Origin of the sequence: Acetobacter sp. AC2005, from assembly GCF_037901235.1 — a bacterium.
Taxonomy (GTDB): domain Bacteria; phylum Pseudomonadota; class Alphaproteobacteria; order Acetobacterales; family Acetobacteraceae; genus Acetobacter; species Acetobacter oryzoeni.
Genome location: NZ_CP149625.1, coordinates 1,377,501 through 1,550,000 on the forward strand (window position 1 = coordinate 1,377,501; position 172,500 = coordinate 1,550,000).

The 172,500-nt window shown below is 52.7% G+C and carries 156 protein-coding genes, 4 tRNA genes, 2 rRNA genes, 1 other RNA gene, 3 pseudogenes and 2 riboswitches (2 of these 168 running past the window's edge); of the genes and pseudogenes, 104 read left to right on the forward strand and 62 right to left on the reverse strand.

Annotated features, from left to right (window positions below; all coding sequences use genetic code 11):
- From QQM41_RS06720 to QQM41_RS06730, 3 genes are all read left to right on the forward strand, one after another.
- Positions 1–1,608 (forward strand): 23S ribosomal RNA (locus QQM41_RS06720) (it extends 1,135 nt beyond the left edge of the window).
- 109 nt (positions 1,609–1,717) lie between these two features.
- Positions 1,718–1,833: ribosomal RNA gene (gene rrf, locus QQM41_RS06725) — 5S ribosomal RNA — on the forward strand.
- A 55-nt stretch (positions 1,834–1,888) separates the two neighbouring features.
- Positions 1,889–1,965: transfer RNA gene (locus tag QQM41_RS06730), tRNA-Met, on the forward strand.
- A 448-nt stretch (positions 1,966–2,413) separates the two neighbouring features.
- Here the strand turns inward: QQM41_RS06730 and holA are convergent.
- From holA to QQM41_RS06765, 7 genes are all read right to left on the reverse strand, one after another.
- Positions 2,414–3,427, reverse strand: coding sequence for a DNA polymerase III subunit delta (gene holA, locus QQM41_RS06735; RefSeq protein WP_339076652.1), 1,014 nt, complete (start codon positions 3,425–3,427; stop codon positions 2,414–2,416).
- Between the two features lie 15 nt (positions 3,428–3,442).
- Positions 3,443–4,138: an LPS assembly lipoprotein LptE gene (locus QQM41_RS06740; protein WP_339076653.1), complete on the reverse strand. Its 696-nt coding sequence runs from the start codon at positions 4,136–4,138 to the stop codon at positions 3,443–3,445.
- The gene (gene leuS, locus QQM41_RS06745) at positions 4,138–6,756 is read right to left on the reverse strand and encodes a leucine--tRNA ligase (RefSeq protein ID WP_339076654.1); all 2,619 of its coding nucleotides are present in this window, start codon (positions 6,754–6,756) and stop codon (positions 4,138–4,140) included. The genes QQM41_RS06740 and leuS overlap by 1 nt, the downstream gene beginning before the upstream one ends.
- A gap of 59 nt (positions 6,757–6,815) precedes the next feature.
- Positions 6,816–7,352 carry a DUF3576 domain-containing protein gene (locus QQM41_RS06750; RefSeq protein ID WP_014457565.1) on the reverse strand — a complete coding sequence of 179 codons (537 nt, stop codon included), beginning with the start codon at positions 7,350–7,352 and terminating at the stop codon, positions 6,816–6,818.
- 239 nt (positions 7,353–7,591) lie between these two features.
- Positions 7,592–8,686 (reverse strand): transglycosylase SLT domain-containing protein, encoded by a 1,095-nt coding sequence (locus QQM41_RS06755; RefSeq protein WP_339078080.1) that lies wholly within the window; start codon positions 8,684–8,686, stop codon positions 7,592–7,594.
- A gap of 71 nt (positions 8,687–8,757) precedes the next feature.
- The gene (locus tag QQM41_RS06760; RefSeq protein ID WP_128106113.1) at positions 8,758–8,979 is read right to left on the reverse strand and encodes a hypothetical protein; all 222 of its coding nucleotides are present in this window, start codon (positions 8,977–8,979) and stop codon (positions 8,758–8,760) included.
- 186 nt (positions 8,980–9,165) lie between these two features.
- Complete coding sequence (locus tag QQM41_RS06765; RefSeq protein ID WP_339076655.1) at positions 9,166–9,705, reverse strand: DciA family protein; 540 nt, start codon at positions 9,703–9,705, stop codon at positions 9,166–9,168.
- A 10-nt stretch (positions 9,706–9,715) separates the two neighbouring features.
- Between QQM41_RS06765 and mutY the strand changes: the two genes are divergently transcribed.
- Entirely contained in the window at positions 9,716–10,789 is a 1,074-nt protein-coding gene (mutY, locus tag QQM41_RS06770; RefSeq protein ID WP_339076656.1) for an A/G-specific adenine glycosylase, read from the forward strand.
- Between the two features lie 2 nt (positions 10,790–10,791).
- Positions 10,792–11,820: a ferrochelatase gene (gene hemH / locus QQM41_RS06775; RefSeq protein WP_050818756.1), complete on the forward strand. Its 1,029-nt coding sequence runs from the start codon at positions 10,792–10,794 to the stop codon at positions 11,818–11,820.
- Between the two features lie 39 nt (positions 11,821–11,859).
- Here hemH and nth read toward each other — a convergent pair whose 3' ends face one another.
- The gene (gene nth / locus QQM41_RS06780) at positions 11,860–12,717 is read right to left on the reverse strand and encodes an endonuclease III (RefSeq protein WP_339078081.1); all 858 of its coding nucleotides are present in this window, start codon (positions 12,715–12,717) and stop codon (positions 11,860–11,862) included.
- Positions 12,718–12,785: 68 nt separating this feature from the next.
- Here nth and QQM41_RS06785 point away from each other — a divergent pair, with 68 nt between their 5' ends.
- From QQM41_RS06785 to QQM41_RS06805, 5 genes are all read left to right on the forward strand, one after another.
- A complete protein-coding gene (locus tag QQM41_RS06785) occupies positions 12,786–14,579 on the forward strand; it encodes an ABC transporter ATP-binding protein (RefSeq protein WP_339076657.1) in 1,794 nt (597 codons plus the stop codon).
- 225 nt (positions 14,580–14,804) lie between these two features.
- Entirely contained in the window at positions 14,805–16,016 is a 1,212-nt protein-coding gene (locus QQM41_RS06790) for a phage integrase central domain-containing protein (RefSeq protein ID WP_339076658.1), read from the forward strand.
- A gap of 287 nt (positions 16,017–16,303) precedes the next feature.
- Complete coding sequence (locus tag QQM41_RS06795) at positions 16,304–17,242, forward strand: plasmid recombination protein (RefSeq protein ID WP_339076659.1); 939 nt, start codon at positions 16,304–16,306, stop codon at positions 17,240–17,242.
- 65 nt (positions 17,243–17,307) lie between these two features.
- Positions 17,308–17,562, forward strand: coding sequence for a type II toxin-antitoxin system HicA family toxin (locus tag QQM41_RS06800; protein WP_006116155.1), 255 nt, complete (start codon positions 17,308–17,310; stop codon positions 17,560–17,562).
- Entirely contained in the window at positions 17,559–17,891 is a 333-nt protein-coding gene (locus tag QQM41_RS06805) for a type II toxin-antitoxin system HicB family antitoxin (protein ID WP_124296192.1), read from the forward strand. Before QQM41_RS06800 ends, QQM41_RS06805 begins: the two co-directional genes overlap by 4 nt.
- Before the next feature lie 41 nt (positions 17,892–17,932).
- Here QQM41_RS06805 and QQM41_RS06810 read toward each other — a convergent pair whose 3' ends face one another.
- Both QQM41_RS06810 and QQM41_RS06815 read right to left on the reverse strand, forming a co-directional pair.
- Positions 17,933–18,238, reverse strand: a complete 306-nt coding sequence (locus tag QQM41_RS06810; RefSeq protein WP_012812715.1) for a hypothetical protein — start codon at positions 18,236–18,238, stop codon at positions 17,933–17,935.
- A gap of 352 nt (positions 18,239–18,590) precedes the next feature.
- Positions 18,591–18,752 (reverse strand): annotated as a pseudogene (locus QQM41_RS06815) (hypothetical protein); the annotation flags it as partial.
- A gap of 1,196 nt (positions 18,753–19,948) precedes the next feature.
- On the opposite strand from QQM41_RS06815, the pseudogene QQM41_RS06820 reads away from it, so the two are divergent.
- The 6 genes and pseudogenes from QQM41_RS06820 (at position 19,949) to QQM41_RS06850 (ending at position 28,977) form a co-directional block, all read left to right on the forward strand.
- Positions 19,949–20,375, forward strand: a pseudogene (locus QQM41_RS06820) (RusA family crossover junction endodeoxyribonuclease).
- Between the two features lie 1,427 nt (positions 20,376–21,802).
- Positions 21,803–23,122: a KGGVGR-motif variant AAA ATPase gene (locus tag QQM41_RS06830; RefSeq protein ID WP_339076662.1), complete on the forward strand. Its 1,320-nt coding sequence runs from the start codon at positions 21,803–21,805 to the stop codon at positions 23,120–23,122.
- The gene (locus QQM41_RS06835) at positions 23,119–24,618 is read left to right on the forward strand and encodes a hypothetical protein (protein WP_339076663.1); all 1,500 of its coding nucleotides are present in this window, start codon (positions 23,119–23,121) and stop codon (positions 24,616–24,618) included. Before QQM41_RS06830 ends, QQM41_RS06835 begins: the two co-directional genes overlap by 4 nt.
- 493 nt (positions 24,619–25,111) lie before the next feature.
- Positions 25,112–25,603 (forward strand): hypothetical protein, encoded by a 492-nt coding sequence (locus tag QQM41_RS06840; protein ID WP_339076664.1) that lies wholly within the window; start codon positions 25,112–25,114, stop codon positions 25,601–25,603.
- A 158-nt stretch (positions 25,604–25,761) separates the two neighbouring features.
- The gene (locus QQM41_RS06845) at positions 25,762–27,765 is read left to right on the forward strand and encodes a transglycosylase SLT domain-containing protein (RefSeq protein WP_339076665.1); all 2,004 of its coding nucleotides are present in this window, start codon (positions 25,762–25,764) and stop codon (positions 27,763–27,765) included.
- A gap of 99 nt (positions 27,766–27,864) precedes the next feature.
- Positions 27,865–28,977 (forward strand): Lrp/AsnC family transcriptional regulator, encoded by a 1,113-nt coding sequence (locus QQM41_RS06850; RefSeq protein ID WP_339076666.1) that lies wholly within the window; start codon positions 27,865–27,867, stop codon positions 28,975–28,977.
- A gap of 25 nt (positions 28,978–29,002) precedes the next feature.
- Here QQM41_RS06850 and QQM41_RS06855 read toward each other — a convergent pair whose 3' ends face one another.
- From QQM41_RS06855 to QQM41_RS06870, 4 genes are all read right to left on the reverse strand, one after another.
- Positions 29,003–30,031: a hypothetical protein gene (locus tag QQM41_RS06855; protein ID WP_003626441.1), complete on the reverse strand. Its 1,029-nt coding sequence runs from the start codon at positions 30,029–30,031 to the stop codon at positions 29,003–29,005.
- A gap of 413 nt (positions 30,032–30,444) precedes the next feature.
- Positions 30,445–31,221 (reverse strand): DUF1829 domain-containing protein, encoded by a 777-nt coding sequence (locus QQM41_RS06860; RefSeq protein ID WP_003626443.1) that lies wholly within the window; start codon positions 31,219–31,221, stop codon positions 30,445–30,447.
- Positions 31,218–31,664, reverse strand: coding sequence for a DUF6978 family protein (locus tag QQM41_RS06865; protein ID WP_003626446.1), 447 nt, complete (start codon positions 31,662–31,664; stop codon positions 31,218–31,220). The genes QQM41_RS06860 and QQM41_RS06865 overlap by 4 nt, the downstream gene beginning before the upstream one ends.
- Positions 31,661–31,882, reverse strand: a complete 222-nt coding sequence (locus QQM41_RS06870; protein WP_339078082.1) for a helix-turn-helix transcriptional regulator — start codon at positions 31,880–31,882, stop codon at positions 31,661–31,663. Before QQM41_RS06870 ends, QQM41_RS06865 begins: the two co-directional genes overlap by 4 nt.
- A 165-nt stretch (positions 31,883–32,047) precedes the next feature.
- Between QQM41_RS06870 and QQM41_RS06875 the strand changes: the two genes are divergently transcribed.
- The 12 genes from QQM41_RS06875 to QQM41_RS06925 all read left to right on the forward strand — a co-directional run bounded on the left by QQM41_RS06875 (position 32,048) and on the right by QQM41_RS06925 (position 38,486).
- A complete protein-coding gene (locus QQM41_RS06875) occupies positions 32,048–32,221 on the forward strand; it encodes a hypothetical protein (protein WP_185327938.1) in 174 nt (57 codons plus the stop codon).
- Entirely contained in the window at positions 32,218–32,457 is a 240-nt protein-coding gene (locus QQM41_RS06880; protein WP_042786818.1) for a hypothetical protein, read from the forward strand. The genes QQM41_RS06875 and QQM41_RS06880 overlap by 4 nt, the downstream gene beginning before the upstream one ends.
- Positions 32,454–32,720 carry a hypothetical protein gene (locus tag QQM41_RS06885; RefSeq protein ID WP_124295225.1) on the forward strand — a complete coding sequence of 89 codons (267 nt, stop codon included), beginning with the start codon at positions 32,454–32,456 and terminating at the stop codon, positions 32,718–32,720. Before QQM41_RS06880 ends, QQM41_RS06885 begins: the two co-directional genes overlap by 4 nt.
- Complete coding sequence (locus tag QQM41_RS06890; RefSeq protein WP_012812729.1) at positions 32,717–32,986, forward strand: hypothetical protein; 270 nt, start codon at positions 32,717–32,719, stop codon at positions 32,984–32,986. Before QQM41_RS06885 ends, QQM41_RS06890 begins: the two co-directional genes overlap by 4 nt.
- Entirely contained in the window at positions 32,983–33,243 is a 261-nt protein-coding gene (locus QQM41_RS06895; RefSeq protein ID WP_339076667.1) for a hypothetical protein, read from the forward strand. Before QQM41_RS06890 ends, QQM41_RS06895 begins: the two co-directional genes overlap by 4 nt.
- Positions 33,240–33,491 carry a hypothetical protein gene (locus QQM41_RS06900; protein ID WP_012812731.1) on the forward strand — a complete coding sequence of 84 codons (252 nt, stop codon included), beginning with the start codon at positions 33,240–33,242 and terminating at the stop codon, positions 33,489–33,491. The genes QQM41_RS06895 and QQM41_RS06900 overlap by 4 nt, the downstream gene beginning before the upstream one ends.
- Entirely contained in the window at positions 33,488–33,832 is a 345-nt protein-coding gene (locus tag QQM41_RS15715) for an SANT/Myb-like DNA-binding domain-containing protein (RefSeq protein WP_196332592.1), read from the forward strand. The genes QQM41_RS06900 and QQM41_RS15715 overlap by 4 nt, the downstream gene beginning before the upstream one ends.
- Positions 33,833–34,292: 460 nt before the next feature.
- Positions 34,293–34,532, forward strand: coding sequence for a hypothetical protein (locus QQM41_RS06905; protein ID WP_339076668.1), 240 nt, complete (start codon positions 34,293–34,295; stop codon positions 34,530–34,532).
- A gap of 75 nt (positions 34,533–34,607) precedes the next feature.
- Positions 34,608–34,769 (forward strand): hypothetical protein, encoded by a 162-nt coding sequence (locus QQM41_RS06910; protein WP_339076669.1) that lies wholly within the window; start codon positions 34,608–34,610, stop codon positions 34,767–34,769.
- 132 nt (positions 34,770–34,901) lie between these two features.
- Complete coding sequence (locus tag QQM41_RS06915; protein WP_339076670.1) at positions 34,902–35,255, forward strand: hypothetical protein; 354 nt, start codon at positions 34,902–34,904, stop codon at positions 35,253–35,255.
- A complete protein-coding gene (locus QQM41_RS06920; protein WP_339076671.1) occupies positions 35,252–37,795 on the forward strand; it encodes a DUF927 domain-containing protein in 2,544 nt (847 codons plus the stop codon). The genes QQM41_RS06915 and QQM41_RS06920 overlap by 4 nt, the downstream gene beginning before the upstream one ends.
- Positions 37,796–37,949: 154 nt before the next feature.
- Entirely contained in the window at positions 37,950–38,486 is a 537-nt protein-coding gene (locus QQM41_RS06925; RefSeq protein WP_050818708.1) for a hypothetical protein, read from the forward strand.
- 332 nt (positions 38,487–38,818) lie between these two features.
- On the opposite strand, the gene QQM41_RS06930 is transcribed toward QQM41_RS06925, so the two are convergent.
- The 4 genes from QQM41_RS06930 to gatC form a co-directional block, all read right to left on the reverse strand.
- Positions 38,819–38,911: transfer RNA gene (locus QQM41_RS06930), tRNA-Ser, on the reverse strand.
- Between the two features lie 102 nt (positions 38,912–39,013).
- Positions 39,014–40,468, reverse strand: a complete 1,455-nt coding sequence (gatB, locus tag QQM41_RS06935) for an Asp-tRNA(Asn)/Glu-tRNA(Gln) amidotransferase subunit GatB (RefSeq protein WP_003630539.1) — start codon at positions 40,466–40,468, stop codon at positions 39,014–39,016.
- Positions 40,465–41,952 carry an Asp-tRNA(Asn)/Glu-tRNA(Gln) amidotransferase subunit GatA gene (gene gatA / locus QQM41_RS06940; RefSeq protein ID WP_019088142.1) on the reverse strand — a complete coding sequence of 496 codons (1,488 nt, stop codon included), beginning with the start codon at positions 41,950–41,952 and terminating at the stop codon, positions 40,465–40,467. The genes gatB and gatA overlap by 4 nt, the downstream gene beginning before the upstream one ends.
- The gene (gatC, locus tag QQM41_RS06945) at positions 41,952–42,239 is read right to left on the reverse strand and encodes an Asp-tRNA(Asn)/Glu-tRNA(Gln) amidotransferase subunit GatC (RefSeq protein ID WP_003626251.1); all 288 of its coding nucleotides are present in this window, start codon (positions 42,237–42,239) and stop codon (positions 41,952–41,954) included. Before gatC ends, gatA begins: the two co-directional genes overlap by 1 nt.
- Before the next feature lie 80 nt (positions 42,240–42,319).
- Here gatC and ruvX point away from each other — a divergent pair, with 80 nt between their 5' ends.
- Together ruvX and QQM41_RS06955 are read left to right on the forward strand one after the other, a co-directional pair.
- Positions 42,320–42,784 (forward strand): Holliday junction resolvase RuvX, encoded by a 465-nt coding sequence (ruvX, locus tag QQM41_RS06950; protein ID WP_003626252.1) that lies wholly within the window; start codon positions 42,320–42,322, stop codon positions 42,782–42,784.
- Positions 42,785–42,936: 152 nt separating this feature from the next.
- A complete protein-coding gene (locus tag QQM41_RS06955; protein ID WP_339076673.1) occupies positions 42,937–43,377 on the forward strand; it encodes an endoglucanase in 441 nt (146 codons plus the stop codon).
- A 90-nt stretch (positions 43,378–43,467) separates the two neighbouring features.
- Here QQM41_RS06955 and QQM41_RS06960 read toward each other — a convergent pair whose 3' ends face one another.
- The 3 genes from QQM41_RS06960 to QQM41_RS06970 form a co-directional block, all read right to left on the reverse strand.
- Complete coding sequence (locus tag QQM41_RS06960) at positions 43,468–43,803, reverse strand: hypothetical protein (protein ID WP_339076674.1); 336 nt, start codon at positions 43,801–43,803, stop codon at positions 43,468–43,470.
- The gene (gene gabT, locus QQM41_RS06965; protein ID WP_050818700.1) at positions 43,751–45,037 is read right to left on the reverse strand and encodes a 4-aminobutyrate--2-oxoglutarate transaminase; all 1,287 of its coding nucleotides are present in this window, start codon (positions 45,035–45,037) and stop codon (positions 43,751–43,753) included. Before gabT ends, QQM41_RS06960 begins: the two co-directional genes overlap by 53 nt.
- A 160-nt stretch (positions 45,038–45,197) precedes the next feature.
- Positions 45,198–46,145, reverse strand: coding sequence for a LysR substrate-binding domain-containing protein (locus QQM41_RS06970; protein ID WP_050818698.1), 948 nt, complete (start codon positions 46,143–46,145; stop codon positions 45,198–45,200).
- Between the two features lie 117 nt (positions 46,146–46,262).
- A riboswitch (cobalamin riboswitch) is annotated at positions 46,263–46,483 on the forward strand.
- Positions 46,484–46,888: 405 nt separating this feature from the next.
- Between QQM41_RS06970 and QQM41_RS06975 the strand changes: the two genes are divergently transcribed.
- Positions 46,889–47,107 carry a CbtB-domain containing protein gene (locus QQM41_RS06975; protein ID WP_050818696.1) on the forward strand — a complete coding sequence of 73 codons (219 nt, stop codon included), beginning with the start codon at positions 46,889–46,891 and terminating at the stop codon, positions 47,105–47,107.
- Positions 47,108–47,130: 23 nt separating this feature from the next.
- Complete coding sequence (locus tag QQM41_RS06980; RefSeq protein WP_339076675.1) at positions 47,131–47,865, forward strand: CbtA family protein; 735 nt, start codon at positions 47,131–47,133, stop codon at positions 47,863–47,865.
- A 118-nt stretch (positions 47,866–47,983) separates the two neighbouring features.
- On the opposite strand, the pseudogene QQM41_RS06985 reads toward QQM41_RS06980, so the two are convergent.
- From QQM41_RS06985 to QQM41_RS07000, 4 genes and pseudogenes are all read right to left on the reverse strand, one after another.
- Positions 47,984–49,025, reverse strand: a pseudogene (locus QQM41_RS06985) (carbohydrate porin).
- 164 nt (positions 49,026–49,189) lie between these two features.
- Positions 49,190–49,741: an iron transporter gene (locus QQM41_RS06990; RefSeq protein ID WP_196332591.1), complete on the reverse strand. Its 552-nt coding sequence runs from the start codon at positions 49,739–49,741 to the stop codon at positions 49,190–49,192.
- A 33-nt stretch (positions 49,742–49,774) separates the two neighbouring features.
- On the reverse strand, positions 49,775–50,596 hold the full coding sequence (locus tag QQM41_RS06995; RefSeq protein ID WP_087651604.1) for an FTR1 family protein: 822 nt from the start codon (positions 50,594–50,596) through the stop codon (positions 49,775–49,777).
- A 3-nt stretch (positions 50,597–50,599) separates the two neighbouring features.
- Complete coding sequence (locus QQM41_RS07000) at positions 50,600–50,959, reverse strand: cupredoxin domain-containing protein (protein ID WP_014457553.1); 360 nt, start codon at positions 50,957–50,959, stop codon at positions 50,600–50,602.
- A 74-nt stretch (positions 50,960–51,033) separates the two neighbouring features.
- Here QQM41_RS07000 and QQM41_RS07005 point away from each other — a divergent pair, with 74 nt between their 5' ends.
- Positions 51,034–51,564, forward strand: a complete 531-nt coding sequence (locus QQM41_RS07005) for a hypothetical protein (protein WP_128106104.1) — start codon at positions 51,034–51,036, stop codon at positions 51,562–51,564.
- 75 nt (positions 51,565–51,639) lie between these two features.
- Here the strand turns inward: QQM41_RS07005 and thiC are convergent, their stop codons facing one another.
- On the reverse strand, positions 51,640–53,517 hold the full coding sequence (thiC, locus tag QQM41_RS07010) for a phosphomethylpyrimidine synthase ThiC (RefSeq protein WP_339076676.1): 1,878 nt from the start codon (positions 53,515–53,517) through the stop codon (positions 51,640–51,642).
- Positions 53,518–53,928: 411 nt separating this feature from the next.
- Here thiC and QQM41_RS07015 point away from each other — a divergent pair, with 411 nt between their 5' ends.
- Positions 53,929–55,416 carry a sugar porter family MFS transporter gene (locus tag QQM41_RS07015; RefSeq protein WP_050818684.1) on the forward strand — a complete coding sequence of 496 codons (1,488 nt, stop codon included), beginning with the start codon at positions 53,929–53,931 and terminating at the stop codon, positions 55,414–55,416.
- Positions 55,417–55,511: 95 nt separating this feature from the next.
- Here QQM41_RS07015 and accC read toward each other — a convergent pair whose 3' ends face one another.
- The 3 genes from accC to aroQ are packed head-to-tail and all read right to left on the reverse strand — an operon-like array spanning position 55,512 to position 57,780.
- Positions 55,512–56,855: an acetyl-CoA carboxylase biotin carboxylase subunit gene (accC, locus tag QQM41_RS07020; protein ID WP_339076677.1), complete on the reverse strand. Its 1,344-nt coding sequence runs from the start codon at positions 56,853–56,855 to the stop codon at positions 55,512–55,514.
- A complete protein-coding gene (gene accB / locus QQM41_RS07025; protein ID WP_339076678.1) occupies positions 56,855–57,328 on the reverse strand; it encodes an acetyl-CoA carboxylase biotin carboxyl carrier protein in 474 nt (157 codons plus the stop codon). The genes accC and accB overlap by 1 nt, the downstream gene beginning before the upstream one ends.
- Positions 57,328–57,780, reverse strand: coding sequence for a type II 3-dehydroquinate dehydratase (aroQ, locus tag QQM41_RS07030; protein WP_003626846.1), 453 nt, complete (start codon positions 57,778–57,780; stop codon positions 57,328–57,330). The genes accB and aroQ overlap by 1 nt, the downstream gene beginning before the upstream one ends.
- 233 nt (positions 57,781–58,013) lie before the next feature.
- On the opposite strand from aroQ, the gene QQM41_RS07035 reads away from it, so the two are divergent.
- Positions 58,014–58,634: a septal ring lytic transglycosylase RlpA family protein gene (locus QQM41_RS07035; protein ID WP_408874558.1), complete on the forward strand. Its 621-nt coding sequence runs from the start codon at positions 58,014–58,016 to the stop codon at positions 58,632–58,634.
- Positions 58,635–58,738: 104 nt separating this feature from the next.
- Here the strand turns inward: QQM41_RS07035 and QQM41_RS07040 are convergent, their stop codons facing one another.
- Positions 58,739–59,719, reverse strand: coding sequence for a YihY/virulence factor BrkB family protein (locus tag QQM41_RS07040; RefSeq protein WP_230844589.1), 981 nt, complete (start codon positions 59,717–59,719; stop codon positions 58,739–58,741).
- Positions 59,720–59,991: 272 nt separating this feature from the next.
- On the opposite strand from QQM41_RS07040, the gene QQM41_RS07045 reads away from it, so the two are divergent.
- Together QQM41_RS07045 and QQM41_RS07050 are read left to right on the forward strand one after the other, a co-directional pair.
- Complete coding sequence (locus tag QQM41_RS07045; protein WP_339076679.1) at positions 59,992–61,305, forward strand: type III PLP-dependent enzyme; 1,314 nt, start codon at positions 59,992–59,994, stop codon at positions 61,303–61,305.
- 47 nt (positions 61,306–61,352) lie between these two features.
- Entirely contained in the window at positions 61,353–62,141 is a 789-nt protein-coding gene (locus tag QQM41_RS07050; RefSeq protein ID WP_196332625.1) for a YfdX family protein, read from the forward strand.
- A gap of 68 nt (positions 62,142–62,209) precedes the next feature.
- Here the strand turns inward: QQM41_RS07050 and ccmB are convergent, their stop codons facing one another.
- Both ccmB and ccmA read right to left on the reverse strand, forming a co-directional pair.
- Positions 62,210–62,878: a heme exporter protein CcmB gene (gene ccmB / locus QQM41_RS07055; RefSeq protein ID WP_003624591.1), complete on the reverse strand. Its 669-nt coding sequence runs from the start codon at positions 62,876–62,878 to the stop codon at positions 62,210–62,212.
- Positions 62,875–63,621, reverse strand: a complete 747-nt coding sequence (gene ccmA / locus QQM41_RS07060) for a heme ABC exporter ATP-binding protein CcmA (protein ID WP_080986713.1) — start codon at positions 63,619–63,621, stop codon at positions 62,875–62,877. Before ccmA ends, ccmB begins: the two co-directional genes overlap by 4 nt.
- 191 nt (positions 63,622–63,812) lie before the next feature.
- Here ccmA and acnA point away from each other — a divergent pair, with 191 nt between their 5' ends.
- The 4 genes from acnA to QQM41_RS07080 all read left to right on the forward strand — a co-directional run bounded on the left by acnA (position 63,813) and on the right by QQM41_RS07080 (position 70,014).
- Positions 63,813–66,506 (forward strand): aconitate hydratase AcnA, encoded by a 2,694-nt coding sequence (acnA, locus tag QQM41_RS07065; protein WP_050818674.1) that lies wholly within the window; start codon positions 63,813–63,815, stop codon positions 66,504–66,506.
- A gap of 64 nt (positions 66,507–66,570) precedes the next feature.
- Complete coding sequence (locus QQM41_RS07070; RefSeq protein ID WP_128106096.1) at positions 66,571–67,332, forward strand: amino acid ABC transporter ATP-binding protein; 762 nt, start codon at positions 66,571–66,573, stop codon at positions 67,330–67,332.
- Positions 67,329–68,888 carry an ABC transporter substrate-binding protein/permease gene (locus QQM41_RS07075; RefSeq protein ID WP_128106095.1) on the forward strand — a complete coding sequence of 520 codons (1,560 nt, stop codon included), beginning with the start codon at positions 67,329–67,331 and terminating at the stop codon, positions 68,886–68,888. Before QQM41_RS07070 ends, QQM41_RS07075 begins: the two co-directional genes overlap by 4 nt.
- Positions 68,889–69,099: 211 nt before the next feature.
- The gene (locus QQM41_RS07080; RefSeq protein ID WP_050818671.1) at positions 69,100–70,014 is read left to right on the forward strand and encodes a LysR family transcriptional regulator; all 915 of its coding nucleotides are present in this window, start codon (positions 69,100–69,102) and stop codon (positions 70,012–70,014) included.
- 39 nt (positions 70,015–70,053) lie between these two features.
- Here QQM41_RS07080 and QQM41_RS07085 read toward each other — a convergent pair whose 3' ends face one another.
- The 3 genes from QQM41_RS07085 to QQM41_RS07095 are packed head-to-tail and all read right to left on the reverse strand — an operon-like array spanning position 70,054 to position 72,942.
- Positions 70,054–71,022 carry a hypothetical protein gene (locus QQM41_RS07085; protein WP_339076680.1) on the reverse strand — a complete coding sequence of 323 codons (969 nt, stop codon included), beginning with the start codon at positions 71,020–71,022 and terminating at the stop codon, positions 70,054–70,056.
- Positions 71,023–71,065: 43 nt separating this feature from the next.
- A complete protein-coding gene (locus tag QQM41_RS07090) occupies positions 71,066–72,349 on the reverse strand; it encodes an AAA family ATPase (protein ID WP_050818668.1) in 1,284 nt (427 codons plus the stop codon).
- Positions 72,346–72,942, reverse strand: coding sequence for a hypothetical protein (locus QQM41_RS07095; RefSeq protein ID WP_339076681.1), 597 nt, complete (start codon positions 72,940–72,942; stop codon positions 72,346–72,348). Before QQM41_RS07095 ends, QQM41_RS07090 begins: the two co-directional genes overlap by 4 nt.
- A gap of 234 nt (positions 72,943–73,176) precedes the next feature.
- Here QQM41_RS07095 and rimP point away from each other — a divergent pair, with 234 nt between their 5' ends.
- Genes rimP through rbfA form a run of 5 tightly spaced genes read left to right on the forward strand, consistent with a single transcriptional unit; the run spans position 73,177 to position 79,148 of the window.
- Complete coding sequence (gene rimP / locus QQM41_RS07100) at positions 73,177–73,782, forward strand: ribosome maturation factor RimP (protein WP_003624600.1); 606 nt, start codon at positions 73,177–73,179, stop codon at positions 73,780–73,782.
- A 30-nt stretch (positions 73,783–73,812) separates the two neighbouring features.
- A complete protein-coding gene (gene nusA / locus QQM41_RS07105) occupies positions 73,813–75,357 on the forward strand; it encodes a transcription termination factor NusA (protein WP_050818664.1) in 1,545 nt (514 codons plus the stop codon).
- A 13-nt stretch (positions 75,358–75,370) separates the two neighbouring features.
- On the forward strand, positions 75,371–76,021 hold the full coding sequence (locus QQM41_RS07110) for an RNA-binding protein (RefSeq protein ID WP_003624602.1): 651 nt from the start codon (positions 75,371–75,373) through the stop codon (positions 76,019–76,021).
- A complete protein-coding gene (gene infB, locus QQM41_RS07115; protein WP_050818662.1) occupies positions 76,018–78,687 on the forward strand; it encodes a translation initiation factor IF-2 in 2,670 nt (889 codons plus the stop codon). The genes QQM41_RS07110 and infB overlap by 4 nt, the downstream gene beginning before the upstream one ends.
- Entirely contained in the window at positions 78,684–79,148 is a 465-nt protein-coding gene (gene rbfA, locus QQM41_RS07120; protein ID WP_339076682.1) for a 30S ribosome-binding factor RbfA, read from the forward strand. Before infB ends, rbfA begins: the two co-directional genes overlap by 4 nt.
- A 4-nt stretch (positions 79,149–79,152) precedes the next feature.
- Here rbfA and QQM41_RS07125 read toward each other — a convergent pair whose 3' ends face one another.
- Positions 79,153–79,605, reverse strand: coding sequence for an Lrp/AsnC family transcriptional regulator (locus QQM41_RS07125; protein WP_050818658.1), 453 nt, complete (start codon positions 79,603–79,605; stop codon positions 79,153–79,155).
- Between the two features lie 128 nt (positions 79,606–79,733).
- Here QQM41_RS07125 and alr point away from each other — a divergent pair, with 128 nt between their 5' ends.
- The 3 genes from alr (at position 79,734) to QQM41_RS07140 (ending at position 83,953) form a co-directional block, all read left to right on the forward strand.
- The gene (gene alr / locus QQM41_RS07130; protein ID WP_339076683.1) at positions 79,734–80,879 is read left to right on the forward strand and encodes an alanine racemase; all 1,146 of its coding nucleotides are present in this window, start codon (positions 79,734–79,736) and stop codon (positions 80,877–80,879) included.
- A 30-nt stretch (positions 80,880–80,909) separates the two neighbouring features.
- Complete coding sequence (locus tag QQM41_RS07135; protein ID WP_050818653.1) at positions 80,910–82,169, forward strand: D-amino acid dehydrogenase; 1,260 nt, start codon at positions 80,910–80,912, stop codon at positions 82,167–82,169.
- Between the two features lie 251 nt (positions 82,170–82,420).
- Entirely contained in the window at positions 82,421–83,953 is a 1,533-nt protein-coding gene (locus tag QQM41_RS07140) for a glucoamylase family protein (RefSeq protein WP_339076684.1), read from the forward strand.
- Between the two features lie 51 nt (positions 83,954–84,004).
- Here the strand turns inward: QQM41_RS07140 and QQM41_RS07145 are convergent, their stop codons facing one another.
- The 4 genes from QQM41_RS07145 to ssrA form a co-directional block, all read right to left on the reverse strand.
- The gene (locus tag QQM41_RS07145) at positions 84,005–84,397 is read right to left on the reverse strand and encodes a VOC family protein (RefSeq protein WP_003624614.1); all 393 of its coding nucleotides are present in this window, start codon (positions 84,395–84,397) and stop codon (positions 84,005–84,007) included.
- Between the two features lie 60 nt (positions 84,398–84,457).
- On the reverse strand, positions 84,458–86,110 hold the full coding sequence (locus QQM41_RS07150) for a fumarate hydratase (RefSeq protein WP_339076685.1): 1,653 nt from the start codon (positions 86,108–86,110) through the stop codon (positions 84,458–84,460).
- A 46-nt stretch (positions 86,111–86,156) separates the two neighbouring features.
- A complete protein-coding gene (locus QQM41_RS07155) occupies positions 86,157–86,693 on the reverse strand; it encodes an SspB family protein (RefSeq protein WP_050818650.1) in 537 nt (178 codons plus the stop codon).
- Between the two features lie 175 nt (positions 86,694–86,868).
- Positions 86,869–87,197, reverse strand: a transfer-messenger RNA (tmRNA) gene (ssrA, locus tag QQM41_RS07160).
- A gap of 97 nt (positions 87,198–87,294) precedes the next feature.
- Here ssrA and thyX point away from each other — a divergent pair.
- Genes thyX through QQM41_RS07175 form a run of 3 tightly spaced genes read left to right on the forward strand, consistent with a single transcriptional unit; the run spans position 87,295 to position 88,826 of the window.
- Positions 87,295–88,203 (forward strand): FAD-dependent thymidylate synthase, encoded by a 909-nt coding sequence (gene thyX, locus QQM41_RS07165; RefSeq protein ID WP_050818649.1) that lies wholly within the window; start codon positions 87,295–87,297, stop codon positions 88,201–88,203.
- A 22-nt stretch (positions 88,204–88,225) separates the two neighbouring features.
- Positions 88,226–88,504: a hypothetical protein gene (locus QQM41_RS07170; protein WP_050818647.1), complete on the forward strand. Its 279-nt coding sequence runs from the start codon at positions 88,226–88,228 to the stop codon at positions 88,502–88,504.
- 40 nt (positions 88,505–88,544) lie between these two features.
- Complete coding sequence (locus tag QQM41_RS07175) at positions 88,545–88,826, forward strand: hypothetical protein (RefSeq protein ID WP_050818645.1); 282 nt, start codon at positions 88,545–88,547, stop codon at positions 88,824–88,826.
- Between the two features lie 74 nt (positions 88,827–88,900).
- Here QQM41_RS07175 and QQM41_RS07180 read toward each other — a convergent pair whose 3' ends face one another.
- Positions 88,901–90,016, reverse strand: coding sequence for an Mrp/NBP35 family ATP-binding protein (locus QQM41_RS07180; RefSeq protein ID WP_339076686.1), 1,116 nt, complete (start codon positions 90,014–90,016; stop codon positions 88,901–88,903).
- A gap of 157 nt (positions 90,017–90,173) precedes the next feature.
- Between QQM41_RS07180 and QQM41_RS07185 the strand changes: the two genes are divergently transcribed.
- The 6 genes from QQM41_RS07185 to QQM41_RS07210 all read left to right on the forward strand — a co-directional run bounded on the left by QQM41_RS07185 (position 90,174) and on the right by QQM41_RS07210 (position 97,014).
- A complete protein-coding gene (locus QQM41_RS07185) occupies positions 90,174–91,385 on the forward strand; it encodes an OpgC domain-containing protein (RefSeq protein ID WP_339076687.1) in 1,212 nt (403 codons plus the stop codon).
- A gap of 33 nt (positions 91,386–91,418) precedes the next feature.
- Positions 91,419–92,054, forward strand: a complete 636-nt coding sequence (locus QQM41_RS07190; RefSeq protein ID WP_339076688.1) for an SGNH/GDSL hydrolase family protein — start codon at positions 91,419–91,421, stop codon at positions 92,052–92,054.
- A 134-nt stretch (positions 92,055–92,188) separates the two neighbouring features.
- Positions 92,189–93,721 (forward strand): DegQ family serine endoprotease, encoded by a 1,533-nt coding sequence (locus QQM41_RS07195; protein ID WP_339076689.1) that lies wholly within the window; start codon positions 92,189–92,191, stop codon positions 93,719–93,721.
- Positions 93,722–94,750, forward strand: a complete 1,029-nt coding sequence (locus tag QQM41_RS07200; protein WP_128106080.1) for an aromatic acid exporter family protein — start codon at positions 93,722–93,724, stop codon at positions 94,748–94,750.
- Positions 94,751–94,848: 98 nt separating this feature from the next.
- A complete protein-coding gene (locus QQM41_RS07205; RefSeq protein ID WP_339076690.1) occupies positions 94,849–95,844 on the forward strand; it encodes a quinone oxidoreductase in 996 nt (331 codons plus the stop codon).
- A gap of 465 nt (positions 95,845–96,309) precedes the next feature.
- Positions 96,310–97,014 (forward strand): hypothetical protein, encoded by a 705-nt coding sequence (locus tag QQM41_RS07210; RefSeq protein WP_339078084.1) that lies wholly within the window; start codon positions 96,310–96,312, stop codon positions 97,012–97,014.
- Between the two features lie 127 nt (positions 97,015–97,141).
- On the opposite strand, the gene ilvD is transcribed toward QQM41_RS07210, so the two are convergent.
- Entirely contained in the window at positions 97,142–99,010 is a 1,869-nt protein-coding gene (gene ilvD, locus QQM41_RS07215; RefSeq protein ID WP_339076691.1) for a dihydroxy-acid dehydratase, read from the reverse strand.
- 282 nt (positions 99,011–99,292) lie between these two features.
- On the opposite strand from ilvD, the gene pstC reads away from it, so the two are divergent.
- The 4 genes from pstC to phoU are packed head-to-tail and all read left to right on the forward strand — an operon-like array spanning position 99,293 to position 102,715.
- Positions 99,293–100,276: a phosphate ABC transporter permease subunit PstC gene (gene pstC / locus QQM41_RS07220; RefSeq protein ID WP_014457531.1), complete on the forward strand. Its 984-nt coding sequence runs from the start codon at positions 99,293–99,295 to the stop codon at positions 100,274–100,276.
- A 2-nt stretch (positions 100,277–100,278) separates the two neighbouring features.
- On the forward strand, positions 100,279–101,154 hold the full coding sequence (pstA, locus tag QQM41_RS07225) for a phosphate ABC transporter permease PstA (protein WP_050818637.1): 876 nt from the start codon (positions 100,279–100,281) through the stop codon (positions 101,152–101,154).
- Positions 101,151–101,981 (forward strand): phosphate ABC transporter ATP-binding protein PstB, encoded by an 831-nt coding sequence (pstB, locus tag QQM41_RS07230; protein WP_003624643.1) that lies wholly within the window; start codon positions 101,151–101,153, stop codon positions 101,979–101,981. Before pstA ends, pstB begins: the two co-directional genes overlap by 4 nt.
- Positions 101,982–101,998: 17 nt before the next feature.
- Positions 101,999–102,715, forward strand: a complete 717-nt coding sequence (gene phoU / locus QQM41_RS07235) for a phosphate signaling complex protein PhoU (protein ID WP_339076692.1) — start codon at positions 101,999–102,001, stop codon at positions 102,713–102,715.
- A 28-nt stretch (positions 102,716–102,743) separates the two neighbouring features.
- Here the strand turns inward: phoU and QQM41_RS07240 are convergent, their stop codons facing one another.
- The gene (locus QQM41_RS07240; RefSeq protein WP_339076693.1) at positions 102,744–103,616 is read right to left on the reverse strand and encodes an NAD(P)H-binding protein; all 873 of its coding nucleotides are present in this window, start codon (positions 103,614–103,616) and stop codon (positions 102,744–102,746) included.
- Complete coding sequence (locus tag QQM41_RS07245) at positions 103,616–104,947, reverse strand: hypothetical protein (protein ID WP_128106076.1); 1,332 nt, start codon at positions 104,945–104,947, stop codon at positions 103,616–103,618. Before QQM41_RS07245 ends, QQM41_RS07240 begins: the two co-directional genes overlap by 1 nt.
- 206 nt (positions 104,948–105,153) lie before the next feature.
- On the opposite strand from QQM41_RS07245, the gene rplM reads away from it, so the two are divergent.
- Complete coding sequence (gene rplM / locus QQM41_RS07250; protein WP_006115057.1) at positions 105,154–105,630, forward strand: 50S ribosomal protein L13; 477 nt, start codon at positions 105,154–105,156, stop codon at positions 105,628–105,630.
- A 5-nt stretch (positions 105,631–105,635) separates the two neighbouring features.
- On the forward strand, positions 105,636–106,124 hold the full coding sequence (rpsI, locus tag QQM41_RS07255) for a 30S ribosomal protein S9 (protein ID WP_003624653.1): 489 nt from the start codon (positions 105,636–105,638) through the stop codon (positions 106,122–106,124).
- Between the two features lie 66 nt (positions 106,125–106,190).
- Here rpsI and QQM41_RS07260 read toward each other — a convergent pair whose 3' ends face one another.
- Positions 106,191–107,783 carry a S10 family serine carboxypeptidase-like protein gene (locus tag QQM41_RS07260; protein ID WP_339076694.1) on the reverse strand — a complete coding sequence of 531 codons (1,593 nt, stop codon included), beginning with the start codon at positions 107,781–107,783 and terminating at the stop codon, positions 106,191–106,193.
- A 184-nt stretch (positions 107,784–107,967) separates the two neighbouring features.
- Between QQM41_RS07260 and QQM41_RS07265 the strand changes: the two genes are divergently transcribed.
- Complete coding sequence (locus QQM41_RS07265) at positions 107,968–108,528, forward strand: hypothetical protein (protein ID WP_230844588.1); 561 nt, start codon at positions 107,968–107,970, stop codon at positions 108,526–108,528.
- A 61-nt stretch (positions 108,529–108,589) separates the two neighbouring features.
- Here QQM41_RS07265 and QQM41_RS07270 read toward each other — a convergent pair whose 3' ends face one another.
- Both QQM41_RS07270 and QQM41_RS07275 read right to left on the reverse strand, forming a co-directional pair.
- Positions 108,590–110,344, reverse strand: coding sequence for a DEAD/DEAH box helicase (locus QQM41_RS07270; protein WP_339076695.1), 1,755 nt, complete (start codon positions 110,342–110,344; stop codon positions 108,590–108,592).
- A gap of 121 nt (positions 110,345–110,465) precedes the next feature.
- Positions 110,466–112,511: a hypothetical protein gene (locus QQM41_RS07275; protein WP_339076696.1), complete on the reverse strand. Its 2,046-nt coding sequence runs from the start codon at positions 112,509–112,511 to the stop codon at positions 110,466–110,468.
- 46 nt (positions 112,512–112,557) lie between these two features.
- On the opposite strand from QQM41_RS07275, the gene QQM41_RS07280 reads away from it, so the two are divergent.
- The 11 genes from QQM41_RS07280 (at position 112,558) to QQM41_RS07330 (ending at position 121,198) form a co-directional block, all read left to right on the forward strand.
- On the forward strand, positions 112,558–112,959 hold the full coding sequence (locus tag QQM41_RS07280; RefSeq protein WP_003624126.1) for a VOC family protein: 402 nt from the start codon (positions 112,558–112,560) through the stop codon (positions 112,957–112,959).
- A 105-nt stretch (positions 112,960–113,064) separates the two neighbouring features.
- Entirely contained in the window at positions 113,065–113,877 is an 813-nt protein-coding gene (gene dapF / locus QQM41_RS07285) for a diaminopimelate epimerase (RefSeq protein ID WP_339076697.1), read from the forward strand.
- Entirely contained in the window at positions 113,874–115,118 is a 1,245-nt protein-coding gene (mtaB, locus tag QQM41_RS07290; protein WP_339076698.1) for a tRNA (N(6)-L-threonylcarbamoyladenosine(37)-C(2))-methylthiotransferase MtaB, read from the forward strand. The genes dapF and mtaB overlap by 4 nt, the downstream gene beginning before the upstream one ends.
- Position 115,119: 1 nt before the next feature.
- Positions 115,120–116,049 carry a signal recognition particle-docking protein FtsY gene (gene ftsY, locus QQM41_RS07295; RefSeq protein ID WP_339076699.1) on the forward strand — a complete coding sequence of 310 codons (930 nt, stop codon included), beginning with the start codon at positions 115,120–115,122 and terminating at the stop codon, positions 116,047–116,049.
- A 119-nt stretch (positions 116,050–116,168) separates the two neighbouring features.
- Positions 116,169–116,471, forward strand: coding sequence for an AtpZ/AtpI family protein (locus tag QQM41_RS07300; protein WP_050818626.1), 303 nt, complete (start codon positions 116,169–116,171; stop codon positions 116,469–116,471).
- Between the two features lie 54 nt (positions 116,472–116,525).
- Entirely contained in the window at positions 116,526–117,275 is a 750-nt protein-coding gene (locus QQM41_RS07305; RefSeq protein WP_003624139.1) for a F0F1 ATP synthase subunit A, read from the forward strand.
- Positions 117,276–117,330: 55 nt separating this feature from the next.
- The gene (locus tag QQM41_RS07310) at positions 117,331–117,555 is read left to right on the forward strand and encodes an ATP synthase subunit C family protein (RefSeq protein ID WP_003624142.1); all 225 of its coding nucleotides are present in this window, start codon (positions 117,331–117,333) and stop codon (positions 117,553–117,555) included.
- 49 nt (positions 117,556–117,604) lie between these two features.
- Positions 117,605–118,186, forward strand: coding sequence for an ATP synthase F0 subunit B' (locus QQM41_RS07315; RefSeq protein WP_050820279.1), 582 nt, complete (start codon positions 117,605–117,607; stop codon positions 118,184–118,186).
- Between the two features lie 23 nt (positions 118,187–118,209).
- Positions 118,210–118,713 carry a F0F1 ATP synthase subunit B gene (atpF, locus tag QQM41_RS07320; RefSeq protein ID WP_339076700.1) on the forward strand — a complete coding sequence of 168 codons (504 nt, stop codon included), beginning with the start codon at positions 118,210–118,212 and terminating at the stop codon, positions 118,711–118,713.
- Positions 118,714–118,739: 26 nt separating this feature from the next.
- On the forward strand, positions 118,740–119,513 hold the full coding sequence (locus QQM41_RS07325) for a glycosyltransferase family 2 protein (RefSeq protein ID WP_339076701.1): 774 nt from the start codon (positions 118,740–118,742) through the stop codon (positions 119,511–119,513).
- The gene (locus QQM41_RS07330; protein ID WP_339076702.1) at positions 119,507–121,198 is read left to right on the forward strand and encodes a glycosyltransferase family 39 protein; all 1,692 of its coding nucleotides are present in this window, start codon (positions 119,507–119,509) and stop codon (positions 121,196–121,198) included. Before QQM41_RS07325 ends, QQM41_RS07330 begins: the two co-directional genes overlap by 7 nt.
- Before the next feature lie 85 nt (positions 121,199–121,283).
- Here QQM41_RS07330 and QQM41_RS07335 read toward each other — a convergent pair.
- Positions 121,284–121,356, reverse strand: a tRNA-Thr gene (locus QQM41_RS07335).
- A 171-nt stretch (positions 121,357–121,527) separates the two neighbouring features.
- Here QQM41_RS07335 and QQM41_RS07340 point away from each other — a divergent pair.
- Genes QQM41_RS07340 through QQM41_RS07350 form a run of 3 tightly spaced genes read left to right on the forward strand, consistent with a single transcriptional unit; the run spans position 121,528 to position 125,406 of the window.
- A complete protein-coding gene (locus tag QQM41_RS07340) occupies positions 121,528–122,997 on the forward strand; it encodes a paraquat-inducible protein A (protein ID WP_339076703.1) in 1,470 nt (489 codons plus the stop codon).
- Complete coding sequence (locus QQM41_RS07345) at positions 122,994–124,703, forward strand: intermembrane transport protein PqiB (RefSeq protein WP_050818622.1); 1,710 nt, start codon at positions 122,994–122,996, stop codon at positions 124,701–124,703. Before QQM41_RS07340 ends, QQM41_RS07345 begins: the two co-directional genes overlap by 4 nt.
- A gap of 4 nt (positions 124,704–124,707) precedes the next feature.
- Entirely contained in the window at positions 124,708–125,406 is a 699-nt protein-coding gene (locus QQM41_RS07350; protein WP_339076704.1) for a PqiC family protein, read from the forward strand.
- 82 nt (positions 125,407–125,488) lie between these two features.
- On the opposite strand, the gene purF is transcribed toward QQM41_RS07350, so the two are convergent.
- Genes purF through metH form a run of 4 tightly spaced genes read right to left on the reverse strand, consistent with a single transcriptional unit; the run spans position 125,489 to position 131,477 of the window.
- Positions 125,489–126,976 carry an amidophosphoribosyltransferase gene (gene purF / locus QQM41_RS07355; protein WP_087651594.1) on the reverse strand — a complete coding sequence of 496 codons (1,488 nt, stop codon included), beginning with the start codon at positions 126,974–126,976 and terminating at the stop codon, positions 125,489–125,491.
- 46 nt (positions 126,977–127,022) lie between these two features.
- A complete protein-coding gene (locus tag QQM41_RS07360) occupies positions 127,023–127,547 on the reverse strand; it encodes a CvpA family protein (protein WP_339076705.1) in 525 nt (174 codons plus the stop codon).
- 51 nt (positions 127,548–127,598) lie between these two features.
- The gene (locus tag QQM41_RS07365; RefSeq protein WP_050820278.1) at positions 127,599–127,949 is read right to left on the reverse strand and encodes a hypothetical protein; all 351 of its coding nucleotides are present in this window, start codon (positions 127,947–127,949) and stop codon (positions 127,599–127,601) included.
- Between the two features lie 21 nt (positions 127,950–127,970).
- Positions 127,971–131,477, reverse strand: a complete 3,507-nt coding sequence (gene metH, locus QQM41_RS07370; RefSeq protein WP_339076706.1) for a methionine synthase — start codon at positions 131,475–131,477, stop codon at positions 127,971–127,973.
- Positions 131,478–131,647: 170 nt separating this feature from the next.
- Between metH and QQM41_RS07375 the strand changes: the two genes are divergently transcribed.
- The 7 genes from QQM41_RS07375 to QQM41_RS07405 all read left to right on the forward strand — a co-directional run bounded on the left by QQM41_RS07375 (position 131,648) and on the right by QQM41_RS07405 (position 143,574).
- On the forward strand, positions 131,648–131,959 hold the full coding sequence (locus QQM41_RS07375) for a hypothetical protein (RefSeq protein WP_339076707.1): 312 nt from the start codon (positions 131,648–131,650) through the stop codon (positions 131,957–131,959).
- 182 nt (positions 131,960–132,141) lie between these two features.
- On the forward strand, positions 132,142–134,397 hold the full coding sequence (locus QQM41_RS07380; protein WP_339076708.1) for a peptidase domain-containing ABC transporter: 2,256 nt from the start codon (positions 132,142–132,144) through the stop codon (positions 134,395–134,397).
- A gap of 4 nt (positions 134,398–134,401) precedes the next feature.
- A complete protein-coding gene (locus QQM41_RS07385) occupies positions 134,402–135,868 on the forward strand; it encodes an HlyD family type I secretion periplasmic adaptor subunit (protein WP_087651591.1) in 1,467 nt (488 codons plus the stop codon).
- A gap of 46 nt (positions 135,869–135,914) precedes the next feature.
- Entirely contained in the window at positions 135,915–137,687 is a 1,773-nt protein-coding gene (locus QQM41_RS07390; RefSeq protein WP_339076709.1) for an SEL1-like repeat protein, read from the forward strand.
- Positions 137,688–137,759: 72 nt separating this feature from the next.
- On the forward strand, positions 137,760–140,840 hold the full coding sequence (locus tag QQM41_RS07395) for a glycosyltransferase (protein WP_339076710.1): 3,081 nt from the start codon (positions 137,760–137,762) through the stop codon (positions 140,838–140,840).
- 69 nt (positions 140,841–140,909) lie between these two features.
- Entirely contained in the window at positions 140,910–142,043 is a 1,134-nt protein-coding gene (locus QQM41_RS07400; RefSeq protein ID WP_339076711.1) for a hypothetical protein, read from the forward strand.
- A 76-nt stretch (positions 142,044–142,119) separates the two neighbouring features.
- Positions 142,120–143,574: a glycosyltransferase gene (locus tag QQM41_RS07405; RefSeq protein WP_339076712.1), complete on the forward strand. Its 1,455-nt coding sequence runs from the start codon at positions 142,120–142,122 to the stop codon at positions 143,572–143,574.
- 58 nt (positions 143,575–143,632) lie between these two features.
- Here QQM41_RS07405 and QQM41_RS07410 read toward each other — a convergent pair whose 3' ends face one another.
- Genes QQM41_RS07410 through QQM41_RS07425 form a run of 4 tightly spaced genes read right to left on the reverse strand, consistent with a single transcriptional unit; the run spans position 143,633 to position 147,124 of the window.
- Positions 143,633–144,220 carry a membrane integrity-associated transporter subunit PqiC gene (locus tag QQM41_RS07410; protein WP_196332624.1) on the reverse strand — a complete coding sequence of 196 codons (588 nt, stop codon included), beginning with the start codon at positions 144,218–144,220 and terminating at the stop codon, positions 143,633–143,635.
- The gene (locus tag QQM41_RS07415) at positions 144,220–145,176 is read right to left on the reverse strand and encodes an MlaD family protein (RefSeq protein WP_003630154.1); all 957 of its coding nucleotides are present in this window, start codon (positions 145,174–145,176) and stop codon (positions 144,220–144,222) included. The genes QQM41_RS07410 and QQM41_RS07415 overlap by 1 nt, the downstream gene beginning before the upstream one ends.
- A 5-nt stretch (positions 145,177–145,181) precedes the next feature.
- Complete coding sequence (locus tag QQM41_RS07420; protein ID WP_050818610.1) at positions 145,182–145,967, reverse strand: ABC transporter ATP-binding protein; 786 nt, start codon at positions 145,965–145,967, stop codon at positions 145,182–145,184.
- Positions 145,967–147,124, reverse strand: a complete 1,158-nt coding sequence (locus tag QQM41_RS07425; RefSeq protein WP_339076713.1) for an ABC transporter permease — start codon at positions 147,122–147,124, stop codon at positions 145,967–145,969. The genes QQM41_RS07420 and QQM41_RS07425 overlap by 1 nt, the downstream gene beginning before the upstream one ends.
- 306 nt (positions 147,125–147,430) lie before the next feature.
- Between QQM41_RS07425 and truB the strand changes: the two genes are divergently transcribed.
- The 4 genes from truB (at position 147,431) to QQM41_RS07445 (ending at position 152,556) form a co-directional block, all read left to right on the forward strand.
- Entirely contained in the window at positions 147,431–148,348 is a 918-nt protein-coding gene (gene truB / locus QQM41_RS07430; protein ID WP_035352292.1) for a tRNA pseudouridine(55) synthase TruB, read from the forward strand.
- A gap of 31 nt (positions 148,349–148,379) precedes the next feature.
- Positions 148,380–148,649: a 30S ribosomal protein S15 gene (gene rpsO, locus QQM41_RS07435; RefSeq protein ID WP_014457520.1), complete on the forward strand. Its 270-nt coding sequence runs from the start codon at positions 148,380–148,382 to the stop codon at positions 148,647–148,649.
- Positions 148,650–148,927: 278 nt separating this feature from the next.
- Complete coding sequence (gene pnp, locus QQM41_RS07440; RefSeq protein WP_003624193.1) at positions 148,928–151,078, forward strand: polyribonucleotide nucleotidyltransferase; 2,151 nt, start codon at positions 148,928–148,930, stop codon at positions 151,076–151,078.
- Between the two features lie 59 nt (positions 151,079–151,137).
- Positions 151,138–152,556 carry a nitronate monooxygenase family protein gene (locus QQM41_RS07445; protein WP_050818607.1) on the forward strand — a complete coding sequence of 473 codons (1,419 nt, stop codon included), beginning with the start codon at positions 151,138–151,140 and terminating at the stop codon, positions 152,554–152,556.
- 88 nt (positions 152,557–152,644) lie between these two features.
- On the opposite strand, the gene QQM41_RS07450 is transcribed toward QQM41_RS07445, so the two are convergent.
- Positions 152,645–152,830 carry a YqaE/Pmp3 family membrane protein gene (locus tag QQM41_RS07450; RefSeq protein WP_003624197.1) on the reverse strand — a complete coding sequence of 62 codons (186 nt, stop codon included), beginning with the start codon at positions 152,828–152,830 and terminating at the stop codon, positions 152,645–152,647.
- 194 nt (positions 152,831–153,024) lie between these two features.
- Here QQM41_RS07450 and gyrA point away from each other — a divergent pair, with 194 nt between their 5' ends.
- The 4 genes from gyrA (at position 153,025) to QQM41_RS07470 (ending at position 157,124) form a co-directional block, all read left to right on the forward strand.
- The gene (gene gyrA / locus QQM41_RS07455; protein WP_339076714.1) at positions 153,025–155,790 is read left to right on the forward strand and encodes a DNA gyrase subunit A; all 2,766 of its coding nucleotides are present in this window, start codon (positions 153,025–153,027) and stop codon (positions 155,788–155,790) included.
- Complete coding sequence (coaD, locus tag QQM41_RS07460) at positions 155,787–156,326, forward strand: pantetheine-phosphate adenylyltransferase (RefSeq protein WP_339076715.1); 540 nt, start codon at positions 155,787–155,789, stop codon at positions 156,324–156,326. Before gyrA ends, coaD begins: the two co-directional genes overlap by 4 nt.
- Positions 156,327–156,367: 41 nt before the next feature.
- Positions 156,368–156,859, forward strand: coding sequence for a peptidylprolyl isomerase (locus QQM41_RS07465; protein WP_050818603.1), 492 nt, complete (start codon positions 156,368–156,370; stop codon positions 156,857–156,859).
- Between the two features lie 189 nt (positions 156,860–157,048).
- Positions 157,049–157,124, forward strand: a tRNA-Lys gene (locus QQM41_RS07470).
- 52 nt (positions 157,125–157,176) lie between these two features.
- Here the strand turns inward: QQM41_RS07470 and QQM41_RS07475 are convergent.
- On the reverse strand, positions 157,177–158,094 hold the full coding sequence (locus tag QQM41_RS07475; RefSeq protein WP_339076716.1) for a LysR family transcriptional regulator: 918 nt from the start codon (positions 158,092–158,094) through the stop codon (positions 157,177–157,179).
- Between the two features lie 64 nt (positions 158,095–158,158).
- Between QQM41_RS07475 and QQM41_RS07480 the strand changes: the two genes are divergently transcribed.
- The 6 genes from QQM41_RS07480 (at position 158,159) to gcvP (ending at position 167,016) form a co-directional block, all read left to right on the forward strand.
- Positions 158,159–160,585, forward strand: coding sequence for a hypothetical protein (locus QQM41_RS07480; protein ID WP_339076717.1), 2,427 nt, complete (start codon positions 158,159–158,161; stop codon positions 160,583–160,585).
- Positions 160,586–160,739: 154 nt separating this feature from the next.
- Complete coding sequence (gene speD / locus QQM41_RS07485) at positions 160,740–161,207, forward strand: adenosylmethionine decarboxylase (protein ID WP_014457515.1); 468 nt, start codon at positions 160,740–160,742, stop codon at positions 161,205–161,207.
- A 110-nt stretch (positions 161,208–161,317) separates the two neighbouring features.
- A complete protein-coding gene (gene speE / locus QQM41_RS07490) occupies positions 161,318–162,190 on the forward strand; it encodes a polyamine aminopropyltransferase (RefSeq protein WP_339078085.1) in 873 nt (290 codons plus the stop codon).
- 52 nt (positions 162,191–162,242) lie between these two features.
- Positions 162,243–162,328, forward strand: a riboswitch (glycine riboswitch).
- A gap of 159 nt (positions 162,329–162,487) precedes the next feature.
- Positions 162,488–163,624 carry a glycine cleavage system aminomethyltransferase GcvT gene (gene gcvT, locus QQM41_RS07495; protein ID WP_050818600.1) on the forward strand — a complete coding sequence of 379 codons (1,137 nt, stop codon included), beginning with the start codon at positions 162,488–162,490 and terminating at the stop codon, positions 163,622–163,624.
- 45 nt (positions 163,625–163,669) lie between these two features.
- Complete coding sequence (gcvH, locus tag QQM41_RS07500; RefSeq protein WP_050818599.1) at positions 163,670–164,035, forward strand: glycine cleavage system protein GcvH; 366 nt, start codon at positions 163,670–163,672, stop codon at positions 164,033–164,035.
- 20 nt (positions 164,036–164,055) lie between these two features.
- On the forward strand, positions 164,056–167,016 hold the full coding sequence (gene gcvP, locus QQM41_RS07505; RefSeq protein ID WP_339076718.1) for an aminomethyl-transferring glycine dehydrogenase: 2,961 nt from the start codon (positions 164,056–164,058) through the stop codon (positions 167,014–167,016).
- A gap of 164 nt (positions 167,017–167,180) precedes the next feature.
- On the opposite strand, the gene QQM41_RS07510 is transcribed toward gcvP, so the two are convergent.
- The 4 genes from QQM41_RS07510 to QQM41_RS07525 all read right to left on the reverse strand — a co-directional run bounded on the left by QQM41_RS07510 (position 167,181) and on the right by QQM41_RS07525 (position 170,421).
- Complete coding sequence (locus tag QQM41_RS07510; RefSeq protein ID WP_339076719.1) at positions 167,181–167,954, reverse strand: CHAP domain-containing protein; 774 nt, start codon at positions 167,952–167,954, stop codon at positions 167,181–167,183.
- 293 nt (positions 167,955–168,247) lie between these two features.
- On the reverse strand, positions 168,248–168,598 hold the full coding sequence (locus tag QQM41_RS07515) for a RidA family protein (protein WP_003624223.1): 351 nt from the start codon (positions 168,596–168,598) through the stop codon (positions 168,248–168,250).
- Positions 168,599–168,685: 87 nt separating this feature from the next.
- Entirely contained in the window at positions 168,686–169,336 is a 651-nt protein-coding gene (locus QQM41_RS07520) for a nucleotidyltransferase family protein (protein ID WP_339076720.1), read from the reverse strand.
- Positions 169,330–170,421, reverse strand: coding sequence for an XdhC/CoxI family protein (locus QQM41_RS07525; protein ID WP_339076721.1), 1,092 nt, complete (start codon positions 170,419–170,421; stop codon positions 169,330–169,332). The genes QQM41_RS07520 and QQM41_RS07525 overlap by 7 nt, the downstream gene beginning before the upstream one ends.
- A gap of 115 nt (positions 170,422–170,536) precedes the next feature.
- Here QQM41_RS07525 and QQM41_RS07530 point away from each other — a divergent pair, with 115 nt between their 5' ends.
- The 4 genes from QQM41_RS07530 to QQM41_RS07545 form a co-directional block, all read left to right on the forward strand.
- A complete protein-coding gene (locus QQM41_RS07530) occupies positions 170,537–170,959 on the forward strand; it encodes a host attachment protein (RefSeq protein WP_003631043.1) in 423 nt (140 codons plus the stop codon).
- A 113-nt stretch (positions 170,960–171,072) separates the two neighbouring features.
- Complete coding sequence (locus QQM41_RS07535; RefSeq protein WP_339076722.1) at positions 171,073–171,744, forward strand: MBL fold metallo-hydrolase; 672 nt, start codon at positions 171,073–171,075, stop codon at positions 171,742–171,744.
- Complete coding sequence (locus QQM41_RS07540; protein WP_339076723.1) at positions 171,741–172,271, forward strand: DUF192 domain-containing protein; 531 nt, start codon at positions 171,741–171,743, stop codon at positions 172,269–172,271. The genes QQM41_RS07535 and QQM41_RS07540 overlap by 4 nt, the downstream gene beginning before the upstream one ends.
- 84 nt (positions 172,272–172,355) lie before the next feature.
- Positions 172,356–172,500: the start of an NAD-dependent epimerase/dehydratase family protein gene (locus QQM41_RS07545; protein WP_339076724.1), read on the forward strand. 830 nt of this gene lie beyond the right edge of the window; only the first 145 of its 975 coding nucleotides appear in the window; its start codon is at positions 172,356–172,358; its stop codon lies off the right edge, out of view.

A 172,500-nucleotide genomic window follows, 5' to 3' on the forward strand; every position in this document is an offset into this window, starting at 1 on the left:
TGCCGAAGCTGTGGGTGCATATCTATGATATGCGCGGTAGCGGAGCGTTCCGTAAGTCTGTGAAGGAGACGGGGTGACCCTCTCTGGAGATATCGGAAGTGCGAATGCTGACATGAGTAGCGACAAACAGTGCGAGAAACACTGTCGCCGAAAGTCCAAGGGTTCCTGCGCAAGGTTAATCCACGCAGGGTTAGTCGGCCCCTAAGGCGAGGGCGAGAGCCGTAGTCGATGGGAAACAGGTGAATATTCCTGTACCTGCCAGAAGTGACGAATGCGATATGTTGTCAGGTCTTAACGGATTGACCTGGCTTTTGGAGCATTCCAGGAAATAGCTCTGGCGTATAGACCGTACCCGAAACCGACACAGGTGGACTGGTAGAGAATACCAAGGCGCTTGAGAGAACGATGCTGAAGGAACTAGGCAAATTGCTCGTGTAACTTCGGGATAAGCGAGACCCGTTGGTGGGCAACCATTGGCGGGTGGCACAGACCAGGGGGTAGCGACTGTTTATTAAAAACACAGGACTCTGCGAAGTCGAAAGACGACGTATAGGGTCTGACGCCTGCCCGGTGCCGGAAGGTTAAGAGGAGGTGTGAGAGCGCTGAATTGAAGCCCCGGTAAACGGCGGCCGTAACTATAACGGTCCTAAGGTAGCGAAATTCCTTGTCGGGTAAGTTCCGACCTGCACGAATGGCGTAACGACTTCCCCGCTGTCTCCAGCATCGGCTCAGCGAAATTGAATTCCCCGTGAAGATGCGGGGTATCCGCGGTCAGACGGAAAGACCCTATGAACCTTTACTGCAGCTTTACAGTGGCATCAGAGACATTCTGTGTAGGATAGGTGGGAGGCTTTGAAGCAGGGGCGCCAGTTCCTGTGGAGCCATCCTTGAAATACCACCCTGAATTTTTCTGATGTCTAACCGTGGTCAGTTAGCCTGATCCGGGACCCTGTATGGTGGGCAGTTTGACTGGGGCGGTCGCCTCCCAAAGTGTAACGGAGGCGCGCGATGGTGGGCTCAGGCCGGTCGGAAACCGGCTGTTGAGTGCAATGGCATAAGCCCGCCTGACTGCGAGAGTGACAGCTCGAGCAGAGACGAAAGTCGGCCATAGTGATCCGGTGGTCCCGCGTGGAAGGGCCATCGCTCAACGGATAAAAGGTACTCTAGGGATAACAGGCTGATCTCCCCCAAGAGTCCACATCGACGGGGAGGTTTGGCACCTCGATGTCGGCTCATCACATCCTGGGGCTGGAGCAGGTCCCAAGGGTTCGGCTGTTCGCCGATTAAAGTGGTACGTGAGCTGGGTTTAGAACGTCGTGAGACAGTTCGGTCCCTATCTGCCGTGGATGTTGGAGACTTGAGAGGATTTGTCCCTAGTACGAGAGGACCGGGATGAACATACCTCTGGTGCACCGGTTGTCGCGCCAGCGGCACCGCCGGGTAGCTAAGTATGGAAGGGATAACCGCTGAAAGCATCTAAGCGGGAAACCCACCTCAAAACTAGGTCTCCCTGAGGGTCGTGGTAGACCACCACGTTAATAGGCCAGGTGTGAAAGCGTGGTAACACGTGCAGCTAACTGGTCCTAATCACCCAATAGGCTCACTCTCTTACTGTCCCCTTAAAAGGACAGCCCGTGCACAGAAATCATCCATATAACGCCTACTTCTTCATAACCAACCGTCCTCCACACACACCCTTACAGGGTGGACTGGATGACCTGGTGGCCATGGCGGGGAGAGATCCACCCGATCCCATCCCGAACTCGGCCGTGAAAACCCCCAGCGCCTATGATACTGTGGCTTAAGCCACGGGAAAGTCGGTCGCCGCCAGGTCTTCCAATCCACCCTACACAAATCTTACCCCTACAAATTTCAACACATCTTCAACCGCGGGGTGGAGCAGCCCGGTAGCTCGTCAGGCTCATAACCTGAAGGCCGCAGGTTCAAATCCTGCCCCCGCAACCATATCTAAAGCCCCGCTCAACCAATCGGTTGGCGGGGCTTTTTTGCGTCACAAAAATCTCTGGATACTTTGGTGTCCGCGGCGGGATTCGAACCCACGGCCCCAGGATTCATACCACTTCAGCTTTCACTGCCGTCGCATCTTATTGTGCAACGTTCGTGGTCTGGACTGTCCCTTTACCATAAACCTAATCATCTCAGGTCGTTAGGTACTGCCCGTCCAGTCTCTACACCTTCCTTGATCTATAAAGGCCAAGGCTTGGCTCGGGATTGGCACAATCTGGTTGCCCAGATTAAGCGTTCCCCGACTTTGAGCAGATTCACTATAATGTTTCCAATTATAGTGCCCAATTCAATAGGAATCCTGTGCTCTATCCTGCTGAGCTACGCGGACACACGCTTTTCGTATACTGAAAGAGGCTATCAGGAACAAGAGATAAAACGAACAAGCCTATCGTCTCGCCTGCATGGCTGCCCGTGCTGTTAAAGTGGAAACATACCGTCGGCACAGCAAGGCATCGGGGCTTCCTGTTTGTTTACAGGCATATTCCAGTGCCTGCGTTTCTTCCACGGCTTTGGTAAGGGCAGGGAGAGACCACAACTCTAATGCCCTGTTAAAACTTGCCGTACGTTTAAAAAAAATTGGGGGACGAAGTAATTTAATAGCATCACTCCGACTAACCCCCGCAGCCATAGCAGCTCTTACACGGCGAAGCCTGTGCAGATGCCCTAGAAAAGACCTTGCGATGGCAATGGGGCTTGTATCTTCAGCCAATGCTCTTTCTAGGGCTGTATCTGCAGCAACACGGTTGCCCTCTGTTGCTGCAAAGGCGGCATCTTCCAAAGAGACACTACCTGCATCTCCTATGCTTGCACGAACATCATCTAATGTCAGGTTACCAGCATCACCGGCATACAAGCATAATTTTTCTATTTCACTACGCGCTGCTGCACGGTCTGCGCCAAGCCGACTGGTTAACCAATGCAGAGCATCAGAATCAATACGCACATTATGCTCTGCGAGCATACGCGTAATAGAGGATTCCAGATTGCGACCTTCTTCAGGGTAACAGCCTATACTGGCGCAGTTAGGGTGTTTTTCCAGAAGGTTACGAAGCTTGGAGCGGGATGAAAGGCCCGGAGCTTCCAGAATAACAAGCGTATCACTGTTTTGAGCCAGAAAGGCTTCTAATGGCTTGAGCAGGGAATCGGATGCATCACGCACACGTACCACACGACGCCCTCCCATAAGGGAAAGAGCCGTGGCTTCTTCCATCAGCTTGTCATGAGTTTCACGGTCAAGAACAGCAACCCGAAATGGATCATCTGCTGACCCGGCTATTTTAATAACAGCATCCTGAGCGCGTTCTTTAATAAGCCCTGTATCTTCACCATGCAGAAGAAGGATGCGCCATGCGCCGGGGTCAGCCAGAACGCGGGATAGGTTGCGGGCGTCTATCTTCATGAAATAAAAGCCGGCTTAATACTGGCTAGGCCCACCACGCCCGGTTGCCATATCTGGAATCGCATCTGCACCTTCCTGTTCCATAGGCACTTCTTTGTCGGATTCTGGCATGGCTGTTGGAATGGGATAAAAAGCTTTTGGCCCTTGGTCACGTGAGACAGCAGGGGCTGCCTGAGTGCGGAACCACGTAGAAACCTGCTGAGTAATTTGCTCACCAAGGGTTTGGGCTACGCGGCCCATAGCTGTTTCATTATTTAATGTCTGAGCAAAATACTGTTCGTACGTATTGGTGTAACCATCCATTGTGGTGGCATCACCCTGTGCCAGTAACTTGGGGTTTTGCTCTACAGTAAGCAATTGCCAATGGGCATGGCCGGTAATACGCGTGCGCCCAGATGTGTTGTCTGAGTGAATGTCGATCGCTTCAGCATTGAAGGAGGGCATTACCATCAGTGTATATTTATGTGGGTCTTCTGGCCCATCTGCAGACATTTGTTGTTGCAGGGCCAAACGCAACTGTTGGCCTGTGCGTTCTGGTATATTGGCAACGTAGATTTCTTTAAGCTCAGAATTAACATCTACGTTGTTCTTCCCGTTTTCTCCATACAAAGGCTGAAAGCCGCAACCGCTCAGCACAACTGGCAAAGCAACCAGTGGCGCCATTGCCAGAGCAAGACGTGCGGAGCGAAGGAGAAAACGGGAATAAGCCATTAGCCTGCCGTTACAAAGTTAACAATACGGTTAGGAACATGCACGCGTTTTACAATGCGCTTGCCTTCCAGAAGCCGCGCCACGTTAGGCTCTGCTTCTGCGCGGGCTACAACAGCTGCGGCATCTTCATCTGGTTGCGCTTCAATAGTGCCGCGCAGTTTGCCCATAATTTGCACAGCAATTGTAATATGCGTTGCTGTAAGTAGTTCTGGGTTGGCTTCTGGCCATGTTTGCTGAGCTGCCAAGCCGGCAGAAGGCAGAACCAGTGCAAACATTTCTTCAGCCAGATGTGGCATCATCGGTGCACAAAGAAGGCACAGTGTCTGTGCAGCTTCACGGCGAGCAAAGGCCATGCCAGGAACCGTTGCGGATTTTTCCGCTTCAGCCAGAGCAGATGTCAGTTCGTGGATACGGGCAACAGCCACGTTAATGGCAAAACCTTCCAGAGCTTCCGTTACAGCAGCAATGGTGCGGTGTGTGGTGCGGCGTAGCGTATCAGCCTGACGGTCAATGTCTGCGGGGCATTCTGTTGTGGCGGGAATATCCTGCGCAACTGTGCGAATAGTGCGGAACAGGCGCTGGCTAAAGCGGGCAGCACCAGCCACACCAGCTTCTGTCCATTCCATGTCGCGTTCAGGCGGGCTGTCAGAAAGCACAAACCAACGGGCGGTATCGGCACCAAAGCGCTCAATAATGGCAACAGGTGCAACCGTATTCCGCTTGGATTTGGACATTTTTTCCACCCGGCCAACGGTTACGGGCTCGGTGGTGCCGCGTTTCACACAGCCATTTGCTGTGCGCTCCACTTCTTCTGGATACAGCCAGTTACCCGCAGAATCCTTATAACTTTCATGGCTCACCATGCCTTGGGTGAACAGTCCGGCAAAGGGTTCGTCCACATCCAGATGCCCAGTGCGGTGCATGGCACGGGTGAAGAAGCGAGCATACAGCAGATGCAGAATAGCGTGTTCAATACCGCCGATATACTGATCGACAGGCAGCCAGCCATCAGCAGCTTCTCTCACCGTCGGGGTAGGTGCATGCGGTGCTGTAAAACGGGCGAAATACCAGGAGCTATCTACAAACGTGTCAAACGTGTCTGTTTCACGCGTGGCGGGTTTGCCGCATTTCGGGCAAGTCGTGTGCTTCCATGTGGGGTGATGGTCCAGCGGGTTGCCGGGTTTGTCAAAGGACACATCATCCGGCAGCTCAACAGGAAGTTGCTCATCCGGCACAGCAACCGGGCCGCAATCTGCGCAGTGAATGATAGGGATAGGGCAACCCCAATAACGCTGGCGGGAAACACCCCAATCACGCAGGCGCCAATTAACCACACCTTGCCCGATGCCCAGACCTTCTAGGCGGGAAATAGCTTCTTTCCGGGCTTCTTCAGTAGAAAGACCATCAAGGAAGCCGGAATTGATCATGGTGCCATCGCCGGTATAGGCGGTGGTGGTGATAGCAAAATCAGCCTGATCTTTGCCAGCAGGCAAAACAACAGGTGTGACAGGCAGGTTATATTTATGTGCGAAGTCCAGATCGCGCTGGTCACCGGCCGGGCAGCCAAACAGCGCGCCTGTGCCATAATCCATCAGCACAAAATTGGCGATCCAAACCGGAAAGCTTTCATCCATAAACGGATGGTTTACCCGCAGGCCTGTATCAAAGCCGCGCTTTTCAGCCGTTTCTACAGCTTCTACAGATGTGCCAAGCCGGCGACATTCTGCCACAAACTCTGCGGCTTGTGGGTTCTGCTGAGCAGCCCATGCAGCCAGTGGGTGATCTGGTGCAATAGCCAGAAAGGACATGCCAAACAACGTATCTGGCCGGGTGGTGAACACCTCTACAGCATTCAGGTTTTCATCAAGCCCAGCAGGTGGCTGATGCAGGGAAAAGCGCAGCTTTGCCCCTTCAGAACGGCCAATCCAGTGTTCCTGCATGGTGCGCACGCGTTCTGGCCAGCGGTCTAGCGTTTTAAGCCCGTTCAGCAGATCTTCGGCAAAGTCAGTGATTTTCAGGAACCACTGTGAAAGCTGCTTTTTCTCAATAGGGGCGCCAGAACGCCAGCCCTTGCCATCAACCACCTGTTCATTTGCCAGAACGGTCTGATCAATCGGGTCCCAGTTGACCCAGCTTTCACGCCGTTCAACCAAGCCACCTTTCAGAAAATCCAAAAAGAGCTTCTGCTGCTTGCCGTAGTAGTCTGGCAGGCAGGTTGCAATTTCTCTATCCCAGTTCAGAGAAAAGCCCAGACGCTGCAATGTGCCGCGCATGGTGGCAATGTTGTTCAGCGTCCATTCCTTGGGGTGCACGCCACGTTCACGCGCTGCGTTTTCTGCTGGCAGGCCAAACGCATCCCACCCCATGGGGTGCAGCACAGAAAAACCACGTGCGCGCTTATAGCGGGCAATCACATCCCCCAGTGCGTAGTTGCGCACATGCCCCATGTGCAACTGCCCAGACGGATAGGGGAACATTTCCAACACATAGTATTTGGGCTTGTTCGCTGGGGGAACGTCAGGAACGGTGAAGATACCGGCATCTGCCCAGGCTTTCTGCCATTTGGGTTCAACCGTATTGAAATCATAGGACGTGGGCGTGCTGGAAGACTGGGACATGAATATTCTGTGTCTGAGACCTGAATGAAAGGGAATGTGAAAAAGGCGCCGGGATAAAATCAGCTATCCCGGTTGCCATTATCGGCCCGCAGCTTACGTGCGCGGGAGAGAATACGTGCTGCAATATCAGATGCGGTATTGGGGGCAGGTGGGGTATCTACCCATTCTTCCCCTTGCTTGATCTGGCGGAACACGCTCAGGCGCAGGGCATCGGACCGCAGGCGCTTGTCCAGAATAAAGGCGGTCACCTTAAAGCGTTCATCATGTGCAGCAGGTGGGGTGTACCAGTCTGTCAGGATAATACCGCCTTCTGCATCTGCGGTAGAAACCGGCAGGAAGGAAAGGGTATCAAGGGTTGCGCGCCACAAATAGGCATTTACACCCCCTTTGAGTTCTGCATCACCACCAGATGCTCCGCGGTCTTCGGCCAGTAGATGGTTGCGCGGTGCTGTCAGACCATTGTCTGATCTATCACCTGAAGAGCACGCAGCTAACAGGCCGAGGCCTGCACATGCGGTAAGCAAGGTGCTGGCGTGGCGGAACCCGGCAGGCGCATGGCTGGCGGCGGGACGGCAGGGCATGAGACGACGAAGCATGGTGTCGGTACGGCTCCTTCAGCGCTGGGTATCCGTGTTTCCCGGTCGCCTTTGCAAATGTTCAGGTCTGGCTTCGGGGTCAAGAGAGTATTCTGCTTATCTCATATCCTTTCAGTTCTGTCCCGCCAAGCATTTGCTGGGGAGAGATGTTCAGCCGCGTGTTGAAAACGGGGGTAAGGCAGGAGAAATCATGCCTCGAATACGTATGCGCGGTTGATGCCGAAGGGATGCAATATAACTCAGCGCGTTACAGCAACGCAGTTCAAACCCTGCTGCTTTAAGGACATACAGATTGTATCTGTCTGAGCAGAGGGAAGGCCTGCCAAGCGTGAGCGCCACACAGATTGCCCGCTATTTTTAAGGGCAATCCGGTCTATGCGATCTTCTGCGCCAGCGAGAGCAGGCGTGGCTTGATGCGCGATCTGGATGGCATGCTGCGCTCTCTCCTGCGAGGAAAAAGCTCCAATTTGGATAATGGCCCCGCCAGAGGGTGTGTTCTGCTGCCATACCATTGCAGGCCCAGAAACGGGTGCGGTGTTGGCGGCCGGATAAGTTGGCGGTGTGTCTGTTACTGGTTGGGTATCAGCGGAAGATGATACCGCAATAGCATTGCCATCAGTAGCAGAAGGTGCTGGGGGCTGTATGTCATCTGTAATAGGCGGCGCAATGCCTGGTGAGGCAATGCTGGCAATCTGTTGAGCGGGCGCCACCGCCACAGCGGGTGCGGTTGTTGGGGTTTGCGTGTCTGCAATGGCAATTGCGCTTGCGGGCGTAATGCCACTAGGCACCGGATCATTCAGATGCGGAGAAACGGACGCCAGATAAGCTTTGGCATAAGAAGGCAGGGCTGTATGGCGAGAACGGTGGTTTTCCATACATTGGGGGCCACAGCTATAGGCCGCCAGAAAATCGGGAGAACCAAACCTGTCATACAACTGGCGAATGTAACCACTGCCCGCCATAATGTTGTCGTGCGGATTATAGGGATCCGAGCCAAGCTGGTAGCGTTTGGCGAGCTCCCGGTAGGTATCTGGCTTAATCTGCATCAACCCCACGGCACCGTGCACAGAACGTGTGAGATGGCCATGCATGTATTGGTGGCCCCCAGATTCCTGTTGCATGACAGCCCTGATCCATGCCTGTGGAATGGAAAAGCGGGTGGAGGCTTCCTGAATATAAGGCCCCCATTTATCTACGGCGGGGCCGGGTGGATTGTAGCTGGAACGAGGTTGGTTCGCGCAGCCTGCCAACATGGCAAGGCTGGCAAAAGCCATTAAAAACCGCTTTTTCTGACGCAAGAAAACAGCCAAAGAACAACCCATACGCAAAGACATGCTGCTTATGGTGCGCTGTGCGCCTGTGTGATGCAATCCTGATTTTACGCGAATAATGAAGAACTGGTATTTTACGGCGTTTTATGTGTTTTGGCCGCGACTTGGCGCATCAGATCCGGGTTGGTCCGGCGGATCTGCCCTGCCCGTAAAACACTGGCAGTGGAATAGGCAGGAGAAGCCACCCATTCCTGCAGAAACTGCAAGTCGGACAGGCTATCCCGTGTTTTATGCCCAGTGGAAATATTTGTGTTCTGGTGTGTCATGTTCAGTGTCGTATTAGGTTTACGCAACATGGCGCAGATCCTGTGATTATCCTGCATTTATTGTTTGATTGTCAGGCAAAGGCCCAAAAGAGGTTTGGGTTCACCCAGCTTTTGAAAAACTGGGGTTTGTAAGGCAATAAGATTATGTCAATTTCAAGAACAGAAGCTCAAAATAACTTTTTTATTATCATGTTATTCAGCTGATTTCTTTTGGGGTCACGAACGCTTTTTATTCTGACTTTTTAAAATATCCGTACCCAAAGTTTCCAAGGCCTGCCGTAAAGGGCCTTCTTCCATGTCAGGAAGTGTGCAAATTACGCCGGTTTTCTGGGGTTTTTTGCGTTGTAGGCGGGGGCGCATACCTGCGGCTGGGTCCTGCACAAAGCGCAGGCGGCTCACCAAAGGCTCTCCACACCATGTGTTGATACGTGCAATGAGCGTATCCCCCAGATGCTGAAGTTCCATGGCAACAGGGCCTGCGCATGCAATGGTTAATGTGCCAGCAGAAAGACGGCGCGGGCTTGTAACAGCCGCATGTGCCGGGCCCACCACATCTGGCCATTGGCTCATCAACAAAGCCCCTGTAGGGGAACGCCGACGAAAAGCCGGTGCCGTAACGGCTGGTAGCAGTGCGGCAAGGCTACGCAGGTTTCTGGCCCGTGGCGGAGGGGCTGCTTCCGTCTTTTGAGGGCTGCGGCGCATGCTGCGGCTTTTAGGTGTTGTTACAGCCTTGCCGCCGTTGGCTTCCTTCTTCATAACTGCCTCCGTGACACATCCATCAGCCCATGCATTGCTTCATTGGTATGACCGACACCGCCGCACTCTGCCGTGGCGTGTTGTCGGCCAATCTCATCCAGACCCGTATCGGGTATGGCTGAGCGAGATCATGCTACAGCAGACCACTGTTAAAGCGGTTGCCCCATATTATCTACGCTTTACGGAAAAGTTTCCGACTGTGCAGGCGTTGGCAAGTGCTGATCGGGATGACGTTTTGGCAGCATGGGCCGGGCTGGGTTATTATTCCCGCGCACGTAATTTGCACGCCTGTGCGCAGGCCGTGGTGGCGCTTGGTGGGTTTCCGCAAGATGTTGAGGGTTTGCGCGCCCTGCCGGGTATAGGCCCATATACGGCGGCTGCGGTGGCGGCCATTGCTTTTGGGGTGCCAGTGGTGCCTGTAGATGGCAATGTGGAGCGTGTAACGGCGCGCTTGTTTGCCATTACGGAACCATTGCCCCCAGCCCGTAAAAAATTGGCGCAACTGGCCAGAACATTAAATGCAGACGCAGAAGCGCAGGAACGACCATCAGACTTTGCTCAGGCTTTGTTTGATTTGGGTTCTTCTCTGTGTTCTCCACGCGCTCCAGCATGCGGCTTGTGCCCATGGCAGGGGGAATGCGCAGCCCACAAACAAGGTATTGCAGCCGAATTGCCGCGTAAGCTGCCTAAGGCAGAGAGGCCCGTACGCTATGGCGCAGTTTTTTTTGCGCAAGATGCTGCAAGGCAGGTTCTGCTACGCAAACGGGCGGAGAAAGGACTTTTGGCAGCCATGACGGAACTGCCCGGCACCGAATGGCGATTAGAAAGCTGGAGCGAGGCAGATATTCTGCAAGCGGCTCCATTTGCAGCAGGCTGGAAGTTGGCTGGGCGTATTAAGCATGTGTTTACACATTTTACCTTATATCTGGATGTGTATGTGGCCCAGATAAAGCATTTTTCCAATCAGGCTGTGAGTGATGGTTTTTTGGTGCCTGTGGAATGTGTGAAAGATACAGCGTTACCTTCTGTGATGCAGAAATGCTTTGAAAAAGGTTTAAGCTGTTTGAAAGAAAAGAAGTCATAAACATGGTTTTTCATCATATTCCGACTCAGCCACAACATGCACAGGCTGCTCCGCGCGTTGGTATCTTGCTGGTTAATCTGGGTACACCGGATGATACAGGCTACCGGGCTGTACGCCGTTATCTTTCCGAATTTCTGTCTGACCGCCGGGTAATAGAAGGGCCCCCAGCACTTTGGCAGCCCATCTTGCAAGGGGTTGTGCTAACAACCCGCCCGCGTAGGAGCGGGAAAGCCTACGCGCGTATCTGGAATACCCATAAAGATGAAAGCCCCTTACGCACCTATACGCGCCATCAGGCTGAAGCACTGAGTGAACGGTTTGCGGCACAAAACGTGCCTGTTGCGTGGGGTATGCGTTATGGCACGCCCACTATTGCGCAAGCGCTGCACGAATTGCTTGAAAAAGGGTGTGATCGTGTTTTGTGCATGCCGCTTTATCCGCAATACAGTGCTACAACAACAGCCACTGCAAATGACCAGTTGTTTCGTGCGCTGATGCGTTTGCGTAATCAGCCTGCCATACGCACGCTTCCATCATTTCCGGATAACCCAGCTTTTATTAAGGCTATTGCAGATTCTATCCGTCTGGCTGAGGCAGAAGCCGATATTCCTTTCCAGATGGTTGTCGCCTCCTTTCACGGTTTGCCAGAAGAATATGTGCGCAAGGGTGATTCCTATCGGGCGGAATGTGAAAGAACTGTTGTGGCCTTACGCAAGGAGTTGGGGCGGGATGAAACAACCCTGCCCATGACATTCCAATCCCGGTTTGGGCCAACCAAATGGTTGGAGCCTTACACGGCGCCATTTATTGCTGGTTTGCCGGAAAAAGGCATTACCAGCATTGCCGTTGTAACGCCCTGCTTTATGGCGGATTGTCTGGAAACACTGGATGAAATCGGCAACGAAGTGCGCGAAGAATTCATACAAGCTGGTGGGCAGGAATTTACGCTGGTGCCATGCCTGAATGATACGCCTGCCAGCATTGATTTGCTGGAGGCTTTAGCGCATCAGGAACTTGCAGGCTGGCTATAAGGGTTTTGCCATCTGGTTATGTAGGACCTATGTGGGATTCTACTCGGCCAGGGTTTTGGGTGCCTTTACACGTGGCGCGGGTGTTTTGTCTGGAAACAGGCAGGGGTTTTTAGCATTGCAGCGCCAGCACTCAGGTTTTCTGGCTTTGCAAACATATCTTCCCTGAAGAATCATCCAATGGTGGGAAGGCTGGATCATTTCCAGAGGAATGCGGGCTTCCAAAGCTTTTTCAACAGCCTCTACTGTTTTGCCTCGTCCCAGCCCAGATCTGTTGGCCAAACGAAAAACATGCGTATCTACCGGCACGGTAGGTTTGTGGAACGCAACATTCAGCACGACGTTTGCTGTTTTGCGTCCTACACCCGCCAGTTTTTCCAATTCCTCCCGCGTGCCGGGCACTTCGCCATGATGGTCTTCTACAAGTTGGCGGGAAAGTTCGACAACATTCTTAGCCTTATTGCGCCATAGCCCAATGGTGCGAATAAGTTTACCCACTTCTTCTTCCCCCAGTTCCACCATGGCGGCAGGGGTGGGGGCGGCGTCAAACAAGGCGGGAGTTACGCGGTTGACGGAGGCATCTGTTGCCTGAGCTGAAAGTACAACGGCCACCAATAGCGTAAAGGGTGTGGTGTAAAGCAGTTCCGTTTTGGCATCTGGCCATGCTTGGGAAAGGTCTGTCAGAAAACTGTATATTTCCTGAGGTGTCATATCCCGTGGTGCAATAGCAGCAGGTTTATTCCCCGATGTTGCTGGGGCCGGTTTTTTGGTTGCCGTACGTTTTTTTGCGCGCGGCTTATCCGTCGGTTTGTCTGAGGTCACGGGGGCTGCTGTGGTGGGTTTTTTGGCCATGGGGCAGTGTAACGCGTCTGGCCGTATGGCGTCCATGCTGATGCGTATTCCAGATTTGCAGGGCTTTATGTCTCGGGATACACAGCGCATCGGTTCTGTTTTTTCAGGTTTTTATCATGTCACAAACTTCAGAAAGTCATGTCGAATCCGGGCGTAAGGCATCGCTTTTTGTAGATGTGCTGAAGTTTGTGGTGCGGCGCTGGCTGGCGTTTCCCCTGCCTTTAACCATAACAGCCGGGAGCATTTTGGCCGCAACGGTAGCTGATGTGCTGATGCCTTTGGCCGCCGGGCGTTTGGTAACAGATGTTTCCGCCCCGGCAGTGCAAGCAGGCAAAGTGCATGATGCGCTCTGGATGCTTGGCGCCATGGCGGCATGCGGGTTTGGGAATGTGCTGTTAAAGCGGTACGCTTATTTGGGCATTACGCACCTGACCACTCAGGTCATGCAGAAAATAGGTTCTGAAGCTTTTGCGCATGTACAAAAGCTTTCTGCAGAATGGCATGCCAATACGTTTGCAGGTTCCACGGTGCGGCGGTTAACGCGCGGTATGTGGGCTGTGGATATGCTGGATGATACGCTGCTTTTAATGCTGATACCCGAAGCGTGCCTGCTCGTGCTGACAACCTTGGTGCTGGGGTGGCATTGGCCGTTTATGGGGGCCATTCTGGGCGTGCTTTCCATTTTGTTTATTGTGCTTTCCTGCACGTTAACGCTGCGTTACGTGGCACCATCTGCTCGCGCTGCCAATGCGTGGGATAGCCGTATGGGGGCGGCTTTGGCAGACGCCATAACCTGCAATACGGTTGTAAAAGCTTTTGGCGCAGAAAAGCGTGAAGAAAGCCGCCTACAAGCACTTATTTCTAAATGGCGAGAGGCCACCGTTCATACATGGACCAAAGGCACAAACAGCGCCAACATTCAGGCAACCGTTGTAAAGTGCATGCGCCTTGTACTGGCCGGTGCTGCTGTTTGGTTATGGTGGAAGGGGCGTGCAGGCCCGGGTGATGTCGCCTATGTGCTGACCATGACCTTTTTGGTGCAGGGATACCTGCGCGATATTGGGCAGCAGGTTTCTGTCGTGCAGAGATCTGTGAATGAAATGGAAGAATTACTGGCGTTGTGGCGCACGCCTGCGGCGGTAGCAGACCCTGCCAACCCAGTGCCCTTACAAGTGAGTGCGGGGGAAATCTGTTTTGAACATGTCTTGTTCAAATATCCGGGGCAGGAGCGCGCTCTTTTTACAGATCTTTCCGTTACCATTGCCGCAGGTAGCCGGGTGGGGTTGGTGGGGCCTTCTGGTTCAGGAAAATCAAGTTTCATTAAACTGCTACAGCGCTTTTATGTACCGCAGTCAGGCAGCATTTTGATTGATGGAACAGATATTGCGCGCGTGCGTCAGTCTGATTTGCGGGCCAACATTGCTTTAGTGCCTCAGGAGGCCGTGCTGTTTCATCGGAGTCTGGCAGAAAATATTGCTTATGGCAGGCCAGATGCCACGCCAGAGCAAATTGCGCAGGCGGCTCAATTAGCCAACGCCGCTGGTTTTATTGATAGGCTTCCCGAAGGATACCAAACGCTGGTGGGTGAGCGAGGGGTCAAACTTTCGGGCGGGGAACGTCAGCGTATTGCCATTGCGCGCGCCTTTCTGGCTGATGCCCCCATTCTTGTGTTGGATGAAGCCACTGCTAGCTTGGATTCCGAATCCGAAGCGTTGGTGCAGGAGGCAATGGAGCGCCTGATGACAGGCCGCACAGTGTTGGTGGTGGCGCACCGCCTTGCCACTGTTGTGGGGCTGGACCGGATTCTGGTTTTTGAACACGGCCAGATTGTAGAAGATGGCGCACATACAACGTTGATTCAGCAACAAAATGGGCTGTACCGTCGGCTGTATGACTTGCAGTCTCTTTAACGCGCCTTGGTGCGGAAGAGACCAAAAATATGTACATAAGTAGTTTGGGGAGATTTTCATCTCTGGCGGAGGGGAAGTCCGCCTAACTGACGTGTCTGCGTGTGCCCACATGGTTCAAAAACCCCTAGAAAATTAACAACTTGTACGCTCTTGTGTGTCTGCGTGGGTCTGGACGGGTCTGCGTGACGCTGATTCTAAGGGGGGTAATAAGGTGGGGGAAATCAAGTGAGCAGGCTCGCACCGCATCAATTGACCGCTATGCAGGTATCCAGACTTAAGAGCGGATCTCTCTGTGATGGTGGCGGGTTATGGCTCGTGGTCTCTGGTGGCTCTCGGTTGTGGGAGTTGCGTTTCAAGTCTCCTGCAACACGAACGCGCCGTCAGATGAGCCTTGGAAGCGCCCATGTTTTTACCCTCGCAGAAGCACGGGAAAAAGCTGCTACCTGTCGGCGTATGATTGCCAACGGTCTTGATCCGATTATTGAACGAGAAAAGGAAAAGACAGCTCGAAAGCTGGAAAGCGGCATTACCTTTAAGGAAGTGGCAGAGCAATTCATTCAGGAGAAAGCGCCTGAGTGGAAAGACCGCAAGGGTGTGGCTACCTGGCAGGGGTCTTTGTCGCTGCATGTCTTTCCTGTGTTTGGAAGTAAAGCTGTTCGTAATGTGGATACTCAGGACGTCCTTGCCGCCCTCCGTCCAATTTGGACAAAAAAGACAGAAACAGCAGATCGCTTGCGGGGCCGTATTGAACGCATACTTGATTATGCCCGCGCTCATGGTTGGCGGGAGGGTGAGAACCCTGCTCTCTGGCGTGGGCATTTGTCCGCCACGCTTCCTACCCCATCCAGACTGGTACAGGTGCAGCACCTCAGGGCTGTAAAATGGCAGAATATTGCTGCCGTGATGGCGACCTTGCGATCATCGGAAGGAATGGGGGCTAAAGCTGTAAGGTTTGTCTGCCTGACAGCAGCCCGGTCTGGTGAAGTTAGAGGGTGCTTGTGGGGAGAGATTGATGAGCGTGCCCGTCTATGGACAATTCCAGCTCACAGGATGAAGGCCAAAAGGGAACACCGCGTACCTTTGTCTGATGATGCCTGTGAGGTTCTGTCTGAGGTGCGCCTTTTGCACAAAGAGTCAGCGGATGAGTATGTGTTCCCAGGTCATCGTGCTGGAAAGCCATTGTCCGATGTGGCGCTTAGCAAAGCCCTACACATTGCAGCCAAGTGCAATAGCGAGAATGAGGACGTAACAGTTCATGGTTTGCGTGCCACGTTTAGGAACTGGACTGCCGATACAAATGCTTGTTCGGGTGATGTGGCAGAATTGGCCCTCGCTCATGTTGTAAAGAACAAAGTGGAAGCGGCTTATCGCAGGACCGATTTGCTGGAGCAGCGTCGTTCCCTGATGAACGCGTGGGGTGTTTATTGTCGAGGGTAACCTGAAATCTCAAGCAGGTTACTTTTTTTGTGGGTAACCGTGGTAACTTGGTAACCGATCCTCTGAAACCGCAGAGAACTGACATTTTTTATGTATGGTAACGGTTACCATGCAGGGAAATTCACAGGTAACCATGGTAACCGACACTTGCGCCTGTTGGGTTTGCGCATCAAAAATTTAGTTGGGACAGACTGGAAGCCTTAGTCGGTTAATAAGGCTTCCAAATTGGTGCGAGTTTGCTTCCACAATATCTGGTGCCTTGCATACAATTGCGCACAATAATTTTTATGAGCACGCAATTTATTCATCTGGAAACATACTCCAGAAAAGTCGACAGACAGGGGCGATCGGTTTCGTTTGTTTTGGCTGAAGCCGCCCGTGAGGCATGGGCCTGTTATCATGTAGCCCGGCCGGAGCCGCCGGTTATTTTGCATGGTCTCCATCCTCTAGATGTGCTGGCCAATCATGATGAACTGGTCACCTCGCAGCGCATCAAAACGGCGACAGGCATACGCGCGATACGTCGTGATCAACATACGCTTTGGGCACTGGTATCGTCCTTCAACAGTTCACCCTCCGACTACTCTGAATGGGAGCAGCGCACTTTAAAATGGCTGCAGGAGAAATATGGAGAACGTATAGTTTCGGTGGTTCGCCACACAGATGAAAGTTGCCCACATCTGCACGCCTATGCATTGCCAGCGGCGCCAGAGATGCAGGCAAGAAAACTTCACCCAGGAGCAGTGGCAAAGGATAAAGCCATCCAATGTGGTGCTTCCAATAGGGCAGGGGATGCAGCTTACCGATCAGCGATGAGGGAACTGCAAAATGATTTTTGGCTGGCGGTTTGTGCTCCATTAGGTATTCCGCGACTTGGCCCCTCCAGACGCAGAATGAGCCGAGCAGAGTGGCACCGGGAAAAAACCGAGCGAAAATGTAAGGCTGCTGCGGTCGCGAAGATTTCCCATGACATGAAGAAGTTACGAGAGGCCGAGGCCTGTTTGAAAAAATGGCAGCAGGATCTAGAGCAGGCTTATCAGGATTTGCGTAAGGATCATGCTCAGATGCGGCGTGAGATCAAGCAGCGCTTGCTTGCCGAGCATGAGCAGAAGATGCGGGAGTTGGTACAGCTATATGAAGCGGAGCGAGAGAGATGTCTGTATCTGCAGGAGAAGCTTGAACAGGTAGCGCCTGATGAGACGTATTCATGGCAGGAGTCGCTCTAAGTGCTGGATGGAGTATATATGATTGATCTTGAAAAATGATACTAAAATATAGTATCTAACAAGACATGAAAGCCAAGCACCGCCGCACATTGGAGTTGATTTTCAAACGTCCTGTTTCGGGCAATGTGCCATGGGCAGACATTGAAGCTTTATTTGTTTCCCTAGGGGCGGAGGTGTCTGAAAGAGAAGGCTCCCGCATAGGGGTGTTCCTGTTTGATGAGGTGAAGGTGTTTCACAGACCTCACCCCAAACCGGATACCGACAAGGGTGCTGTAGCCTCTGTGCGAAAATGGCTTGAGCAGAATGGAGTGACGCCATGAACAACGTAATGGAAATTGGCGGCCATCGGGCTGTTATTCAGTTTGATCCTGAAATCGGGATGTTTCGGGGGGAGTTTCTGGGGCTGAACGGAGGGGCTGATTTCTACGCAGATAGTGTGGCAGGCCTTCAGCAGGAAGGGGAAGCTTCCCTCCGTGTATTCATGGAGATATGTGCCGAAAAGGGCATTGATCCCGTGAAGCATTATTCAGGCCGGTTTGTTGTGAGATTGCCGGAAGAGGTCCATGCACGGGCAGTCGAGATTGCTGCAGCGCGTGGTGTCAGTCTTAACCGACTGGTGCAGGATGCTCTGGCGCAGGTTGAAGGATAAACTGTCCCGCGTCTCTCAAATCCGCCAATTCGGCGGGTTCATCATTCATCTTTCAATGCGGCTGCCAGCAGGCCGGAAACACCTGCTCCTTTTACTTCGATGGCCTGGCCATCTGGACCGCTATGTTCCAGAGCAAGGCGTGGTTTCCCATACGCTCTGTCCAAAATGGAATTGGCAGCAGAGACGCGGGCGGCTTCGCTTTCGCCATTTTCAGCGATGAAAGCCAATGTAGCGATGGCAGTATCGGTATAGGCTTGGGCAATTTCCTTGATTTCGCGTGTAGCCTTGTTGGGAGTGCCTTTCTGCCTGCCGCCTGTTTTGGGAGTTCCGGTCTTGCGTCCTGCCATCTCTATTTCTTTCTATTTTAGAAATGCATCACTCTCTCAAAGAATATCGGTTCTGTACATAACAACATCATACATCCAGATTTTTGGCAGTTATTAGGGAAATCCGAATAGCTAAAAACTGCATCGTGAGGTTTGCGCCCGCGGCGGGGAAAGTCAGTAGTCGAGGGCATCACCATCATGGTTACACCCTTAGCTTCTGCGGGTATGGTTATGATGACCATGCCCTTTGAACGCGGGTGGGGTGCCCCACAATGGGGCCTGTGCAGAATTGCATACCCTAGGCGAAGGGGTGTGCTCACATCTGAGCAGGCCCCATCATGACCGTTGCTCAGATGTGAGGCAACGAGGCCGCTTAGTGTGTGTCCTGATAGCGCGCCACCGTGGCGCGGATATCTGTACCACCATAAAGGTGGTGCGGCGGAGAACTGGATGAGAAATCAACTATCAGGATTTTCCGAATGGTTGAAATCGCGTTTTGGATTTCAGTTTTTTTCAGTAGGTTAAAAGCCGTTTGGCCCGCCGTTTTCTTGCTGTAACCAGCCCGAACAGCGGCCTGCGTAGCGTTACTTTGCTGCGTGCCTGAAACATCAGGACGAGGCGTTGCTTTACCGTTGTAAGAACAACGCTGCCTGAAACATCAGGACGAGGCGTTGCTTTACCGTTGTAAGAACAACGCTGCCTGTTAGCAGAGGGGCGCGCCTTTCCCTGTTTCTGACCTGTAAAAGCAGGTCATCCCGCTGCTTTTACACTGTAGAAGCAGTGCATCTCGCGGTTTTTTCGCGTTTGAAACCGCAGCCGCTTCCTTACTGTCCTGATGCATCATTATCTACCGGCTTCTAAGCACCACGGTGTTCAACTAGGAAGCGGCGCGACAGCTCCCGGAATAATCATGGCCCAACATGCCTTCGACTTTGCTGCAATCACGCCCCTACCCCCTGTTACCATATGATGCTGTTTTCAGCAGTTTTTAACAGTTAATAGCAGTTTTGTGCGCCTGATTACCCCTTTCAGGGATAACACACTAACCCCTATCCTTTGGAACCGGCTCCGCCTTAGGAGTGTGGCAGGGACACCTTGCATCCGTTTTTTTTGAGCGTGCAAGGCAAGCCGATCTGGCGTACATTCCCGTTCCATTGGCATCCAGATAGACGCCCTTAAATTTCAGGGCATCCTCTCCAACGTCTGCTAATATCTTTTCGATGCCCTGCTTCTCGCGCGTGCGCGCGTATCGGAACTCGACTTTTGCACCACTACGATGCAAAAGTGTCTGCCTCGCGCGCGCGTATTGTGCCACCCGCTGCTTGCCGCTGTTAGCAGCGGGCACGTCTGCCTCGCGCGTGCGCGCGTATTGGTTACAAAACCGCTTCAGCCGCGCCAAGACGGAGGGGCCTGTGCAGAATTGCAGACCCCCTTCCTCAGATGTGAGGAGACCCTTCACTTTAATTCCTGCCACCATAGCAAGAATACGAAGCGATAAGGGTGTAACTATTGGTTAGCCCCTCCGTGTTTAATCTGCTCAAAATGGGTGAATTGCCCACTTTGAAACTCAGCTTCTCGTGCGCGTGCGCGTACTGGTCAGAAAATGCGTGAGCCTTCCCAATCTGGACACCTCAAACATCCGAAGAAATCAGCCAAAGTGGAAATCTTACCTTTGGCGGAAAACAGCCATTTCCTTGTACTGTCTGCCTGTTCCGTACTATGCTTTCAGGCATGGAAACCGCTGCTTCTAACTGCCCTGTTTACCGCATCGCCCTTCCCGGCCTGCTGAGGGCCAAAGGACGCCCACGCTTTGGGAATGGTCGCACCTTCACAGATGCCAAGACAGCGCAGGCCGAGAAGCATATTCAACGCCACGCTATAGAACAGATTGGTAAGCCCTGCCTGACCGGCCCGTTGCATGTTTCCCTGATGATCAACATCGCCCCTCCGCCTTCATGGAGCCGGAAGAAAACAGCAGACGCATTGGCAGGCCGTATTCTGCCGACCAGCAGGCCAGAACATCGACAACCAGATGAAGACTGCTGCTGATGCTCTGAACGGTATTGCCTGGAAGGATGATGCCCAGATCGTGGATGCCACCTTATCGCGCCGATATGGGCTGGAGAGCATGACCGTGATTGAGGTGCGTCCGTTATGACTGGCAAGGGGGGCGAACTATGCAGAACCGCACAGTTTCAGAAACTACCGGGATGCCGGGAGTAAACCCCCATAATAGGGGAATTAAAGGGGTGGCCGTGACATTGAGGTGATGATTTCTGAGATCAAGAAAGATGGTCCAGATTTGGGCCATCAAGTAAAATCAATGGGTTATACTATCGAACGCGATAATCGTGGGTATGTGAAAATCATCCATCTTGACCACAGTCACACCATCACGCTGATCACCGGTTATGATGCCCTCCGTGCGCGGATAATGGGGATACCGGAAAGCCGGTAGGGGCTTCGGGGAATATCCTGGCCCCCTCAAATGCTGAATTTACCTTACGGAATAAGCAATCTCGCCAATGACGATTTTGCTCACCACATTTGGGGAGCATTCCTCAGATTTGAGGAATGAGCTGCCAACACCTGGCTGCTTCCTATTGCTTAGGTTTACGGCAGAGACAGGTGTTGGGCTTTCGGCAGGATAAGGATGGGTATTGGCTGATGAAGGTGCGCGCCCTCCGCTGAGGCCAGTCTATCAGCCTTTTGCTTGTAGGTAGCTTTGTACTAAGAGGTGATTCGCTTTAGCGGAAAATGTGCCTAGAGCAGCCGAATAACTGCAGAAAACAGCCATTTTGGGGTATGATTCCATATGGTGCCATGACCCTGCCGGTAAAATGCTCGTACACACCCCAAAACCCGCAGAAAACTCACGTTTCTCCCCGGCCTGTTAAGGTGCCATCTACATGTCCGTACTGTAGTAGACTGAGAGACAAGCGATATCCCTCTTACGTAAGACTAAATGGAACTGTGTGTTGAACTTCGATAGTTCAAACATTCACTATGAGGAGGGAACTGAGGGCCGACTGTTGAAGGCATTTGATCAGAAAGCTGACATTTGCATGCAGAGTGCGTAGGGTTGCCCCCGTGTGGCGCAGCACGACCCAGTTACCTACTCCAACCCAACAGGCTGTTAGATTAATGCGCTCGCAATAAAACGCTTGGCAGCCGATGCGGCAGGAATTAGCAAATATTCATGAGCCAATTTACAATCAACATGACCAAGGCCGCTCATCGTAATTGGGCCGCCGCTGAGAGTCTCAAAAACGCAACAGCACCAGACCGCACGACAGCAGGCTATCTTTATGGGATAGCCGCTGAGTGCGCGATTAAGGCATTGTATCGCGACATTTCGTGGACCACCGATAGTCGAGACGGGCCAGTCTATGCTCACTTTCCTCAGATCAGGAGTAAACTTCGAGACGCCCTATCTGGCCGCGGAGCCGCTCTGCTTATGCGGTTTGCTGATCTGCAGTTCATGGAAGGTTGGTCTATCGACATGCGCTATAGCGACGGAACACGTCCCGACACTAGAACGCTAGACCGCTGGCGTAAGGATGCAGACGATGCCCGGAGTGATTTATGAGCCCCCCCATCCGTTTCGACGACAGTCTTCCTCAGTTAGTTGCTAGCCTCAAAGCCGTGTATCCTGGGGATCTGGCCGCCGCAGAGCACATAGTGATCCGAGACTTCGAAGGCCGCCTTGCGGTCATTCTGCACTTCCTAGAAGCAGATCTTACGGCAGACGTTCTTGAGCGTTTGAACATTGCTGTCGCGAAAGACCTTGGTCCATATGCTCGCCCGGAAGACCCTGTACGGGCCTGGGACACGCTTGGCATCTCCCGGCTCATCGAAGAATCCAAAACTGCGCCCGTTCTCCAAATTGACAGTGTGAACTTCCGGCTTCTCGACCGCCGGATTGTCGGAGCAGATTGGATGATGAGTCCAGTGCTCGAGCCAGATGCGATTCCTCGGATTGCGTTTATCAGCATCAAGGGAGGTGTAGGGCGTTCCACGGCGCTCTCTATAGCAGCAACGCATCTTGCTCAGGCAGGCTTACGGGTTCTTACTGTGGATCTCGACCTAGAAGCTCCGGGACTCGGCTCGACACTTTTGAAGCCAGATGAACTACCCACCTATGGTGTCGTCGATTGGCTGGTCGAAAACGGACTTTCTGGGATAGATGGCACGTTTCGAGCTGATTGCATCGGCAAGTCTTCGCTTTTGGACGGAATTTCGGTCGTGCCCGCCTTTGGTAGCCAAACACGGGCACATCCCGCCGATGCGCTTGCCAAGATCGCTCGCGCAAGTCTCGAAGACATGCGCAACGGTAACTCTATTCCCCTTCACGCTCAACTGCATGAGATGCTTAAGAGCTTTGAAGCTACTGGCGACTATGACGTTGTGTTGATTGATGGACGTGCTGGCCTGCATGAAACGACGGCAGCCCCGGTTCTTGCGCTCGGTGCGAAATTACTTCTGTTTGGTATCAATGAACCGCAGACCTTTCTGGGTTATACTTTTCTCTTGGCTCACATCCGCGAACGTATTCCGGGGGGAGCGAAGTTGGAGGAGAACGCTTGGTTCGTGCAAGCCAAAGCGGATCCAGGGGATGCTGAGATAGCGCAGGAGCGTTTCAACGCGCTTTGGAGTAACGAGGAAGGTTCGCTTTTAAAACCTGAAAGGTTGGGTCCGGACGATCTTGATTTGATCTGGGCGGACAATGATGCTTCAGTTCCCTCGCCCAAGGAACCGGTACCGTTGATACGCATCCTTAACGACGAGCGTTATCGCAGCTTTAATCCGGTTGAAAATCGCGTCCAACTCGATGAGCAACTCGTGAGATCCACCTTCGGCGGCCTTCTGGAGTGGCTTGATGAGCAGATGGAATTGAACAAATGACTATTCGCCAAAGATGTCAACCTCTCAATCAGGAAGATATCTTCAAGATTCGCGACGCCATTGCTCGGTTTGACCCCAGCGCGTCGTCGACAATTGTTGGAGCGGATAAAGCTAGGCTGCGGGACATCTTCGCGCCTACGAGCCACAGCAAAGCGCTTGATCCCGCGACTACGCTTGTTCTCGGAGCACGCGGCGCAGGCAAGAGCTTCTGGGCGAGCGTACTCTATAACCCTGACACTAGGCGTCTCGCTGCCGAGTTCTACCCGCGCCTAGGAATCGATAGGCTTCAGGTCCAGATTGGATTTGGTGGCGTGAGCCGTGCGGGGGTGTCAAGAAATGTCATCGACACACTGGTGCCCCAAGGACAGGAGAAGACGACTGCAGGCCTCTTCTGGCAAGCCGTCATCGCTGGCGCAGCTCTCACAGTGACTGAACCTAATCAGAGGCACTCCCCCAAGGAAATGCTGAATCGCCTTGCTGACCCTCAGGATTGGGCCGATACCATGGCGGAGATTGATGACAAACTTGCAGAACGAGGCGAGACACTACTCATCGTTTTTGACGCCCTCGATACAATCTCGGAGGATTGGAGACGGCTTAGCAGGATTATTGACGCGCTGATGGCCTCGGTTTGGTCTTTGCGCGGCTTCAATGCCATCCGGGCCAAGCTCTTCATGCGAGCGGACCAGTTGAGCGAACTCACGCTACGGTTTGTGGAACTGTCAAAACTGCGGAGCGGAGCGGCCAAACTTAGTTGGAAGCAGGCTGATCTCTATGGACTGATGTTTGCGAGGTTGGCTTTTGACGAAAAGGCTAAGAAGGCTTTTGGTCGTCTCCTTGAGGCCAATAGCTTGGGCAAATTACCGGGAAAGCAAGAAGAGCTTCGGACTTGGAAGCTATCTAGCGATGAAAGCCAGCAAGAAAAGCTTTTCGTGGCCATGGCTGGTTACTTCATGGGCGCAGGACCGCGAAAGGGAAAAACCTTCGACTGGCCATATAACCATTTAGCCGATGGCATCGGCGATGTGACTCCTCGCAGCTTTCTCATCCTGATGCAGAATGCTGCAGAACGATCCCAATCTCGAGATGCGGGCACCCTTATTCTTCTGCCGCAAACAATCCGCGATGGGCTCCGAGCAGCCTCAAAAGTTCGCATAGAGCAGCTCAACACGGAATACCCTTGGATCAAGCGAGTTCTCCAACCACTTGCGGGTCTACGGGTGCCAGCCGAGCCACAGGTTCTCTTTGACGCTTGGGCAGAGAATGCCACAGTGGAAGCCGCCAAAAAAATCGCACAAAGAGAGCATGCTCTTCCTCCAGTGCAGCCCGATTCGTCTCAGAACTCTGATCAGTCCAATCAAGAGTCCGACCTCGCTGATCGCCTAATGATGATGGGTGTCCTAACCAGTCGGCCGGATGGGCGTTACGACATGCCCGATCTCTTCCGTATTGGCGCGGCCCTTCTAAAAAAGGGGGGAGTGCCTCCGACAGCCTAAAATTGGAGATACCTGCCTCTCAAAACATGTAATGTAGCGCTGTTTACCCACATATAGTTTGCGTTTGGACAGGTTGCTCCCTGTGCCGTCAGGCCTATCCTTGACGGCGCGCCAACCGTCCGACACCTTCGGTCTTGCGATCACCTGCAGCGCTGCCGAAGGTCCATTTACTGGTAAGTCGGTTGATAGCTTTGGATTGGTCGTGTCCGCTATCAGGATGCTGGTGGGAACACTTGTATGGTCGAGATGAAGGGCGTAAGCGGACACGGCCAGAAGCAGTTTGTCATTGTTTCGTTCGATCTCTGCTACAGCAAGAATAAACCGCAAGAACGCTGCGCTTTTCCTTGTACCTTGCAGCCCTCCGTACTATCATTTTCCCAGCATCATTAAGCCTTTGGAGGGCAGGATTTATGGGAATGAACCACGGCATTATTCAGGCTCTTACGCAGACATTTGAACTGCTATGGGAGGGGGTTATCCCGGCTGCGCTGTAATGGCTATCAAGGAAATCACCGTTACGTGCCAGCAGGAAGGTGCTGACAAGGGCAAGATGTTTGTCATTACCCGCATGTCTGCCTTTGAGGCGGATAAGTGGGGACGGCATTGCCTGCAGGCGGCTATATCAAGCGGCGCTGATATTCCCGGAGCTGCTTCTGGTTCCGGTGTTGCCGGGCTTGCCGCTGCGGGCATCAGCATTTTCGGGATGATGGCGCCAGAGAAGATGGACGAACTGCTTGCGCGCCTGATGCGGTGTGTGAGCGTGCAGCCGGATCCGGGCAACCTAAGTGTGCGCCGCTCGCTGCATGAAAGCGATATTGAGGAAATCCCTACAGTCTTATGGCTCCAGAAGGAGGCCTTTGCGTTGCATGTGGATTTTTTCAGGGGCGTCGGCCAGTTGTTCTCCCTTCTGTCCGCTCTGCTACAAATGGGAAACAGCGCCCCGTCGCCCGATATGCCAACGTCAATGAGCGCCACGCCCTCGTAATTCAGCAGGGCCTCGCCTCGCTGCATGAACTGCAAACTGTTTATGACAGCGAGGATTTTGAAGATCTATTGGAAATGGCGCTGGTGAACCGGCTTAACGCAAGTTGAATATGCCAGATCAGCAAAACTCTACCGTGCGCCATCTTGCGGGAAAGAAACATGGCAACTGTAGTTGATGCGCTTGTGGTTGAACTTGGGCTTGACCCGAAGGCGCTGAAAAAAGGCGCACAACAGGTTCAAACGCTGTTCGGGCATGTGACGTCTGGCGCGGACAAGATGAGCGCAGGTGTCGCCAAGGCCACGGACACGGCGGCAGACTCTTTCCGGCATCTTGAGCGCAATGCTCTGGCCTTCCTTGCTGTGCTGACGGGCGGCAAGGCGCTTAAGGCGTTCGTGTCCGACACCACGGCCAGCAACGTGGCAGCGGGCCAGCTTGCCAGAAACCTTGGCACGTCAGTCAACACGCTGACGACTTGGCAGAAGGTGGCGGAAGCAGCGGGCGGCAGTGCGTCCGATATGTCCTCCAGCCTTGGTTCTCTTGTCTCGCAATTCCAGACCATTGATGGTCGGCGTAATCTGGGCATGGCCTTCGGGCAGATGGGTGTGCGCCTGGAAGATGCCCACGGCAGGCTGCGCGACTTCAACGCGCTGCTTCCTGACATGGCACGCGCAGCACAGCGTCTTGGCCCGCAGCTTTTCTCTACGCTGGCAGGGCAGGCGGGGTTCTCGCAGGGTGCCATCAATATGTTGGAACTTGGCCCCAAGCGTATTGAGGCACTGTATAAATCCCTCAAGCAGTATGAACCCACGGAGCGAGACAGCCGTGCATCCGGGCAGCTTCTGGCCGACTGGACAAAGCTGACGGCGCAGTCTGAATCCTTCGGGCGTTCGATCATGACCGACCTTAGCCCAGAAGTGCATCACCTGATGACGCTGATTGGTGGCGTGATTGATAAGAACCAAGGCTGGCTGCGGCAGGATATCGACCAGTATGTCACCCGCTTTGGTGATGCCATTGAGCATGTGGACTGGAAGGGCGTGGGCGATGAGCTGAAACGCTGGTGGGATTATCTCAAGGGGATAGACTGGGCAGATATCGAAAAGCGTGTTGAGGGATTTGCCACGGATGCTGACAGCGCGGCTAAGGCTGTTGGGGGGTGGACAAAAGCGGCTGAACTTTTGTTCGGGCTGTGGGTAGGGTCTAAATTCCTGCAAGTCATGACCAACGTGCGGGCCTTGGCCGTAGCAACAGGCATTGGCATGGGTGGCCTGTCAAAAATATTGGCAGCCGCTGGCGTGGGATACGCGGCACATGAAGGCTTGGAATATGTAGATCCAAACGACCAAATAGGCCGGTGGTTCGATAACAACATTCCAGGCGCTGCCATACTTGATAACTGGGCTTCCAAAGTCGGGTTGGGCCGCTCCTATGAAGAGCAAGATGCTGCATCCGGCACCCCCGCAGGAATTGCTGACAGGCAAAATATTCTACAGCAACTGGACCGCAAGTACGGATTTCCGGCGGGCACGATGGATGCGATATGGGCGCAGGAAAGTAGTCGAGGTCAAAACGCCCATGATTCCATTGCGGGGGCTCAGGGTGACTTTCAGATCATGCCCGATGTTGCACGCGAAGCAGGGGTTAACCCGCATAACTGGCGGCAGGCAGCCTCTTATGCAGCTTTAAGAATTGCGAAGGATCGGGATAAATTTGGCAGCCTTGCAATGGGTGTTGCAGCCTACAATGCAGGAGCGAGGCGCGTTGAAAATCTCTGGGGCGATTACGCATCCAACTGGTTGGCGCATGCCCCGAAAGAAACCAGAGACTACGTGAACCATATTGGATTGCGTGTGGCGCACCATAACGCATCAGTCGCTTTCGCGAAGGACGGTGGTGATTCGCTATTTCAGTCCATTGTAAGGAAACCACCCTCCGCGTCGGCATCCCCGGGGAAAACAAGTGATTTTTCTTATGTTGAGGCTATGCAGAAGGCGATAGGCTCAGTGCCTTCCGCGGGGGCTTCTGGTGATACAAACAACATCACCACCCACATCAATATTACGGCCCCGAACAATGATCCAAAGGCCATCGCGAAAGAAGCGCGGAATGCTTTTGATAGCCGGACTTTTAGAGCGCGTCAGGCCAACATACGGCTGACCTGATGCATGATTGTCGGCATATATCGCTGTCCAATTTGGACAAGTTCCCTTGTACCGCACCCTGCCCACTGATATTGTCCAAATTGGACAAAGGCAGGTGGCATGGCGAAGAAACTCAATCTCGATCTTCTGAACAAAGTATGGGCTCTGGCAGAGCAGGGAACTGAAGGGGAGCGAGATGCAGCCCGTAATCGGGCGGAGGCGCTGGTAAAGCCACACGGATACACAGTGGCAGATGTGCCTGATCTGCTTTTGACGGAGGGGTATCTGGATGAAGAGCCGGCACCCTCCGCCGGTGGCTTCACCTTCTATGACATGAGCAACCCGGCGCACCAGCGCGCCTATGCTGAAGCCGAACGGAAAAAGCAGGCTGCATGGCGCATGGCCAATCGTGCCAAGATTGATGAAGTGCTGGCGCGCTATGGTTCGGAAGAAGCTGTGTTCGCGTATACGGCAGAAGAGAAAGCCTATGATGCGGCGATCAAGCCCTTCCACAAGAAAGGAAAGGCTGGGCAGTGTGATACGTGGGATGGTGAGCACTTCAGCGCTACGGCAAAGGTTCGTGCAGCCCTCGCTACGGTCAAGCCTTGGCCTGACAACATTCCCGATGCCATTGCGGAATATGAGTATTGGGAAAAGCTCTACGATGACCGGAACATCGCAGACAGCAATGGCCAGTGGGATTATCTCACGCAAGGAGGCGACTTCAGACACCGGGCCTTAGGTGATCTGATCAACAAGGAACTGGAAGCACGTAATCTGTCTGATGTTATCGTGCGTCTGCGGTTCCAGGAAGCAAGTCAAGGTATCTATGACGACAGTGCTTCCATCCTGCGGGATTTGGAACGGCTGCATGAGGCGGAGAACTCCCAAAGGTTAAAATCTACCTCTGGGGATATTTCCCCTGACCGGGGATCTTTGGCCGCCTCTGTCGGGAAAGTGGGTGGCGCCGAAAACCGCGCTACCTCAGAAGCTCAAAACATGGGAAATCCCCATGTTATAGATTCCCCAGATATGGGGAATAAGACGCGTCCGAATTCAGCCTCATCCCCTCCGTCCAATTTGGACACGGCTACCAAGCGTCGGGCGGAGGTGGTGCGGATACTGCAAACTGCGGAGGGGATACGCATGCCACTTCGAGCAGTTGCCCAGATGGTAGGTGTTTCGCCTACTACGGTTGGGAATATTAAGAGACAGATGACAAGGGCAGGATAAATATGGGAAACAGTGGGAGCCTTTATTAACGATCAGGAAGATTGTCTGCCTGTACAATTTCAGCATTACGATATTCTTTTCCGATTTTTCTAGCTGAAACAGTAAGTTGGATAGATTGTTTGGACCAGAATGCATCTCGGATAATTTTCTGGTCGTGTTCCGCCATTACAGCATCAGCCAATGTAGCCTGTATCGTGGTTCCGTCTTGTCCACGAATTTGACAGGAGAATCCTTCACCAGGCACGGACGATACTTTTTCGACTTTAAATATCCCTGTGACGTTAACTTTATCGCCGCTTTTTCTGAATCCTGTTTGAAGAATTTTGACAGTTTCGCCAGGAAGAGCTTTACCTTGAAATGTAACAGTATCTGCGTCTTTGGCCTGCTTCATTATTTGCGCAGTAGCATTTTGTGATTCTCTCTGGATAATACCTACTTCTTTAACGGTATTTATTGCATCCGTAAGAATTTTTTGGTTAGCTTCTACCTGTTCTTTATTTGTTTGTGTCACAGCGGCAACAGCGTGATCAAGAACAGCTAACTCTTCTTTATGATCCGCTGATTGAAGTTGTTCTTTCTGAATAGCATGCTGGACATCCATCCATTCTTTAATCGGAGCAGCACCAAATAGTAAAAGGATGGTCGTTAAAGACAGAACGAATTTTGCTTTAGGTCCCATTCCATCCGTTACCTTCCCTAATAACTCAGGGAGCGCCTTGCATACTCCAGCCCAAATATCAGAGCTACCTTCTTTTACTTGAAAATCAAGCTTCAGATTCTCACGCGCATTTTCATCAAGAGCAGACCCGCGTAGTTTGCCATTTCTAACAAATGCAGCCACGCGGTACAAGGTAACCTGATATTCAACCAGAGCCCTCATTAGGTCAGCATTAAGAGTGGAATGGTAGCGCCTACCAGTTAATTTAAGGTGAAACCCAGCCCAAAGAGCCGAACTATAGTCAATTTCTAAATTACCAATATCAATCGTCTCATTTAAAATATTTCTTAAGAGATCGAAGGCTGACTGTTCCGTCGGTATAGCAACCACGGGCATAATAAGGACTCGTGTATCTGTTTGTTAATCGCTCATCGGTAGAATCAAATATGTAACATGGCAATCACAATGCCTCTGAAGGACTGAATTGGCATAGTCATATGTTTGACATTCGACCTGCACACCATAAGGGCAAGCGAGCCCCTCGACAGGTTCTGCAGGGCATACTGGATAGTGAAGGCACGGCTTTTCCCTTCACAGGAATACGTCCTCCACACGTTTATTAACTGGTGAGTTGATTGCAGAAGTGGCTGTCCAAACTAGCCAGCAAGGACTGAACATCCTCTGGATAAAACACTATCCGCCCCAAGCCCCTTTTGGATCAAACGGCGGACAGCCGCCTAATTATGGACACAGGATATCCAGCCCCAATGGCCAAGCGGATAGTCGCATCGCCAGTCATGAGGCTCAGGTTAAGCTGCAAGACGCTCTCTAAACGCATCTCGATCACTCCACTTAATAGGCGTGATTCCATAATTTTCGAATGCATCGACCACGTTGCCCGAAACCGCTTTTGTTTCATCATTGAGGAAAGCAAAAAGGACAGAATCAGTATGACCTGCAGCATGACGAGATTCACGGGTATCTAACCATCCCATAATCAAATTCTGAGCAGATCCACGATTGGGATTATTGATAGCTCGCAGAATGCGCTCAGGGGCTTTCCGTGACTTTGGGATCACGAAATCGAATTGATGATCGAATCCTGTCTTCCCCGCGAATTTTACATTGGGCGTATAACGAATGTCTTGTTCATCAAGCCATTCTGCAATGTCCTCTAAAAAAATAGATTCGACGGTCGGCGTAGCTAGCATAAACATATCTTGAACCGACAATAATGCCTGTACAAAATTATGTTTCCGCAGAGAAAAATTATCACTGGTTGCAGTTATCTGTAGTTCGCCATCATTCTCATGCACACCAAAACCATTCAGGATTGTCCGCAAAATAGCTTGACGCTTTGGGCTTTTTTCTAGCGAGCAGCCAGACTGTTCGAGATCTAGTATGGTTTCTCCACCATCGGTGATCAGGAATTTATCGTCATTTTTGCGCGCGTAAATCTGAATATAATCATTGTGACGATCCAAATAGGGCGTAGTGATTTCAGTCCAGGCTCCGGTAGTTTTGGTGATTGTTTTGTCTCGTAACCATCGCCAATAGCCTTCAATTAAACGGTCAATTTCATTCATGAGAATAATCCCCGTTCAAAATTAGGCGGTTCGATAACATTGCAAAAACGCATAAAATCAATGAGCGTTTGCCAGTGGCTAGTCGGGTCGGTAAAGATTTCTGGGTCAATAGGATAAGCCCATCGGTCTCCAAAACCTTCCCGATATAGATGGATATGCGGGCACGGGATTTCCTCATCATCTGGATTGCGATGCGGAGATCCACCGAAATCTATTCGTGCAAGCACGATATTGGTTCGTGCACGGTTTTGGACGGTGCCTTTTCGTAATTCCATGCGAGATCGTCGGATATCTAAGTGGAAAGCCTCTGTGGCGCTGGTCGAGATGAGTGGAACGCTTAATCCGCCCCCAGCATTAGGCAGTTGCCAAAGCTGGTCGGTCTGGCGCCGTTTTTCCATTTCAAATAGAGCTTGAGCTTCGGCCTGAGAGAGAAAGCGGCTCATGCAACGGGTGTCCCTTTTTCTCGTCTAAACCTAACCCCAGCCCCACCACCATTCTCAGCAATGAACTCGACGCCCGCGGCCTCAAGAGCTGTGCGGATGGCGGAGACCGTACGGGGGTAAAGCTGCTCTCCACGTTCTAGGCGTGTAATCGTCGTTGGGGAAACATTGGCAGCAGACGCCAATTCTCGCACGCCCAGCTGTAAGGCGGCACGGGCCATACGGCATTGTGCAGCGTTCAAAGTGTCACCCTGTAACAAAGTTATTGACATTGAAACTGAAGGTGGCACATTTAGCCCATCTTGTCACCGTGTGACAGGTGGCTGGATATGGAGCGTAGGACCTCCACACCCAGCCTAACCACAAACCGAACTGGAGTTTCGGCAATGGCTAAACGTGCCTATAGCACGCCCATACACACATGGGCATTCCGTATCTTCTGTACAAGCCTTCCCGCATTGGTGGTGCCAGCTCTTATTGCTCTGACGCTGTTGGGGCTGGGGGCTTCTGATCCTGTCGTAACTGGCCACGCAGCCCAGAAGCTGGAGGCTGTACGATGAATGCCAGCCTCAAGAACAATGCTGCATATACCGCAGAATTTCAGGCCAAGTATGCCCGGCGAGCAGCTTCTATTGCGGATGCAATCGCGCACTTTTCTGGTGATACAGATCGTCCTGAAAGATCTGAAGATGCTGAGATCATCGCTGGAGCAGCTTTGTTTCTATCATCGTATCTCGACATGATTGCAGTTGAAGCGGAGAAAAATGCTGCTTTCTTTCGGGGAGAGAAGGCATGAGCAACCAGATGTCTCTCACAGGTTTCGAACAGGAAACCGTCAAGAATATGCGTAGTCAGGAACTTGTCCTGAAAGACGCCCGAATGATGGCCGCCCTTATAGTGGAAGTAACAGCCGGATGGAGCTGTGATGAATGCGACATCACCGAACCCGAAGCGCTCCATTGGTTGAGCCACCGGTTGCAGGATCATCTGGATCTGCTGGCAGCGCATACAGGCGTGAAAGATGCGCCAGGCTGGATGTTGCCGGAGGAAGTGGCATGACACCAGATGAAGCTTACGCAGTGTTGGGCGTGTGTGATCCGATCAAGCATAGCAGGACATGGGCCGAGAATATCTGGGGCGTTGATGGTCTGCCGCTATCTGTCGCGCAAAGACTTATTCGGCAAGAAGCGGGCACATTGGCGCGCAGACTTATTGAGCACGGAGGGGCGCCGCTTGTGGATGATTACGTCCTACTGTTCACCACATCAGCTAAAGCCCGTTTGTTTGATCTTTATATGTCTCAGTATTTGGGAGGGGCAGCATGATCACTCCAATACAGGCCGCCACGGTCGCTGCCATCAATTCTGATCGCCGTAGCTGGAAAGCTCATAATTTCAAGGAAGGAGAAACGGAAAGCCGCCGCTTCGTGCAGGCCTGTCGCGCTGTTGCGAACACCAAAGCCCGGAACATCAAGGATATGCAATGTAAGGCCCGTCTGGTTCTTCTTGTGTCCGAAGATGACAGAAGTATGGAAGCCAGTCTGGCGAGGGATGTTCTGGCACTTACGGGGGCAAAGGCATGAGCCAGAAACAAACTTCTGCATCACAACGATGCAAAAGCCCCGTGGCAACACCTGACCGGCTGAGCGTCATTCAGGACGCAACCAGCGAATTGTCCTGCATCGGAATCTGCCTTCAGGCCATGAGCAATGGCATGCTTACTGGTTCGGAAGAAAGCGGCCCCAACATGAGCGCTGTGGGCATGGCTCTGGAATGGCTATCCGGTGAAATGGAACGCCGATGCGCAGCCATTGCGGAGGCATCATCATGACGGAGGGGCGTTCAAATTGGACAAAGGAGGAAATTGACCTTGTGGTGGCCCTCCGTAACCAAGGCCATGCATGGCGGGCTATAGGTCGTCACATTGGCCGATCTGAGGTGGTATGCCGGTATCAGTACGAACACCGGGTAGGCGTAAAGGGAACTGCAGTTTCTCAATCGTCAGATCATAAGAAAAAATTCTCTCCTTCTAATCCCAAAGCAAGTGACATCAGGGCTGAACGTGGACCAAACAGTGAGCCATTACCGATAGGGCATCCAGTTGTTCTGCGTGGGTTATGGCGAGGGCTGGAACAATGGATGGTCTGCTCGGATAATAAAGAGGGAGGGTAGTGTGCAGTGTTGACCGTCTATGTTCCAAATATGAGCATAGATGGTCGCATGTAACTATCTGTTAATCATTTTATTATTTTTTCAAAATGAATATCTTGTTTCTACAAAATGGAAAAACAGAAATATTAATATTTTTTTGTTTTTATCTTTGACTGGCTGTTTGCCGTCGCTAGGCTTTATTTAGAATAGGAGGAGAGAGAAAGAGAGAGAGTGTATAGAACGAAAAATCGCCCTGGTGCGCCAACACCAAGGCGACTTTTCGACAGATTTATTTTGCTGAACGGAACCGGTGACTAGACCGGGTACGGCAAGAAAAATCACGTTACCTTTGCTCGGGTTTCGCGCCAGTTTTTTGCCGTACCAGCACGCAAAATGGAAGCACTATGTGTGTGTGTGTCCGCTTGCGGCGTTGTAGTCACCGTCCCGTTTGGCGGTTTTAACCGACTAACAGGGCATTAACATGACCATAGAAAACCAAGATTTAATCCCGCTTTCTGATGCCATTGCAGAAATTGGCGCGAAGCCTGGTGGCGATAACCTGCCATCCATGAGTGCGATATACGGCAAAGCCAATACGGGGCGTTTCCCATGTATCCGTAAAGGTCGTTGGCGGTTTGTTCGCCGCTCTGACCTGCCTTTGATTGAGCGGGTATTGCTGGGGAGCAGTAGTCCTGCTTCTGCTTTTTGCGCTCCCGCATAAGGGGACGCGATAATGGAAAAAGTTGGAAATTTACCACTGGCCGTTCCTATGGAGGACGCGCCGCGCCTATTCGGTATGTCAAGATCCCATCTGTATCGGATGGGGCGCGCTGGTCGCATTGATCTTCGGAAAGTGGGCCGCAAGACTGTAGTGATTACGGATACGGTTGTGGCGTATCTCAACTCGTTGCCGACTACGGCAAGGCTTGCGTTGCCCTCCGCCAAGAACCCCAAATAAAAACACCGGCCACGAAAAACCGTGACCGGTGCCAAAGGGAATGTGCCCTAAAAATCCAAAAACAGCAGGATTTTTATAGCGCAAGCCCATGGTTTTGTCATGGTTTTTCGGGCCTTTTAGGACATAAAAGGCATGAAAACACACAGTGCCGATAAGAAAGGGGCCTGCTCAAATGTGAGCACTCCTGTTGATTTTCAGACAATCAATCGCGCTTCCCTTGGGGTGCTGCTTGCGCTGCTGGGTCGCTGGCTTCCGGATGGCAAGAAGCAGGGCCATGAATGGGTGGCGCGCAACCCCAAGCGGAGTGACAGGAAACCCGGCTCTTTCAGTGTGAACCTAAACACAGGTCGCTGGGCAGACTTTGCTCAGGCCGATGCGCGCGGCGGGGATGTCATCTCCCTTGCAGCCTATCTGGCGGATTGCTCACAATATGAGGCAGCCGTGATGTTGGCAAAAATGCTGGGGCTGGCAGGGGATGCGCGATGAGTGATTCCCAGCATACGCCTGCTATGGCCTGCATAGATGAGAACAGCCTGTTCAAACCGCTGACAGATCAGGAAAGGCAGGCTGCCGGTCGGCTTGCGGCAGATATTCACGGTACGGAAATTTGGGAGCCGATGACGCCAGCGCCCTCCGAACCGGAGGAGCCGCGCAATGCCACAGATACGTGGGTGTACCGGGACGCGGAGGGGCGACCTTTGTTCGCCCGTTTCCGGTATAACGGTAAGCCCGGTGCAGATGGGATTCCGAAAAAGGAAGTGCGCCCGCTAACGTATGGCCGCCGCGTCTGGACTGACAGCAATGGTAAACGTCATGACGTCACGGGATGGCATTGGAAACAACCAGCCAAGCCGTTGCCTCTCTATGGTCTGGATAGGCTCGCTGCCAAGCCTGATGCGCCAGTGCTTCTGGTGGAGGGCGAGAAAGCTGCTGATGCCGCCTGTGACCTGTTTCCCGATCTGGTAGTGCTCACCAGCGGAGGGAGCACATCAGCCCGCAGTGCCGATTGGTCACCGCTTGCAGACCGGGATGTCACGATCTGGCCTGACAATGACGAGGCCGGTGAGAAATATGCTGAACACGCTATTGAGGCGCTACGGGACGCCGGTGCCGCGTCTGTGCGGATGGTTAAACTGCCAAGTGGTTTACCGCCCAAATGGGATCTGGCTGATGACCTTCCCCTTGAAATGACGGGAGGTGATGAGGTCGCTGCGGTAGAGATCCTACGCCCTCTCATTGATGGTGCGCCACAAGCAGAAGCCAATGTGAAGATGCCGGCCGGTTACAGTATGACGAGCCGGGGCCTCTATTACACACCAGAAGCAGGGGAAGATGGCCTTCCTAAACCAGCCATATGGGTTTGTGCTTCTTTTGAGGTTGTTGCCGAAACGCGAGATGAAAACGGGACAGGGTGGGGATTGCTGATCAACTGGCGAGATCATGACCGGCGCGCGCATCAGTGGTCTATCCCGCGTAAAATGGTGCACGGGGAAGGTAAGGATATTGCGGGTGAGCTGGAAGATGCAGGCCTGAACTGCAATATTTCTGCTACCCGACAGCTTCGCCAGTTCATTGCTTCCGTTCATACCAAAAGCCGTCTGCGCTGTGTCACCAGTTCAGGTTGGCACAGGACGGATGATGGGCCGGCTTTTGTGCTGCCCAATGGCATGACATTGGGGGAGGGCCGTCGGGCTGTGGCGTTTCAGACAACGCGCGCGGCTGCTGGCATGGAGTATGCCACGGCGGGCAAGCTGGAGGATTGGCAGAAAGATCTCGCTGTCTACGCCGTGGGAAACAGCCGTTTGGCATTCGCCTTGGCTGTGGCTTTCAGTGGGCCGCTTTTGGATATTATGGGTGAACAGTCCGGCGGTTTTCATATTGTTGGCGCAAGCCAGACAGGCAAATCCACAGCCCTGTTTGCGGCGGGCTCTGTCTGGGGCAAGGGCGATAGGGACGGGCAGATACGTTCATGGCGTGGCACGACAAATGGGACGGAGGGCATCGCTGCCGAGACGTCTGACACCTTGTTGATTCTGGATGAGATGGGGCAGGCAGACGGGCGCGAGGTCGGAGACATTACCTATATGCTGGCCAACAATACCGGCAAGCAGCGTGCAGGCCGAAACGGGGAAGCACGGGCCCGCAAGACGTGGCGGTCTCTGTTTTTATCAACGGGTGAGGTCACGCTTGCCACCAAGATGGGAGAGGCTGGCCGTCGGGTTATGGCAGGGCAGGAGGTACGTCTTGTCAGTATTCAGGCAGATGCTGGGGCCGGTATGGGGGTGTTTGAAAATCTGCACGGAATGCCTGGCGCTGGGGATCTTGCTGATCATATCCGCAGGGCTGCGCGCACTCATTATGGTACGGCCAGCCGCGCCTATCTTGATGCTCTTGTCAAAGAACGTGCTGACGATGAAGCGGGTCTCGCATCCGGTATCAAGAGGCTTGTGGACCGGTTTGAAGCAGACTGCCTGCCTAATGGCATAGCAACAAGCGGGCAGGTGCGTTCTGTTGTGCGCCGCTTTGGGTTGGTGGCTGCGGCTGGTGAAATGGCCGTGGCTTACAAGATTCTGCCGTGGCCATCGGGAGAAGCTACGCGGGCTGCGAAAACCTGTTTTATGTCATGGCTGGATGATCGTGGCGGAACGCAGGCTGGAGAAGATCAGGAAGCAGTTGAGCAGGTGCGCCTGTTCATAGAACAACACGGCAACAGCAGATTTGAGCCTCTGAGTTGCTCAGGTGACGCCAATAACTCATACGACAAGACGTTAAACCGCGTTGGTTATCGTCGTCGCGTTGACGCATCGGAAGGAAGCCGGTGGGAGTATCTCATTTTTCCAACATCGTGGCGGGATGTGGTTTGTAAGGGCATTGATCCTAGGCGCGCAGCGCAGGCTCTGATTGAAGCCGGCTATCTAAGGGCGGGAGATGGTGGCCGCCCTTCAAGCGCAGTTAAAAATCCAGTTACGAATAAAACGACACGTTTTTACGTGGTGAATGGAGACATTATCGGAGGTGACCAGTGATAATTTTTCATTTGGTTACCATGGTTACCGAGGTCAGAGTGGATGCGGTAACCAGCCTAATTGAAGAAAAACAGCAGAAATCTGCGGGTATTTATCCTTGGTTACCAAGTTACCAAGGTTACCGTGAAAAAAGGATAACCCGGAGGGCATTGTCATGGTGAGCAATGCTTTGCGCTCCTTATTTGAGAGAGAAGCTTTTGCTGAGAAATTTTATCCCTCCGCCTTAGAATTGCAGGCTGATGATACATCCTCAGAAATTGTTGCCGATCATCTGATAAACGAACTTGCAAGAATTGGTTGTCGGATTGTTCTCGTGGAGGGAAGGCCTGTTATCCGAGGTAACCGAGTCGCGATATCCTCAGATCTGCTGGCAAAGGTGAAGAAGAATAGAGAAGCTATTGTTGAAAGCTTGAAAGTCCTTCTGTCGGATGATCAAACCTCGTATAGGCAAGCGGGCATTCGTTTGGATAAGGAAACCGGTAAGATGCACATCTTCGGGGACCCCAGTTCTGAATGGCTCAGGGCACAAGGCTGGAAATGGGACAGGCGCCGCCATCGTTTCATGGCTCCCTATCCATTTGACAGGGAAGACCCGCATCCAAGTTGTATGATTGGTGGCGGCCCCAAGCTTCCCGCAGGTTTTCCTGAGGTGATTTATGAGCCAGAGCATCGGGAAGGACGGGCAGCTTAGAATAGGCAAAGCTAGTTGCTGCGGTAGAATTGATATGGGCGTTCCTCAGATATGAGGAGCGCCTTTTTCGTATAAGACGGTTATTCTGTTACCCTTATTCTCTCTGTGAGTAGCAATAAGGTATTTATTTATAATTTATATAAGAGTTCTTCATAATAAGAATATTATTATCTGAGGGGCCCTTAATCTTTGCGGCTACATACTGCAGAGCGGCACGCATCAGGACGGCTGGATAATCTCTTCAGCGTTGTTTTTAAGAGGGGAGTTAAGGGGGGTAAAATTATAGCCCACTCTCGGAAGATGGCTTTTTTCTGCGATTTTTTGGACGTCTCTGGCGGAGGGGAAGGGATTCGAACCCTCGATACGACTTGACATCGTATAACGGTTTAGCAAACCGCCGCCTTCAGCCACTCGGCCACCCCTCCGCCGAAGAGTGCGAACATACACGACGTTTGCACCGCTGCTTTTAGGGGGTTCAACGCGTTCCGTCAAACCCCCTGAAAACTTATTTTTTCAAATTGTAGATTTTAGCCGTCTAGCTGAGCCTTCAGGGCCGAATTTACCAGGGCCGGGTTTGCCTTGCCTTTGGTTTCCTTCATGACCTGACCCACAAAGAATCCGAACAGCTTGTCTTTGCCGCCACGGTATTCTGCCACCTTATCCGCATGTTTTTCCAAAATAGCGGCAATGGCAGCATCAATCACACCTGTATCGGTGACCTGCCGCAGGCCTTTGCGTTCCACAATGGCATCCGGGCTATCACCGGTTTCCACCATGTCTTCAAACACTTCCTTGGCGATCTTGCCGTTGATGGTGCCATCAGCAATCAGATCAAGCATTTTGCCCAAGGAGGCCGCGCTGACAGGGCTGGTTTCAATGGTGTTGCTGGTGCGGTTCAGTGCCGCAAACAGATCACCAATCACCCAGCTTGCCGCCAGCTTGCCATCGCGCCCTTTGGCCACGGTTTCGTAAAAATCCGCCACAGCCTGTTCTGCAACCAGCACGCCAGCATCGTAGGATGGAATGCCGTAGTCTTTCTGGAAGCGCGCACGCTTTGCATCAGGCAGTTCTGGCAGCTTGGATTTCAGCTCATCCACCCATGCCTGTTCTACCACCAGCGGCAGCAGGTCAGGATCTGGGAAGTAGCGGTAATCATGCGCATCTTCCTTGGAGCGCATGGTGCGGGTTTCACCGCGGCCCGGATCAAACAGGCGTGTTTCCTGATCAACTTCGCCACCGTTTTCCCAGATTTCAATCTGGCGCGTGGCTTCCACTTCAATGGCCTGCATCACAAAGCGGATGGAGTTGACGTTCTTGATCTCGCAACGGGTGCGGAAAGGCTCACCCGCCTTGCGCACAGAAACGTTTACGTCCGCACGCATGGAGCCTTCTTCCATGTTGCCATCACACGTGCCCAGATAGCGCAGAATCTGGCGCAGCTTACGTAGGTAAGCCCCAGCTTCTTCTGGTTCGCGAATATCGGGTTCGCTCACAATTTCCATCAGGGCCACGCCGGCGCGGTTCAGGTCCACAAAGGATTTTGTGGGGTCCTGATCATGCAGCAGCTTACCGGCGTCCTGTTCCAGATGCAGGCGGGTAATGCCAATCTGGCGCGTTTCACCGCTCTGAAGCTCAATTTCGATAGAGCCCTTGCCGATGATAGGGTGCTCGAACTGGCTGATCTGGTAACCCTGCGGCAGGTCGGCGTAAAAGTAGTTTTTACGGTCAAACCGGCTGAACAGGTTGATCTGGGCATTCAGCCCCAACCCGGTGCGAATGGCCTGCGCCACGCATTCCTTGTTGATAACAGGCAGCATGCCGGGGAAAGCCGCATCAACAAGGCTGACCTGTGTATTCGGGTCACCCCCAAACTTTGTGGAAGCACCGGAAAACAGCTTGGACTGGCTGATAACCTGTGCATGCACTTCCAGCCCCACCACAATTTCCCACGGGCCGGTTTTACCTTCAATTACGTAGCTCATGCGCCTGCTCCCGCATGTACGGACGGAAGGTGCGTAAAGCCTGCCGCCGCTTCTAACGCGCCGCCAATGGACAGCACGGTTTCTTCATCAAAATGTTTGCCAATGACCTGCAGCCCCAGCGGCAGGCCATTACCATTCAGCCCAACCGGAACGGAAAGGGCAGGCACGCCGGCCATGCTGGCGGGTACGGTAAAGATGTCGTTCAGATACATCTGCACCGGGTCATCCATGTTTTCACCCTGCGCAAAGGCAGCAGATGGCGCGGTGGGGGTTAGCAGCACATCCACATTTTCAAACGCCTGTTCAAAATCGCGTTTGATAAGGGTGCGGACTTTCTGGGCTTTCAGATAGTAAGCATCGTAATAGCCAGCAGAAAGCACATAGGTGCCCATCAGGATACGGTTACGCACTTCTGCACCAAACCCTGCGGCGCGTGTGGCTTCATACACACCATCCAGCGTGGGCGCATCCTTGCGAATACCAAAGCGGATGCCATCATAACGCGCCAGGTTGGAGGAGCATTCAGCCGGAGCAATAATGTAGTAAGTGGTCAGGCCGTATTTGGTGTGCGGGAGAGAAACATCCACAATCTCGCAGCCTGCTTCTTTCAGCCACGCAATGCCCTGTTCCCACATGGCCACAACTTCTGCGGGCAGATTTGGGGAGCGATATTCTGTGGGAATACCCACGCGCAGGCCCTTTACGCTTTTACCAACAGCTTTGCTAAAAGCAGGCACAGGGCGGTTTGAGCAGGTGCTGTCTTTTTCATCAAAGCCAGCCATGGCTTCCAGCATCAGCCCGGCATCTGCCACGCTGCGTGTCATGGGGCCTGCCTGATCGAGCGAACTTGCGAAAGCAATGGTGCCCCAGCGGCTGCAACGGCCATAGGTGGGCTTCAGCCCCACAATACCGCAATACGCGGCAGGCTGGCGGATGGAACCACCTGTATCCGTGCCTGTGGCGGCAAGGCCCAAGCCTGCAGCAACAGCGGCGGAAGACCCACCGGAAGATCCACCCGGCACCAGTGTGGCGGAGGGATCATCCTTGCGCTTCCACGGGCTTGCCACGGGCCCGAAAGCTGATGTGATGTTGGCAGAGCCCATGGCAAATTCATCAAGGTTAGTTTTGCCAAGGAAAACCGCACCTGCTTTCAGCAGGTTGGCCGTTACTGTGCTTTCATAAGGCGGCACAAAGTTTTCCAGCATCTTGCTGGCAGCCGTGGTGCGCACGCCTTTGGTGCAGAACAGATCTTTCACGCCAATGGGCAGACCATCCATAAGGCCGGCAGTGCCTGCGGCGTAACGGGCATCTGCTGCATCTGCCGCCGCCAGAACTGTTTCTTCTGGCAACACGGTAATATAGGCGTTCAGCACCGGGTTCAGGCGGGCAATGGCGTCCAGTTGGGCTTTGGCCAGTTCCCGTGCAGAAAATTTGCGGGCGGCAAGCCCTTCACGCGCTTGGGTGAGCGTCAGTCCGGTCAGCATTATTCCACCACCTTGGGTACTGTATAGAAGGGGCCAGAGGTTTCTGGCGCACAGGCCAGCAGGGCATCACGGCAGTTGCCGTCTGTTACCTTGTCTTCCCGCTGGCGCAGGGTTTCGGTTTCTGTCCCCACCATGGGGGGAACGCCTTCCACATCCACTTCGGCAAGCTGGTCAATCCAGCCCAGAATACCGTTCAGCTTCTGGCGTGTGGCTTCAAGCTCATGCTCTTCCAGCCCGATACGGGCCAGTTTGGCAATGCGGCGGGTGGTCGCAAGGTCTAGCGACATGAAAGCGGACCCCTCTTTTCTTGATCTCAATAGGAAGAAAGCACCTAGCATAATCGCGCGAAAGGCAACATACCGTCCGTATGACACTGCTTAGCCTGACAGACCTTGTTGCAACCCTGCCCAGACACGCACGCCTGCTAGGGATAGACCCCGGCAAAAAGCAGGTGGGGCTGGCGCTTTCCGATGTTTCCCGCATGGTGGCCTCACCATTTCAAACGGTAAAACGCGGGAAACTAGGGCAAATGGCCAGCTTTATTCGTGATCTTGCCAAAGAACACGAAATTGGCGGCATGGTTGTGGGGATTCCCCTTTCCTTAGATGGGTCCTTTGGCCCAGCGGCGCAGGCCAGCCGAGATTGGGCGCTTGCGCTTTCGGAACAGACAGGCTTGCCCGTATGCCAGTGGGATGAACGCCTTTCTTCATCAGCAGTGAATCGTATGCTTATTGATGAAGCTGATCTCTCCCGCGCGCGGCGGGCAGAAATGGTGGATCGGCTGGCTGCAGCATATATCTTGCAGGCCGCGCTGGACTCTCTGCCGCGTTAAACGTGTTTGGCAGAACTGCCACGGATGTGGCGTACATTTGCCATAAAGCCTTTGAATACTTACCTTTAGCAATAAGGTTTTCACTTAAGAGGATGTATCTCGTGTCTCATAATTCTTTTCGGACGGCCGCTACAACTCTGCTGGGTGCTGCCATGTTTGCTTTAAGCCTGCCTTGTGCTCACGCTGAGGAAGGCATGCTGGGCCGCGCATGGGATAACACCCGCCAAGGAACCGAGCACGCTTGGAACAAGACCAAGGAAGGCACGAACAAGGCTTGGGAAAAGACAAGCAACGGCACAGAAAAAGCGTGGGACAAAACCAAGGACGGCACCCGCAAGACTTGGGACAAAACCACCGAGGGCAGTGAAAAGGCATGGGATAAGACCAAAGAAGGCACCCATAACGCCTGGGATAAAACCCGCGAAGGTACGGAAAAAACTTGGGACAAAACCAAAGAGGGCTCTCACAAGGTTTGGAACAAGACAAGCGAAGGGACCGAGCACGCTTGGGACAAAACCAAGGAAGGCACAGAAAATGCCGCGCACGATGTTGGCCGGTGGGGTCAGAACACGTTTTCTGATGATAAAAAATAACGCTGCATAACGGCGCTAAAAAGCCCGCTCTACCTTTGATGGTAGGCGGGCTTTTTTGTTGTTTGCGCAAGAACAGGAGGGATGGCGTATTTAATGTTTGATATGTGCGGCTTTGCGCATTTTTAAATTGTGCAAAGTTTGCAGTAATTTGCGAAAAGAATTTTGTATTTGCAGCCAATACGCGCCAAATGCTGTCATTCTGGCCTCCTGTTTTTCTTGATCGTTATTTTCAAGAGTAAGCAGGAATGATGGCCTGACTATGACGATATATTTGGTGAAATGAATTCTGATTTTAAAAATATATGACAAGGCAAAGAAAAAGGCGGCCCCAAGAAAGGCCGCCTTTTTGCTGATAACTGCAGAAAAATGCAGATCAGGCTTTTGCTTCTTCCAGCAGAATCTGTTCGATGATGTCCAAGCCTTCATCAACCAGTTCATCAGATGCGGTCAGCGGTGTCAGAATGCGGATGGTAGCGCCCTGCACACCACAGGCCAGAAGGATCAAGCCTTTTTCACAGGCACGGGCACATAGTTTGGAACCAAAGCCTTTGCGCTGTTCCACACCAGCATGGTGTTCCAGAATATCAAAGGCAACCATTGCGCCCAGCCCACGCGGCATGCTGACAGGCAGCATATCTGTGCGCTTGTGCCAGCCTGCAATGCGGGCTTTCAGGCGTTCACCCATGCTGTTGGCGCGGTCCAGAAGCTTTTCTTCTTCAATAATGTCCAGCACGGCCAAGCCAGCAGCACAGCCCAGCGGCGCGCCAGCATATGTGCCACCCAAGCCACCCGGAGGCACGGAATCCATCAGTTCTGCACGGCCAATCACGCCGGAAAGCGGGAAACCGCCTGCCAGAGATTTGGCAATGCACACCAGATCGGGTTCTACGCCAGAATGCTCAATACCAAATAGCTTGCCAGTACGGGCAAAGCCGCTCTGCACTTCATCTGCAATCAGCTTAATGCCGTGCTGGTCACAAATGGCGCGCAGGTGTTTGAGCAGTGCTGTAGGGGCAACGCGGAAGCCGCCTTCACCCTGCACAGGCTCAATAATAATGGCAGCCACATTGTTGGGGGAGATATCAGCCGCAAACAGGAAGTTCAGCATCTTCAGGCTGTCTTCCACCGTGATGTCATGATCATCGGGGAAGGGGATGTGGTAAACTTCGCCCGGCAGTGTGCCGAAGGGTGCTTTGTAAGGCAGAACCTTACCCGTAAGCGCAGAAGCCAGCAGCGTGCGGCCATGGAAGCCGCCGCAGAAAGCAATCACGCCATTGCGGCCAGTTGCTGCACGCGCAATTTTTACGGCGTTTTCTGTAGCTTCACCACCCGTGGTGAAAAAAATGGTTTTGGCATCGCCAGAAAACGGTGCGCGGGCATTCAGCTTTTCAGCCAGTTCAATATAGGGCTCGTAAGCAGAAACCTGAAAAGCCGTATGGGTAAAACGGTCTAGCTGCTTTTTAACAGCGTCCATCACTTTTGGGTGGCGATGGCCAACGTTCAGAACGGCAATGCCGCCGGCAAAGTCAACATAGCGCTTGCCTTCCACATCCCAGATTTCGGCATTTTCTGCGCGGTCTGCAAAAACGGGGGTGGAGGTAGCAACGCCGCGTGGCACAGCATTGGTGCGGCGGTTCAGAAGGTCTTTATTCGTGGCCATTAATATGGGCTCCCGGGAACTATGTTGCGGGCAAAGTTGTTTCTGTTCCGTAAAATGTTTCGCGGGGGAGGGGGAGGAGATTTTTTGTTGCCTCTGCGGTGATAAAAAGTCACCAGCAATTGAGCACGTTCATATCGTTACGTAGGCGCTTAACTGCATTTTAAGGGAGGGTATGTGTGCTTTGCGTTTCCAGTTCCACCTGTTCCAAAAGCCAGTTTCGGAATGTGATGAGAGATTTTTTCTCCCATGTGGCAGTAGAAGCGCGCAGAAGATAGGCCCCTAGGGCTACTTCTCGCAAAGGGGTTTGCGTAGGCTGCACCCGCACAAGGTGGCCTGTTTCAAGATCATTTCCCAGCAGAAAGATATTGCCAAGAGCAATGCCTTCTCCGGCGCGGGCAGCCGCCAATGTAATATGGGCCTGCCACAGGCGTGTTGCGGCAGGTAGTTTTGTGCAGGCTACATTTTGTGCGTGAAACCAGAGTTTCCATTCGGCTTCATCTTCTTCCTGCAATAAGGGTGCACGGAGCAAATCTGCTGTTGTGCGGGGCTGCCCGCCCAGTTCTGTAAGACATGTGGGGGCCGCTACCGGAAAAACATCTGGCCGGGCAATAATCATGCTGCGTGTGTTGCGGGGTTCAGCTAACGGGGCATCATCACGCACATAACCGATATGAGCATGATTATCTGTTTCCACGCCCGTAACGTGGAAAGCCGTATTCGCATCTACTGGGCGCAGCATGATTTCCAGTTGAGGGTGCGCGCGCCGAAAGGAGGAGAGCCGCGGTAGCAACCAATGGTACGCAAAACCATGCGCGCAGGTAATGGTAAGAGGGGGCGTATGGTTGCGGATATCTGCCGTGGCCGTGGCCAGTTCTTCCAGCAATGGGGTGATGCGGGAATAATAAGTGTGACCCGCTAATGTAAGGGTTCCTGTTTCCTTATCCCGTAAAGGTGTGCCTAAAATATTTTCCAGATCCCGAATGTGGCGGCTGATGGCTGCGTGATCTACGCGCAGTTCTGCTGCTGCCCGTCTGATACCGCCTGTGCGTGCAAACGCCGTAAAGGCATTGAGCATGGCTAGTGGGGGAATGCGGTATCGTTGGTCCATAAGTCGCCAGTCAGGGAAAAGTCTGCAGAAACAGGTGGGTTAAAATGGCGGCTCTGGCAAGAGTTATACCTGCATAATCAGGCAAAGATTGAAATATGAAGCAAAAATAAGGTAAGGGTTGCGCCATCTTACAACGGTCCCGCGCAAGCGGGTTTGAAAGGGAATGCCGGAGGTTCCTGCTTTGGAACCCAGTCGGCAACTGCCCTCGCAACTGTAGGCGGAGAGCCTATTACTCCTTAGCCGCATAAAGCGGCAGTCACTGGTGTTCGCATCGGGAAGGCTGAGTAATGCGCAATGACCCGCAAGTCAGGAGACCTGCCGTTGTTGTCTTGTTTAATCGCCGGGCGAGGGAACCGGAGATGGATGATTTGCGATGTTTACTCCTCTGCCCTGGGCAGATTTCTCCTTAAATACATCTTGGGCTTTTGTCTTCACGCGGCGTGGTGAAGTGTAACAATGCTTTGTGTTCCAAATAGAATTTGGAAGAGGTTTTGGTATGCTCTGCACCGTTGATTGCTGGTTGGCGAGAATCTGACGGATGGAGCAGGCAAGTACCTCACATGGAATGACGTTCCTTTTGGGTGCCGCTTTTCTCAAGGTGGGAGAACAGCAGGCGTGCTCGGAATGCCCTTGCTGTTAGGCTTCGTCCTTCTATGATGAGGGCCGACCAAACCATGAAATTCTGTTTCACACTCTTTTGTGCCTGCTCTGGCGGGCTTTAAATTTAAAAAGGATACAACATCATGAGCACATCTGTTCATACAGCTATGCCGGTTGCGGCAGCGGGCCAGAGCATTCCGGTTCGTGCCATTCTGCCTTGGGCTGTTTTCGGCCTGATTGTTTCTGCACTGCTGATCTACTTTGTAGGTGCAGAGCAGGGCGCCACTTCCCTGATTTCCGGACATGCTGTGCATGAATTTGTGCATGATGGCCGCCATCTTCTTGGTTTCCCCTGCCACTAAGGCACGAGAGGAAAGTTTTACTCATGGTTGGTCGTCTTTTAGCCCGCGGCATGGTCGCGGGCATTCTGGCTGCATTGCTTTCTTTTGTATTTTCAAAAATTTTTGGTGAACCGCAGGTCGCTTTGGCTATTGCGTTTGAAGCCGCTCAGGATGCTGCTGCAGGTGCCGCGCCAGAACCTGAACTGATAAGCCGTGGTGTGCAGGCATCTTGGGGCTTGCTTACTGCTGTGCTGATGTACGGTGCCGCATATGGCGGTATTTTTGCGATTGTTTTTGCATTTGCCTATCAGCGTCTTGCAACATTAAGTCCACGCGCTATGGCATTATTGCTGTCTGGCGTTGGGTTTTTAACGTTTGTGCTGATACCAGATTTAAAATATCCACCCAACCCACCTGCAGTTGGGCAGGAAGAAACCATTGCGCTGAGGACAGAAATGTATTTTGCAATGGTTGGTCTTTCTATTGCCATTTCCATGATTTGTTTGTTGGTGGGGCGCGCACTGTCTAACGTAATCGGGCATTGGAACGCGGCTGTATGTAGCATTATTCTGGGGATTGCGCTTGTCGCCGCTGTGCAATTTGGTCTGCCAGATTTTAATGAAGTGCCAGACAATTTTCCTGCTGTAGTGCTTTGGCGTTTTAGAGAAGCATCTATCGGAATGCAGATTGTTTTGTGGTCTGTATTGGGGCTGGTTTTTGGTGCTTTGGCTGAAAAATGCCTGCCATCAGCAAACGGTGTGGCGCGGAAGACTGTCTGATTTTTCCGAGCGGCCTTCTATACAAACTTTGCGTGTATAAAAAAGCATTTCCTAACGTTGCCATTTTTTCCATTTATGGAATGGCAACCGAAAGGGAATGCTTTTTTATTTATAATTTTTAGAAAGTGATGTTGGAATGGAGCCCAAAAATGGCTTCATTCCCGACAAGGCGGTTGCCCGTCCAATCCGTTACACCGCCAGAGGGATGCCAGACATATTGGAAGTCTGGCTGCATGACCCACCAAGGGGTGACCTGTGCCTGATAGGTAAGTTCCAGATGGTTTTCATTGCCTTGTACAGGTGCGCCAGAGTTACGATCATACCGCCGCTGGCCAGAAGAAGCACGGCCAATGCCCCAGCCTAGGCCCACCGTATCATTATCACGTCCCTTGAACGGGGCTTTAAGATTGATGCCCGCATCAATGGCAAAGCTGATCATGTTTCGGTCCCCACCATTACCTGTGGCCCGTGCAAAAATGCCTACAGATTGTGGAGATTGGAGTGAAGGGCGCCAGATCATCTGGTCAATAATACCATAGACCATCCAGCTTGCCGTCCAGAAAAGACTGCTGATACCATAATTCGAACAGGCGCGTGGAACGATCGGCCTCAAATCCACTAACCGGGTTGAAGTTGGCCAGATGATCCTGAGAGATGGAGCGCCCGCGCAACTGTAGGGCGCTGACATTAAATGTGCCCCCTTTCAGGCCAATCAGTTTTTCCAAATCTACCGTCAAGGTTGGCATAGTTACACCGTCATAGGCTGGGCCGGTGCCCGAACCACTGGCGCCATCGGCCCCTGATGCTGTGCCACCTGTGGCGTTGCCCCACAGTTCATCCACTTCCTGAATATCAAAGCTGATACCGTGTTTGGCCATCCAGTCCCGAGCGCCCCACATATTACCCAATAGGTGGTCGCTCATGTCTGGTGTGTCATCGCCCTTTTTCTCGGTAGCTGCCGCTTCTGCTGCGCGTTGGGAATCTCGCACTGTTGCTGGATCAATTTGCTCAATCAGTGGCCCAGAATTGCCCAACCGGCGGCGGTCCTGCTCAACCTGCGTCTCTTCTGCATGTGCTAAAACAGGGGTGGTGGTGAGAATGGTTGCGCAAAGACAAAAAAATTTCAGAAATGTTCTGTTATATCTATGATGTTTTTGCATGGTCACAGGTTGCTCTGATGGTAGGTATGGATGATTGATATTCGGCAATGGAGAATCATTCTCAATTAGAGCGTCTCAAAATGCAATTAGAATACGACCTTCATAAGTGCAGGGCAGGGGTGTTAAAAAGAGAGGGCAAAGCCCTCTCTTTTGGAAGTTTCTTATTATTTCTCAGGATATGAGAAAGTGAATGATTCCGTAAAGGGCTGCCAAAAGCCGGGTGTGCCGGTTTCTTTATCTGTGTGATGAAGGAAGCCATTGGCTTCTGGTGAGCTATAGCTGAACACCACTGTATAGCTGCCGGGGCCATCCATTTTAACGTTATTGGCGTAATGCGGGCCATCTTTTGCTGTCATCGGGTGCAGCGTGCCCTGATTTTTCCAGTCAGATCCCTTTTTGGTAAGGGTGTAATCAACCTTCAGGTAGGGAACCCAGGCACCATCGGGAAAGCCCCACTGGTTATCTGCCGTAGCATGCACATCTGTTTCCAGATGGATGGTATCCTTGCCCATGGCCATGTCTGATGTCATGGGCATCATGTCAACATCAAGCAGGTAGTTTGCGGCTATTTCCATGTCATGTGCATGTACGGGGCCACCCACCGGGTATTCACGCGCGGCAGCGGGAAGCGCAATGGCAAGGGTAAGAACCGATGCTGCGGAAAGAATTGAAAGATAGGATTTCATGTGTCTGCACCTCAAGTTTTTGTAAGGCACAGTGGCAGATATTTTCTGCACACCTGTGACAGATTATGAAGCGCTGGATTGAGGACGTGTGCGAACAAAGCGTTCAACCACAATCAGTCCGGCAAGTGTCAGCACCCATACAAGCAGTTGAATGCCCATTGGTCTGTCTGTGTATCCAATCAGAACTTTGGCCGTACGCCCAAGCATACTACCATCAGACAGCAGCCAGGATGTATCCCAGATATCGTATCCCAGAGCGGGGATCAGATCATCATTCGCCAAGATGGCAGCGGCCTGACTGGCCATGCCAGCAGCTAGAAAGGAGACCAGAACATTCGTGACTGCAAAAAGATGTTTTAGAGGAATGATAATCAAGCCTCTATAAAGCGCCCATGAAAGTGCAGCTCCGCCCACAACACCAAGTAGGCCGCCTGTAAACATGGGCACAAAACCGGTATGTGCGGATACGGCAATACCATACAGGAACAGCACAACCTCCATGCCTTCACGCAAGACAGCTACGGCAACAACTGTAGCTAAAGCGAAAAGGGAGCGGCTTCCTTCTGATACTTCTTTACCAACACTACGCATTTCTTGAGCAAGCTCACGACCGTGGCTTGCCATCCATATAACATGCCAAGAAAGCATAAGAACAGCGATGCATAGGATAGAAGCAGAAAAGATATCCTGCCCGTTGCCAGAAAAAGCCTGAGAGAGTTGCCCCGCAAACATGGCCACAATGGCTGCGCCAACAACACCCGCCCCAATGCCGCCGGAAACCCACCATCCGCGCCCCGGAATGCCCCGCGTGGCTGCAAGCACGATGCCAACAATCAACCCGGCTTCCATAACCTCGCGAAAGACAATAATCAGGCTTCCAAGCATAATTTACTTCTTTTCTTCTGCTGTAACGGTACCCTTGGCCTCGTCTGGATGGTAATCATCAAAAAAAGTATAGGTTCCAGGGTGTAGAGGCCCGGCATGAACTTTGATTGTTCCTTGTGGAACAACAATTTTTTCAAATTTCATATCGTAGCTTTCGAACTCATCAGTTGTCGTGTCCTGATTATTGAGTTCGATCATGAATCGCTCCCCAGCTGGAACGGTGATATGATCAGGCTCGAAATGATGATCTTTGACAGTAAGCTGAAAAACTGTTTGAGAATGGGCCTGCTGAGGGAAACATATCCATGCACCTGCTAACAGAGGAATGGCTGCTACAAGCAGTTTCATTGTATGATACTCCATCAGTCATGCCGTTTGGATTAGTGCGAATCATTGTCAAAGTCAATCACACCAGATAACCCGCGAGCCTAACGCTTATGTCATCTCATCCCTTGGCGTTCCTACGCCTGCCCAACTCCTTGCTTATGGCGTTAGATAGTCGGGCTTATCATTTCTGGTTCCAGCCAGTGCATTACCTTGCAAGAATCGTGCATATTCTTACAATGGCAGCGTTTTTCGGTCTGGAATTTCTGTTTATTCTTGCTGTTATTCAAAATCTGGATCGGCCAACAGTGGTGCGTATTTCACGGTTTATGGTGAAACCACTGCATATCAGTTATGCTTTGGCTATGATCTCCGGCTTTGCTTTGTTTTTTTATGATCCAGTGCATATTGGCAATCGGGCATATCTTTCCCCCAAACTTATCGCACTGGCCGTAGCTGGTGTTCTGGCGTGGTTTGGGCACAAATCCATTTACTGGCCAGTTATGGCTGGGCGCGACAATGAGCTGCCAAAATGGACAAAGGCATTTTGCGTGGCATCCTGTGTGGTATGGGCCGCTGTTATTGTGTTTTCGTGCCTGAATAGTGAAGGTGTGCCGAAAGTTTATTTAAGACACTATTTCTAATAACAGTGATTTTTTGCGGTATAAAAAAGCCCCGGACATATTTGCCCGAGGCTTTTTTAGTATCAATTTGGCAACTTACTCTGCTGGCACATAAACTTTGCCACCAGCTTGCCGGAACTCTTCGGTTTTCTGTTCCATGCCAGCAATGCGTATGGCGTCTTCTTTCAAATCCTGACTGATACGCATTGAACAGAATTTGGGGCCGCACATTGAGCAGAAATGTGCACTTTTATGGGCCTCACGCGGCATGGTTTCATCATGATACGCGCAGGCTGTATCAGGGTCCAAAGAGAGGTTGAACTGATCTTCCCACCTAAAGGAGAAGCGTGCGCGGCTTAGGGCATCATCCCGGTATTTTGCAGATGGGTGACCTTTTGCAAGGTCAGCGGCATGCGCTGCAATGCGATAGGTAATCACGCCTGTTTTCACGTCATTCCGGTCTGGGAGGCCCAGATGTTCCTTGGGTGTGACGTAGCAGAGCATGGAGGTGCCAAACCATCCGATCATGGCGGCACCAATGGCAGATGTAATGTGGTCGTATCCTGGTGCAATGTCTGTGGTCAGCGGGCCAAGCGTATAGAAGGGGGCCTCCTTACATTCTTTTAGCTGCTTATCCATGTTGGCCTTGATCTTGTGCATGGGCACATGGCCCGGCCCTTCAATCATGACCTGGCAGCCTTTTGCCCAGGCAATCTCTGTCAGTTCACCCAGGGTTTCCAGTTCGGCAAACTGTGCAGCGTCATTCGCATCAGCAATGCTACCGGGGCGCAGACCATCGCCCAAAGAGAAGGACACATCATAGGCGCGCATGATGTCGCAGATGTCTTCAAAATGTTCGTATAGGAAGCTTTCACGGTGACCATTCAGGCACCAGCTTGCCATGATGGAACCGCCGCGTGAAACAATACCTGTAACGCGGTTGGCTGTGAGTGGCACATGCTGCAACCGTACACCGGCATGAATGGTAAAGTAGTCCACTCCCTGTTCTGCCTGTTCAATCAGAGTATCACGGAACACTTCCCAGCTCAGTTTGCTGACATCTCCGCCCACTTTTTCCAGTGCCTGATACAGGGGCACAGTGCCGATAGGTGTGGGGGCGTTTCGTAAAATCCAGTCACGGATATTGTGAATATTCCGGCCAGTGGAAAGATCCATTACGGTATCCGCACCCCAGCGGATGGACCATACAAGCTTTTCCACTTCTTCTGCTGCAGATGAAGTGATGGCGGAATTACCGATATTGGCGTTAATTTTTACAAGAAAATTACGCCCGATAATAACGGGTTCCAGCTCTGGGTGGTTGATGTTTGCTGGAATAATGGCGCGCCCGCGGGCAATTTCCTGACGAACAAATTCAGGCGTGATGAATTCTGGAATACTGGCACCAAAGGATTCACCATCTTCCAGACATTGGGCAGCATCATCTGCTGCTTTCTGGCGGCCCAGATTTTCGCGGTGGGCCACGTAAATCATTTCGTCAGTAATAATGCCAGCCTTGGCGAACTCATACTGCGTAACAAGCTGGCCTTCTCGCCCTTTAAGCACGGTATGTGGGGCAGGGCAGGGTGCTACAAGGTAGTTACCTTCTGCATTACCATTGTCTTCTGGCTTAATGTCGCGTGGTTTGATGTGCTCAAAGCCGCGTGCAGCCAACCACGATGCCCGAATTTTTGGCAGCCCTTTGTTAACGTCAATTTCTACAGTGCTGTCTGTGTAGGGGCCGGACGTATCATACACACGCACAGGTGGTTCATTTGCGGAAGGTTCCAGCATGATTTCGCGGAAAGGCACGCGCATGTCCGGCCGATCGGCAGGGCTGGAATAAACTTTGCATGAGCCACGGATGGCACCGGTTGTAACATGCCCCGGAGCGGGTGCAGCCGTATTGGCGGGTTTAGGGTTGCCCCCTACAGTAGGAGGGGCCGCATTTTGTTTGGAATCAACTGAAGACATGACGTTATCGTCTCCTCTGCCGAGAGGAGGACAGGTCTGAAAAAGACTCCGCTTGTATGAGCGGCTAGGTTCGGAAAGAACATAACTGTCTTTTCAGGCACCAGTCCCTCCGCCGGTATAAGCCGGATCAGGTTCCCCACCAAAACATCATGTTCTGGCGGCAGGGTCGCCACGGTGCCCGAAAGAATCGTGCAAAAAGTGGCCTCTCAGTTCCTTACCGGAACCCCCCTTGGTATCAGACAGCAGATAGCCTTAAGCGCGATTATGTCAAGAAAAATCAAAGGGAAACGAAAAACGAATGCGTGCGTTTTGTAAGGGTAAAATGCGTAAGGCATAAAAGCCTATTTGTGACATAATAAATAAAATTATGTCAGCTATGCAATAATTTTCTGATTGTGGCATAATCACGACATGAAATCTGAAAAGAAACGAGCTCAAGAAGCTATACAAAATCTCGAAATTTCTCCGTATGCCAAGCACGTGTTGTGGATTGCAGCATTTGTTTCTGCCATTTGCGGCGGTCTTTACGGCTACGATACCGGTATTATTTCTGGCGCCCTTCTTCTTATTACAAAAGATTTCCATCTGACTTCTGGTCAGGAGGAAATTGTTACATCAGCTATTCTGGTGGGTGCTGTTATTGGTGCCATGGGCATTGCCAACCTGTCAGAACGTTTTGGCCGCCGTGTTTCGGTTATGGTCGTTACCGCAGTTTTTGTTGTTGGCGCATTAGCGTGTTCCTACGCACCTAATCTTACCAGCCTGATTATTGCCCGCGTGTTTTTGGGCTGTGCGGTAGGTGGTGCCACGCAGGTGGTTCCAACATATATTTCGGAATTGGCTCCAGCCAGTAAGCGCGGCAATCTGGTAACGCTGTTTAACGTGGCTATTGGGATCGGCATTTTTCTGGCCAACCTGGTTGGCTTTACCATGCGTGAAAAATGGGGTTGGCGCCCCATGATATCTGTGGCCGCCATTCCTGCTGCCTTTGTTTTCATCAGCATGTTTTTCCTGCCCAAAAGCCCACGTTGGACTGCTGAAAATGAAGGGCTGGAATCTGCTGTGGAGCAACTGGGGCGCGTGCGTTCTTCCCGCAAGGTCATTCAGCGTGAGATCAATGAGATCCATGCCAATGTTGTAAATCTGGATGAAGATGAACGCGGTTGGAAAGGCTTGATGCTGCCGTGGGTGCGTCCTGCACTGATAGCAGCATTAGGGATTGCTTTCTTCACCCAGGCAGGTGGGTTGGAGATGATGATCTACTATACCCCTACCTTTCTGTCTGATGCTGGGTTTGGAAATTCATCCGCGCTGCTGACCAGTTTAGGGATCGCGCTTGTCTATCTCATCATGACTCTGCTTGGCTGCCTGTTTGTAGATAAAATTGGCCGTCGGCGCTTGGTGCTGATTATGGGGCCGGGTTCTGTTGTCAGCCTTATTGGCTTGGGCATTGTGTTTGCCATGCACCCCGCTCAGGGCAGTGTAGGAAGTTGGCTGATTGTGGCCTTCCTGCTGCTGTTCATGCTGTTTAACTCTGGCGGTATTCAGGTTGTAGGCTGGCTGTTGGGCGCTGAACTGTTCCCGCTGCCTATGCGTGCTGCGGCAACCAGCATACATGCGGCCATGCTGTGGGGGGCAGACCTTCTGGTAACATCCACAGCCCTGACGCTGGTGCAAACAGTCTCTCTGGGTGGCACCATGTGGATTTATGCAGGGGTTAACCTTGCTTCGGTGTTGTTTGTTTACTTCTGTGTGCCGGAAACGGCTGGCGCAACATTGGAAGATATTGAAACTGCTCTGCGCCGCGGAGAGTTCCGCCCGCGTGTTGGGCAGGATCCTCGCATTCGTTCTTATGATGAGGAAGAAGAGGAAGCAGTTGGTGTGATGCCCAACGCCTAATGGCTTGTTCTGCTTCCTGAGCATAAAAAACCCGGCGACATCTGGAAAGATGTGCCGGGTTTTTTATGGCTGTCAGAAAAGAGCCGAACCACAGTTTAGTGCGGTTTGGCTGTAAACTGTTCCAGCCAATGAATGGTGTAATCACCCTTCTGGAACTCAGGATCTTCCAGAATACGGCGATGCAGCGGAATAACGGTTTTAATACCTTCCACCACAAACTCATCTAAAGCGCGCTGCATGCGGGCAATGGCCTGCTCACGCGTGGGGGCATGCACGATCAACTTGGCAATCATGCTGTCGTAAAAAGGCGGCACACGGTAGCCGGTGTAAAGGGCGCTATCTACACGCACACCCAAGCCACCGGGTGGGTGGTAAACAGCAACCGTGCCGGGGCAGGGGGTAAAGCTGTCTGGATCTTCCGCATTGATACGGCATTCAATGGCGTGGCCAGAAAATGAAATATCTTTCTGCGTATAACCAAGCTTCTCACCAGCGGCCAAGCGAATCTGCTCACGCACCAAGTCTACATCGCAGACCATTTCGGTCACTGGATGTTCCACCTGAAGGCGTGTGTTCATTTCGATGAAGCAGAATTGCCCATCCTGATACAGAAACTCCAGCGTGCCCGCGTTGCGATAGCCCATTTTAGAGAGAGCCTGCGTGGCTGTCTGCCCAATGGCATCACGCTGTTCTGCTGTCAGGGCCGGAGAACCAGCTTCTTCCAGAAGTTTCTGGTGACGGCGCTGGAGAGAGCAGTCGCGCTCGCCAAAATGAACCACGTTGCCGTAATTGTCCCCCAGAATCTGGAGTTCAATATGGCGCGGCCGATCCATGTATTTTTCCAGATAAACGGCATCGTTGCCAAAAGCAGCGCGTGCTTCGGCGCGGGCCATTTTCCAGGCGTCTTCCAGATCGCCAGCCGTTTGGGCCACCTTCATGCCACGGCCACCACCGCCAGCCGCAGCCTTGATCAGCACCGGATAGCCGACTTTGTCAGCAACTTCGCGGGCTTGTTCCAGGCTTGTCAGTTCACCATCAGAACCGGGCACCAAGGGCACGCCCAGCATCTGCATGGTGGTTTTGGCGGTAATCTTATCCCCCATCATGCGGATATGTTCCGCCGTTGGGCCGATAAAGGTCAGACCATGTGCTTCTACCGTTTCGGCAAAATCAGCATTTTCTGAAAGAAAACCATAGCCGGGGTGAATGGCTTCCGCCCCTGTAATGGTGGCTGCAGAAAGAATCGCAGCCACATTCAGGTAGGAATCGCGCGAGGCTGGCGGCCCGATGCAAACAGCTTCATCTGCCAGCCGAACGTGCATGGCGTCTTCATCCGCAGTGGAATGTACCGCTACGGTCTTGATCCCTAGCTCCCGGCAGGCGCGCAGGATACGAAGGGCAATTTCGCCTCGGTTGGCGATAAGGATCTTGGAAAACATTACTCAATAATAGCAAGCGGCTGGCCGTATTCCACCGGGTCGCCCGAAGCCACCAGCAGGGCCTTGAGCGTACCACCTTTGGGGGCCTTGATCTGGTTGAAGGTTTTCATGGCTTCAATCAGCATCAGGGTCTGGCCGGCGGTTACAATCTGGCCTTCGCTTGCAAAAGGAGGGGAGGACGGATCTGGCGTCAGGTAAGCCACACCCACCATTGGGCTGTTGACAGCACCGGGGTGGCGGGAAAGATCTGCCGGAGCGGCAGGTGCTTCGGCTTCAGCCGGGGCTGCGGCGGGAGCCGGTGCCGGAGCAGCAACAGCCTGCGGCGCTGCGGCCACAGCCTGCACAGGGGCAGGCATGCGGGCAACGCGAATGCGGCTGTCCTTTTCCGATACTTCAATTTCAGTCAGGCCGGTTTCGGCCAGAATTTCAGCCAGAGCCCGAATGGCCTCCGCATCCACGAGCAATCCGCTCATCAGTCATCCTCATTCAGAATAAGATCGGTCATTGCCTGCAATGCCAGAGAATACCCCGCCACGCCTAGCCCACAGATAACGCCTGTAGCGGCGCGAGAGACATAGGAATGATGGCGGAATGGCTCGCGGCGGTGAATGTTGGAGATATGAACCTCAATCACAGGCAAGTCTGTTGTCAGCAGGGCATCCAGCAAAGCGATAGACGTATGCGTATAGCCCGCCGGGTTGATGATGATGCCCTGTGCCCGCTTGCGGCAGTCCTGCACCCAGGAAATCAGCTCACCTTCAATGTTGGTCTGGCGGAAATCTATGGCCAGGCCCAGCTTCTCAGCTGTTTGCAGGCAAAGTTGTTCCACGTCGTCCAGCGTTGCCCGCCCGTATATTTCGGGTTGGCGCTGGCCAAGCATATTCAGGTTGGGGCCGTTGAGCACAGCAATAAGAGGTCTTTCCATAACAGGAAGGGGCCGTAGCACGATGCTGCCCCGTATCCAAGAGAAGAGGCAGGCTGGGGGACAGGAAAATGCACTCTAGCAAAAAAGCATGCAGCGGAGTTACGCGCTTTAAGGCCATATTTTTGTCACGATAAGCGTGTTGAACATAAGTGACTATAAATCTGTATTTGCAACTCGAAGGTCGAAAAAGATTGCTTTTACAGTGTGAACACGGTCTTCTGGCGAACAGAACGATGTCAGAAAATGGAGTAAACAGGCGGATGTCAGCCCTGCGCCGGGCACTTCTTGGAAGTGTGTTTGTTATGTCTTCTCTTTTGTCGGCTTCAGCTGTTCAGGCAGCAGAGGCTGGGCAAGGCGGCACAGCGTGGGCAGATTCTGTCCGCCGTGCTTTGGCTGGGCGTAGCGCACAGACAGTCGCCACCGCGGATTCTGATACCAATCAGGCCCATCGCATTTTCCAGAAAGGTGTTGCCAGTTGGTATGGGGGGCGTTTCCATAACCGCCGCACATCTTCGGGTGAACGGTTTGACAAGGGTAGCCTGACAGCCGCGCATCCTACGGCTCCGCTAGGTAGTAAACTCCGCGTTGTTTCAGAAGATACAGGCCGTTCTGTGGTGGTCACAATCAATGATCGTGGGCCTTATAGCCGTGGGCGCATTATTGATGTGTCCAAAGCCGCAGCCGCGGAACTGGGGATGTTGAACAGCGGCATTGCCCATGTGCGGGTAGAGCCTGCTCCGGTTGAAGTGGCTTCTGCACCAGATGATGGTGGTTTGGCGGATAATACCCTTTCCTTGCAGAATACGGCGCCGCACACGGGTCGCGCCCTTCATAGGGCGCGTCATCGTCGTTAAGAGATAGCGCAATCAATTTTTACGAGAAGCAGATTGCTGTGAATTAAAAAAGGGTGTTCCGATCGGAACACCCTTTTTTTAATGAGTTTTGAGGGGCTGATAGGTCAGACTTCTAAAGGCTGCCGTGTAATGCCGCGGGCATAGCTTTCCATTTCAGCATTCAGTTCGGCACCCATCAGCACAACCCATGCGGTTACAAAAAACCACATCATGATGGCGATAAACGCGCCTAATGGCCCATAGGTGGCGCTGTAACTGGCAATGTGTGCCACGTAGTAGGAAAAGCCGAGCGATGCCGCAATCCACGTTAATGTGGAACATAAGGCACCGGGCAGAACCCAACGCCATTGGGTAGCGATGTGCCGATTGGGGCCAAATCTGTATAGCGCAGAAAGTGCTAGGGTTTCGAAAGTAAACATCACCACCGGGCCGCTCCATCGGGCCATAAATTCAATGGAACCGGGCGGGGTGGGAATATGCAGCCATGCTGGCAGGTTAAGCAGCAAGGGCATAGCCACCATAAGCGCCAATGTGAGCACAGCCCCCAAAATGCCCGAGAGCGTAAGGGCAAAGGCGGTAATCTGGAACACAAAGAAATTACGATTTTCCCGTGTATTATACGCAATATTCAGGGCCGAAATAATAGAGCGCGTTGCGGCAGAGGCAGACCACAATGCCACACTAACCGAAATAATCAGGTTGAATGTGAGCGAGGATGGCGGCTCAGCTACAAGTGTCTGCACGCGATCATACAGCAGATTGAAGGCATTGGGTGGCAGCAGGCTGCGCAAGACTTCCATCTGTGGCGCCACGGTCTGCACATCAAAAGCCAGCCCGTAAATGGAGATCAGGGAGCTGATGGCGGGGAACAGAGAGAGCGTGGTATAAAATGCGCAACCCGCGGCAACCAGCGTAGTGGGGCCGGAAATAAGGCTTTTGACGGTGCGCTGTAAAATGATCTTCCAATCTTTCCGCCCCAGTTCAGAAGGGCGAGAAAAATTGGGCTGCACATTTTCATGAATCGTGTGGGTTGGGGAATCCGGGTGCACAGATGGGCGCGTATCGGGCTGACAGATAACCTGCATCGGGATTGGAGCGTCCTTCGTTAAGGTAAAAGGTACCTTCTGCGGCACCAGCGATAAACTTGTAGCGGCACACCAAACACTAACGACCTGGTGTGAGGTAAAGAGGCATACTTTTTTGCAGGAACAAAAAGTTAACACTGCATGCGTTTGCCAAAAACGACATAAATGCCGTGTATAAAGCTTGCCTTGTCTTATCGGGCATAATGGCCAAGTGCCATGTTTTTTTATTTTTTGCGTGTTTTTGACTTGCACTTGTTGCGCTTTGGCCTCATATGCACGCCCCTACGCAGCAACGCACGTGCCACTGGCCCTCTGAGGTTACGCAACGACGTCAAGCGTTCTGGCAATCGGGATGTTTCGTGCATCTGCCTTTGGTCGCTGGTCCGTTAGACCGTTTCGCAACGTCCTTCTCCGCGCTGTTCAGGCGGGGGAGCCTGATCTGGGGGAGTGGGGATATGAATCCCAAAATCACCCGTTTTATCGCCGAGCAAAAGCCGGCAACGCCTTGCCTTGTTCTTGATGTGGATGCAGTGGCAGACCGCTATCATGCTTTGGGCAAAGCTTTGCCGCAGGCTCGTATTTACTATGCCGTTAAAGCCAACCCGGCGCAGCCTATTCTGCGGCGGCTGGTTGAACTTGGCTCCTGCTTTGATGCCGCTTCGTGGGAAGAAGTTTCCCTGTGCTTGCAGGCAGGTGCCAGCCCGGATGCCATTTCCTTTGGCAATACGGTCAAAAAGGTTTCTGCTATCCGTGCTGCTTATGAGGCCGGTGTGCGGATGTTTGTTTTTGACTGCCGGGAAGAGTTGGAAAAACTGGCCGCTCATGCGCCGGGAAGCCGCGTTTACTGCCGCCTTCTGGTAGATAACTACGGGGCGGAATGGCCGCTTTCCCACAAGTTTGGCACCACAGTGGAATCCGCCAAGGAACTGATGCTGGCCGCCAGAGAACTGGGGCTGGACCCGTATGGTCTCTCCTTCCATGTGGGCAGCCAGCAGCTTTCTGCGGAAGCTTATGAGGTTGCCATTGCCCGTGCGGCTGCCCTGTTTACAGACTTAAGCGCCGCTGGTCTGGATTTGCGCATGGTCAATCTGGGGGGCGGTTTTCCTATCCGCTACCGGGATGACGTGCCAGAGATTGATCATTTCACCACGGCCATTTTCCGCGCCATGACAGAGCATTTTGGCAATGCGTTGCCAGAAATGTTGGTGGAACCCGGCCGCTTTATTGTGGGTGAAGCTGGCGTGGTGCGCTCGGAAGTTGTGCTTGTCAGTGCGCGTGGGCGCAAGGATGGGCTGCGCTGGGTGTATCTGGATATCGGGCGGTTTGGTGGCTTGGCGGAAACAGAAAACGAGTCCATTCGCTACGCGATTCGTACCAGCCGTGATGGGTCTCCCACAGGGCGTGTGGCATTGGCCGGGCCAACCTGTGATGGTGCGGATATCATGTATGAGAAAACGCACTACGAACTGCCGTTGGACCTGGCCGCAGGAGAGCAGGTCGATCTGCTGGGGGCGGGTGCTTATGTCTCCACTTACTGTGCAACGGGGTTCAATGGTTTTGCACCCTTAACCGAGCATTATATCTGATCCGATGTGAGGGCAGGCCAGCCTTGTGTTTGCCTGTCTTTGCTTTCGTGCTTTCTCGCTTAACAATCAGAACGCAAACAAGGCCATTATGGATGGCGTTCGGAAAGGGAGAAATCATGAAAAAAACGGGTATGCTGTTGGGGGCTCTACTGGCAGCAACAACGGCTGTTGCGCCAGCATGGGCACAACAGCAGGCAGCATCTACGGCCGCTGTGCCTGCAACAAATGCTGCAACTGCTGCAGCAACGCAGGACTTCGGCCGCCTTTCAGACGATGGTAACACAGCGTTTGAAGAACTGATGCTGGCACGCCGCGCCATTTTTGATGGTGATCTCAAAGGGGCTAAAACCCTGATTACAAGCGCACAGCAGGCGCTGGATCGGGCACGGGCAGACAACACAGCTTTCCAGAAGGCAGAAGCTGAACTGATGCCAGTAAAAACCAAGCAGGCTCAGACAGCTAAAAAAGGTACGGGCAGCACTACGCCAGTAGCTTGGTTGCCGATTGATGGCGAACTGGTTCTGGATGAAACAGTTGAACCCACAACAGAAAAAAGCGCTGCTGTTGCTGCGGCAAACCGCCACCTGCGCGCAGGTGACCCGGACCGTGCTTCTGAAGTGCTGAAAGTTTCTGGCGTAGATGCAGATTACGTGATTGCTGCAGTGCCGTTGGAACAGACACGGCAGGATGTAAATCGTGCTGCTGACTTTATTAAAAATGATCCGTACAAAGCCAGCGAAGCGCTGCGTGATGCAGAAAATTCAGTGCGCTATGCCTCTGTTGATATTCAGGCTGTAAGCCATCAGCAGGCTGCATCTGGCAATACATCTAAGTAATTTTGCCAAACATGCTGCTGTTATGGCCCCTGAATGGGCCATAACAGCAGGTGTATAAATCTCTAGGTTTATTCTGCCGCGGCTCTCAGGCCTGCACCGGCTGCCAGAGGGCAGAGTGGTAAGGCGCCAGCAACAAATGCTGCCAGAAGTTCTAAATCCGGCTGCCATGGCAGGCCAGTGGATGCGGCATCAATCGCCGCTGCCCCAAAAATCAGTGCAGGAGTTGCAAGCGGCAGCGTGAGCAGCGGCAAGAGGACCCCGCCGCGTCGTGCGCCCAGCACGATAGATGCACCCATTCCCCCAATAAGGGACAGCACAACAGACCCAAGGAAAAGCCCGGTCAAAAGCACAGGCAGGGCAGAGGCAGGCAGGCCCAACATGGTTGCCAGTGGAACAGCCGCCAGAAGCAAGGGGATGCCGGTGGTGAGCCAATGCGCGGTTATTTTAGCCAAGGCTACAAGAGAAGCCGGAACGCCCAAAAGCAGAAGTTGGTCCAGAGATCCATCTTCAAGCTCCGCACCAAATAGCCGATCTAGCGGGAGTAGAGCTGCCAGTAAGGCGCAGACCCAGATAATGCCCGGCGCCATATGGCGCAGCAATTCAGGGGATGGGCCAAGCGCAAGCGGGAACAGGGTGGCCGTGACAATAAAGAAAAGGATGGCCCCCATTGTGTCTGCCCCATGCCGGAGGGCAAGGCGGAGGTCACGCCCAACAATGGCCCAGAACAGCCCGATCATGCGTCATCTTCCTGCTGGTAAAAGGGAGAAGCGGACGAATCGCCCGCGCCCGGCAATGTAAGAGGCTGCACATTTTCTAGCGGCAGGGGCACATGCGTGGTGGCAATAACCAACCCGCCTTGCTGCCTGTGGGCCGTAAGCGCTTGCCCTAAAAGGGTAATGGCATTGGCATCCAGGCCAAGGCTGGGTTCATCCAGCAGCCATAAAGGTGCGTTGGCCAGCAGAACACGGGCGAGTGCCGTGCGCCGTTTCTGCCCAGCAGAAAGCAGGCGGGCTGGCAGATTGGCAAGGGGCAACAAATCCATGGCTTCAAGGGCTGCGTGCATATCGCCTTGGCCTGCACGCGCGAACAGGGCGAGGTTTTCTATAACGGTTAGCCCCGGCTTAAGCGCATCCTGATGCCCCAGATAAGCCACCTTGCTGGCATGGGCTGCGCGATCAGTAAAAATCGATTCGCCATGCCAGAGCAGTTGGCCGGAATCGGGTTTGCGCAGGCCCGCCAGAACGCGCAGCAAAGTGGACTTTCCGGCGCCGTTGGGGCCGGTCAACAGCATGGCGGCTCCGGCTTCCATCTGAAAGCTGACGCCATCCAGCACCAGTCTTTCCCCACGGAAAACACAAAGATCCTCAGCATAAAGTGCCGGAAATGCACCAGTTTCAGGCCCGGTTGGGGCAGATTGCCCGGCAGGGAAAGGACTGTCGGCGATAACACTTCTCCTTATTGTTACCGTGCAAGGCCGCAAAAGCCGGGGTGCTCGCGTTCTCGTGGTCGCTCCCTGGCTTGTGCCTTTTCCAACTGCCGGTATGTTCTAGGCCCAACGGGATATCAAGCCGGTTGCCCGGCAGATCAGGCAGGCACTCGGCGCCGAATGGCATATTTACGGTGTCCTGAACGCATCACCAGCCATCGGCTGTGATCGGGGAGAGAGCGATTATGAAAACGGTTGGGCACGATACGCTAAAGACAGGCCGCACCCTTGAGGTTGACGGCAAGACCTACCATTATTTTTCCATTCCCGAAGCGGCAAAAACCATTGGCGACGTAAGCCGCCTGCCGGTTTCGCTGAAGGTTCTTCTGGAAAACATTCTGCGGTTTGAAGATGGGCGTTCCTACAATGTAGAAGACGCCAAGGCCATTGCAGGCTGGTTGCCAAAGGGCAGCAGCAGCAAGGAAGTGCCTTTCAAGCCTTCACGCATTCTGATGCAGGACTTCACCGGCGTGCCGGGTGTGGTGGATCTTGCAGCTATGCGTGATGGGATTGTGAGCCTGAAGGGTGACCCGCAGAAGGTGAACCCGATGGTTCCGGTCAACCTTGTGATCGACCATTCCGTGATGGTGGACTATGCAGGCACAAAAGATGCGCTGCAGGAAAACATTACGCTGGAATTTGAGCGCAACGCAGAACGTTATGCCTTCCTGCGCTGGGGCCAGGAAGCTTTTGAAAACTTCTCTGTTGTGCCGCCTGATACGGGCATCTGCCATCAGGTGAACCTGGAATACATTGCCCAGGTGGCATGGACCGCTAATGTTGGTGGCAAGGAATACGTTTACCCGGATTCCCTGTATGGCACAGACAGCCACACCACCATGATTAACGGTCTGGGCGTTCTGGGCTGGGGTGTTGGTGGTATTGAGGCTGAAGCCGCAATGCTAGGCCAGCCCATTGCCATGCTGATCCCCGATGTGATCGGCTTTAAGCTGACAGGCAAGCTGCCAGAAGGCGCAACTGCTACCGATCTGGTGCTGACAGTCACCCAGATGCTGCGTAAAAAAGGCGTGGTTGGCAAGTTTGTTGAATTCTTTGGCCCAGCACTTGACCATCTGCCAGTTGCTGACCGTTCAACCATTGCCAACATGGCTCCGGAATATGGTGCGACTTGCGGGTTCTTCCCGGTTGATGCTCTTACGCTGGATTTCCTGCGTCAGACCGGCCGTGATGAACATCGTATCAAGCTGGTTGAAGAATACCTGCGTGCACAGGGCATGTTCCGCACGCATGAAACACCCGAACCGGTGTTTACAGATGTTCTGGAACTGGATCTCAGCACGGTTGTGCCGTCTCTGGCAGGCCCCAAGCGCCCGCAGGACCGCGTGGAGCTGAAAAGCGCTAAAACTGCGTTTGAAAAAGAACTCACCAGCTCTCTGGGTGTGGCCGCAAACGATGCCGATAAAAAGGTGCCGGTTGCCGGAACCAACTATGATCTGGGGCAGGGCGATATTGTTATTGCCGCCATTACCTCCTGCACCAACACATCCAACCCGGCTGTGCTGATTGCGGCTGGTCTGGTTGCCCGCAAGGCACGTGCTCTGGGCCTTACGCCTAAGCCGTGGGTGAAAACCTCTCTGGCTCCGGGGTCTCAGGTTGTTACAGATTACCTGAACCGTTCAGGACTGACGACAGACCTGGATGCCATGGGCTTCAATACCGTTGGGTATGGTTGCACCACCTGTATCGGTAACTCCGGCCCGCTACCTTCCCACATTGTAGATGCGATTGAAAATAACGACCTGGTTGCTGTTTCTGTCCTGTCTGGCAATCGTAACTTTGAAGGCCGTATTTCCCCCAACGTTCGGGCCAACTATCTGGCAAGCCCGCCGCTGGTGGTTGCATATTCCCTGCTGGGCACCATGCGTAAGGATATCACCACGGAGCCGCTGGGCACATCCAAGGATGGCAAGCCGGTTTACCTGAAGGATATCTGGCCCACCAATAAGGAAATTGCAGATCTTATTGCTTCTGCCATCAGCCGTGACGAGTTTATCAACCGTTACAAGAACGTGTCCAAGGGCACGAAGGAATGGCAGGGCCTGAAGGTTGCTACGGGTTCTGAAACCTATAAGTGGGATCCGAAGTCCACCTACGTGCAGGATCCGCCGTACTTCAAGCATATGGACGTTGAGCCCAAAGCTCCCGGCAATATTGAAGGTGCGCGCATTCTGGCTCTGCTGGGTGACAACATCACAACTGACCACATTTCTCCGGCTGGTTCCATCAAGAAGGACTCACCGGCTGGTCGTTACCTGATGGAACACGGGGTTGAACCGAAAGACTTCAACTCTTACGGCTCCCGTCGTGGGAATGACCGCGTGATGGTGCGTGGTACTTTTGCCAATATCCGTATCAAAAACGAAATGTTGCCAGGTACGGAAGGTGGGTATTCCAAGCACTTCCCAGATGGGAAGGAAGGCGCCATTTACGATGTGGCCATGGAATACAAAAAGGAACACACCCCGCTGGTGGTGATTGGTGGCAAGGAATACGGCATGGGTTCTTCCCGTGACTGGGCCGCAAAAGGCACCCTGCTGCTGGGCGTAAAGGCCGTTATTGCTGAAAGCTTTGAGCGTATTCACCGTTCCAACCTTGTGGGCATGGGCGTTCTGCCGCTGGTGTTCAAGGATGGTACAACCCGCAAGACCCTTGGTCTGAAGGGTGATGAGGTGATCAGCATCAAGGGTGTTGATAAACTTTCGCCGCGCATGGATGTAATTATGACAATTACAAGAAATGACGGCTCCACGCAGGAAGTACCACTGCTTTGCCGTGTCGATACCCTAGACGAAGTCGAGTATTATAGGCATGGTGGCATTCTTCAGTACGTCTTGCGAGGGATGACGAAAGCTGCCTGAGAACCAATTCGTTCAAGGTGAACGTCAAGATGCCGACCCGGTACGCACCGGGTCGGCGTTTTCTGTGGAAGACCCAGTCGTTTTGAGTGCGGAACATCTGCACAAAAGTTTCGGCGAGGGGGATGTCCTGTGTGGTGTATCCATGCAGGTGCGAAAGGGTGAGCTGGTTTCTATTATCGGCCCATCCGGTTGCGGAAAATCCACTTTTTTACGGTGTTTGAATTTTCTGGAAATTCCCGATAGTGGCAAGATCACCGCCATGGGGGTGACCATAGAGCGCAAAGATGCCGTCTGGCGTCGCGCTGATGAGCATATGGCACATCGCTTGCGCACTCATGTGGGCATGGTGTTCCAGAGCTTTAACCTTTTTCCTCACCTTACAGTTCTGGACAACGTTCTGCTGGCCCCCCGCGTGGTGAAGGGTGAGGGCGGAGAAGTTGAGCGTGCCGAGGCCATGGCCCTGCTGGAAAAAGTAGGGTTGGCCCGCGTTGCGCAGCGTTACCCTGTTTCGCTTTCTGGTGGGCAGCAACAGCGTGCGGCCATTGCACGTGCTTTGGCCATGCGGCCAGAAATTATGCTGTATGACGAACCCACATCAGCGCTTGATCCGATAGTTGCGGAAGAAGTGCTGGGGGTCATGCGCACCCTTGATGATGAAGGGATGACGCAGATTATCGTCACCCACGATATGCGCTTTGCCCAAGTGGCATCGGATACCATTGTCTACATGGATGGCGGCCATATTGTTGAATCCGGCCCGCCGGAGGTTCTGTGTGTGAACCCGGCTCATGAACAGACACGCCGCTTTTTGAGGACACTTCTGTGAAACAGAACGCACAGTATTGCCCGCCCCGCTTTTGGGGTTTGTTTCTGCGCTGTGTCTGTATGCTGCTGGCCGTAAGCTGGCTGGGTGCTGGCGCGCATGTGGCACACGCACAGGAAGAAAAGCCGATCCGCTGGGCTGCGGATGCTTCATCGGATGTGCCCTATACGTTTCATGATCTGAAAGATCAGGACAAGCTGACCGGGTTTGAATATGACCTGATGCAGGAACTGGGCAAGCACATGGGTGCGCCGCTTCAGTTCGTGCAGAATGACTGGGATGGCCTTATTCCCGGCTTGCAGCGTGGTCTTTATGAGATGGTCATCTGTGGCATCGAGATGACAGATGAGCATGCTGAAGGCATTGATTTTTCAGACCCGTACTACATCACATCAGAACGCATTGTGGTGCGGCGTAATGGCCCGCAACTGAAAACCCTTGCGGACCTGAACGGCCATGCCATTGGCACCATTAAAGATACGCAGGCTGAACGTATTCTTACCGAGAACGCCAAGGTTCAGCTTCGGACGTATGATGAAGAAACCGATGCGTTTATGGATCTGGCAAACGGGCGCACGGATGCCATTCTGATTGATGGCCCCATTGCCAAATATTACGGTGATACCAACCCGGCCCTACAGGTGGTGGGTGAACCCATTGGCCGTGTGGAATATGGTATTGCTTTTGCTAAAGGGCAGAATGTTGCTCTGCGCACAAAAGTAAATGCCGCACTGGCAACCATGCAGCATGATGGCACACTCCATCGCGTTTTGCTGCGGTGGGACCTATGGACGCCAGAAATGGCGCAGCTGACCAATGATCACACCACCTTAAACGTTACACCTGCGGCGTGGAACGCATATGTGGCGGAGCTGGAAGGTAAGGGCGGCTGGCGCGTTAAGCTGGAACGCTATATGGGTTTTCTGCCGCAGTTGGCAAAAGCTGCATGGCTGACGTTGCTGGTTTCCCTATGCGCAATGGTGCTGGCTGTTGGTGCTGGTCTGGCTCTGGCGCTTCTGCGTCTGTATGGCCCTACACCTTTGCGGTGGGTGGCGACTACATATGTGGAAGTGGTACGTGGCACCCCATTGCTGATTCAGGTTCTGTTTATTTTCTACGGTCTGCCTGAATTTGGTATCAGTCTTACGCCCTTCCTGGCCGGTGTTGTCAGCTTGGGTATGAACTACGCGGCATATGAGGCTGAAAACTATCGGGCCGGCCTGCAATCCGTTGCGCATGGGCAGATGGAAGCCGCATTGGCCCTGAATATGACGCACGCTCAGGCACTGCGTTACGTTGTGGTGCCACAGGCTTTCCGTCTGGTTATGCCTGTCATGACAAACGATTTTATCTCGTTGTTGAAAGATTCGTCACTGGTCAGCGTGATTACGCTGACAGAATTGACCCAGACTTACATCCGCCTGTCCTCTTCCTATTTCGATTATTTCGGAACAGGGTTGATGGTTGGTGCGGCTTATCTGCTGCTGGGGCTGCCTTTTGTGCGTTTGGCACGTATGGCAGAAAAAAAGCTGGCACAGCCGCATATGCGGCGCCGGTAAAACCTGTTTGGGATATCTGTTCCGTCTTGCGAGACAAATGCAAGTGCATCTGTCACATGGCGGAACAGAGCCTGACGGATGTTGTGCGACCAGCCAGCTTGTTCCAAAATTGTCGATAAATCAGGAATACGCGCAACATTAGATACACTTCTTGCTGGTAAGGGGTTGTAATGTAATGTGCGCGTGTTCGCAGGGACAGTGCTGGACTTCAATGGATCTTCTTTCCGCGCTTCACAGCTTTGTTCGCGTTGCGGCTACAGGCTCGTTTTCTGCCGTCTCGCGTGAGACAGGTGTTAGTCAGCCTACAATTTCCCGCCATATTGCGTTGTTAGAGGCGCATTACGGCACAACGCTGTTTGCACGCACCACACGCAGCCTCACCATGACGGAAGATGGCAGAAGCCTGCTTCCACATGCCTATGAAGTGCTGGAAATTCTGGAAACCGCAGAAACAGTGCTGGGTCGCCGCCGAGCTTCTGTTTCTGGTTTGGTCCGTTTAGGGGTTACCACGGCTTTCGGTCTGTGTCTGACACGGCGGATAGGGGAATTGCTGGAACGGCACCCTGATCTGGCTATTGAAGTGGTTATGCGCGATGCGTTTGGTGATCTGGTAGAAGAAGGGCTGGATCTGGCCGTTCGTGTAGGAGAGATTGCCGAGGGGTCTCTTATTGCCCGCAAATTGGGTGTTGTGCGCAAATGGTTGGTGGCCGCGCCATCTTGTCTGAACCGTTGCGGCACACCTACGCACCCACGTGATCTGCCGGAATATCCGGGAGTCGTCTATAATTATGGCTCTAGCAGGCTGGACTGGAACTTTGAGCGGGATGGCGAAGAAAGCGTTATTGCGCCTTCTGCTGTTTTCCGTGCCAATAGCAGTGAAGCAGTGCTGTATGCCGTAGAATCTGGGTTGGGCATAGGGCTGCTACCAGAGTTTCAGGTGCGTGAGGCTGTTGCGAGCGGTCGGCTCACCCGTCTGTTTGCAGATTGGCAGATTCCATCTTTGCCGTTTTACGCCGTGCACACCGGTCCGCGCACGCTCCCCTTGCGGACGCGGACGGTTCTGGACTTTCTGATTGAAGTTTCTGCAGATCTTCTGCGTGAAGGCAAACTTCACCAAGCTGTTTAACGGTTTTCTATACCTTACAGAAAGCGTTCTAACGGTTGCTTAACCGTGAAACGCAGGATCTGCTGATACAGTTGTGGGCAGCGCAGTGTCAGGAAGCTTGCTGTCAAACCCTTGGCGCAGATAAGGGCTCCATCCGCGCAGCCATGCATTGGTGCGGCGGACAAAGTCTGACACAGCAGCGGAATCGGACATACCTGCGCGAGACCAGTTTTCTGGCGCACCCGGTACGGTTTTGCTGCCAGCTTCTGCCGGGCTTGTCAGCATGTGAACACTCATAAAATCCACACCGGGGCCGGATTTGCTTTTTTCAATCCGGTTCCACCCTGCATCCACCAGAACGGGGGGCAGATCAAAGCCCATACCCGTCAGGCGTTGCACCGCCGGGGGAATAAACATCGGGCTTCCCAGCAAAGCCTGTAATGCGGGATTGGATGTTAGAAAAACGTTGTTCACCACACGGATGGGGGATGTCATCCAGCATTCTGTATGCGTGCCATCCTGCGGCAAGGCTTCGGACATAAAGTTAAAGTTGCTGTGGCATTCATCCTGCACCAACTGCGTATCCGTAATGGGTAAGGATTGTGTGGTGGCCTGCGCAACCAATAGGCCTGTGACAATGCCTTGTTCAGAACGCACATAAAGGGATGTCAGAATCTCTCCATGAGCAACATCATCCTGATAATTCAGGAGCGGGTGCCATTTGCCCGCGGGTAAAGGGAGCTGGCGGCCCGCAAAGGGTAATGTGCCTTCAAATTGTGCATCCATAGGGGGAGCGGAAACGGTGCGCCGGTCTTCATCCGGCCGCAGGGCATCTTCCGACGAATCGGCGGAGGATGCACCGCTAGGCAGCATATGGCTGATTTTAGAGGTAAGCTTTGCATAGGCTGGCAGGCGTGATGTCAGCCAAGGGGCTGGAAACATCACGGAAAACACACTGCATGCGCCAGCGGTAAACAGCGCAACACGCCATACAGGAGCGCGTTGCCACAATCGGGTAAAAGCAGACATGCAGAACAGCCTTGTGCCGGAAGAATAAACAGTAAGAGACCGCTTATGGAATCAGGCGCGCGTGAATGCCATCGCCTTCATCCGTGCGGTTATCCGCCACTTTTGCAACCACAGCGCCATCATCTTCCTTTACCAGCCGCACCATATTGGCGCCCTGCTGGCGGGCTACAATCAGGGATTCGCTGATCATATCTTCAATGGAGCGCACCAGATCGCGGGCAGAAGCTGCATCTCCCATGCGGCTCTGACGGCGCATGACATCCATCAGCAGGGTGGCATCAATCCCGCCGGTTTCTACCTTCAGGCCGTAGCTTTCAATCATGGTTTCAATTTCCAGCGCGGCCACGCGAGCAATATCCAGCCCTTGCAGCGGACGGAATACGAAAATCCGATCCAACCGGTTTAGAACTTCCGGGGCAAACCCGGCCTGACGCAGGGCTTCTACCGATTCGGCACGCATACGGTCCGGGTCATCATGCAGGCGGTCTGCAATTTCTGTGAGCGCATCCGTGGCAATGTTCGATGTCAGCACAAAAATGGCACGTACGGTAGAAATCTGCTGCCCGGTAGAGGCTTCGGTAATGTGTCCGTCATTCCAGGCTGTCAGGAATTTTTTGAACACATCTGGATGCGCTTTTTCAATTTCATCCAGCAGCACAACGGCATCGGGCTTTTCCTTCAGGCCGCCAGTCAGCTTCCCGTAAGTGTCTGAACCTACATAACCTTTGGGGGAGCCAAACAACTGGGTTGCGGCATGGGGGCTGCTCATCTGTGTCATGTCAAAATGCAGCAGGGGGCGTTCAAGCTGGCGGGCAAGCTGCTTGGCCAGATAGGTTTTGCCTGTGCCCGGGGGGCCTGCCAGCAGAAAAATGCCGACTGGTTTGCCGCGCACCTGCAAGGCAAGGCGGCGGCGCAACTGCACAGCCACATCCTCACATACCTGATCCTGCCCAATAACGCGGGCCCGCAGGTTGGCTGCCAGTTCTTCCGCATCAATGGTGGTTTCACGCTGCTCGCGCGCCATCATTTCTTCCAGTGCGGCGCGGTTGGTCAGTCTGGCAAGAACGTCCATGATGAATCCCCGTCGGCGTAAAAGCCCTTTGCGCGCTAGCTTTTCGGCGCGTGTTTCAAACAGCAGCCCTGCTACCGTAAGTATAATGCCACTTGCGGCCAAAATTGGCCACGCGGGAGCGCACCACTGCAAAACATGCGTAATGGAATGCAGGGAAAGATGCAGGCTGAGGGCAATCTGTATGCTGGCAAGCACCAGAAAGATGACCATCATCAACGGCATCAGTCGGTTTAGGGCGGGTAACAGTCCCTTCATTGCGCAATCACCGTTAGTGGCAAAGTATCCCCTTTATACATAATCGGCAGTGTTTGTGGGCCAAATACCGTAATGGCGCCGCTTCCAATGCCAGCAGGCCCAGGGTCTGATGCTGGTATGATATCAACATTACCGCTGATCGTAATGGGTAGAATGACGGTTTGCGGGGTAGGGGACAAATGCACAGTTTGGTGCCATGCTCCGCAAATAAGGGTAATGGTGCCACCAGCGCCTGTGGCATCGTAAACAGGCATGGCCACCAAGCGAATGTCCCGCCGTTTTATGCCGGCCAGAATATCTGCCTGCTCCTGATCCGTGTAATTCGATTTTGCCAAGGTTTGAGCCGCTTTTTGCGAGGCAATGAGCGTAAGGGGAATTCCCATCCGGTTGGCGCTGTTATCGTGGTCTTGGGTATTGTTTTCTGCTGCGGGGATAGAGGTATTTCCATGTCCTCCACCCATAAAATGCACACCAGCTCCCGCCATGATAACGCATGTAGCTAGCCCTATCAGGGCCATGCGCACGCCAGAGGGTTTATCTGCTGCCTGAGGTTGCGGCTGTGGCTTCCATGCGGGTTCTGGCTCTTTGTGCATATTGAAAGGTCAGCCCTTAGTGGTGTGTAGGATGGTAAAAATGTCGCAATAGAGGTAATAAAAGCATGTCCGGCGCACCCTGCAATGCGCAATTTGCATCCAGCCCGTAAAATTGTTTTTTATAAAGGGTAAAGATTTGCATAACGGGCAGTAACTTTATTCTGCCCTTGCGGTTTCACTCTGCATCCCTTACATAAAGAACCATCCTTCTCAATTTGTTTTACGTTTCGGGGGGTGGCCTTGACGGCCGCCTTTTTTGCATTGGATACAGACCTTTCTACTCACTCTGGCCTAGAAGCCCGCGTTGCTGCGCTGATAGCCCCTGCCGTTGAGGATATGGGTTATGAGATTGTGCGTGTTGCTGTGCTGGGGCGTGAGCGTCCGACTGTGCAAATCATGGCAGACCGCAAGGACGGTTCCCTGATCAATGTGGAAGATTGTGAACGGATCAGCCACGCGGTAGGTGCCGTGCTGGATGTTGAAGACCCCATTCCCGGGGCGTGGACGCTGGAAGTTTCCTCTGCCGGGATAGATCGGCCCCTTACCCGTGCGAAGGACTGGAACCGCTTTGCCGGGCACCAGGCCAAGGCAGAAGTTCTGCTGCCGGTAAATGGGCGCCGCCGCTTTTCCGGTACGGTTCTGGGGTCTGATGGAACTGTTGCGCGGATGCGTCTGGATGATGGCACGGAAGTTGCCTTGCCGCTGGAAGAACTTCGGCGTGCACGGTTGGTGCTGACAGATGCTCTGATTGAAGCTAGTGCCCGTATGGTGCAATCTGCGCCCGGCACTGATCCCGCCCAGAAGAATGACGACGATTCTTCCGGGCCCAAGGTGCATTGATAAAGCTGCCTGTTTTGGAGAGCTGAGAGTATGGATACCTCTGTTTCCCGTCCTGAACTTTTGCTGGTTGCAGACGCTGTCTCGCGCGAGAAAGGTATCGAGCGTGAAGAAGTGCTGGAAGCCATGGAACAGGCGATCCAGAAAGCCGGACGCGCCAAATATGGGCACGAAAAGGACATTCGTGCCACCATCGACCGCAAGACAGGCGATGTGCGTCTGTCCCGCTGGACGGAAGTGGTGGACGAAGTGGAAAATGAAGATACGCAGATTGCGCTCTCCATTGCCCGCAAGTTTCGCCCTGAAATTCAGGCAGGCGAATATCTGATCGATCCACTGCCCCCGATCGATTTTGGCCGTATTGCCGCGCAAACCGCCAAACAGGTGATTGTGCAGCGCGTGCGTGAATATGAACGCAAGCGCCAGTATAACGAATTCAAGGATCGCGTTGGCGAAATCGTAAACGGTACCGTCAAGCGGACCGAATACGGTAACCTGCTGGTTGAAATTGGTTCGGCAGAAGCGCTGCTTCGGCGTGATGAGCTGATCCCGCGTGAAACGTTCCGTAACTCAGACCGCGTGCGTGCCTACATCTACGATGTGCGTGATGAACCACGTGGTCCGCAAATTTTCCTGTCTCGCACGCATCCGGCCTTTTTGGCCAAGCTATTTGCGCAGGAAGTGCCTGAAATTTATGATGGCATTATTGAAATTAAGGCCGTTGCGCGTGACCCGGGTTCTCGCGCCAAAATGGCTGTGATTTCTCGTGATGCGTCTATTGATCCCGTTGGGGCTTGCGTGGGTATGCGCGGTTCCCGTGTGCAGGCCGTTGTGGCCGAGTTGCAGGGCGAAAAGATCGATATCATCCCGTGGAGCCCGCAGGCCGCTACTTTTGTGGTGAATGCATTGGCTCCGGCTGAAGTCAGCAAAGTGGTGATGGATGAAGAAGCCGGGCGCGTAGAAGTGGTCGTGCCGGATGAGCAGCTTTCTCTGGCTATTGGCCGCCGTGGGCAGAACGTCCGTCTGGCCAGCCAGCTGACTCGTTGGGATATTGATATCCTGACAGAAGCGGAAGAATCCGAGCGCCGCCAGGAAGAGTTCCGTCGTCGGACAGCGCTGTTTGTTGAAGCTCTGGATGTGGATGATGTGATTGCGGGTCTGCTCGTCACAGAAGGTTTCCACTCCATCGAAGAACTGGCTTTTGCTGATCCTGATGAACTGATTGGCATTGAAGGTTTTGACGAGTCGGTGGTGCAGGAGCTGGTTCAGCGTGCTGAATCTTATCTGGTTCAGCAGGAACAAAAGCTTGATGATCGGCGGAAAGAGCTTGGTGTTGTGGACGAGATTGCCGATATGGGCGTGTTTACAAACCAGATGCTTGTGACATTGGGTGAAAAAGGTGTAAAAACCTTAGACGACCTTGCAGATCTGGCTGGCGATGAGCTGGTTGAGATCTTGGGCACCGATGCCATTGAGGAAGATGCCGCCAATGAAATTATCATGGCAGCACGTGCTCATTGGTTTGAGGATGAAAATCAGCAGCCTTCCGATATCAAGGAAGGTGAGGCCAACGCCTGAGGCCTGATATAAAGTGGGTGGTGATTTCTTGCCAGAAACAGAAGAGAAAGGCAGCCTTCGGAGGTGCGCGGTAACGCGTGAAGAAGGCGAACCTTCTTTAATGATCCGGTTTGTAATTTCACCATCTGGTGAAGTGGTGCCTGATCTGGATGCACGTCTGCCGGGGCGGGGAATATGGTTGAGCCCCCGCCGGGATGTGATAGAACAGGCGCGTGCTCGGGGCGTTTTTTCACGCGCCGCACGCCAGCAGGTTAAGGTGCCGGAAGATATAGTGGCCCGTGTAGAAGCGGGGCTGCTCCGGCGGATGAGTGAACTTGTAGGGCTGGCTCGCAGAGCTGGTCAGGCTACAAGTGGATTTATGAAGGTGCGAGAATGGCTGGTACAGCGTAAAGCTGCCATTGTTGTTCATGCGCTGGATGGAAGCAGGGAAGAGCGGGAAAGGCTGGTTTCCGGCCAACGTGATATTCCTGTCGTTGAGGCGTTGTCATCTGAAGATCTGGCAAAGATTTTTGGGCGGGAACGAGTGGTGAACGTAGCGCTTTCAGCCGGTGGGCTGGCACAGCGCTTACGTTGTGAGAATAAGCGTTTTACGGGGGTTGCTGAAGGCGGCCCTCGCATGCCCCGGACCTTTCCGGCGCATGGGTGTGAACAGGCGGGTCAATGAGCGAAGGCAAGGATCAGGATCAGGGTAAGGGGCGTTTGTCCCTTCGGCCGGCAGGGCGTTCGGAGGTCGGACGGACGGTTGATGCCGGGTCCGTGCGGCAAAGTTTCAGTCATGGCCGCTCCAAGGTTGTGCAGGTTGAAGTGCGCAAAAAACGTGGTGCCGGGCCGGGTGGCTCTGGCGGACGTGCCGGTGGAGCGCGCGGTGGCGGTCGTACGCTAACAGCCGCTGAACTGGCCATGCGTCAGCGTGTGCTGGCGGAACAGAAAAAAGCAGCGGAAGAAGCCGCACGGCGTGAAGCCGAGCAGCGCGAAGCTGAAAAAATTCGTATTCTTTCGGCTGCTGAAGAAGCACGTCGTAAGGAAGAAGAAGATAAGCGCGCGGCTGAAGAAGCCGAAGCCGCAAAGGCTGCTGCTGAAGAGGATGAGCGCAAATCGCGCATTGAATCCATTCAGCCTATTGCCGTGAAAGAACCAGTTGTTTCTGCTGTGCCCATTCCGGGTGAAGTAACGCTGGCTCCGCCGGTTGGGCGTCTGCGTCCATTGGCTGAACGCGCAATTATGCCAGCCAAGCCGCTGAAGCCTGTTCCTTCACGCTCTCAGCCTGCTGAAGCCAAGGAAAAAGAACCAGCCGCTGCGCAAACACTGCGTCTGCGTAGTGGCCGTGACATGGAAAGTGATGATGCGCCGCGCCGTGGTGCATCTCGTAAAACACCTGCTGGTAACCATCGCAAAAGTGGTGGCGGTCGTAAGTCCGATGTTGGCGGTGGCCGTCGTGCAGGCCGCATTGACGTGCAGGCCGCGATTGAAGGTGATGACGATAAGACGCGTTCACTCGCATCTGTCCGTCGTCAGCGCGAGCGTGAACGCCGTCAGGCTGAACTGGAACGTCTGCGCTCCGATCAGGTGAAGGTTGTGCGTGATGTGGTTCTGCCGGAAAACATTACCGTGCAGGAACTGGCTAACCGTATGGCAGCCCGTCAGGGTGAAGTTATCAAAGCGCTGATGAAAATGGGCGTAATGGCAACTGTCACTCAGACCATTGATGCTGATACGGCTGAACTGATTGTTGAAGAATTCGGCCACCGCGTGCGCCGTGTTTCTGAAGCAGACGTTGAACTGGGGATTGAAGGTGTGGAAGACGCACCGGAAGATCTGCGTCCGCGTCCGCCGGTTGTGACAATCATGGGTCATGTTGACCACGGTAAGACATCTCTGCTGGATGCTCTGCGCACAACAGACGTTGCGGGTGGAGAAGCCGGCGGTATTACCCAGCATATCGGGGCTTATCAGGTTACGCTGCCTTCCGGCTCCAAGATTACATTCCTGGATACCCCGGGCCATGAAGCCTTTACGGCTATGCGTGCTCGCGGTGCATCCATTACGGATGTGGTGGTGCTGGTTGTGGCAGCTGATGATGGTGTTATGCCGCAGACGGTTGAAGCCATTAAGCATGCCAAGGCTGCAAACGTGCCGATGATTGTTGCTATCAACAAGATCGACAAGCCAGGCGCCAAGCCTGATCGGGTGCGTCAGGAACTTCTAAGCCACGAAATTGTGGTAGAATCCATGGGCGGTGACGTTCAGGATATTGAGGTTTCCGCGCTTAAGCGTACCGGGCTGGACAAGCTGGAAGAAGCTATTCTTCTGCAGGCAGAAATTCTGGAACTGAAGGCAAACCCGGACCGGGCTGCTGAAGGTGCCGTCATTGAAAGCCGTCTGGATCGTGGTCGCGGTTCTGTTGCCTCTGTGCTGGTGCAAAAAGGCACGCTGCATAAAGGCGATATCGTGGTTGCTGGCACCGAATGGGGCCGGGTGCGTGCTCTGCTGGATGATCGTGGCCGTCAGGTTACGGATGCAGGGCCTTCCATGCCGGTTGAAGTGCTGGGTCTCTCTGGTGTGCCATCTGCTGGTGCTCCGTTCGTGGTGGTTGAAAACGAAAACCGCGCGCGTGAGATTTCCGAGTTCCGTCAGCGTAAGCTGAAAGAACATCAGGTGGCTGGTCAGGTTGCTGCCCGTGGCACGCTGGATCAGATGCTGGCCCGTATTCAGGCGGGTGATCAGAAAGAAGTTTCTGTTCTGATCAAGGCAGACGTTCAGGGTTCTGCGGAAGCTATTCAGACAACTGTGCTCAAGCTGGCAAATGAAGAAGTGGGCGTTCGCGTTCTGAATGCTTCTGTTGGCCAGATTACAGAAAGCGATGTGCAGCTTGGTAAGGCATCGGATGCAGTGATTATTGCATTCAATGTGCGCGCCACAGCACAGGCACGTCAGCTGGCGCAGCGCGAAGGTGTAGATATCCGCTACTATTCCATCATCTATCAGGTTGCTGATGATGTGGAACAGCTTGTGCGTGGTAAGCAGGCACCTAAGCACCGTGAAAAGTTCCTTGGTTATGCCGAAATCCGCCGTGTGTTCGAAATCAGCAAGGTGGGCAAAGTGGCTGGCTGTTACGTTACGGAAGGCGTTGTCAAACGCGGCTGTGGCGTGCGTCTGCTGCGTGATGGCGTAGTGGTTCATGAAGGTGATTTGAGCCAGCTCAAGCGCTTCAAGGACGATGTGAAGGAAGTCAGCAAGGGTTACGAATGTGGCCTTTCCTTTGCAGGCTACAATGATCTGCGCGAAGGCGATGTGGTGGAATGCTTTGAAAGTGAGCTGGTTCCAGCATGAGCCGTAAGAACGGATCAGGCAGTAAAGTAGCAGGGCCGGCGGGGTATCTCGCCGGTCTTGCTCCATCTGGCCCCTCCCAGCGTCAGTTGCGGGTGGGGGAAGAGGTGCGGCGTGTGTTGGCTGAAGTTTTTGCACGCACCACGTTTCGTGATCCGGATCTGGCAGATGTTGACCTTACGGTTACCGAGGTTCGGCTTTCTCCAGATTTTCGTCACGCAACAGTTTTTATTACCCGTTTGGGGCGTAGCGATGTTGCGGAACTTCTGCCCGCTTTAAAACGAGTAGCTCCGTGGTTGAGAACACAGCTTGCGCATAAAATACGTGCGCGAACTGTGCCGGAACTGCATTTCCAGCCAGATACAGCCCTGGATACGGCCATGCACATGGATACACTGCTGCGTTCTCCAGAAGTGCAGCGTGATCTCAATGCGCCATCGGAAGATGAAGAGTCGGAAGACTAGGTATTCAGCTACATTTGCCCTGTTGCACAACGGGGCGAATGGCAAAGTTGCTTTGAATACGCACCACACCCGGCATGCGGGATAATTCCTCTTTGTGGATACGCTCATAATCCTGCATGTCTCGGGCTTCTACACGCAGTAGATAATCAGCATCACCTGTCATCAGGTAACATTCCTTAACATCAGCACATTCTTTAATACGGCTTTCAAAACGCCGCAGGCATTCCTCTGTCTGCTTTTCCAGCGTGATCTGCACAATAATGGTGGCAACTGCCGGGCTTTTCTGCCGAGCAATAATGGCGTGGTAGCCTTGTATGGTGCCCTGTTGTTCAAGCATGCGCACACGGCGCAGACAGGCAGAAGGGGAAAGCCCCACTTTTGCAGCCAGCTCTGCATTGCTCAGGCGACCATTGTGTTCAAGGTGCCGCAAAATGGCTTCGGTTACACGATCTGGCATAATCTGTCTTTTATGGTCTGGTATTGAAATTTTATTCTAAAATACAGGAAAAATAATATGTTCTGCAACACACAGGCAGGATATCTTACAAAACACCTGTTAAAATTCTGAAACCGAAACAAATAAGGGTGGCGGTTGTGAATACTGTTTCGTCCTCAGCTAGAACAATGTGGCCTGCATCTCGCGCGGGGGCGGTTCTTACGGTTAATCTGTCCGCTATTGCTGAAAATTATCGCTACCTTGTAAGCCGGTTGGGTAAAACGGCTTGTGCTGCAGTGGTTAAGGCTGATGCCTATGGGCTTGGTGTTGCGCAAGTGGCTCCCGTTTTGGAAAATGCCGGTGCAAAGCATTTTTTTGTCGCACATGTAGATGAAGGGCTTGCCCTTAGGCCCTATTTATCTCCTCATACATCTATCACAGTGTTACATGGCCCTCGGCCAGAAGCTGCTGAAGTATGTGTACGCAACAATCTGCGGCCTGTTCTCAATAGTTTGGAACAAATTGCGGTTTTGCGAAATCTGGCTGCCAAGATGGGCAAACCCTTGGATGTCGCCATTCAGCTTGATACGGGTATGTCCCGTTTTGGGCTTTCAGAGGCTGATATTGATACGCTAGCAGCGTCTCCAGAACTTCTTACAGGTTTGTCTGTCAGTTTGGTCATGAGCCATCTGGCTTGTGCCGATACCCCTGAAAATCCAGCAAATACCATGCAGCGCGAACGGTTTGAGGCCTATGCGCATGTGCTCCCCAAAGCTGCTTTAAGCCTTTCTGCATCATCCGGTATTTTTCTGGGGTCGCAGTTTCATTTTGATCTTGTCCGCCCCGGTGCTGCTTTATATGGCGTGGCGCCACAGAATGAAGGTGATAACCCGCTTAAGCCTGTGGTTGGCCTGCAAGCGCATATTCTGCAAATTCGTCATTTATCCAAGGGAGACCGGGTAGGTTACGGGCTGACATGGCAAGCCGGTGGCCCGTGCCGTGTTGCCACTATTGCTACCGGTTACGCAGATGGTTTTGCCCGCGCCGGGGCTGCTGCAGGATGCGCTTGGTATAAGGGCTATCGGCTGCCAATTCTGGGCCGAATTTCTATGGATTCCATGACTGTTGATCTTTCTGCGGTGCCTGAAGGCCTGCTGGAGGAAGATAGCATGGTGGAACTTCTGAACGAGTCTTACGGCGTAGATGTTGTAGCCAAAGCAGAAGGCACAATTGGTTACGAAGTACTGACATCTCTGGGGCGGCGCTATCATCGCGTTTACACAGCGGCTGCCTGAACAGTTTACCCAACAGAAAGATAAGCAGAAATGAAAATTCTGGTTCTGGGAAGTGGTGTTGTAGGGGTTACATCTGCCTGGTATCTGGCTAAGGCCGGGCATGAAGTTACAGTGGTGGACCGCCAGCCGGAAGCTGGTATGGAAACCAGTTTTGCCAATGCGGGGCAGGTTTCTCCCGGTTATTCTGCGCCATGGGCTGGCCCGGGTGTGCCGCTTAAATCCATTAGCTGGCTGCTGATGAAGTATCGGCCATTTGTATTTTGGCCCATGCCAGACCCGCATTTGTGGAAATGGCTTTTTCAGATGCTGGAAAACTGCACGGCCGCTGCGTATGACCGCAACAAAGGCCGTATGGTGCGTTTGGCTGAATACAGCCGTGATGTCATGCAGGATTTACGTGCGACAACAGGCATCACGTATGATGACCGCCAGCAGGGCACGCTACAGGTTTTTAGAACCCAGAAGCAGCTTGATGCAACAGCCAAGGATATTGCTGTTCTTAAACAGTATAATGTCCCCTACGAACTTTTGGATGTAGATGGCTGCGTAGCGGCAGAGCCGGGTCTTGCAGCATCTCGCCAAAAGATTGTTGGTGGTTTGCGTTTGCCGGGTGATGAAACCGGAGATGCATTTAAATTCACACAGCGTCTGGCCAGCATGGCGCAGGAAGCCGGTGTAAAGTTTCTGTATGATACGGTTGTGCGCCGTGTTCGGTCTGAAAGTGGGCGTGTGACGGGTGTAGAAACCTCTCGCGGCGTATTAACGGCAGATTCCTATGTGCTGTCATTGGGCAGTTTCTCTCCCGCACTGCTACGGCCTTTGGGGATTGATCTGCCAGTTTATCCCGTAAAAGGTTATTCGCTTACAGCATCTATTCAAAATGCAGATGCAGCGCCTGTTTCTACAATTATGGATGAAACCTTCAAAATTGGTATCACCCGTTTGGGGGATAGGGTGCGTATTGGGGGCACGGCAGAACTGGCTGGTTTTAGCCGCCGTTTGCGTAAACCCCGGCGTGAAACATTGGAACATTCTGTAACAGATCTGTTTCCCGGATGTTGCGATGTAGAGCAGGCACTTTTCTGGACAGGTCTGCGCCCGATGACTCCAGATGGCACACCGGTTATTGGACGCACAGGTTTGGACAATCTGTTCCTTAACACCGGGCATGGCACGCTTGGGTGGACCATGGCATGTGGTTCTGGCAAAGTGTTGGCAGATCTTATGTCCAACAAAAAGCCTGAGATTGATGCGGCAGATTTGAATATCTTCCGGTATCGTCAGTCATAATTCTATCACCTAAAACTATTTTCAGGTACGGACGGAAAGCGCTTTATGCGTTTTCCGCTTGTGCGCACCGCAAAAAATCTACCCTCAAAAGCATTGTTTTTGCATACGCTGTGTTTCATGCTCACGTTTGTGGGAACCTTACACAGTTGCTGGAATGTTTTCATGCGTCTTGCATACAGGCCGCTTAGCTGGGCGGTTGTGTAACGTAATGGTCGGGACGGTCTGGGGTAACAATCGGATTTTTGGCGGTTATGAAAACAAAGTGCGTGCCTGATGTGTGGAAAAACAAGAAGCCGGATCTTTCAGAAAAAAGAAAATCCTTTCTAAAAACTGGGGCTTTGCTGCTTGCCGGAAGCCTCTTTCTAGGTGTTGCCAGTGTTGGCGGGCAGGCTTATGCGCTTGCCCCTTCTGCACAAGCACCACAGGCTTATACGCCCACACCGGCTGATGTGGCGATGGTATCTGATCTGGAGCAACGCACATTCCAGTGGTTCTGGGATTCAGCAGATCCGGCTACGGGGCTTATTCCAGATCGTTATCCATCAGATCAGAAGCAGGATAGTGTTGCATCTGTAGGTTTTGGTCTGACTGCTTATGGTATTGGTGTTAAGCGCCATTATATTACGCGCCAGCAGGCTGTAGAGCGTACGCTTACAACGCTGCGCTATATGTGGAAATTGCCGCAAAATGAGAGTGCGGATAAAGCCTCTGGCTATCACGGGTTTTTCTATCACTTTCTGGATAACCGTACAGGTTTGCGCCTGAACCCAGATATTGAACTTTCCAGTATTGATACCGCATTATTAATGCAGGGTGTTCTGTTCTGTCGTAATTTTTATACGCAGGATACAGCGCAGGAAAAAGAAATTCGCCAGCTTTCAGACCAACTTTTTAATAGAGTGGACTGGAAATGGATGGAACGTCCAGACCATCGGCTGAGCATGGGTTGGTCACCCGAGCATGGCTTTCTTCCCAACTATTGGGAAGGGTACAGCGAGGGTATGATGCTGTACATTCTTGCCTTGGGGGCTCCCGAACATGGGTTACAGCCTGTTTCCTGGCAAGCATGGCTGGCAACAAATGATAAGCGCTGGGGTGAAGAATACGGGCAAACATTCCTGAACTTTGCACCTTTGTTTGGGCATCAGTATTCCCACGCATGGATAGATTTCCGGGGGATTCAGGATAATTGGATCAGTGGCAAGGGTATTGATTATTTTGAAAACAGCCGACGTGCTGTGTATGCGCAACGTAATTATGCTGTGTCCAACCCCGGAAAATGGCAAGGTTACGATGCCAACACGTGGGGCTTAACAGCCAGTGATGGCCCCGGTGATGTGACCAAAACAGAAAACGGGCAGACACGTCACTTCCTGTCTTACAGTGCCCGTGGTGTGGGGCGTGACTATACACAGGATGATGGCACCATTGCGCCAACGGCGGCTGGTGGTTCTGTGGCATTTGCGCCGGAAATTGCCATTCCGGCATTGCGCACCATGAAAGAAAAATATGGAAACCATATTTACGGCAAATATGGTTTTGCAGATTCGTTTAATCCCAGCTTTCATGATGAGAAGCAGGATTACTGGGCCGATAATACTTACTTGGGTATCGACCAAGGGCCCATTTTGCTGATGGTGGAAAACTGGCGCAGCGGCCTTGTGTGGGACACAATGCGGCAAAGTACTGTTATTCGCCGTGGTTTGCTGCAGGCCGGTTTTCATGGCGGATGGTTGCAGCAGGTCGCGCAGCAGCCTTCATCCGTTGTGCGTCGTAAGAGCTGAAAGTAAAAAGCCTCCCTCTTTTATAAGTTTCAAAGAGGGAGGCTATTTTTTTTAACCTTGATAAGATGCAATTTCGATCAGATTTTCATCCGGATCATGGCAGTAAACGGATGTAATCGGGCCTAGCGCACCAAGGCGCGCCACAGGGCCTTCTACAATTGTTACGCCGCAGGTTTTAAGGTGTTCGCAAACATCTTCACTGGTAATGGCGGTTACAAAACATAAATCGTTTCCGCCGGGCAGGGCGTGTGTGGCTGTTTCCCACCCTTCGGCATTATAAGCACGCAGGTTTAGCTTCTGGCCCCCAAAACGCAGCGCAGTGCGATTGTTGCGGCCGTATTCTTCCCGGTCCATTCCCAGCACGCGCTGAAACCATGAAGCGGAAATTTCTACATCCCTTACAGTCAGCACCACATGGTCTAACCGATCTACTGTAAAACGCATGAAACCGCATCGCTCCCTTGCTGTGGGCCCCTTTGCAGCAAAGGGGCCAAGGCTGCTGTCTTACAGCTCAGCGTAGAAGTCGTTGCCCTTATCATCAATAACAATAAACGCAGGAAAATCTTCCACTTCAATTTTCCATACGGCTTCCATGCCCAGTTCAGGGTATTCCAGCACTTCCACCTTGCGGATGCAGTCCTTGGCAAGCCGTGCAGCTGGCCCACCAACAGAACCCAGATAGAAGCCACCATATTTCTGGCAGGCATCCTTCACGGCCTTGGAGCGGTTGCCCTTGGCCAGCATGACGTAGGAACCACCATTGGCTTGAAGTTCCGCCACGTAAGAATCCATCCGGCCAGCCGTTGTGGGGCCAAAGGAGCCTGTAGGCATGCCAGCAGGGGTTTTGGCCGGTCCAGCGTAATAGACGGGATGATCTTTCAGATACTGCGGCAGGCCTTCGCCTTTTTGCAGGCGTTCGCGGAATTTGGCATGGGCGATATCACGCGCAACCACCACAGTACCCGTAAGGGCCAGACGGGTTTTGACAGGGTATTTGGAAAGCTCTTTGCGGATTTCATCCATCGGCCGGTTCAGGTCGATCTTGATGGCTTCGCCTTCCAGATGTTCATCTGTGGTTTCTGGCAGGAAGCGGGCAGGGTCATGCTCCAGCTGTTCCAGAAAGAAGCCTTCTGCTGTTACGCGAGCCTTGATCTGCCGATCTGCCGAGCAGGAAACACCAATGCCAACCGGCAGAGATGCACCGTGCCGGGGCAAGCGGATAACCCGCACATCGTGGCAGAAATATTTGCCGCCAAACTGAGCGCCAATTCCCAGCTTGCGGGTAAGCTCTAGCACCTTCTGTTCCATCTCAACATCACGGAAGGCGTGGCCGGTCATATCCCCTTTGGTTGGCAGGGAATCATACCAGTGGGTAGATGCCAGCTTAACTGTTTTGAGTGTCTGTTCAGCAGACATGCCACCGATAACAATGGCCAGATGGTAAGGCGGGCAAGCGGATGTGCCGAGTGTCTTGATCTTGGTATCCAGCCAGTCCAGCAACTGCTGTTCAGACCCCAACAGGGCGCGCGTTTCCTGAAACAGGAAGGTTTTGTTGGCAGAGCCACCACCCTTGGCAACGAACATCAGGTCCATCTGCTCATCGTGCTCACCAGCTGGGCTGGCAAAAATATCGCACTGAACGGGCAGGTTGGTGCCGGTGTTCTTTTCATCAAACATGGTGAGTGGCGCCATTTGGGAATAGCGCAGATTGGTGCGTGTATAGGTTTCGTACACACCTTTGGAGAAGGCAACTTCCTCGTTCCCTTCCGCCCAGACACGCTGGCCTTTTTTGCCAAACACAATGGCGGTGCCGGTATCCTGGCACATGGGCAGCACGCCCCCTGCGGCAATACAGGCGTTTTTCAGCAGATCAAGCGCCACAAAGCGATCGTTATCCGAAGCTTCGGGGTCTTTCAGGATGGAGGCAAGCTGCGCCAGATGTGCGGGGCGCAGAAAATGCGCCACTTCATGAAAAGCCTGCGCAGTGAGTTCCGTAAGGGATTCGGGCGTAACGTGCAGAACAGTTTTGCCACCGCACTGTGATGTGCTCACACCTGCAAGATCCAGCTTGCGGTAGGTGGTTTTATCCTCCCCCATCGGGAACAGGGGAGAATAGGCAAATTCCGGCACCGGGGGGCGAGGGGGCTGGCTGGTCATTTCTTCGTGTCTTCTCCGTCAACCTGGCCCCGTTTGCGCCGGGGCTTCAGGCGGGTGATGGTCCTTTCTTACGGAAAGCGTCAAGACTCACGACCTGTGAGGACGAGTCGCTTTCCTCCGGCCCGTCCTGTTCGGGCTGGCCGGTGGTGGGTTCTTCCGGCGCGGGTTCCTCTGTTGGCTCCACGGCAGCAAAATGCAGGCTGAACCTTATGGCAGGATCAGCAAACCCAGTAATAGCCTGCACAGGAATAACCAGTATGGAGCCAACACCCCCAAAGGAAAGACCGACAGAAACAGTTTTTGCTTCCCGGTCCACCTTCAGATCCCAGAACTGGTGCTGGAGCACGATGGTCATTTCATGCGGATACTGGGCGCGAAGTCTGGCAGGAATATCCACGCCGGGAAAATCCGTAAGGAAAGTCAGATAGAAATGGTGCTCTCCTGCAAGCCCTTCGCGGCTCACATGTTCGAGCGCATTCAACATCACACTGCGGGAGGCTTCATTCAGCCAGCGTTCATACGGCAGCAGGCTGGGAGCCGGAAAAAGGGAGTCGTCCTGTGTGGGGTCGTGGTCATCAGCCATATTATTTGCTCCTTGCCGCCACCGGGGTTGCCCCGGCTTTTTGATCGAATATTTATATAACGCAGGGATGCGCGAAAGATCACGCCAGTGCAAGCACGCCGGACATGTTTGTTGCAACACCAGCCATGCAGGCCAAAGTATAGCATTTAAAACAGAGCTGAATTTGGGAAATTGAGGTGGGAGGGCTTCTGTTGCCCGGTGCCCTCCCGAACCGCGCTTATCGCTTATGCAGCAACAGCGAGCACCTCAGAGTTATCATTGGCACTTGTAAAAATAGCCCGATAACGGTGGTACAATACCGGGCAAAAAGAATATCTTTACTGCGCGTGTCGAGCCTATTTCGTCCCCATCTGTCCAAACCCTTGAGAGGCCGGATGATTGGTGGAGACGCCGGGTACCGCCCCCGGGTCCACTACGCCTATTCCATATTCCGTTTATTGCCATAGTCAGAAGCGAACTTCTAACACCCCAAACATAGGCGGGAGCGTAAGGCTGCGCAAGGTGTTTGCAGTAAGAAAATTACAGGGTGCAACAGTAGCATCCATAGTGCTGTATGGAGTATGGAGGTCTGAATTCAGACCACGGTTAGGAATAAGGCGGCATGGCACTTACGGAAGAACAGCGGGCGGAAATAGCAGCTCACGGGCAGGAAACCTTTGCCACGCGCAGGCCTACCGTGCCAGCGCTGGAAGCCATGCTGTATGAACCGCAGGAAGTGCTGGATCATGGGTTCCTGCGCGTTATTGACTATATGGGGGATGATGCTGCCATTGTGCAGGCAGCGCGTGTTTCATACGGTCGGGGCACTCGCAAGGTTTCAGAAGATGCGGGGCTGATCCGGTATCTGATGCGCCATCGCCATTCTTCACCGTTTGAAATGTGCGAGATGAAATTTCACGTCAAACTGCCCATTTTTGTGGCACGGCAGTGGATTCGGCATCGTATGGCCAGCGTGAATGAATATTCTGCACGTTATTCCATTCTAGACAGTGAATTTTACCTGCCAGCACCAGAACATATGGCCGCACAGAGTGAAGTGAACCGTCAGGGACGAGGACAGATTCTGGCTCCACAGCAGGCTGCTGAAGTTCTGGATATCCTGCGTGATGATGCCATGCGGACGTATCGTGATTACGAAAAAATGCTGGATGCAGAAAACGGGTACGGTCTGGCCCGTGAGCTGGGCCGTATTAACCTGACCCTGAACACCTACACCCAGTGGTACTGGAAGATAGATCTCCATAACCTCATGCATTTTCTGGCCCTGCGGATTGACCCGCATGCGCAGTATGAAATTCGTGTTTATGCAGAAATTATGCTGAAGATTCTGCACGCGTGGGTGCCGGTAACAGCCAGTGCTTTTGAAGAATATCGCCGTGGAGCAGTCACATTCTCTGCAACCATGATGCAGGTTCTGCGTCGTATGTTGGCCGGAGAGAATGTGGAGCAGAAAGGTTCTGGCCTCAGCCGCCGTGAATGGGATGAAATGATGGCCAGTTTAAAAGGCTGATTGCCAGAGTGTTACCCTAACCATGACAAGCAAGTTGGACGATAAAAACGCATCAAAGAAGGAAGCCCCCTTCTTTGAGCAGATTAAGAAGGAAGGCTTGCGCGGTAAAAAGTTACGGCAACCTTTTAGCACGGCACATCTGCCGCCGTTGTGGCCTTTCGTGGTTATTGCTGTTGTGCTGGTGGTTGTATGGGGGGTTCTGTTTATGAATGCTCCAGCCACCAAAGATAAGTGGCATTTTGAGTTTTGTGATCAGGCGCAGGGTGGAATGAAAAATATTTGCCCTAAGCTGGGTCCGTAAGAATGGCATGTTATAGATGCCTCGTAATTTCTAAAATTTAATGGAGTATAGAATGACAAATTTTATGCGACGTATCTCTATAGTGTTTTCCGGTATGGCTCTGCTCGGGCTGGCATATCCTGTTCATGCAGACACATTGCGGGAAAAACAGACAGAAGCTTGCAAAGGGGATGCTCTGCGCCTTTGTGCGCTGGCTATTCCCAATGAAAAGAAAATCACACAATGCATGGAGCGTAAGCAGGATAAGCTGAGCCCCAAATGTCGTGCTTTTTTCAAAAAAGGTTCAAAAACACCTCCGGCACATAAGCCAAAATCCAAATAATTACTTGTTCAGTTTGTAAGAAAACCAGCCGCCCGTTGAATGAAGGGGACGGCCGGTTTTTCTTTTAAAACTGTTTACTTTTGCAGTTGTGGCCGCAGCATTTCTGTAACTGTATGTGCGATGTGGCGCCATGCTTTGGCACCTTCACCATCCGGGTTTTCAATAATACCGGGCACGCCTTTGTCCCCACTGGCGCGAATATCTGCCAATAGTGGAACTTCGCCTAAAAAAGGCACACCCATGGCTTCGGCTTCTTTCTTGGCGCCGCCATGGCCAAACAGTTCTGTATTGTGCCCACAATTCGGGCAGCAGAAATAGGACATGTTTTCAATCAGGCCCAATACAGGCACATTTACTTTTTCAAACATTGTCACGCCGCGGCGCGCATCAATCAGTGCGATATCCTGCGGGGTAGAAACAATAACAGCGCCGGTTAAAGGCACTTTTTGTGTAAGAGAAAGCTGCGCATCGCCGGTGCCGGGTGGCAGGTCCACCACCATTACGTCCAGATCTCCCCAGGTTACATCTGTCAGCAGCTGATTAATGGCGCCCATCACCATGGGGCCGCGCCAGATCATGGCGGCTTTTTCATCAACGAGCATGCCCAGGGAAACAGCTTTAATTCCCCATGCTTCAACAGGCTGCAGTTTGCCGTCTATAACCTCGGGCTTGCCCGTTGCGCCCAACATGCGGTGCAGGGAAGGGCCATGAATATCTGCATCCAGAAGGCCAACTTTCAGGCCTTCCAAACCAAGCCCAACGGCCAGATTGGTTGCGGTAGTGGATTTGCCCACGCCCCCTTTGCCCGAGGCCACGGCAATAATGGTTTTTACACCGGGAAGAATAGGGGCATTGCCATCGGCCGGTGCCACACCCCCTAAAGGACGATGCCCACCAGATGCTGCTTTGGGTTTTGCTGCGGCTCCGGCAGGGCGATGTGCTGTAAGAATAATACTGGCACTTTGCACACCCGGAAGGGTTTCTAGCTGACGGGCAGCACCATCACATAAAGCAGAAATGGTTTGGGCATGTTCCCGCGCGACAGCAAAAGCGACAGAAAGTTTGCCTTCCGTAAGTGAACAGCCTTCCAGATGCCCATAAGCCAGCAGGTTTTTGCCCGTTTGTGGGTCTTTTACATTTTCCAGAACACGAGTGATGTCCTGAGAGGAAACGGAGGGAGGCTGGGCCACAATTTTGCTCCTGTTAAGGGTGATGAGGTCTGTTGTGTTGGCAACAGCAAGTATGGCTTGCCGTCAAGGGGAAGGCCTGCGCGAGATGTTGTGCAGGTTCAGTATGTTTCCTGCGTGTGACAGATTTTTTCTGGCACAGAACAGACGAGGCCGGTAGATGACGCACATGGTAAATGCAGTGGCGGATGGCCGGGTGGATAAAATGACCTCACAGGCTGAAAAAACTTCAGGATCTGGTGTTGTCTCTGCACCGCCTTCCAAGTTGACTGTTGGCCGAGGGCGAGATCATCGGATTGATGCCATGCGTGGTGTGGCGTTGCTGATGATGTTTATAGACCACATCCCTCAAAACCTGCTCAACCGTTTTACCATGCGCAATGTCGGGTTTGCAGATGCGGCGGAAGTGTTTGTGCTGCTTGCGGGCTATGCATCATGGTTGGCATATGGGCGTGGCTTTAAAAAATATGGTGTGCCCACAATTCTCAAGCGGATTTTCCGCCGGTGTGTGCAGCTTTACATTGGCCAAACCATTATGGTTGCAGCTTACGTCTTTACTGTACGGGCATGGCGCCATTTTACGCCGGTTTCAGTCGATTATCTGGAGCCAGAACTAGCACATGGCATGGGCTGGGTCTGGCGTGTGATGATGTTTGATGCCTTGCCCAGCAACCTCAATATCCTGCCACTTTATATCGTTCTGCTGGGTGGGTTCCCGCTTTTTTATGTGTTGATGCGTGTGCACCGCTCACTCGCGCTCGTGCTGTCTGGTGCTGTGTGGCTGTTTGTCAATTTTGATCCGGAAATAAACTTTCCCAACTGGCTGGACCCGGATGGATGGTATTTTAACCCGTTTGCGTGGCAGTTTCTGTTTGCGCTGGGGCTGACAGCTTCTGCCGAAACAGAACGGCGCGGGGGGGATCTGCCACGTAAGCGGTTACTGGTGATCGCCAGTATTTTGTATCTGGTGTTTTCTGCCATTCAGGCGTTTCCATGGACATTGTGGGGGCTGCCAGATTTCCGCCCGTTTGGAGATTCCATAGCGCCTGCCAAAACATGGCTTTCTCCGTTTCGTCTGCTGGATGTTGTGGCCATTTTTTATCTGGTTCAGTCTTCAGATAAAGCGCGGCAGTGGGCAGCAGAAAGCAAGCTGGGGCAAATTCTGGCGCGGGTTGGCCGTCATTCGTTGGAAATTTTTGTGGTGGGCACGGTGCTGGACCTATACGCGCGGCTCATTTTCAGCACGTTTGGTGAAGGCTGGGGCTTGCAGGTAGCGGTTAACATTGTGGGGCTGGCAGTTCTGTTCTGGCTGGCAGCTTGGCTGGATGCCCGCCGCACACGCCAGCGTGCTGCGTTGGTGGCCAGTAAGTAACGCAGTGTTGGCCGTATTACGTAAGGAAACACCATGTCTTTCACAAAGCTTTCTTCTCTGCCGCATGTGGCCCGGCTTTTGCGGCATAAAAAGCCTGTAAAAATTACGTTGTTTGGGTCTTCCTCTACAGAAGGTGTGGGCGCTTCATCAATTGCAGCCAGTTACGCAGGTGTTTTTGAGCAAACATTGCGTGCTGCCGTGCCGGATAAGCTGGAAGTCATCAATCGCGGTATTGGTGGGCAAGGGGCCGTGCAAATGCATGCTCGCTTGGCGCAAGTTCTGGCAGATAAGGCCGATCTTGTAATCTGGCAGGGCGGTGTAAATGACCCGCTAACAGGCGTAAATCTGGCAGACTTTGAGCAGCTAACGCGAGATGATCTGCAAGCGCTGCGCGAAAACGGAGCAGACATTGCGCTTATGGATTTGCAATGGTGCCGTTTGCTGGATGAATGCCCCCTAGCCCCGGCTTTTCAGGCATCTGTGCATGCACTGGGGCGGGAATTGGAAATGCCTGTGTTCCCACGTTTTGATCTGATGAAACAGTGGAGCAAAACATACGGTTTGAGGCGGGAAGATCTTTCGCCCGATGGCATCCATATGGGTGATATTGGTTACCGATTGTTGGGTGAGGCCGTAGCGAAGTGGGTACTGGAACTGGCGGAGGGGTAACGGCTTTAAAACCGGGCTGATAGAAGCGGAACAACAAGCCGCCTGTGCAAAGCGGGCTGACCTTTCAGCATGTTCATGCCATAAACTCAGAATACATTTTCCTGCCGCTGTCTGACAGAAAGACTGTTTCTTCCATGCATATATCTGTCCGTTTTGCCCGTGTTTTTTCTCTGTCTGGCCTTTTGCTGGCAGGTGCAAGTTTTGTGCATCCTGCACAGGCAGATCAGGCTGCCACGGCTGCGCCGCCTGTAGTGGTTGCGCAGCGCGTGCCAGAAAGCTTTGCAGATCTGGCCGCAAAACTTCTGCCTGCTGTGGTGAATGTATCTACCACCCAGACTGTGCGGGCAGATTCGGACGATGATGAAGAAGATGACCAACTGCCACAGATGCCCAATTTTCCGCAGGGCTCTCCGTTCGAGAAATTCTTTCATGATTTCATGAACAGGCAGACAGAACCGGATGCACCGCCACGGCGGATGCAGGCATTGGGTTCTGGCTTTATTATTGATCCCACTGGTTACATTGTAACCAATAACCACGTTATCCGTAAGGCAGACCGTATTACAGTTACCTTGCAGGACAACACGGTGCTGACAGCCAAAGCTGTGGGCCATGATGACAGAACAGACCTTGCCCTGCTGAAGGTGGAAAGCAAAAAGCCTCTGCCTTTTGTGCAATTCGGTAATAGTGACAGCCACCGGGTAGGGGATTGGGTGCTGGCCATTGGCAACCCGTTTGGTCTGTCTGGCACTGTTACGGCCGGTATTATTTCCTCACGCGGGCGCAATATTGACCAAGGCCCGTATGATGATTTTATCCAGACAGATGCGCCCATCAACAAGGGCAATTCCGGTGGCCCGCTGTTTGATATGAATGGGCAGGTTATTGGCGTAAATACAGCCATTTATTCGCCCTCTGGTGGGTCTGTTGGTATCGGGTTTGCCATTCCTTCCAACGAGGCCCGCAATGTGGTCGAACAGCTGCGTAAAACCGGTAAGGTGTCACGCGGGTGGCTGGGTGTCAGAATCCAGAATGTCACGCAGGATATCGCCGATGGTCTGGGCCTTACGCCAGCACGTGGCGCTTTGGTGGCTGGGGTAGAAAAAAATGGCCCAGCAGCCAAAGCAGGATTGCAGACAGGGGACGTGATTCAGGCGCTTAATGCGCAACCGATTGAAGGCAAGGCATTGCCACGCCTTTCTGCCCAACTGCCGGTGGGAAGTGTGGCGCATCTTGGCGTATGGCGGCATGGCAAAACTTTGGATCTGCCTGTCACTATTGCGGCCTTGCCAGAACCTGCGGATGAAACGCCTCAGAAACCAACGGCCCCATCTAAAACCAAGGAAACTGTCAGTTTTGCAGATTTTGGTTTTTCTGTTGGCATCATTGATACGGCAGCCCGGCAGAAATACGGTCTGTCTGCCAATCAGAAAGGGGTGCTGGTTACATCCGTGCAGGAAGATGGCCTTGCCGCAGACCGAGGGCTAAAGCCCGGAGATGTGATTACCGAAGTACAGCAGGCTGAGGTGAACACACCAGCAGATCTGAAAAAGCGGATTGAAACCGCCAAGAAGGACAAAAAGCGGTCCGTACTGCTTCTTGTGCATGATTCGGACGGTTTGCGCTGGATTCCGTTTTCCTTAACGGGTGAAGATACGTCTCAATAAATGGTTCCATTTTCTATTCAGGCGCCATGGCTGAACAACGCCGTGGCGCGGCAGACCGTACGGCTACTGAGTGCCGTTGGCCTTTCTGGTTTTATGGTGTGGCTGACCAATCTGCAGGAGCCGGGCTGGGCCATTATTACATCCGTTATTGTCACGCAGAACAGTATCACGGATACCATTTCCAAAGGGCGGGATCAGATTGTTGGCACCCTTATTGGGGCGGCTGTCAGCATTGTACCCATTACACTGATGATGTTTTTGCATTGGCCTTTGTGGGAGGCCTTTGCCATTGCTTTTATACCACTTGCCGTATTGGTAAGCTGGAAGCCCGCCGCGCGCATGGGTGTGGTGACACTCATGATTGCGACGTTGTTCCCCACAGAGGGAGATCCCTATCTTCGCCCCATCGAGCGTGTGCTGGCTATTCTGATCGGGGTAGGGGTTTCCACGTTGGTGACGTACGTTGTGCTGCATGAGCAGGCACGGCGAGACGCTTTTCGCAATGCAGCGGAAACAGTGACGCAAATTGTGGCCATGTTGCAGAAAGCCCGTTCTGGAGACACAGATTGGGTGACCATTCAGGATATGAATGATGATTGCGCGGCTTCTTTGCGCAAGGTGCAGGCCGCGTTGGAAGAAGCGCGGCGTGAACACTGGAAGCCGTTAGAGCAACGAGATCCCATGCTGGCGCAACTTCCCAAGGAAGTGCGGCAATTGCAAATGGACGCATTGGTGGTGGCCCGTGCCATGCTGCGTTTTCCACACTCTGGCGCCACTATTCCTGCACAACAGGTGGCCACCATTAGCGCTGGTCTTTTGCGTGGGTTTCAGTGGGTTATCCAGCGTTGTAATGATGAAGCCACTGCCCGTTCAGGGGATGACAGCCGCGTGGCCGCAGAAGTTATTTCTGCCCTTCCGGCTGAAGATGAAACGGCAGACCCTATTATACGTTTTGTTGTGGGAATCCTGCTGACAGATCTGAAACATATTATCAGTTTTCTGGGCGAGGATGATGCAGATCGGCCTTGATCTTCAGGTAGGTCAATCTGTCTGAAACGCTATAAACCTGTCTGGCGGCCGGAGTGCTTGAGGCATGATGAAGCCCCATTGCGGCTGACAGCGGAGAAATGGGGCAGGCAATGGTGAGTGATCTCAACACGGTTGTGCGCGTGCATCAGACAGGTTCCCCCGAGGTATTGCGTGTTGAAACGTTACCTGTGCCAGAACCTCAAAAAGGAGAGGTTCTGCTGCGGCAGGAGGCCATAGGTGTTAATTTTATAGATACTTATTTCCGTTCCGGCCTCTATCCATTTCCGACTTTGCCAGCAACTCCCGGAAATGAGGGGGCAGGTATTGTGGAAAAACTGGGCGAAAGCGTACAGCATCTTCAGCCTGGAATGCGGGTTGCCTACGCTGGAGTTTCGGGGGCCTATGCCCGTTATCGCACCATTGCAGCAGACAGGCTTGTGGTGCTGCCAGATACTATTCCGTTTGATATTGCAGCAGCAGTGACCTTACGTGGCCTGACAGCCCATATGTTGTTGCGCCAAGTTTACCATGTGCGTGCAGGGCAGGATATTTTGGTTTATGCCCCAGCCGGAGGGGTAGGGCAGCTTGTCTGCCAGTGGGCGCGCCGCTTGGGGGCCCGTGTGATAGGCGTAACATCTACAGAGGAAAAAGCGGTCATTGCCAAAGCGTGTGGTGCTTCAGACGTTGTTATTGGAACGTCAGATTTACCTGCCCGGATAAGAGAGCTGACTAACGGGAAAATGGTGCCTGTGGTATATGACAGCATTGGGCGCGATACCTTTGAAACCAGCCTGAACTGCCTTGCCCAACGTGGGCTTATGGTCAGTTATGGAAATGCATCCGGGCCGGTGACGGGAATATCTGTGGGCACATTGAGTGCGCATGGCAGCTTGTATCTGACACGCCCTTCTCTGACGACATATATTGCAGATCGTAAGGAGTTGGAGGCAAGCGCGCAGGAACTGTTTGCGATGGTAGAGCAGGGTGTGTTGAAGCCAGAAATTGGCCAGCGCTTTGCACTTAAAGAAGCAATGCAGGCCCATAGGGCGTTGGAATCGCGCTGCACAACGGGCAGTACGATTCTGACAGTCTAGGTTTTTGCGCAGCTGTCATGAACATGCGCCAACACGCATTTCAATGGCATGACGTGCAGGCGCGTATAGGGTAGGATAACTTATCTGCCTGATTGTAATGGGCGGAATAGATCAAGGATAACAGAACATGTCCAAGTGTGCGGTTAAGTGCCCGAAATCTCCGTGTGTGCGTGGTCTTCTGGTTGCCGGACTGATTGCAACAGTGGTGTATTTCCTGCGTAAGAAGAAGTCCTGCGCATAAAATTTGCTTCTTGCAGATTTCATGCAGCAAAGCCCGTCTGGTCTGCCAGACGGGCTTTCTGTTTTCTGCTCGCGCCGTTGTCAGACCCCATAACATGGCGTCATGGCTTGTGTTATGGTGAAACCATTGTATCACGGGCATTAAAATAACCCAGTGTCTGGCGCATGGCTGCATCAGACTGATGTTGGAAAGGATTAAGAGCGTTGCATCCTCTCGTTTCCCGTATGTCTTCTTTGGTCACAGGTTCAGTGGCCGTGTGCACGCTCGCTGTAGCTGGCTTGGCTGCTGCTCCTTCCGCAGCTCATGCTCAGGCTTCCGTGCTTCTGAAAAACCAGACCGCAACCGCTGTGGTTGAAACAGTGGACCGTGATGCGCGTGAAGTGCTGCTGCGCGAGGGCAATGGGCATCTGATTACCGTTGAATACGGTAGCGCTGTGCGTGATCTGCCGCATCTGCATGAAGGTGATCACCTCAAGATTCGGTTTGTGGAAACGCTGGGCGCACAGATGGCTCCACCAGATAGCCCGCTGCCCGAATCCACGCTTACAACAGCACGTGGTTATGCGCATGGTCATCCACGCGGCGTGATTGCAGCTTTCAACCGTGAACGTGGCACCATCAAGGCAATCGACCTGAAAACGCACACGGCTTCCTTTGTGACGGACGATGGCGCGCTGCATGTTGCTGTTCTGCGCACGCAGGCCATGCAGGATTTTCTGGCGACCCTGAAAATTGGCGATTTGGTAGATATTACGCGTGCGGAATCCATCTCCTACGTTATCACCAATGAAAACGTGCCGCAGCCGCCAACCAATGGTCAGCAGCTTGCTGTTCCGGCTGGTGATAGCGTAGCCGCCACTCCTGCTACGGCAACACAGGCTGCCCCTCCGGCGGCTCCGCTTGAAGCGCCTCCTGTCGCTGGTCAGTAAGTTTCATTGTGTTCGGGATATCATCTCTGTTGCGGTGATATCCGGCTTGTTTGAAACATCATAAAAAAACCCCGGTGGATTATTTTCCACCGGGGTTTTTGTAACTTATACGCTCACAAACTGCGTTTTAACGAGGTGTGCGCCGCGTAAGCTGGCTTACATCTCTTACAGCACCACGGGCAGCACTGGTGGTGAGGGCTGCATAGGCTTTCAGTGCGTTGGAAACCACGCGGTCACGCTTGGGCTGCCATGCCTGATCCCCCTGATCATCCATGCGGGCGCGGCGGTCAGATAGCTCGCTTTCTGGCACAGCTACAGCCAGTTTGCGGTTCGGGATATCAATTTCAATAATATCACCTTCTTCAACCAAGCCGATCACGCCACCTTCGGCAGCTTCAGGGGAGATATGGCCAATAGAAAGGCCAGAACTACCGCCTGAAAAACGTCCATCCGTAATCAGAGCGCATTTTTCAGCCAGCCCCTTGGATTTCAGATAGCTGGTGGGGTAAAGCATTTCCTGCATGCCGGGGCCGCCTTTGGGGCCTTCATAGCGGATCAGCACTACATCACCGGGTTTGATTTTGTCGCCCAGAATGGCGGAAACAGCGGCATCCTGGCTTTCAAAAATACGGGCCGGGCCAGAAAATGTTTCCAACCCTGCGGCAACGCCTGCTGTTTTAACAATGGCGCCATCTTCAGCCAGATTGCCGTACAGAACAGCCAAACCGCCATCCTGATTATAGGCGTGTGCCCCGTTGCGGATGGCGCCGTTTTCCGTATCCATATCCAGCTCATGATACTGGCTGGACTGAGAGAACGCTTCCGTAGTGCGCACACCGCCCGGAGAAGCACGGAAGAAGTCTCGCGCTGTGGTGTTGGTTTCAGCACCCGGAGCACGAATGTCCCATTTTTTCAGGGCTTCGGGCAGGTTGGCAGAATGCACCATAGGCACATCGCGGTGTAGCAGGCCAAGCCGATCCAACTCACCCATAATGGCCGGAATGCCGCCCGCACGGTGCACGTCTTCCATATGCACATCCGGGCGGGAAGGGGAAACCTTGCACAGATGCGGCACCTTGCGGGAAAGGCGATCAATGTCCTTCATGGTAAAGGGCACATCGCCTTCATGCGCAGAAGCCAGAAGATGCAGCACAGTGTTGGTGGAACCACCCATGGCGATATCAACGGACATCGCATTTTCAAACGCATCCATGGTGGCAATGCTGCGTGGCAGCACAGAGGCATCTTCCTGCTCATAATAACGGCGGGCCATATCCACAATGCGCTGCCCGGCTTCTACAAACAGGCCACGTCGTGCGGAATGTGTGGCTACAAGGCTGCCATTGCCGGGCAGGGAAAGACCCAGAGCTTCTGTCAGGCAGTTCATGGAATTGGCGGTGAACATGCCGGAGCAGGAACCGCAGGTAGGGCAAGCCGAACGTTCAATGGCGAGCGAATCGGCATCGCTTACATTCGGGTTGGCTGCAGAAACCATGGAAGTGACAAGGTCTGCCCGCTGTTCAATATCCGCCAGTGTTACGCGTCCGGCTTCCATCGGGCCGCCGGAAACAAAAATGGTGGGGATATTCAGCCGCATGGCGGCCATAAGCATGCCCGGCGTAATTTTATCGCAGTTGCTGATGCAAACCAGTGCATCCGCACAATGTGCGTTCACCATATATTCCACGGCATCGGCAATCAGCTCGCGCGAGGGCAAGCTGTACAACATGCCGCCGTGGCCCATGGCAATGCCATCATCCACCGCAATGGTATTGAATTCACGGCCAATTCCGCCAGCTTCGGCAATGGATTGGCACACAAGCTGGCCCATATCCTTAAGATGCACATGGCCGGGCACAAACTGGGTAAAGGAGTTGGCAACCGCAATAATGGGTTTGCCAAAATCGGAGTCTTTCATCCCGGTGGCGCGCCACAGGCTGCGAGCGCCTGCCATGTTGCGCCCGTGTGTGGTGGTGCGGGATCTGTAACCGGCCATGGTGGGGTCTTCTCTCTGGTTTCTGTCTGCTGTGTGGTTCCGGAGCAATCTGGCGTCCGCCAGATATATGGGGGCTGCACATTAGACTACAAAGAAACTTCAGACTACAAAGAAACTTCTGTCAGGCCGGGATTACGGCCTAAGGGCGGATAGTGGTTTTTCCTGCTACAGTTTTGTGACAAATCTGCTTTTCTCCAGCTTTCTTGCGGGGATTATGTTGCAGGAGACGGAGGCGTTCAGTATTCCTCCTCGCATCCGGCGGACGTTCGGAACGGAGAGCAGATGGAAATTTCCGCAAGGCAGCCCCTGCCCGCAACAAAAAAGAACCACCCAGCCGGAGGTGTTCGCACAGCAGATCCTTTCTTTAGGATGCTGGTGATGGCAACCGGTATTGGTGTTCTGGTGGTGCTGGGGGCCATTATTGGTGTGATGGCAGTAGGGGGCTGGAAAGCCTTTGCTGTTTTTGGCCCTGAATTCCTTATATCTGCGGTGTGGAACCCTGTTACCCAGCATTTTGGGGCAGCGGCACCCGTTTTTGGCACTATTGTTAGTAGTGCGATGGCGCTTGTTGTGGCCGTGCCATTGGCTTTTGGTACTGCATTCTGGCTTGCAGCACTTGCCCCTCCGGCAGCCGCAGCTTTTATTGGCATGGCTGTGCAGCTTCTGGCTGCTGTGCCTTCCATTATCTTCGGGATGTGGGGCTTTTTTGTGGTGGTGCCGTTGGTGGCCCACTATGTGCAGCCTACGGCCCGGCATCTGTTCGGGCACGTGCCTGGGCTTTCTGCGCTTGTAGCTGGTGCACCATTTGGCACGGGCTTGTTCACCGCCAGCCTTATTCTGGCAATCATGATTACGCCTTCCATTACCGCCGTGATGCGGGACGTGTTTGTTTCCATGCCAACGGTATTGCGTGAAAGTGCCTACGGCCTGGGCGCTACGCGGTGGGAAGTTATGCGCAACGTGGTGTTGCCGTGGTCTCGGCAAGGTGTGATTGGCGCGGTTGTGCTGGGCATGGGCCGCGCCATGGGTGAAACAATGGCTGTGACCTTTGTTATTGGTGATAGCAACCATATCGGTTGGTCACTTTTCGCCCCGGCTAACACCATTGCTTCTCTTATCGCTCTGGAATTCCCTGAAAGCGCGGCAGGTAGCCTGAAGTTGGCGTCTCTCATGGCGCTGGGGGCTATCCTGATGGCAATTTCGTTCCTGACACTCTGGTTCTCTCGCTGGCTTCTGGCCCGTGGGCAAAAAGCTGCGGGAGGTTAAGAATGGCTACGTCACGTTCTCTCCTTCGGTCTGATCGTTCTGCCTCGCTTCTGTTGCGCAGAAAAATCACCGACAGAATGGCAACCGGCCTGAGCTGGCTGGCCATGCTGATTGTTGTGTGTGTTTTGGGGTCCATTTTGTGGACACTGATTAAAAACGGGTTGGCTGGACTGAGCATTAACCTGTTTACGCATTCTATGGCGGCACCGGGCCAGAATGGTGGGCTGGCAAACGCCATTATGGGCAGCCTTCTGCAAACCGGGCTGGCCATTTTGCTGGGCACACCGGCTGGGCTGCTGACAGGTATTTATCTGGCAGAATACGGAGCAAACAGCGTGCTGGCGCGCACGGTGCGCTTTGTTTCTGACATGCTGCTTTCTGCCCCATCCATTCTGATCGGTCTGTTTATCTATATGGTGCTGGTGGCGCCGCTGGGGCATTTTTCTGGTTATGCGGGGTCTTTGGCTCTTGCCATTCTGGCTATGCCGATTGTGGTGCGCACAACAGAGGACATGCTTTATCTGGTGCCCGTTGCCATGCGTGAAGCAGGTATTGCGTTGGGTGCCCCCAAATGGCGGGTCATTCTGTTTATCTGCCTACGTGCAGCGCGCGGTGGCATTCTTACTGGTGTGCTGCTGGCCGTGGCACGTGTGGCGGGTGAAACAGCGCCGCTGCTGTTTACATCACTGGGGAACTCCGAGTGGTCTGTTGATATGAACAGGCCCATGGCCAGCCTGCCCGTAGCTATCTACCAGTATGCAGGTTCCGCTTATCAGGATTGGATGCAGCAGGCTTGGACAGGTGCGCTGCTGGTTACACTTGGTGTATTGGTCATTAATATTGTGGTGCGGGTAGGAACCCGTGGAGGACGGACATGAGCGTAGAGGTCCAAACGGAAACCGTTGCCGCAGAGCAGACAGTGACTGTTGCTGAGACAGAAAAAGATGCCCGCCCGATTGCCTTGCAGGTGCGGGATCTGAATTTCTATTACGGCAAGTCACACGCGCTGCACGATATTTCTCTTAATTTTCCCGAGCGCAGCGTAACGGGCATGATCGGTCCATCAGGGTGTGGTAAATCTACCCTGCTGCGTGTGTTAAACCGGATGTATGACCTGTATCCGGGCCAGAAGGCCACGGGCGAAGTCATATTTGATGGCCAGAATATTCTGGCCGCCGGGGTGGACTTGAACGTTCTGCGTTCTCGCATTGGTATGGTGTTTCAGAAACCCACGCCATTCCCGATGTCCATTTACGATAATATTGCTTTTGGTATTCGGCTGCATGAACGTGTTTCCCGTTCAGAAATGGATGGACGGGTAGAAGATGCCCTGCGGCGCGTGGCTTTGTGGTCTGAGGTGCAGGATAGGCTCAGCAGTTCTGCTACGGCCATGTCTGGCGGCCAACAGCAGCGTTTGTGCATTGCGCGCACAATTGCTGTACGGCCTGAAGTTATTCTGCTGGATGAACCTACAAGTGCGTTGGATCCAGTTTCCACAGCCCGTATTGAAGAACTTTTGGATGAACTGAAAACGGAGTTCACCATTGCTATTGTAACGCACAACATGCAGCAGGCTGCGCGGTGTGCGGATCAGGTGGCGTTTTTCTATATGGGCAAGCTGATTGAAGTAGACAGCACGGCACGCATGTTCACAACCCCGCGTGAGCAGCAGACGCAGGATTATATTACCGGCCGCTTTGGGTAAGCAGAAAGGAACACGTTATGGGAAACGAACCCGCACATACCGTTACCCGATACGATCAGGAGCTTGATCGGCTGCGTGGAATTGTTGCCCGCATGGGTGGTTTGGTGGAACGCCAGACAGCGCAGGCCATTGCCGCAGTGGTGAATCAGGACGAAGAAGCCGCGATTGAACCACCCGAACTGGATACAGAGGTGGATGCGCTGGAGCGTGAGGCAGAAATGCTGGCAATCCGCATTCTGGCTCTGCGCGCGCCAATGGCGGTGGATTTGCGCATGATTGTTGCCGTTCTGAAAATGAGCGGTGATCTGGAACGTATTGGCGATTACGCCTCCAGCATTGCCCGCCGCGCCATGAAGGTGGAACCGCTGGACGGTGCATTTTCCTTTAGCCCATTACGGGCCATGGCGCGCCTTGTTCAGGAAAACCTGCATAAGGCTATTGAGGCTATGGTGGAAAATGACAGCACCCGCGCCATGGAAGTATGGAATGCGGATACCGCTGTGGATGAGCTGTATACAGCCATGTTCCGCGAACTGGTGACGTATATGATGGAAGACCCGCGCAAGATTGGCCCGTGTATCCATCTTCTGTTTGTTGCGAAAAATCTGGAGCGCATTGGTGATCATGCCACCAATATTGCAGAACGGGTTTATTACGCAGTTACCGGCAATATGCTGCCTGCAGTGCGCCCAAGAGGCGGAGCTGCCAGAAAAGACGCCAACAAACAGTCTTGATTGTCTAAAAGTAAGGATTGGCGGGTTTTTACCTTTTAAAGGTACGCGCCAATCCTTCTTGCAGGTCTATGGGCTGCACACCCAGAAAATCCTGCATCTGCGAAATATCAAAATTTTTGTTTTCAAGCAGACGCCGAATTTCATCCGGCCCAATTTCAGGTAGCCCGGGAACCCGAGATGTTACACGGGCACACGCCATAAGCAGTTTGGCGGATAATGAAATGAATGGGCGCGAGCGTAATCCGCTAGCCTGTTCTACCAAAGTTACAAACTGTCTGTAGGTTACGGCATTTTTCCCGGCAATCACAAGGCTGCGTGGGCCATGCCATGTTTGTGCAAGTGCGGCCAGAATACTGGCAGTCACATCTCCCTGCCAGATGGGTTGCACCAGTGCTGTGCCGCCATTGGGCAAAGGGATAACAGGCAAAAAACGTAGGAGTGCCGCCAGACGCTGCACGTTATTTTCACCCTGTGCACCATAAATCATGGTGGGGTGTAAAATAATACCATCCCGCCCGGAGTCCAGCAGGGCTTTTTCACCCAACAGAACCCCATTACCGTGTGCATCGGGCCAGCGGGTAAATTTGCGCGTGCTGCCCAAACATACCAGTTTGGCAGAAGCAGGTGCCGCAGCTAGCAAGGCTGGGATATTACGCGCATGCGCTGTGCAAACAATACGCGTGGCATCTGCCAATGCGGGTTTTACCAGCTCTGTAGGGGCTGTGAGATCAGCAACGCGGATATTTTCTAATCCTGCTGCCCGGCTAGCGTTACGCACAATCGGAACAATAGGAATACCTTGATCCCGCAAAGCCTGACATACAGCTTGCCCGGAGCGGCCTGATGCCCCGATAACATGAACAGGCTCTGCGGCAGGTTGGGATGTCTGAGGAGGCAGCATTACGGCGTGTGCAGGGAAAGGCCGACCTGCTGCGCAATTTGTGGTGCCACGCCCACAGCCCCCAAAGATGCCAGAACTGTCATGAGGGGAAGAGGGCGCTGTGGCTGGATATAGATGTCCAGCGGGCCTTTTTCAGGGTGTAGAGCGTAGGCAAGTGCTTGCGTTAGAATCGGGTTGTTGCCCTGTTTGGTCTGTTCCTGCCAGCCGGACAGCATATCCTGCAGGTTCATGTTGCGTGCCTTGGCAGCCTGATCCAGTATTTTAGGCACAAGCCCATGATCCATATAGTTCATGTGCATGTGTAAAACCTGCATATCTGCATTTGCAGCTACAACAGTATGAGAACCTGCCTGCGCAAAATCTCCATCCAGATGCAGGCGGCCCATCTGGGCAGCATCAACACTCAATTCTTCAATATGCAATTTGTCTGTTTTGAGATCATGTGTGTCGTTCAGAACCACAGAGGCACGTAGGCGATCGTAACCCAGGGCGGGTAGCCACGACATATTAGGCAAGCTCGGCCAGAGTTCTGCATCCTGCACGCTGGAAACTTCCTGTTCAGCAGCTTCAGACCTGCTGGAATGGGAAAGAATTTTTACAGCGCGTAAAAGCGGGCTGTCACCATCAATGGCAAGGTGGTCAATCTGGATATCGCGGGTGCCATTGCGGCCGGTATAAGCTGTTCCGGTTGTAAGGCTATTGTACAGTCCGGCCAGATCCAGCCCATCAATGCCAACATGGTCAGCAGAAACATGGCGTGCAGGCGGCACATCCGCAGAAAATTGCAGCTTTGTGGCCTCAAGGTGTGAGGCCATGCTTTCTCCAAAGTCATCTACCGTAACGGTATCGGCTGCAATGTCGGATTGCAGGCTATCAATAAATCCGTGCAGCTTTGTGGCCTCTGCATGCTGGATGGAAAGCGTATGCGCTGGTGTGTGCACATCTTCCTTTACAGGGAGTGTCACGCCCTCCATGGCCAGTTTTGCCAGATGCAGGCTGCCTGCCGTATCTGCCATTTGAAAGTTGCGGAAGGTAAGGTGCTCAATAAGTGGAGACTCGGAGCCTTTGGTAACAGGCTTAGAAACCTCTGCTTCATCTGCAGTTATGGTTTCGGGCCCTTGGCGGAACACAAGGCTGGTAAACTTTACACTGCGCCCCAGTACACCGGGTGTGGCTTTCTTATATGTAAAAGAAGCATCAGGCCCCAAGGTTTGCCTAAAACGCTCTATGCTTTTGTCCAGCATAAGGTGTTCGGCATGGCGTGCACCAAGCCAACCAATGCCACCTAGAATGGCAATGCCGGAAATCATGACCAGAACGTTCTTCTTCACCCGTTGGAAATCCTACTGTTTCGGGACACAAAACCAGCTTTAGTGCATGGCGGATGGGGCTGCAAGCGCCGATACGGTAATATGTTACCTATAGAAAACCCCCTGAAAATACAGACATCAACGCAAACAGTGCTTGACCTTTTGTTTTGAGCACCGCATAAGGCGCCATCTTGGATACACAACTGTTCTAGTATGGAATCAGTGTCATGAAGACCACCCTCTCGCTGAAGCCCGCGGAGGTGACGAAGAACTGGATCCTGATCGATGCCGAAGGTCTCGCTCTAGGTCGTCTCGCCGTCATCATTGCCCAGCGCCTGCGCGGCAAGCATAAGCCTCAGTTTACTCCGCATGTTGATTGCGGTGACCACGTTGTTGTCATCAACGCGGAAAAAGTTGCCCTGACAGGCCGCAAGGCTGATCAGAAGCTCTTCCACTATCACACCGGTTACCCCGGCGGCATCAAGGAACGCACTGTAAAGCAGCGCCTTGAAGGCAAGAATCCGGGTCAGCTGGTTGAAAAAGCTGTGGAACGCATGATCACGCGCGGTCCGCTGCAGCGTCAGCAGATGCGCAGCCTGCATGTTTATGCTGGTGCAGAACACCCGCATGCTGGCCAGAACCCCCAGCAGCTTGATGTTGCGGCCATGAACCGCAAGAACGTTGTTAACGTGCAGAAGGGCTGAGCAGAATGTCTGAAACTCAGGAACGTACAGGCACGCTGGCCGATCTGAAGACCGTGGTTCCAGAAATTGCTTCTGACGCCCCGGTTTATGAAGCCAAGCGTGACGCTCAGGGCCGCTCCTATGCAACGGGCCGTCGTAAAGACGCAGTTGCTCGCGTGTGGATCAAGCCTGGCAAGGGTGAAATCACCGTTAACGGCCGCCCGGTTGGCACCTACTTTGCACGCCCCGTGCTGCGTATGCTGCTGACCCAGCCTTTCCTTGTATCTGACCGCTACAACCAGTTCGATGTGGTTTGCACCGTAACCGGTGGTGGTCTGTCTGGTCAGGCAGGTGCTGTTCGTCATGGTATCAGCCGTGCGCTGACACATTATGAACCAGAACTGCGCAGCATCCTTAAGGCTGCTGGCTTCCTTACGCGTGACTCCCGTAAGGTCGAACGTAAGAAATACGGTCGCGCCAAGGCACGTCGTTCCTTCCAGTTCAGCAAGCGCTGATCTGTCGGGAAAAACGGTTTACCGTTTGGCAAAAACGGGTGGGGAAGAAATTCCCCACCCGTTTTTTTATGGCGTCATGAAAGTTTTGGCATCTTGCGCAAGGGCTGCGCGGCTGTCTGCACGGATATAAAGCATATGCCCGCCGGGGTAGGTATGCAGGGCAATACGGTTTCTGCCTACAGGGATATGCTCAGCAACCCAGCGTGATGAAGCAAAGGGGCAGACCAGATCATAATACCCGTTGGCAATAAAAACCCGTAATGTCGGGTTAAGTGCTAAAAGACGGCGGAGAGTAGGAATGGGGCGGATAAGAGGGGTGCTTCCATCTCGATAGTCCCACGCTTCATTCACCTTCATGTTCAATAGTGAATAAGTCAGTGGCGTGCGAAAGTTCAGGTTTGTTGCGGCATATTGCTCAAATGCACTGCCATAGGCACGCGTAAAGCCGTCCAGAATCGGGTCTGGGCTTGCACCATTTTCCACACCTTCGGGGAATGGATCGGCAATAGAAAACGTACCATCGTACAGAGAATAAAGTCGCCCACCACGGCTGCGCACATCATGAGCCTCTGGTTGCAGCATGCCGCTTTCTTTTACGACAGTTTCAAGCGGTATGCCGGAATGCGCGGCAACGTCTTCATAAAAATCTTGTGCAGCATTTCCGGCAAGTGGCGTATTGGCCAAGGTGCTGAGGTATGGGCCAATGGCGTAATGGTATGCGCTATCCAAATGTCCGGCGGCATTTTCTGGTGTGAGCTTATGTTGGAGCGCCAGTTGGGATGCTTCCAGAGAGGGCAGGACAAAGCTGGTTGCCAAAATATCATTGGCTGTGTCCAGCAGTGTCATATCCAGTGCAGGTGAGATCATGATGATCCCGTTCACCAGAATGTTTTGTTCTTGCGCGAGGGCATCTGCAACTTCAATGGCCCGTAGGCCACCGTAACTTTCACCTACAAGATAGCGCGGAGAAATCTGCCGATTATTGCTTTGTGCCCAAAGTTGAATGGCCTTGGCAAATGCGTGGGCATCCTGTTTGACACCGTAAAATGTCTTGGCGGCTTTTTTGGCATCTGTGGGGATAGACCAGCCCGTGCCGGGTGCATCTATAAACACAAGATCCGCCGCAGCTAGCCAACTTTCAGTGTTGGGGGTAAGCTGGGCATTGGCCCCATCTGCCGGGTTGCCATTGGGGAAAGAGAGAACGGAAGGTCCAGCTGCACCTAAATGCAGGTAAGCCGTGCCTGCACCCGGGCCACCGTTAAAGAAATAGGCAACGGGCCGATGTGCCGGATCTACACCATCCTGCGTATAGGCAACGTAAAAAACACGTGCTGTAGGGGCGCCTTCATCATCCCGTAGCGTCAGAGTGCCGGTATGGGCTGTGTAGGAGATCTTGCGCTTATCAAAAATGCCAGTGTGATGCGTGATGGCATCCTGAGGCAGCAGGGCTGCTTCATTGTGAAATGTATCTGTTTGCGTTTGTGCCGGAGCTGGGCCTGTTAATGGGGGTATGGGCTTGGTTGGCGGTGGTAATGGCTCGGTTGCGGCTATGGCTGCGGTGGATAGGCTAAGGGCAACCGCCAAAGAGCCAGCAAGCTTCATCTTGCTAAAACTTGGCCATTTTGCCGGGTAGAAAACAGATTTCATCACGATACGCATGATCCTTGAGTTTCTCGAAAATACTTGTCGCTATGCTGCGTCTGCAATCGTGTTCTCGCAAGGGCCGGGGTGGACTATTTTTTGCCAGAATTACATGTCTAAAAATTCATTAACGCTCCACTTCGTGTGGACAGAATTGAAGAAAGAATAGGTTATTATGAGGTTTATTCAGAAATTTGCGGTGATGAGTTTATCTGTGGCAGCGTTGGCTGGCACGGCATCTTTGGCACATGCTGATCCATGCCTGTCTCTGACAGGTTGCCTGCAGCAGGATGCACAAGACCAACTGAATGCAACGCGTGATAGCGTGCGCAATGATGCCAATAATCTGACATCTGGTTTCAGAAACAGTGGTCAAGCTGCGCGGGATCAGGTGCGCAACAGTTGGAATAACAGCACTGAAGCAACGCGTGAACAGCTGCAGGCACAGCGTGACCGTGTCACCAACGCGGAAAAGAATGTGCGGGACCGCTGGAATAATAGCGGTGAGGAAGCACGTGAGAAACTGCAGGCGCAGCGTGACCGTGTCACCAATGCGGAAAAGAGCGTTCGGGATCGTTGGAACAACAGCGGTGAGGAAGCGCGTGAAAGACTACAGGCGCAGCGTGACCGCGTAACCAACGCAGAAAAGAACGTTACAGACCGTTGGAACAATGCGGGGGAAAATACGCGTAAGGCTTGGAAGGCTCAGAAAGACCGGGTTTCTTCAGACCTGCGCGATGCAACCACTCTGCCGCCTTTGTAAGGCTGGCTCAAACTGTATCAGGCCGCTTGAGTGCGGCCTGATGGGTTGAGGAGTGTAAAGTTTATTTTGACTTACGCTTGCGGGAAGAACCGTTTTTGCTGGCACCTTCCCGACGTGGCGCAAAAGAGCGGCCACCTTTTGGTTTCCGATCAGCATAAGCTGGGCGAGGCCCACCACCACCGCCGCCTTTGCGGGGTGCTGCTGCTGGTTCTACTGTAATTTCATCCGGGTCTGTGGCAGAGGCGCAAGACGCAAACTGCTCGGCTTTATCGGGAGAAATTTCAACCAGTGTGTGGTCCTGCGTGATACGGATAGAGCCGATATCCTGCTTTTTAATATTCCCCAAGCGGCACAACATGGGCACCAGCCATTTGGGGTCTGCCCGATCTTCACGGCCAACAGAAAGGCGGAACCATTTGCCATCCATCGCAGGGGCGCGTTCTCTTTCGCGCACAGGGCGGTTTGGATCACGCTCACGCGGAGCACGGCGAGCATCTGGTGTAATGACGCGCACAGAAACAGGTGCCGGCAGGCTTTTATGCCATAGGCCAACAAGTGCTGCAGCCAACTGTTCTGGCGTGTGTTCAGCTGTAAGGCGGCCGATTAGCGTTTGCGTTTCTGCATCTTCTGGTGCCGGCGCAGAAAGGAACGGGGCACCTAACAGGCGTTCGGCATCGGCTGTGGCAATGGCAGCCGGGGTAGGGGCACCACTCCATTCTGCGGTGACCTTGGCGGCCTGAAGCAGGCGCTCTGCCAATCTTCTGCGTGCGGGCGGTACCAGCAACACACAGGTACCTTTTTTGCCCGCACGGCCTGTACGGCCGGAACGATGCAGCAGGGTAGCTGGGTTGGAAGGCAGGCTGGCATGAATAACCAGCCCCAAATCTGGAATATCAATACCGCGGGCAGCCACGTCTGTTGCCACGCACACACGGGCTTGGCCGTGGCGCAGGCTTTCTATGGCGCGGCTACGTTCGTTCTGCCCCAGATCACCTGAAATGGCGACGGAGGAAAAACCGCGTTCTGTCAGAATCGCCTGCAACTGGCGCACCGCTTCACGCGTGTGGCAGAAAACGATGGCAGCGGAGGATTCCATCAACCGCAGCACGTTTACAACCGTGCCAGCCATATCGCCCTGTTCTGTCAGAACGGCGCGGTAGGTAATATCAGCGTGGGGCGTGTTAGCACCTACTGTATCAATGCGCAGGGCATCGTGCTGATAGCGGCGGGCAAGGGCCGCAATATCGCGTGCAATGGTTGCGGAAAACAGCAGGGTACGCCGCTCTTTGGGCATGGCGTCCAGCAGGGTTTCCAGTTCATCACGGAAGCCGAGATCAAGCATTTCATCTGCTTCATCCAGCACCACTGCTTTGAGGTGTGAAAGATCAAGCGCACCGCGGCGCAGATGGTCACACAAGCGGCCCGGTGTGCCCACAACAATGTGGCAGCCAGAGGCAAGGGCGCGGGCTTCCTTGCGGGGTTCCATGCCACCAACGCAGGAAACAATGCGTGCACCGGTTTCGGCATACAGCCATTCCAGTTCACTGCGCACCTGCAAGGCAAGTTCACGCGTGGGAGCAATAACCAGAGCGATAGGCGCGCCAGATGGCACGCAGCGGCCTGCATCATTCAGCAGCAGGTCAGCCAGCGTTAGGCCGAAAGCAACAGTTTTGCCAGATCCGGTGCGGGCTGAAACCAGCAGGTCGCGATTTTTGGCATCATCGGCCAGAACGGCGGCCTGAACAGCGGTAGGAGCAGTAAAGCCACGTGCAGCAAGAGCACGAGCGAGAGGGGCAGGAGCATTCTGAAAAGGCATACAATCCGGATCCGGGCAACGGGAATAGAAATGCGAGATAAAGGTTCCTGCCCGGAAAAGCTAGTAGTTTGACGGCAGAACCCTGTACTGCATGATTTTATAGCACAGGAATTATGCGCTTTTACTGGAAAGGAAGATAGCGGAAATCCATGAAAACCTGGCTCATACCAGCACTTGGGGCGCCACCCAGCCCTTCCCAGGCCTTGCGGCGGGAATAAGCAAGCTGCAAACCGGCTTCTACAGTGCCGTAATGGCCCTTGAAGAAACGATACCACGCGCCAACGGTTGCTTCCATAACGCTGCGGGTGTTGCCTGTGCAGCCAAGGGTTGAAAGTTCTGTGGCCATTTCAACATTACAGCCGCTGTTATCAAACGATGGGTTGCCATACCCATAGGCAGAGCCATTGGCATCAAAGTAACGACGTCCAGCCTGTTGGTAGCCAAAATACCCATACACATCGATAAGCTGGTTGGGGTGGGCAATCACGCCAGCCGTGCCCTGTACGGATGGAATGGGTGAGGGCTCGCCTCTGGAATTGAGGGTGGCATCAGGGAGCAGCACGGAGCCATAGCGGCCAATACCTACCCCAGCCAAACCAGCAAGCCGTACTTCCACCTTATGCGGAAGGACGGGAAGCACCACAGAGCCACCGCCACCGCCAGCAATGGCAGTATGGTTGCGTCCGCCACCAAGTTCGGAAACGCGGGTATGGGGGAAGTGCAGAATACCCTCAACTTCGTAATGGCCCCAGTGTGGGTCCCATGCCAGTTTACCAATAATGTCTGGGGCAATTTCGTTGGGGAAGAGGGCATTGTTTGTCAGACCGGTGCCGTCATACCCGACAGTTGCAATGCGTCCGTTTGGTAGGCGTACCTGCCCATCTGTCACGCTTGAAAAGCTATCAACATTATACAGCGTGGCCGAGTTTTCGATGGAAAGCCCAGCCCATAATCTGTGCTGGAAGAAGTCTTTTACAAAGCGGAACTGGAGCTGCCGCGCCCATGTCTGGCCTGCCAGCATGGAGGATTCGATGGTGAGTGGCAGATTTTCCTGGCGAGGAATAATACCCACGCGGCCCGGTGTCAGCATGCTCCACGCTTGCCCGGCAAGAAAGTGGAAGTTCAGAGCACTGTTATCGTAGGCCATATAAAGCTGACGCATACGGAAGGTGTAACTGTTACTTTCGTATGGATCTGTTGTGGAAGCACCCGCCCCAAAGTCCATTTCGTAAAACCCGGAAATGGTGGAGTTCTTATCGACGTTGCCGCGGGCCATAAGGGATATACGGCTGTAACGTGCGCTGCCTTCAAAGTTATCGGTATGATAACGGGCATCGCCTTTGTAAGGCATATCTGCCCAATAGTTAAAGGTGCCGGTAGATGTGTGGCGGTTTGATTCCACAGCTGCCGCATCCAGAAAACCACCCAAAATCAAGGTTATTGGCCCTAGGTGGAACACGCCGTGGTCACCCAGCGCACCGGCGGCCTGTGCGCCAGCCGTTTCACGCTGGTGCGGGCCAACCTGGTTTTCTGCAATGCGGGCAATCATGTCTTCTGCACGGTGCCCAACAACAGATTCCACTTCAGGGGTATCATTTTTACCAGAAAATACGGGCTGTGCATCTGGGCCCATGGCATGGCGCATGGAGCGTGTGGAAGCTGGTGCGCTAATGCCCGGATCTGTGGAGGCTGTGCTGGCAATCGTGCCATCCTGCATGGCAACAGTAACGCCAGAACCAGAACTGGCAACAGCATGGTGGCTGCCAGAAACAGCCCGCGCTGTAGTGGAAGTGCCATTACCGGCGTGTACAGTGCCGCGGCGCTGGGCAATCTGTTTTTGCACGCTTACGAGTGCTTTTTGCAATTCGCGCTGTTCGGTTTGAATGCGCGCAATCTGCTGTTCCAACGCATCAAGCGAGGCCGCATCATCCGCTGCCGCATAGGCGTAGTTTATGGCCATTCCGCCAGAGGCCAGCACAGTGCCCATGCATAGGCCTGTTTTGATATGACGTGCCATGCGGCAGGAAAACTGGCGGAAGATGCGCATTCGCTTTTCAAATATTGTTGAAGTGGTTCTTGTATGAAGGTGAACCATTTTCCTTGGCTTGTCGTAAAGAGCTCTCTCCTTAAAAAATAATTTCAGGGAAAAAAGATGTGCGTTAAGCAACAGGCGTTGGTTTTTATTATGCTCTGTTTGGTAAAGGAATATTTTTATGGCCAAGATGATCCACAGCATGTTGCGGGTGTTGGACGAGGCGCGTTCCACGCATTTTTACGCAGATACGCTTGGCATCAAACCTGTGGGCCGGTTTGAATTTGAGAGTTTTACATTGGTGTATCTGGCCAATGATGAGCAGACTTTTGAACTTGAACTCACAATCAATCACGGCCGTACAGAACCTTATGATCTAGGGGAGGGTTACGGCCATCTTGCTGTGTCTGTTGCGGATGTGCAGGCAGAACACGATCGTATGGAAGCAGCCGGACATCCGGTTACGCCGGTTAAAACGCTGGAAAACAAAGGTCAGGTGGTTGGGCAGTTCTTTTTTCTGACCGACCCGGACGGTTATAAAATTGAAGTATTGCAGCGCGGTGCTCCGGGGCGCTTCCTGTAAGCACGTTACAATTATGCCAGTAGAGCGCGGGAAAGACCGATTTCCGGGCCTGCTGGCTGCTTTCTCTCATGGCATCGGCGCTTAAAGTGGCGTATAAGCCACAGCATGCTGACATCTTTCCGTAAAATGCATGGTCTGGGGAATGATTTCGTCATTCTGGACGAGCGCGGTGGGCATTTGTCCCTTACGCCAGCCCGTATAGCTGCCTTGGCGCATAGGCGCCGTGGTATTGGGTGTGACCAGTTGGTGACGCTGCGCCCTGCCTGTGCAGAAGGGGCAGATGTTTTTGTGCGTTTTTTCAATCCTGATGGATCAGAGGCAGGTGCGTGCGGGAATGCTTCACGTTGCGTGGCAGATCTGATCTGGCGGGAAACGGGAAACAGAACGCCTGTATTGCAAACGCGTGCCGGGTGTTTGCCTGCCCGGATAGAAGAAAACGGCCTGATTACGGTAGATATGGGTGAACCCCGCCTGAATTGGCAGGATGTGCCTTTGGCTGCGGAAATGGATACCCTGCATCTGCCATTGGAGGGTGATCCTGCCGCGGCATCTATGGGGAACCCCCACGCAACATTTTTTGTGGAAGATTTTGCACGTCTCTCGCAAGGGGATGCGCTGGAGCATGATCCGCTTTTTCCCGAACGGGCGAATATCGGGTTTGCGCGTATTGATGGGCCTGCACATATGCGGCTCAAGGTGCATGAACGCGGTGCCGGTGTAACAGAAGCCTGTGGTTCAGGCGCATGTGCTGCGGTGGTGAACGCAGCACGGCGCGGTTTGATCGAGCGTGTGTGTGAAGTGGAGTTGGACGGTGGCGTTCTGCGGATTGAATGGGCAGCCAACAATCATGTGCTCATGACAGGGTCTGCAACAACAGCTTTTGAGGGGGCGGTTGATCTGGCCGCGTACCCGGAATGAGCAAGCCAGAAATTCTCACATTTGGCTGCCGTCTGAACACATGGGAAAGTGAAGTGATGCGTAACCACGCAGCTTCACTGGATAATGTGATTATCGTGAACACCTGTGCCGTTACGGGAGAAGCAGAGCGGCAGGCGCGGCAGGCTATTCGCCGTGCGCATCGTGAAAACCCGGATGCCCGTATTGTGGTTACTGGATGTGCGGCCCAGATTAACCCCGAAAGCTGGAGTGATCTGCCCGGCGTAGCCCGTGTGCTGGGGAATGAGGAAAAGCTGAAGGCCGAAAGTTGGTCAGCTTCAGCCTTATCTGAGCCACTTGCTGTGTCCGATATTATGGCAGCTAAGGAAACGGCCGCGCATCTGGTAACTGAGTTTGCAGGTCGCACACGGGCCTTTGTGCAGGTTCAGCAAGGGTGCAATCATCGGTGCACGTTCTGCATTATTCCTTTTGGGCGAGGGCCTTCTCGGTCTGTCCCCGTGGGGGCTGTGGTGGAGCAGGTGCGGGCTCTGGTGCAATCAGGGTATCGGGAAGTGGTGCTGACCGGGGTGGATATGACATCTTGGGGAGAAGACCTGCCTGGCAAACCGGTGCTTGGTCAGCTTTGCCGCCGCGTGTTGCGCCTGGTGCCAGAACTGGAGCGCATGCGCCTTTCTTCGGTTGATCCGGTCGAGATTGATGAAGATATCTGGCAGCTTCTGGCTGAAGAGCCGCGTTTTATGCCCTATCTGCATCTTTCCTTGCAGGCTGGGTCTGACCTTATTCTCAAGCGCATGAAGCGGCGGCATTTGGTGGCAGATGCAGCAAGCGTGGTAGAGCGTGCGCGGAACCTGCGGCCAGATATTGGCATTGGCGCGGATGTTATTGCGGGTTTTCCAACAGAAGACGAATCGCTGTTTGAAGAAACCCGCAGTTTTCTTGCACAGCAGGCGCTGCCGTATCTGCACGTGTTCCCGTATAGTGAGCGGCCAGGAACGCCAGCTGCGCGTATGCGTGCTGTGCCTGTGCCTGAACGCAAGGCGCGTGCTGCGCAGTTGCGGGAAGTGGGGGCAGCCTCTGCCGCCCGGTATTATGAAAGTCTTATAGGTCAGCCCTTACGTGTGCTGATGGAAACCCCAACCACCGGCCATAGTGAGCAGTTTGCACCGGTGCGGCTTGCGCAGGGTGAAGCCGAGGTGGGGGAAATTATAACCCTTCAGCCCACAATGGCCGAAAGTGCAGGGCTGGTGGTGGAAAGGATCTGAGATGGCGCTTGGTTTTTTCTCTCGTCTCAAGCAGGGATTGTCACGTTCTACCCAAAAGCTGGGTGGGGGTATTACGGGCATTTTCACCAAGCGCAAGCTGGATAACGAGGCACTGGAAGAGCTGGAAGATCTGCTGATTACAGCAGATATGGGGGCGGCTGTTGCAGAGCGTATTATCGAATCCTTCCGATCCTCCCGTTTTGGCACTGAGGTGACGGACGAAGAAATTCGCACCACCTTGGCAGACGAAATTGCCACCATTCTTGAGCCAGTTGCCAAACCTTTTGAGCCTGATCCCGCACACAAACCGCATGTTGTGTTGGTGGTGGGGGTAAATGGCGTGGGTAAAACAACCACCATTGGCAAAATGGCCCGCTTTTTTACTGAGGAAGGTAAGAAGGTGATGATGGTGGCGGGTGATACCTTCCGCGCCGCTGCGGTGGAGCAACTGCAGATTTGGGGGGAAAGAACCGGTTGCCCGGTTATTGCTGGCCCCCCCGGTGCAGATGCCGCCGGTTTGGCCTTTGAAGCGCTTAAGCGCGGCAAGGCTGAAGGGGCTGACCTGCTGTTTGTGGATACGGCTGGCCGTTTGCACAATAAAAGTGCGCTTATGGAAGAACTTGCCAAGATTATTCGCGTCATGCGTAAGTTCGATGAAACGGCGCCACATTCCGTGCTGTTGGTGCTGGATGCCACAACAGGCCAGAATGCTGTGGAGCAGGTGCGGGTGTTTCGCGAACTTGTGAATGTGACCGGTTTGGTGGTGACAAAATTGGATGGTTCTGCCCGTGGAGGCATTGTGGTGGCGCTGGCTGATCAGTTTGGGCTGCCCGTGCATGCCGTGGGTGTGGGTGAACAGGCAGAAGATCTGCGACCTTTCTCCGCAGTGGATTATGCACGCGGTTTAGTGGGTGTGGCTGACACAGTCTGATTTTTTGTGGAGAATTATGGTGGAAAAGACAGATTTTGATGCTTCTATCCATCATGGTTTCTTGACAGGATATGACAGCCCCGTTAGCAAGCGCCTGCACCCCTCTGAAGGGGCGAAGAATGAGTAAGAACGGTGACGATTCCTTTGATGCTCGGCTAAAGGCGGCAGAACGCCGCTCTGGCCTGGAGGAAAAAGGAGATTCAGCCGAGAAAGAAGATGCTGTAGAGCAATCTCTTCCTGGGCTGGCGCTCAGAGCTGGGGCAGAAATGCTTTCAGCACTGATAGTAGGCGTTGCTATTGGGTGGGAGCTAGATCACTGGCTCAAAACCCGGGCAGTTTTTCTCGTTATCTTCGCGCTGATGGGCGGAGGTGCTGGCGTGCTGAATGTTTGGCGGCTGGTCAAGTCGATAGACGGCAAGTAAGAAGCTGTAATCCGACACGATTCGGATGCAGTAAAGGGTTTTAGGAGAGCGGTTGTGGCGGGCGGTTCCAGCATCAACGTACTTGAACAGTTTGAGCTTCATCCCGTTCTTGGTGGGCTGGGCGAAGCATTGCGTTTCAGCCAATCCCCCCTGTACATGATTGTGGCAGTGTGTCTGGTTCTGGCGTTCCTGTATTTTGGTATGCGCCCAGCAGCAGTTGTTCCCGGTCGTTTGCAGGCAGCGGCAGAAGTTTGTTACGAATTTATTCATAACATGGCGGTTGATACGATCGGCCCAGAAGGCACGGCGTTCTTTCCGTTCATCTTTACGCTGTTCTTCTTTATTCTGGCCGGTAACTATATTGGTCTGCTGCCGTTTTCCTTTACGTTCACCAGCCATATTGCCGTAACCTTTGCGCTCGCCATGATGGTGTTTGTGCTTACGGTTATTGTCTCCCTTAAGGTGCAGGGGCTGCGTTTCTTTGCGCACTTCATGCCGGAAGGCGCTAGCCCGTTTCTGGCTCCGCTGCTGATCCCGATTGAAATTCTTTCTTTTCTTTCGCGTCCTGTCAGCCTCTCCATCCGACTGTTCGCCAACATGGTTGCCGGGCATGTCATGTTCGATATTTTCGCAAGCTTTGTTATCATGCTCGCTGGTTTTGGTGTGGTGGGTGACGTGTTTGCGGTTGGGCCGATTGCCATTAACGTGGCACTGATGGCTCTTGAGTTGCTTGTTGGTGTGTTGCAGGCCTATGTGTTTGCCATTCTGACGTGCATCTACCTGCGGGAGGCCGTGGCTCACTGAGGAGCTGCTTTGCCCGTTTCGTTTGAACTGTACTTGAAACAAGGAAGTGACTGATATGGACATCGCTGCAGCCCGGGAAATCGGTGCAGGTATCGCCGTGATCGCCCTTGCCGGCGTTGGTATCGGCCTCGGCAACATCTTCTCCACGCTGGTAAGCAGCATTGCGCGCAACCCGGCTTCCCGCCCGCATGTGTTCGGTCTGGGTATGCTCGGCTTTGCTCTGACAGAAGCTATCGCTCTGTTCGCGCTGCTGATCGCGTTCCTGATCCTGTTCGTCTGAGAAAGCTTTCAGGAAAGAGGAGAACATTCCTGTGGGTGTGATTAAGAAGATGCTTCGTGCCGGCCTGTTCGCAACGGTTTCCGGTGTGTCTCTTCTGGCCGTTTCCGCGCCTGGTGCATACGCCACGGGAATGCCTCAGCTAGATTTTGCCAACCCCCTTGTAACCGGTCAGGTTATGTGGGGCGCGGTAATTTTCTTCGTCTTTTATATGGTGCTCAGCAAAGCCATGCTGCCCGGCGTTGCCCGGGTGCTGGAAGACCGTAGCAAGCGTATTTCTGGGGATCTGGAAATTGCACGCGCGGCTAAGCAGGACGCCGATAAAGCTGTTGCTGAACTTCAGCAGGCCCGTAAAGATGCCATGGCAGAAGCCCAGGCACATCTTGATCAGGTTCTGGCAGAAGAACATAAAGCTGCCGAACAGCAGATGCAGGAAATTAATGCGCGGGTAACAGCAGAAATTGCTGATGCCGAAAAACGCGTGGCTGAGGAAAAAACGCGTGCATTGAGCGCGCTTAAAGAAATTGCAGGTGATACCACGCAGGCTCTGGTTCAGCGTCTGACGGGTATTGTGCCTGATGCTCAGCTTGTTGCCCAGAAGGTTGAAAGCGCTTCGGCGCACAGCACTATCTGACCAGCTCCGGGGGAATTTTCGTCATGTCTGGCATTTTTCACGAAGCGGGTTTCTGGGTCGCTGTTTCGTTCGTTCTGTTCTTCGTGCTGGTTGGCAAAAAGATTTGGGGGCCTATAGCCACCATTCTGGATAGCCGCGCCAACCGTATCCGTGAAGAACTGGATGAAGCTGCCCGCTTGAGAAGAGAAGCTGAGCAGATGCTGGAAGATGCCGCGCGTGATCGTGAGCAGGCACTGGCAGAAGCTAAGTCTTATGTAGAGCAGGCACATCAGCAGGCTGCTGAAATGGCCCAGAAAGCACGTGCAGAGGCAGAAGCCGCTGTGCAGCGCCATGAGCAAATGGCGCGTGATCGTATTGCCGCTGTAGAACGCGCTGCTGTTAAAGAAGTGCGCCAGTTGGCAATTGATGTGGCCGTACAGGCTGCCAACGGTGTTATTCCTCAGACGCTTGATGAGCAGAAAGCCGCAGGGCTTGTTGATCAGGCGCTGGCTGGTTTGCCTGCCGCTCTTGCGCGCAAGGCAGCCTGAAACATTATCAGCTGAATGGTGAATACGTGACAGGTCTGGTTTCAGCCTCACCGTCACAGCATAACGATGCTCAGTGTGAACTGAGCATCGTTATTGCTGTTTTGGATGAACAGGATAATCTACCACAGGTTTGCCGGGAACTGGCCGAGGCCATGCAGCAATTGCCTGCGGCCGAAGTTGTTTTTGTAGATGATGGCAGCCAAGATCAGACCGTAGAAGTTTTGCAGCGCTTGCGGGATGAATGTTTGCCAAGCTTACGTATTCTTTCCCATGATCGACGTTGCGGTAAGTCTGCTGCATTGCGCACAGGTATTACAGCGGCTCGTGGTACATGGATTGCCACTATTGATGGCGATGGTCAGGATGACCCGCGTGAACTGGGCTCTTTAGTTTCTCTTGCTCAAGCGCAGGCATCCAAGGGCAGGGCACCGCTTGTGGTAGGGGTGCGCACACGCCGTAAAGATGGTTGGTCCCGCCGTTTTGCAACGCGTTTTGCTAACGGGCTGCGGCAGAAACTTTTAAATGATCAGTGCCCGGATACAGGCGCACCTATCAAAATTTTCCAACGAGCAGACTTCCTCCGCTTACCGCAGTTTGAAGGTTTGCACCGTTTTCTTCCGGCGTTGTTTGGCTCTTACGGTGTGCCGTTGGTGTGCCACCCTGTTACGCATCGGCCGCGTTTGCACGGGCAGTCTAAATATACCAACTTCAATCGTGCGGTGGTTGGCGTGCGTGATCTGCTGGGCGTGATGTGGCTGCGGAATCGTACACATCTTCCAAAATCGATTCGTGAATGCTGAATCAGAAAAACGGTCACCAGCCACTTTCTCTTAAAGCCCTGCTGCTTTTAGGCCTTGCTGCTTTTTTGCTGTTTCTGCCAGGGCGAGCTGTTACGCCACCAATTGATCGGGATGAACCCCGATACATGGAAGCCACGGCGCAAATGCTAGAATCGCACAATTTTGTAGATGTGCGCTTTCAGGACAAACCACGTTATTTGCAACCCGCTGGTATTTACTGGCTGGAGGCCGCGGCTGTTTCTCTTACAGGAATGCAGCATCAGCGGGTTGTTTGGCCGTATCGTATCCCCTCACTTCTGGCCATGTCTGGCGCTGTTGTTCTTACGGCGCTTATTGGCTCCATGCTGTTTGGGGCTTCGGCCGGCTTGGGTGCAGGCTTGTTGTTTATGGCTTCTGTGCTGGTTGCAGCAGAAAGCCGTATGGCCACAATCGATTCCTGCCTGCTGCTTACAGTTTTGCTCGCGCAGTTGGCGCTAACAGGTGCTTTGCGGGATCGCCAGCAAGGTGTGGCCACACCCATAAAACGTGCTTTGCTGTATTGGGGCGCCATTGGCTGCGGCCTCATGTTGAAAGGGCCGGTTATTCTTATCCCATCTCTTGCAACACCGTTGGTGTTGGGAATGCTGGATCGAGATTTTGGTCTATGGCGCAGAATGCGTCCGGCATGGGGCTGGCTTTTGTCTGCCGCTATTTTGGTGCCGTGGTGCGTTGCTATTGGGGTTGTGAGCCACGGTGAGTTTTTTCGGAATGCTGTTGGCACTAATTTCTTAGGAAAGGTTGCGTCTGGGCAGCAAGCACATGGGCTGCCGCCGGGCTACCACCTGTTGGTTTTTTTGCTGGCGTTCTGGCCTGGTTCATTTTTTGCAGCCTGTGTCGCACCTCTGGTCTGGCGCGCGCGCAAGCAAGAAACGGTGCGCTATCTGCTGTGCTGGATTGTTCCACATTGGGTGGTGTTTGAAGCGATTGCTACCAAGCTCCCGCATTACGTGCTGCCTACTTATCCCGCTATAGCCATTCTTACAGCTGCTTTCTTGGTTCAGGGCGGGGATGTATGGCGTAATTGGCCTGCCCGTGTTTGGGGCAAGGTGCTGCTAAGCATTTATGCTGTTGCGTGGGCTCTGGTGGGCATTGCCTTGGCCGTTGCGGGCCCAACTTTAGTGTGGGTGTTGGAACACAAAATATCTGCAGCAACTATTGTTCTGGCCTTGGGTGTATTGCCGTTGGTTGGTCTTGCAACGTGGTATATTTCACGCGCACGTTTGCAACAGGCTGCTTTAACCAGTGTGGCTGCGGCTGTACTGCTCTATGTGGGTTTGTTTACGGTTGTGGTACCACAGTTGCAGAGCATCTGGTTGGCCCCGCGTCTGACAGCATTGGTGCAAGCACATCAACCGTGTGCAGAGTCGCATGTGGTGTCAGTATCATTTTCTGAGCCAAGTCTGGTCTTTCTGCTGGGCGGCAAGGTGTTGCTAACAGGTGTAGAAAATGCGGCAGCAGCCATAAAGGCAGATGCAAAGTGCACTGTGGCACTTGTTGATCAGCGAGATACCCCCGCATTTATGGCAGCCTTGGGTCATAAAGCAGCGGATGCCGTGAGCCTTGGCACAGTCGGTGGGCTGAATTACTCGAACGGCCATCATTTGCTCATAAGTTTGTACAAGCTGAATACGCCGCCAAAGCAGTAAAACTGTTTGAATGGGCGGATATAAAACGCATTTTTACAACACAATGTAAAAGTGCGTTCAGTATTTTGGGAAATGCAAAGGGAAATGCCCGCTGGCGGATTCGAACCACCGGCCCCATCATTACGAATGACGTGCTCTACCAACTGAGCTAAGCGGGCACATTTTGTTTGCGGGGCGGTGACTATCATGATCCCTGTGCCTACGCAAGGAAAAACTGCAATTCACCCAGAGGTTTGGACGACAACAAAACGTTATTTCTGGCTTTAAGCAGGGGTGCCATTCTGTTTTGAGTGTGACGGAACAGTTTTTTCGTTTTAAGAACTATCCGTATGAACATGTCGCAGTTATTTGGCTTGGTGCGGGAGGCCCTTAATCCCGGGCAGAATGTTCCGGTTGATCAAAAACGGCATGTTCGGCTTGTAAAGGGAATTGTGGAATGCCCTTGCTGTGGTCATTACCAGCACCTGTCAGAACTTAAACCCGGAACACAGGCCCGTTGCTGCCGATGTGGGCAATTGCTGGATCGGCGCAATCGTACTTCTCCCATAGCAACACCCTTGGCTTTTTGTATCAGCTCGGCGTCTCTCTATCTGGCCATGCTGCTTTCCACATTGATGATGCTGGATCTGTATGGGCGAGAGAGAACCGTAGATATTCTGACCGGCCCGATAGAATTGCTGCATGAAGGCTGGGGCGAAATTGGCGTGTTGGTGGCCATAGCCACCATTATTGTGCCTGGGCTTGTGATCAGCATGATGATGCTGGTGCTGGTTGGCGCGCTTCAGCCCAAGTTGCCATTCTGGGTGCCGCACCTTCTTAAATGGTATGAACGCTTGCGCCCGTGGTCGATGGTGGAAGTGTATATTCTGGGCGTTTTTGTGGCCTACACCAAGCTGTCAGACATGGCTTATGTGCAGGTAGGGGCTGCGGTCTTTCTGGTCGCCTCACTTATGGTCACCATGTCTGCCACAGATGCCACATTGGATACGGAACTCATTTGGCGGCGCCGGCAAACAGATACCAGCTTGCGGCGTATGGATAACCAGCGCGTATGCCTATCCTGCGAGGAGATAGGCCCAAGTGACCAAATGCCACCAGCCAGCCATATGGTATCCTGCCTGTCTTGCTCTGCCGTGCTGCTGTTTGATGAAAAGCTGGATCAAACAGCCCCGTTAGGGTTCTGCCCTCGTTGCGGCCATGTGCTGCGCCAACGCAAGCCAGATAGCATTGCTCGCACTGTGGCACTGCTTGTTTCCGCTGTGGTGTTCTATCTGCCCGCCAATATCTACCCGGTTATGACCGTTATTCGGCTGGGTGCAGGTACGGGGCATACCATTGTTGAAGGGGCCATAGAGCTGTGGGAAAGCAACATGATACCGCTTTCCCTGCTGGTGCTGTTTGCCAGTGTGCTGGTGCCCGTTCTTAAAATTATCGGGCTGATGTTTATGGTGATCAGTACCAAATACCATTCTGCACGAAATCTGGCTGCCAGATCCAGACTTTACAGGCTGGTAGATGTTATCGGGCGCTGGTCTATGATTGACGTATTCATGGTTTCCATTCTGGTGGCCATGGTGCGCTTTAGCAGTATGGCCAGCATTAGCGCCAATGGCGGTGTGGTATGTTTTGCCGCTGTTGTGGTGCTGACAATTTTTGCAGTGCATGCATTTGACCCTCGGCTGATGTGGGATGCAGCGGGCAAAAACGGTGATTCGGCCCCAGCCGATGCCGGGCAAAATTGTCCGGCAAAAATTGAGGCCGCTGCACATTGGGACAACATGGAGCCGGACAGGGCGTGAACGGACACAGTCATAATCATTTCTCTCCTCCAGAAGGGGAAAGTGCTCAGGATGCTCTGGTAAGGCGCATTCGGTTTTCCATTATCTGGATTATTCCCATTGTTTCCGTGCTGATTGCGGGCTTTTTGGTCTGGCGCAGTTTTATGGACAATGGACCAGAAATTACCGTTGTATTTGATACAGCTGATGGCCTGACCAGTGGCCAGACACAGGTCAAAAATAAATCTGTGGTTCTGGGCACGGTGGAAGGTGTTTCGCTGACTGATGACCTGCGGCATGTCAAAGTGCGTATCCGTATGAACAAGGGTACGAATGATATGCTCACGGATAGCGGCCGGTTCTGGGTTGTGCGTCCACGTATCAATGGTGCCAGCATTACTGGTTTGGAAACCCTGATGTCTGGCGCGTATATTGCGTTTGACCCGGGGCTGAACAAGGATGGTCACCCCGCAGGCAAACGCACCACAACCTTTGAGGGGCTGGAAGCTCCTCCAGGTGTGCGTTCAGATCAACCCGGCCGTATTTACACGCTGGTAGCCGGTAATATTGGGTCTATCGGGCAAGGGGCACCTGTTTTCTTCCGTGATGTGGATGTGGGGGAAGTGCTGGGTTACACCATGCCACCTGGTGGGCGCGGTCCTGTACTGATCCAGATTTTTGTGCGCGAACCTTACGATCATTATCTGAACACCAATTCCCGTTTCTGGAACGTTTCTGGTGTTAAGGTTGGGTTTGGTGCAGGTGGTCTTAAGGTGCAGCTGCAATCCTTGCAGGCGTTGTTTTCTGGTGGTGTGGCTTTTGGTCTGCCGCCTGTTGCAGAAAGCCGTTTACATCCAGCATCAGAAGCTCCGGCCAACACAGTTTTCAAGCTGTATGACACCCATGAAGATGCAGATAACGCAGGTTACCGTGAGCGCGTGCCACTTGCCACTTATGTGATGTCTTCGGTCAAAGGTTTGGATGTTGGCAGCCAGGTGACGATGTTCGGGATCCAGGTGGGGAATGTGACCAGTGTGAAGCTGGATCTAAGTTCCAACCCGGGGCACCCGCGTGTGCGTATTGGTATGGAAGTTCAGCCTGAACGCGTGCTGTCTCCGGCTGAACTGCGGAATAATAATCTGACAGATATGTTCCGTACTCTGGTGGCGAATGGCCTGCGTGCCTCAACAGACAGTGTCAGCTTCCTGACGGGTGAAGGGATGATTTCCCTGAACTTCATCAAGAACCCCGCACCGGCCACAACCAGTATGGAAGGTCCTACGCTGGTTATTCCAAGCCAAGCTGGTGGTATGGGTGGAATTATGGATTCGCTGTCCACGATTACGTCTCGTCTGGCGGCTATGCCGTTTGAACAGATTGGCACAAACGCCAATAACCTGTTGGCCCATGCAGATCAGACGTTGGTTAGCCCGGAAGTTAAGCAATCTCTGGTTGGGTTGCGCAATTCCATGCAGAACCTGCAGGCCCTTACGCATGATCTGCGCAATGGCATGGCACCGTTGAGCAAGCGTCTGCCAGAAATGGCACAGCAACTTGATCAAACCCTGCAGAATGCCAACCGCCTGCTGGCCAGTTATGGCGGCAACAGTGATTTCCATCGGAATCTGCAATCCATGGTGGTGCAGTTGGGGCAGACAGCGCGCTCCCTGCGGTTCCTGTCAGATTTCCTGACCAACCATCCTTCTGCGCTGCTTTCAGGACGATAAGATCATGACGCAAACTGTTTCTTGCAAGCCCATGAACACCCGTCTTGACCGGCGTATGTTGCTCCGCCTGAGCGGTGTGGCCGGACTGGGTGTTATGGCTGTTACGCTCACGGCCTGTTCTGGCGGGAGCCCATCACTTTACACATTGGCAGTTACGCCTGGCCAACCGCAGCCAGGTGGACCACGCTTTGTAGAAGTGCGCCTGCCTACTGTGGCATCTGGATTGGATAGAGACCGGATTGTTACGGCAGATAGCGGCTATAAGCTTACAGTCTCTTCTGCTGATGCATGGAGCGATTCCCTGCCAGCCCAGATCAGCCGCGTTATGGCGGGTGATCTGGCGCAGCGCCTGCCGGGCACAGGCGTGTTTGTAGAGAATGATACCGTGGCGACTGAGCCGGAAGCCTATGTGGATATGTCCATCAGTCGCTTCTCAACCGGTCCGTCTGGCAATGTGGAGCTGGATGCCACGCTTTCCATCCAGCCCGCATCAGCTGGTGCTCCTGGCAAGGATGAGCAGTATTATATGCAGAACTTTACACTGCAGGGCACACAGGCCAGTGCCACCATGCCAATGGTGCAGGTGTTAAGCCAGTTGCTGGGCCAGTTGGCGGATGTTGCTGCCCAGCAGCTACGTCAGCTTCCTTCTGGTCAATCCACCGGGCGGCACACCATTGTGCGCAAGAAAGCACAGCACGGATGATATCGCTCTAAATTGTGGTGCGTGAAGGTTACAAAAAAAGCGGCCAATTTGGCCGCTTTTTTATTTGGTCATAAAGCTGGCCTCAGGCGGTGCCTGGGCCAAACTCTGCATCATGGTCGATCAGGGGAATAGGGTAGTCCCCCGTAAAGCAGGCATCGCAATAGCGGGCATCGCTTGCCTGACGGTCTTTGTAACCCATAGCGCGATACAAACCGTCTAGCGAAATAAAGGCAAGGCTATCCACGCCAATCAGTTCCGCCATGGCTTTCAGATCGTTCTGGGCTGCCAGCAGTTTGCTGCGTTCTGGCGTATCAATGCCATAGAAGCAGGAATGCCGAGTAGGTGGGGAAGAAATGCGCATATGCACTTCTGTTGCCCCTGCAGCCCGCACCATATCCACAATCTTGCGGGATGTGGTGCCACGCACAATGGAATCATCCACCAAAATAACGCGCTTACCGCTCAGAATTGGGCGATTGGGGGAGTGTTTCATCTTCACACCCAAATGCCGGATCTGGTCTGTGGGTTCGATAAAGGTGCGGCCCACGTAATGGTTGCGGATAATGCCAAGTTCGAACGGAATACCGCTGGCTTCAGCGTAACCGATAGCTGAAGGCACGCCGGAATCAGGCACCGGCACTACCACATCGGCTTCTACGTGGCTTTCACGCGCCAGTTCGTGGCCAATCTGCTTACGCACTTCGTAAACAGGCAGCCCTTCCAGAACAGAGTCGGGGCGTGCGAAATAGATGTATTCAAACACGCAAAAACGTGGGTGTGTATCACCAAACGGGCGCAGAGAGCGGATACCGTTTTCATCAATCACAACCAGTTCGCCCGGTTCCACATCACGCACAAATTCTGCGCCGATAATGTCCAGACCACAGGTTTCGGATGCCAGAACCCAAGAGGGTTCTTTGCCATCTTCAGAAGGCAGCTTGCCAAGCACCAGCGGGCGCACACCCATGGGGTCACGCACACCGATGAGGGCATCTTCAGACAGCACAACCAATGAATACGCGCCGGTTACCCGTTTTAGCGCATCAATCAGCCGGTCTTCCACTGTTGCGTAAAGAGAGATGGCAATCAGATGGATGAAAACTTCCGAATCCGTGGTGGACTGGAACAGGCAGCCACGGCGGATAAGTTCGCTTCGCAGGGTATCGGCATTTGTCAGGTTGCCGTTATGGGCCACAGCCAAGCCGCCAAACGCAAATTCAGCAAACAGTGGCTGTACGTTACGGAGCAGCGTGGCGCCTGTTGTGGCGTAACGGTTATGGCCAATGGCGCGTGTGCCTTTGAGCGTAGCCATAACGCGGGAATCTGCAAACACATCACTGACAAGGCCTAGGCCTCGGTGAGAGTGAAAGCGACGTTCCTGCGGGTCAAAACAGACAATACCGGCGGCTTCTTGCCCGCGGTGTTGTAGGGCGTGCAAACCCAGAGTGGTAAGGGGAGCAGCATCCTTAGCGTTCCAGATACCAAAGACAGCACATTCTTCGTGTGGATGATCATCATCCAGTGTCAGTGGATCAGGCAAGGAAGCAGACGGCGTGGGATGGGCGAGCATAAGCGTGCAGGGCCTCCGCAGAAGGTCAGAAACTGGCCGTATGGGATCACAAGGTGGCGTCATGACCTGTAGAAGGATTCCGCGCAACCCCTTTTGCGCTTAAATCCGGTAGATATGGCTGGATATGGGATGCGCCGAGCCGGATGTAAGGGGTAAGCCGGCTATCTTCTGTCAGGGCGGCCATGTCTTGGGGTTGTAGTAACCATTGTGCGGCCATGAACAGCACGACCACCAAAAACATCCCCCGCACAATTCCAAAAAACAGGCCAAGTAACCGATCCAGCGCATCCAAGGGTGTAGCTTTAACGATTCGGACAATGGCAGCAGAAAGCACATAACCCGCGCACAACACCCCAAGCAGAAGCAGAGCAAAGGAGCCTATTTGTGCGCCTGTAGGAGAGGTGATAAAGCGCTGCACAAAAGGCAGAAAAGCTGCATGGAAACGCAGCGCCAGCACAATGGCAATGCCCCAGCTTACAAAGCCGAGCGCATGCCGGGTGAACCCTCGCCAAGCACCATGCAGGGCAGACAGGCCAATAATCAGCAGGGAAAGGGCATCTATGGCAGCCATGAGGCAGGCTTTATGCCAATGAATGAGCGACCTGTCATGCGCTTCTGTATTTTATGGCAGCTTGCTGGTGGTAACGCGCCAAGGGCGCATAACCTTGCCATTTCTTTTTTTTCGATGCGGCGGTTGATTCAACTTCATCAACAGCTCTGCCACTTCCAGCCTACGCAGCAGTTCTGTCCATACTTCAGCCGGATCAACATCCTGGCTTTCCCACAATTTGTGCAGGGTTTGCAGAAACAAAGCGCTTTCATGCACAATATCCTGCTCCCGGTTATCTATAAACGCGGCAGTGCAGTTTGTGGCATGAAGCCCGACCTGCCGGCAGAGCCGCTTGAGCGCGGCGCTGGCTGGAGGAGAGGCAGGTGGGGGTGAAGTAACCATAAGGTGAATGATGCGCTGCATCTTCACCCTTGGTCAATGGTATTAGATTGTGAAGTATTTTGCGTGCTTGTTGAGAATAACAAGTGCGGAGGTAGACTGTTCTGGATGGAGTTGATCTCCATCTGTTAAGGAAACCCCAATACGCTCGGCGTCTAGCAGGGCTAGAATCGGGTGTTGATCTTCCAGTCGTGGGCAGGCCGGATACCCGAAGGAATAGCGAGAGCCGCGATATCCCTGCTGAAGCAGTTTTTCCATATCCCGCGCATCTTCCCCAGCAAAGCCGAGTTCTGCCCGGATACGCTTGTGGGTGTATTCGGCCATTGCTTCGGCCATTTCAACAGAAAGACCGTGCAGATACAGATAATCTTGGTACCGGTTTTCTTCAAACCAATCACGGGCGATGTCGGATGCTTTCTGGCCGACAGTAACAACCTGCAGGCCGATAACATCACGTTCTGGTTCTGAGATATCGCGCACAAAGTCAGCAATACATTCACCATCTGCCTTTGGCTGGCGTGGGAGTGTAAAGCGGCAGGCTTCGGTTGTGCCGTCTTCTTCAAACAGCACCAGATCATTGCCATCCCCGGCAGCTTTCCAGTAGCCGTAAATAGCTTGCGGTTTGAGAATGTTTTCTTTGGCCGTTAGGTCCAGCATCCGGCGCAGGATTGGGCGGAGTTCCTGCCGTGCCCATACTAGGAAATCATCCAGGGAGCGGCCTTGTTTACGGAAGCCCCACTGGAACTGATAAAGCGCGCGTTCGTTCAGGAACGGCAGAACGGCTTCTGGCGTAGCTTCCAGAACGCGAGAACCCCAGAATGGTGGAACCATGGGCGGTTCATCTGCTGTCAGGCGTTCACGCCGTGCGCGGGCCGCAGCAACATCAACTGGGCCAAAGCCGCGTGTTTCTGCTGTTTCTGGCATGCGGGCGTTGGTGCGCGTGGCTTTGCCTTCGCGCCGTTTCTGGATGGCGGCCAGATAATCATCAAACTTATTTTGGCTGATCTGATCCATAAGTGTCAGACCATCAAAGGCATCACGCGCATAGGCTACACGGCCTGTAGGCGCATAGGCAGCAACGCAATCTTCTTCCACATAGTTACGGGTAAGAGCCGCACCGCCTAGCAGGACAGGTGTATCCAGCCCCGCGCGGGAAATTTCTTCCAGATTTTCGCGCATGATAACGGTGGATTTCACCAACAGGCCAGACATGCCAATGGCATCGGCCTTTTCCTTGCGTGCAGATTCAATCATGTCCTGCACAGGCACTTTGATGCCCAAATTGACAACGCGGTACCCATTGTTGGTGAGGATGATATCTACAAGGTTTTTGCCGATATCGTGCACGTCCCCTTTAACCGTAGCCAGCACGATTGTGCCGCGCTGCTGGCCATCTATCCGCTCCATATGCGGTTCCAGATAGGCAACAGCGGCTTTCATGGTTTCGGCAGATTGCAGCACGAATGGAAGCTGCATCTTGCCTGCACCAAACAGTTCTCCAACCACCTTCATGCCATCCAGCAGAACGGTGTTGATGATGTCCAGCGGGGCCATGTTTTGCATGGCTTCGTCAAGGTCTGCTTCCAGCCCTTTCCGATCCCCATCAACAATACGGTCTTTCAGGCGTTCTTCTGCTGTTTCTGCTCGTTTCCGCTGTACCGCATCTGCCGCCTTACGATCTGCAAACATGGCCAGAAGCGTTTGCAGTGGGTCGTAATCTTCTGTGCGGCGGTCGAAAATCAGGTCTTCTGCAACTTTTACCTCTTCGGGGGCGATCAGGTGCAGCGGGCGGATTTTGGAAACATGCACAATGGCGGCTGTCATGCCCGCCTTAACGGCATGGTCCAGATAGACTGAGTTCAACACCGCACGTGCGGCCGGATTCAGCCCGAACGAGATATTGGAAAGGCCGAGCACAATCTGAATATCCGGGAAGGCATCCCGAATCATTTTAATACCCTCAAGAGTCCACTGCCCCAGTTTGCGGTCATCTTCCGCACCGGTGGCGATGGTAAAGGTGAGGGGGTCAATCATCAGGTCAGACTGTGGCAGACCATATTTTTCGCAGGCAAACTCTACAAGACGGCTGGCAATGCGCAGCTTGTCTTCCGGCTTGCGGGCCATGCCTGCTTCATCAATCGTCAGGGCAACAACAGCGGCACCAAACTTGCGGGCCAGCTCCATGCGGTCTGATGCAGGGCCTTCGCCATCTTCAAAGTTGATGGAGTTGATGATGGGTTTGCCGCCGTGTAGCTTGAGGGCAGCCTCAATAACCGGCGTTTCGGTAGAATCAATTACCAGAGGTGCGTTTACGGATGAGGTGAAGCGTTTGATCACTTCATCCATTTCTGCACGTTCGTTACGGCCAACAAAAGCTGTGCAGATATCCAGTGCGTTGGAGCCTTCACGGATCTGTTCACGCCCTACGGTTACACACCCATCCCAGTCATGTGCTTCCTGAAGTTCACGCCATTTTTTGGAGCCGTTGGCATTACAACGTTCCCCAATGGAGAAGTAGGCGTTTTCCTGCCGGAGGGGCACTTGAGAATAAAGGCTGGCAACAGAGGGTACCCATACAGATGTGCGTGGTACAGGGGCAGGGCGTAGGCGTCCTGTTCCTTCTGCACGGCGGCGCAACATGGCATCTAGAGCTTCTGTATGCGGGGTGGAGGTCCCACAGCAGCCGCCAATTAGGTTCAGGCCATCTTCTGTAATAAAGCGCTCAACCCATGTGGCCATTTCTGCGGGTGTAAGGGGATAATGGGTCTGGCCATTTACAAGTTCTGGCAAGCCCGCATTGGGTTGCACGGAAATCAGCCGTGGCCAGTTTTCAGACAGCCATTTCACATGCTCGGCCATTTCCTGCGGACCGGTGGCGCAGTTCAGGCCCATCAGATCCACATCAAGGCTATGAATAACTGTGGCTGCCGCAGCAATGTCCGGCCCTACAAGCAGAGTACCTGTGGTTTCTACGGTAACCTGCACAAAAATCGGGGTTTTGGTGCCCAGTTCTTTCCGTGCAATCTTTACGCCGTTTACAGCTGCCTTGATTTGAAGGGTATCTTGGCAGGTTTCGATCAGGATTGCGTCTACACCGCCTTCAATCAGGCCGCGGGCCTGCTCTGCCAGAGCTGCTTCAAGGCTATCGTAATCAATATTGCCCAGAGAGGGCAGTTTTGTGCCGGGGCCCATGGAGCCCAGAACATAACGGGTGCGGCCATCGGCAAAGCTTTCTGCAGCTTCACGCGCCAATATGGCGGAGTTTTTGTTGATCTCACGCGTTCTGTCTGTCAGCCCAAATTCGCCCAGTGTGATGGGGGAGCCGCCAAACGTATTGGTTTCCACCATGTCTGCGCCGGCTTCAAAATAACCGCGGTGGATTTCACGGATAAGTTCCGGGCGTGAGAGCGTAAGAATTTCGGTGCAGTTTTCCTGCCCCCAGTAATCACGCTGGACATCTAGGTCCAGCATCTGGATACGTGAGCCCATGCCTCCATCACAAAGCAGAACCTGATCACGGAGGGCATCAAGAAGGGGCAGACGAGAAGACATGGCGACCATAAAATATAAAAGGAAAGGGAAGGGTGCTTTCCCAACACCGCAAAGCACAAGGCTTCACGTTATTCCAGAGAGCAGCCCATATGTCCACTAGCCTTATGGAACAGAGCGTAAAGCCGAGAGATGGGCGGATTACACTGCATATTTGTACATCAGTGCCGGATATGAAGTCTGATCATCATGAAGATGCACTTTTATTTGTTAATACAGAAATAACGCAAGAACAGAATGCAGAGTGGTGCCATGTTTGGCGTTGGAATGGACAAGTAGGGCATCATGCTGCGCATTGTGTATGCTGTACCGGGCAAGGCAGCTTATCGGCATTTTTGCTGGCGCGCGCTCAGGAAAGCGTTTTAGGGCGCTGTGCACCGTATCAATCTGTGTGGATTATATGTTGCAAAAATGAAGCAGAACGTGTGCAGAACCGATTGAAGAAAGAAGGATTTTTAAATTCTTTTTATAAATTTGTCGGTTAAAGCCTGTTTTCTGCCTTTATTACTACTCAGTTTTCTTTGCATATTTTGCAATAACCTACGCAGAAAAACTTGGAGACTGTGTCTTCTCCTGTCATAACGGCGCATGTGCCGGGCAGGAACGTATCTGCTGTATTTGTGCGGTACGCTGTATTGTTAAGTTGGTTTAACCAAAAGGGTTGTGCGTGGACCAGACTGATCATGTGCCGGAACAGGCCGGTTCTCCTTCAGATACAGATCGCGGTCAGGGAGCTCCTGTTTCTGCGCCTGTTATCCGGTTAAAAGCTGTTGTCGCAGCTGCCAAATATCATGGTCTGGAACTGGACATCCGTGATTTTGCAGCGGAACCAGGAGAGGATACGCCATCCCCTGCAACATTAGTGCGCTGGTTAGAAGATCAGGGTGCTGTCGCAAAGGCCGTGCGGATTAAGTGGCGTTATCTTGTTAAGATGACCAACTCTCCGCCGATTGTTCTGATGTTCCGGGACGGTTCCGCGGCGCTGATGGTGAATGCGACACCAGATCGTGGGGTCGTATGGTTGCAGGATCCGCTCAAAGGTGCAGCTGTAGCAGCTGTACCGGTAGATGAACTGCGCCTCTCCCAGATATGGACTGGTGATATTCTTCTTATCAAGCGGCGTAAGGGGGAATCGGAAGCAGATGCTCCGGTCAGTCTGGGATGGCTGGCCCAAATGGTGCTGCGTGAAAAGCGCTCTTTGCGGGATATTGGTATCGCATCCATGACGTTGAGTGTGCTGCAGATTTTTCCACCACTTGTTGTGATGCAGGTGGTGGATAAAGTCGTGGGTTATCACTCCATGTCAACGCTGGTTTCAATTTCTGGTTTGTTGTTTATATTTTCACTTTACGAGATACTTATCAGTTATGGGCGGCGTGAACTGTCTATGGTGCTGACAACACGCATTGATTCTCGTATTTCTTTACATCTTTTCAGCCGCCTTGTGTCTTTGCCGTTGGAATATTTTGAACGCCAGCAGGCGGGGAATGTGCTTGGGCGTGTGACAGCCATCTATAAAGTGCGAGATTTTTTGACCGGACGGTTGATGAACACTGCTCTGGATATGTTTACGCTCGTTGTTATTCTGCCTTTCCTTTTTATGCTCAGCTCAACGCTGGCTTGGATGACAGTTGCTTGTGCCGGTCTTATTGGGTTGGTCGTTGTGGTTGCCATGAACCCACTTGCCAAGCTTATGATGCAACAACTCGCTGCAGATCGGAACAGAAGCGCTATCCTGTATGAAAGTGTGGCTGGTATCCGTACTCTCAAAACGCTTGCTTTGGAGCCTATTCGTAAACAGGCATGGGATGATGCCACAGCAGAGGTTATTCGCTGGAAACTTGCTGTAGGGCGTTTTTCAAACTGGGTCCAAACAATAGTCATGCCGCTTGATCTGTTTATCAATCGCGGCATTATTTTGGTGGGTGCGTATCTGGCGCTTGTGAGCCCTTCTACTGTGGGAGTGGGCGGCCTGATTGCATTCATGATGCTTGGGTCGCGCGTTGCTTCTCCGTTGGTTGGTTTGGCAAGGCTTATGGATGACTTTAACGAAGTTATGGCATCACTAGGGGAAGCCTCATCGGTTCTAAATCAACCAACAGAAACAAAGGCACTTACGACTGGGATGCGCCCGCGTATTAAAGGGGCACTATCTTTCGAGGGCGTTAATTTTTCCTATCCTGGATCTACTCAGTTGGCTTTGAAAAACGTCAACTTTTCGGTGCCAGCAGGCACTATGCTGGGACTTGTTGGGCGAAGCGGATCTGGTAAATCTACCATTACCCGTCTGTTGCAAGGGGTTAGCCGGTCCTACACGGGTTATCTTAAGCTGGATGGTGTTGATTTACGTGAAATCAATCTGACCCACTTGCGCCGGTCTTTTGGGGTGGTGTTGCAGGATAACTTCCTGTTCCGCGGTACCATTCGCGAGAATATTACGGCTGGCCGTCCCGGGCTTACGATTGATGATGTTGTGCATGCAGCCAGAATGGCCGGAGCCGAAGAATTTATTGAACGAATGCCTGCAGGTTATGAAACTTTCATTGAAGAAGGTTCAACCAACATTTCTGGTGGCCAGCGTCAGCGGCTTGCTATTGCACGTGCCGTCATTACTGATCCTAAACTGATGATTTTGGATGAAGCAACGTCTGCGCTGGATCCAGAAAGTGAGGCTTTGGTAAATGCAAATCTGGAGCGGATTGGTCAAGGCCGTACTATGGTCATTGTTTCGCACCGTCTCTCTTCTCTCGTGAACTGTGATCAGATTTGTGTGATGGATCAAGGGGAAGTGGCAGATATTGCACCCCATAATGTTCTGCTTGAACGATGTGATATTTATCGGACGCTTTGGATGCAGCAAAACCGGCATACAGAAGGACGAGCTTCTTCTGAAGGTGCATCTTTGATCGCGGAAGGGGAGTAGTTCCATGAGCGAACAGGATACACGGATCGTGCCTAATGGCGGCTCATCTGATGAAAATCAGCAGAACTCTGTGATGCCCGCTTCAGATGATTTTCTTAAGCAAGCTGACGATGCTTACGCACAAGGTGATATGCCTATTGCGCTCTTGGAGTTTCATTCTCCTACAGCGGCACTGGTCAATATGCCGCCTACCCCCAGTGCGCAATATATTGCGTGGGTTATTGGTGGGTTGGTACTGTTTTCCATGATCGGAATGACAATCTTCCCGCTGGATCGTATTGTTTCCACTCAAGGTCGTTTAATTTCGAGTGAACCATCGCTTGTAATCCAGCCTTTGGATACATCAATCATACGCTCGATTGATGTGCGGGAAGGGGATTTTGTTCATAAAGGCGATGTTTTAACGCATCTGGATCCCACGCAAACAGGCGCAGATAGTGAAAATCTGAAAAGCCAGATGGATCAGTATCAAGCTGAAGTGGATCGTCTTACGGCAGAAGCTAACGGGCAGGATTATAAGCCTGATCTGGGCAATATGGCCGCGTTACCACAGGGTGAGGCCTATTTGCGGCGTATGGCGGAATTTAACGCTAAAGTTGAAAATTATAATAAACAGATTGCCAGTTTGCAGAGCGATTTGCAGGGATATGTTGCAAGTGCAGCAATGTATGCTGCGCGTGCCAAAGTGGCCGGTGACGTTCATAAAATGCGCATGGAGCTCCAGAAGGATCAGGTCGGAAGTCGTCTGTCTACTCTAAGTGCCCAGAATGAGTTGATGGAAGTTGAACGTTCACAGATTTCAGCTCAGCAGCAGGCAGCCTCTACACGGAATAAGTTGGCAGCTGCGGTTTCTGAAAAAGAAGGTTATATTCAAACTTGGAAGGCCGAAGTTTATAAAGATTTGATAGCGGCACAGCATAAGCTGGCAGAAGCAAAGGGTGCTTATCAAAAAGCTATTTTACATAGCAGCATGGTGGCACTGAAAGCTGATGAAGATGCCATTGTCCTGAATATAGCTAAAATTTCCGTTGGGTCTGTTGTTACTCCGGCAGAAAAAATTATGACCCTTGTGCCTGTAGGGAAAGGGTTAGAAATTGAAACTGTTATGTCTGGGCAGGATGTTGGTTTTGTACGGCTTGGAGATAAGGCGCAGATAAAGTTTGCGACTTTTCCTTACCAGCAATATGGCGGTGCCGAAGCAACAGTTAAAACCATTAGTGCAGATTCCTTTGTATCAGGTAGCAGTAGTGGACCTAGCTCGGAAGATGTTACGCCAGACAATACTTCTAAGTCGTTTTATACTGTTCGCTTGCGGGTAGATAAATATACATTGCATGGTGTGCCTAATTTCTTCCATCCGCAGCCTGGTATGCCAGTTACGGCAGATATTCGCGTTGGTAAGCGTACAGTCATGCAATATATGTTGAATAGCTTTGTGCCGTTGATGACAAATGGGATGCGTGAACCCTGATTGGTAAAGCGTGTATATAATACTCTGTATATAGAGGATTAAGAATTTGGTCTGGAAACTGTTTCAGAAAACGTTTGGTAGGTCGGGTAAAAATATTGAAACCCGCCTTGAACAGGCCAAAGCGCAACTCAAAGAACAACCAGCAGATGCCTTTAGCAAGCTGGCTGTTCTTGCGCGAGACGGAAGCGCAGAAGCCCAATTTTTAGTTGGGCAATGTTATCTTACGGCACAGGGGGCGCCACCAGACTTGGTGGAAGGAGCGCGCTGGGTACGTCGTGCGGGGCAGAATGGATGGGCTGAGGCTTCTTTTGTTCTGGCAACGCTATATTTGCACGGTTTGCCGCAAGAGGTAGATGCAAATACTCCGAAATCTATTTTTGACGATCCAACAGAGCAAAGAAAGCGGGAACCAGATTTTGTTAAAGCAGCAGAGTGGGCCCATCGTGCGGCAGAGGCCGGGTATGCTGATGGGCAGGCTCTGTATGGATATGTTTTAACGGCTGGCCCGGAAAGTATTCGCAATCCAGAACAGGCTCTGGAATGGTATCAGGCTGCCGCGTCTCAGGGGTGCGTGCAAGGCCATTTAGGGCTTGGCCTTGCAGCGCTCGCAAAGGCGAAAACACAGGAAGATTATACCGCGGCTGCTGTAGAGCTCAAAAAAGCAGCTGATGGTGGTATGGGCACAGGCCTGTATCTTATGGGCGTCATGACGGAGCGTGGTATAGGCGTTCCGCAAAACATTCCTGAATCTACATCATATTTTGCAAAAGCGGCAGAAAAGAAAGTGCGTGGTGCACAAGCAAAATATGGCTTGGCCCTGCTTTCTGGCAAAGGTGTTGCGCGTGATGTGGTGCGAGGTGAAACGTGGTTAAGACGTGCAGCTTTGGCAGGGGATGCTGAAGCTGCAGCCATTCTGGGAGATATGCACGGGCGAGGTGGGGAACTGCCTCCCAACTATGCAGAAGCGATTTCTTGGTATCGTTTTGCTTCGGATCAAGGGCATGCGGCATCTAGCCGTACTTTAGGTAATATTTATCTTAGTGGTGTGGGGGTTCCGAAAGATCCGCAGGCCGCAGCGCAGTGGTTTAAGATTGCTGCAGAACAGGGAGATAAAGAAGCTACGGCTGAATTGGGCAATCTGGCTTTGGCTGGTATTGTACCCACAGTAGAGGCAGCGGAAGTTCTGGAATGTTATCGGAACGCCGCGGCACAGAATGACTTTCTGGCTGCCTTTAATGTCGGGGTTGCGCTTGCTCAAGGTATCGGTGCTCAAAAGGATGAGGAAGCAGCCCTTAAGTGGATACGTAAAGCAGCAGATAAAGTTGTGAATGCCCAGTATTGGTATGGGCGTATGCTGCTGGAAGGCCGGGGTGCAGAACGTAATCCGCAAGAAGGGCGGGAGTGGGTGGCAAAGGCCGCTGAATCCGGCATGACCGAAGCGCAGCTAGCCTATGGCCACTTGCTTATTACCGGAACAGGTGGTCCAAAAGATCATCCTCAAGCACTGCAATGGTACAAAAAAGCGGCTGAATCTGGCAATATAGATGCCATGTTCTCTATGGGTGCCATGTATGGTGGAGGCCATGATGTTCCGGCAGATTTGGTTTTGGCCCGCTCATGGTTTCAACAGGCGGCAGAGGGCGGTCATAGCCTCGCACAGTTGATGATGGGGCGTTATCTGGCCAATGGAATTGGCGGAGATAAGGATATTGAGGCCGCTCGGTCTTGGTATCGTAAAGCAGAAAAACAGAATGTTCTGCAGGCCAGTATCGAACTTTCCAAGATCGGAAACCAGGAAGTCACGCAAGCATCTTCTTAGAAAAGATCGTGCACTTTCCAAGATTCTGATATTTTATTTTTACGACATACTTAAAAGAGTAGGTGCACATCTATGGCAACCCTGAAGCAGTCTGAAAGTCAGCAGGCGGGGTTTGTCACAGAGGCAGATCGAACGGTATATGAACAATATGCAAGTGCTGCAGCACAAGAATCTTTCAGGCAAGGAAATGCTGCTTGGCAGGCTGGTTCTTATGCTCTTGCATGGGATTGGTTAGAAAGAGCCAATAGGCAGGCGCGTGATAACCCACATGTTATGTTTGCACTGGTTTTGGCGCGTCAGGCGGTAGGACATCATGACGCTGCTATTGAGCTTTTAGGACAGCTTTTAGAAAAATTTGATTTTCGTGAGGGCTGGAGCCTGCTGGCAACGTTACAGCAGGCGCATGGCGTTGGGTATCAGGCTTTACGTGCTCTTCGGCATTTGCTCACAGATTATGCTTGCACCCCAGATGTAGAAAAGCAGGCGACAATTATTGCGCGTTTAAATGGTGTTGTTAGCTGGTATGGAGTGCAGGGGAATGGCCAAATTGTAGGGGCGGGCCTGCCAGAAAAAGGTTTGCAACTGGTTATCGATGGTCAGTTAAAGAAAGCAGTGCGTAAGAAGGGAGCATGGTTTTGCCCTTCAGGTTGGCAAAAGGCCCATACGCTTTGCATAGTATCTGCACAGAACAATATTTTTCCAAATGAAGGTGTGTGTCCACAAAAGATTGTTCAGTGTGAAGGGTTAGTAGATGTGGGAGAGGAAGGGCTAACTGGCTGGGCCTGGTTACCCCATGATTCGGATAATGCACCTGTTTTGAATGTTCTAGCCGCGCAGACAGGAAAGAAAATTCTAACACTTTGCGCAGAAAATTTTTGTGATTCTGTTAGTTCAAAACAACCATTAGCGCGATATAGAGCATTCACTGTTCCATTTTCTGCATTGCCAGAAGGTCCGGTGAGAGTAATAGGGCCAGATGGGAAAGATCTGCCAGGTAGCCCAATAGATGCAGATATGCTGTATTTGGCAGCTAATCAGATTGCACACTACGTGGCAGATCAGAGTAAAGGTAAAGAACAATCTCGCATACGCGTATCTATTCCAAAAATTATGCCTCTTCCTGTTGTAGAAGAAGGAAGAACACAGCCAAAAGTTTCAGATCATAAAGTTGAAGTTGCGGTTGTTATTCCGGTTTTTAAAAATGCTGCGCGTACTTTAGCCTGTTTGCGTAGCGTGCAAGCGAGTTTGAAACCCAAGGTAAGTGCGCACGTTTGGGTGGTGAATGATGCATCTCCGGAGCCAGATTTGATAACTTCTGTTGTGAGTTTTTGTCAGCAGGCTGGTTTCCATTATCTAGAAAGAGCACAGAATGGTGGGTTCCCATGTGCGGTGAATGAAGCACTACGCCATCTCACAGCGCATGATGTTGTGTTGCTGAATAGCGATACGTTGGTACCAGAAGGGTGGCTGGAAGCGTTGCGGAAGGTTGCCTATCTAGAACCGGATACAGGTACAGTTACCCCTTTTTCGAATGATGCCAGTATTTTTTCCTATCCAGATAAAAATGGTGCAAACCCGGTACCAGATCTGGAAGAAACAAATATGTTTATGCAAATGGCACAGGCTGCCAATGTGGGCCGTACTGTAAAAGTGCCTACTGCTCACGGCTTTTGTATGTATATCCGGCATGATTGTTTGCAGCAAACAGGGCTGTTGCGTGAAGATGTGTTTGCGCAAGGTTATGGTGAAGAAAACGATTTTTGTATGCGTGCCCGTGCCCTTGGGTGGAAACACGTAGCTGCTCCTGGTGTTTTTGTGGCGCATGTGGGGAGCGGATCGTTTGGGGAAAGTAGCAACCCCTTAATGCAACGAAACCAAAAATTTTTGGAACGACTGCATCCTGGCTACCATGATTACGTTGCACAATGGGTTAAAGCAGATCCTCTTTTTTTGGAACGCAGGCGTCTTGATCTGGTTCGCTTCAGAGGTGATAGGGCAGAAGATTTTTCAGATCAGGCCGTTTTATTGGTGACGCATGCGGTTGGCGGAGGCGTAGAAAAGGTTGTGCAGGAGCGTGTTGCCTTTTGGCGTAAGCATAAAATACGTCCGCTGATCTTACGTCCATCTGAGCAGGGATGTGTGCTGGAAGATGGAACGGGTGAGGAGAAGTATCCTTCCCTATGTTTTGCATTTTCTAAAGATATGGCGCTTTTTCTGCGTCTTTTGCGTGCAGAGGGTATTGGGCGGATTGAGTTCCATCAAACTACAGGACATGATCAGCGTGTGATGGAGCTGCCGGCACGTTTGAGATGTGACTATGATGTATTTGTGCATGATTATATCTGGTTTTGTCCTCGCATTTCATTGATGGGGTTGAAAAATCGTTATTGCGGTGAACCTGATGAGGCAACGTGCGAAGTTTGCGTTACTGTAATGGGACGCCGCATGGATAACACGCTTAGCATTGCGGCCTATCGTAAAGCGGCACATATCTTTTTAGAGAAGGCAAAGCAGGTTTTTGTGCCATCGCACGATACTGAGCGAAGAATGCAAAAATATTTTTCTGACGTTCAGTTTTCGGTAAAAAAATTAGAAAACGATCGTTTTTTTAAAAAAACATTTCAATTTCCAAAACCGAAGGACCGTAAAACAGCACAGGCGAGTGCATTTTTGGCACAGGGTTCTAGGCGCGATGTCTCTCGTATTCGGGTATGTGTTGTTGGTGGAATATGGTTTGAAAAAGGTTATGATATTTTGTTTGAGGCGGCAGTAGATGCTGTTTTGCGCAATTTACCGTTAGAGTTTGTGCTTGTAGGCCATACGCGCGATGATGCGAAATTGTTAAAAACAGGACGCATTTTTATAACAGGTCAGTTTCAAAAACAGGAAGCTGTTTCCTTAATTCATGCAGTAGATGCGGATATTGCTTTACTGCCATCTGTATGGCCGGAAACATGGTGTTTTGCTTTGGGAGATATCTGGAGGGCCGGATTGTATGCTATTGCATTTGATCTGGGAGCTCCGGCAGAGCGCATCCGTTCCACAGGTTTGGGGAGTGTGGTGCCGTTTGGTATTTCCATACAAGAGTTGAATGAAAAATTATTGGAAAAGGGTAAGGAAATGGCACAAAAAAGAAAGCTTTCCCTTACTTAACTCTTTCTTTACTTGCCGGTGTTTTTTTGTTTTACAGTTTAGCTGAAAATTTAGGACGGAAGAGGTTTTATGTCTCAGGCAAGCCAGCAGCGGATTACTGATCTGAAAGTCACAGGTCATCTGATGACACTCCAGACCGGTCTGTTCTGTATCAGCCATGCAGCAGGGCAGCAGCCACCAACTGCTGCCGGGTTGCCCGGAGTGCGCATTTCTCTTCCTCCTGTTTCTGCTCCGGGCAATGTTCAGATTGTAACGTTTGAGCAAGATGGTTGGTTGGGTGGCAGAAACAATGCTGCTTTAGTGCGTGTGCGCCGTGGCCCAGCGCAGGTGATGATCACCATTTATCAGGAAATGAACACGCGGCATGATGCGCCGCGTTTGCAGGTGATTCAGCTGAGTGCAGAATCTGACCCGCTGCCGGTTCCTGTGCCTGTGGCATCTGAGGCTGCTGCCCCTAAAGAAGTTCCGCCTGTAGAAGCTCCTGTGGTTCAGAAGCCTGAAATTGGTGCCCATATTCAACGTCGTGGCGATGTTACTGGTATTCTGGGTGAGTGGATGGGTGTACCCGGCAGTCAGGCATGGATTGAAGGTTTTGGTATCGCACCAGCGCATCTTATTCAGTCGGATGATATTGAGTATCAGGCTGTTCTGGGTAAGGGGTGGCTTTCTCCGTGGGTAGAAGGGGGCCAGTATTGCGGTAGCCGTGGCATGGCCCTGCCTATTTTGGGTTTGTGTGTGCGCCTGAAAGGTGCAGCCGCTAAAAAATTCATTTGCCGTGTTACAGCCAGCTTTACCGATGGTACCAAAATCGGGCCGGTTGAGAATGGTGAACCTGTAGAAGCTGATAGTCTCGCACCGTTGGAAGCGTTCCTTGTTGAAATCCTTCCGCGAGATGCAGACAGTAAAGCCAAGCGTGGTGGACGCAAACGGAAGCAGAGTGCTGCAGAAGATCTGGCGGCCCTGCTAGAAGAAGAGATAGACGAGCTGGAAGCAGAAGTTCTGGAAGAGGCTGCGGAGCTTCTTGAAGAAACAGAGCTTGAAGACGAAATAGAAGAAGTTATCGAAGAGGAGATTCCGGTTAAACCGGTAAGGCGCACAGCCAAATCTCAGCCTCGTCGTGCTTCTTCTTCTGCCCAGCAGGCTAAAAAGCCAAAAACGACAGGGCGCGGCGGAGCGCGCGGGCGTAAGCCTTCCCGCCGTTAAGATATTCAGGGAACAGGTCTGGTTGAAATACCGGGCCTGTTTTTATTTGTGATCTGAGCAGCACGCAGGTGCAGGTTTGAAATACCTTTTTATCCATCAAAATTTTCCCGGCCAGTACCTGCACATTGTGCGCCATCTGGTGCAAAACGATGAAAACGAAGTTGTTTTCATTAGTGAAGATAACCAGAACGCCATTAAAGGTGTGCGCCGTGTAAGGTACCGTATGCCCCGAGGGGCTGCGGCGCAGGCCCATTTGGCCGTGCGCGAGCTAGATATGGGCATGGTACGGGCTAATGAGGTTGAAAAGGCCGCACGTACCTTAAAAAATCTGGGATTCCAGCCTGATATTATTATCGGCCATCATGGGTGGGGAGAGCTTCTGAATATTCAGGATGTTTATCCCGATGTGCCTGTATTGGGGTATTTCGAGTTCTATTATCATACAGAACCCGGGTTTGATGTAGGCTTCGATCCAGAATTCCCGCTTCAGCCCCAAATGTTGCCAATTGTGCGGGCCAAGAACGCCATTAACTTGCTGGCCCTTACAGGCCCTGGCTATGGCCAGACGCCTACGGATTTTCAGAAAAGCGCTTATCCTGCATGGGCAGCAGATAAAATTACCGTGCTGCGCGAAGGCGTAGACTTGGAAACCTGCAAGCCAGATCCGAAACTTGCAAAGAAGATTTTCAAACTGGGTGACATCAAAATCTCACCTAAAAACAAACTGATTACCTATGTCTCGCGTGATTTAGAGCCCTATCGCGGCTTCCATGTGTTTATGCGTGCGCTTCCTCGGATTTTGGAAGAGGAACCCAACGCACACGTTATTATGGTTGGGGGGGATGGAGTCAGCTACGGGGCACCATTGGCATCTGGTTGCTGGCGGGAGAAAATGCTTCAGGAGCTGGAAGGTCAACTGGATCTGAGCCGTGTGCACTTTGCCGGTAAAGTTGATTATCAGGATTTTCTACGTCTTCTGCAGCGTTCAGATGCTCATGTTTATCTCACTTACCCTTTTGTAGCCTCGTGGTCTTTGCGTGAGGCAATGGCAATGGGGTGCGCTATTGTTGGAAGCGCTACAGCCCCCGTGCAGGAATTTCTGACAGATCAGGAAACGGCTGTGCTGGTACCGTTTACGGAGCCAGACAAAATTGCCGATGGTGTGTTAGAGGTGCTGCATAATAAACCGCTGGCAACCCGTTTGCGCCGCACAGTAAGAGAAAAAGCTGAGCAGACTCTTTGTATCAAGTCATATCTGACTGAGTATGAAGCGCTGATTGCCCGTTTGGTTGCGAAGCACAAACCGGAAGCGGAATTGTCTTCTCAGGAAAACGCGGAAGAAGTTAAACAACCGGCAAAATCTGTGAAAAAGCCAGCGTCACGCTGTGTTGCCAGTAAAACGGTTGCTGCGCGCACCCCGCGCACCGCTAAAAAAGCGGTATCCACTGTTGCAACCACAAAATCCCGTCCTACGGCCCAGAAAGTGGCCGCAAAGCCCCGTAAAATTGCATCCGTTAAGAGGCGAAGTTAAAAGCTTTGCCCGATATAACTACCCGGAAAGTGCGGGAATGGTTATATCGGGCCGCTTTTTACTGTGTGGGTGGAATGGAAAGATTAACTTGATCTGCCAGCTGAATAACCAGCTTGCGCATTAAAGATGCTGTATCTGCATCCGTAGAAACAGATCCTGTGGCCGTGAGGTGCGCACGGTTGCGAATGAGCGGTTTTTTAGGATCCCGCGGGATAACAGCCCAGTTTGCATCCAAAACTGCCTGACCATCTACATTCACATCAAAGCGTGAAACGTTAATCTGAACGCGCATATTGGCTGCATCTGCCAATGGCTGGTCTGTAATCAGTTCATTGGGGTGGGATGATGCAATTTCGTTGGTCACCAAATCTGTAATGCCGAGAGAAAGCCGTGTTGCCCAGCGCGAACGCGGGCTGCGAATGACCTCTTCTCCCTGCCGGGTGATCATGTCCTGACTATCCAGATAATCAGGCAATACCGTGCGGCTGATTTCTATTGTGGTCAAACGGGCGGAAAGATGCGGCTGTTGAACATCCCGGTCGCCCGGCATCCCAAGTGTGTACAGCCGAAGAGGGGGGGAGGCACAACCTGCAAGCAGGGTGCATGCTCCCAGAAAAGCCAGAGCAATACGGCGTGGAGGAAACATCATGGACGGCGTCCCATCAGCAGAAGTTGCGGGTTACGTTCCACATCGCTGGCGAAGCCACGTAGCGAGGCTGCAGCAGCAGCAATATCTCGCAGGGAGGCATCCAGATTTGCTCGGTCGATAGAACGTGGTGAAAGAATATCCTGCAAGGAATCCAGAGTTTTTGTAGCAGAGGCCAATGTTGCGTGCAGATCCTTGCCACGGGCATCAAGCTGCGTATTGCCGGTATCCATCAGCTTGTCCATTTTCAACAGCGTCACATCCAGCTTGGCCTGTAGATCCTTAATGGCATCTGTTGCGGCCTGTACTGTCTCATGGGAACGATCAGCCGTTTCCTTCACGCTGGAAATCAGCGGCGGCAGGTCCTCACGCAAATGATCGCTCAAGGAGGTAATGGAAAGCAGGGCCAGATCAGCATGGTGGCTGATATCCTTGATGGGAATCTGGCCAATGGTGTCTTTCAGCTTTTCCATAGTGGAAAGACGGACAGGAATTTCCGGCAGGTTGGTAATGCGTGGGTGCAGAACAGGCGTAACGGACTTATCAAAATCCAGCTCGATGTTGGACTGTCCTGTTACAAAGCTTTGCAGGTTCAGTTCGGCACGTAAACCATTGCTGATCATTTCCTGAATGCTGACTTTGGTGCCTCCCGGCACGTCTTTCACCACATGGATCTGGTCTGGCTCTAGCGTGAGCACAACAGGAATGTAAGCTTTACGGTCCTGCGGATCAAAGCGCAGGGTAATGCTTTTAACCGTTCCCACCTTAACGCCGCGGAAATTTACGGGCGCACCCACAGACAGGCCGGTGATGGAGTTCTGGAACACAACGGCAGCTTCACGCGAGGGGGTGAAGAAGCGCATGTGCCCAAAAGCCATGATAATGAACAGGCCCAGCAAGCCGCCAAGGATCACAAACGCGCCGATCAGAGTTTTCCGGTTTGTGCTTTGAGACATGCCGTTCAGCCTTCTGTCTTGTCTGCGGAGGGAATAGAGGCAGATCGGTTCATAAACGCCGTTACCTCAGGAATCTTGCAGGTGTCGTGCAATGCGCGCGGTGAACCATGCGCAATAGGTGTGTGTGTTTTGGCATCTAAAAAGATGCCATCGTCTGCAATGGCAAACAGGCTGGGCAGTTCGTGGCTGACAATCATAATGGTTGCTCCCAGCCCATCCCGTAATGTCAGGATCAGATCATCCAACCGGGCAGATGTAATGGGGTCTAGCCCTGCGGAGGGTTCATCAAAAAACAGAATGTCGGGTTCTAGGGCTATGGCACGCGCCAGACCTGCACGTTTGCACATGCCACCGGATATTTCGGAGGGGAACAGATCAATCGCCTGTTCCATACCCACAAACCCGAGCTTGAGTTCCACCAGACGCCGAATGGTGTCGGGCTTAAGCGAAGTGAACATCTCCAAAGGCAGGGCGACGTTTTCACCTACCGTCATGGAGCTCCATAAAGCACCGCTCTGAAACAGCACGCCGTATCGGTGATTGATATCCGTGCGGCGGGCATCGGATTGCGCCCAGTAATCTTCTCCATCTACCAAAATTTGCCCAGCGGTGGGGCGCAGCAGCCCGATCATGCTTTTAAGCAGCGTGCTTTTGCCACAGCCTGAACCGCCCATAATGGCAAAGATAGAACCGCGCTTTAGATCAAAGGAAACATTTTTCTGAATGATCTTGGGGCCGAACGATAACTGCAAATCACGGACGGAAATAAGGGTTTCAGCGTCAGACATCATCAGATTCCAAGCGCGTTGGCTATCACGGCAAAAATGGCATCCATGGCAATAATGCCTACAATACCAATCACCACGGCGCGTGTGGCGGCAACGCCCACATCAGCGGCACTGCGGCCGGCTTTCAGGCCCACACGGCAGGCGGCCAGAGCAATGAAGCTGGCAAAAAAGAAGGATTTGATAAACCCGAAGATAAATTCCTTCAGCTCAACGCCATCAAAAGTGGAAATCCAGTAGCCGATGGGGGAAACGTCCATCATGCTCATGGATACGGCAAAGCCGCCAAAGATCGCAATAATGGTGCCATAAAGATAAAGCAGCGGCATCATCAGCGCTAGAGACACAATGGATGGCAGCAGAATGTAGCTGGAGATAGGGATGCCAAATACCTGTAGGGCATCAATTTCTTCATTGCCCAGCATGGTGGAAATGCGGGCTGCATAAGCGCCACCGGTCCGGCCCGCCATGATAATGGCTGTCATGATGGCTGAAATTTCACGCGCACAGGCAATGCCAACCAAATCTGTAACGTAAATTTCTGCAGCAAATTTCCGCAGTTCAACCAAGCCGACAAAAGCCAGAATGGCACCAACAAGAAAGTTGACGATGCCAACAATCAGCAAGGCATCAGGGCCAGCATTCCAGATATCCAGCAACAGGTCTTTCATGCGCATGGCACTTTTGCCACGTACAGCCTGCGCGGCACCTTTAGCTGTCTCTAATGCCAGCTCACTTACTGTGCCGGTTTCGGCCAATCCATTGAGAGTTGCGTCACCTACCTGCGCAAAAATGCCTTCGTTATTGCGTGGTGGTTGTGCGGGCTCAGCAGGTGCATCGGGTAAAAGGGCCAAAAGTCTTTGTGCGGGAGCAGGAAGGTTTTGCTCGTCAAAGTGAAGCTGTGCCTTGCTGGCAGCTTGTTTGACATCCCACAGGAAGGCAACAAAGGCTGAATCCCAGTTTTTTAAACCGGTTGTATCGATGTGAAGAATATGGCCGGGTTCAACAGGTAGTTTATCTTGCGGAAAAGGTGTTGTTCCGCCAGCCTGAACTGTCCAATCCCCTTCAATACTCAAGCATACGCCATCTGCCGTGTTCTGAAGAGACCACGAAGGTGTATCGGCAGCCTTGTTAAGACCGGAAGGGGGAGATTGATCAGCCATAATTTGGTGGCGACATTACGGCACAGGCAAGCCTATGACCAGCCCCTTTGGCACACACATGCTAGAAGTGGTAAACCTTGGGTTTACCTTGGTTTAAGAGCAATAACTTGGCTGACAGTCTTTTCTGACAGGCCAGCATTGCGCCTGATGGCAACATTGCATGGCATGGTGGCCTTCGGCTACATGCTGCGCCAGATGGAGTATGCGCTCCATAATTATTAGGTCTTGATACAAACGCAAAAACCTTCTGGCTGAGCCGTTCATGGCTGCTGCATGGTATTTGATGAATCGCATACGGGAGTTTTCATGCGACGCAGACGTGGGCGGCCCCTTAACGGCTGGCTGATAGTAGATAAGCCTTCCGGCATGACATCAACGCAGGTAGTGGGGCGTGCGAAGAGGTTGTTTGATGCGCAAAAGGTAGGGCACGGCGGCACATTGGATCCGCTGGCAACAGGGTTGCTGCCTTTGGCTTTTGGTGCGGCCACCAAAACTGTGCCTTATGTTATGGATGGCACCAAGGTGTACCGCTTTACCCTTAAGATGGGTGAGGCGCGTGATAGCGATGATGCTGATGGCAATGTTATTGGTACATCTGATGTACGCCCTTCAGATGAAGAACTGCGTGCTGCCTTGCCGGCGCTTACAGGTGATATCATGCAGGTGCCGCCCGTTTTTTCTGCCTTGAAAGTGGGTGGAGAGCGTTCTTACGATATGGCGCGAGAAGGCCGTCCGCCAGAATTGCCGCCACGGCCTGCACGGGTTGATCGGTTTGAGCTGATTGAACGGCCAGATCGGGATACCGCGGTGTTTGAGGTCGAATCCGGCAAAGGTGTTTACATGCGTGCGCTGGCGCGTGATGTGGCTCTGGCATGCGGAACTGTGGGCCATATTACTGTGCTGCGCCGCCTGCGCGTGGGGCCTTTTACAGAAGCCGATGCGATTGTGCTGGACAAAATCACCCCAAACGACGACAACGCCCATGCTTCACCGGAACTTCTGCGTCCGGTCTCGACCGCGCTGGCCGACATCCCGGCGCTGGCCTTGACACAGGATGAAGCAGTTCTGCTACGGCACGGGCAAGCTCTCGGCCTTGTTGATCTGATGGGGCGTATCCCACAGACCGCCGAGGAAGGGGGCGTTGTGCGTGTTATGGACGGTGAGCACGTGCTGGGTATTGGCCGTCTGGAAGACGGATGGCTGAAGCCGGTACGGATTCTCTAAAACCTGATATGTTTTTTGATGGAGACATGTGATGTCGATTACTGCTGAACGTCGCACGCAAGTTATTGCTGAATACCAGACTGCACCGGGTGATACGGGCTCCCCGGAAGTGCAGGTGGCGATCCTGACCGAACGGATTAACAACCTGACCGAACATCTGAAGACCCACGCGAAGGACTTCCATTCTCGCCGTGGTCTGCTGATTCTCGTTGGTCGTCGCCGTAGCATGCTGGACTACCTGAAGGGCAAGAGCCAGACGCGTTATGAAACGCTGATTGGCCGCCTGGGCCTGCGCCGCTAAAAACGGCTTAACGGGCGGGAAGAGGTGTTGTGCATACATGATCTCTCTTCCCGTTCGGGATTTTCGCTGGCACTTGTTTGTTGGCGTTACCATATTGGATACAGCCACAGGTTTTACATCAGGGCGTTTCGTGCCCGGTAAGCCACGGCGTTTCCGACCACATGGCGCCTGGGAGGTTTGTTCCGCCAGTCACCATGCCGTCCGAGGCGCTGTCCGCCCAGCCGGTCTGTCCTGTTGTTCTGTGGCTCTGAAGCGAAATAAAAACAGAGGCTTACAGAATGTTTAACTACTTCCGTAAAGAGATTGAATGGGGCGGCCGCCCACTGATTCTGGAAACCGGTAAGGTTGCCCGTCAGGCTGATGGCGCCGTTATGGTTACCTACGGTGAAACCGTTGTATTGTGCACCGCCGTTGGCGCAAAAGACGTCAAGCCGGGTCAGGATTTCTTCCCGCTGACGGTTAACTATCAGGAAAAAGCTTACGCTGCTGGTAAGATTCCGGGTGGTTTCTTCAAGCGCGAAGGTCGTCCTTCTGAAAACGAAACCCTGGTTTCCCGCCTGATTGATCGCCCGCTGCGTCCGCTGTTCCCCGAAGGGTTCCGTAACGAAGTGCAGGTGATTGCCACCGTGCTGACGCACGATATGGAAAATGATCCTTCCATTCCTGCGCTGATCGGTTGCTCTGCAGCTCTGACCCTGTCTGGTATTCCGTTCTTTGGCCCCGTTGGCGCTGCCCGCGTTGGCTTTAAGGATGGCGCATTCATCCTGAACCCCACACAGGAACAGATTAAAGAATCAGATCTGGAACTGGTTGTGGCTGGCACGGCTGAAGGCGTGCTGATGGTGGAATCCGAAGCTTCCGAATTGTCTGAAGAAGTGATGCTGGATGCCGTAACATTCGGCCATACAGCGTTCCAGCCGGTTCTGGATGCCATTATCTCCTTGGCAGAACATGCAGCCAAGGAACCTTGGGCGCTGGCAGAGCCGACCAAGGAAGAAATTCAGCTGCGTAAGCAGGTTGAAAAAGCTGGCCGCAAGCTGATTGCTGATGCCTATAAGGAAAAGCAGAAGCAGGTTCGCTACGAAAAGCTGAAAGCTGCGCGTGAAGCGATTATTGAAAAGCTGACGGCTGATGAACTGGACGTTGCAGCAGCCAAGCCGATGATCAAGGATCTGGAAGCTGACGTGGTGCGGTCTTCCGTTCTGAAAACCGGCAAACGTATTGATGGCCGTGATCTGGTAACTGTTCGCCCAATCGTGCCGGAAGTGGGTATTCTGCCGCGCGTGCATGGTTCTTCCCTGTTCACTCGCGGTGAAACACAGGCGCTGGTTGTGACCACGCTGGGCACCGGGCAGGACGAACAGGTTATTGATGCGCTGGAAGGTGAATACCGCACCAACTTCATGCTGCATTATAACTTCCCGCCCTTCTCTGTAGGGGAATGTGGGCGTATCGGTTCTCCGGGACGTCGTGAAATCGGGCATGGCAAGCTGGCATGGCGCGCTATTCACCCGCTGATGCCTTCCCGTAAGGAATTCCCGTACACAGTGCGTGTGGTTTCCGAAATTACGGAAAGCAATGGCTCTTCCTCCATGGCAACCGTATGCGGTGGCTCTCTGGCTCTGATGGATGCTGGTGTGCCGTTGAAGCGCCCGGTTGCTGGTATCGCCATGGGTCTGATCAAGGAAGGCGATGATTTCGCTGTTCTGTCCGATATCCTTGGCGATGAAGATCACCTTGGGGATATGGACTTCAAGGTAGCCGGCACCGAACAGGGTGTGACAGCCCTGCAGATGGATATTAAGATTACCTCCATCACGCCGGAAATCATGAAGATTGCTCTGGGTCAGGCACGTGATGGCCGGATGCACATTCTGGGTGAAATGAGCAAGGCGCTGACAGAAACACGCACCAACGTGTCTTCCACAGCACCGAAGATTACCACCATGAAGGTGCCCCGGGAAAAGATCCGTGATGTGATCGGTTCTGGCGGTAAAGTGATCCGTGAAATCGTGGAATATTCTGGCGCCAAGGTTGATATTGGGGATGACGGCACAATCACTATTGCCGCAGCCTCTGATGATCAGGCACAGAAAGCCATTGATCGGATCAACGGCATTGTAGCGGAACCAGAACTGGGCCGCATTTACGATGGTAAGGTTGTTAAAACCGCCGACTTTGGTGCGTTTGTAAACTTCCTTGGTGCGCGTGATGGCTTGGTGCACATTTCCGAACTGGCGCAGGGTCGCGTTGGTAAAACCACGGATGTGGTGAAGGAAGGCGATACCGTGAAAGTTAAGGTCATCGGCTTTGATGATCGCGGTAAGGTTAAGCTGTCCATGCGTGTTGTTGATCAGAACACAGGTGCGGATATCACGGAAACTGTGGGTGAAAAGCCCTCACGTGGTCCCCGTCGGGATGCTGAATAAGCATCCCTTTTCGGGTCAGTTTCAACCATACGGATAGTTGCAGGAACGATAGGACGGTCATGAAGGCGATCAATACGGTTCGCATGGGGGGGGTGGATATCCTACCGCTGGTGGAAGGCGGTAAGGGGGTTTCTGTCTCCACAGGCGTATCGGCCGGGGCGTGGGCTGCAGCAGGTGGCGCAGGCACGGTTTCTATCGTCAATGCAGATAGTTATGATGAAAACGGGCAGCCAGTTCCCCAGATCTATCACGGTCGTACGCGCCGTGAACGGCATGAGGAACTGGTAGATTACGCCATTCGTGGCGGTATTACCCAAGCGCGTGTTGCGCATGAAATGTCCGGTGGAAAAGGCCGGATTCATGCCAATATTCTGTGGGAAATGGGATCAGCCGAACGGGTGATTACCGGCGTGCTGGAAGGCGCACCGGGCCTTATCCACGGTCTTACATGCGGCGCAGGTATGCCGTATCGGCTGTCTGAAATTGCAACACGGTTTGGGGTGCATTATTACCCCATCGTGTCATCTGCACGTGCTTTTAATGCGCTGTGGAAGCGGGCTTACCATAAATCTGCCGATTTGCTAGGCGGCGTGGTTTATGAAGATCCTTGGCGTGCAGGGGGGCATAACGGCCTTTCCAACACGGAAAATCCGTTAAAGCCGGAAGATCCTTATCCACGCGTTGCGGCTTTGCGTAAACTTATGCGCGGATTTGGATTGGATACTACGCCTATCATCATGGCGGGTGGCGTATGGTGGCTGGAAGAATGGGAAGACTGGATTGATAATCCTGAGCTTGGCCCCATTGTGTTCCAGTTTGGCACACGCCCACTGTTGACGAAGGAAAGCCCTATTCCAGAGGCATGGAAGCAGCGCTTGCTTACCCTGAAAAAGGGTGATGTATACCTGAACCGCTTCTCTCCCACGGGCTTTTACTCCTCTGCAGTCAATAACAGTTTCTTGCAGGAACTACGTGAACGGTCAGAGCGGCAAGTTCCTTTTGCTATGGCAGCAGAAGAAGATCTGGTCGTGCCCTACGGCATTGGTGCGCGTAAGCGCGAAGTGTTTGTAAAGGCTGATGACCTGCCGCGTATCCAGCAGTGGGAACAGCAGGGCTTTACTGAAGCCCTTCGTACCCAAGATTCTACGCTGATTTTTGTAACACCAGACAGAGCGCGTGAGATTCTGGCAGATCAGGCCGATTGCATGGGCTGTCTGTCTGAATGCCAGTTCTCTAACTGGAGCCAGCGTGGCCCCAATTATTCCACGGGCCATAAGGCAGACCCACGTTCTTTCTGTATTCAGAAAACACTGCAGGCTGTGGCGCATGCCAGCGGGCCGGATGCGGCTCAGGTGCTGGATCATAACCTGATGTTCGGTGGCACAAACGCATGGCGTTTTGCGACCGATCCTTTCTATGCCAACGGGTTTGTGCCAACGGTGCAGCAGTTGGTGGATCGGATTATGACCGGGCGTTAAATCCAGCTAGGGTAAATGCTGATTATCCAAGGAAAAGGCGGTTCCCATAGGGAGCTGCCTTTTTTTCATTAACCTATGTATTGGGTTTTTATCGGCCCATCCGGGAAAGTTTTTTATCTGTTTCATATTGGTTGAGCGCATAAACAGACCAGATGGCTGCTGGAATCCAGCCAATAACAGTTATCTGCAATATCAGGCAGATAATGCCCGAAAATGGGCGGCCAATCGTAAAAAACTGAAACCACGGAAACAGTAATGCCAAAAGTAGGCGCATGGCTGGAACTCCTTATAGTGTGCATCATGATGGGCACAGCCTTTTGCCCGAAGCAAGTCTGCTATTTCAGCCGCTAGGTGGTGCGGGTTTTGTGTGCTAGAAAATATTCTGCAAGTGCCGGGTAACCGGTGCAGAAGTGGATTTGGCACATGCTCCATAATCTGGAGCGTGCAGCATGACAGAGCGGATAAACCTTGACCGAGATTTCTGACCAGCCGGGTGTACCGGAACCCTCAGACCTTCTGCCCGTAACCATTGAGGAGGAGATGCGCTCCTCCTACCTCGCGTATGCGATGTCGGTTATTGTCAGCCGTGCGCTGCCGGATGTGCGAGATGGTCTTAAACCTGTTCATCGTCGCATCCTGTATGCCATGCATGAGAGTGGTTTTACCTACGATAAACCTTATCGCAAATCTGCCCGCGCAGTTGGTGAGGTTATGGGTAAATACCATCCGCATGGTGACTCCTCCATTTATGATGCCATGGTGCGTATGGCTCAGTCTTGGTCCATGCGGGTCAAGCTGATTGACGGGCAGGGTAACTTTGGCTCGGTGGATGGTGATAGCCCCGCCGCCATGCGTTATACCGAAGCTCGGCTGGCCAAAGCTTCCACATTTCTGTTGAATGATATTGACCGCGATACGGTCGATTTTCAGCCGAACTATGATGAAAGTGAAGAAGAACCAACCGTTCTTCCTGCCACTTTTCCAAATCTGCTGATCAATGGTGCCACGGGTATTGCGGTGGGTATGGCCACCAATATTCCCACGCATAATCCATCAGAAGTTATTGATGCCACGCTGGCACTGATTGCCAATCCAGATCTCTCGCTTGATGATCTGATGGAATATGTGCCGGGGCCGGATTTCCCCACAGGTGGTATTATCCTTGGGCGGTCTGGTATCCGCAGTGCGTTTGCTACTGGGCGCGGGGCCATTATTATTCGTGCCAAGGCAGATATTGAAGAAATTCGCAAAGACCGTAAGGCCATTATCGTTACGGAAATTCCGTATCAGGTTAACAAGGCCACTTTGCAGGAACGTATTGCCGATCTGGTACGCAACAAGCAGATCGAAGGCATTGCCGATATCCGTGATGAATCTGATCGCTCCGGTATGCGGGTGGTTATCGAAATCAAGCGTGATGCCACACCAGAAGTGGTGCTGAACCAGCTTTATCGTTTCACCCAGCTTCAGACATCCTTTGGCGTGAATATGCTGGCGCTGGATGGTGGCAAGCCCCGCCTGATGGGCCTGAAGGATGTGCTGGAAGCCTTTATTGCGTTCCGTGAGGAAGTGATTCTCCGCCGTTCGCGGTTTGAGTTGAACAAGGCGCGTGATCGCGGGCACATTCTGGTTGGGCTGGTTATTGCCGTTGCCAATATTGATGCCGTTATTGCTCTGATTCGTGGGGCACCAGATGCCGCCGCAGCGCGTGAAGCGCTTATGGCTGCGGAATGGAATGCCGCAGATGTAGAACCCTTGCTGGCTCTGATTCATGATGACGGCAACGTGGTTGTAGACGGCAAGGTACGTCTGACAGAAGCACAGGCACGCGGTATTCTGGAACTGCGTCTACAACGCCTGACAGGTCTGGAACGCGATAAGATCCAGCAGGAACTCTCGGAAGTTGCTCAGCGCATTAACGAGCTTCTGGAAATTATCGGCAGTCATGTCCGCCGCATGGAAGTGCTGCGTGATGAACTTTCCGTAGCACGGGCGGAAATTGCCACCCCACGCATGACCGAAATTGCGGATTATGCGGGGGATCAGGATGATGAAAGCCTGATCGAACCTGGCCAGATGGTTGTAACCATTACGCGGGAAGGGTTTATTAAACGCACGCCGCTGGATGTGTTCCGTGCGCAAAACCGTGGTGGTCGCGGCCGCACAGGTGCCAGCACCCGTGGCGATGATATTGTTGTACGGTCCTTTAATGCCCACACCCATCAGTGGGTCATGTTCTTCTCTTCTGGCGGTAAAGTGTATCGTCAAAAGGTCTGGCGTCTGCCAGAAGCCGGGCCAGCCGCCAAAGGCCGCGCCTTGGTGAACCTGTTGCCAGATCTGGGTTCCGATAGCATTACGGCTGTGCTGCCACTGCCGCAGGATGAGGAACTGTGGGAGGCCCTGCATCTGGTCTTTGCAACAGCCAGCGGCAATGTTCGCCGTAACCGTTTGAGTGATTTCCGCAATATCCGCTCGTCCGGCATGATCGCCATGAAGCTGGATGAAGGGGATAGCCTGATAGGCGTTGCCACCTGCCGAGAAGGGCAGGATGTGTTCCTTGCGACACGTGGGGCACGGTGTATCCGCTTCCAGATTACCGATGACACATTGCGTGTGTTTGCTGGTCGTGGGTCTTCTGGTGTGCGGGGTATTCGCCTTGCAGAAGGTGACCGCGTGATCAGCCTTGCTGTGCTGAATCATGTTGAAGCAACGGTAGAAGAACGCTCAGCTTACCTGCGGATGGCAAATGCCAAGCGTCGGGCTGAAAACGCAGCAGAAGCGGCTGAGGAAGATGCAGATACCGTGCAGGCCGATTCGGATGAAGAAGAAGGCAGCAACACCGATGCACTGCTTTCTCCGGAACGTTTTGCGCAGCTCGAAGAAGCTGAAGAAATTCTGCTGATTGTCAGCGATGGTGGCTTCGGGCGTCGCTCTTCCGCGTATGATTACCGTGTAAGTGGGCGTGGCGGGCAAGGCATTACCAACATGACGTTCTCCGCCAACAAGCGCGGGAAAGAAGTGGCTGCCACCTTGCCTGTTCTGGAAGGCACGGATGTGATGCTGGTAACGGATGCTGGTCGCCTTATCCGTGTGCCGGTTGATCAGGTGCGTGTCATGGCGCGTCAGGCTAGCGGTGTAACGCTATTCCGCCTGAATGATGATGAACGCGTTACCAGCGTCTTCCCCGTTATGGATGATGGTGAAGATGAGGCAGGAGAGGCTGAGGGGGAATGAAAACCCCCGTAGGCTCCGTGCCCAAGCGGGTAGGCTTTTACGCTGGCACGTTTGATCCGGTAACGGTTGGCCATCTGGATGTGATTGAACGTGCATCCCGTTTGGTGGATCGGCTGGTGATAGGTGTGGCCCACAACCCCGGCAAAAATCCGCTTATGCCATTGGATGAGCGGATTGCCTGTGTGGAAGAAGCCTTACCTGCCATTCGCCAGAACACGGGTGGGGATATTGTGGTGGTGCCATTTAATTCCCTGTTGGTGAAGGCTGTGCGAGAACACGGTGCAACGCTGATTTTCCGCGGTCTTCGGGTGCTTTCGGATTTTGATTACGAAATCCAGATGAGCGGCGTAAACCGCAAACTGGATGCCGGAATTGAAAGCGTGTTCCTTATGGCTTCGGAACACACCCAATTTATTTCTTCGCGTCTGGTGAAAGAAATTGCCAGTTACGGCGGAGATATTTCGGAATTTGTAACACCAGGCACGCAGGCGCGTTTGTTGGCACGTCTAGCAGACAGAAAAAACGTTTCTGTCTGAAGTGGCAAGCATGGGTGTTGCAAACACAAGGAGAGTTTCTGATGTCTTCAGAAGATAAAAACGATATCATTCATATGGATATCCCGCACGGTCGCGTCATTATTAGACTGCGGCCGGATCTGGCCCCCAAGGCTGCGGAACGTATTCGCACGCTGGCGGCAGAAGGTTTTTACGATAACGTACCTTTCCACCGTGTTATTCCTGGCTTTATGGCGCAGGGTGGTGACCCAACGGGCACGGGTATGCATGGCAGCAAACTGCCGGATCTGCCTGCAGAGTTCACCAACAAAGCCAAGTTTGAACGTGGCACCATCGGCATGGCTCGGACGTCTGATCCGAACAGTGCCAACAGCCAGTTCTTCATCATGTTTGAACCTTCTCCGCACCTTGATGGTCAGTACACCATTGTGGGTGAAGTGATTGAAGGCATGGAAAACGTAGATAAAATCAAACATGGTTCTGGCATGTCCGGCATGGTGAAGGATCCGGATCGGATTTCTCGCATGCGTCCGGCAGTTGGCGAAAAATCCTGATTTTTCGAATATCTGCAAAAAAGCGTCACTCCTATTGGGGGTGGCGCTTTTTTTATGTCTGAAAGCAATCAAACCATCTGATTTTACAGGAATGGCACAAAATTCTTTCTACTGCTTGACAGAGGCAAGGTAATCCGTTTAGGAACACCTCCATCGCGCAGACATCAAGTTTTGCACGGTTAAAGGTGTGAGCCGGTAGCTCAGTTGGTAGAGCATTCGACTTTTAATCGAATGGTCGAGGGTTCGAGTCCCTCCCGGCTCACCATTTTAAAATCTTCCAAAATATAAAAGACAATTTTGCCCATATATCTCTTGGGCTACGCCGCGTTTTCCCATGGCGGAATTGGGCCATAACACTGAGCAAGATAATCAATCATGGCACGGACTTTTAAGGGAATACTTGTGCCGGGCGCATAAACGGCGTGTAAGTCTGGTCCCGGTGTGGTGGGGTAATCTAGCGATAAAGCAATAAGTTGGCCGCGTTGCAGTTCTTGACTCACAACAAAAAGCGGCAAATAAGCAATGCCAGCGCCAGCTACTGTGGCCTCCCGCAAGGCATCTCCATTATTGGCGGAGAGCAGGCCGGAAACAGAAACGGTTTTTTCTCTGTTTTCTCCAAAATGCCAGCGGGATGCGCTGTTGTTCCCGCTCAGGGTATATCCAAGGCAATTATGATGCTGCAATGCATCGACATGCGTGGGTGTGCCAGCTTTTGCCAAATAAGCAGGTGAGGCACAGATAACCATACGCACAGCAGCCAATTTACGTGCACGCAGCGTGCTGACCGTAAGGTTGCGAATACGTAGTGTAAGATCCCAGCCTTCCTCAACCAGATCTACAGGGCGGTCATTCAAGCCAAGCTCTATCTGAACCTTCGGATATCGTCGGCTGAATTCAGGCAGATAAGGTGCAACATACCGTATGGCGAAGGAAACAGGGGCATTCAGGCGCAATTGCCCACGCGGTTCACGGTACTGTTCGCTTACGGTTTGCTCCATGTTTTCTACATCGGCCAGAATGCGCTGGCAGCTTTCCAAAAACAGGCGTCCCGCTTCAGTTAAGGAGAGATGCCGCGTGCTGCGTTGAAACAGGGAAACGCCTAACCGTGTTTCCAATGCTGTAACATGTTTGGTCACCATGGTTGGAGAAAGCGCCATAAGGCGTGCGGCACCCGTAAAGCTGCCTGCTGCTACAACTTTGACAAAAATCTGCATACTGGTGATGCGATCCAGCATTTATAGCGCCCCAGCATGATGGAAACGGTTAGTTTTTTCTAGCATAGGCTGTGGCTCCTTTGTCATGCAGGCCGTATGCTGCCAAAAGCAGCATTGCAGCATGTTTGAGGTTGGAGGAGATGTGGCAACAGGTAAATCTGTAATGGGCAAATATATGTGCGGAATGCTTTCTGCCTGTTTATTGCTGCCCATGTTGCCAGCTGTAGCCGGTGAAGATGGCCTGCATGCTCTTCCCGTTCCTGCTGTGCAGGAAGAATCTCTGGATGGTCAGCAAGGGGCATCTCTTTTTCTGCCTATAGGGGCAGAGGTTGCGCTTGCCGCTTTTTGGTCTGGGCCTGATCTACTGATAGTGGCGGATCGTCCTGTAGCATCTTTGGCGCACAATTTTGCAGGCCAAGGCATTTTTGCAGATACGGATGTTACGGTTCTGGAAAGTGCCACCGTTTTGCGTGTTCATATGCCATCTCATCCGCATATTGTGTTGCGTAAAAAGCTAGATGGCTGGCTGGTGGTGCAGCTTCAAAAAGACGATTCAGATCGCACAAAGTCTGCACCGCCTGCGGTTATGATGCCAGAGGCCGTTCTCTTTCCACAAAAACAGTCTGGTCACGTTATCTCGTTTCCAGATCCAGCTACCGGCACACGGTTGCTGATTGTGCCAGCTGTTACGGAAACCGGAAATCGCTCTCCCTATAGGGCCATCGGGTATGGCGTGCGTGCATCTGCCCAAGGTGTTGTGGTGGCAGCAGATTCATCGCAGATCAGATTGGACGTTGTCACAAACAAAGGCGTCTTTCTTTCTGCATTGGGGCTGGATGCTTTGCCAGTAGGGCTGGGAACACCAGAAACAGCACCGCTGGAAGGTGGGCAGGATTGGTTCTGGTTGGGGTTACGTTCGGCGCCAGCTGCTGTTTTACAAAAAAACTGGCTCACAGCAAAAACGGATGCTGAAAAGGCTCCACCTTCTTTGCGGTGGCCAGCGCAGGTTTCTGCTGCACGTGCTGCTTTTGCGGCCGGACATCCAGAAGATGCGTGGCATCTTGTTAAGAATATGCCCCAGCGTTCTGAACCGGGCGGCCCACCAGTGGGAGTGCTCTTTCTACGAGCTTGCGCCGCGTTGCTAAGCCACGATGTAAATGCTGCAGCGCCCGTTCTGGCGCAGATAGAAGGCGCAGTTCCAGAACTGGAGATATGGCATGCGCTGTATCTGATGTTGAGTGGTGCAAACAGCAAAGATGCATCTGTTCTGCTTGCACGCCATTACGAACAGATCCTGCGCTATCCACAACCGTTGCGTGATCTGCTTCTTTCTCAGGTTATAAATTATATTGCACGTTATGGCACGGATGAAGCAGCATCCATTCTGGAACCTCTGCCCACTGATGGCGTTTATGATCTTGCGCGTGCGTTTATGCAAAACCGTGAAGGAAATGCAGAGCCTGCACGGATTGCGCTGGAAAATCTGACAGCTGCGGCAGACCCGGAAAAAGCCGCTTATGCGCGTGCAGATCTGGTAAACTTTCTGTTGCAACATGATCAAATTGATGCCGGCATGGCTGCGGAGAGCTTTCAAAACCTTCTTGATGGGAAAGAAGGCGTTGGAAAGGCTGTGCCTTCTGCGCGCGCATATACCAATTTCTTATTATCTTCAGCACTGGTACAATGCGGTTGGGCAAAACAGGCTTTAACAGTGCTGGACGGGCTTTCTGCCTCGGCACAAATGCCACAGGATAGGTTGGAGGTTTTACGGCGGCAGGCCTTGTACGTGCTTGCGTTTAATACTCTGCCATCAGGCAAAGCAGTGGGCGGAGAGGACGGGGCATTATCTGCAGAGCAACGGGTGCATATTTTGCAAACCCAACTGCCTTTGCTGGAAGATAATACATACAAGGCAAAACTGTTGAGAGGTTACGGAGCGCTTCTGTTGCAGATAGGGCAGGCCGATGCTGCGCTTATGGCGTTTAAACAAGCCGTTGTGCTGACAGCTGATCCGGTAGTACGAGCGGAAATACAGGAGCAAATTGTTCAGGCCGCTTTCAAGGCAGGCAATGTAAATGCCGCTATGGTGGCATTGGAACAAAGCACTGTGCCCGGTTTGCCGGAGGATATGGCTGCACGCCGCCATTATGATGAAGCGCATCTTGCGCTGGCCAAAGGGGATAGAGCAGGCGCATTGGCCCTGCTGGCTGATGATGAATCCGATACGGGTTTGGAACTGCGTGGGCAATTGTATGAGCAAGGCAAGCAATGGGCAGATGCCGTGCAGGTGGTTGGGCGTTTGGCTAGTCATGCCTTGCCAGAAACAGGGGCTTTAACACAGCGTCAGCAAGACCTTGTCATGCAGCTTGCGGCCGATTCTGCCGCAGCACATGATGCAGATACCTTGCAGCGCCTTAAGGCTTGGCTGGGAGGGCGAACGCTGGGAAAAGGGCAGGATCGCCAGTTTGACATTCTTGTGAAACAAACTGTGCATTCTTCTACAGAGCGTTGATTATTCTGTATTTTAGGGTGGCGGGTTTCTGAAAAATTGATGAAACACGTAAATAATGCTTGCAACGTAGGCGCAGGGGTCCTACCAAGCGCGCTCTTGGCCCAAGGGGGCAATTTTTGCCCAACAGGCTGTCTACTGGTTTGGGGGTACGTCAATGAACGCACTTGCTCAACTGGGGATGGTCTCGGAACACCCGAGCAATAACCAGGCATTTTCTGTTCCGGTCTCGTCTGCTGACGAAGAGCGTAAAGATTACTTCGTCGAAAAGAATGGCGAGAAGTTTGCAGGTACTCACCTGCTTGTCGATATGTGGGGCGCCACAAATCTGGATGATCCAGAAAAAATCGACGCAACACTGTGCGAAGCAGCGCGTGCTGCCGGGGCCACAATCCTGCACAGTCATTTCCATCATTTTTCACCCAACGGGGGTGTTTCTGGCGTGGTGGTGCTGGCTGAAAGCCATATTTCCATTCACACTTGGCCAGAACGCGACTTTGCTGCGGTGGACATCTTTATGTGTGGTGCGTGTGATCCGCACCTGTCCATCCCTGTTATGCAGCGTCTTTTTCAGGCCAAACGGCTTGAAGTGGATGAAGAACGCCGCGGCCGCGTAGTTGCCTAAAGGCTGTTTTTCTTAAAGTTGTAAACTCTGTTTGACGGTCGTGCTGATACAGTTCTGAAAAAGGGCGGTGTCAGCACGGCCCATCTGCGTATGTGGAAGATAAAGCTGGTATGGCAGAAACATGGATTGAAGAAACCCTGTACGATAACTGGGGGCAGCGTTTCCGTGTGGTAAAGGAATTGGCACGCACGCGTAGCCCGTTTCAGGATATTGTTGTTTTTGAAAGTGACTCCCACGGTCGTGTGCTCATGCTGGATGGCGTGGTGCAGATTACCGAGAAGGATGAATTTGTTTATCAGGAAATGCTCACGCATGTTCCTCTGTTTACACATGCTAACCCAAAAAATGTGCTGATCATTGGCGCAGGGGATGGCGGCGTTCTGCGCCGTGTTCTGGAGCATCCCGGTATTGAAAAAGCCGTGATGGTGGAAATTGACGGTGCTGTTATAGAACTTTCAAAACAGCACCTTCCGTCTATCGCTGGGGATGCATGGAACAACCCACGCGCAGAAGTGATTGTGGGAGACGGCATAGATTACGTTGCCCGCGCGGCGGATGCCTCGTTTGACGTGATTATTGTTGATAGCACAGACCCGATAGGTGTGGGCGAAGTGCTGTTTACAGATTCCTTTTACGAACACTGCGCACGCATTCTTACCTCTGAAGGGCTGATTGTGAACCAGTGCGGCGTGCCCTTTATGCAGGCGGATGAACTGCATGAAACCAGCGAACGGCGTGCAAAGTTCTTTCCGCATGTGTCTGCCTATGTGGCCGCTGTGCCAACCTATGTGGGTGGGTTCATGACACTGGGGATTGCCAGCAAGGGGAGCAACCTGCAAGCGCAGGACGTGGAACAGGTTCGTGCCCGTGCGCAGGTAGCCGGTATTTTGGAAAAGACCCAATACTGGACGCCCGAAATCCATGTAGGTTCGTTTAATCTGCCGCCTTATATTGCCAAGCATTTGCCCAAAGCTGCTGGCTAATACGTGTAACAGGGGCCGTGATTGACTTGAAAGCGAAATGATGTCACGGTTCCTGAGCGCAGAGGGAGAGACTGGCTTGGCCAGCGCCGAAGGAGCAACCGCCCCGGAAACTCTCAGGCAGAAGGACCCTGCGTTTTAAAACTTCTGGAGAGAGGTGCAATCGCACCCGCCGACGGGATAGCGATCTCAGGCAAAAGCACAGAAGGGGCAGCGGATTGTGTAATCCGGAGCCTCGTGTTGTGCTGATGTGTCTGTCAGATTGCAGTGGGTTCCGGCCTTTTTGGCAAGGCGGCGTGCATGGGCACCGATACTCTCCTTCATACTCCCCTCTATTCATTGCATGAAGAATCCGGCGGCAAGATGGTGCCGTTTGCGGGTTATGCCATGCCTTTGCAGTATGCAGATGGCATTATGGCCGAGCACCGGCATGTGCGTGAGCATGTTGGGCTGTTTGATGTTTCCCACATGGGGCAGGTGCTGCTGCGCCCGCGTTCGGGCGATGTAGATGATGCAGCTTTGGCGCTGGAAAAACTGGTGCCTGCAGATATTGCTGCCCTTAAGCATGGTCGCCAGCGTTATACCCAGTTCACCAATGCCGAAGGTGGCATTCTGGATGATCTGATGGTGGCGCGTCTGGAAGATGGCCTTCTGCTGGTGGTGAATGCTGCATGTAAGGAAGCTGATCTGGAACTCCTGCAATCTGAACTGGTGGCAGAATGTGTTGTGGAGTTGCAGGAAGATCGGGCGCTGCTTGCCTTGCAGGGGCCAGAAGCCGAACAGACTTTGGCTGTGTTTGCCGATGATGTGCGCAAGATGGTGTTCATGGATGTGCGCACTCTGGATGTGGATGGTGCTCGCTGTGTGATTTCCCGTTCCGGCTATACGGGTGAAGATGGGTTTGAAATTTCTGTTTCCGCCAAGGATGCAGATCGGGTTGCCCGTAAACTGCTGGAACAGCCCAACGTAAAACTGATCGGCTTGGGTGCGCGAGACAGCCTGCGGCTTGAAGCAGGTATGTGTCTGTATGGTTCCGATATTGATACCACTACCACGCCGGTTGAAGCTGCACTTGAATGGTCTATCCAGAAGTCTCGCCGTAACGGTGGCGCACGTGCTGGTGGGTTCCCCGGTGCGGATATTATTCTTGGCCAGCTTGAAAATGGCGTAAGCCGTCGCCGCGTTGGGTTGAGGCCGGAGGGGCGTGCGCCTGTGCGGCATGATGCGCCTTTATATGCAGATGCAGAATTTGCCACGCATATCGGCAAAGTTACGTCTGGTGCATTTGGCCCCACAGTGGGTGGGCCGGTAGCGATGGGCTACGTGGCTACCAATGACAGCCAGATAGGGCATACCGTTTTTGCAGAATTGCGTGGGCGTTCCGTGCCTTCCGTAATAAGTGCACTGCCTTTTGTGCCAGCGCATTTCAAACGCTAGGCCGTTGAGACGCAGATTGACTTTACCCTTGGAGAAATTGAGAAAATGACCCTGTATTTCACAAAAGAACATGAATGGTTGCGCGTGGATGGTGAAACAGCAACCGTAGGCATTACGCGCCATGCAGCCGATGAACTGGGTGAACTGGTGTTTATTGAAGCACGCCCATCCGGCACAGAAGTAAAAGCAGGGGAATCCATTGCAGTTGTGGAATCCGTTAAGGCTGCTTCTGATATTTATGCCCCAGTTGATGGTGAAGTTCTGGAAAACAATGCTGCGCTGGCTGATGATCCGGCACGGGTAAGTTCTGACCCAGAAGGGGAAGGCTGGATTGTTAAATTCCGCATTACCAACCCAGATCAGCTTTCCGGGCTGATGGATGCCGCAGCATATGCAGCTTTTGTAGGCTGATTTCTGCCTGATTGGAAAAAATGGCCCGTTCCAGACGGGCCTTGTTCAGGAAAATTTTCTACATGTTCTCCCTTGCTCCCGGTTCGGATGCACGTGCTCAACAGAGTATTGAAGCTCTGCCCGCTTTTGCTGCTTTAAAAGCCGAAGGTGCGGCGTTTGCCACACGTCACATTGGCCCAACTGCAGCAGATCAGGCCGAAATGCTGCGTGTTGTTGGTGCTGCCTCTTTGGATGATCTGATCGATCAGACACTTCCTGCTTCCATTCGCGCCCAGAAACCCTTGGGGCTTGGCGTTGGGTGGACGGAAACGCAGGTGCTTGCGCGCTTGCGTGAACTGGCCGGACAAAATCAGGTTATGACATCCCTGATTGGGCAAGGGTATTACGGTACGGTGCTGCCTGCTGTTATCCAGCGGAATATTCTGGAAAATCCGGCATGGTACACAGCTTACACACCGTATCAGCCAGAAATTAGTCAGGGCCGCCTGGAAGCTCTGCTGAATTTCCAGACCATGATTACAGAGCTAACAGGGCTGGATATCGCCAACTCTTCTCTGTTGGATGAAGCCACGGCAGCGGCAGAAGCCATGGCATTGGCCCGTCGGGTAGCTACCTCCAAATCCACCGTGTTTTTTGTGGATGCGGAATGTCTGCCGCAGACTATTGCTGTATTGAAAACCCGTGCAGAGCCTATGGGCATTACGCTCCAGATAGGTCGGCCCGAAACGGATCTAGATGCCCAAAACGTATTTGGGGCCATTTTCCAGTATCCCGGCACATCTGGCCAGATTACAAACCCGCAAAAACAGATTGAAAGCCTGCATGCTGCAGGGGCTATTGCGGTTATGGCGGCAGATCCGCTGGCTTTAACATTGCTTGCAGCCCCGGGTGAACTGGGGGCAGATATTGCTATTGGTTCTACCCAGCGCTTTGGTATTCCCATGGGGTATGGTGGGCCGCATGCAGCGTATATGGCTGTGCGAGATGCCTATAAACGCAGCATGCCAGGGCGCTTGGTTGGTGTTTCGGTCGATAGCGCTGGGCGTCCGGCATATCGTCTTGCCCTGCAAACCCGTGAACAGCATATTCGGCGCGAAAAAGCCACGTCCAACATCTGCACCGCGCAGGTGCTGTTGGCTGTTATTGCTGGCATGTATGCTGTTTATCATGGGCCAGAAGGTTTAAAGGCGATTGCGCAGCGCATTCACGGTCTTGCTGCTACATTGGCGGCTGGCTTGCGGGTGCTGGGTGTAATCGTTGAAACAACCGCATTTTTTGACACGCTGACGGTAAATGTAGGCGAAGGCGCTGCTGATTTACTGGAACGTGCACGTTCTGCAGGCATGAACCTGCGGGATGCAGGGAACGGACGCATTGGCATCAGTCTGGATGAAACCAGCACGCCAGAAACCGTTTACGCTGTATGGTCTGTTTTTTGTGCCGAGCACGGACGTGTAGAAAAAATGGCGCAGGCCCTTCCGGCAGCTTCCATAGCATTGCCCGAGGATGTGCGCCGCCAGTCTGGCTTTATGGCGCAGCCTGTGTTCCGTTCCTGTAGCTCAGAAACAGATATGCTGCGTTATCTGCGGCGCCTGTCAGACAAGGATCTGGCGCTGGACCGGACGATGATCCCGTTGGGGTCTTGCACCATGAAGCTGAATGCCACGGTGGAAATGTTGCCGATTACGTGGTCTGGCTTTTGTGACATCCATCCGTTTGCACCAGCAGATCAGGCAAAAGGCTATCAGGTTCTTTTGCAGGATCTGGAAAAGTGGTTGTGTGCTATCAGCGGTTATGATGCGGTTTCTTTCCAGCCCAATTCTGGTGCGCAGGGTGAATATGCAGGCTTGCTTGTTATTCGTGCGTATCATCAGGCCCGAGGGGAAGGGCACCGGACAGTTTGCCTGATTCCTGCTTCTGCCCATGGCACCAACCCGGCTTCGGCTCAAATGGCGGGCATGAAAGTTGTGGTCGTAAAGTGCGATGCTGGCGGCAACATTGATCTGGAAGACATGCGTGAGAAAATAAAAGCGCATGCCAATGATCTGGCTGCTGTCATGATTACCTATCCTTCCACTCACGGTGTGTTTGAAGAAAACATGCGTGAAATCTGTGATCTGGTGCATGCAACCGGTGGGCAGGTATATGTGGACGGCGCCAATATGAATGCTCAGGTGGGGCTGGCCCGTCCGGCAGATTATGGTGGGGATGTGAGCCACTTTAACCTGCATAAGACTTTCTGCATCCCGCATGGTGGCGGTGGGCCCGGTATGGGGCCAATTGGTGTGCGGGCGCATCTGGCACCTTATCTGCCCGGAAACCCGGCAGACGCAGAGGTTCCCATGGCTGTAAGTGCGGCTCCTTTTGGGTCAGCCTCTATCCTGCCGATCTCATGGGCCTATATTCGCCTGATGGGGGATGAAGGACTTAAACGGGCTACGCAGGTGGCTATTCTCAACGCCAATTATATTGTGAGCCGCCTGAAAGATGCTTACCCTGTGCTTTATCAGGGCGCACATGGGCGTGTTGCGCATGAATGTATTCTGGATTTGCGTCCGATCAAGAATACAACGGGTGTGACCGTAGATGATATGTCCAAGCGTTTGGTTGACTACGGTTTTCATGCACCAACGGTGAGTTTTCCGGTGGCAGGTACTTTCATGATCGAGCCAACCGAATCTGAAGGAAAAGCAGAGCTGGATCGTTTTTGCGACGCCATGTTGGCTATGCGTGAGGAAGTGCGTGCCATTGAAAATGGTCAGGTGACAGCTGAAGATGCAGTGCTGCGTCATGCGCCCCATACAGGCCTTGCGCTGACAGCAACGGAATGGGCGCATCCTTATACACGGCAGGAGGCATGTTTCCCCGGCAATGTGCAGCCAGAAACCAAATATTGGCCACCAGTAGGCCGAATTGACAACGTATATGGTGACAGAAACCTAGTTTGTTCTTGTCCGGATATTGCGGAATGGATGGAATAAACTAGACGTTTCTTCTTGCTATTAAAAAGGGGAGCAGCCAATGAGGTTGCTCCCCTTTTTATATTCTGCCCCGGCGGTTTTGGAGCATGGAAAAGGCAATAAAAAAACGCCCGACAAAGCCGGGCGTTGAAAAAACTGTTTCGTGCAGAAACTAAACGTAGATTTTAGTTATTATCATCAAAGGCAATATTGGGGTCTTCCTGACCAGCGGATATCTGGCGAGGTGTTGCCGGGGCCTGAGCCAACTGTGTTGTCGTGCTTTTCTTGGCCCATGCCGTCATAACTTCCTGCTGCATGTTCCGTTCTGCACCAGGGTGGCGGGCATAAATAAAGCCATAGGTTGGATAGATAGACCCGAAGCCACCAGAATGATTGTTCAGCGCCACACGCACAGCAGACCAATCATTGTTGGGGGAAACATCAATCACGGCCACGTTGCGGCTGATGCCTGCCTGTGCCCAGTGTGACTGATCAATCATAATCGTACGGTTATCTACAACATTGCGCACTACAGCAACGTGACCCAAGGGCATGCGGCGTGTTGCGCGGAAGTTCAGCACACTGCCTGCCTCTGGGGCATGGCCGCGGTCATAAACGCCGCTTGCATTATGCCACCAGTCACGCGCATTGCCATGTAGCATTACTTCAGATGCGGATTTGGCGTAAGCAACGCACTGGATAACGTGCCCACCATGATACCCGGACCGATAACGCCCCGTAGCAGGGTGCCAACGGCCACCTGCATATCGGCCAGCAGCATGACCGGATGCAGAGAATACAATTTTATGCACACCGGTATGATGAGAAGCCGCATGATAGGTGCGGGCAGATGCAGATGCAGTAAAAGCAGAAACGGACAGAAAAGATAAAACGGCCAGCTTCAGTTTGAGAATTCCGGACCGTCCGTGCCGCATTGTGCTTACCTTTCCTGATCGCATTTGCCGTGAGTTGGGGTACTGCAATGTTCGGGTTCAGGTATTAAACATCCATGCAGATCAGGCAAGCGTTCATTGCGCACCAAAATCGTTAAAGTTACTCTTTGCTGTATTAATGGGTATCAAAAAGAAAAATTAGGATTTTAATCCTAACTGGTGTCACGAATTCGCCTGATTCCGTTTCATTCAGGGCTTTGTTTAGGAGAACAGGGAATGCGCGCCAGTTGGTGATGATTCGGGGGAATGTTGCATGAATGCCACGTTCTTTCTCATCACCAACTGGCAGAGATCAGGTCTTATTTTGTGGTGGTGACCATGATTTCCACAAGGATACGTGGGTCAGCCATCACAGCCTGAACGCAAGCACGGGCAGGGGCCATATTTTCTGGCAGCCACGCGCTCCAGATTTTGTTCAGCTTATCGCGGTCATTAATGTCTTTAACCCAGATTTGCGCCTGCAAAATGCGGGTGTTGTCTGTGCCGTGCTGTTCCAGCAGTGTATCAATCTGTTCCAGCACATCACGTGTCTGGCCTTCAACATCCTGATCCAGATTGCGGGCGACAACACCCTGCGTGAAAATAAAACCGTGGTATTCAACCGCCGCAGAAAGAATGGGGTTGGGGTTGGTGCGTAGGATTTTGCTCATGATGATCCCTTGTTGAAAACAGACAAAACGACCGTTCAGTGAAAACTTGCGGCCTGTTTTGAATTGTCGGAGGGTGTGTCCCTCTGGTCAACTGTCTGGAAAAGACATCTGACGATATATTGCCAGTCGTTCTGGCGTATCAAAATCAACCAGTTCGGCAGAATTGGCTGGAATAAGGCGTATATCAGCGCCCAGATTGCGCAAAACGGCACGCCCTCCCTGATCTCCCGTAATCTGAAGCAACTTGCTGAATTGTGATGGATTCCAGACAACAGGGTTGCCAACCTTGCCGTTCCGTAAAGGAGCAGTGGCGGCAGGAGCATAGTGGTGCTGGGTTTCCATCAGGGTATTCAGCAATGTTGTAGAAACCAGCGGCATATCGCTCAGACACATAAGCAGGCTTTGTGCATTTCCTGCTTGAGCAGCCTGAACGCCTGTGTGCAAAGAAGCAGAAAGGCCAGAATGTGCATTCAAAACAGTTTGTAACTGTAGCCTTCCTGCTTTGAGGGCATGGTGGAAATATGAGCGGATAACCGCTTCAAGCTCCGGCTGCTCTGGCGGTAAAAGTGTCAGAACAGTTTCAGCTTTGCTGTTGAGAATATTTTTGAGTGTCTGAACCAACATGGGTTGCCCCGCCGCGTCTGGAGCTAACAGTTTGTTGGTGGGAGCTGTGCGAGAAGAACGGCCAGCGCATAGCACGCAGGCCCATGTTCCAGGCAGGAATGGAGGTGTTACCACCCGCGTATATCTGCCAAGGGAGCATGACGGCGGGTGGCAACAATTTCTGCCATAATGGAAAGGGCAATTTCTTCGGTCCCTACTGCGCCAATAGCCAAGCCAACCGGGCCGCGTATGCGTTTAAGGTCTTGTTCGGTAAAGCCGAGAGTTTGCAAGCGTTGTAACCGGCTTGCCTGTGTTTTGCGTGATCCTAAAGCGCCAATATAAAAAGCAGGGCTTTTCAAGGCCGCTTCTAGGGTTGGGTCATCCAGCTTGGCATCATGCGTCAGGGTCACAATGGCGGTCATGGTATCAACCCCCAAGGCTTCCAGGGCTTCGTCCGGCCATTCTGTAATAAGAGTGGTGCCACTTTCCAGGCCCGGGAAGCGGTCTGGTGTCGCCAATGCTTCCCGCGGGTCTATGACGATGGGAGAAAAGCCGGTTATCTGCGCCATGCGCGCGAGATACTGCGCAATATGTACCGCTCCTACAATAAGCAGACGCGGAGGTGGAATAATGGGTTGCACAAACCATTTTTGGCCATCTGCTTCTTCTACAGTTGTGCAACGCCCATCTTGTAGCTGATGGAAGGCAGCTTCCTGCACGGATGGAGGAAGCCCTTCGTGGGTATTTTGTGGGGGAGCTTGTACAAGCACATGCTGTTTACCATCCAAGTTGCGCACGAGTACTGCCGCTTTGCGGGAAGCTTGAATGTCACATATCTGTTCCAGCAAATGTAGAGGCCATGTGCCTGTTGGGCAGGCAGGGCTTTGAATAGCCTCTACCATAACATCCAGCTTGCCACCGCAGGCCAACCCAACTTCCCATGCTTTGGCACTGCTCACGCCATAGGAAATGACGGTTGGTGCTTGCCCATCCATAATGTCTTGGGCGTGCAGCATAACATCTGTTTCCACACAGCCGCCGCTTACAGAACCTTCCATAAGGCCATTTTTGCTCATGACCATATTGCTGCCTGCAGGACGGGGGGAACTGCCCCACGTGCCTGTTACGGTTGCGATGGCAACGGCCTGCCCCTGGCGTGCCCAGAGGAGAGCGTGATCAAGAGGCGTAACAAGTTGGGAAAAGGGGGCTGGAACTGTCATGCCTCAATCCTATATCACTCAGCACGCAGACTGCACATCAGCAGCGCAGCAGCGCTGGTGGTTAAATGTCGCATAATACGGCATGCTGGCAGGCTGATAGAGTGATTTGAAAAGGATGTATTCCATGACGGAAGCAAGAGATGGCCTGGTAGTTTACGTTGTTGCAGATGGTGGCAAAGTACGTTTTCTGCATGATGCAGAAGGCGAAATGCGCGATGTGCAGGATTTTGATACGCGTGGCCATGAAGGTACACCGGGTAAAATGCCTTCCGGCTCTACCCCGGCAGATGATGCAAAAGATGCTTTTGCCCGCGTTGTGGCAGACCGCATGAACAGCATGATTGCTCATGGCGGTAAGGTTGATGGTTTTGTGGTTGCTGCTCCGGCACCCATTATTCATGAAATCAAAACACATCTGAGCAAGCCGGCAACGGCAAAGATTATCAAAACATTCACCAAGGATCTGACCAACGTGCCGGCGCATGAACTGCGTAAGCACTTTGATATTCCGGAAACCGGCTGGGTGCTGCCTCAATAAGCAGAACACTTTGTTGTATAAAAAACTGCCAGACACTGGTTCTGGCAGTTTTTTTTTGTGTAAAACCCATCAAAGCATTGCTCAGGTAATATAGAGAACAGAGGAATTAAGGCATGCAGGTCAATTACCCGGATATGCAGTTGCGTATCGTGCCGGTTACGCCATTTCGGCAGAATTGCTCTGTTCTGTGGCATGAAAAAACACGTAAAGCCGTTGTTGTGGATGCTGGTGGGGATGCGGATGTCCTGCTTGATTTCTTAAAAAAAAATATACTGGAAGTAGAAGCCATTCTGCTCACGCACGGTCATCTGGATCATGCCGGAGGGGTGGCGGCTTTGTGCCGAGGGCTGGAAAATACGCAGAAAACCCGGCCAGATGTTATTGGGCCGAATATTCATGATCAGTTTTTGCTCCAATCCATTGTAGAGCAAGCCCGTCATTTTGGGCTTTCGGATTTAGAAAATGTAGATGTTGACCGTTTTACCGAAGACGGTGAAAGTCTGAACTATCTCGGATGTACATTTCGTGTTGTGCATGTTCCGGGGCATACGCCCGGGCATGTTGTATTTGTGGATGAAAAGGCGCGTTTTGCTTTTGTGGGAGATGTTCTTTTTAGAGGAACAATAGGTAGAACAGATTTTGCATACGGTAATAGCCAACAGCTTATTCAAGGCATAAAGGAAAAACTACTTCCTTTAGGGGATGACATTGTTATCGTGCCAGGGCATGGCGGACTGACGACACTAGGGGCAGAACGTGCCAGTAATCCATTTCTGCAAAGATGATGGGACCAAGGAGAACAGATAAGGTGCTGACAAAAAAACTGTTGGGGCTGATGGCAGCCTGCATGATCGGCGGTGCCGCGGGTTCTCTCTTACCTGCTTGTGCGGAAGAAACCGGAGAGCCAACACAAGCTCAGTCTGAATTGCCGCGGGAAGAATTGGCTATAGTTTCTCCAAGTGGGCGGCATGTTTTTTCAGTTGAGTTGGCAAAAACCCCGCGTGAACAGCAGGTGGGGGAAATGTTTCGCCAGCATCTTCCAGAAAACTCAGGCATGCTTTTTGTGTGGAAAACACCACAGCAAAGTGACATGTGGATGGAAAATACGCTGATTCCGCTGGATATTGTTTTTATAGATGCGGATCATCGTATTCAGGCTATTACAGAAAATGCAGTGCCACGTAGCTTGGCGCGCATCAGCAGTCATGGCCCGGTAGCTGCTACGCTTGAGCTGGCAGGGGGCGTAACTGCCAAGTTTGGCATTACTGTAGGTGATAAGGTGGAAGCTCCATCTTTAAGTAAAAAGCTTTAATCAACAGCCGTTTTGGCGGCTAAGATTCTTGCAGTCATCATGGGTAGGGCCAAAAGGTTGCCCTGCGGCGTAGGGCAATAAATTTTGACACTTTTGGTAACTGGAGCCGCCGGTTTTGTAGGCTTCCATGTCACGCAGGCCCTTTTGGCACGTGGCGAACAGGTGATTGGGATTGATAATCTGAATGGTTATTATAATCCCCAACTCAAGCAGGCACGTCTTGCCCTGC

Coding starts and splice junctions, on each gene's coding strand:
- holA (WP_339076652.1), bottom strand. CDS start 3,427: ATGAAGATAGACGCCCGCAACCTATCCCGCGTTCTGGCTGACCCCGGC.
- QQM41_RS06740 (WP_339076653.1), bottom strand. CDS start 4,138: ATGGCTTATTCCCGTTTTCTCCTTCGCTCCGCACGTCTTGCTCTGGCA.
- leuS (WP_339076654.1), bottom strand. CDS start 6,756: ATGTCCCAGTCTTCCAGCACGCCCACGTCCTATGATTTCAATACGGTT.
- QQM41_RS06750 (WP_014457565.1), bottom strand. CDS start 7,352: ATGCTTCGTCGTCTCATGCCCTGCCGTCCCGCCGCCAGCCATGCGCCT.
- QQM41_RS06755 (WP_339078080.1), bottom strand. CDS start 8,686: ATGTCTTTGCGTATGGGTTGTTCTTTGGCTGTTTTCTTGCGTCAGAAA.
- QQM41_RS06760 (WP_128106113.1), bottom strand. CDS start 8,979: ATGTTGCGTAAACCTAATACGACACTGAACATGACACACCAGAACACA.
- QQM41_RS06765 (WP_339076655.1), bottom strand. CDS start 9,705: ATGAAGAAGGAAGCCAACGGCGGCAAGGCTGTAACAACACCTAAAAGC.
- hemH (WP_050818756.1), top strand. CDS start 10,792: ATGGTTTTTCATCATATTCCGACTCAGCCACAACATGCACAGGCTGCT.
- QQM41_RS06785 (WP_339076657.1), top strand. CDS start 12,786: ATGTCACAAACTTCAGAAAGTCATGTCGAATCCGGGCGTAAGGCATCG.
- QQM41_RS06795 (WP_339076659.1), top strand. CDS start 16,304: ATGAGCACGCAATTTATTCATCTGGAAACATACTCCAGAAAAGTCGAC.
- QQM41_RS06800 (WP_006116155.1), top strand. CDS start 17,308: ATGAAAGCCAAGCACCGCCGCACATTGGAGTTGATTTTCAAACGTCCT.
- QQM41_RS06805 (WP_124296192.1), top strand. CDS start 17,559: ATGAACAACGTAATGGAAATTGGCGGCCATCGGGCTGTTATTCAGTTT.
- QQM41_RS06810 (WP_012812715.1), bottom strand. CDS start 18,238: ATGGCAGGACGCAAGACCGGAACTCCCAAAACAGGCGGCAGGCAGAAA.
- QQM41_RS06830 (WP_339076662.1), top strand. CDS start 21,803: ATGAGCCCCCCCATCCGTTTCGACGACAGTCTTCCTCAGTTAGTTGCT.
- QQM41_RS06835 (WP_339076663.1), top strand. CDS start 23,119: ATGACTATTCGCCAAAGATGTCAACCTCTCAATCAGGAAGATATCTTC.
- QQM41_RS06840 (WP_339076664.1), top strand. CDS start 25,112: ATGGCTATCAAGGAAATCACCGTTACGTGCCAGCAGGAAGGTGCTGAC.
- QQM41_RS06845 (WP_339076665.1), top strand. CDS start 25,762: ATGGCAACTGTAGTTGATGCGCTTGTGGTTGAACTTGGGCTTGACCCG.
- QQM41_RS06850 (WP_339076666.1), top strand. CDS start 27,865: ATGGCGAAGAAACTCAATCTCGATCTTCTGAACAAAGTATGGGCTCTG.
- QQM41_RS06855 (WP_003626441.1), bottom strand. CDS start 30,031: ATGCCCGTGGTTGCTATACCGACGGAACAGTCAGCCTTCGATCTCTTA.
- QQM41_RS06860 (WP_003626443.1), bottom strand. CDS start 31,221: ATGAATGAAATTGACCGTTTAATTGAAGGCTATTGGCGATGGTTACGA.
- QQM41_RS06865 (WP_003626446.1), bottom strand. CDS start 31,664: ATGAGCCGCTTTCTCTCTCAGGCCGAAGCTCAAGCTCTATTTGAAATG.
- QQM41_RS06870 (WP_339078082.1), bottom strand. CDS start 31,882: ATGGCCCGTGCCGCCTTACAGCTGGGCGTGCGAGAATTGGCGTCTGCT.
- QQM41_RS06875 (WP_185327938.1), top strand. CDS start 32,048: ATGGCTAAACGTGCCTATAGCACGCCCATACACACATGGGCATTCCGT.
- QQM41_RS06880 (WP_042786818.1), top strand. CDS start 32,218: ATGAATGCCAGCCTCAAGAACAATGCTGCATATACCGCAGAATTTCAG.
- QQM41_RS06885 (WP_124295225.1), top strand. CDS start 32,454: ATGAGCAACCAGATGTCTCTCACAGGTTTCGAACAGGAAACCGTCAAG.
- QQM41_RS06890 (WP_012812729.1), top strand. CDS start 32,717: ATGACACCAGATGAAGCTTACGCAGTGTTGGGCGTGTGTGATCCGATC.
- QQM41_RS06895 (WP_339076667.1), top strand. CDS start 32,983: ATGATCACTCCAATACAGGCCGCCACGGTCGCTGCCATCAATTCTGAT.
- QQM41_RS06900 (WP_012812731.1), top strand. CDS start 33,240: ATGAGCCAGAAACAAACTTCTGCATCACAACGATGCAAAAGCCCCGTG.
- QQM41_RS15715 (WP_196332592.1), top strand. CDS start 33,488: ATGACGGAGGGGCGTTCAAATTGGACAAAGGAGGAAATTGACCTTGTG.
- QQM41_RS06905 (WP_339076668.1), top strand. CDS start 34,293: ATGACCATAGAAAACCAAGATTTAATCCCGCTTTCTGATGCCATTGCA.
- QQM41_RS06910 (WP_339076669.1), top strand. CDS start 34,608: ATGTCAAGATCCCATCTGTATCGGATGGGGCGCGCTGGTCGCATTGAT.
- QQM41_RS06915 (WP_339076670.1), top strand. CDS start 34,902: ATGAAAACACACAGTGCCGATAAGAAAGGGGCCTGCTCAAATGTGAGC.
- QQM41_RS06920 (WP_339076671.1), top strand. CDS start 35,252: ATGAGTGATTCCCAGCATACGCCTGCTATGGCCTGCATAGATGAGAAC.
- QQM41_RS06925 (WP_050818708.1), top strand. CDS start 37,950: ATGGTGAGCAATGCTTTGCGCTCCTTATTTGAGAGAGAAGCTTTTGCT.
- gatB (WP_003630539.1), bottom strand. CDS start 40,468: ATGAGCTACGTAATTGAAGGTAAAACCGGCCCGTGGGAAATTGTGGTG.
- gatA (WP_019088142.1), bottom strand. CDS start 41,952: ATGCTGACCGGACTGACGCTCACCCAAGCGCGTGAAGGGCTTGCCGCC.
- gatC (WP_003626251.1), bottom strand. CDS start 42,239: ATGTCGCTAGACCTTGCGACCACCCGCCGCATTGCCAAACTGGCCCGT.
- ruvX (WP_003626252.1), top strand. CDS start 42,320: ATGACACTGCTTAGCCTGACAGACCTTGTTGCAACCCTGCCCAGACAC.
- QQM41_RS06955 (WP_339076673.1), top strand. CDS start 42,937: ATGTTTGCTTTAAGCCTGCCTTGTGCTCACGCTGAGGAAGGCATGCTG.
- QQM41_RS06960 (WP_339076674.1), bottom strand. CDS start 43,803: ATGAAGGCTTGGACATCATCGAACAGATTCTGCTGGAAGAAGCAAAAG.
- gabT (WP_050818700.1), bottom strand. CDS start 45,037: ATGGCCACGAATAAAGACCTTCTGAACCGCCGCACCAATGCTGTGCCA.
- QQM41_RS06970 (WP_050818698.1), bottom strand. CDS start 46,145: ATGGACCAACGATACCGCATTCCCCCACTAGCCATGCTCAATGCCTTT.
- QQM41_RS06975 (WP_050818696.1), top strand. CDS start 46,889: ATGAGCACATCTGTTCATACAGCTATGCCGGTTGCGGCAGCGGGCCAG.
- QQM41_RS06980 (WP_339076675.1), top strand. CDS start 47,131: ATGGTTGGTCGTCTTTTAGCCCGCGGCATGGTCGCGGGCATTCTGGCT.
- QQM41_RS06995 (WP_087651604.1), bottom strand. CDS start 50,596: ATGCTTGGAAGCCTGATTATTGTCTTTCGCGAGGTTATGGAAGCCGGG.
- QQM41_RS07000 (WP_014457553.1), bottom strand. CDS start 50,959: ATGGAGTATCATACAATGAAACTGCTTGTAGCAGCCATTCCTCTGTTA.
- QQM41_RS07005 (WP_128106104.1), top strand. CDS start 51,034: ATGTCATCTCATCCCTTGGCGTTCCTACGCCTGCCCAACTCCTTGCTT.
- thiC (WP_339076676.1), bottom strand. CDS start 53,517: ATGTCTTCAGTTGATTCCAAACAAAATGCGGCCCCTCCTACTGTAGGG.
- QQM41_RS07015 (WP_050818684.1), top strand. CDS start 53,929: ATGAAATCTGAAAAGAAACGAGCTCAAGAAGCTATACAAAATCTCGAA.
- accC (WP_339076677.1), bottom strand. CDS start 56,855: ATGTTTTCCAAGATCCTTATCGCCAACCGAGGCGAAATTGCCCTTCGT.
- accB (WP_339076678.1), bottom strand. CDS start 57,328: ATGAGCGGATTGCTCGTGGATGCGGAGGCCATTCGGGCTCTGGCTGAA.
- aroQ (WP_003626846.1), bottom strand. CDS start 57,780: ATGGAAAGACCTCTTATTGCTGTGCTCAACGGCCCCAACCTGAATATG.
- QQM41_RS07035 (WP_408874558.1), top strand. CDS start 58,014: ATGTCAGAAAATGGAGTAAACAGGCGGATGTCAGCCCTGCGCCGGGCA.
- QQM41_RS07040 (WP_230844589.1), bottom strand. CDS start 59,719: ATGCAGGTTATCTGTCAGCCCGATACGCGCCCATCTGTGCACCCGGAT.
- QQM41_RS07045 (WP_339076679.1), top strand. CDS start 59,992: ATGCACGCCCCTACGCAGCAACGCACGTGCCACTGGCCCTCTGAGGTT.
- ccmB (WP_003624591.1), bottom strand. CDS start 62,878: ATGATCGGGCTGTTCTGGGCCATTGTTGGGCGTGACCTCCGCCTTGCC.
- acnA (WP_050818674.1), top strand. CDS start 63,813: ATGAAAACGGTTGGGCACGATACGCTAAAGACAGGCCGCACCCTTGAG.
- QQM41_RS07080 (WP_050818671.1), top strand. CDS start 69,100: ATGGATCTTCTTTCCGCGCTTCACAGCTTTGTTCGCGTTGCGGCTACA.
- QQM41_RS07085 (WP_339076680.1), bottom strand. CDS start 71,022: ATGTCTGCTTTTACCCGATTGTGGCAACGCGCTCCTGTATGGCGTGTT.
- QQM41_RS07090 (WP_050818668.1), bottom strand. CDS start 72,349: ATGAAGGGACTGTTACCCGCCCTAAACCGACTGATGCCGTTGATGATG.
- QQM41_RS07095 (WP_339076681.1), bottom strand. CDS start 72,942: ATGCACAAAGAGCCAGAACCCGCATGGAAGCCACAGCCGCAACCTCAG.
- nusA (WP_050818664.1), top strand. CDS start 73,813: ATGGATACCTCTGTTTCCCGTCCTGAACTTTTGCTGGTTGCAGACGCT.
- infB (WP_050818662.1), top strand. CDS start 76,018: ATGAGCGAAGGCAAGGATCAGGATCAGGGTAAGGGGCGTTTGTCCCTT.
- rbfA (WP_339076682.1), top strand. CDS start 78,684: ATGAGCCGTAAGAACGGATCAGGCAGTAAAGTAGCAGGGCCGGCGGGG.
- QQM41_RS07125 (WP_050818658.1), bottom strand. CDS start 79,605: ATGCCAGATCGTGTAACCGAAGCCATTTTGCGGCACCTTGAACACAAT.
- QQM41_RS07135 (WP_050818653.1), top strand. CDS start 80,910: ATGAAAATTCTGGTTCTGGGAAGTGGTGTTGTAGGGGTTACATCTGCC.
- QQM41_RS07140 (WP_339076684.1), top strand. CDS start 82,421: ATGAAAACAAAGTGCGTGCCTGATGTGTGGAAAAACAAGAAGCCGGAT.
- QQM41_RS07145 (WP_003624614.1), bottom strand. CDS start 84,397: ATGCGTTTTACAGTAGATCGGTTAGACCATGTGGTGCTGACTGTAAGG.
- QQM41_RS07150 (WP_339076685.1), bottom strand. CDS start 86,110: ATGACCAGCCAGCCCCCTCGCCCCCCGGTGCCGGAATTTGCCTATTCT.
- QQM41_RS07155 (WP_050818650.1), bottom strand. CDS start 86,693: ATGGCTGATGACCACGACCCCACACAGGACGACTCCCTTTTTCCGGCT.
- thyX (WP_050818649.1), top strand. CDS start 87,295: ATGGCACTTACGGAAGAACAGCGGGCGGAAATAGCAGCTCACGGGCAG.
- QQM41_RS07170 (WP_050818647.1), top strand. CDS start 88,226: ATGACAAGCAAGTTGGACGATAAAAACGCATCAAAGAAGGAAGCCCCC.
- QQM41_RS07175 (WP_050818645.1), top strand. CDS start 88,545: ATGGAGTATAGAATGACAAATTTTATGCGACGTATCTCTATAGTGTTT.
- QQM41_RS07185 (WP_339076687.1), top strand. CDS start 90,174: ATGACGCACATGGTAAATGCAGTGGCGGATGGCCGGGTGGATAAAATG.
- QQM41_RS07190 (WP_339076688.1), top strand. CDS start 91,419: ATGTCTTTCACAAAGCTTTCTTCTCTGCCGCATGTGGCCCGGCTTTTG.
- QQM41_RS07195 (WP_339076689.1), top strand. CDS start 92,189: ATGCATATATCTGTCCGTTTTGCCCGTGTTTTTTCTCTGTCTGGCCTT.
- QQM41_RS07200 (WP_128106080.1), top strand. CDS start 93,722: ATGGTTCCATTTTCTATTCAGGCGCCATGGCTGAACAACGCCGTGGCG.
- QQM41_RS07205 (WP_339076690.1), top strand. CDS start 94,849: ATGGGGCAGGCAATGGTGAGTGATCTCAACACGGTTGTGCGCGTGCAT.
- QQM41_RS07210 (WP_339078084.1), top strand. CDS start 96,310: ATGTCTTCTTTGGTCACAGGTTCAGTGGCCGTGTGCACGCTCGCTGTA.
- ilvD (WP_339076691.1), bottom strand. CDS start 99,010: ATGGCCGGTTACAGATCCCGCACCACCACACACGGGCGCAACATGGCA.
- pstC (WP_014457531.1), top strand. CDS start 99,293: ATGGAAATTTCCGCAAGGCAGCCCCTGCCCGCAACAAAAAAGAACCAC.
- pstA (WP_050818637.1), top strand. CDS start 100,279: ATGGCTACGTCACGTTCTCTCCTTCGGTCTGATCGTTCTGCCTCGCTT.
- pstB (WP_003624643.1), top strand. CDS start 101,151: ATGAGCGTAGAGGTCCAAACGGAAACCGTTGCCGCAGAGCAGACAGTG.
- phoU (WP_339076692.1), top strand. CDS start 101,999: ATGGGAAACGAACCCGCACATACCGTTACCCGATACGATCAGGAGCTT.
- QQM41_RS07240 (WP_339076693.1), bottom strand. CDS start 103,616: ATGCTGCCTCCTCAGACATCCCAACCTGCCGCAGAGCCTGTTCATGTT.
- rplM (WP_006115057.1), top strand. CDS start 105,154: ATGAAGACCACCCTCTCGCTGAAGCCCGCGGAGGTGACGAAGAACTGG.
- rpsI (WP_003624653.1), top strand. CDS start 105,636: ATGTCTGAAACTCAGGAACGTACAGGCACGCTGGCCGATCTGAAGACC.
- QQM41_RS07260 (WP_339076694.1), bottom strand. CDS start 107,783: ATGCGTATCGTGATGAAATCTGTTTTCTACCCGGCAAAATGGCCAAGT.
- QQM41_RS07265 (WP_230844588.1), top strand. CDS start 107,968: ATGAGTTTATCTGTGGCAGCGTTGGCTGGCACGGCATCTTTGGCACAT.
- QQM41_RS07270 (WP_339076695.1), bottom strand. CDS start 110,344: ATGCCTTTTCAGAATGCTCCTGCCCCTCTCGCTCGTGCTCTTGCTGCA.
- QQM41_RS07280 (WP_003624126.1), top strand. CDS start 112,558: ATGGCCAAGATGATCCACAGCATGTTGCGGGTGTTGGACGAGGCGCGT.
- dapF (WP_339076697.1), top strand. CDS start 113,065: ATGCTGACATCTTTCCGTAAAATGCATGGTCTGGGGAATGATTTCGTC.
- mtaB (WP_339076698.1), top strand. CDS start 113,874: ATGAGCAAGCCAGAAATTCTCACATTTGGCTGCCGTCTGAACACATGG.
- ftsY (WP_339076699.1), top strand. CDS start 115,120: ATGGCGCTTGGTTTTTTCTCTCGTCTCAAGCAGGGATTGTCACGTTCT.
- QQM41_RS07300 (WP_050818626.1), top strand. CDS start 116,169: ATGAGTAAGAACGGTGACGATTCCTTTGATGCTCGGCTAAAGGCGGCA.
- QQM41_RS07310 (WP_003624142.1), top strand. CDS start 117,331: ATGGACATCGCTGCAGCCCGGGAAATCGGTGCAGGTATCGCCGTGATC.
- QQM41_RS07315 (WP_050820279.1), top strand. CDS start 117,605: ATGCTTCGTGCCGGCCTGTTCGCAACGGTTTCCGGTGTGTCTCTTCTG.
- atpF (WP_339076700.1), top strand. CDS start 118,210: ATGTCTGGCATTTTTCACGAAGCGGGTTTCTGGGTCGCTGTTTCGTTC.
- QQM41_RS07330 (WP_339076702.1), top strand. CDS start 119,507: ATGCTGAATCAGAAAAACGGTCACCAGCCACTTTCTCTTAAAGCCCTG.
- QQM41_RS07340 (WP_339076703.1), top strand. CDS start 121,528: ATGAACATGTCGCAGTTATTTGGCTTGGTGCGGGAGGCCCTTAATCCC.
- QQM41_RS07350 (WP_339076704.1), top strand. CDS start 124,708: ATGACGCAAACTGTTTCTTGCAAGCCCATGAACACCCGTCTTGACCGG.
- purF (WP_087651594.1), bottom strand. CDS start 126,976: ATGCTCGCCCATCCCACGCCGTCTGCTTCCTTGCCTGATCCACTGACA.
- QQM41_RS07360 (WP_339076705.1), bottom strand. CDS start 127,547: ATGGCTGCCATAGATGCCCTTTCCCTGCTGATTATTGGCCTGTCTGCC.
- QQM41_RS07365 (WP_050820278.1), bottom strand. CDS start 127,949: ATGCAGCGCATCATTCACCTTATGGTTACTTCACCCCCACCTGCCTCT.
- metH (WP_339076706.1), bottom strand. CDS start 131,477: ATGTCTTCTCGTCTGCCCCTTCTTGATGCCCTCCGTGATCAGGTTCTG.
- QQM41_RS07375 (WP_339076707.1), top strand. CDS start 131,648: ATGAAGTCTGATCATCATGAAGATGCACTTTTATTTGTTAATACAGAA.
- QQM41_RS07385 (WP_087651591.1), top strand. CDS start 134,402: ATGAGCGAACAGGATACACGGATCGTGCCTAATGGCGGCTCATCTGAT.
- QQM41_RS07395 (WP_339076710.1), top strand. CDS start 137,760: ATGGCAACCCTGAAGCAGTCTGAAAGTCAGCAGGCGGGGTTTGTCACA.
- QQM41_RS07400 (WP_339076711.1), top strand. CDS start 140,910: ATGTCTCAGGCAAGCCAGCAGCGGATTACTGATCTGAAAGTCACAGGT.
- QQM41_RS07410 (WP_196332624.1), bottom strand. CDS start 144,220: ATGTTTCCTCCACGCCGTATTGCTCTGGCTTTTCTGGGAGCATGCACC.
- QQM41_RS07415 (WP_003630154.1), bottom strand. CDS start 145,176: ATGTCTCAAAGCACAAACCGGAAAACTCTGATCGGCGCGTTTGTGATC.
- QQM41_RS07420 (WP_050818610.1), bottom strand. CDS start 145,967: ATGATGTCTGACGCTGAAACCCTTATTTCCGTCCGTGATTTGCAGTTA.
- QQM41_RS07425 (WP_339076713.1), bottom strand. CDS start 147,124: ATGGCTGATCAATCTCCCCCTTCCGGTCTTAACAAGGCTGCCGATACA.
- truB (WP_035352292.1), top strand. CDS start 147,431: ATGCGACGCAGACGTGGGCGGCCCCTTAACGGCTGGCTGATAGTAGAT.
- rpsO (WP_014457520.1), top strand. CDS start 148,380: ATGTCGATTACTGCTGAACGTCGCACGCAAGTTATTGCTGAATACCAG.
- pnp (WP_003624193.1), top strand. CDS start 148,928: ATGTTTAACTACTTCCGTAAAGAGATTGAATGGGGCGGCCGCCCACTG.
- QQM41_RS07445 (WP_050818607.1), top strand. CDS start 151,138: ATGAAGGCGATCAATACGGTTCGCATGGGGGGGGTGGATATCCTACCG.
- QQM41_RS07450 (WP_003624197.1), bottom strand. CDS start 152,830: ATGCGCCTACTTTTGGCATTACTGTTTCCGTGGTTTCAGTTTTTTACG.
- coaD (WP_339076715.1), top strand. CDS start 155,787: ATGAAAACCCCCGTAGGCTCCGTGCCCAAGCGGGTAGGCTTTTACGCT.
- QQM41_RS07465 (WP_050818603.1), top strand. CDS start 156,368: ATGTCTTCAGAAGATAAAAACGATATCATTCATATGGATATCCCGCAC.
- QQM41_RS07475 (WP_339076716.1), bottom strand. CDS start 158,094: ATGCTGGATCGCATCACCAGTATGCAGATTTTTGTCAAAGTTGTAGCA.
- QQM41_RS07480 (WP_339076717.1), top strand. CDS start 158,159: ATGCAGGCCGTATGCTGCCAAAAGCAGCATTGCAGCATGTTTGAGGTT.
- speD (WP_014457515.1), top strand. CDS start 160,740: ATGAACGCACTTGCTCAACTGGGGATGGTCTCGGAACACCCGAGCAAT.
- speE (WP_339078085.1), top strand. CDS start 161,318: ATGGCAGAAACATGGATTGAAGAAACCCTGTACGATAACTGGGGGCAG.
- gcvT (WP_050818600.1), top strand. CDS start 162,488: ATGGGCACCGATACTCTCCTTCATACTCCCCTCTATTCATTGCATGAA.
- gcvH (WP_050818599.1), top strand. CDS start 163,670: ATGACCCTGTATTTCACAAAAGAACATGAATGGTTGCGCGTGGATGGT.
- gcvP (WP_339076718.1), top strand. CDS start 164,056: ATGGCCCGTTCCAGACGGGCCTTGTTCAGGAAAATTTTCTACATGTTC.
- QQM41_RS07510 (WP_339076719.1), bottom strand. CDS start 167,954: ATGCGATCAGGAAAGGTAAGCACAATGCGGCACGGACGGTCCGGAATT.
- QQM41_RS07515 (WP_003624223.1), bottom strand. CDS start 168,598: ATGAGCAAAATCCTACGCACCAACCCCAACCCCATTCTTTCTGCGGCG.
- QQM41_RS07525 (WP_339076721.1), bottom strand. CDS start 170,421: ATGACAGTTCCAGCCCCCTTTTCCCAACTTGTTACGCCTCTTGATCAC.
- QQM41_RS07530 (WP_003631043.1), top strand. CDS start 170,537: ATGTATTCCATGACGGAAGCAAGAGATGGCCTGGTAGTTTACGTTGTT.
- QQM41_RS07535 (WP_339076722.1), top strand. CDS start 171,073: ATGCAGGTCAATTACCCGGATATGCAGTTGCGTATCGTGCCGGTTACG.
- QQM41_RS07540 (WP_339076723.1), top strand. CDS start 171,741: ATGATGGGACCAAGGAGAACAGATAAGGTGCTGACAAAAAAACTGTTG.